The sequence below is a fragment of the Sphingomonas sp. IC-11 genome (genome assembly GCF_021043365.1).
GTDB lineage: Bacteria > Pseudomonadota > Alphaproteobacteria > Sphingomonadales > Sphingomonadaceae > Sphingomonas.
Genome location: NZ_JAJNDU010000001.1, coordinates 1,218,105 through 1,445,419, shown reverse-complemented (window position 1 = coordinate 1,445,419; position 227,315 = coordinate 1,218,105). Strand labels below are relative to the sequence as shown.

Here is a 227,315-nt window from a genome sequence, read left to right as displayed (position 1 = left end):
CGGCACGGTGCGCAGTGACGACGGTATTCTCGATCTTTCTCTGGCCATGCCTAAAGAGTTGGGCGGCAAGGGTGGCGCAACCAATCCGGAACAGCTATTCGCCGCGGGCTATGCCGCTTGCTTTGAAAACGCTGTCATTCACGTGACCCGCGCGCAGGCAGACAAGGTTCGCGATGGCGATATCGAGGTGATCGGCGAGGTCGGCTTGCTGCCTGGTGCTGGGGGCGGTTTCAACCTGGCTGTGACGCTGGACGTCACGATCGCTGGCGTGGATCAGGCCAAGGCAGAAGAGATCGTCAAGGCTGCGCACGCGGTGTGCCCATATTCGAACGCAGTGAAGGGCAACGTGGACGTCACGTTGAACGTGTCTACTCGATGAAGGATCAGGTGGCGGCACATACGGATGATCCACTCCGGCTGGACCGGCAGGTATGTTTCCCGCTTTATGCTGCCACCAATCTGATCAACAGACTGTACACGCCCGTGTTGCGCAGTCTTGGTATCACCTACCCGCAATACCTTGTCCTGCTGGTATTGTGGGAAGAGGAGCCGCAGACGGTCGGCGCACTGGGTACGCGCCTTTTCCTTGATAGTGGAACGCTGACCCCGCTGCTCAAGCGGATGGAGAGCAACGGATTGCTTGATCGCCGCCGCGACTCGGCGGACGAGCGCCGCGTTCTGATCACGCTGACGGACAAGGGGCGGGCGCTTCGAGAAGCGGCTCTTCATGTGCCTGGCACCATGTCACGTGGATATGATACGCAAGGCTTGGAAGAATTGCGGGAGCGTGTGACAGCGCTCGTCGCGATCTTGGCACAGCATGACGGAAGAGAACGCCTGGAGGGTGGCGCCTGAGCGATCGCTGACGCAATTGCCGCCGCAATGTGTCGGATCGATTGCTCCCCGCCGTTATTCTATAAGCGCGGCGTTCCACAGCCTGAAGTCATCGTGAGCTCGGCTGAATGCGCTCCCGGATGGTCAGCCGTGAACCGTCGACGGCGCTGGATCATGGCTCAAACTGCACTGTAAGCAAGAATGCCCTTCCTGATCAGCCCAACGCGCTTTCTGCTGCATTACGTGGCCGCGCGTCCATGGATCTTTCTGCTGCTGGGCGTACTGGTTGCGGGTGCGTCGGTAAGCTCGATTGGCGTCCAATATGCCATGAAGCTGTTGATCGATGCGATGACCAGTGCCGATCGCGTCCGATCGCTCGTTTACACGGCCCTGGCATTATTCCTGAGCTTGGTAGTTCTTGAAAGTCTGCTCCAGCGGATGGCCGCGCTGACTCTCGGCCATGCTACCGTGGTATCGGGCGTCGGCATTCGGCTCGACATGGTGGACTATCTGACGGGCCACCAAATGCCCTTTTTCCAGAACCAGCGAGCCGGTTCGCTTGGGCACCGGATTTCGGGCCTAGCGGGGATCTTTGGCGCAATCATCCACCGGCTCCTTCAAGAAGTGACACCGCCGCTCATCGCGTTCGCCGGCGCCATGATCATCTTCGTGACGATCGACGGAACCATGGCCTTGGTTCTTGGGGCGATATTCATTGTCGTAACGGCCGGACTCGTCCTGCTTGGCCTGCGCGGGCATGTGCACCACAAGGCCTTTGCTGAGCATGCCGGTACGGTCGGTGGCGAACTGGTCGATTTGATCGGCAACATCTGGGTAGTGAAGGCCTTTGCCGCCGGTGAAAGAGAACTGTCGCGGCTGCGGGGATTTCTTGACGATGAGGCCGTGGCCCAGCGCCGTGGTTGGTTCTTCGTCGAGCGGATGCGCGGCCTCCACGATCTCTCGCTCGCCATCTTCGTCGGCGGTACGCTGATCTGGGCAATCGGGCGTTGGTCAAACGGCGCCATCACCACCGGGGACGTGGTGATCATCAGCACGATGACCTTCCGCATTCTCCATGGTTCACGCGACCTCGCCATGGCTCTGATCGATGTCAGCCAGCAGTTCAGTTATCTGCGGGAGACGCTCGACATTATCGGCGTGCCTCAGACGCTGAGTGATGCCCCAGGTGCTGCGCGGCTGCGGGTGGGAGAGGGTCGGGTACAGTTCAGCCATGTCACTTTCGGCTATGATCCGCGCCACCCCGTGCTTCATGATCTGTCGTTGGAAATCCCAGCGGGGCAGAAGATCGGCATTGTAGGGCCCTCCGGCGCGGGAAAGTCATCGCTGCTTCAACTGACCCAGCGATTTCATGATCCCCAGGCCGGTCATGTCATGATCGATGGTCAACGTGTCGACACAGTGACGCAGGAGAGCCTGCGCGACGCGATCGCAGTGGTGCCGCAGGAAGTGCTGCTGTTCCACCGATCGGTGATGGAGAACATCCGTTTCGCCCGTCCGGACGCGGATGATGATGAGGTGTTCCGAGCTGCGGAGGCGGCGGGATGCGACGACTTCATCCGTCGGCTGCCACACGGGTATGACAGTATTGTCGGCGAGCGCGGCACCAACTTGTCGGGCGGACAACGGCAGCGGATCGGCATCGCCCGCGCCTTTCTGAAGAACGCGCGTATCGTGCTGCTCGACGAGGCGACGTCAGCGCTGGACTCCGAGTCGGAGCTTGAAGTCCAGAACGGGCTGGAGGCGCTGATCCAGAACCGCACAGTCATCGCCGTGGCACATCGCCTGTCCACAGTCGTTAATTTTGACCGGGTGGTGGTTCTGTCGAACGGCCGCGTCATCGAGGATGGCCCCCCTCAACAGCTGCTCCGACGTCCCGGCGGCGCGTTCCGTCAACTCTGGGTCATGCAGGTCGAGGGGATGGATCGTTCATCGGGGATCTCGGCCGCGGGGGAACGACTCCGCGCGCTGTCCGAGCGTAGCCGTGCGCGCGTCCAGCAAATGGTACGAAGCGCTTGGCAGAGCCGCGCTGAGCGCGCCTGAGTCACGCGCGTGCCGGTGAGCGAGGCTCGTGCTCTGGATGGGCCAAGCAGATGCAGCGTGAGGCCGGTTGTCTCCGGAGTGAGCAGTGCATCGAGCCGATCAGCCACCGGTACTCGCTCGCGGCGGCGGCTTGTGTCCAGGGCCGAGCGCCACGCATGAATGTGGTCGGCGAGCGCAACTCATAACGAAAGGCCCGCCAGGCATGACGCCTGACGGGCCTTTTGTCTTGTCCTAAGCGAGGGTGGTTAGCCCTCGGCCGATTCCTCGCGGACTTCGGCGCTCGCGCCGGGCTCGGCGTTGGCGTCATACGCTTCCGTGAAGCCGCCCTGGTCACGGCCTTCCTCGAAGACCTGCGCCATCACGTCGACGCCCTGCGACTGCAGCTCCGCCTCTTCAGGCGAACGCGCGACGTTGACCTTCACCGTCACGGACACTTCCGGGTGCAAAGCGACGCGGATGTCGTACACGCCGATCGCCTTGATCGGGCGGTCGAGAATGACCGCAGACTTAGCAACCTTGTGGCCAGCATCGTTCAGCGCATCGACCAGATCGCGGACCGCGACCGAGCCGTAGAGCTGACCGGCGTTCGACGCCTGACGGATGATGGTGACCGACACGTCCTTGAAGGTCTTGGCTTCCTTCTCGGCCTCGCCACGACGATTGGCATTCTCAGCCTCGATCCGTGCACGGTTGGCTTCGAAAACCTTCCGGTTCGCTTCGTTGGCGCGCAGCGCCTTCTTGTTCGGCAGCAGGTAGTTACGGGCGAAGCCATCCTTCACCTTCACTACGTCGCCGATGCCGCCGAGCTTCTCGACGCGCTCAAGCAGAATGACGTCCATCTGCTCTTCTCCTTACTTAACGACGTAGGGCAGCAAGCCCAGGTGACGGGCGCGCTTGATCGCCTGGGCGAGCTCGCGCTGCTTCTTGGCGCTCACCGAGGTGATGCGCGAGGGGACGATCTTGCCACGCTCGGACACGAAGCCCTGCAGCAGCCGCACGTCCTTATAGTCGATCCGGGGAGCGTCCTTCGCCGAGAAGGGGCAGCTCTTGCGACGGCGGAAGAAGGGACGTGCCATTATGCGTTCTCCTCTTCACGACGGCGGCCGCGCTCGCGGTCCCGCTCCTGCTTGCGCATCATCACCGACGGGCCCTGCTCATGCGCGTCAACCTTGACGGTCATGTAGCGGATGATGTCCTCGTTGATGGAGTGCTGACGCTCGATCTCAGCGACGGTATCGCCCGGTGCGTCGATCTCCATCATCACGTAATGAGCCTTGCGGTTCTTCACCATGCGATAGGCAAGGCTGCGCAGGCCCCAGGTCTCGGTCTTGACGACCTTGCCCTGATGATCTTCGACGATCTTGGTGATGGCTTCCGCCATCGTGTCCACCTGCGCTTGTGCCAAATCCTGGCGCGCAAGGAACACGTGCTCGTAAAGAGCCATGTGCTTTCCTTCGTTGGCCGATCGCTGACATGGCCCCGTGCCATGCCCCTCCGACTGTCGTCCCAAAATAGCGAAGGCGAGGAGACGATGCTCCCCGCCTGTGCTGCCCGGTCCCGTACCGGAAATCCCGAAGAAATCAAGCGCCACCGCAAGGCGTTCGCAAGTACGGCCGCCACAATCCCGCTGCTGACCGCGACAAGCACAGCGTCGTTGCCGGAGCGCACCTGCTGCTGACTGCGGGTCGGCGCGTAGAGATGGCGGCTGCGATACTGGCGATAGTCGATGGTGCGATAGTTCTGGGCATAGCGACGATCAAAGCGCTCGCCCTTGTGCCATGAGCGCTGCTTCTGCAGCGGTGGGACGATGGTCGTCTTCTTGACGGTTGTACTCCGGGTGGTGCTGCACGGTCGTGGTCACGTGGCGGTCCTGACGACGCGCCTGTGCCTCCGCCGTCGCGGCAATCATCGGGGTGGCGACCAGCGAGGCCGCAACTGTCACCTGAACCAGCTTCTTGAACATCTGAAATCTCCTTCGCGCTTTCCGCAAGCGGCGCCTGAACGATCGCGTCGGAGAGATGTCTGGACCTCGTAGGTATCCTGCGGGACGGCTTGGGCGCGGCATTTCGTAGCGAACTGTCGCCAAAAAGGCGGGCACGCTGAACAACGGTTCAGCAGGCAAGCATTTGTACATGGGATCGAGTTATCACTGCCGAAGATGACGACCATGTTCCCACCGCGCCGTTCGAGAAGCGACAAGACAGCGCTGGTCGAGAACGACGGCGCTTCGTGCCGGGTGCGTGCGGCGACGTGGTTTGGGCTCGTCGTGGTCGCGATGGCGGCGGCGCTCTACGTCGGCTGGATCGGGTTCATGGCGTCCGACGACTCGCTCTATCATGCCGGAGCAGTGCGCTGGCTTGTTGATCCTCCTTTTGCCGGCAGCGATCACTGGTCCACCCGCTTTCCGCTTACGCTGACGTTCGCTGCCGTAATCGCAATCGTTGGGAACAACTTCGCCGCTTTCGCAGTCACCGCGGTGCTGTTTTACGTTCTTCTTGTGGTGGTGGTTGGCGGCTTCGCTGCCGCGGGCGGGAAGCCGCGCGCCGGATGGATCGCTGCGTTGCTGACTGCCACTCTTCCTGTGGTGGTCTCGCATGCGACGACGGTAAGTGTCGATCTGACCGAGGCGGCCGCTCTCGTGGTCGGGGCGTGGCTTCTTGGCTCCAGCAGGGAGGATCCGGGAGGGCTCCTGCGCGCAGGTTTGGGCGGCGTCATGTTCGGGGCCGCCGTGCTGTGCCGGGAAACAAGTGTTCTCCCGCTGATCGTGCTTGGCCCGATGTTTCTGATCGGTAGGCCTCTACCGCGTCGTGTGCTGATGGCGTGCGGCATTGGTGCCGCGATGGTGCTCGTGGGAGAAGCGCTCTTCCAATATGCGCTAACTGGTGATCCTCTGCGACGCTATGCGATCGCGTTTCATCACGACGAGCATATCAATCGGGCAGCCAATCACGAGGGCAACTTCCTCCTGTGGGCGCCGATCGATCCTCTGCTCGTATTGTTAATCAACGATGATTTCGGGCTCCTGTTCTGGACCGCCGGGATCGCCTGCGTCGGTTGGTGCTGGACGAGATTGTCGGTCGCGCGGCGAGCGCCCTTTCTGTTGCTTGCGGCCATGGCGGGCAGCAGCTTCATTCTCGTATCGGCCCTTTACGCCAAGCTGGTGCTTAACCCGCGATATTTCATGCTGGCGGCCCTTGCTGCAGTCATCCTCGTGGCCCTGTGGCTCGACCGTATTCGTGCCTGGGCCCGGATCATGGTTCTGGCGGTGCTGGTTTCAACCAATCTGTTGCTGGTGAGTGTAGGAAACGCTCATCCGAGATGGCCCATGGAAGCCTTGTTGATTGCAGCGGAAGCCCACCCGCAAGCCGTTGTCGCCGGCGCGCCGGATGATGTAGCGCGCTCGGATATCCCGATGGCGTTCCTGCGTCAGACCAACATTCGGCCCCTTCCGGCACAACCGGGCGACCTCGTCGTGGCGCCCGCGGCTCATGCGCCGAAAGGTGTAGTGATCGCGCGCTATCCCTCTCCCCCGACGCGGCTCGGCGCATTGCTTCGGTGGCTCGGACTGGAGCCTTTGGTGCCCAGCGCCATCTCACGCCGTATGTTTGCGCCAAGCCCGGAGATGGTGCTGGTTCGACCGCAGGGCGGTTGACCCCGCCGGCCTGAGGCGCCTACCCGGCGCCTCTTCGATTTGGGAGAGGCAGATGCGAGCGTTTATCTTTCCGGGGCAGGGCAGTCAGTCCGTTGGCATGGGCCAAGCGCTCGCGGCCGCGAGTTCCCATGCGCGCGAGGTGTTCGGCGAGGTCGATGAGGCGCTTGGCCAGAACCTGTTTCGGCTCATGACGGAAGGGCCAGCGGACGAACTTACGCTGACCGAGAATGCGCAGCCAGCGATCATGGCAAATGCCATTGCAACGCTGCGGGTCCTCGAGAAGGAAGGCGGCGTTCGCCTGGCCGAAAAGGCGAACTTCGTGGCTGGTCACAGTCTGGGCGAATATAGCGCGCTATGCGCCGGCGGGGCGATTGACCTTTCCACCACGGCAAAGCTGCTGAAGCTGCGCGGTCAGGCGATGCAGGCAGCGGTGCCAGTGGGTGAGGGCGGCATGGCGGCTCTGCTGGGCGCTGACCTTCCCAAGGCGCAAGCCATTGCCGCGGCGGCGGCCGAAGGCGAGGTTTGCACGGTCGCGAACGACAACGATCCCAGTCAGGTGGTGATCTCCGGCGCGAAGGCGGCGATTGATCGTGCCATCGCTTTGGCGAAAGACCACGGAGCCAAGCGTGCCGTTGCTCTTCCGGTTTCCGCTCCATTTCACTGCCCGCTCATGCAGCCTGCCGCAGATGCGATGGAGAAGGCACTGGCAGAGGCTAAGGTCGCCGCTCCCCTGGTCCCGGTGTACGCGAATGTCACTGCAGCACCGGTGAGCGATCCGGATACGATCCGTCGCCTCTTGGTAGAACAGGTTACAGGAATGGTGCGTTGGCGCGAATCGGTGCTGGCGATGGTTGATGCTGGCGTGACAGAGTTCGTGGAGTTTGGCGGCAAGGTGCTGTCACCGATGGTCAAGCGGATCGCCCCTGACGCGCAGGCAGTTAGCATCGTGTCCATGGACGATCTCGAGGCGCTGCTGAAGGGCTTGTAAGTTCGGCAACTGGTCGGACCAAACACGCACGTGGAAGGTTCCTCGACCGCATACCAGCGGGCCGCGGTTCGTGTGAATTCGGGAGATTTCAATGTTTGACCTCACAGGGATGACCGCGCTGGTGACGGGCGCCTCGGGCGGCATCGGCTCGGCGATTGCGCAGGCCCTCGCCGCTCAGGGGGCACGCCTGGTCGTTTCAGGATCCAATGCGGATAAATTAAATGCGTTCTGCGGCCAGCTTGGCGGCGATCACGTTGCGGTGCCGGCCAACCTGGCGGATGCGCAAGCAGTGGACGGGCTGGTTCCCGCGGCGGTGGAAGCTCTTGGCGGACGTCTCGACATTCTGGTCAACAATGCGGGTGTAACGCGCGATAATTTGACCATGCGAATGAAAGACGACGAATGGGACCAAGTCATTCGAGTCAATCTTGAGGCTGCTTTCCGTCTGATGCGGGCAGCCGCAAAACCGATGATGAAGCAGCGCTTCGGCCGAATTGTCTCGGTCACCTCGGTGGTCGGGCAGACCGGCAATCCGGGCCAGGCGAATTACGCGGCATCCAAGGCAGGCCTTGTCGGTATGTCAAAGGCGGTGGCGCAGGAGCTCGCAAGCCGCAACGTCACGGTTAACTGCGTTGCTCCCGGTTTCATCCGGTCCGCGATGACCGATGTATTGCCGGAAGCGCAGAAATCCGCGCTTCTCACGAAGATTCCGGCTGGCGATCTGGGAACCGGGGAAGACGTGGCCGCAGCTGTCGTCTATCTGGCATCGCGGGAGGCTGGCTATGTCACCGGCCAGACCCTGCACGTAAACGGCGGGATGGCGATGGTCTAAAGCAGACTTGTATCGCAACGCACCCCGTTCTACCTGCGTTCAGGATTCAACAACCCCCCGACGAAACAAAGGGAATATATATGAGCGAGACCGCCGACCGCGTGAAGAAGATCGTCGTCGAGCATCTCGGCGTCGAAGCCGACAAGGTGACCGAGGACGCGAGCTTCATCGACGATCTCGGCGCGGACAGCCTCGACATTGTCGAGCTGGTGATGGCGTTCGAAGAAGAGTTCGGGGTGGAAATTCCGGACGACGCTGCCGAGAAGATCACTACCGTGCGCGATGCGATCACCTATATCGACGAGCACAAGGGCTGATCGCGAACGGGGCGCGGAGGCTTCGAGCCTGCCGCCGCCTCGGCCCGGATTTGAGCGGCTCCCCGTCCCCGGCTAGAGGGCGGGGAGCCGTTTCGTTGTAACGTTCATGGAGTAGCGCAATGCGCCGCGTCGTCGTCACCGGTCTTGGCCTCGTCACCCCTCTTGGGGCTGAGGTGGAGCTAGCTTGGGCCAATCTCATCGCCGGCAAATCTGGCGCCGGGCCGATTACGCGCTTTGACGCGTCTGACCAGAAATGCCGCATCGCTTGCGAGGTGAAGCCTGCAGGCCACGAATATGGCTTCGACGCTTCCAAGCGGGTCGATCACAAGATCCAGCGCCAGGTCGATCCGTTCATCGTGTACGGCATCGATGCGGCCGGCCAGGCTTTGGAAGACGCAGGCCTGACGGAGATGACGGAGGCGGAGCGTTACCGGGCCGGTTGCTCGATTGGCGCTGGCATCGGGGGCCTGCCGGGTATCGAAAGCGAGTCGATCGTTCGCCATGAAAAGGGGCCCGGGCGCGTCAGTCCGCACTTCGTGCATGGCAGGCTGATCAATCTGATCTCGGGCCAGGTCAGCATCAAATACGGCTTGATGGGCCCGAACCATGCGGTCGTGACCGCTTGCTCCACAGGTGCACATTCGATCGGCGACGCCGCCCGCATGATTGCCATGGACGACGCGGACGTGATGCTCGCCGGTGGCGCAGAAGGCGCGATTTGCCCGCTGGGCATTGCCGGCTTCGCGCAGGCACGTGCGCTCAGCACCAACTTCAACGATACGCCGGAGAAGGCGAGCCGCCCGTACGACAAAGATCGCGACGGCTTCGTCATGGGCGAAGGCGCGGGCGTTGTCGTGCTCGAGGAATATGAGCGTGCGAAAGCGCGCGGCGCGAAGATCTACGCTGAAGTTATCGGCTACGGTCTGTCGGGCGACGCCTATCACGTCACGGCGCCGCATCCGGAAGGTTCGGGTGCGTTCCGCTCGATGGAAATGGCGATGCGCAAGTCTGGTCTTCGCTTGGAAGACATCGACTATATCAACGCCCATGGCACCTCCACTCCGCTCGGAGACGAACTGGAGCTTGGCGCGGTTCGACGACTGTTCGGCGACCATGTTGGTTCGCTTTCCATGTCATCGACGAAGTCGGCCATCGGTCACCTGCTCGGTGGCGCGGGTGCGGTGGAAAGCATCTTCTGCATCCTTGCGATGCGCGACCAGATCGTGCCGCCGACGCTGAACCTCGACAATCCGAGCGATAATTGCGCCGGCGTCGACCTAGTGCCGCATGTCGCGAAGAAGCGGCAGGTCAAGGCGGTGCTGAACAACAGCTTCGGTTTTGGCGGTACCAACGCCTCGCTGGTGCTGAAGGCCATCTGATAACAACTGCTCGTCCCGGATACGGCCGGGACATTCTTCTCGGCCGGCCATGAACTGGGATCCGGCCATCGCCGGGGTGAAATGATGCGCAAGGTCGGTTGCCTGGGACTGCTGATCGGGCTGGGGCTGATCGCCGCGCTCTTCTGGGTTGCGCGCGATTGGTCAGGCGAGGGCCCGGCGGCCAAGCCACTCGCCGTCGTGGTTCCGGAAGGCGCGAGCCTGTCACGGGCAGCCGGGGAACTGGAAAAGCAGGGCGCGATCCGCTCCGCTTGGCGTTTTCGCGGTTATGCTCGGGTGTTCGGCACTGGCAAGCCGATCAAGGCTGGCGAGTATGCAATCCCGGCGCGCGCCAGCGCCTCGGACATTCTGGCGCTGCTCGAACAGGGCAAGGTTCGCCAGCGGCTGATTCCAGTACCGGAGGGCTATCCGTCCATTCTGGTCCACGAGGCGCTCATTCGCGCGGAGGGTTTGACCGGACAGGTTGCAGTGCCGCGGGAAGGCTCGATTCTGCCGGACAGCTACGCATATCAGCTCAACGATACGCGCACGGCAATCGTTGCCCGCATGCAGAAGGCGATGGCGGATTATCTTGCGACGGCGTGGAAGAAGCGCAAGCCGGGGATTGCCGTGAAGTCGCCTGAAGAGGCCATTGTCCTAGCCTCCATCGTTGAGAAGGAAACGGGCAAGCCATCCGAACGGCGGATGGTGGCCGCCGTTTACACGAACCGCTTGAAGCGCGGGATGCCGCTTCAGGCAGATCCGACGGTCATCTATCCTATCACCAAGGGAAAGCCGCTCGGGCGGCGGATCAAACGATCCGAGCTCCAGGCGACGAACGGTTACAACACCTACGCCAGTGCTGGGCTGCCTGTTGGGCCGATCGCAAACCCGGGCCGGCAATCGATAGACGCCGTTCTTGATCCGGCGACGACTTCGGCGCTTTACTTCGTGGCTGACGGCACCGGCGGCCATGTGTTTGCGGACACGCTGGAGCAGCACAATGCGAACGTCGCGAAATGGTATGCGATCCGCCGTGCGCGGGGAGAGATGTAGGCTGTTCACTTTGCGGCCTGCGGGCGTAGAAGTAGCGGACATCATCACGGACTCGCCTCTTTCTTGACCACGCCCATGTTGATCGCCGCCGGCGCCGTCCTGTTGTTGCTGGTGGGCGCGGCTACCATGGTGCTCAACCGCGGCTTGAGAGCGCTTGCGTCGGCAGCGGATCAGCGGGCGCGGCTGCAACTCGCCGAAGGATTGCTGGCGGGCGCGCCGATGCAGCCGATTCTGGTGCGCGCGGACCATCGACTGGAGATGCCTCCACGGATTGCGGACCTGTTCGGCCTTGTTCAGCCGCCGACCGACTTCGATGGATTAAGCGCGGCGGGCGGCGGACTTGATCCGCGGGATGCCGAGCAGCTTCTCTCGGACGTGATGACGGTCCAGCGCTCGGGCAAGCCATTCGTGCGACAGGTACGCCCGCGCGGGGCCGCGCGCACGCTGATGCTGCGCGGTGCCCGAGCCCCGGTGGGCACGGGAAGTTCGGACGTGGTGATCTGGGTACATGACGCCAGCGAAGCACAGGAAGAGGTGGAGCGACTGGCGATCGAGCAGGCCGAGGTTCGCGACGCGTTCCATGCATTGACCGGCCTGATCGAAGCGGCCCCTCTGCCCATGTGGTACCGCGGACCAGACCTGCGGCTGTCGATGGTCAACACGGCCTATGTTCAGGCGGTGGAAGGCGCGGACGCTGCGGACGTTGTTGCACGCGGCTTGGAGTTGATCGAGGGATCCGGCCAGGGTGGCCCACTCGCCGGTGCCACGGCCGCGCGAGAGTCTGGCCGGCCGGAGGTCCGCGTGCTTCCCGCGACCATCGGCGGTGCTCGCCGTTCGATGCAGCTTTACGATGTTCCGTTGCCAGGCGGGGGCGTCGCGGGTTTCGCCATCGATGTCGAGGAACTCGAAGAGGCTCGCGCTCGCGAACAGCGGTTTGCCGTTGCACAGCGCGCCATGCTTGATCGGCTTTCCGCCGGCGTGGCTCAGTTTGGACGCGACCGGTCAATGGTGTTCTGCAACCAGCCGTTCCGGCGCATGTTCGCGATGCGCAGCGAGTGGATGGCCGATCGGCCCGAGTTCGATCGGGTGCTTGAGCGCATGCGAGAAGCGAACCGGTTGCCAGAGGTGCGGGATTTTCCGGGCTGGAAAGCCGAGCGCCGCGACTGGTTCACCCGTACGGATGCGGCGACTGAGGAAACCTGGCACCTGCCGGGCGGGGTGCACATTCGGGTGCTTGCGCAACTGCTGCCTGACGGCGGCCTGCTGCTGATTTTCGAAGATCGGACGGAAGAGGTGCAACTCGCCTCTGCCAGGGACACCCTGCTTCGGGTGAGAACCGCCACGTTCGACAATCTCTTTGAAGCGCTCGGCGTGTTCGCCGCTGACGGTCGGCTTCAGTTGTGGAACAATCGGTTCCGCGCGCTTTGGGAGTTCGAGGAGGAGTTCCTCAGCAGCCACCCGCGGGTCGATGCGGTGGCGGAGAAGATTGCGCCCAAGCTGCGTACGCCCAATCGCGCGACGCTGGTGACGGATCTTGTCCGTTCCGCCACTACTGATCGGCAGCAGCGGAACGGGCGGGTGGCACTCGCGGATGGTCGCCACTTTGCGTTCGCGGCGGTGCCTCTGCCAGATGGCAACGCACTGTTCACGATGCTGGACATCAGCGATAGCCGTCGCGCCGAACAGGCGCTACGCGATCGCGCCGCGGCGCTTGAGGCTGCCAACAAGGTAAAGACGGCGTTCGTTGCCAACATGAGCTACGAATTGCGGACACCGCTGACGTCGATCAGCGGCTTCGCAGAAATGTTGCACGCCGGCTATGCCGGCAAGCTGACCCAGCAGGCGGATCAATATGTGGTCGCGATCCTCGAATCGGTCAGTCGCCTTGGCCTGCTGATCGATGAAGTGCTCGATCTGACGCAGGGCGAGCGTGACATGCCCTTGAAGCGGGAAATGGTCGATCTTGGGGACATCGCGCGCTCGGCAGCTGCGGCGGTGCAAGGAGCGGCCGGGGAGAGAGACATCGACTTCGCGGTAGAGATCGACCCGAGTGCAGGGCAGGTGAACGGAGACCCTCGGCGTATCCGAGAGACAGTGGAGCATCTGCTTCGGCACGCCATCAATGCCACCGTTTCAGGGGGGCGGGTGTTGCTTCACGTGGATGGCGAGGAAGAGACGGCCCGCATCATCGTGTCGGACGATGGCGGCGGGATGGACGAGGACGCCGCGCGGCATGCGTTCGACCGGTTCGCCCAGCCCACGACAACACGCGGCGTGCGCGCGCTGGATCTCGGCCTTCCTTTGGCAAAACAGTTTGTCGAAGCGCATGGCGGTAATATCTCGCTGGTCAGCGAACTTGGCGTGGGAACCTTGGTAAAAGCAGAGCTGCCGCGATGACGATTGGGAGCTGTCGCCTGGCCGATGCGGTCGAAACCGAAGCTGTCGGTGCTCGTCTCGCGACGATGATTCAGCCGGGCGACGTCATCGCTCTTTCCGGTCCGCTTGGCGCGGGAAAGACGAGCATCGCGCGCGGGTTGCTGGCCGGCCTCGGCCTCATCGGGGAGGCGCCGAGCCCCAGCTTCGCCATCGTTCAGCCCTATGACCCCCCGGAGGTGCGACTTCCTGTCCTCCACGTCGATCTTTATCGGCTGGATGGTTCGCATGAGCTCGAGGAGCTCGGCCTGGATGAAGCCTTGCTTGACTCTGCGCTGGTGGTGGAATGGCCGGACCGTGCGGGTGCGGGAGCATGGCCGGATGCGCTACGACTTACACTCGCCATTGAACCAGACGGCGCGCGGCGCTTGACTTGGGAAACGCCCGCGGCATGGGAGCGCCGATGGTCCTAGACATGACGCCGCCCGCCGAAGCGCACACCTTTCTCGCTGCGCACGGATGGGGCGGAGCAACGGTGCTACCGCTAGCCGGTGATGCCTCGTTCCGACGCTATTTTCGTGTTGTCGACGGTGCGCGCACCGCCGTGCTGATGGACGCGCCTCCGCCACATGAGGACCCGCGACCGTTCATAGCGGTGGCGAAATGGCTGACGGATCGCGGGTTCGGAGCCCCAAAGATCCACGCCATCGATGAGGCGCACGGGCTCGTCCTTATCGAAGATTTCGGCAACGATCGCATGCGCGAGGCGATTGATGCTGATCCTGGCGCTGCGAGCACCCTGTATGCCAATGCGGTCGACGTTCTCGTCGCGCTCCGCGATCACCCGGCGGGCGCCTGGCGCGCGTATGATCGGGCGGAGCTGCAACGCGAGGCGGCGCTTCTGGTCGAATGGTATTGCCCGACGGTGGGGCTGGCCGTCGACACGGCCGGGTATGTCGATGCGTGGGACGCCGTTCTGCACCATGTGAGTTGCGATCGGGCGGTCACCGTGCTTCGCGATTATCACGTGGAAAATCTGATGCTGGTCGGTGCGTCCCGTTCCTTGGGGTTGCTAGACTTCCAAGATGCGCTCGCCGGACATGCCGCTTACGACTTGGTGTCACTGCTGCAGGACGCCCGGCGTGACGTGGATCCTGCGCTGGAGCAGGCGATGCTGGAGCGTTATCGAAGCGCGACGGGTGAGGGCGAGGGCTTTATGCGCGCCTACCATGTCCTCGGCGCGCAGCGAAATGCCAAGATCATCGGCATATTCACTCGTCTTTGGAAGCGCGACGGCAAGGACCGCTATCCCAGCCTTTGTCCCAGGGTCTGGTCCTATCTGGAACGTGACTTGGCTTGCCCTGAACTTGCGCCGGTTGCACGTTGGTTCGACGCCAACATTCCCGTCGAATTGCGCGGCGATCCACTGCTACTGAGCGCAAAATGATCAAGCCGCGTTTGATCCGGCCGGAAATCGAGGCCTACATGCCCGAGACGGCGATGGTCATGGCTGCCGGCCTCGGAAAGCGTATGCGGCCACTGACCGCAACGCGGCCCAAGCCGTTGATTGAAGTGGCCGGCAAAACACTGCTGGATCACACGCTTGATCATCTCCGCGCCGCGGGCGTGAAGCGGGCGGTGGTCAACGCCCATTATCTCGCGGATAGGTTGGAAGGACATCTGTCATCCATCAAGGGTATCGAGATCGAGATCTCCCCACTGCTACTGAGCGCAAAATGATTAAGCCGCGTTTGATCCGGCCGGAAATCGAGGCCTACATGCCCGAGACGGCGATGGTCATGGCTGCCGGCCTCGGAAAGCGTATGCGGCCACTGACCACAACGCGGCCCAAGCCGTTGATTGAAGTGGCCGGCAAAACACTGCTGGATCACACGCTTGATCATCTCCGCGCCGCGGGCGTGAAGCGGGCGGTGGTCAACGCCCATTACCTCGCGGATACGTTGGAAGGACATCTGTCATCCATCGAGGGCATCGAGATCGAGATCTCCGATGAGCGTGCGCAGCTTCTGGAGACAGGCGGCGGGCTGATGAAGGCCAAGCCACTGCTTGGCACAGACCCGATCTTTGTCGTTAACAGTGACAATTACTGGCTGGACGGACCCATCGACGCCCTCTCGCTTCTGGCCGCGCGGTGGAACCCGGCAGAAATGGACGTCCTGCTGCTCCTGGTCCCGTTAGCACGCGCGCATTGTCACAGGGGGCAGGGCGATTTTCACATCGGCGCGGATGGCCGGATCACCGCGCGCCGACGTCCAGGACGGCTCGCACCATTCGTGTTTATCGGTGTGCAAATCCTCAACCCCGCAATCCTTGTGGATGCGCCTGAAGGTCCGTTTTCCACGATGCTGTTCTGGGAACGGGCAATCGCCGCGGGCCGCGCCTATGGCGTTGTCCATCAGGGTCTATGGGTCGATGTTGGCACACCTGCCGCAATCGCCAGGGCGGAAGCGCTGTTGATCGATGGGTGAGCGGAGAGGGCCTCGGCTCTTCACCATTCCTCCCCACCGCGCCTTTGCTGATGCATTGGTCGCCGGGCTGATCCGGCGCTTCGGCGACGATCCGCTAGGCTTGGCGCGCGGGCTGGTTCTGCTGCCGAACAATCGAGCGAAGCTCGCAGTCACCAACGCCTTTGTGCGCGCGCGCGGTGGTGCGTTGGTGTTGCCGCGTCTCGTGGCCATCGGCGCGGATGACCTTGGCGAAGCGATCGGGGCGGCGCTCGATCCTGCCGACGCAGCTGATCCGCCGCCGCCTGCCGTCTCGGTGCTTGGTCGTCGCATGATCCTGGCTCGCCTGGTCAAGCAGGCCAAGCCCGCATTGGATACGGCAGAGGCCGTCCGGTTGGCGGGCGAACTGGCGAGTACCCTTGACCAGCTGATCGTTGAAGAGGTGGATCCCGGCCGCCTTGCGGAGCTGGATCTTGGGGACTTGACCGAGCACTGGCGCGAGGCGCTGGAGCTGTTTCGGGTGGTGCTGGATCACTGGCCGGCGGAGCTTGCCCGAATGGGCCGGATCGACAGCTCGGCCCGCCGAGTCATACTGTTGCGGCGGTTGGAGGAGCGTTGGGGGCAGGGCGGCCCGGCGGGTTTCGTTTGCGCCGCCGGCATTACGGATGCGGCGCCGGCCGTGGCTGCGCTGCTCGGCCGGATAGCGAAGCTGGATAACGGACTGGTCGTGCTTGCCGGTCTGGACCGCGCGATGGAGGAGGTCGAGTGGCAGGCGCTCGGCCCTCATCAGCCCCATCCGATCACTGGCCGGACAGCCCGGTCAATCGAGGTGCATCCGCAGTTTCATCTCAAGCAGCTGCTGTCGCGAATGGGGTTCGCGCGCGACGATGTCGCGCTTTGGCCCGACGGCAGCGACCATGATGCCTCTGCTGCACGTGGCAGAACGATCGCAACCGCGCTTGCGCCGGCGGACTACACTGCTCGCTGGACCGAGTTGCGGCCGCAGCAGCGCCAACTTGCAGGGGTGCGGATCGCGGAGCTCTCCAGTCCTGCAGAGGAAGCGCAAGCCGTCGCCCTTGCGCTGCGGGAAGCGGTGGAAGACCGGGGCCGCACCGCCGCCCTCGTGACACCAGACCGTGCGCTGGCGCGTCGCGTCTCGGCGCATTGTGCGCGCTGGGGACTGGACGTTGACGACAGCGCCGGCCGTCCCCTGTCGATCACGCCACCAGGCACATTGCTGACCGCTATCATAGAGGCGGCGACCGACCGTTTTGCGCCCCTCGCGCTCCTCACGTTGCTGAAGCATCCACTGGTGCGCGCTGGTGAGAGGCGGGGCGCTTGGCTAGAGGGTGTACGGCGATTGGACCGGAGCCTGCGAGGTCCAAGGCCTGCGCCTGGGCTGGACGGGATCGAAGCGCACCTCGGCGATCGTACGGGCGCGTGGTGGGCGGAGCTGCGTCCATTGCTCGATCCGCTCGCAGCATCGTTCGGAGATGGCGCCGCGCCCCTGCCGGTCCTGATCGCGGCGTTGCGCAATGCGGCAAGCGCGCTGGCCGGCGAGGACGCCTGGAGCGGTCCAGCGGGACGAGCGGCGGCCGACCTGCTCACCGAGCTGGAGGCCGAGGCAGCGCTGGGGCCCGCCAATGTAACGCCCCAGGAACTGGCGCCCACGTTGCGCCTGCTGATGGACGAGATCGCGATTCGACCGCCGCAAGGCGGGCACCCGCGGCTCGCCATTTACGGCCTGATCGAAGCCCGCCTCCAATCGGCGGACCTGATGATCCTCAGCGGATTAAATGAGGGAGTCTGGCCGGGAAGTACTGCGCCGGACCCTTGGTTGGCTCCGCGCATCCGCGTTGCCCTTGGTCTTCCCGGACTTGAAAGGGCGATCGGTGTTGCCGCGCATGATTTCGGACAGGGGCTTGGTGCGCCCAACGTGCTCATCACACGTTCGCGCAGGGATGCTCGCGCACCGGCGATCCCGTCGCGCTTATGGCTGCGGCTCGCAGCAATGGCGGGCGATGAGTTCGATCGTGCACGCGATCGACGGCTCGAAGGCTGGAGCCGGCTGATTGACGACGGCGGCACGCCCCAACCCGCCGCTCGGCCGGCGCCCAATCCACCCGCCGCACTACGCCCGCTGGCTATGTCCGTAACTCAGGTCGATCGCTTGAAGGCCGATCCGTTCGCCTTCTATGCCCACAGGATCCTTCGACTTGCGGCACTTGATCCGGTCGATGCGGATCCGACTGCCGCATGGCGCGGGACCGCCGTCCACAGCGTTTTGGAGAGATGGGCGCGGGATACCGGCTGTCGGGTGGACGCTCTTGGGCCGCTCGCGATCGAGATGCTGGGTGATCCCGGTACCCACCCGCTGGTTCGGGCTCTTTGGCAACCCCGGCTGCTTGCCGCAGTGGAGTGGATCGCTCAGCGCATGGCGGATGAGCAGAAAGCCGGGCGCAAGGTGCTTGCCGCGGAGGGGAATGGCATGGCGACGATTGCCGGCATCGAACTTTCGGGCCGGTTCGATCGCATCGATCTTCTGCCGGACGGAATGCTGGCAATCGTCGACTACAAGACCGGCAAGGCGCCTTCCGCCGCGGCCGTTCGAGCTGGCTTTTCAATGCAGCTCGGACTGCTCGGCGCGATCGCGGAGGCGGGTGGGTTTGCTAGTATCACGGGCAAAGCAGGTGCCTTTGAATATTGGTCGCTGGCCAAAAACCGCGACTCATCATTCGGAAGCGTAAGCACGCCGGTCGATCCAAACGGAAAGAACGACCGGATCATCACCAGCGAGTTCGTCGATCGGGCCCGCGCCGTGTTCGCGGAAGCGACGACGCGATGGCTCACTGGCGACGAAGCGTTCGTGGCCAAGCTTCATCCCGAATATGCGCCCTACGCCGAATATGATCAGTTGATGCGTCGCGATGAATGGTATGGCCGTGACAACTAAGTTTGCCCAAGCGGATCGCACTTCCAAGTGAGCAGTTCCTCGGGCGCCCGCCCCCTTCCCCCGCTGAGAGGTGAGCAGCGCCGGGCCAGCGCGCCCGACGCGCATGTGTGGCTTTCCGCCTCGGCCGGTACGGGCAAGACACAGGTGCTGTCTGCCCGCGTATTCCGGTTGCTTCTCAGGGGCGTGGAACCTTCGGCGATCCTGTGCCTGACGTTCACCAAGGCGGGTGCCGCCGAAATGGCGGCCCGCGTCAGCCAGCGATTGGCCGCATGGGTGCGAATGAAGGATCGCGATCTGTTTGCGGACCTCATCGCGCTTGGGGAGCCAGGAGATCCTGCGCAGCGAGACAGGGCGCGAACTCTGTTTGCCAAGGTTCTCGACGCGCCCGGGGGTGGCCTTCGCATTCAGACCATTCACGGCTTCTGCCAGGGGCTTTTGGCAGCCTTCCCGGCGGAAGCCGGACTTGTTCCGGGTTTCCGACCCGTCGAGGCGCGCGAGGAAGCGGTCCTCGCTCGCGGTACGCTGGGGGATCTGCTTGTTACAGCGGAAGAGGAGGGCCGTGCTGGTCCGCTGGAAGCGATCGGCAAGCTCAGTATCCGCTTGGGGGAGGCAGGGGCGGAACGATACCTCAACGACTGCGCCCGTGCTGCCGCTGCGCTCGAGAACCTGCCCGCCGGCATCCAGCCGTGGTTGCGCCGCGAATTGGATCTCCCAGCTGGCGATGTTGAGGATCACATCCGCGACGCCTGCGGTGATGACTCAATCGATCGTGCTGCACTCGAGCTGATCGGCGCCCTGAACCGGGGCTGGGGTGGTAAGAAAGGCTCTTCGCGGGCCGACACGATCGCGACCTGGCTGTCGGCAGGCACTGAGCAGCGAGCCGCAACGCTTGACCAGCTTCATCTGGTGTGGGCGAAAACCGATGGCGTTCCGCGATCATTCGTGAAGGGGCAAGCACCGGCGGATCCGGAATATGCCGACCTCGCCATGCGCCTCCACGGGACCTGCGGAGAGCTGCTCGCGTTGCGTGTGCGTGCTGCCTATGCCGATCTGCTGGCCGAGGCTCTGACGGTCGGGCGTGAATATGCGCGCGCCTATAGCGCCGCGAAGCGGCGGCGAGGGCTGGTCGACTTTGACGATTTGATCGGGGCAACCGTTCGCTTGCTGGAGGTGCCAGGCATCGGCGACTGGGTCCGGTTCAAGCTCGACCAGACGACCGAGCATGTGCTGATCGATGAAGCGCAGGACACGAACGTCGCGCAGTGGCGCATCGTACGTGCGCTGGTGGACGAGTATTTCGTGGGTCGGGGTGTCTATGCGCCGTCCATGCGTACGCTGTTCACCGTGGGTGATCACAAGCAAGCCATCTTCGGCTTCCAAGGTACCGATCCAATCAACTTTCGGGCGGCGGAAATGCATTTCGCACGCAAGGCGGCTCTGGTAGCCGGCGATGACCGTATGCCGGCGGATGAACGCGGCCTCCCGTTTGAACAGCTTTCGCTGGTATCCTCCTTCCGCTCCACGCGCCCGGTCCTGGAGTTTGTCGATGCGGCGGTCGAGGCACTCGGTTCGGAAGCGCTTGGGCTTGATGCTGCCATGCCTCCACACGCGAGCGAGGTTCCGGGGCCTGGCTGTGTCGAGGTGTGGCCTCCCATCGCAGTCGGCAACGCCGAGGATGACGGCGGCGACGAAGAGTGGATCGACGATGCGGTGCGTGCCAATGCGACGCGTATTGCGCGCGAGATCCGCGCATGGCTCGACAGCGGCGCCATTCTGGAAAGCAAGGGTCGCCCGATCCGGCCCGAAGACATCATGGTGCTGGTCAAGCGGCGCGGCGAGATTGCGCAGCTGCTGGTGGCCCGCCTCTATGCGGAAGGGGTGCCGGTCGCGGGCGTCGATCGCCTTCGGTTGAACGCGCCGCTCGCAGTCCAGGATCTATTGGCCGCCATTCGCTTCGTCCTCCAGCCTGAGGATGATCTAAGCCTTGCCAATCTGCTGGTGTCCCCGCTCATCGGCTGGAGTCAGGAAGAGCTGCTCGCGCGCGCGGTCCCCCGAACGGGTAGCCTGTGGCGGCATCTGTCCGAGCATCATCGAGATCTTCTCGGGCCACTGGACCGCATGCTCGCTCGTGCGGATTTCACGACGCCTTACCGCTTTCTCGAAGAGATCCTTTCCGGGCCGCTCGAAGGGCGACGGCGCTTGCTGTCCCGCCTTGGTGAGGAGGCACGCGATCCGATCGAAGAGCTGCTGAGCGCGGCGCTTGATTTCGAAACAACCGCAACCCCGTCGCTGCAGCGCTTCCTCGACTGGTTCGATCGCGGCGAAGTGGAGGTAAAGCGCGAGGCGGAAGGGGCGCTCAGCGCGGTGCGCGTCATGACGGCGCACGGTGCGAAGGGGCTGCAAGCGCCAATCGTGATCCTTGCGGACGCCACGGCGGACCCGACGGCCACTCGAGGCGGGACACTGATGTGGACTCCGGATGGTTCTACCGCGCCGATCCCGGTGATTCCGCCGCGTCCGCCGGAGCTTGCCGGGTCGATTGCAGACGTTGCAGCGCAAGTGGAGACGCGCGAACTGCAGGAGCACTGGCGCCTGTTCTATGTCGCTGCGACCCGCGCGGAGGAGCGGTTGGTGATCGCAGGCTCGCTGAGCGTCAAGTATCGCAACGGCCCGCCGGAGGCGAGCTGGTACGCGGCCGCTCGGCGCGCGTTCGATGCGTTGGGCGTGCCCGAGGGCGACACCCGTGTTTTTCGCGGGATCCGACCCGATGATCCCGTGCCTTTGCAGTCTCCCGGAACAACGGAAACAAGCGAAGCTGAGCCACTGCCCGCTTGGGCACGTACGCCAGCGGCGCCGGAGGCCCGTCCGCCCCGGCCGCTTGCCCCCTCGTCGATCGGTGAAGATGCCGTTGCGGATCCACCACCCACGCCTGCGATGCGCGCGGCGGCGGAGCGTGGTCGGCTGATCCACGGCCTTTTCGAACGCCTGCCGGCTGTCCCCGCTGAGAGCCGTCGGGCGGCAGCGGATCGTTGGCTGTTGCAGGTCGGGCAAGTGTCGGATCCCGATGAGCGATCGGACGTAATCGAAACGGTATGTGGGATCCTCGCCGATCCCGAGTCCGCCCCGCTGTTCGGCCCAAGTTCCCTGGGCGAGGCGCCGATCAGCGCTGTGGTGGAAGGCGGCTTGGTAATCACCGGCACCGTGGATCGCTTGCTTGTGACGCCGGAGCGCGTGCAACTGGTTGATTTCAAGACGGGGCGATTCGCGCCTGCAGGGCTGGACGCAGTTCCCATTTATCACGTTCGCCAGATGGCCGCGTACGTTGCGGCATTATCGGTGATCTTTCCCGACCGTCCGGTCGAAGCGTCGTTACTCTACACATCGGCGCCGTTGCTCATTCACCTTCCCGAGAGCCTGTTGGCGACGCACAAGCCGGGCTTGACCCGGGCGGAGCAAAGCTTGCCCGTGGGTCGTTGAGTGTCCCGTTTCGCGAACCTAAATCGGTGCGCAAAGGAGATTGTTACATGGCCACCAAGAAGATCACCGACGACAGCTTCCAGGCAGACGTCATTCAGTCGGACAAGCCTGTCCTCGTGGATTTCTGGGCGGAGTGGTGCGGCCCGTGCAAGATGATCGGCCCAAGCCTGGAGGAAATTTCCGAAGAGCTCGGCGAGCAGGTCACCATCGCAAAGATCAATATCGATGAGAATCCGGATGCACCGGGCCGCTATGGCGTGCGCGGTATCCCGACGATGATCCTGTTCAAAGGCGGCAATCCTGCCGCAACTAAGGTCGGCGCTGAGCCGAAGGGGCGGATCAAGGCCTGGCTAGAAGGCGCTCTCGCCTGACGATCGGTGGCACCGGCCCGGTCTATTGATGACCGCGCCGGTTTCCCGGTCAGATGATGAGAGGGGCGCAGCTAGCGGCCCCTCTCGGCGGGTTCCCGGTCTCGGCGCAAACGTCGGGAAATCCACGGGTTCGATCAGCTCCGATAATCGGCGTTGATGGAAATGTAGCCGTGCGTCAGGTCGCAGGTCCACACCGTTGCGCGCCCTTCGCCGAGGCCAAGATCAACGCCGATCTCGATTTCCTGTCCTCTCAAATGCGCAGCGACCGGCGCTTCATCATAGCCGTCTACCGCTAAACCGCCGCTTGCCACTTGCGTCGAGCCGAAACGGATCGCGAGCCGATCGCGTTCTGCGGGTTCGCCCGCTTTGCCCACAGCCATAACCACCCGCCCCCAATTGGCGTCCTCGCCCGCGATAGCAGTCTTCACCAACGGTGAATTGGCGATCGACATTGCAATACGATGCGCCGACGGATCGTTCGTGGCGCCTTCCACAGTGATCTCGATGAGCTTGGTCGCGCCTTCCCCATCACGCACGACCAGTTGGGCCAATTTGTGGCACAGATCCGACAATGCCGCGCTGAAGGCGTCGGCACCTGCGCTTTCGTCGTCCGTGAGCGGAGCATTTCCCGCCTTGCCGGTTGCGAAGGCAAGCACGGTGTCGCTGGTGGAGGTGTCGCCATCCACCGTGATGCACGAGAAAGTGCGGCCGTTCGCTGCCGAAAGTGCGGCCTGCAGGAATGGCGCATCAACAGCGGCATCGGTGAAGATGAAGCCGAGCATGGTTGCCATGTCCGGGGCGATCATGCCCGAGCCCTTGATCACGCCCACCAGAGTGACTGGGCGTCCATCGACGATAGCTGTGGTGACGGCGCCTTTCGGATAAGTGTCCGTGGTGCCGATCGCCGCTGCGATCTCGCGCCAGTCACAGGGGCGGGCATTGACGGCCGAATCGAGGCCAGCTTCCGCCTTGTCGATTGGCAACGGCACGCCGATCACGCCGGTCGAGGCGACGAAGACGTCGGATGGCTGGCAGCCAAGCTGGGCCGCGACACGAGCGGCGATCGCTTCGACGGCAGCTCGGCCGCGATTGCCGGTGAACGCATTCGAATTGCCGGCATTCACAACGAGGGCACGTGCTTCGCCTAGGACGAGCGCCCTTCGGCACCACTCCACCTCCGGAGAAGGACATTTCGATTGCGTCAGCACGCCCGCCACGGTCGTACCCGGATCAAGCGTTACGAAGCTGAGGTCGCAGCGATCCCATTCCTTGTAGCGCGCCCGCGCGACGCGAGGGGTGGCCCCAGCGATCGACGGCAGGTCAGGGAATGGAAGGGCGAGTGGAGAAACGGCGTGTGACATGAAACTGCCATGCTGCCGCGCGATGAAAAAGTCACCAAAAGCGTGATTGACCGATCATGATCGCGCCGTCAGTTTCGATGGGGTGAGGGGGCTCCATCGTACATCCGCGGGACAAGAGCGTGGTTGGCTTGGCGCGTCGAGCGCTACGTGACACCGCAGCATGACCGATGCGGTTATATCGTTATCGGCGCCTGTGTCGCGCTTGGTATCGCGATCATCATGTTGCTCATGAGCATTGTCGAACGGGAGATCGCCAGCTGGCCCATGCCCGAGGCACCGCCGAGCCGCGCCGGGCCCTCGACGGTTGCGGAGCAGAGCAACCCAGATGCAGCCTGTGCTCCACCGGCGGAGTGGGTCACCGCCGATGATTATCCGCTTAACGCCATCATGCAGGATCAGGAAGGAACGACGACGCTCAGCTGGATGGTCGGCGACGATGGCCGGATTGCTTCGTGCCGCATTGCCGTATCAAGTGGGCACCATCTGCTGGATCAGGCTGGCTGCCGTGCCATAATGGCGCGCGGCTGCTACGACCCCAAGAGCTTGTCCGAGAAGCGGGAGTTCACCCGGCGGATCGTATGGCGGCTGCCGACGTAATGAAGTGTGACGCTTTTGGGTTGGCCATGTCGGCCGGCCTCCCTATGTCCAGGCCGAAATGAATCTGCTGCTCCTCCTGTCCGCTTTGCTCTCGGCGCTGTCCGGCGTCGGCGCGAGCGTGCGGTCGCAGGATCGCGCGCAGGCGGTGGCCGAGGGGTCGCTCACTACGACGGCGACGGCGCATGCCCCACGGCTCCTCGCCCAGCGTCCCAGGACGGCGCTGCCGACGTTACGTGAGGCGGCGCTGCCGGGTGAGGTGCGGGCATTAACGCTTGTGGCGGCCGAGCCTTTGTTCGCCAGCCGCAGGCGCGAATAGAGAATTCCTCCCGACTCACGCGTCGGACCAGCACGCCTTTTCCGCGCGCGCCCAGCGAGGCTGCCGCGCCGCATCGATTATCAGGATATCAGCTCATGTTCGGCAACTTCGCCAAGTCGCTCTTTGGCTCTTCAAACGACCGCTACGTCCGCTCGCTCAATCCCATTCTAGCAAAAATCGCTTCGTTCGAGTCGTCGCTGCAGGCGATGGATGATGCGACACTTTCCAATCAAACCGTGCTGTTTCGCGAAAGGCTGGCGAGCGGCGAGAAGCTCGACAACCTGCTGCCGGAGGCATTCGCCACCGTGCGCGAGGCTGCTCGCCGCGTGCTGGGCCAGCGCCATTACGACGTGCAGATGATTGGCGGTATTGTGCTCCACCGCGGCGAGATCGCCGAAATGCGCACAGGTGAGGGAAAGACGCTGGTGGCGACGCTCGCCACCTACCTTAATGCTCTGCCCGGTGATGGCGTTCACGTCATTACCGTCAATGACTATCTGGCTGCGCGCGACGCCGACTGGATGGGCCGGGTGTATCGGTTCCTTGGGCTTACGGTTGGCGTGATTGTCCCCAACCTTAGTGATGAGCAGCGGCGCCAGGCGTATGCAGCCGATATCACCTACGGAACGAACAACGAGTTCGGCTTCGACTATCTGCGCGACAACATGAAGTACGATCGCACGTCCATGGTGCAGCGTCCGTTCGCCATGGCAATCGTGGACGAGGTCGACTCGGTGCTGATCGACGAGGCGCGCACCCCCCTGATTATCTCCGGCCCGACCGACGACAAAAGCGACCTCTACATGCAGGTCGACGCGATCGTGAAACAGATCACGCCGGACGATTACGAGAAGGACGAGAAGCAGAAGACGATCGTTCTCACCGAAGAGGGCACCGAGCGGGTGGAACGGCTGCTGGAGGCGGCCGGCCTGCTTGAAGGCGCCAACCTCTACGATTTTGAAAATACTCAGGTGGTTCACCACCTGAACCAGTCGCTCCGTGCGAACGTCATGTTCAAGCGGGACATCGACTATATCGTGAAGGACGGTAAGGTCATCATCATCGATGAGTTTACCGGCCGCATGATGGACGGTCGTCGCTGGTCGGACGGTCTTCATCAAGCGGTGGAGGCAAAGGAAGGAGTTCAGATCGAGCCCGAGAACCAGACCATGGCCTCGATCACGTTCCAGAACTATTTCCGCATGTATCCGAAGCTTGCTGGCATGACTGGCACGGCGGCGACAGAGGCCGCAGAATTCTTCGATATCTATAAGATGAACGTCGTCACCATTCCGACGAACAATCCGATACGCCGCGTTGACGAGGAGGATGAGTTCTACAAGGACACGCACGACAAGTTCCGCGCTATTGCCAAGCGAATTCGGCAGCATGCCGAAAAGGGCCAGCCGGTGCTCGTCGGTACAGTGTCGATCGAGAAGTCCGAACTGCTCAGTGACTTCCTGAAGCAGGAAGGCGTCGATCACTCGGTGCTGAATGCTCGCTATCACGAGCAGGAAGCGCACATTGTCGCCCAGGCAGGACGGCTTGGAGCGGTCACGATTGCCACGAATATGGCGGGGCGCGGCACCGACATCCAGTTGGGCGGCAATCTCGAATTCCGTGTGGAAGACGAGCTTGCGGGCATGCCCGACGGGCCGGACCGCGATGCTGCTATTGAGCAGATCCGGGGTGAGATTGCCGCTGAAAAGGCCAAGGTACTGGAAGCAGGAGGTCTTTTCGTCCTCGGTACCGAACGTCATGAGAGTCGTCGTATCGACAATCAGTTGCGCGGCCGTTCAGGCCGTCAGGGCGATCCGGGTCTCAGCCGATTCTACCTCAGCCTCGACGACGACTTGCTGCGTATCTTCGGTCCGGACACGTTGTTTGCGCGCATGATGCGGAACAACATCGAGGATGGCGAAGCAATCGGCAGCAAGTGGCTGACCAAGGCCATCGAAACTGCGCAGAAGAAGGTCGAAGCGCGCAACTACGACATTCGCAAACAGGTCGTCGAATATGACGACGTAATGAATGACCAGCGCAAGGTGATCTACGAGCAGCGCGCGGACATCATGGACGCCGAGACGGTTGGCGACGTCGTTGAGGACATGCGCGCCGAAACGGTGAACGCCATTGTCGGCGAGGCCTGCCCGGTCGGCTCCTATCCCGAGCAATGGAACATCGACGGCATGAAGGCGCGTCTCGCCGATGTGCTGAATGTCCGTCCCGCCATTGAGGATTGGTTGAAAGAAGACGCGATCGACCCGGAAATGGTGACGGAGCGCGTGCGCACCGAAGCCGACGCGATGATCGCAGCAAAGGCGGCTGAACTGGAACCAGAGACCTGGACTCAGGTCGAGAAGTCGATCCTTCTCCAGAACCTCGATCATCATTGGAAGGAGCATCTGGCGACGCTCGATGCGCTGCGTCAGGTGGTTCACCTGCGTGCCTATGCACAGAAGACTCCCATTAACGAGTATAAGCAGGAAGCGTTCGCGCTCTTCCAGCGGATGCTCGACAATATCCGAGAGGACGTGACGAAGACGATCGCGCATGCCGAGTTCCGGCTGCAGGCACCGCCGCCGCTCCCAGACCTCCCCGACTTCATCACCACGCACTTCGACCCACTCTCGGGAGAGGATAATTCGGCCGATGTGGATGCGGGCACGCTTGGTCTCATCCAGACCCAGATGCCGCCCATGCAGATACCGCAGCCCACGGCAGCGGATCTTGGCGAAGATCCGGAAAATTGGCGTGGTCAAGTCAGCCGGAACTCGCCGTGCCCTTGCGGCTCCGGCCGCAAGTACAAGCACTGCCACGGCACGGTTTAAGCGGCGGCACCTCGAGGAGTACGCCTGCGGCTTGATCGCGCAGGTGCTCGGCTGCCATTCGCTTGGCGATCTGATCCTCGTCGAGGACTTGTGGTGAAAAAAGGGGCCCTCGCTGGACTTGGCGAGGGCCCCTTCTATTTACGTTTCGCTGCGGTCAGCGGCGACGCTGTTGCTCCGGCAGTACGATGGTTGGTCCGAGCCGCTCGACAACATCGCGAGCGTTGAAGGCGCGGACTTCTCCAGAGGGCGGTGAGCCCTTGCCCATCACAATCTCGGCAGACGCCTCATAGCGGTCGACGGTGCGGACGTCGAAGTCGTTGAATCCGCCACCCCACGGACCCCAGCCGCCCCATCCACCCCAAGGCCGGCCGTAGAAACGCCAGGACGGACCCCAATAGCCGCCCCAACCGCCATAGCCCCAGCCGGGACCAAATCCGGTGCCGGGCGTCGAATACGTCCGCGCCTGGCGATCGGTCTGGCGATCCACCGTCACGAAATAGTCAAAGCCGTTTTGAAGCGTCAGTTCGGCAGCACGGAACAATAGATAGCGCTCGACGGTGTCGCGGTCCGTAACGGTGTTGCCAGCGAAGTTGACGAGGAAACGGTTTGCTTCGACCTGGCGCTCACTAAAGCCAGTGCGGTTGAAGCCGGATCCGGTGGCAGGACGATATGGAGTCTCCGTGGCGCACCCCGCGACCAGCAATGCACCAGAAACGGCCGTCGCCATCAGCAGGCTGCGACCGGTACGCAAGATTTTCATTATGACGTCTCCGAAGCCCGCCGATACGGCGGAATGAATCGCTTGTAGCTGTTGTTGCCGGAACGTCCGATGAACGGATTGGCTCCGAAAAGCCACGTCTTGTCGTGCGCCTACGCGCCGGCGGCAGTACGCTGGAGAGTGGAGGCGGCGTCTTCAAGATAGGCGTTGAGCACTGCCTCGTTGATTGCGTCCCAGCGGTAACCGGCGGCCTTCTGATTGCCGGCCCGGCCCATGGTTTCGCGTCGCTGAGGATCCTTGATCAGTGCGGAAAGCGCGTCGGCATAGCCGGCGATGTCGCGGGGCTCGACAAGGAAGCCGGTAACGCCGTCGTCGACCAGCCCAACGGCGCCTGAGGCCCGTGCTGCGATGACGGGAATGCTGGCCGCCATCGCTTCCAGCGTTACGTTCCCGAACGTTTCGGTCACGCTGGGATTGAAAAAGATGTCCATCGACGCAACCGCGCGTCCCAGTTCATCTCCTGCTTGGAACCCGGCGAACGCAGCGTCTGGAACTTGCGAGGCGAACCACTCGCCTGCCGGACCTTCACCAATCACCAGAACGCGATGGGCTATCCCGCGGCGTTTCAGTTCGGTCGTGACCGAGGCAAAGACGTCCAGCCCCTTTTCCTTCACCAGCCGTCCGAGAAAGCCAATCGCAACCTCATGATCCGCAATCCCGAGCTGCCGCCGCCATTGCGGATCACGCCGGGCAGGGGAGAAGCGGCCGTGGTTCACGCCGCGGGACCATATTGTGGTTGGCGTCTTGACGCCCCAGCTTCGTAGAATGTCGCCGATCAACGGACCCGGCACCAGAACGCGATCAACCCGATCGTAGAACCTTGCGAGCATGCGTTCAAAGAACGGCTCAATGAAGCCCAAGCCGTAGTAGCGTGGGTAAGTTTCGAAGCGGGTGTGCAGCGACGCCACCCGCGCAATGCCGTGGCGCCGCGCATAGCTGATTGCCCGATGACCTAGAATGTCGGGAGCCGACACGTGGATCAGGTTGGGCGCGAATGCCGCCAAGTCACGCTTCACCTTTGCGGGCAGGCCGCGGGCGAGCCGATATTCGCCGCGCTCGCCCGGGAGCGGGATTGCCGGCACATCAACAAGGTCGCCCGTTGCCGGGAATGCCGGCTCGGCAACGGTGGGTGAGTAGACGCGGACGTTCACGCCACGGCTGAGAAGATGGCCTACCAGCAAGTTCAGCGCCTGGTTCGCGCCATCTCGGGTGTAATTATAATTGCCGCTGAAAAGTGCGACACGAAGGTCCGACGGCTCCATGATCGTGGCCGGGTAGCGCTTGATTGCGGCGAACGCTGGGCAGCGGTCACTCTAGATTTGCGATGCGGTGCCTATCTCGCTTTGTCGCGGCAAGCGGCGGATGCGCGGCTCACGGCTGAGTTTTGCCTCTTGCCGGATCGTCTGGCGGAGTTCGTCGCGCTTTTCGTGAATGGAAGCAATCACCGGGCCCATTGCGACCCCAAGGTCAACGAGAACAGCCTCGGAAAGCTGCAGCGAACTCTCCAACGTCTCCGGCACCGCATCTGTCGCACCGGCACGGTAAAGCTCTGCAGCGTGGGCCGCGTCCCGCGCGCGCGCGATGATCGGAAGCTCAGGCGCCAATGCTCGCACCCGTCGTGCAAGGCGCACGGTAAGTACCGGATCATCCATCGTTAAAACGAGGGCGCGAGCCGCAGGCAAGTTGAGACGATCTACCAACTCTGCACGGATGACGTCACCATACATTACCGACTTCCCGCTCGCCCGCGCCGCCTTCACCACGTCGATGTCTGCCTCGACGGCAAGATAAGGTTGGGCATGCACGTCAAGAAGTTCGGCAACCATGCGGCCCACGCGCCCGAAGCCGATAATGACCGTATGCTTTCCGTCGTCGGGAGCGGTCGCCGAGGTGTCATCATTACCTTCGATCCGCCTGGAGATGGCGCTTCCTACCTTGGCCAACACGGGGGTGATGGTGAGACCTATGGCTGTCACCGTCTGCCAGAATGCAGCCGTTGAAGCTTGAATGAGTTGCGCCTGGGCGGCGGTGGCAAGTACGATCAACGTGGTTTCTGACGGGCTGCCCATGAGCAATCCCGTTTCCGCTGCGACGCCACGCCGCGCATTGGCGATGCGGAGGAAAAGGTACGTAACTGCCGTCTTCACGGCCACGACGCCCGCCACCGCCAGGAGCAGGTCGGACCAATTCCTGACAATCAGCCGCAGATCCAGGCTCATTCCTACGCTGATCAGAAAAACGCCAAGCGCCAAGCCCTTGAAGGGCGCTGTTATCACCTCAACTTCTGTATGGTATTCGGTTTCCGCAATCAGAAGACCCGCCAGCAGCGCACCCACAATCGGCGACAGGCCAGCAGCAGTCGTGGCGACACTTGCCACAATAACGACGAGGAGCGACGCCGCAAGGAACAGCTCCGGGCTTTTGGTGCGTGCCGCCTGGGCGAACAGCCGCGGGAGTACCAGTCGCCCCCCGATGTAAATCGCAACAACCGTCAAGCCGCCGCGCAGCGCTACCATGCCGATGTTACCGAAGCCGTCCGCTGCCGCCGAAGGTGCAAGGGCACCGAGGGCAAAGATGATAGGCACCAGTGCCAGATCCTCAAACAGGAGCATGGCGAACGCGCCCCGACCGACGGCACTGACGGTGCCAACGAGCGGAAGAACGAGAGCGGTAGAGGACAGGGCGAGAGCGAGGCCCAATCCGATCGCCCCTGGCCAGCTTTGTCCCATGAAGTGCAAAGCCGCACCGATGATCAGCGCCGAACCCAAGAGCTCAACCGGACCAATTCCGAACACGAGACGGCGCATCGCCCACAAGCGTCGGAACGACAGTTCAAGGCCGATGGAAAACAGCAGAAGGACGATGCCGAATTCTGCGAACGGCTCAATCGAATGAGGGTTCGAGATGGTGAGGTAGTAAAGCCATGGCCATCGGTCCACTTGGCTACCGAGCCCCGCCGGACCCACCAACAGACCCACAAGGATGAAGCCAATAACCGGGCTGATCTTGAACCGGGCGAAAGCTGGGATCACGAGGCCAGCGGCGCCGAGGATCACCAGTGCGTCAGAGAATTGCGGGTTGTCGAGACCAATCGCCATCCACTTTCCTTGCCTCGATCAAGTTCGATTGTCAGTAGCGCGATGCCGATGTCGTGGTTTTCGTGCGCTTTCCCGCCACCATGCGACCAACGCTGTCAGCGTCACCGCAGTAAGAACCGACAGATAGTAAACGAGGTGACCGCCGCCGGCCCGGTCCCAAGTAAGCGCCAGCACATAGGTTGCGAGTACACCGGCAGCGAAGCAGTCCAAGCTGTGACGGCCGATGGTGGCAAGCATCCTTGCTGGCGGCGTATGCAGGAGCCGCCGCGCGGCGGTAAGCAGTGCGGTATATAACATCAGGACCAATATCGCGTGGCCTAGCCGCAGCAGGTGAAGGCCGTACCGCGGCGTCAGCCATTCTGGCGCTGGGGCTTCCCACGTCTTCAGGAGCGCTCCAGCCAGGAACAGGAAAACGAACAGCACCAATGGTGTGCGGTGGGTCTCCAGCCACCGAAACAGGGCCAGGTGCAAGCGTCGCGCGCCCAGCGCCATGGGAACAAAGAAAATCACCTGCCAGCTTAGCAGCTTTAATATGCCGTCGTCGGTGGCAGTAGGCGAGCCGTCGATGCGCTTGATCGTCAGGATCTGAGCTACAACGTAAATAGTGGCAGATGCTGCGATCACGACCCGGGGCGATCGGGCGTGGATGACAATCGCGAGCGGCGCGATCAACATAAGGGTGACGTAAAGGAGGAGGATGTCGAGAAGCCGCGGCGCCTGCTGCAGCGCTCCCATGCGAACGATTGCGTTCAGCGGATCATTCACGAGATCGTTGAAGCGCCAAAAGTCTAGCTCGATAGCCGACATGAGAAAAGCCAGCGGAAAGACCGCTGCCAATAGTGCGAAATTGTAAAGCCAGAGCGTTGCGGCGCGCTTGAGGACGGCGAGGATTGGCTGCGGCCGGGCGAGATAGACCAAGCCAACCATATAACCTGACAGGATGACGAACAGCTCGGCAGCCGTCGAATAACCATACCGCGTCGGTGTCGGAAAAAGTCCGGAAGTAAGGCCGCCTGCCTCCGCGACTTGGCTGAGATGATTGATGACAATCGTTAGAAGCGCGCAGCCGCGAAGAATGTCGATCCGCGGCTCGCGAGCAATGACAGCTCCCGGCGATGTGCCGGGAGCTGCATTGTGGGGTGGGGCGGAGCTTATGCCCAGGCCGCCATCTTGTTCTCGAGGTTGACGCGAACCGCTTCGAAGAATTGCTCGGTCGTCATCCACTTCTGGTCCGGGCCGATCAGGATCGCGAGATCCTTGGTCATGTCGCCATTCTCGACGGTTTCGATGCAGACCTGCTCCAGCGTCTCGGCAAAGCGGGTGACGTCCGGAGTATCGTCGAACTTGCCGCGGAACTTCAGGCCGCCAGTCCACGCGAAGATGGAAGCGATCGGGTTCGTCGAGGTCGCCTTGCCCTGCTGATGCTGGCGATAGTGGCGCGTCACGGTGCCGTGCGCCGCCTCGGCCTCGATCGTCTTGCCGTCCGGGGTCATCAGCACCGATGTCATGAGGCCCAGCGAGCCGAAGCCCTGCGCGACCTGATCGGACTGTACGTCGCCGTCATAGTTCTTGCAGGCCCAGACGAACTCACCGTTCCACTTCAGCGCCGATGCGACCATGTCGTCGATCAGGCGGTGCTCGTAGGTGATGCCGAGCTCCTTGAACTTTTCTACGAACTCTGCCTCGTAAACCTCGGCAAAGATGTCCTTAAAGCGACCGTCATACGCTTTAAGGATCGTGTTCTTGGTGCTGAGATAGACCGGCCAGTTGCGATTGATGCCGTAGTTCAGCGACGCCCGGGCGAAGTCACGGATCGACTCGTCAAGGTTGTACATGCCCATGGCGACACCAGCGCCCGGGAAGTCGAACACCTCATGCTCGATTTCCTGGCCGTCCTCGCCCGTCCATTTCATGGTCAGCTTGCCGGCGCCGGGCACCTTGAAGTCCGTCGCGCGATACTGATCGCCGAATGCGTGACGACCGACCACGATCGGGTGCGTCCAGCCCGGAATGAGGCGGGGGACATTCTTGATCACGATCGGCTCGCGGAAAACGACGCCGCCCAGGATGTTGCGGATCGTGCCATTTGGCGACTTCCACATCTTCTTGAGGCCGAATTCTTCGACACGGGCTTCGTCCGGCGTGATGGTGGCGCACTTCACGCCGACGCCATACTTCTGGATCGCTTTGGCACTGTCGACCGTCACCTTGTCGTCGGTGGCGTCGCGATGCTCCATGCCGAGGTCGTAATAGTCGAGATCGATGTCGAGGTACGGCTTGATCAGGCGCTCACGAATCCATTCCCAGATGATCCGCGTCATTTCGTCGCCGTCGATCTCCACGACGGGCGTTTTCACCTTGATCTTCGCCATTGTTCGTTTCCTTTGAGGGAGGTTCTGGCGCGGTCGATACGGGTAAGGGGGCGGGGGATCAACCATCGGTACGCCCGCGTTGTGCGCATTGGCTCCCCCCGCTACACGAGGCCGCATGCCTTCATTGCCGAAACCCGAAGAACAGGGTCTGCCTGTAACTACCACTGTCAGGTGGCGCTTCCCAGCAGTCCATCCCGAAGGGCAGAAGTTCGCCGCCATCGCGTTCGGTATCACGCTGTTGATGACCATTGTTCATAGCGTGTTTTTCTGGCCGCTTCTGGGGATCACGATCTGGGTGGCGGCGTTCTTCCGTGATCCGGTCCGCACGACGCCCCGGGGTGAGGATCTGATCGTTTCTCCCGCAGATGGATTGGTAACGATGATCGCGGAGGTGCCAGTACCTCGCGAACTCGCCGCGGATCTTGGTGCAACGCATCTTACCCGGGTGTCGGTCTTCATGAGTGTCTTCGACGTGCATATCAACCGTTCGCCGATCGCCGGCACGATCCGGCAGGTGGTCTATATCTCCGGCAAGTTCCTGAACGCCGATCTCGACAAAGCGTCGGAGGAGAATGAGCGGCAGCACTTCGTCGTGGAAGGTCATGACGGCCGCCGGGTTGGGTTCACCCAGATCGCCGGCTTGGTGGCGCGGCGGATCATCGGCTTCGCCAAGGTCGGAGACATGGTGGCCGCGGGCCAGCGCGTCGGCTTGATCCGCTTCGGAAGCCGCGTCGACGTCTATCTGCCCGCAGGCTATGCTCCACAGGTGGCACTGGGCCAGCGGACAATCGCCGGCGAAACCGTTCTGGCCCGCGCGGGATTGTCGCCTGTATCCGGAGTTGCACAATGAGGCGCCCAATACGTCCGCGGCGGGGCCTTCCGCTGCGCGCCGTCGCTCCCAATGCCATTACCGCCTTGGCGCTATGCTCTGGTCTCAGCGGCGTGCAGTTCGCGATCAAGGCCCGCATGATGGAGAATGATCTGGCATTGCTGCGCGGTGCGGAGCTGGCGGCGCTCGCAGATCGCGTTGCAACCCACTGGCAACTGGCGGTCGCCTTTGTTCTTATCGCCGGTCTTTTGGACGGGATCGACGGGCGCATTGCGCGTCTGCTTCACGGTGAGAGTCGCTTCGGGGCGGAGCTCGATTCTCTCGCGGACGCGATTTCCTTTGGTGTGTCGCCCGCGTTGATTCTTTACCTGTGGTCGCTGTCGTCCTTGCCGCGGTTCGGCTGGATTGCCGCCTTGATGCTGGCAGTGTTCGCAGCGTTACGCCTTGCGCGTTTCAATGCGAATATCGATGCGGACGATCAGCCACATAAGTCTGCTGGCTTCCTTACCGGCGTCCCGGCGCCAGCCGGCGCTGGATTGGCCCTGCTGCCCATGTTCTTGTGGTTCTGGACGGAGGAGCCGGCGCTGCGATCGCCCTATATCGTCGCGCCGTGGACGGTTCTTTCTGCCTTGCTGATGGTGTCGAGCCTGGCCACTTGGTCGTGGTCTTCGCTTCGCCTGCGCAGGAACATTCGCTTCGAGGCTCTGGCCCTTGTGGTCATCGTGGCCGCGGCAGCCGTGACCGCACCTTGGCACACCGTGAGCGCAATCAGCATCGCCTATCTGCTGGCGCTGCCATTCAGCATCGCCAGCTATGCACGAGTTAAGCGGCTGCGCGCGTCCGGTATGCAGGCGCAGGCCGCGCCTGTGCCGCCCAACGCCTGACGGCGATACGCTGCTCTGCGCGAACCAGGGCAGCCAGCGGCTGATGATCTGCCGGCGCTTGCCTGCGCAACGCGCTAACAATTCTGTCAAAACGAGGAATGATGGTCGTCGCAAGAGCATAGGCTGAAACTGCGAACGCGCCGATAAAAATCGCGAAACTCACAACCGCCATCATTGTCTGCCTCCATGGCACTTGCGAACCATAGCGCGCAAACCGCTGAAAAGACCTGCTGTTCCACTTTCCACCCAAAATGCACCATTGGGCTTTGCTGCGTGGACCGGCATTTCCTACTCGCGTTCGGCTAGGTTCCCTCTCTGTTCTTGCGTTTGTTCCACGTATGTTCGTGCGGGTCAAGCGGTATCAAGCCGCTTGTGCGTGGACGGATGTTTCGGTAAGGGCGCGGGCCTCAACTCCGCATGGGAAGTACAACTACCGGTGCGCTGGCCTTTCAGGCTTGCGCCATCCGCTTCCCAGAGGCCTAACCGGAAGGAATAAAGATTATGGCGGCACCTGTCGTCACGATGCAGCAGCTTATCGAAACCGGCGCGCACTTCGGCCACCAGACCCACCGCTGGAACCCAAAGATGAAGCCGTATCTGTTCGGCGAGCGCAATGGCGTCCACATCATCGACCTGTCTCAGACCGTGCCGCTCTTTGCGCGTGCGCTTGAGTTCATCAGCTCGACCGTCGCGTCGGGCGGCAAGGTGCTGTTCGTAGGCACCAAGCGTCAGGCGCAGGAGCCGGTTGCCGACGCGGCGCGTCGTGCCGGCCAGCACTTCGTCAACCATCGTTGGCTGGGCGGCATGCTCACCAACTGGAAGACGATCTCCAACTCGATCAAGCGTCTGAAGGCTCTTGAAGAGCAGCTGTCAGGCAACACCGCCGGCCTCACCAAGAAGGAAGTGCTGCAGCTCACCCGTGAGCGCGACAAGCTTGAGATGAGCCTGGGCGGCATCCGCGACATGGGCGGCATTCCCGACATCATGTTCGTGATCGACGCGAACAAGGAAGAGCTCGCGATCAAGGAAGCCAACACCCTCGGCATCCCGGTCGTTGCGATCCTCGATTCGAACGTGTCTCCAGACGGCATCGCGTTCCCGGTCCCCGCGAACGACGACGCAAGCCGTGCCATCTGGCTGTACTGCGAGGCGGTTGCGATCGCCGCAACCCGCGGCAACGCAGAGCAGCAGCGCCGTGGCGGCGTTGACTTCGGTGCCATGGCCGAGCCGCCTGCGGAGGAAGCGCTGGGCAGCGACCCGGTGGTTGCCACTGCGGGTGCAGAGGAATCGCGCCAGATCGACGCGTAAGACTGCGGCTTCGACAAGCCACTCACCTTTTCGTGCCGAGTTTGTCGAAGCACTGTCTCTTTCCTGCAATGCTGCGGAGAGAAGGGCGGTACTTCGGCGGGCTCGGCACGAGCGGTTTCATACGGGCTGATCCCACCTCACGGGATCCACAGGAAGGATTACACGATGGCCGATATCACGGCAGCGATGGTCAAGGACCTGCGCGAGAAGAGCGGTGCAGGCATGATGGACTGCAAGAAGGCGCTGAACGAGACTGGCGGCGACATGGACGCTGCGCTCGATTGGCTCCGCACGAAGGGCCTGGCAGCGGCTGCGAAGAAGTCCAGCCGTACCGCGGCCGAGGGCTTGGTGGGCATCGCTACCAGCGGCACCAAGGGCGCGGCGGTTGAGGTGAACTCGGAAACCGACTTTGTCGCCAAGAACGACCAGTTCCAGGATTTCGTTCGTGAAGTGACGCAGATCGCCCTCGCCACTGGCGGCGATGTCGACTCGCTCAAGGGCGAGAAGATGCCATCGGGCACGACCGTTGAGGAAGTGCTGACCAACAACATTGCAACGATCGGTGAAAACCAGTCGCTCCGTCGTTCGAAGCGCCTCGAAGTCTCGAAGGGTGCGGTTGTCGGCTACGTGCACAACCAGCAGGCGCCGGGCCTCGGCAAGATTGGCGTTCTCGTGGCGCTTGAGAGCGAAGCTTCGGATGAGGTGCTTCAGAGCCTCGGCAAGCAGCTGGCAATGCACGTTGCCGCGGCGTTCCCGAAGGCGCTGAACGAGGAAGACCTGGACGAGGCCGAGATCGAGCGTGAGCGCGCGATTGCCGCCGAAAAGGCAGGCGAGAGTGGCAAGCCGGCCGACATCATCGCTAAGATGGTCGAGGGTTCGATTGCGAAGTACCGCAAGGAGCATGCGCTGGTCAGCCAGCTGTTCGTGATGGACGGCAAGACCCGCATCAGCGACGTCGTTGCCAAGGCGGGCAAGGACGCTGGCACTCCGATCGTTCTGAAGGACTATGTCCGCTTCCAGCTGGGCGAGGGCATTGAGAAGGAAGCGTCGGACTTCGCTGCTGAAGTTGCTGCGGCTTCGGGCGTGCCGCAGAACAAGCAGGCGGAGCCGACCGCCTGATCATTCCGGGCGACGGCCAGCCGTCGCTCGACGATCAACATCCCGGTCTCGCCCGGAGATCTGCTCAGACGGTCGCTACGCAGTGACTGGGGAGCTGATTTCCGGAGTGAGGCCGGGATCATTTTTGTCGGTCAGGCAGCGCTTTGGAATTGAGGTTCCGCGACGTAGTGGTTGCGACCCTTGCGGGGCTTCCCTAAGGTTCCCGCCGCCCGACCTCAGCCGTATCGGATCAAATGACCAGCCCTCGTTACAAACGAATCCTCCTGAAGCTTTCGGGCGAAGTTCTGATGGGGGCAGATGGCCTAGCCATTGATCCCGCCGTGACTGGCCGTGTTGCCGAGGAGATCGCCGACGTTAAGGCTCAAGGATATGAGCTTTGCGTGGTGGTCGGTGGAGGCAACATCTTCCGCGGGCTCGCTGCTGCTGCCAAGGGCTTCGAACGGGCGACCGCCGATTATATGGGCATGTTGGCGACGGTCATGAACGCGCTGGCGGTCCAGAATGCGTTGGAGCAGATCGGCGTTGATACCCGTGTCCAATCGGCAATTCCGATGCAGTCGGTTTGCGAGCCGTTCATTCGCCGCCGCGCTGTCCGTCACTTGGAGAAGAACAGGGTCGTGATCTTTGCGGCTGGGGTCGGTTCGCCGTTCTTCACCACAGACAGCGGTGCGGCCTTGCGTGCGGCGGAGATGAACTGTGACGCATTGTTCAAGGGCACGAGCGTTGACGGGATTTACGACGCGGACCCGAAGCAGGTGCCGAACGCAACGCGTTACGAGACGATTTCGTACGACACCGTTCTGTCCAAGAACCTCAAGGTGATGGATGCGAGTGCGGTAGCATTGTGCCGCGATTCGAATATCCCGATCGTCGTCTTCAACATTCGCGAGCACGGCAATTTTGCTGACGTGCTGCAGGGCGAGGGCGTATCGACGATCGTAATGAACGAACAGGAGATGATCGATGCCCGCGTATGACAAAGCGGATCTGGAGCGCCGGATGGCTGGCGCGGTGGAAGCGCTGAAGAGCGATCTGGCTGGTCTTCGTACTGGCCGCGCGTCCACCGCGTTGCTCGATCCCGTGACGGTTGAAGTCTATGGCTCGCATATGCCGCTGAACCAGGTGGCAACGGTTTCCGTCCCGGAGCCGCGGATGCTTTCCGTGCAGGTGTGGGACAAGAGCAACGTCAGCCCAGTGGAAAAGGCGATCCGATCGGCGGGTCTCGGCCTCAATCCAATCAATGATGGCCAGACGCTGCGTTTGCCGATCCCTGATCTCACCGAGGAGCGCCGCAAGGAACTCGCGAAGCTTGCCGGATCCTATGCCGAAAAGGCGAAAGTGGCGGTTCGTAATGTCCGGCGCGACGGCATGGATAGCTTGAAGACCGACGAGAAGAAGGGCGTCTTTGGCGAAGATGAACGCAAGCGGCACGAGGTCGAGGTGCAGAAGCTGACCGACGCCACGATCGCGGACATCGACGCGGCCGCTAGCGCCAAGGAAAAGGAAATCCTGGGCAAGTGAGTTCGGGACTTTCAGGTTCCTTTCTGCGCGCCGCCGTGGAGCTGACGCTGGCCGACGCGGTGCAGGCTTTGTGCCCGTTGCCTGTCGCCGGCAACAATGCGGGCGGGAACCTGTTCCTGTGAGTGTTGCGCCAGCGCTCCAAGCGGGCAACCTCAATATGCCGCGTCATGTCGCCATCATCATGGATGGCAACGGACGATGGGCCAAGAAGCGCCTGCTGCCCCGCGCTGCCGGTCATAAGGCTGGCGTAGAGGCGGTGCGACGCGTGACACGTCACGCGCGCGCCATCGGCATCGAAGCGCTGACGATCTATGCCTTCTCTTCCGAAAACTGGCGTCGCCCGGAGGAGGAGATCGGCGATCTAATGGGTCTGCTGCGGTTGTTCATTCGCAGCGACCTTGCAGAACTTGTTCGTGAAAACGTCCGACTCAAGATCCTTGGCGACTACCGGCGCTTCCCTGGCGACGTAGTTGCGCTGATCGACGACGCGCTGGCGCGCTGTTCCGCGAATACGGGCCCGATCCTGGCGATTGCGTTGAACTATGGTGCGCAGGCGGAACTCGTACGTGCCGCGCGCCGGCTGGCGGAGCGCTTGCCGCCCGAACAGATCGACGCGGCAGCTATAGAGGCTGAACTCGAGACCCGCGACATGCCGCCGTTGGATCTTTTGATCCGGACGTCGGGTGAGCATCGCCTGTCCAACTTCCTTCTGTGGCAGGCCGCTTACGCCGAGCTGCTGTTTGTCGACACGCTTTGGCCGGATTTTGGCGCGTCCGATCTGGACGAAGCAGTCGCTGCGTTTGGCACCCGCAACCGGCGGTTTGGAGGCTTGTGACTGCTCCCGACGCCAAGTTCCGTACGCCATCCAATCTGCGGCTGCGGATGATCGCCAGCGTGGCAATGATCGCCGTGGCAACCGCAGCGCTCTGGTTTGGTGGTATCGCCTTCTGGCTGCTGGCGGTGGTGGTCGCACTGTTCATGATGGCGGAATGGTCGGACCTTCAGAAGGTCTCGCCACGTGAAAAGCGGATCGCTCAATACGGCTTGTCGGTTCCGCTGGCGGTGATGGCGCCTGCGTCGCTGGTGCTGGAGGAGCATGACTTCTTCTCGCTGGGTCTGCTGGCCGGCGCTGCCTTCTTCGTCGCCATTGTCACCCGGCGCTCGGCTTTGGGTAAGGGTGTCGTTTATTGCGGGCTTCCGGTGCTCGCTCTCGTGTTCCTGCGCCGGCAGGATGAAGGTCTGCTGTTCGCCTTCTGGGCCCTGGCGCTCGTCTGGGCGACAGACATCGGTGCCTTCTTTGCTGGGCGCTCGATTGGCGGGCCGAAGCTCGCGCCAAAGCTCTCACCTAACAAGACCTGGGCCGGGTTGATCGGGGGCGTGGCGGCGGCAACTATCCTCGCGCTGATCTTGCATGTCCGCTATGGCCTTCCCTGGCGCATGACCCTGGGAACTCCCCTGCTGGCTGTCCTGGCGCAAGGAGGAGATCTGTATGAAAGTTGGCTCAAGCGGCAGGCGGGCGTGAAGGATTCGGGTAATATCCTGCCGGGTCACGGTGGGGTTCTCGACCGGCTCGATGGTGTCGTTCCAGTCGCTCCGGTGGCCGCCTTTCTCGTGATCGCGCCCTATCTTTACCGATGAAGACAATCACTGTTCTTGGCGCGACCGGGTCGGTCGGCACATCGACGCTCGACCTGATCGAGCGTTCGCCTGACGCATTTCGGGTCGTTGCGCTTACCGCAAATAGCGACGTTGAGCGGCTTGCCTCGGCTGCGCTGCGCACGCGAGCGCGCCGCGCTGTGGTTGCAGACGAAGCACGCCTTCCGGCGCTGCGTGATGCACTGGCAGGCAGCGGGATCGAGGCGGCTGGCGGTGATGCAGCGGTGGCCGAAGCCGCGGCGATGGGCGCCGAGGTCACGGTCGCAGCAATCGTCGGTTGTGCCGGTCTCAGGCCGGCGATGGCTGCGGTGGAGCAGGGCGGTACCCTGGCGCTCGCGAACAAGGAGGCGCTGGTATCGGCCGGCGACGTGATGAACGCTGCGGTTCAGCGTAGTGGCGCGACACTGCTTCCGGTCGACAGCGAGCATAGCGCCATTTTTCAGTGCCTTGACGCGCGTCTTGCCGGGCGGGTCAGCCGCATCGTGCTTACCGCCAGTGGCGGGCCGTTCCGCGATCGCTCCCTGGAAGACATGCGGGCCATCACGCCGGCTCAGGCTGTAGCGCATCCGAACTGGTCGATGGGGGCCAAGATCTCGGTCGACTCCGCGACGATGATGAACAAGGGGCTCGAACTTATCGAGGCCTACCACCTGTTCCCCGTTGCGTCGGAGCAGATCGAGATTGTTGTGCATCGACAATCGGTGATCCACTCCATGGTCGAATATGTCGACGGATCGGTTCTTGCCCAACTCGGCACGCCCGATATGCGCACGCCCATCGCTTATGCGCTCGCCTGGCCGGATCGCATGGCAACGCCTGGCGAGAGGCTGGACCTGGTCCGTGTCGGGCGTCTGGACTTCGAGGCCCCCGATGAGGAGCGTTTCCCGGCGCTTCGTCTCGCGCGAGAGGCGCTGGAGGCAGGCGGCGCCCGTCCGGCCATCTTGAACGCGGCCAATGAAGTGGCGGTTGATGCCTTTTTGAAGGGGCGCGTCGGTTACCTCGAAATTGCCGCAATCGTCGCCGATACCTTGGAACGCTTTGATCCGCTCGCTCCCTCGTCGCTCGACGCGGTTCTCAATGTGGATCGCGAGGCGAGGGCACTGGCGGAAGAGCGTGTGAAGGATCGCGTCGCTTGATCGAAACTCCTGGCCTGCCGCTGACGCTGCTCGCCTTCGTATTGGTAATCGGGCCGCTCGTGTTCGTGCACGAGATGGGGCATTATCTGGCCGCTCGCTGGTTCGGGGTGAAGTCCGACGTGTTCTCGATTGGCTTTGGCCGCGAGATTGCCGGCTGGACCGACAAGCGTGGGACGCGCTGGAAGATCGGATGGATGCCGCTGGGCGGCTATGTCCGCTTCGCCGGAGACATGAACGCGGTGAGCCAGCCCTCAGCGGAGTGGCTGTCGCTGCCGGCCGAAGAGCGTAATCGCACGTTTCAGGCGAAACCGGTCTGGCAGAGGGCGATCATCGTCGCGGCTGGCCCGATCGTCAATTTCTTGATTGCCATGCTGATCCTGGGCGGCTTCGCCCTCGCATTTGGTGATACCCGCACGCCTCCGGTCGTCGGAACGGTAGTCCAGGGAAGTGCTGCCGCACGGGCAGGGCTGCAGGCCGGCGACCGCATCACTCGGTTGGGCGATCGCGAGATCGCGATTTTCGAGGACATGCTGTCCTACACCCGGATCCATCCGGGCGAGGTGACGCAGGTTACGTTCGAGCGCGCCGGTGAGCAGCTGACGCGTCCGGTGACCATCGGGGTTCAGCAACAGGTCGACCGCTTCGGCAACAGCTACCGTATCGGCATGCTGGGCATTGCCCGAGGGGAGCGAGTGTCTGTGCCGGTGAGCCTGCTGGAGGCGCCGGGCATCGCAGTTCGGCGGACGGGCGAGATCGTTTCCATGATGGTGGAAACGATCGGTCAGATCATCTCCGGTCGCCGCTCGGTGAAGGAGCTGGGCGGTCCGCTGTCGATTGCAAAGGTGTCGGGTGAGCAGATCACCCTTGGCCCGGAAGCCTTCGTCTTTCTGATCGCGCTGGTGTCCATCAATCTGGGGTTCATCAACCTGCTGCCAGTTCCCATGCTGGATGGCGGTCATTTGCTCTTCTACGCGATTGAGGCAGTGCGCCGGCGTCCGGTCGGGCCGGATGCACAGGAATGGGCGTTTCGCGGCGGTCTGGCGGCGATCCTCGGCCTCATGCTGCTGGTGACCTTCAATGATCTGGGGAATTTCGGCCTTTGGCGCAGCCTCGCCCGCTTGATCGGTTGACGATTCAAGGGCAGGGCGCTGCGCTCACGGGCTTGTTTGGGCTTACCGGGGTGGATTTGGTGACTGTATTGAACACTTCGTTTGCTCGACCGCGCGCGGCTGCGCTTCTGCTTGGCTGCACGATGCTTGCGGGCGTTCCGTCCATGGCGGCAGCGCAGCAGAGCACGTCTGCCCAGCCTCAGGTGCAGCAGGCCGCGCCAGCGGTCGCGCCTCCGGTCGAGCGCGTGATTCGGTCGCTGCGCGTCGAAGGCTCGCAGCGCATCGAGCCGGATACCGCGCTTAGCTACACCAAGCTTCGGGTCGGACAGACGTACACCAACGAAGCGCTCGATCAGGCGATCAAGGACCTATACGCCAGCGACTTGTTTGCTGACGTGACGGTGTCCGGCGCGGAAACCGGCGACATCGTTCTTCGCGTACGGGAAAACCCGATCATCAATCGGGTCATCCTCGAGGGCAACAAGCGCCTGAAAGAGGACAAGATTACCAAGGAGATCCGGCTTAAGCCGCGCCAGGTCTTCACCCGCTCGGCCGTTCGCCAGGATGTCGCCCGCATCGTGGAGCTATACCGCCGCCAGGGCCGGTTTGGCGCGAGTGTCGAGCCCAAGATGGTGTCGCTCGATCAGAACCGCGTCGACGTGGTCTTCGAGATCAGCGAAGGCCCCAAGTCCAAGGTTCGGCAGATCAACATCATCGGCAACGAGGTGTTCGACGACGACAAGCTGCGTGAGCAGATGGCGACTAAGCAGGCACGGCTTTTCCGCCTGCTGTCGTCCAACACCACCTACGACCAGGATCGTTTGGCGTACGACCAGCAGAAGCTGCGCCAATTCTATCTGACCGAGGGCTATGCCGACTTCCGCGTCACGAGCGCGGTGGCCGAGCTGACGCCGGACAAGGAAGACTTCATCATCACCTACGTGGTGGAGGAAGGCCCTCGTTATAAATTCGGTGACGTCACCGTCGACAGCGACATTCGCGACTTCGACGACAAGGCGCTGGCCAAGACGCTCGCTGTGAAGAAGGGCGACTGGTACAACGCGAAGCTGGTCGAAGACACCGTCGACAGCCTCAGCCAGACGACGGGCCTGTTCGGCTACGCCTTCACGGAGATCAATCCGGAGTTCCAGCGCGATCGTGAATCGCTCACCATGTCCATCAACTTCCACATCGCGGAAGCGAAGCGGACCTACGTTGAGCGGGTCGACATCACGGGCAACACGCAAACTCAGGACAAGGTGATCCGCCGCGAGATCCGCCTTGCGGAAGGCGACGCGTTCAACAGCTTCCAGGTGCGTCGTTCGCAGGATCGCATCAACAGCCTGGGATATTTCCAGGACAAGTTCGAGATTAAGCAGACGCCAGGCACGGGACCTGATCGCGTCATCCTCGGCGCGAACGTCGAAGAGCGTGCGACCGGTGAGCTTCAGTTGTCGGCCGGCTTCTCGAGCCTCGAACGCTTCATTCTGCAGTTCAACCTGACCCAGCGTAATTTCCGCGGCAAGGGCCAGGAACTTCGCTTCGGCGTGAACTATTCGAGCTATTCGAAGTCGATCGAGGCCGGGTTCACCGAACCTTATCTATTCGACAAGAACATCGCGGTCGGCGTTGATGTGTTCCGCCGCGACTACAATGCCTTCAACTTCATCAATAACAATCGTGAGACGACCTACAGCCAGGTGTCGACCGGCTTCCAGGTGCGCGCTGGCGTTCCGCTGACCGAATATTGGTCTTTGTCGGCGCGTTATGGCCTGTCCTATGATGAAGTGAGCCTGGATCGCGATCAGTTCTTCCGGAACGGGCGGTGCGACCCGCTTCTTGCCGGGCGCTATCTGTGTGACGCTTTGGGCAACCGTCTGACCTCGTCCGTCGGCTATTCGTTGATCTACGACAGCCTCAACAGCCGCCTGCGTCCGACCGCTGGCCAACGCTTCACCTTCAGCCAGGACTTTGCGGGTCTTGGCGGCGATGTGAAGTATCTGCGCACCCGTGCCGATGCGGCGAAATATTGGGGGATTGGCGGCGGCTTCGTCCTCTCCGCGCTGGCGGAGGGCGGCTACATCCATCCGCTCGAGGATAGCCCGGACGAGGGCGTTGATCCGATCCGCATTACCGACCGCTTCTACCTTGGCGAGCCGCAGTTCCGCGGCTTCGACATCCGCGGCGTCGGGCCGCGCGTGCTGCGGCAATATTATACGACAAACGAGAGCGGCGCTCAGGTGCTGATCACGGATCGTGATCAAATCGTCGATGACGCACTTGGCGGCACGGCTTACTACCTCGGCCGTATCGAGCTCGAGATTCCGCTTGGTTCGGGCGCGCGTGAGCTTGGCCTCCGTCCGTCGGTCTATGTTCAGGCGGGCAGCTTGTTCAACATCACCCGTCCGCGTCCGACAGCGGTGTTCCCGACGACGACGGACGCAAATGGCAACACGATCGTGCTGCCGCTGCCGCAGACGGATACCGCTGGTAACCCGCTCTATTACTACACGAACCCGGCCGGGGTTCCGGTCACCACGACCTGCGCGGCTGGCATCCCCGATGCCAGCGGGAACTGCAATGGCATCATCCCGAATACCGCGCAGATCGCGTCGCAGCCGTTCAAGGAGAGCTTCCTCGGCAACTCGGCCAAGCCGCGTCTGTCGGTCGGCTTCGGCGTCAACTGGACCTCGCCATTCGGCCCGCTGCGCATCGACATCGCTCGCGCCCTGATCAAGCAGGAAGGCGACGACGACAAGCTTATTACCTTCAACGTAGGGACTCAGTTCTGATGACCAAGTTCAAGCACATGCTGCTCGCCGCAGCACTCGCGGCCCCGGTTGCGTTTTCCGCTGGTACCGCCACCGCGCAGGTGTCAGGCATCGCTGTCGCCAACCCGGAGCAGGCTGTTGCCAATTCCAAGGCCTGGACGACTGCCCGTTCGCAGATCCAGACGCAGTACAAGACCCAGCTCGATCAGGCGAACACGCGGCGCACCGCGATCCAGGCCGAGCTGCAGCCGCTGGTGACCGCCTATCAGACGGCCGCGCGGGCGCCTGGCGCAAGCGAAGCGTCGCTTCGTCCTCAGGCACAGGCCATTCAGACCAAGCAGCAGGCCGCTCAGCAGGAGCTCGCCCGTCTGACCGAGCCGGCTCAGCGTGCCGAAGCTTATGCGATTGAGCAGATCAGCGCGAAGCTGTCGGATGCGGTGCAGGCTGCCGTGCGCGCGCGCAACGTGACGCTGCTGCTGCGTCCCGAGGCTGCGCTCTATGCACAGCCCGCCGCTGATATCACCTCGGCGATTACCGCTGAACTCGACAAGTCGGTGCCGAGCGTCGGGATCACGCCGCCGGCAAACTGGCAGCCGGGCGGACAGGGTCAGGCACAGGCCGCGCCGGCAGCCCAGCCGCAGCGTAACCAGCCGCAGGGTCGCTGATCCCAGTCATGACCGATACGCCCAACTCGACGGCACTCGGGCCCTTTGACGTCACTCGGGTGATGGCGGCGCTGCCGCATCGTTATCCGATGCTGCTCGTCGACCGGGTGGAAGAATTGGTGCCCGATGAGTCGATCACCGCCATCAAGGCGGTGACGATGAACGAGCAGTTCTTCCAAGGGCACTTCCCAGGGCGTCCGATCATGCCGGGCGTGCTGATCGTAGAGGCGCTGGCGCAGGCCGCCGGCGTCCTCGCGGTCGAGAGCCTCGGTCTCGCGGGTACCGGCAAGCTGGTGTATTTCATGTCGATCGACGGCGTGAAATTTCGCAAGCCGGTGGAGCCCGGGGTTCTGCTGCGGCTTCAGGTTTCCTTCGTGCAAAAGCGCGCCCGGGTGTGCAAGTTTGCGGGAAGGGCACTGATCGGTGATGACCTGGCCGCCGAATGTGAGTTCACGGCCATGATCGCTGATCCGCCGTCTGCGTGAGCTTGGTCTAGGCCGAAAGCTGTGGATTGCAGGGGGAGCGCGCGTCTGCTAGGCGCGCCGCTTCCTTTTAGGCTGGTTGGAACCAGCCATTCCGGAGAAGAAGACGTGAAGAAAGACACCCACCCCGACTACCACATGATCAAGGTGCAGATGACGGACGGCACTGTGTACGAAACCCGCTCCACCTGGGGCAAGGAAGGCGACACGATGACGCTCGAAATCGATCCGCTGGCGCACCCGGCATGGACCGGCGGTCGCGGTCAGATGCTTGACCAGGGTGGTCAGGTCGCGCGCTTCAACAAGCGTTTCGGCGGGCTCACGCTTCGCAAGTAAACGACTGGTTAACCGCCGCGAGCCTAGCATTTGCCTGATGTTCGCGGCGGAATATGAACCAGCTGAAACGACTGGCCGGCGCCGCAGCCCGCGTGCGCCGGTTTCGTTTGATGCGCGGGTGGGCGATGGCGGCTTGCGGCGCACTTTATGCAAGATCGTGGACATCTCCATAGATGGAGCCCGGATGCAGACGCACTCTGCGCTGCGTGTCGGGAGTAGCATCTGGCTCACGCTGCCTCTCGCCGGCACCCTTTCAGCAGATGTGATGTGGGCTGACGATTTCACGGCAGGCTGCCGCTTCAACAAGCCCCTCCGACCCGACATTTTCAAGCAGTTGCTGGTCTTGTGAGGACGTAAGCGTGGACTCAGCTCCAGATGCCCGGAGGGTAGGGTGTTCCGATGAACAGCTCGGGCATGTGCTTCATCAAGCCGCTGTTGATCGCCGCCTGAGCCATGAGCTCGAGATGATCGACGGTATCGAACTGCTCGCCGGCATGGTTTGATCTGTAGACGGATCCCCATCTACGCTTTTCTACCCCAGAGAAGCTATTGGCGACCGCCAAGTAGCTATCACGTCCGTGCCTGTCCCAAGATCCGGGTAGCGAAGGTAACGCCGACACGCTTTGCGCAGGCTGGGTTGGCGGATGGGGTGGGATTCGAACCCACGGTGAGCGTGAACCCACGGCGGTTTTCAAGACCGCTGCCTTAAACCACTCGGCCACCCATCCGTCCGGAACGCCCTGTGGCGCGGTGCGGCGATACGTGCAAGCCCGTCGATGATTGACGGTTCCGAATAATGGCCGGCTGTGTCACACAGCAGGGGTGAGGGGCTTCAACATCACCAGTCATTTTTTTCGGATCGCAACCGCCCTGGCGGCGGGCTTCACCTTCGCCGGTGCGGCAGCTGCTCAGGACGAGGCGGGCTTTCAGGCCTATCTGCCCGAACTGCGGGCGCAGGCACTGCGCGAAGGCGTGCGACCATCCACCGTCGATGCGATACTGCCGACGCTTACCTATAGCGCGCGCGTGGTGGAGCTTGACCGTGCGCAGCCCGGCAATCCGCAATCCACCGCCAGCCCGCCGTTCGCCCCGTACAAGGCGCGTCACGTGGATGCGGCGCGCATTTCCCGCGGCCGCGCGGCCTATGTCGCCAACCGGGGGCGACTGGCGCGCGTGGAGGCGGAGACCGGCGTGCCGGAATCGATCATGGTGGCGATCTGGGGCCACGAAACGAATTACGGCAGTTATACCGGCAACTTCGACCTGCTCCGCAGCCTGGCGACGCTTGCCTATGAGGGGCGCCGCCGCTCGCTCTTCGCAGGCGAGTTCATCGCTTCGCTCAAGATCCTGGAACGCGGGATCTCGCGAGAGACGTTGAAGGGTAGCTGGGCAGGGGCCACGGGTAACCCCCAATTCCTGCCCTCCATTTATCTGCGCCTCGCCAAGGACGGCGATGGAGACGGCCGCGCAGACATTTGGAACAGCCAGGCGGATACGCTTGCCTCTATCGGCAACTACTTCGTCAACGCGGGCTGGCGCCCCGGTCAGCCATGGGGCTTTGCCGTCTCCGTACCCGCGGGGTTCGATCGTTCGAGCCAGCGCAACCGGCTGGTTTCGCCTCGCTGCCCACGTGTCTTCGAACGGCACAGCACATGGCGAACCATGGCCGAATGGCGTGCGCTCGGCATCGTACCGCAGGGACGCGCCTGGCCCGCGGATGACGTCCTCGCCACCCTGATGGAGCCGGATGGTCCGGGCCAGACGGCCTATTTGCTGACCGGCAATTACCGGGTGATCCTCGACTATAATTGCTCGAATTTTTATGCGCTTTCGGTCGGTCTGCTGGCTGATGCCGTGGAGCAATAGGGCCCGGCCCACGCTGGTTGGACTTGCCCTGGCATCAATTGCCGCCGCCAATCCCGCTCCGGCTCAGCTTCCCGCATCAACGAGCGTGCCGCTTCCGCCAGAGGCGGGCACGCCGGCGGGACCGGCTGCGACGTCCGGCATGGGGCAGCCTCGCTATGATCAGGTGGGGCCCGCAAGAAGGCGCTCGCCTGATGCGGCTGCAACCACCAGCGCTGCCGGAGGCTTGGCCAGCCAGACTGCCATCGTTGCCGCCCATCACCAGCTTCCTTCAGGGTCTGTGGCGGAGGTCACGTCGCTGGACACCGGCAGCACGATCCTTGTCCTCATCGATGGTCACATGGCGCCACGCGGGGACAGTGCAGAGATCGAGCTTTCGCCGGCCGCAGCGGGGTTGCTCGGTCTGGCCGACAGGCTCTCCGCGCCGGTTCGCGTCCGCGGAGTCGCCGCCAGTGCGGCCGATCTGGCGGAACTGAGGGCGGGTCGTCCCGCGGGACGGCGACTTGATGCACCGCCCGGACTGCTTGCGGCACTTCGCAAGCAGCTCGAACTCGGTTCTGCCGCAGCAATCACTGCTTCCCAGACCCGATCTCCCGCAGTTTCCGCTATGCCCACCGCTGTGCGTACGTCGGCCGTTCCGTCCCGCGTGACGCCCGCCGTCCCACGCATGGCGACATCAGGGAGATATCTCGTGCAGGTGGCGGCGCTGTCCAGCCAATCGCGCGCCCGTGCACTGGCGGAAACGCTGGGGGGCTATGTCGAAGGCACCGGCGGACTCCACCGAGTTCGGCTGGGGCCATTTGCCGATAAGAATTCCGCCCAACGCGCACGTGACGCAGCCGAGCGCCGCGGCTATGGCGGTGCCGCAATCATTGTTCAGCCTTGAGAAAAGCACCGAGTAGAGCGTCCATGACCAAGCTTCTGTCCTATCTTGCGGTGCCGGCGATTGCCTTGTCTGTCGCCTACCCCTCCGCCGCCTCTGCGCCGCAGTTCCAGACCGTGGCGCCTGTCGCCTTCCTGAAGGATCTGTCGTCCGGCGCCGTGCTCTTCGCCAAGGACGCCGATCGCCGGATGCCACCCGCATCGATGGCGAAGATGATGACGGCCTATGTGGCGTTTGATCTCATCAAGCGCGGCGAGCTGAAGCTGGATCAAGAGTTCGAAGTCCGACCGGAAACATGGCAGAAGTGGCATGGTCCGTCGGCAGGCTCGACCATGTTCCTGTCACCGGGCGAGCGGGTTTCCGTTGCGAACCTTCTGTACGGCATTGTCGTGCTTTCGGGTAACGATGCGTGCGTCGTGCTGGCTGAGGGCATTTCCGGCACCGAGGAAGCTTTTACGCAGCGGATGAATGAAGCTGCCAAGAAGCTGGGCCTCAACAACAGCCACTTTGGTACGTCCAATGGCTGGCCCGACAATGGCGTCACCTATGTGACGGCGCGTGATCTGGCGAAGCTGGCGGCGTCCACGATTGAAGATCACCCGCGTCTCTACAAGCAGTTCTACTCGCGGCGCGAATTTACCTGGGGCAAGACGCTCGGATCAGGCAACGCCATCACCCAGGCGAATCGCGATCCTCTGCTGGGCCGCGTTGCCGGTGCCGACGGGCTTAAGACGGGGCACACCGAAGAGGCCGGTTATGGCTTCACCGGATCTGCGGAACAGAATGGCCGTCGCCTGGTCATGGTGCTCGCCGGGCTGACGAGCTCCAATCAGCGCATCAGCGAGTCGGTGCGCTTCATGGACTGGGGCTTCCGCGCATGGCAGGCGAAGCCGGTCGTGAAGCAGGGGCGCAAGGTCACCGAGGCTGAAGTTCAGCTTGGCGATGCGTCCACCGTGGGCCTTGTTGCGCCACGTGACCTGAAGGTTGCGCTGCCGTCAGGTGCCGCACCGGCCATGAGCGCGAAGGTCGTCTATCAGGGGCCGATCAAGGCACCAATCAAGGCTGGCGCGCATGTCGCCGATCTTGTGATCACCTCACCTGGCCTGCCGGTTCAGACCATGCCGCTGGTTGCCGAAAAGGATGTCGAGGAAGCTGGCTTCTTCGGTCGTGCCTGGGCTGGTCTCGCCGGGTTGTTCGGATGAACGGACGCTTCCTCTCGCTGGAGGGCGGCGAGGGAGCGGGTAAGTCGACGCAGGTTCGGGCGCTGGCTGCAGCGCTCGAATCGCGTGGGTTGTCCGTGCTCGTCACCCGGGAACCAGGCGGAAGCGAGGGCGCCGAGGCGATACGCACCTTGTTGATGCAAGGTGACGTTACACGTTGGGGCGCTCGTGCGGAGGCCCTGTTGTTCGCCGCAGCGCGATCGGACCACGTCGAAAAGGTTATCAAGCCGGCGCTTGAAGCAGGCACATGGGTGATCACCGATCGTTTCATCGACTCGACCCGCGCCTACCAAGGCGCAGCGGGCGGGATAGACGACGCGGCGATCCTGGCGCTCCACGGCTTCGGGTCTCGCGGCCTTCTCCCGGATCGTACCTTTGTTCTGGATTTGCCGGTGGCCGAAGGCGTTCGTCGTGCTGCTCTGCGCGATGGCGATGCGACGGACCGCTTCTCGATGCGCAGCGAGCATTTCCATGCCGACGTTGGCCGGGCCTTTCGCGCGTTTGCGTCCCGTGAGCCGGGCCGGTTCAGGGTGGTCGATGCTAGCCGCTCGCCCGGCGACGTCACGGCGCTGCTGCTGTCCGAACTGAGCGATCTGCTGCCGTGATCGCCCTGCGCGGCAACAACGCGGCGCGGGAGGCATTTCAGGCAGCGGTGGCTGGCGGAACCATGCACCACGCCTGGTTGTTCGCCGGCTCGCAAGGGATAGGGAAGGGCAGCTTTGCTCGGGAGGCGGCCGTCGACCTTCTGGCGCGGGCGTCCGGTGATCTCGGGCCCGAACGGACCCGCGCGCTCGTCGAGGCGGGCTCGCATCCCGACCTTCGCGTGCTTGAGCGTTTGCCGAAGGACGGCAAGCCCGATGGTGATCTCGCGCGCAGCATCACGATCGCTCAGGTTCGCGGGCTCCAGCCCCTGTTCGCGACCACGCCGTCGCTCGGTCCGCGCCGGGTTATTGTGATCGACGCCGTTGACGATCTCGAGCGCGCTGGGGCGAACGCGCTGCTGAAGAATCTGGAAGAGCCGCCTGCCGGCACTGTTTTCCTGTTGATCAGCCATGCACCCGGCCGCCTCCTGCCGACGATCCGCTCGCGGTGTCGCTTGTTGCGCTTTGACCCGCTGAGTGATGCCGACATGCAGGCTGCCCTTTCGGATCTCCTGCCCGACGCCAGCCAGGATGAACGCGAGTCGTTGCTGCGGGCGGGCGCTGGGTCGCCAGGGCGGGCGCTCCGCTTCGCTGGGCTTGAACTCAACAGGATCGACGCGGCGCTGGCCGCAATCGCGCAACATGGTGACCGCGACAACGTTGAGCGGGTGAAGCTGATGCGCGCGCTGTCGTTGAAGGCGGCGCAGCCACGGTATGAGGCGTTCCTCGATCGTGTGCCCACCTTCATCGCGGAACAGGCGCCCTACCGCTCCGGCACCGCGCTGCGCACGGCCCTGGATGCGTATGACGAGGGGCGGAGGATCGCAGCCAGTGCCCGCGGTCTCTCCCTTGATCCCGGGACAACCGTGTTTGAACTGGCGGGGGTGGTCGCGCGGCTCGCTCGATAGTAGAGGCGAACTCCTATGGGCGAACCCTTCTACATCACCACCGCGATCAGCTATCCCAACGGAAAGCCGCACATCGGCCATGCCTATGAAGCGATCGCTGCCGACGCCATCGCGCGGTTCCAGCGCCAGTCCGGGCGCGACGTTCGTTTTCAGACGGGGACGGACGAACATGGTCTGAAGATGGTGCAGACCGCCCGGGATCGCGGCATGGCGGTAGGCGACCTCGCTTCGGAAATGTCCTCTCATTTCCGTGCTATGTGCGACAATCTGAACATCTCTTATGATCGCTTCATCCGCACTACGGATGCCGATCATTACCGCGCCAGTCAGGCGATCTGGCAGGCAATGGAGGCTGCCGGAGATCTTTACCTCGATCGCTACGAAGGCTGGTACTCTGTGCGAGACGAGGCCTTTTACGACGAGAAGGAGCTCGTCGCTGGTGAGGGAGGTGAGAAGCTCTCGCCGCAAGGGACGCCGGTGACGTGGACGGCGGAGGAGACCTGGTTTTTCCGCCTTTCCAAATATCAGCAGCCACTGCTCGACCTCTATCGCGACAATCCCGATTTCATTCGTCCGGAATCGCGGCGCAACGAAGTTATGCGGTTTGTGGAAGGCGGGCTGTCGGATTTGTCGGTGTCGCGTACCAGCTTTGACTGGGGCGTGCCGGTTCCGGGCAGTCCCGGGCATGTCATGTATGTGTGGGTGGACGCACTCACGAACTACCTGACCGGCGCCGGCTATCCGGAGGCCGAAATGCGCCACTGGCCGGCCGATTTGCACCTGATCGGAAAGGATATCGTCCGCTTTCACGCCGTTTATTGGCCGGCATTTCTGATGTCGGCGAAGCTACCACTGCCGCGGTCGGTGTTTGGGCACGGGTTCGTGCTTCACCGCGGTGAGAAGATGTCGAAGAGCGTCGGCAACGTCGTCGATCCTGCTGACCTAGTGTCCGCCTTCGGTGTCGATGCGCTTCGCTACTTCCTTTTACGTGAGGTGAGTTTCGGACAGGATGGCAGCTATTCGGCAGAAGCCATTGTAACTCGCGTTAATGCGGAGCTGGCGAATTCGTTCGGCAATCTCGCGCAGCGCACATTATCGTTCATCGCGAAGAACCTCGGCAACCTCCCGGAGGGTGGCCGCGCTGACGACACTGATGGTGTGTTGATCGAAGAAGTTATCGTTGCCGCAGCGGGGCTTAAGGCTGCTTTCGGTGATCTCATGTTGAGTCAGGGGATCGAAGCTTGGATGCGCGGCGTTTTCGCCTGCAACCAGTATATCGACGCTCAGGCACCCTGGAGCCTTCGCAAGACCGATCCTGAGCGGATGAACGCCGTGTTGCGCACCCTGGTCCGCGCAATCCGGATGCTCGCGATCGCGATCCTTCCGGTGGTTCCCGCGGGTGCCGGCGCGATCCTCGATCAACTCGGCGTGGCGGAGGCGGAACGCGATCATGCCGCGATCGACGATGATGGCTGGTATGAGCGTCGGGTGAGCAGCGGCGCAGCCTTGTCGGTGCCATCACCAGCCTTCCCGCGGCTCGAAATGCCGGTGGAGACTGCCTGATGCTCGCTGACAGCCATTGTCACCTCAACTACAAGGGCTTGGCCGAAGAACAGCAGGCGGTGCTTGAACGAGCACGCGCCCGCGGCGTGAGCGCGATGCTCAACATTGCGACACGAGAAAGCGAGTGGGATGATGTTCTCGCGACAGCCGAGCGAGAACCGGACGTTTGGGCTACGGTGGGTATCCACCCGCATGAGGCAGATCAGCATCCGCACGTCGACACAGCCAAGCTCGTGGAGCGAGCACGTCATCCGCGTGTGGTGGGTATTGGCGAGAGTGGGCTCGATTATTTCTACGATCATTCCGACCGGGTCAGGCAGCAAGCGAGCTTTCGCGCTCATATCGCTGCGGCACGGGAGGCGGGAGTGCCGATCATTGTCCACACGCGCGAGGCCGAAGAAGATACGGCCGAGATACTCAGGGATGAGTTGGGGAAGGGCGCCTTCTCGGGCGTAATCCACTGTTTCACTGGCACGAAAGCCTTCGCTGACATCGCGATCGATTTCGGCTTCTACATCTCGATCTCCGGGATCGTGACGTTCAAGAGCGCGCGCGACCTTCAGCAGACCGCTGCCGCTCTTCCTCTCGATCGCCTGCTGATAGAGACAGACGCACCGTTTCTTGCGCCCGTTCCACATCGAGGGAAGACTGGCGAGCCCGCCTTTGTCGCCGATACCGCCAATTTCCTGGCTGACCTTCGAGGCGAGAACGTCGAGCGTCTCAAAGAAGTTACGGCTCGAAACTTTCATGCCTTGTTCGATAAGACGACCGCGTGAAGGTCCGTGTCCTCGGCTGTGGGACGTCTTCAGGAGTGCCGAGGATCGGCAATGACTGGGGCCTGTGCGATCCGTCGGAACCCCGAAACCGGCGAACACGGGTCTCGGTTCTGGTGGAGCATGAGGGTACCCGTATCCTGGTCGACACGGGACCGGACATGCGCCAGCAGTTGTTGGCTGCAGGCGTCGGTACGGTGGATGCGGTAATCTGGACTCACGAACACGCCGATCACGTGTTTGGGATCGACGATTTGCGACAGATTTATCACCAGATCGGCCGGCCAGTCACCGGTTTTGCACGCCGGCATACCGGTGCGAAGCTCAAGACAATGTTCGGCTACGTCTTTGCTGGACAGGACGAGTATCCGCCTACGGTGTCACTCCACGAGCTTCCCGACGCGTTCACGGTCGGGCCGATCAACTTGCGGGTCGTGGACCAGCCGCATGGGGCGATCACCTCGGCCGGGTTGCGGTTCGAAGCCGATGATAAGGCATTCGGTTATGCCACTGATATCAGTGGCATGTCGGAGCAGATGCGCTCTCTTTATAGCGGGCTGGATCTATGGATTGTCGACGCGCTGCGTCGTCGAACCCACCCGACGCACCCGAGCCTTGAACAGGCCCTTGGGTGGATCAACGAGCTACAGCCGCGGCGCGCTGCTTTGACCCATATGGATCACTCCATGGATTACGCGTCTTTGCTCGCGGAGCTGCCCTCGGGTGTGGAGCCATGTTTTGATGGTCAGGAGTTCATGCTGTGAACGACAGCGCCGCGGCGCTGTTGCTGCTGTTGATGCTCGTCCTACCAGTGTCCGCATTGCTCGTCCGGCGGCTGCCACTTGGCAGAGTTGTGAGGTTCGCTGTGATATGGGCGGCGATCTTCGCCATAGTCACCGGGGCGGTCCTGCTGGTGAGTTCCTGAAACCTTGCTCAGGCTTAACATAATGCATATTATCGGTGAATGTGAATGAATGATCGGGAGCTCTCCCCCATAATCCGGTTGCGGGCCATTATGGCGCGCTTACGTGATCCCGATACAGGCTGTGAGTGGGATCGGGAGCAGACTTTCGAAACCATCGCGCCTTACACGATTGAAGAAGCTTACGAAGTTGCAGACGCATGCTCGCGGGGCGACTTGGGTGACCTCAAGGACGAGCTAGGTGACCTGCTGCTTCAGGTGATCTTCCATAGCCAGATCGCGGAGGAGCTTGGAAAGTTCACGTTTGATGATGTGGCAAACGCGATTTCCGAGAAGATGGAGCGACGCCATCCGCATATCTTCGGGAATGCCGAGGAAGGTGGTCATCACCTTTGGGAGATCATCAAGGCACAGGAACGTGCTAAAAAGTCGGACGCTGGCGCTCTTAGCGGCGTGGCGTTGGGCCTGCCAGCGTTGCTCCGTGCTGAGAAACTTCAAAAGCGTGCAGCCCGCGTAGGCTTTGACTGGCCGGACGCTGCGGGCCCGCGCGCAAAGATCGATGAGGAGCTCGAGGAGGTCTCAACGGCGAGCGACGCGACACGTGCTGAAGAGGTCGGGGACCTGTTGTTCGCGGTGGTGAATTGGGCGCGGCATCTCGGTGTTGATGCAGAAGCTGCACTGCGAAGCGCGAATGGAAAGTTCGAGCGGCGCTTTGTGGCTATGGAGAAAGCTGCAGGCGGTTCCATCGCCGGCCTCAATCTCTCTGATCAAGAGGAGCTCTGGTTGGCTGCAAAGCAGCAGGAACGAGGAGAGTAGCGCCCTACTCTCCTCTGTGCGTATGTTGCCGCGCTGACCTCATTGGACGCCGCTAAGAAGCGTCGTCGATCCCACCCGTACGTTCCGCGAAGCGCTCGTAGTCCTTTGGGGACATGCGCACTTCATACATGGCCTGATCGGCATCTACCGACTGATGGAGCACTTCGCCGTGCTGATGCAGCCATGCGGCACTCGCACCATCGCCGATGTCGAGGGCGATGGAATAGCGCTGATGACCCTCGGTCAACCGGTTGGAGAGCAGCCGAACGAGCGTATCAACCCCCTCACCGCGCAAAGCAGACATGGCGACCACGTCGTCCCGGCGCGCTGCCTCGCTTAGCATTTCCTCACCCGCATCCTGCTCGATCAGGTCGACCTTGTTCCAAACCTCAATGCGCGGTGTCGTCTCCGACACGCCGAGTTCGGCCAGCACAGCCTCTACGTCTGCCTTTTGCGCCAACGTGTCTGGGTGGGCCACGTCGCGCACATGGATCAACAGATCGGCCGAGACTACTTCCTCGAGCGTCGCCTTGAACGCCGCCACCAACTGCGTGGGCAGCTCGGATACAAAGCCCACTGTGTCGGACAGGATCGCTTTGTCGATCCCCGGCAGGCTGATCTGCCGAAGCGTGGGATCCAGTGTGGCAAACAGGAGATCCTCGGCCATCACATGGGCGCCGGTCAACCGGTTGAAGAGCGTAGACTTGCCGGCATTCGTATAGCCAACCAGTGCAATCACCGGCCAAGGCGCGCGTTGTCGGCGTTCCCGGTGGAGGCCACGAGTACGGGTGACTTGATCAAGCTCTCGCCGCAACCGGGCCATGCGATCGCGAATGAGCCGGCGGTCCGCCTCGATCTGTGTTTCACCAGGACCACCCAGAAAGCCAAAGCCGCCGCGCTGGCGTTCGAGGTGGGTCCAGCTGCGCACCAGGCGACCAGCCTGGTAATCGAGGTGAGCCAACTCAACCTGAAGCCGCCCCTCTGCCGTGGCTGCGCGTTCGCCGAAGATTTCCAGGATAAGGCCAGTGCGGTCGATCACCTTGGCCTCGAGCGCAGTTTCCAGATTGCGCTGCTGAATGGGCGACAAGGCAGCGTCGAAGACGAACAGTGAGGCATCTTCCTGTCGCCCAAGGATGCCAAGTTGCTCAACCTGACCGGAGCCTATCAGTGTGGCAGCGCGCGGGGAACGCACACGCACTGCCTGCCGATCGACCACGTCCACACCAATGGCAGCCGCTAGACCAGCCGTTTCCTCGAGACGAGCGTCGGCGTCGCGCGACGATCCGCCGAGATCAGGATAAACGACGATGGCGCGCGCGCCACGTGCGAACTCCTCACGATCGCGATCGAAACCTGTACTCAATCTTCCTCCGAACTTGAAGTCTCATCCGCCAAATTCAGCGGCCGCGCCGGCTGGATAGTGGAAACTGCATGCTTGTATACGAGCTGCGACGTGCCATCGCGCTGCAGCAGCATGCAGAAAAGATCGAACGCCGCGATCTGCCCTTGCAGCATAACGCCATTCACGAGGAACATCGTGACCGAGTCTTCCGACTTGCGCACAGCGTTCAGGAAGATTTCCTGCAGCAGCGGCTGCTTTCGGCCCTGCTCGCCGAGATGATCAACAATGGACTGAACGTCGATCTGCGCTCCGGGCATGATTGTCGAGATCGCATGCTTGTAGATCAGCTGGCTCTGCCCGTCGCGACGAAGCAGCACCGAAAAATTGTCAAACCAGGTCACGATGCCCTGGAGCTTGACGCCCTTCACCAGGAACAGCGTCACAGGAGTCTTTGATTTTCGCAGTGCGTTCAGGAACAGATCCTGCAGGGAGCTTTGCTTGTCGGCCATTGGTCGATGCCCTTTCTTTTTTGGCGGAGTTTGCTCCGCGATGCGCCGGTGCCCGGCGTCGGGTTGCGGCTCATGCAGCACGCTGTCCGTTATGTAGGAACCATCTCGCTTATGGTCCAGCGGCTCAATCGTCCTTGGTTTCCGTAATGCCGAGTAGTTTCAGCTTCCTGTGCAGCGCGGAGCGTTCCATCCCGATGAAGGTAGCCGTCCTCGAAATGTTTCCAGAGAAGCGACGGATCTGAACCTTCAGATACTCGCGTTCAAACGTTTCACGCGCTTCGCGGAGCGGCGCGCCCATGATGGTATTGGAACCGCCGCCGCTGCCCTGATCCCCCAAAACCTCGGCGGGCAGCAGGTCGACGTCGATCCTCCCGATCCGGTCACCCGGCGCGAGGATGATCGTACGCTCCACCACGTTGCGCAATTGGCGCACGTTACCTGGCCAGTCGTAGGATTGCAGAGCCACCATGGCGTCGGTGGCGACCTCCGGCGTGCTTACACGGCGTTCGGCGGCGTAGTGTGCTACAAAATGCTCCACCAGCGCAGGTATGTCCTCGCGCCGCTCCGACAGCGGCGGGATCGAGACGGGAACAACGTTGAGCCGGTAGTACAGATCCTCTCGGAACCGCCCCTCTGCAATCTCCTGGGTCAGATCACGTCCCGTGGCTGACACCACGCGAACGTCGACTTTCACGATCCTCGTACCGCCAACCCGGGTGAAACTCTGGTCCGTCAGCACACGCAGGATGCGACCTTGCGTAGTGATCGGCATGTCGGCAATTTCATCAAGAAACAGCGTGCCGCCGTGTGCCTGTTCGAGCAGGCCGGGACGAACCAGGTCCCCGCCCTCTTCCACCCCGAACAATTCTTCTTCCACTCGCTCCGGGGTCATGTTGGCGGCGCTGACCACGACAAAGGGGCTGCTCGCGCGCTGGCTCCAGCCATGTAGCAGCCGCGCGGCCACTTCCTTGCCGACGCCGGCCGGGCCGACAATCATGACCCGACTGCCGGTTGCGGCCACCCGCTTCAGCGTCGCCCGGACGGTGTTGATAGAGCCGGAGCTTCCGGTCAGATCCGTGTCGCGGCCGGCGGAGAGACGCAGGCTCGCCACCTCACGGCGCAGACGCTCGGTTTCTGTCGCGCGCTCCACCATCAGCAGCAAGCGCTCGGCCTGAAACGGCTTCTCGATGAAGTCGGCAGCGCCTTGCCTGATGGCGGCTACGGCCGTGTCCAGATTGCCGTGCCCGGAGATTACCAGTACCGCAATGGACGGATCCCGTCGCTTGATTTCGGCGAGAAGCTCTAGTCCATCCAGCCGGGACCCCTGAAGCCAGACGTCCAGGATGACGAGGCTGGGGCGGCGCGCTGCGATGGCTTCAAGCGCCGCGTCGCTGTCCGCCGCGCTGCGTGTCTCATATCCTTCGTCTTCGAGTACGCCGGATACCAGTTCGCGAATATCAAGTTCGTCATCGACGACGAGGATGTCTAGCGCCATGATTATGCAGTCCGATTTCGGGTAAGCGCGGCGAGCTCTCCGCCGTCGTTGTCGCTGGAGTCATCTTCCCGGCCGATCAGGCCGGCCAGCATGGTTGTGTCGAAAGTCATTGTCACGAGCGTTCCGCCTTCGGGACGGTCGGCGAACGAAATCGTTCCGAAATGTTCTTCTGCGATCTTCTTGACGATCGCGAGGCCCAAACCCGTGCCCCGGGCACGTGTGGTCATGTAAGGTTCGACGATACGGTCGCGCTCGGCCGGCAGGCCCACACCGTCATCTGCCACGGTGATCACTGCCCGTCCTCCCACCTCTGCCACTTCCATCAGGATTTCACCGGCTCCGCGACCGGTCCCCTCGATCGCTTCGACGGCGTTCTTGACAATATTGGTGAGCGCTTGGCCGATCTGCCGACGATCGCAGACCAAGGTGGGGCCAGGTTCGTCATGCCGGAGCTCGAAGTGAATGGCGGCATGTGCCACCTCATGAAGGAACATCGTCTGCCGGGCGATGTCGACCAGCGCTTCCTCGCGGAACTCGGGTTTCGGCATTCGAGCGAATGAGGAGAACTCATCGACCATCCGGCGGAGGTCCCCGACCTGGCGAACGATCGTCTCGGTCAGGCGAGCGAAAGTGGTATCCCCCTCCTCTACCTTGGCGCCGTAGCGGCGCTGTAGTCGCTCGGCCGCGAGTTGGATGGGAGTAAGCGGGTTCTTGATCTCGTGAGCGATCCGTCGCGCTACGTCGGACCAGGCGGCTCGGCGCTGATCGAGCAGTTGCTGGGTAATGTCGTCGAATGTCAGGATCGGGCCAGTACCGTCGCGGGCGATCCGGACTGCAAGGGTGCGAGCTTCTCCAGCCGCGTTCAGCTGGATGATCGCTTCGCGCGCGGTGCCCTCCAGCAGCGCGTTCAGCTCGGGCGCCACGACTGCCAGGGGGCGGCCGATCGGAGTGTCGGTCAATCCTAGAAGCGATTGAGCGGAACTGTTGATCAGCCGGATAGTCCGGTCAGGCGCAATCGACACCACGCCAGCGGACACGCCCGACATTACCGCCTCGATCAGCGCGCGCCGGTTGTCGAGTTGAGAGTTCGCGGTGACAAGCGCCGTGTTTTGCTCCTCCAACCGCTCCGTCATGCGATTAAAGGCGTGAGACAGGGTGCCCACTTCGTCCCGCTCGCGGGTTTCCGGAACCCGTGCGGAAAGATCGCCTCGTTCCACCCGTCGCGCGGCATCGACGAGTTCCGCAACGGGCCGCACCAGGCGATCAGCAACAGCGAGGGCGATCCATACTGCAACACCAACGATCAAGAGAGACAGGAGTAGCAGGGCGGCATTGAACTGAAGTTGCAAGGTCCGCGCGCGCACCAGCAGGCTGCGGTAATTGGCGAGAGCCGCCTCCGCTCGCTCCGTCTGAGTGGTCATCTCCTTGGGATTGGTGACCCGCGCGGCGTAGAGGTACACCCTTGCAGAGCCAGGCAAGCGCGTAACGGTCTGGATACGATCACCGGTAACCGTCACGACGCTCCGCTGGCCCCGTCGCAACTGCCCGACGGCATCGGCGGACACCTGCCGCGCCAGATCAAGGTCGTAAGGGTTCACGAAGGCCAGGGTCTGGAGCTCGCCATTTGGCGACACCTGAAACAGCAATGCCTCTGACAGGCTGCGGAAGTAGGTTTGCTGGAACAGGAACGCCCCAAAGCGGGGGTCATCGATGGCCCGCTCCTCCAATTCGCGGCTGATATCCGTCGCCATCGTGACGGTGGCTTCTTCCCAGCGCTGAAGGATCTGGTTGTACGACGTCCGAGTCAGGGACGCGGCGTTCTCAAACACGCCCCTCGCACGGTCGGAGTACCAGAACTGTACACCATATTGGAAGAGAAGCGACGCGGCGATGGTCACAAGCACCATCGGCACTGCAGCGAGGCTTGAGAACAGCGCGACGAGCCTGACGTGCAGCCGTCCCTCGCCGCCAACGGGCGAGCGTGCCGCGCGACGGCGGGCGATCCGCCGGCCAAGCAGCATCATCAGCGCCACACCGGGCACCAGGTTTGCGACGAGCAGAAGCGCGATGATGCCGGGCGCTATCAAGCCCTCCGGTCGACCCGTATGCGCAATGACGTAATAGGTAGCTACCGCGATGGCGACAGCGATCCCTAGCACGCCTGCTTCCATAACAAGCGTCACGGTCGGGCGCTGCGGCACAGAGGCCGGATCAATCCCAGGTGCCGAACCGGCGTTCATCGAAGCAAGGCTACAACAAGAGTGTTGCAGAGAAAACACATATTTGAGGCGTTCACCGCAACTCTTGCGCAGGCGGTCGAGGCCCCGGATCGATGCCGAGCATGTCCAGGCGCTTGCGCAGGGTGTTGCGGTTGAGACCGATCGCACGGGCTGCGCGCAACTGGTTGCCCCCGTGGCGGGCCAGCATTGTCTCGATCAACGGCCGCTCAACTTCGGCGAGCAGCCGATCGTAGAGGGTTCCGTTATCCAGCGCGGTCGGTTCTAACCGCGCTAGTCGTTCGAGATAGGCACGCACTGCTGTGCTCAGCCTTTCGTCATCCGGCACCGGGCAGGCAACGTGCTGGCCAGAACCCAACATCGCGGCAAGCTCAGACGACGAGATCCGGTCATCACGGGACAGCGCCGCCAGACGCCGCATCAGGTTTTCGAGCTGCCTGACATTCCCGGGCCAATCGTGTTGCTCCAGTGCGCTTACTGCGTCCTCATCTAGGGTCTTGCGCGGCAGGCCAGACTCCGCGGCGCGCTCCAGGAAATGCCGCGCCAGCATGGCGATATCGCCCTTGCGCTCCCGCAGCGCGGGTAAAGCAATCGGCACCACGTTCAGGCGATAGTAGAGATCTTCACGGAACTGCCCGGTCGCGACGGCCTGCTGAAGATCCCGATTGGTGGCGGCAACGATGCGAACGTCGGCGCGTATCGTGCGGGCACCGCCCACGGTGGTAAATTCTCCCGATTGAAGAACGCGGAGAAGCCGCGTTTGCGCCTCTGTCGGCATGTCTCCAATCTCATCCAGGAACAGCGTTCCGCCTGCCGCTTGCTCAAATCGGCCAGCCGTGCGCTGGGCCGCACCCGTGAACGCCCCGCGCTCGTGGCCGAACAGCTCCGCTTCGATCAGTTCGCGCGGGATTGCCGCCATGTTGATCGCCACGAAGGGCGCCGTGCGACGGTGCCCAAGATCGTGGATCGCGCGAGCGACCAGTTCCTTTCCCGTCCCAGATTCACCGGACACGAGCACCGTGAGGTCGTTGGAAACCACCCGTGCGATCACGCGATAGACTTCCTGCATCGCGGGTGATCGCCCGATCAGGGGCAGGCTCTTATCCTCATCCTCTACTTGCGAGGGCAGGCTTGCGCCGCGTCGGCCCAGGGCGGCGGCAACCGTTCGTGTCAGAGTGTCGAGGTCAAACGGCTTGGGCAGGTAATCATAGGCCCCTGCTTCGTTCGCACGCACCGCTGTGGTCAAGGTGTTGCGCGCTGAAAGGACGATCACCGGCACCTCCGGTGACACCGCGTTCAGGCGTGCGGCTATCTCGATGCCGTCGCCGTCAGGAAGCACGACATCGGTTAGCAAGACGTCGGGTACGCTCTGCTGGAGCTCGCGGTCCAGATCGGCAACACTTGCTGCCGTTCTAACGCGGTGACCGGCACGGCGCAGCGCATGGGCGACCACCGTGCGGATCGCGTCGTCGTCATCGACGAGGAGAACGTTGCCGCCGCTCATCGCTGCGACGCTCTGGGCAGAAGGACGCGGAAAACGGTCTCGTTTGGCGTCCCCTCGCGCGAATATTGCACAATACCACCCATGTCGCGCACCAGCTTGTCGACCAGCGCCAATCCGAGCCCCTTCCCTTCGGGACGGCTAGACACAAACGGATCAAACAGGTGCTCCGCTATGTCTTCGGGTGCCCCCGGGCCGGTATCAACCACGCAGATCTCGATCGGCAAGGGGAGCCGGGGTCGGCCCGGTCCGGGCGCGATCGCCATGCCGTGGCGGTAAGAGGTCGTGAGTGTGATACGCCGCTCGCCGCGATCGCCCAAAGCAGTGGCCGCGTTCTTCATCAGGTTGAGCAGCACCTGAAGCAGCGCATCGCGATTTGCGAGCACCCGTGGAAGCGACGGATCGAACCGCTCTTCGATCGTGATCCCACGTGCGAAACCAGCCTGTGCCGCATCGCGCGCATGCGCAAGTAGCGGATAGATGTTCAGCGGCTCGACGACCAGCGGCCGGGTGTCCGTGAAATCCTCCATTCGATCGATAAGCGCAGCAACCCGATCGACCTCGTCAATCACCAGCTTCGTCATGACCTGCGCATCGACCCCATCAGCGATCAATTGAGCCGCGCCGCGAATGCTCGAGAGGGGATTTTTAATTTCATGGGCGAGCATGGCCGCTGCACCGACGGCCGAGCGCGCCGCCGCGGCACGATCTGCGGAGACGCCCAGCCGTCGGGAGCTTGCCGCATTGTGAAGCGTGATCATGCGCCAGCCGGGATGCTCAACCAACTCCACCGCGGCCAAGTCTACCCGAAGCCGATGGCCGCGAACCGTCTCGAGCGCCAGATCGAAAGCGGTAAACGCCCTTCCATCGTGCCCGACCGCTTCTTCCGGCAGCGCCAGAACGTCGCCAATCGATCGTCCCCGCATCGCGCGTTCCGACAGATTGAGGAGCAGTTCGCATTCTGCGTTTGCCTGAGCGATGCGACCTTCCGCATCAACAACCATCAGGGCAACCGGCAGTGCGCTCAGCAGTTCCGCCGCTTCGGGGCCCCGCCGCGTCAGCATCAGGCTGCCGCGCGGCTCCGATATGGCGCGTAAAAGTCCGCCAGCATTCGAAGCACGACCTTCGCGTCGGGCTCCTTATTTACCGCGTTGCGGAACTCCGCCGAACCGTGGATACCCTTTGTGTACCAGCCGATGTGCTTGCGGGCCATGTTGACGCCGGTGACCTCGCCATAATGGCTTAGCATCGCTTCATAATGTTCGACGATCAGGTGGTATTGCTCATCGAGAGAAGGCTCCGGCCGGACGGGTCGTCCTGCTAGCGCATCCATAACCTGGCCGAGCAACCACGGCCGGCCATAGGCACCGCGCCCGACCATCACGCCGTCTGCGCCCGATTGATCAAGGGCTTCACGGGCGTCATCAACCGAGCAGATATCGCCGTTGACGATGACGGGCACCGTAACCGCGTCCTTCACCCGGCGAACGAAGCTCCAGTCCGCCGAGCCCTTGTACATCTGGTTCCGCGTGCGCCCGTGCACGGTCACCATCTTCGCGCCCAGATCTTCGGCGATGCGGGCAAGCTCCGGCGCGTTCAGGCTGTCGTGGCACCAGCCCATGCGCATCTTCACTGTCACCGGTGCCGCGACTGCTTTCACCACGGCATCGATGATGGCGCCAGCGTTCTTGAGGTCGCGCATCAGCGCCGAGCCGGCGTCGCCGCTCGTAACCTTACGGACCGGGCATCCCATGTTGATGTCGATGATCGCTGCACCCTTTTCTTCAGCCAGCTTCGCTGCCTCGGCCATTTCGTGCGGCGTGCAGCCGACCAGTTGCATGGAGACAGGCTCTTCCGAAAGGTGCCAAGCCGCCTTCTGGATGGACTGGCGCGTCTCCCGGATCGCAGCCTGACTCGCGATCATCTCCGTGACATTAAGGCCCGAGCCATAGCGGCGCACCAATGTGCGGAATGGCTGATCGGTAACACCGGTCATCGGCGCCAGTACCACCGGCTCATCGATCCGGACGGGGCCAATCTGAATGGGAGCGAGCGTGCGCATCAATCGTTTGCCTGAAAAACAGGCAGGTAAGCGATGATGGCAGCGCTGGCAAGGCGGCTCTGATCCCGCTACGGCCGCGACGATGAAGACCGTTGCGCTGATTGTGGCTGCTGGCAAGGGTGAGCGCACGGGCGGCACGCTGCCCAAGCAATTCACCCTTCTGGCGGGCCGACCGATGCTTGCCTGGAGCTATGCTTCTCTGTCCGCCCACCCGGCTATCGATGACGTGCTCGTCGCGATCGGCGACGGTCAGGAGCCGCTCCTTGGCTCGGCGTTGCCTTCCGCCCGCTTTGTTTTAGGTGGTGCGACACGTCGAGAGTCTGTGAGGCGTGGCGTGGAGGGGATCGGACAAGCCGATCGGATCCTGATTCATGATGCCGCGCGGCCGTTCCTGAGTGCCAAGGTCATCGACCGGCTTCTCGCGGCGCTCGACCAGGCCGATGGCGCAGTTCCGGTGCTCCCCGTGGCCGACACGTTGGTGACTGCCGACGGCGTGAACGTTCCGCGCGACGGGATTTCGCGCGTACAGACGCCGCAGGCGTTCCGCTTCGATGCGCTTCGCCGTGCTCACGTGGAATGGACGGGTAGCGAACCTACTGACGACGCGCAGATGGTTCGCACGCTTGGCGGATCGGTAACACTGGTGCAGGGCGACGCCATGCTAGAAAAGGTAACCTGGCCTGCTGATTTCGCGGCTGCAGAGGCGCGGATCGGGTGGGACACACGGTCGGCGACCGGCTTTGACGTGCATCGTCTGGCGGACGGAGAAGAGCTCTGGCTGGGCGGCGTACGGATTCCTCATACGCAGGGACTTTCCGGCCACAGCGATGCTGATGTGGCCCTCCATGCGCTCACTGATGCGGTGCTGGGGACCATCGCAGAAGGCGACATCGGGCTCCACTTCCCGCCCAGTGATCCGAAATGGCGAGGCGCAGAGTCCGGCCAATTCCTGCGCCACGCTGCATCCTTGGTTGAAGCACGGGGCGGCCAAATCATCTTCGTCGATGTCACGATCATTTGCGAGGCGCCCAAGATCGGGCCGTATCGTGAAGCGATACGCAACCGGATCGCGGAACTTCTGCGGCTTTCAACCGATCGCGTCAGCGTGAAGGCGACTACAACAGAGCGACTGGGCTTCACCGGCCGGGGGGAAGGCATCGCAACCCAAGCCGTGGCTACCGTCCGCCTGCCCGGAGTGCAGCCATGAAGCGTTTGCTTGCTGCAGTTGCCCTGCTCGCTTTTCCCAGCGCAGCACTCGCCCAGACGCCATGCCTCACCCGCGCAGAGGCAGAGGCCGTGACGCTGGTCGCCCTGCCCGATATCATACTGGAGACCGGACGGGTTTGTACCACCCTTCCCGCCTCGAGTCTGGTCCGCCGGACGTCCGGCCCGTTCATCAGCCGCTACCAGGCAGAGGCAGATCGCGCTTGGCCAACCGCACGTGGAGCTATCGCCAAACTCAGTGATCCGCGCGTGTCGATGCTGCTGCTTCAGTCGGACTACGCGCGGCCATTGATCACGTCGCTCATCGCGCCCCAAATCGTTGGACGGGTTCAGACATCCGACTGCGGCACCATTGACCGGTTGATGACACTGCTGGAGCCGCTACCGGCCCGGAACATCGCGGGGATTGTTGTGGCCAGCCTACAGCATCTTAAAGCCGAGAAGGCTCGTGGTACTGCGGCCCTTCGCGAGGTGCCCGACCTCCCTGTTTGCCCGGCGCCCGGCCGATGAGCGATAGCCTTCTTCCGGAAGCGCTGATTGCTTCGGCTACACGCGTCATCGCAGCGAATCGGGCGGCAGGACGCCGTGTCGCTGTGGCCGAAAGTTGCACGGGTGGGCTCGTCGCTGCCGCGCTGACGGAGGTGCCAGGGTCTTCTGACGTGCTGGAAGCCTCGATCGTCAGCTACGCAAATGAAGCGAAAATGGGGCTCCTCCACGTGTCCCAGGACGTGATTGAAACATTCGGCGCAGTTTCGATCGCCACGGCCTGGAGCATGGCGCAGGGCGCTCTGGAAGTAACCGGCGCAGATGTCGCCGTTGCGATTACCGGGATCGCCGGCCCGGGCGGCGGCAGTGAGAAGAAACCGGTGGGTACCGTGGTGTTCGCTCGCGCCGAAAAGGGCGGTGACCCCGCCAATGTTGTGGCGGACCGGCGCGAGTTCGGAGATCTCGGTCGCGCCGGGATCCGGCTTCAGGCGGCGCTATGCGCGCTCGATTTGCTGATGCCGCCCTCTGAGGAGCCTTCGGACCCGTAGAGCTTCCGTGCACGCTCCTCGAAAGCCCCAATCATCTTGCGGAGGGCCATGGTGAAGACCTGGCCCGCTAGCATTTCGAACATGCGGTTCTTGAACTGAAAGTCGACGGTGAAGTCCACCAGGCACCCGTCGCCATCAGGCCGAAAACGCCACTCATTGTGCAAGTACTTCAGCGGCCCGTCCACGTAGTCGACGTGGATCCGCTCCGGCCGCTGCTTCTCCACGCGCGACGTGAACGTCTCTCGCAACCCTTTGAAGCCCACAATCATGTCGGCCACGGTTTCTTCGGGTGCATCGCGGCGCACCCGCATGGCGATGACCCAAGGAAGGAAGTCCTGATATGCCTTCACGTCCGCCACCAGATCGAACATCTGCTCCGGCGTGTAGGGCATCGCCCGGGTCTCGCTATGCTTTGGCAAGCTGGGCCTCGCGCGCTGCGCGCAGTTTCGCGAAATCGTCACCGGCGTGATAGCTCGACCGGGTCAGCGGTGACGAAGCCACCAGCAAAAAGCCTTTGGCGCGGGCGATTGCGGCATATGCGTCAAACGCCTTGGGTGTGACGAACTCCGCCACTTTGGCATGGCGAGGCGTCGGCTGCAGATATTGGCCCATCGTCAGGAAATCGATGTCGGCGGAACGCATGTCGTCCATCACCTGATGAATCTCCAGGCGCTCTTCGCCAAGTCCGAGCATCACACCGGATTTCGTAAAGATCGAAGGATCATGGCGCTTCACGCTCTCCAGCAGGCGGAGCGAGGCATAGTACCGTGCGCCGGGACGGATGGTCGGGTACAGCCGCGGTACTGTTTCCAAATTGTGGTTGTAGACGTCAGGCCGCGCCGCAACGATCGACTCTACCGCTGCCTGGGTCTTGTTGCGGAAATCCGGAGTCAGGATCTCGATGGTTGTAGTCGGCGTGTTCCGGCGAAGTGCCTCAATCACCTTGACGAACTGCGATGCGCCGCCGTCCGGCAGATCGTCACGATCGACGGACGTGATCACAATATGCTGTAAGCCCATCTCGGCAGCGGCGACCGCAACATGCTCCGGCTCGAGCGGGTCAACCGCACGTGGCATACCGGTCTTCACGTTGCAGAAGGCGCACGCTCGCGTGCAGGTGTCGCCCAGGATCATCACCGTGGCGTGCTTCTTGGTCCAGCATTCACCGATGTTCGGGCACGCCGCCTCCTCGCACACCGTGGCCAGGTTCAGCCGCCGCATCAGCTGCTTCGTTTCGGCAAAGCCGACCGATGTCGGCGCCTTGACGCGGATCCAATCGGGTTTGCGGGCGCGTTCTGGCCGGGCGAGCGGGATAATCTCGGTCATGTCGCGGCGCGAGATAGCGACTGCCACGGCTTGAAACAACGCGTATAGGGCAAACATGACCGTCTTCTCCGATCTTGTCGCTGGCTACGGCCGTTTCCGGGAACATGGCTGGGCAGAAGAGCGCGAACGCTGGGCGCACCTTGCGGAGGGACAGTCTCCCAAGGTGATGGTGATTGCCTGTTCGGACAGCCGTACGGATCCGGCGACCGTTTTCGATACATCGCCGGGCGAGATCTTCGTTGTCCGAAACGTGGCCAATCTCGTTCCGCCGTTCGAAATCGGCGGGGGCCGTCACGGCGTGTCTGCCGCACTGGAATTCGCGGTGACTCAGCTTAAGGTCGAGGAAGTCGTGGTCATGGGTCATGGCATGTGCGGCGGTGTTCACGCCTCCTTGACCAAGCGCTTCGCCGAGGCTGACCCAGGTGAAGGCGGCTTCATCGCCCGCTGGATCAACCTACTCGATGAGGCACGAGACCGCGTGACTACCGAGCACGGCCACGGTGAGGACGCAGTTCGCGCGTTGGAGCTGGAGACGGTTCGGGTCAGCCTCGCCAACCTCCGCACCTTCCCGTTCGTTCAGGACGCGGAAGCCGTGGGACAGTTGACGCTGCATGGTGCGTGGTTCTCGATCCGCGAGGGCGTGCTCTGGGTAATGGACGAGAAGGGAGAATTCTCGCCGGCCAGCTAAGAGTCGAAAAGGGTCATCTCATTAGCAGCAAGGACGATGCCTCCGCCGGCTCAGGCCACCGGAACCTGGCCGCCGATAGTCGCGAGCAAACGGGCGAGACGGGCCTCGATCGCCCGATCTTCGGCATGATTTGCCGATAGCGCCGGCAGCATGGCGGGTGATTCGCTGCCGGCCAGTGCCATTGCTGTCTCGATGGATACGATTTCAGCCGCCTTTGCCTTGCGCAGCGCACCGATCAACGCGGTGTCGAGAATGGCGCCGCTCTGGTGGCTACGCGCGTCGCGCTCCGCGTCATCAAGGATGCCGCTCATCCACAGATTGGCGGGTGCACCCGCAAGGTCCGCTATTCCGTCGAGCCGGGCGGCGTGGCGCCGGGCATTGGCGCGATCACGCTCGATCACGTCCTGAAGGCTGGGGTCGGACGCTGTCTCGGCCAGCGGCAACAATCGCTCGATCAGCAATTGCTTGCCGGCGCGCAGATCCTGGAGGGCGACGTGGAGCAAGGCGGCGCGCGATGCGGTCAGCGACATGCTGACTTAGCGCATGCGTCGCCGCCGAGTTCCCCCAGTTTAGCCCGCGTCGGGCGCTACTGCCTTGGTGACGTCACTCGGCTGCTCGGCAGTCACACGGATGTTGAGCTCGCGCAGCTGCTTTGCGGTGGCGAAGTTCGGTGCCCCCATCATCAGGTCTTCGGCCTTCTGAGTCATGGGGAAGACGATGACCTCACGGATGTTCGGCTCGTCCGCCAACAGCATCACGATGCGATCGACTCCCGGTGCCGAACCGCCGTGCGGCGGCGCGCCGAACTTGAACGCGTTGATCATGCCCGCGAAGTTTGTGTCGACATCCTGCTGGCTGTAGCCCGCGATCTCGAACGCCTTGTACATGATCTCGGGACGGTGGTTCCGGATCGCGCCCGACGACAGCTCGATGCCGTTGCACACGATGTCGTACTGATAGGCGAGGATATCGAGTGGATCCTTGCTCTCCAGCGCCTCCAGTTCGCCCTGCGGCATGCTGAAGGGGTTATGACTGAAGTCGATCTTCTTCGCGTCCTCGTCATATTCGAACATCGGGAAGTCTACGATCCAGCAGAACTCGAAACGGTTCTTGTCGATGAGGTCGAGCTGCTCGGCGATACGGGTACGGGCAAGACCAGCCAGCTTCGCCGCCTGCGCTTCCTTGCCGGCAGCGAAGAACACGCCATCATCCGGACCGAGCCCGAGTGCTTCTGCCAGCTCGCGCATGCCCACGTCGCCGTGGTTCTTGGCAATCGGGCCGCCGAACTCGCCACCCTTGCGCGTGGCATAGCCCAGGCCAGCGAAGCCCTCGGATTGCGCCCATGCGTTCATATCGTCGAAGAACTTGCGGCTCTTGTCTGCGGTATTCGGCGCAGGAATTGCCCGCACCACGTCGCCCGCCTCAACGATCGAGGCGAAGCGCCCGAAGCCTGAACCAGAGAAGAAGCCGCTGACGTCTGAGATGACCAGGGGATTGCGCAGATCCGGCTTGTCATTGCCGTATTTCAGCATCGACTCCCGATACGGGATGCGCTTGAACGGCAGCGGGCTGACGGTGCGCCCCTTGTTCTGCCAGTTGGCGAATTCCTCGAATACGCCGTGGAGCACTGGCTCAATGGCTGCAAACACGTCTTCCTGAGTGACGTAGCTCATTTCGAAGTCGAGCTGGTAGAACTCGCCCGGTGAACGATCGGCGCGAGCATCCTCGTCACGGAAACACGGCGCGATCTGGAAGTAGCGATCAAAGCCAGCCACCATCAGCAGCTGCTTGAACATCTGCGGCGCCTGCGGGAGGGCGTAGAACTTGCCCGGGTGAACGCGGCTGGGAACAAGGTAGTCGCGCGCGCCTTCCGGGGACGACGCGGTGAGGATCGGCGTCTGGAACTCAGTGAAGCCTTGATCCACCATGCGACGGCGGATCGACGCAATCACGCTGGAGCGCAGCATGATGTTAGCGTGGAGCTTTTCACGACGCAGATCGAGGAAGCGGTAGCGAAGGCGAATGTCCTCCGGATATTCCTGCTCGCCGGCGACCGGCATCGGCAGTTCCTGAGCGGCACTCTGCACCGTCACGCCGCGTGCGAAGACCTCGATCTCGCCTGTCGCGAGGTTTGGGTTCACCGTTCCCTCGGCACGCGCCTTCACCACCCCGTCAATAGTGATAACCGATTCGACGCGGAGCGTTTCCAGGATCGGCAGCGCCGGCGAATCGGTGTCGGCGACGATCTGAGTGATCCCATAATGATCACGCAGGTCGACAAAGAGCACGCCGCCGTGATCGCGCTTGCGGTGGATCCACCCTGACAGGCGAACCTCAGAGCCGACCTCAGAGGCGGTGAGCGCGGCGCAAGTGTGCGAACGATAAGCGTGCATGTCTCGTTTCTCTCGTCACCCCAGCGAAGGCTGGGGTATCGTGCAGCAAGGGTGGCGCTCTCCGCCGCGAAGCGCCAACAGATGTCGGTACAACGGGCGAGGCGATGGCTCGCGCCCCTCCCCTTCCATACCCTCTTTGTCAACCCGCACGCTCGGGTCTATGGGGCGCGGCTTATGCATGTTCACCCGCTAATCACCGACAGCGCCACACTTGCCAATCTGTGCGCCCGTCTCGCCGACGCCCCCTTCGTGTGCGTCGATACCGAGTTCATGCGGGAGAATACCTACTGGCCGGAACTATGCCTGATCCAGATCGCCGACACAGAGGAAGCGGCCGCGATTGATCCGAAAGCGCCCGATCTTGATCTGCAGCCGTTGCTGGATCTCCTCGTGAACAACGAGGATGTCCTGAAGGTCTTCCATGCCGGCGGACAGGACATAGAGATCATCTACAATCTGACCGGCAAGACGCCGCATCCAATGTTTGACACCCAGGTTGCAGCGATGGCGCTGGGGCAAGGGGAGCAGATCGGCTATTCCAACCTGGTCGACAGCTGGCTCGGTATTCAGGTCGACAAGGGCGCACGCTTTACGGACTGGTCACGCCGTCCGCTGGATCAGCGGCAGGTTGATTATGCAATTGGCGACGTAACCCACCTGTCTAAGATATTCCCTCGCATGTTGGACCGCCTGAAGAAAACTGGGCGCGGTCAGTGGCTGGATCAAGAGATGGAGCGGATTTCCGACCCCGCCAATTACGCCAACGATCCCGACCTCGCTTGGAAGCGAGTCCGTATTTCCGGGCGGCGGGCTGACGTTCTCGGCCGGCTAAAGGCCATTGCCCGCTGGCGCGAGGTTGAGGCGCGCGCCAAGGATCTGCCGCGCGGACGCATCGTGAAGGATGAAACGATCGCTGACCTCGCAGGACATCCTCCTCGCAAGCAGGGAGACCTCGCCAAGGTGCGCGGACTTTCGGCGACGTGGGCGTCGAACGACATCGGCAAGCGATTGTTGGCGGCGATCGAGTCCGCAGAGCCGTTGTCGGCTGACGAGATGCCTCCGCGCGAAGACCGCAAGCCGGGCCTGGGCAAGGATGGCGCGTTGGTCGCTGACCTCCTCAAGCTCCTGCTGAAGATCCGCGCTCGTGACATCGATGTCGCGCCGCGGCTGCTGGCGCGTAGCGAGGAGCTTGAAGCGCTCGCAGCCGGGCAGCGTGGTCAGCTGGCGATCCTCGAAGGCTGGCGCTTCGATCAATTCGGGCGCGACGCGCTCGATCTTGTCGAAGGGCGGCTTGGCTTTGCTGTGGTGGGTGGAAAGCTCAAGATGACCAGAACGGAGGATGCTGCATGAAGGCGATCGTGGCCGCCGCGGTGGCGTTGGCAGGATGCACTACGATGGACACTGCTCTCCCTACGGCGCCCTCGCAGGGGCGGTGCAATGCGGCTAATGTCCAGGATTTCGTCGGAAAGGCACTGACAGCTCACCAAGCAGAGGCAAAGCAGCGCGCCGGCGCCGCGATCGTGCGCAGCTACGAAACCGGTTCGCCCTTGACGATGGACTACCGGGAGGACCGCTTGAACATCGAAACGAACGCCGCGGGCACGATCGTCAAGCTATCCTGCGGCTAAGTAGCCGGCAACGGCGCCTAGCGGCGTTGGCTGATCCGCACCTGGAGGCCAAGCGCCGCGCCTAGCGCTTTCAACCGCTTTTCCACGACCTCTCCGCTCAATGCGAGGTCGCCGTCGTCGAAGATCAGCTCGATCTCATTTGCGCCGCGCCGCACCCCGGTCCGGTGAAGCGGACCCGCGACTCCCCCGGACAGACGCTGGGCCAGACGTATGGCTAAGCCCCAGGAGGTGGCTGTCGCGATGTCTTTTGGGCTCGCGAGCAACGGGATCGGGTCTGCATACGGCGCCTGCGCGCCCAGGCTTGCTGCAAGGGCTGCTGCCATCATCGCCCGTCCGCGCGCATCGGTCCCCACCCAGTTGCCATGCAGTGCGGTCTCGATGCCGAGTTCGACGCGAAATTCCGGATTAGCTCTCCAACTCGTGTCGGCAAGCAGGCAGGCGGCATGGCGCAGTCGCGAATCGCCATGCGGCTCTCCCTGGAACAGGGGTGTGATCCACCGGTTCAGGAGATCGCCATGTTCGGGGAAGCGCCCAAGTTGTCTTCCCTCGTCTCGCGCAGCCACGACCAGCGGGTCCAAGCCCGCTTCTTCCGGAGACAAGCGCTCGTACAGCAGTCCTTCACGCAGTCCGAACGCCGAGACAACTGTCCCTGAGCAGCCGAGCACTGGTAGAATAGCGCTAAGCAGGTCCGCAGCGGCACTCAGCGTTGGAACTCGTCCGGTGGAAAGGTTTGGCACTGCCTTGAACCAAGGCTTGTCGAGCGCCGGCAGCTTGCGACTTAGCAGGTCGATGCGTGACGCGGGCATGGTGTAACCATGCAGCACCGGTAGCGGATACCCGCGATCATGGATGTCCACGCGCGCCAGCGAGCGCCAGGATCCTCCGACGAGATAAAGCGGCTTACCGTACCCGAGACCGCGCCAGCCGGCATCGTCGAGAATACGTTCCACCCTGCGAGCGAAGCTGCCTTTGCCCCTCAGGCCGGCGAGGCGGAGGACTCCCAAAGGGAAAGACACATGCTCATGGACCTGCCCCCCGGCAATCCGCACCAGCTCCAGGCTGCCGCCGCCGAGATCCCCGACGATCCCGTCCGCCTCAGGCATGGCCGACAGCACTCCGAACCCGGCCGCTTTTGCCTCCTGCTCACCCGATAGCAGTTCGACGGAAAGCCCGAGTCGTTCCGCAACGCTGATCAGGCCCGCGCCATTAGTCGCGTCGCGCACCGCTGCCGTGGCGACGGTGCGAACATCATCGCACGCCATTTGCTGGACCAGCGCACTGAAGCGCTGAAGCGCAGCGCCTGCCAAATTCATTGCCGTGCTGTCGATCGTGCCCGTTTCTGCAAGGCTGCGACCGAGTCCCGCAAGAACCTTCTCGTTGAAGAGGATGGCAGGCAGGCGCGGCGGCCCCTGGTAAACAACCAATCGGATCGAATTCGACCCGATGTCGATGATGGCAGTACGCTTGCCGTCCACTCGATCAGCCCCGCAGTGACAGTTTCGGCACGGCGCCGCCTTCGGCAAGCGCGGCGCCGCGGCCGGAAAGCGATGGGTTAGTCATGAAGTACCGGTGCAAGTTGAATGGTTTGTCACCGGGCGGGGTGCGCATGTAGGTGCCGTCGGCATATAGGTCCCAGCTCTGCTCGGTGTCGATCAGATTGGCGAGCATCACTTGGTCCAGCACTTGATCATGAACGGTTCCGCTTTCCAGCGGCAGCATATATTCTACCCGGCGGTCAAAATTGCGCGGCATCCAGTCCGCCGAAGAAATGTACACACGCGCATCGTCGTTCGGGAGCGGCGCACCGTTGCCGAACACGGCAATACGGCTGTGTTCGAGGAAACGGCCAACGATTGATTTCACCCGTATGTTCTCGGACAAACCCGGGATCCGCGGACGCAGACAGCAGATACCACGGATCACCAAATCGATTTGAACACCCGCGCCGCTGGCTTCGTACAGCTTCTCGATGATTGAGGGGTCCACGAGGCTGTTCATCTTGGCCCAGATCGTCGCCGGTCGCCCGGCGCGGGCGTGCTGGATCTCGGCATCGATCTCCTCGATCAATCGGGTTCGCAGCGAACGGGGCGACAGCACGAGCCGTTCCATATCGTCCGGCTCGACGTAGCCGGTGATGTAGTTGAACATCCGGGCTGCATCTCTACCGGTGGCAGGATTGGCGGTGAAGAAGCTGAGATCAGTGTATATTTTGGCGGTGATCGGGTGATAGTTACCCGTGCCGAAGTGACAGTAGGTGCGGAACTGCCCAGCCTCCCGCCGCACGACCATTGAAACCTTTGCGTGGGTTTTCCAGTCGATAAACCCATACACCACTTGAACGCCCGCCCTTTCCAGTGCGGAGGCCCAGAGCAGGTTCTGCTCCTCGTCGAAGCGCGCCTTCAACTCCACGATTGCGGTGACGGACTTACCTGCTTCGGCAGCCTGGATCAGCGCGTTGATAACAGCCGATTGCTTGCCCGCACGGTAGAGCGTCTGCTTGATTGCCACCACATCCGGATCAGCGGCCGCCTGCTTCAGGAAGGCGAGCACCACGTCGAAGGTCTCATATGGGTGATGGACGATAATGTCTTTCGCGCTAATCGCCGCGAAGCAATCGCCTCCAAACTCGCGAATTCGCTCCGGAAATCGAGGGGTGAACGGGACGAATTTGAGGTCCGGGCGATCCTCTTCAACGATCTGGTCCAAGTCGCCGATGCCGAGAAACGATCCGGATTCGGTCACCAGTGCCTGTTCGCCAAGCTCGTCCCGCAACGCCTTGGCGAGGGAAGGAGGCATGCCGCTTTCCAGTTCCAGCCTTATGACACGGCCCCGCCGCCGGCGCTTGATGGCATTGGCGAAGTAGCGGACCAGATCCTCTGCCTCTTCCTCGATCTCGATATCGCTATCCCGCAGCACCCGAAACTCGGCGGCTCCCTCAACTCGGTAGCCCGGGAAAAGCATGGCGGAAAACCGCTTGATCATTGATTCTACGGCAACGTAGCGCGCCGGAATGCCAGGCAGGCGGACGAAGCGCGACATCCCGTTCGGCACCATGACGAGCTCGCGAATGGGCTCCTCATCGGATATGCGGATGAGGTCGAACATGACCGCAAGGCCCTTGTTCGGCATGAACGGGAACGGATGTGCCGGATCAAGCGCCTGCGGCGTGATAACCGGGAAAATCTGCTCGCGAAAATGAGTTTCCAGCCATCCGATCTCGTCCCGGGAGAGCATCGCGTCTATCCGGCTCGATCCGAATACCTGAATGCCAGTATCACCAAGCGCGTGCCGTATTTCCCGCCACACTGTTTCCTGGCTGGCAAGCAGCGCGTCTGCTTCTGCGGTGATTGCGCCAAGCTGTTGCGATGGCGTCAGTCCGTCCGCCGAACGCGCGTCCACATCAAGCAGCTGCTGCCCCTTGAGCCCCGCCACTCGGACCATGAAAAACTCGTCTAGGTTTGATCCGGAGATCGAGAGGAACCGTAGCCGCTCAAGCAACGGATGCACCGGATTCCGGGCTTCTTCCAAGACGCGGCGATTGAACGCCAGCCAGGATAGTTCGCGATTGAAGTAGCGATCGGTCCCCCGCTCCTCGAACGGATCGTCATCGGAATCGAGACGAGCTTGGCGGACAGATCGGTTCATCATGGCTCCGGCGGTGTCGTGATCAACGCCGCTGCCGCGAGCGTTGTCCTTGCCAGAGGAATGGACAGCCGCTTCCGACGTTCCATCACCTCCTGATCAAGGGCATCGACGCAACGTATGACGGCCAGATGACTCCGCTCGATCCTGGCCACCAGCCACTCGATCAGATCGGGTCTGGCATCCAGGCTGCGGCGGGTGAACTCGCGCTCCAGCAGTGCACGCATCAGGATGTCATCGGGGGGACCGATCTCAGCCAGCGGCGTTGCCGACAGCCGGGAGCGCAGGTCGGGCAACTGCAAATCCCAGCTTGGAGGCGCGACGTCCGCGACCAGCAGAAGCGGCCGGCGTTGCTCCTGCGCCCGATTCCACGCGTGGAACAGTTCGGTTTCCGGCCGGCCGGGCGCGTCATCAATGATGGTGCCACCGCTCTTCGCCGCGAAGATACGCGCGAGCAGACTACGTCCCGATTTCCGCGGTCCCACGAGCAGCGAGGTCATCACCGGCCACGTCGCCCAGCGATCCAGTGCATGCACTGCCCGCTCGTTCGAGGGAGAAACCACAAATTCTTCGTCGCGCGGATCAGCGGGCCAGACCAGTGGCAGCGCGATCTGGCTCATCGTTCGGCCATCATCCAGCTGTGGAATTGTCTGGCACGAGATCGGGAGGCAGCAGTCGTGGCGCGCGACGAATCCGAATCGTTGTGCCGGATCCGAACACCTGCCACCCGCGCGCCTCCAGCGCTGCCTTGAGAGCGTCCGGCGTACCTGTGAAGCCCACCGTCATCACCGATACACCGCCCAGTGCCAGGCTGCTGGTGGTCGCGGAAGAGACCCCTGGCACTGCACGCAGGGCCGCCTCACCGGCCGTCACGGCCGCTACCCCAGGAGTGTCGAACTGAACGGAGACGGACACCACGGGCTGCGCCGGCACGTCGGTCACCAGCGTCTCGCCGGCTTCGTCATCGTCGACCGGCACTTCACTTGGCGGCACATAGGACAGGCCGGGATCACTGCGCAGGTATCCGGCCCGCAATGCCGACTGGTACGTCTCGTCGAGACGCTTCACGCCTGCATCCAGCAGTGCCGGGACGCCGGAGACGCTGCCGACCCGCAGCGTGAATTGGGACAGCAGGCGATTGTCCGGTCCCTGGCGCGCCTGGAAGACGCCGATCACCGGCCCGCCCGGCCATTGGCGGTACAGTTTGACGGTTGGGATCAGCACGTCCGTCCCGCCATATTGATCCAGCACCGCGCGCCACCAACCGCGCCCAGGGCGCTGCGTCTGCCCCAGGTTCAGCAGCAGCGGATCAGGACCGCTGCCCGTTGGCCGAATATAATCGATCGAACTTCCGCCGGTCCGGTACCTGGCCCAGGCCTCCTGCCAAAGGGTCCGCTGTTCAAACCCTGTTGCCACGCCGCCTGACCATACGATCGGGATCACCACCATTGGCGGCGACCGCAACACATAGTTGGAGATGCCAAGGATTGCGCCCGCCCGATTGCGATCGAACAGCACACCCAGCGTCGCCACGTAGCGCTTCGGCCCGATCTGTTCGTTTTCTACGACGATGCCGGTGACGATCGAGTCCAGGGTCGAATCGGGCACCAATCCCCTGCCCGCCCCAAGCCGCTTCGAAAGCTGAAGCCACGCCTTGCGCTGCGCTACCCGCCACCCGCCTAGCCGTGCGCTGTCGGCATCTTTCGCTGCGACATCGACGCGTACGCCGGAAACTTCATAGTCGCTGGAGCTATCTACCGGGGCCACGCCCCGGCCGCTGCCCTCGATCTGGGCGATGCTGACGCCTGCCCCGAGCATGAGCGCCACGGCAGCAGGAACAAGGAACAAAGGCTTCAGGCGCATAAGCTGGCCTCTTTTGGCGAAGCAGGCGTGGAAATCCAAGCGCGTTGTGGCTAGGCGGCACCACATGAGCGAAAGCGGGTACACTTACGAGCAGGCCGGCGTGTCGATCGCGGCGGGAAATGCATTAGTGCGGGCGATCGCGCCCCTGGCACGGGCGACGCGGCGCAAGGGGGCTGATGCCGACCTTGGCGGCTTCGGCGGATTCTTCGATCTGAAGGCTGCCGGCTTCACCGATCCGCTCCTGGTCGCCGCCAATGACGGTGTCGGCACCAAGTTGAAGCTGGCGATCGAGCATGACCGGCACGATGGCGTCGGCATTGATCTTGTCGCCATGTGTGCAAACGATCTGATTGTTCAGGGCGCGGAGCCGCTGTTTTTCCTCGACTATTATGCATCCGGGAAGCTCGACGGTGCCGTTGCCGAGCGCGTTATCGCGTCCATTGCTGACGGGTGCCGGATCGCCGGTTGCGCGTTGATCGGCGGCGAAACAGCAGAAATGCCGGGCATGTACGCGGACGGCGACTATGACCTTGCCGGCTTTTGCGTGGGCGCGGTCGAGCGCGATCGTGTGTTGACCGGCAGCGGGATCGCCGCAGGCGACGTCATTCTCGGTATGGCCTCGTCCGGCGTGCACTCGAACGGCTTTTCGCTGGTTCGACGGCTTGCCGCTGACAAGGGCTGGAAACTGGATCGGCCTGCGCTCTTCGATCCGGAAGTGCTGTTGATCGAGGCGCTGATGGCCCCGACTCGCATTTACGTGAAGAGCCTTCTCCCGCTCCTCGGAGCGGGGCGGATCAAGGGGCTGGCACATATTACCGGCGGCGGCCTGCTGGAGAACATCCCGCGCGTGCTTCCGGCTGAGGCGCATGCGCGGGTCGACGCGGATGCGTGGCCGCAACCACGATTGATGGCCTTTCTTCAGGCTCAGGGCGCGATCGAGCCCGAAGAAATGGCCCGCACCTTCAACTGCGGCATCGGCATGGCGGTGGTGGTGGCCGCCGACCAGGCGGATACCGTCGTCGCCGAACTCGAAGCGGCCGGTGAGCAGGTGTTCCGCATCGGCGCCATCGAATCAGGCCAGCGCGGTTGCACCGTTTCCGGTTCAGCCGAGACGTGGAGCGCGCGGGCACCCTGGACCGCCACGCACAACGCATGACGGCCAAGCTGGGCATATTGATCTCCGGTCGGGGATCGAACATGCAGTCGCTCGTTACCCATGCAGGTGCAGCCTACGAAGTTGTGGTCGTAGCCTCAGACCGTCCGACGGCACCGGGTCTCGCCTGGGCGCTTGAACATGGCATTCCCACTTTTGCCTTGTCGCCCAAGGACGTTGGGCGGGCGACGTATGAGGTCGCACTTGATGCAGCTCTGCGGGCAGCTGGCGCGGAATATCTGGCGCTGGCCGGCTACATGCGCTTGTTGTCCGACGAATTTGTTGCCCGATGGCGCAATCGGATCATCAATATCCACCCCTCGCTACTTCCCAAGTACAAGGGGCTCGATACCCACGCGCGTGCTATCGCAGCGGGCGATACGGTGGCGGGCTGTTCCGTGCATGTGGTGACGGAGGAACTGGATGGCGGAGAGGTGCTGCGTCAGGCAGAGGTGCCGATCCTCCCTGACGATACACCACAGACCCTCGCGGCGCGCGTGCTGGCCGAGGAGCATCGCCTCTATCCACGCGTTCTAGCCGAATGGTTGAGTCGGTAGAAGCTGTCGAGCAGGCGCTTGCTCGCGTGCGTGCGATCGCGCTTGAGCTGCCTGAAGCTGCGGAGCGCCTGTCGCATGGCGCCCCCGGCTTCCACATCGTGAAGGGCAAGTTCTTTGCCTACTTCTCGCACGATCACCACCGCAGCGGGGAGACAGCCGTTCTCGTAAAAACAAGCGGCGCGGAGGAACAGGGAATGCTGATCGAGGCGGATCCGGACCTCTATTACAAGCCGCCCTATCTCGGCCCGTCCGGCTGGATCGCCATACGCGTGGCCGCGCCGGGCACCGATTGGGATCATGTGGCAGACCGGATTGCGGCAAGCTGGGAAATGGTCGCTCCTCGCCGCCTGCTGGAGATGGGCGGACGGTGAACGATGTTCCTGATCAACCGAAGACGCGTCGTCGCCTGGTGACGCTTCCCGAGATGGTTGCGGTACTTGGGCTCGTGGTGGGCGCCCTCACCCTCGGCCTGAATTGGAGCGAGAAGCGAGAGGCGGCGGAGGAAAAGGCCGCAGCTGCCGCAGCCGCCGGAGCCGCGAAGGTCCGTCTCAGCCTCGATGCAGACCTGGCAAGTGGCGGGCAGGAGATCCGGCTCTCGGACGCGCGGCATGAGCTGATCGATACGGCTGTCGATTTTCCCGCCGCGCTGCGGATCGAACGGCAAACCCCTGCCACAGCGCGAATCGATCGTCACTGGTTCGAACGAGCCGTGCTGGGGGCGACCGACGGTGGAGCGGACGATCGCGAAGGTCGTCTGCCTGTCTTGGTCACGGCTCGCTATATGGTGGGAGACTCGCCGCGCGAGGGACGCGCCATTGTCGAGATAATCTGGCGCACGCATGGCCGCCTGGTTGGCGGGCGAACGCTGACGATCGAGGCCGTGCGGGTGCGTGAATCCGGGGGCGACCGCAAGCGGATTAACGCCTTGTGGGCGGCGGAAATGAGGAGTCAGAGATCCCGAGCGTAGATCACGTCGTCATACCAGCCCGCGCCAACATTGAACCGCCGCGTACCGGCAAGCACGAAGCCTTCACGTTCATAGAAGGTGCGCGCCCGGACGTTGGTGCTCAGCACCCCCAGCAGCACGCGCTTCGCGCCAAGCGCCGCCGCATCGGCTAGGGCCAGCGCCATAAGCCGGTGGCCCAAGCCGGTGCCGCGGGCGACGGACAGCGTATAGATGCGACGCAGCTCAATATCGCCGGGTAGCACGTCCATGGGAAGATCCGGGCTGGTCAGCACTGAATAGCCGACCGGCGCCTCGCCAACGGGATGTTCCGCTATCGTCACTACGGTGGCAGGATCACCAGCCCAGCCAGCGAACTTCTCGGGCGAGCTATTTCGCGCGCAATGCGCAACGATATCGCTCCCGGGCAGGATGCCGGCAAACGTTTCTAGAAAACTGGCGGCCGCCACCATTGCTACCGCCGACGCATCCGCCGAAGCGGCGCGGCGCAGCCGCCAGTCATATGTCATCGGATCAGCCGACGATCTCTTCGGGCTTGAAGAAATAGGCGATTTCGATCGCCGCATTCTCGTCGGAATCCGAACCATGCACCGAATTCGCCTCGATCGACTCGGCCAGCTCCTTGCGGATCGTGCCGGGTGCTGCGTTCTCGGGGTTGGTGGCGCCCATGATGTCACGGTTGCGCTGCACGGCGTTTTCGCCCTCCAGCACCTGCACAACCACCGGACCGGAGATCATGAAGGAAACCAGGTCGTTGAAGAACGGACGCTCCTTGTGGACGGCATAGAAGCCTTCGGCCTGCTCCTTGGTCATCTGGATGCGCTTGGAAGCGACGACGCGCAGGCCGGCTTCCTCCAGCATCTTGGTAACGGCGCCGGTCAGGTTGCGGCGGGTCGCATCGGGCTTGATGATCGAGAAAGTACGATTGGCGGCCATGATGGTCGCTTGCTCCTGTGTTTGTAATGCTGGAAACTGCCGCGCCGTTAGCGGGGCGAAGAGTGAAGCGCAACCGCCCGCCGGACCGGGCCTAAGCCGCTTGTTCCCACCGCCCGTCCTCGTTCTGCTTCCAATAGCGACGCTCCACCCCGTCACGCCCGGCCAGTGCTTTCCATGCCGACCGCGCGGCTGCGATCCGGTCTTCGTCGAAGAAATGAAACGCCCGGTCGAACACTAGCGCTTCGTCCCTCCACTCTCCATCGACCAAGGCGATGTGACGCGCGGCATTGGCAGCATTGACGTCCGCCGCGATCAGGATCGGCTGGCTCGCATCGTCTGCTGCGCCCAGGCACGCATGAGGAAGGAAGCTCTCCGGCGCATATTCCCAAAGAAGCTTGTCGATCGCCGCGCGCTGACCTTCGTCAGCTGCGACGATCAACAGCCGCTGTGCGCTGACGAGCACGCGTTCCGCGATCCGCGGCAACACGCGCTCGATAGGCATCAGGGTCAGGTGATAGAAGTCGACCTGCATTAGCCTTCGAAGTTGCTCGCGACAAAAGCGTCGAGCAGCCGCACACCATAGCCGGTCGCGCCCTTGCCCCATGTGGGGCCGTCCTTGTCGGACCAGACGGTCCCGGCGATGTCGAGGTGCGCCCAGCGAACGTCATCCTCGACAAAGCGCTTGATGAACTGCGCCGCGGTGATCGAGCCGCCACCCCGCGGTCCGACATTCTTCATATCGGCAATGGGGCTATCGATCAGCTTGTCGTACGCTGTTCCCAATGGAAAGCGCCACAGCTGGTCACCGCTCGCCTTGCCTGCCGCGAGCAATTGATCCGCCAGGCCGTCATCGTTGGCGAACAGCCCGGCCTGCTCGTTGCCCAGGCTGATGATCATTGCCCCGGTCAGCGTCGCGAGATCAACGATCGTCTTCACCTTGTACGTACGCTGCACCCAGGTGACGCAATCGCAGAGCACCAGCCGTCCTTCGGCGTCAGTGTTGATCACCTCGATCGTCTGACCTGACATGGACGTCACTACGTCGCCCGGACGCTGGGCATTGCCGTCAGGCATGTTCTCGACAAGGCCCATGACGCCGATGACATTGGCCTTCGCCTTGCGAAGCGCCAGCGCCTTCATCGCACCGGCCACCGCGCCTGCCCCGCCCATGTCCCACTTCATGTCTTCCATGCCGGCGGCGGGCTTGATCGAGATGCCGCCCGTATCGAACGTCACGCCCTTGCCCACAAGCGCCAACGCAGGATCACCCTCGCCCGCACCGTTCCAGCGCAACGCAAGGATGCGCGGCGCCCGACGCGAGCCCTGCGCCACGCCCAGCAGCGCTCCCATACCCAGTTCACGCATGGCGGGCTCGTCCAGCACCGTTACTTCCAAGCCGAGACCTTCCGTCTCCTTGGTGACGATCTCAACGAAGCTCTCGGGGTAAAGAACGTTCGGCGGCAGTGTCACCAGCGTCTTCGTGAGGGCGAGGCCCTGCGTCGCCGCATCGCGGATCGACCATTCGCTATCTGTTCCTTCCGGCGCCCCGACAATCGTCACGTCGGTAAGCGACGGCTTTGCCTCCTCGGACAGCTTCGTGCGGTAAACGTCATAACGCCAAGAGCGCTGCGCAATTGCAGCCGCCAGCCGGGCTGCGGCCGTGGCACTTGCGCCGGTGTCCGAAAGATCAACCGTCGCCGCCTTGACCCCTGAGGTGAGCAGCCTCGCAGTCAACGCGCCGCCCGCCCGTTCGTAGCTGGCGTCGTCACCCTCGCCGACACCCAGGAGAAGGATGCGGGTGGCTCCCTGCCCAGCGGCAACATACGCTTCCGCGACGCTGCCTGGCTCACCGGCAAAGCGCTGTCCGGCCGCGGCTGCAGCCACGATCGCCCGAGCTGATTCGTCCAGCCCTGCAGGCGAGAGCGATCCAGCGCTCGCCTTGGTGACCGGCAGCGCCAGAACCGGCGCTTCTGCTGGGCGGCTGGCAGCAAAGGTTACGTTCATGGTTGTTCCTCTTGTTTCGCCATGCAGATAGGCATTCCACCCGCCGGTGGCAAAGCGTTGCGCCGGGCGCCTTCGATGCGATAGGGCCGATGGCTGACGCGCCATCAGGCGGCGAAAAGGGGTTCAAGCTTTGCGAGTAAGCGAGTGACGCGTCTCGACCTTCTGGCAAGCTGCGCGTTTTCGGTGGCATTGCTTTCCGGGACAGCCGCCGCGCAGGATCTTCAGGACCGGCCGGTGCCACCGCCTGCACCGGAGGTCGCGACCGATCCGGCGCCAGGCGCGGCCGACGACCAGGTGAATTTCAGCGCTGGTACGCTCGAATATGATTATGAAGGCGATGTCGTTACGGCCACCGGGGACGTGCGCATGTTCCGTTCTGGCCAGCGGCTGCGCGCCGACAAGGTCGTGTGGGACCGCAAGACTGGGAAGGTCGTGGCGACCGGCAACATCGCGGTCACCAATCCCGAGGGCGACACCGCCTATGGCGATTCGATCGAGCTGACCGATTCGCTGAAAGACGGATTGGTCGACAACATGCTTGTCGTACTCGAGCGTGGCGGCCGGCTCGCGGCGGATCGCGGAACGCGGTTCGAGGACGGCACCATTTCCCTTGAGCGCGCCGCCTATACGGCCTGTTCGGTCGTCGATTCTGATGGTTGCCCGAAGGAACCGACGTGGAAGGTGACAGCGGTTAAAGTCACCTACCGACCGGACCGTGAGCGCGTGTATTATACCGGCGGTCAGGTCCACCTGTTCGGACTGCCATCCATCCCGCTTCCGAAATTCTCACATCCGATCGGCGAAGGCACCGCAAGCGGCCTCCTGACTCCGAACGTCCGCTATGATCGCGTGAATGGGTTTGAGGTCGCGACGCCTTACCTCTTCCGTCTGGCGCCCAATCGGAAGCTGACGGTGACGCCGCACGTCTATTCGGCGGTCTTGCCAATGCTGGAAACCAATTACGAGCACCTGAACGAACTGGGTGCGTTCAGCATCACCGGCTTCGGAACCGTGAGCCGCCGTAGCGATGATCTGTCGAGTGGCTTCACCTCATCGACCGAGCAAGCGTTCCGCGGTTATCTCGACGGCGTCGGCCGGTTTCAGCTGGACGAAAACTGGAGCCTTTCCGGATCGCTTCGCCTGGCTACGGACCGGACTTTCCTGCGCCGTTATGACATTTCGAAGGCCGATCGTCTGCGGACGACCTTCGCGCTCGAACGGATCGATCAGAACAGCTATTTCTCGCTTGCGGGCTGGGCAACACAGACGTTGCGTGTCGGCGAACGTCAGGGTTTGCAGCCGGTCGCCCTGCCGGAGCTCGATTATCGACGCCGCGTCAGCGAAGGCTTGTTGGGCGGCACCCTTCAGTTTCAGTTGAATACGCTGGCCCTCGGCCGCAAGGCTGGCCAGGACACCCAGAGAGCCTTCGCCAGTGCACGCTGGGATCTGCGCCGCCTCACGAACTGGGGACAGGAAGTCACGTTCACGGCCTTTGCGCGAGCGGATGCCTACAACACCAACGATACCGCTGCGACCAACATTGCCAGCTACCGCGGTATCGAAGGCTTTCAGTCGCGGGGCATCGGGTCCGTGGCAGTAGACGTTCGCTGGCCGTTCGTGGGGGCGTTCCTAAGCGGCACGCAGCGTATCACGCCGCGGCTGCAGATCGTCGCCTCCCCGAAAATTGAGAACTTGGAGCTTCCGAATGAGGATGCCCGCGCGATCGATCTTGAGGATTCGAACTTGTTCGCGCTGAACCGGTTCGCGGGCTACGATCGTTGGGAGGATTCATCCCGCGCTACCTACGGCATCGAATATAATCTCGATCTGCCAGGGCTCAGCATCGCCACCAACATCGGCCAAAGCTATCGTCTGAACAATCGCGCGACCATCCTGCCATCCGGAACTGGGCTCAGCGATCGCTTTTCTGACATCGTTGGTCGAACGAACATTCGCTTCCGCGACTTTCTGTCTCTCACGCACCGCTACCGCCTGGACAAGGATGGGCTTGCGGTGCGCCGGAACGAGATCGACGCAACAGTAGGTTCGCGCGATACTTATCTTCTGGTTGGCTATCTACGGCTGAACCGCGATATTGACGAGCTTGAGGATCTGCAGGATCGAGAGGAAATCCGCGTCGGTGGTCGCGTACAGTTCGCGCGCTTCTGGTCGGCCTTCGCATCAGGCCTGATCGATCTCACCGACCGTACTGACGACGTATTCTCGCTCTCCGATGGGTTCGATCCCATCCGGCACCGGCTTGGCGTGCAATATGAGGACGATTGTCTGACACTCGGCGTTACCTGGCGGCAGGATTATCGCACCACGGGCGACGCCCGCCGCGGCAGCAGCTTCCTATTGACGCTGGCGTTCAAGAACCTCGGGCGCTAAGCCTCGGTTCAGCTACATGAATGCAGTGCCGGGTCGGCAGCAACGGCGCGCAGAATGGGATTCCTGAACGAGTGACGACGATGGGCAACAAGGCGCTGCGGTTCGGCCGCGTCGCGGGCATGGTGCTGGCGCTGGCGGCTGCAGGTGCGGCGACCGGGCAGCAGGCGGGACCTGCGACGGTGAAAGATCAGTCTCTGCCGGACAACACCGGGCTGAACATCCCCCAGAACCTGGAAATCTTCGGCAGCGTCGACCCGAACGTTCGCAAGGCAACTGCGATCGTAAACGACAATGTTTTGACACGCACTGACGTGGACCAGCGGGTGGCGCTGATCCTCGCTGCGAACAATGTTCAGCTGAAGCCGGAGGAAATCGATCGGCTTCGCCTTCAGGTGCTGCGGCAGTTGATCGATGAGGTTCTGCAGATCCAGCAAGCGAAAACGGCCGAGATCACGATCACGGACGATGAACTGAACCAGAGCTTCAATCGCATCGCGACGAACTTCAATCGCACGCCTGAACAGTTCCGCGTCTTCCTGCGCGAGCAGGGTTCGTCTGAACGGTCGATCAAGCGCCAGATCGAGGGAGAACTCGCGTGGCAGCGGTATCTGCGTCGCCGTGTCGAGCCGTTCGTCAACGTCGGTGAGGAAGAGGTAAAGGCGATCCTCGATCGTCTGGAAGCCGCGAAGGGCACGGACGAGTTTCACCTCAACGAAATCTACCTTTCCGCAACTCCTGACCGCACCGAACAGGTCTATGCCGCCGCACGCCAGTTGATCGGTGAGATCCAGAAGGGTCAGGCACCGTTCGGCTATTTTGCGCGCAACTATTCCGAAGCCTCAACGCGCGGCGTTAATGGCGATCTCGGCTGGGTGCGTGGCGCGCAGTTGCCGGCCGAACTGGCCGAAGCCGCTGCGCAAATGCAGGTCGGTCAGGTGGTTGGCCCGATCCCGGTGCCGGGCGGGTTCTCGATCCTTCACTTGGTGGACAAGCGACAGGTGCTGACGGCAAATCCGCGTGACGCGCGTCTCAGCCTGAAGCAGATGACGATCAAGTTCCCACGTGGAACCACGCAGGCGCAGGCGAGCCAGCGAACCGCGAGCTTCGCGTCCACCCTCACGAAGCTTCAGGGCTGCGGCTCTGTTGAAAAGGTCGCTGCCACGATCAACGCCGAAGTCGTGCAGAACGACGCCATTCGGATCCGCGATCTTCCCGCGCCTTTGCAGGAGATCATGTTGAACCTTCAGGTCGGCCAAGCGACGCCGCCATTCGGCAACCCGGAAGAGGGCGTGCGGACCCTTGTCCTCTGCGGACGCGACGATACGGCTTCGGCCCAGCTCCCCGGCACCGAACAGATACAGAACCAGCTGGAGCAACAGCGCGTGAACCTTCGCGCGCAACAGGCGCTCCGTGACCTGCGTCGCGACGCCATCGTGGAGTATCGCTGAGATCTCGACCGTGGCACCTCTCGCTGTTTCCATGGGTGATCCCGCCGGGATCGGGCCGGAGGTCATTGCCAAGGCATGGGCTGTCCGCGAAGCGACATCGCTGCCGCCCTTTTTCGCGGTAGGGGACGCGCGCGCGATCGAACGTGTCTGGAACGGCCCCGTCGCGCGGATCACTGATCTTCGTGAGGTGGAGGCGGCCTTCGGCAACGCGCTTCCGGTCCTCACCGTCGAGGATGCCGGGGAAATCGTGCCAGGTCGGCCGGATGCAGACGGCGCACGCTGCGCACTCCATTCGCTCGAGCTCGCGGTTGGTCTCGCGCGCTCAAGCGCGGCGTCGGCACTGGTCACGGGGCCGGTATCAAAGGCACAACTCTACGGCATCGGCTTCAGTCACCCTGGCCAGACGGAATTCGTGGCGGAGCGGTTCGGCGTCGCCAAGGAGAATGCCGTGATGATGCTGGCTGGCCCTTCCCTGCGAGTCGTGCCGATGACCACGCATGTTCCGCTGGCACAGGTCGCATCGCTGCTCACGATTGACCTTGTGGTCGCCAAGGGGCGTGCGACGGCACGCGGGCTCCGTCGGAACTTTGGGGTGGAGGAGCCTCGCCTCGCCTTCGCCGGCTTCAACCCGCATGCGGGAGAGTCCGGCACGTTGGGCCGCGAGGAAATTGAGGTTCTGGAGCCTGCCATCGCGCAATTGCGGGAGGAGGGGATCAACGCCGTCGGCCCGTTCGCGGCGGACACGATGTTCCATGGTCGCGCTCGCGAGCAATATGACGCGGCGCTTTGCTGTTATCATGATCAGGCGCTCATCCCGCTCAAGGCGCTTCATTTCGATGAAGGTGTCAACATCACGCTAGGCCTTCCCGTGGTGCGCACTTCGCCGGATCACGGCACAGCGTTCGCACTCGCCGGCCAAAACAGGGCAGAGCCGGGCGCGATGATCGCGGCAATCGCTATGGCGGCAAAGGCTGCGGCGGTGCGAGCCGCCTGTCCAAACCTGTGACGGACCTGCCGCCGCTGCGCGAGGTGATCGCGCGGCATGGTCTCAGCGCTTCCAAGGCGCTTGGCCAAAACTTCCTCTTCGACGCTCAACTCCTCGCCCGCATCGCCCGCATTGCGGGTGATCTGGATAACGAGGAAGTTTTAGAGATCGGGCCTGGCCCGGGCGGATTGACCCGCGCACTGCTCGCCGCGGGTGCAAAGGTCACCGCAATCGAGCGCGATCGGCGGTGCATCCCCGCGCTCGCGGAGCTTGGCGACGCCTACCCCGGCCATCTGACCGTCATCGAAGGGGACGCGCTCGCGATCGATGCGCGTTCGCTCTTCGCTGGCAAGCCGCACATTGCCGCCAATCTCCCGTATAATGTGGGCACAGCCCTCCTCGTCGGATGGCTCTCGGCGGAATGGATGCCTTGGTGGCAGTCGCTTACCCTGATGTTCCAGCGCGAGGTCGCCGATCGCATCGTCGCAGCGCCGGGTACCGATGCCTACGGCAGGCTGGCGGTGCTCGCGCAATGGCGAAGCACACCGCGCATCGCGCTGCCGGTGCACCGCTCCGCCTTCACGCCGCCGCCAAAGGTGATGTCGGCCGTGGTGCACATCGTTCCCGACGAAGCGCCCGCTGGCGTGCAGCTGGCGAAGCTGGAAGCGCTTACGAGTGCGGCTTTCGGGCAGCGGCGGAAGATGTTGCGGCAAAGTCTGCGAGGCGTGTCTGGTGCCCTCACTGCCTTGGAGGCCGAAGGTATCGACTCAACGCGCCGTGCGGAAACCGTCTCCGTGTCCGAGTTTGTGGCTTTGGCGCGCCGCCTGTCCGCAAGCACGACCGAGCAGGCGACTATTACCGAAGGATAGAGTGCGCTTGGGAGGCCGGCGCGAACTCCCCAGTCATCCGGCCTCCCGTTCGCCCGGCTATGCAGCCGCTCCCGCCCGGCCGCTCCCTCCTCGACCCAGACGATTGCCCGCACGGCACGCAGGACGATTGATGTGAAGCCGGCCCCCTATTGCGCAGCTCCACATCATCATTGCTGTGACGGCCCCCCGTTTCGGTCCGTCACTATCCGTCGCGCCCTCAGAGGCGGGAGCAGCAATGCCCCGCCCGCCGCCTCATGGTTATCCGGGAAATACCCGGTAAGTCACCGCCATACCGGGTATTTCCCTGCTTGGCCGACCTCAGTTCACGGGCCAACGGTACGCCTCGAATGTTCCGTGCTACGTACGGGACTTACGAAAACCACCGGGGAAGGGCCCGCCGTTCGGGAATGCCATGGCCAGCCGCGCGCTCCATCATGCTGGTAATCCAGTCACATGGCGTTCTTCGTTGACGCTCTCCAAGGGATATGCGCGCGACGCGGGGCTGCTGGCGCTCTATGCCATCGGCTTCGTCATCACGCACCGAATTGCCGCTGCCTGGGATGGTGACGGCTATTACTCGCTATGGTTTCCTGCTGCCGGGCTACGCTTTGCGCTTCTCTGGCGCGCCGGTGCACGGTTCACGCTGCCCGTCGCGGTGGTCGAACTTGGTATGGACGTCCTGACCGGCGCGGTTGTGTTGACCACTTCGGATTGGCTGATGACCGTGTCCGCCGTCGTGAGGCCAGTCTTCGCCTATGGCTTAACGGTATTTGCTATTCGCCGGTTGCTCCGGCGCATGGAGAGCCGCGGCGTGCTATTCACGGCGCCGATGCCCTTCGCTGTGGGCAGCGTGCTGGCACCTATCGCCGCTGCCCTTGCTGCGGTTCCCCAGGCCCTCCTGCGCCCTGACCTGACGGGTGTCACCGATCTGCGCGCCGTTGTGCTCTCGCTCAATGCCTTCGCCATTGGTGACTTGCTGGGTGTGCTCCTAGTGGCCCCGCCTCTGCTCTGGGCCGCGGACCATGTCAGCGGCCGGAACCGCTTCGCGATCCGCCGGCGTAAGGTTCGGGTCCTCGTTGAGGGGGCGGCGGTTCTCGCCGTTGGTATTCTCCTGGCGGTCGGTCTCGCCTGGATAGGCCTCGGGTTACAGCCTGCACCTGTGTTGGTCGCCATCGCCTGGGTCGGTCTTCGCCTGGGGCGCTTTGGAGCATGGTGCGCATTGCTGACAGTCGCCACTATCGTTCTGCCGTTCACCGCCGGAGAGATGACGACAGCCGCGCGCCTTCATCTCCACCTCGGGCTCGCCACCCTTGTGGTGACGGGCTATCTCGCCGGAAGCTTCGCAGATGCCCAAGTGCGGGCGCGCGAGGATCTTGCCCGGCGTGATCGGCTGCTTTTCCAGGCCGAGCGACTGAAGACGCTGCGCGCGATGTCCGTGGCGGTGATCCACGAAATTTCGCAGCCGCTGTCGACCCTCTCGATCGAGGCACGCCACCTTCACGAATCCGCCGCTGACGCCCCACCGGAGGTAGCCGCCACGGCGGCGCTGATCCACGCCAAGGCGACTCAACTGTCGGAGCTTGTCCGTCGCTTGCGTCGCTATGGCGGCCGCGCCGTTGATGAACCAACCCCTTTGCCGGTCAGTGCGCTGATGGACAGCGTTCTTGCCCTCGCCCGGCCTGAGGTTTCCGCCGCCGGTGTCACCCTCAGCGTCAGCCGGGGCGACGAAGATCTTGTCGTGCTCGGGCAGGAAGTAGAGCTCGCCCAGGCGATGATGAACCTGATCCGCAACGCTGCGCAAGCATGTGGACCGAGCGGAGAAGTAACGCTCGCGGCCGAGCAGGAGGGCGATCTCGTGCGCCTGAGCGTCCAGAACACCTGCTTGCCGGGACAACCTGCTCAGCCCGGCATGGGGGTAGGAACGCTGATCGCGCGGGCGATTGTGGAGGCTCACGGCGGCACGCTGGTTCGAGTCACGGAACAGAGCGGCCGCGTACGCGCGACAATCGCGCTTCCGCTCGTGGGGGAACCGGGGTGAGGGAATGCGAGAGCGTGTACGTCGTCGATGACGACCCGGATCTTGCCGCGAGCGTATCCCGGTTGCTGCGGCGACAGGGTTATGCTGCCGAGCCTATCCTCGATCCCGCCGCGTTGCTGCACGTCTACGCTGAAGCGCCAGCACATTGCATCGTTACGGATGTCATGATGGGAGATCTGGACGGCTTCGCCTTCGCCGATCAGGTCCGCGTGCTCGATCCAGACGTCGCAATTGTTTTCATGACCGCTTGGCCCACCACGGCAAACGCCGTGGACTCGGTCCGGCGCTATGGCGGGCTGGACTATCTGGAGAAGCCGATCGACGAGGATCGCCTGCTCGCCGCAGTGCGGGAAGGAGTGGCTTGGAGCCATGATCGCCGCGCAGTCACCGCCCGCACAGCCAATCTTACTCCTCGAGAGCGGCAGGTCTTCGATCTGCTCGTGCAGGGCCACCCAAACAAGGTGGTCGCCGACCGCTTGGGCCTTTCCCCAAAAACCGTCGAGGATCATCGCGCCTCGGTCCTTGCCAAGACCGGGGCGAGCGGCCTCGCCCAACTTATCGCTTTATCAAAGTGAGTTACGTCCATGACCGCTTCCGTCGTAACAGAGCCGCATCAGCGTCGCATGGATGAGATGCTGATCGAACTGGCGATCCTCGGCGTGCTGGCCGAACGTACCGAAATTTACCCGTCACATCTGGTTGGCGAGTTGCGTCGACGTCTACCGTCGATCCCCGGGGCGCATGTGCGCCCCGTGCTGGAGCGGTTGTGGAAGGAACGTCGCGTGGCTCGCTTGTGGCATCGCTATCTGTTGCCGGATCGGGTGCCCGCTGTGCGTGAGAAGTGGCTGGAGATGATCGATCGCCGTCGTGACGATCTGGAGGCTCTGGAAACGAACGAGAACGGTTACACCGAAGGACGCGCAATCCTGCTCGCCTGGGACGGGTGGCGGGTTGGCAACGTGGAAGCCTGAGTCACGCGCCCGCCAGCGTTAGACATTGAGTCCGGCGCTGCGCCCGCAACGCCGCGGCTCTCATCTACTGCGATCAAGCGGAGACATCACTGCTGAACGGCCGGCAGGCTGCGAATCGTCAGTTTTTCGCCGGCACCTGCTTGGTCGTATTCGCCTGTGCCGTCGAAACTGACGGTCCCTTGGCAATCGCGGCGGCTAGCGAGGTTGCCTGCGGGCAGGTAGTCTTGCAGATCGATTTGACCCGCGCCAGATTTTCCTTCGCGCGTGCGATCGCCCCTTTGGCGACCAGCGCCTGCCCCTGACCCTTCAGCGCATCCACGTCGTCGGGCTCAAGCAACAGCGCCTCGCGGTACAGCCGGATCGCCTTGCCAGGTAGCCCCCGCCCTTCCGACAGTTCGGCGAGCACGATGAAGGCCTGACGGTTGCGCGGATCCACGGCTACCGCCGTTTCCAGCAGGTCAATCGCGGTTTCCACGTTACCTGCGGCGCGGGCAGCCTTGCCTTGCTGCAGCAGGGCGAGCGACTTGGCATCAATCTGGTCGTCAGGCCGCTGGCCGTGGAGCGACGTCGAGATCGAGACCATCGCAAGCGCGGCGGCTACGGCGACAGACGTGTAACGCATCAAGGGCTCCAGCTTCGGCACGGCGTAGTTGGAGTTAGCACGGTGCCACTAGGCGCGCGACGAAAAAACCGTCGCTTTGATCCTGCGCCGGCGACAGGCGAACTCCCCTGCCGTGCGCTGCGCCGATTGGCAGCGTCGGATCCGCCGCCGTCCACCCAGCATGTGCGGAGAGGAAGTTGTCGACCTGGTCCTTGCCTTCGGCATCTAGCAACGAGCACACGACATAAACGATCGCGCCACCAGGCTTCACCAGTGGCGCTGCCACTTCCAGCACATGTGCCTGCATTGCGACGAACCGGCTCAGTCGTTCCGGCGTTAAGCGCCAACGCGCCTCCGGGTTGCGCCGCCACGTGCCCGTTCCCGAACAGGGCGCGTCCACAAATACCAGGTCTGCCCCTGCTTGCAGGTCGCCAAGTCGTTGTGCTTCCCGGCCAGGGTCCAGCAACCGGCTCTCGACAATGGTAAGGTTCGCCCGCTCGGCCCGCGGCGCGAGACGGGACAGCCGCCCCCGATCCACGTCACACGCGACAATGCGGCCGCGATCCTCCATCGTGTCGCCCAGCGCCAGCGTCTTGCCCCCGGCACCGGCGCACAGGTCGATGACGGTCATACCCGGGCCTACCTGCGCCGCGAGCGACACCGCTTGGCTGCCTGCGTCCTGCACTTCGACCGCGCCGGCGAGGCTCGCGACATCGGATCCCGCCGGCAATCGCCAGCCCCGTTCAAGATGCGCAATTGGCTGCGCATCCGGAAACGCAGACAAGAGCTCTCGAGCGTCAACGTCGCGGCGGGCTCGAACATCCAAAGGTGCTCGTTCGACCAGAGCCGGCCATGAGGCCGATTGAATTCCGGATCGTTCCAGTTCGCGCGCAATCCAGGCCGGAACAACACCTCTTTCGGCCACAGGCTCCCCGGGTTCGATGGCAGCGGGGCCATGTTGGGAGCCGTCAAATCGACTTGCCAGCTCGGGATCGCTCTGGGCGACAAGCAACATCGCCCCCCGTCCGCTGCTCGGCGGCTCGCCGCACTGCCGGACCGCGGTGTATACCAGCTCGCGAATGGCGCGACGGTCCTTCGAACCCGCATATCGCCGGGATGCGAAATAGCGCGCGATTAGCGTATCGGCCGCCGCTCCCCCCTCTCGGGCAGCGGCGATAATGGCGTCGAGCAGCTCGATCGCCGCCTGAGTCCGTGCGGCTGGCGTCATCTTGCCTCAGCGCGTCGGATAATTTGGCGCCTCGCGCGTGATCGTCACATCGTGAACGTGGCTTTCCTTCAGCCCCGCGCCCGTGATGCGGACGAAGTTTGCACGATCGCGCAGGTCCGACAGTGTGGCCGACCCCGTATACCCCATCGCCGCCTTGATGCCTCCAACTAGCTGATGGATCACGTCGCGCGCCGGCCCCTTGAAGGGCACCTGTCCCTCGATGCCTTCAGGTACGAGCTTCAGCTGATCTTTGATTTCGCCTTGGAAATAACGATCCGCGGAGCCGCGCCCCATCGCGCCCACGCTACCCATTCCACGGTACGATTTATATGCGCGCCCCTGGTAGATAAAGGTCTCGCCCGGTGCTTCTTCGGTCCCGGCCAGCAGGGAGCCAACCATGCAGGTCGAGGCGCCCGCGGCCAGTGCCTTGGCGAGATCACCAGACGTGCGCAGTCCGCCGTCCGCAATTACCGGAACACCGGTTCCCGCTGCCGCCTCGGCGCAATCCATCACAGCCGTCAGCTGCGGAACGCCCACGCCGGCAACGACGCGAGTCGTGCAGATCGACCCCGGGCCGATCCCCACCTTGATCCCGTCCGCGCCGGCGTCGATCAAGGCTCGCGTCGCCTCTCCGGTGGCTACGTTGCCAGCGACGACCTGCACCGAATTGGACAGCTTCTTCACGCGCTCCACGGCGCGCGCCACGTCACGATTGTGCCCGTGCGCGGTGTCAATGACGACGAGGTCGCACTCCGCGTCCACCAGCGCCTCGGTGCGCTCAAAGCCCTTGTCCCCCACGGTGGTCGCTGCAGCGACCCGCAAGCGCCCGGCCGCGTCTTTTGTCGCGTCTGGGTAGGTCACCGCCTTCTCGATGTCCTTGACCGTGATCAGGCCAACGCACCGGTAACTCTCGTCGACGACGATCAGCTTCTCGATCCGGCGCTGGTGAAGGAGACGCCGAGCCTCTTCCTGTCCCACGCCGACGCGCACTGTAGCCAGATTGTCGCGGGTCATTAGTTCCGAGACCGGCTGCATCGGGTTTTCGGCAAACCGGACATCCCGATTGGTGAGGATGCCGACCAGCTTCCCGTCATGTTCGACTACCGGAATGCCGCTGATCCGGTTCTGGGCCATCATTGCCTGCGCTTCGGCCAGGGTCGCCTGCGGCGTTATCGTGATCGGGTTGACCACCATTCCACTTTCGAAGCGCTTTACCTGCCGGACCGCCGCAACCTGTTCTTCCACGGTGAGGTTACGGTGCAGCACGCCCAGCCCACCAAGCTGCGCCATGACAATCGCCATGTCCGCTTCCGTGACCGTGTCCATCGCGGAAGAAAGGATCGGGATGTTGAGCGAAATGTCGCGCGACACTCGGGTCCTTGTGTCGGCCTCGCTCGGCAACACCTCGGATGCAGCCGGAACGAGGAGAACGTCGTCGAAGGTGAGGCCGAGCCGAATATCCATGAAGTGCCGTTTCCGTGTCGCGCAGGAGTGGCGGGCCATGTAACCGCGACAGCGACGATCCGCTAGGCCCCCTCGCCGCCCGCTGCTAAGCTGAGCCAAATTCGGGGAGGATTAAACGCGCATGGCACTCGTCGCCGCCACGCTGGTCCTGGCTTTGGTGCTGCTCTACCTCGTGGTCAGCATCAAGATCGTGCGTCAGGGCTATCAATACACAATCGAGCATTTCGGCCGCTACACGACAACGGCCGCGCCCGGCTTCAACTTCTATCCCGCCTTCTTCTATCGCGTCGGTCGACGCGTGAACATGATGGAGCAGGTGATCGACATCCCTGGGCAGGAAATCATCACCAAAGACAATGCGATGATCTCCACCGATGGGGTCGTATTCTTCCAGGTGCTTGACGCCGCAAAAGCCGCCTACGAGGTGTCGGATCTCTATGTGGCGCTGCTTCAGCTCACCACGACCAACCTACGCACCGTGATGGGCTCGATGGACCTGGACGAAACTTTGTCCAAGCGGGACGAGATCAACGCACGCCTGCTTAGTGTTGTGGATCATGCCACAACCCCTTGGGGCGTGAAGATTACGCGGGTCGAAATCAAGGACATCCGGCCGCCCGCCGACATCGTCAACGCTATGGGTCGCCAGATGAAGGCGGAGCGCGAGAAGCGCGCCAATATCTTAGAGGCGGAGGGCATGCGCGCTTCAGAGATCCTGCGCGCCGAAGGGCAAAAGCAAGCTCGCATTCTGGAGGCCGAAGGACGTCGCGAGTCGGCGTTTCGCGACGCCGAGGCACGCGAACGCGCAGCAGAAGCGGAGGCCAAGGCAAGCCAGGTGGTCTCGGCAGCGATCGAAAGTGGTGGCACACAGAGCCTGAACTATTTCATCGCGCAAAAATACGTGGAGGCAGTGGGCAAGTTCGCGACCAGCCCAAATGCGAAGACCATCCTGTTCCCCGTGGAAGCAACCCAGTTGATCAGTACGTTGGGCGGGATTGGCGAATTGGCTAAAGCGACATTTGGTGACAATTCGCCCACCGGCTCACCGCTGGCGAAGCCACCCATAACCGCCATGCGCGGGGAACCGTCGCAATGACGATCACGGCTTTAACGGCAAATGCGCCGGTCTTCTGGTTGCTCGTGGCTGTCATGCTCGCGGCTGCCGAACTGGCCGTTCCTGGCGTGTTTCTGGTATTCCTGGGAGTGGCAGCTGCGATCGTTTCTGCTGCCACCTATGTTTTCCCTGATCTGCCCATCGCCGCTCAGCTCGGCGCGTTCGCGATGTGGAGCGTTGTCGCGGTCTTGATCGGAAGGCGATGGTACATGGATTACCCTGTGGAAACGAGCGATCCGCTGCTGAACGATCGCGCCGCTCGTTTGGTCGGGGAGACTGTTACAGTGGCAGATCCGATTGTCGCTGGCCGAGGACGCGTCCGTGTTGGCGATGGGGAGTGGCCGGCATCAGGTCCGGACGCCCCCGCTGGCGCTCGCATGCGGATCATATCCGTTGCCAGTGGGATCTTGGTCGTCGAACCGGTTTGATCAGGCGCGGCTGTCGTCTCGCCGCCCGCCGGAGACCTGATCCGCATAGAGGAGCCGGCGCTTCGGAAGGGCTTCGGGCATCTCGTCGCGGATAAATGCGAGCATTGCCTCTCGAATGTCGCATCGCAGGTCAAAGGCCGTTGGTGCGTCCTTGGCGGTTGCAAGGACGCGCACTTCGATTGCCTCCGGTTTTGTATCGGTCACCTGAAGTACGTACGCGCGCCCGTCCCAGCGTGGGTTGGCGCGCACGATCTCCTCGAACTTACCACGCAAACGCGGGACGTCAGCGGTGGGATCAAGCCAAAAGAAGGCACTTCCCAGCAACTTGCTCGTGTTCCGGGTCCAGTTCTGGAACGGCATCTCCAGAAAGCGGGACACCGGCACGATAAGCCGCCGCTCGTCCCACAGAGCCACCACAACATAGGTGAGTCGGATTTCCTCGACCTTTCCCCACTCGCCCTCGATAATCAGTACGTCGTCGATGCGGATCGGCTCGGTAAATGCGAGCTGCACGCCGGCGATCAGGTTTTTCAACGCCGGCTGAGCTGCTGCGCCAACGGCAAGCCCCGCAAGACCGGCCGACGCCATCAAGGTGATGCCGACGCTTCGGATGCTTGGAATGGAGAGAAGCATCAGCGCGACCGTCACGATCGACACACCGATAATTACAATCCTGCCCAGGATCGCTGCGCGCGTGCGACGGCGGCGGGCACGAAGATTGTCTTCAACGGCAATGTCGTAGCGAAGCTCGATAGCGCGGATGTAAACCTGGACGACCGTGATGATCAGCCATCCGATCAGCCCAGGTACGATAAAGCCCGCCGCAAGCTGCCACAGGTCATCTAGCCAATCCGGCAAAATGAGGAAACGGCGCGATATCGCGAGCGCAACCGCGACGGCGATCCACCGGGAAGGTCTGGCAGATAGGGCAAGCGCGGCATCGTCGACCGAGTCCGGCGTTCTCCCCGCGATGCGCCGGCCCAGCGCCATAAACAAGGCGTGCAGAACCAGCGCGAGCGTCACTGCACCAAACACGATCGCGATGTTGGCGATCATGCCCGGCACTCCCCAGCCGCTCCAATACGCATCCATGACCAAGTAATGAGACTGGAACGCGTGTGGTTCCGCCGCAGCGCAACATTGTGATGCCACGAGGCGTGAAGCGGGCGAGCCGCAACGCTGGCATTGAGCAAGGCGGCCGTTTGCACTAACGCCGTTCCATGACGGCAACGATCGCGCTCGTCGATGACGACCGCAACATCCTTACCTCCGTTTCGATCGCGCTCCAGGCTGAGGGTTTCTTGACCCGCTTGTACCCCGATGGCGAAACGGCGCTCAAAGCACTGGTGGACAATCCCCCTGACCTCGCCATCTTCGACATCAAGATGCCGAGGATGGATGGGTTGGAGTTGCTCCGTCGCGTGCGCGAACGCAGCCAGGTTCCGGTAATCTTCCTGACCAGTAAGGACGATGAGCTGGACGAAGCGCTCGGGCTCGCCATGGGGGCGGACGACTACATCTCCAAACCCTTCAGCCAGCGGCTGCTGATCGCTCGCATACGCGCCATCCTGCGACGCACCGAATTGGCGCAGGCACAAGACGCCGGGGAGCCGGATGCCGCATCGCCCATCGAACGCGGGCGGCTGGCCATGGACCCTGCGCGTCACCGCGTAACTTGGAACGGCGAGGCCGTGACGCTCACCGTCACCGAGTTCCTGATCCTCGAAACACTTGCACAGCGACCGGGGATCGTGAAGACGCGCAACCAGTTGATGGACGCTGCTTACCAGGACGACATCTACGTCGACGACCGCACCATCGACTCTCATATCAAGCGCGTGCGTCGGAAATTCCGCCAGGTAGATCCGACCTTTGACGCCATCGAGACCTTGTATGGCGCCGGATACCGTTTCTCCGAAGAGTGACAGCAATGACCTGACGCTGCGTTGGTCGGGCCGCGTATCGCTTACGCGGCGCATCCTTGCGGTGAATATCTTCGCGTTGCTTCTGCTCGCGGGCGGGTTCTTCTATCTCGACAGCTATCGGGCTCGCATTCTCGACAACCGAACGCAGCAAGCGATGCAGGAGGCGAAGCTTATTGCCGAAGCGCTCGGGGTTGTACCGCCGGATCAGCGCGCCCAACTGATACGCCAGCTGGCCCGAGACACTGGCACTCGATTGCGATTGTACTCGCCGAGCGGTGCGCTCCTCGCCGACAGTCGCCTTCTTGGTGAACGCAATTTCCGGTTGCGCGATCCGGATAAGGACGGCGCAGGGCAACGGATAGCCCGCTTCCTGGATGCTGGCATTGACACCGTAGTCGGGGCCAAGCGCCCCCCACTCTATCGAGAGAAGGCCAGCGGTCATCGATGGACGGATGTGCGCACCGCCCTCGTCGGCTATCCGTCAGCGACAGTCTGGCGTGCTCCTGATCGTACCCCAGTAATCACAGCGGCGGCGAAGATCACCGGCGGCCAAGCCGCGATAATGACCACGGTGAACGCCCGGGACATCACCCAGACCGTCCGCGTCGAACGCTTCCGCCTTAGCGTCGTGTTGTTGGTGGTAACCCTCGTCTCGGTGTTCCTGTCCTTGTTCTTGGCACGTACGATCGTGCGGCCTTTGCGCAGGCTCGCGCGTGCTGCGGTTCGCGTTCGGCTAGGCCGCGCCCGCGAAGTGGTCGTTCCTCGCCTTCCCGAACGAAAGGACGAAATCGGCCTGCTGGCGCGGGCACTCTCCGACATGAGCTTGGCACTGCGCGCCAGGATCGACGCGACAGAGGCCTTCGCCGCAGACGTCACGCACGAACTCAAGAATCCATTGGCTTCGCTGCGCTCGGCTGTGGACGGGCTCGGCAGCGTTCACGATCCTGCCTTGCAGGAGCGATTGCTTTCGATCGTTCGAGACGACATTCACCGACTGGATCGCCTGATTAGCGACATATCTGATGCTTCGCGCATCGACGCTCAGCTAAGTCGCGCCAAGTTCGAAATCGTTGATGCGGCCGCGATGCTTCGCGGCATTCTCATGCAGCGTGAGGAGCGTGGTATTGAGCGTGGTGTGAGGCTGCGCTTCGATCAGGAAGAAGGCGGATCGCTTCTCGTCTCGGGTGAGGGCGCCCGCCTCGAACGCGTGTTCGAAAACCTGATCGATAACGCAGTTTCGTTTTCGCCGGACGACGGCCTTGTTTCGATCGCAGCGCTCGCGCGCGACGATAAGCTAGAGCTTCGTTTCGAAGACGAGGGGCCGGGGGTGCCAGAAGAGGCTCGTGAGGCCATCTTTCGCCGGTTTCATTCCGTTCGTCCAAGCAACGAAGGGTTCGGGCGCCACTCGGGGCTAGGGCTCGCGATTGCGCGCACGATCGTGGAGGCGCATGGGGGTTCCATTCACGTGGAGTCGCGGGAGGATCGCTTGAGCGGCGCACGTTTCCTGGTTCATCTCCCCCTCATTTCGCGGCCATGAAATGAGCGACACGGAGACGATCCACGCGACCACGGTGTCGATTGGTGGCCGCGCTGTGATGCTCCTTGGCCCATCCGGCAGCGGCAAATCGGACCTCGCGTTACGCCTGATCGACCGAGGCGCTGTGCTGGTGGCGGACGATTACACGCATCTTCAGCGATCGGGAGATATGCTGGTGGCGAGCGCGCCACCGACAATCGCCGGCCGCATTGAGGTGCGAAGCCTCGGCATCATTCCCGTCGAACATGTGGACAGCATGCCCGTTGTGCTGGCCGTTCGCTTGAAACCTGCTACCGAGCGAATGCCCGAACGGGAGACGGAGCAATTCGCGAGCGTCTCCGTTCGTACTCTAGTTCTCGATCCCCGCCCAGCCTCCGCTCCGCTCGTGATAGAGCATGCACTGAGACACGATCTGCCATGAGTTTCCCCTCTGAGATTCTTCTCGTCACCGGCATGTCGGGAGCAGGCAAATCAACCGTGCTGAATACCCTGGAGGATTTGGGGTGGGAGGTTGTCGACAACCTGCCGCTGAGCTTGCTCGACCGTCTGCTCCGAACCGATGCCGGGCCCAGTCAATCGGGTTTGGCACGTCCCCTGGCGATCGGCGTCGGAGCGACAACCCGCGACTTTGATGCAGCGGCGATTACTCGCCAGATTGATAGTCTGCGCGCTGCCGGTCGGCAGGACATCGACACGCTTTTCCTGTACTGCTCCGCGGACGAACTTGCCCGCCGCTATGATGAAACGAGGCGACGCCATCCACTCGCCGTTGACCGGCCGGCACGTGAGGGCATTGCTCAAGAGCGCGATTTGCTGGAGCCACTGCGGCGCTGGGCACCTCGGCTGATCGATACCAGCCAGTATAACAGCGCCGATCTGGCCAAGCAGATCCGCCGGACGTTTGGGCAGCCTGGGCTTAGCGAACCGGCGGTGTCGGTCATGTCTTTTGGTTTTTCGCGCGGTCTGCCGCCCGATGCAGATCTGGTCTTCGATATGCGGTTCCTACGTAATCCGCATTGGGTTCCACATCTGCGTCCCGGTACGGGCAAAGATGACGAGGTGGCGGCTTACGTAGCTGAGGATCCGGCCTATGAGCCGGCGGTGAGCCGTATAGAGGACCTCCTTCTGCTCCTGCTTCCCCGCTATCGCGCGGAAGGGAAATCCTATATAAACATAGCTGTCGGCTGTACCGGCGGGAGACATCGGTCGGTGCACGTGGCAGAACGCATTGCAGCACTGTTGCGCAATGCGGCATTTTCGCCCACGGTCACTCATCGTGATCTTGCGGCAGTGCCGCAAGATAGGCTCGAGGGACGGCCTGACGGGCAATGAACGGATTGACGACGCAGATGATCGGGCTTGTGCTCGTGACTCATGGCCGGCTGGCCGATGAGTTCGTAACGGCGATGGAGCACGTGGTGGGCCCGCAAAAGCAGGTCCGGACCGTTGCCATTGGCCCTGATGACGACATGGAAGCTCGTCGAGCGGATATCCGCAGCGCCATTGCAGAGGTGGACAGCGGCCGTGGTGTTATCGTTCTCACCGATTTGTTTGGCGGAACCCCTTCAAACCTGGCCATTTCGCTCATGGAGCGCGGTAGAATCGAAGTAATCGCCGGGATCAACCTGCCGATGCTGATCCGGCTGGAATCGGCTCGCCGGAAGATGGGAGTTGCCGCTGCGGTCGCTGCTGCGCGCGAAGCGGGGCGCAAGTATATTTCGGTTGCTTCCGAGGTCCTCGGCGTTGGAGAGGCAGCTGCGTGATCGTATCTCGCGATGTTCTCATCACCAATCGACGGGGTCTCCACGCTCGAGCCAGTGCCAAGTTCGTGACGCTCGCGACGCAGCAACCGCTGACGGTTCAGGTTGCGAAAGGCGGTTCCACGGTGACTGGGACGTCAATCATGGGGCTGATGATGCTGGGCGCCGCAAAGGGTGACACGATCACCATCAGCGCGCAGGGCGGCGATGCAGAAACTGTTGTCGCGGCCATGTGTGCGCTCGTTGAAGCCAAGTTTGGCGAAGACTGACGGCTGAAACCTAAATGCCTCGTATCATTACCGCCTTCTCCAATCCGCTGGTGAAGCGCATTCAGGCATTGCGCGACAAGCGGCATCGCCGCGAAGAGGGCATGTTCCTGGCAGAGGGCCTGCGCATCCTCACTGAGGCCAGAGAAACGGGGCGTATCCCGCAGTTTCTGTTTTACGCTGAGGCAAGCGCACGCCATCCGCTCGTCACTGTGCTCGTCAAGGATGTCGAGGCGGCTGGTGGCGAGGCGATTGAGACCACGGAAGCGATCCTGTCGAAGCTCTCCGGCAAGGACAACCCGCAGTCAGTGGTGGGTGCCTTCCCCGTCTTTGATGCAGAATTGTCGTCCCTTGACCGATCGGCGAGCACGATCTGGCTCGTTGCCGAGCGGCTGCGCGATCCCGGCAACTTGGGAACCATCCTGCGTACCGGCGATGCGGTTGGTGCTGGCGGGTTGATCCTCATCGGTGATTGCGTCGATCCGTTTTCGACCGAAGCAGTTCGGGCAAGCATGGGTGCATTGTTTACCGTGCCGCTCATTCGGGCCAGCTGGGACTCGTTCCTGCCTTGGCTTCGCTCAGGTCCCGGGCAGCTCGTCGGCCTCAGCCTGCGAACAGACAATAACTACCGCACAGCGCCTTATGCAGCGCCCACTTTTCTCCTGACCGGCAACGAGGCTCAGGGCCTTCCGGCTGAGATCGAAGCGGAGTGCGACCTGCTCGTGAAGATGCCGATGCTGGGCAAGGCAGACAGCCTGAACGCTGCGGTGGCTACCGCGGTCATGGCTTATGAAGTGCTTGCCCATCACTCGTTGGCCGGAAGTAACTGATATGAACGACAACATCGATCTCCCGTATCGGCCCTGCGTGGGCGTCATGTTGCTGAACCGGCAAGGCCAGGTATTTGTCGGCCAGCGCCTCGATACGACTCTGGAAGCATGGCAAATGCCGCAAGGCGGGATCGATCCGGGCGAGGATCCCCTCGCTACGGCTATCCGGGAGCTCAGGGAAGAAACGGGGATCGCCCCAAACCTTGTTGAGCTGATCGCCCAAGCGCCGGGGAAGTTCCAGTACGACCTTCCCTCGGATCTGATCGGCAAGGTCTGGAAGGGGAAGTATCGAGGACAGACGCAGCGATGGTTTCTGTTCCGCTTTCTTGGCCAAGACAGCGACGTTCGCATTGAAACGGCGCATCCAGAATTCCGCGCATGGCGCTGGGCGGACCCGAAGGATCTGGTGATGCAGATCGTACCCTTCAAACGCGCGCTCTATGAAGAAGTCCTGACGGCGTTCTCCGCTTATCTCAACTGAGACACCATCCGCCCGGGGCGCCTTCACGTCGCTCGCAGCCTTAAGTAGCGCTTGCCCGTGATCCTAGCCGTCTTTCTCGCCGCCTCAAGCTTGCCGAACGACGGAGCCACTGTCGAGGCGGATCAGGTTCGGATCCCGCCTCCCATTCGGGCAATGCTCGACGCCGCAATCGCCTCCGGCAATGAGGGCGAAGTTTCAACCATCGTGAAGTACGCCCGTGCTGCCGATCCAGCGAGCGGAGACGCGGTGCTTCGCATTGCTGAGGAATGGCGCGCGGTCCGGGCAAAGGATCGCGAGGCTCGCATCGTACGGGCGGGCTGGACCGACCTGTGGACTGGTCGAGCCGAAGTGGGCGGGTTCATCACGACCGGAAATTCCAGCACCGCCGGCGTAACCGGCATTCTTGATCTCACCCGCGAGGGCCTCGATTGGCGCCACAAGCTGCGCGGACAGGCGGACTTCCAACGCAGCCTGGGCATCACAACGCGCGAGCATTACCTCGCCGCCTACGAGCCGAACTGGAAAATCGACTCCCGGCAATATGTGTATGGCGCTCTTCAGTATGAAAGCGACCGGTTCTTTGGTTACTCGGATCGCTACTCGGCCTCGGCCGGTGCCGGCTATAGTGCGGTCCAGACGCGCGCCCTGACCCTTAATCTGGAGCTTGGCCCAGCCTTTCGGCACACGCAGTTCACCGACAGCACGGTCGAAAGCAGCATCGCGGCGCGCGGCAGCGTCGACCTTGATCTAAAGCTGTCGCCGGGACTGTCCGTCAGCCAAGACGCCTCAGCGTACCTTCAGCGTTTCAATTCAACGGTGAGCAGCACGACGGCCCTTGCCGCGAAGCTGGTGGGCCCGCTTTCGGCGCAGGTAAGCTATACCGTCCAATACGAAAGCGAGCCGCCGATTGGTCGTGTCTCCACAGACACGACCAGCAGAGCATCGCTCGTCTATACCTTCTGAGCGCACCGCTCGCCGTGGTGGCGCCCATTCTCGAAGAGGCCTCGCTACGCGCTTACCGCAGGGCTCCAGCCAGCAGCTTGTGCAGCTTGGAATGTAATCCATCATTCGCAGCCAGGAACTCGCTGCGTTCGATGGACCGATCGCCTCCTCTGAAATCGGTAACGAAGCCGCCGGCTTCCTTAACCAACAGCATGCCGGCTGCCGCGTCCCAGATCTTGAGCTTGGACTCCCAATAGCCATCAAAACGGCCTGCGGCGACCCAGGCGAGATCCAACGCGGCAGAGCCCAGTCGCCGGATCCCCGCCACCTGTGGTGCGATCGAACCGAAGATGCGCGTCCACTCCGCAAAGTCGCCATGACCCATGAACGGGATACCGGTGGCGATCACCGCTTCGGTCAGTTCGCGGCGGGAAGACACACGAAGGCGCTGATCCTGCAGCCAGGCCCCACGTCCCTTCTCGGCCCAGAAACTTTCATCCGTAAGCGGTTGATAGACCAGCGCTGTCGTGATCTCGCGCTTACCGTTCGGCAGAGGCTCCTCCACGGCGATGGAGATCGCGAAGTGCGGAATGCCGTGCAGGAAGTTGGTGGTCCCATCCAGCGGATCGATGATGAAGCGCGGCTTGGACGGGTCGCCAGCGACTTCACCACGTTCTTCCATCACGAAGCCCCAATCGGGGCGCGCCTTGGACAATTCTTCGAACAGCGTCTGCTCGGCCCGCTTGTCCGCCATTGAAACGAAATCGGCCGGCCCCTTACGGCTCACCTGAAGGTTCTGGACCTCGTTGAAGTCACGCCGCAGCCGTGGGGCCGCCTTGCGCGCGGCACGCTCGATGATCGTGAACAGACCGGAATGGGAAGGCATTTCAACAACTCCCCCCTCCGACACAGGAGGGGACGGGGGTGGGCATCAATATTCGGGCACAAATGTCGACGAAAGCTTCCATACGCTGCAGAAGCCTCGCCTCGTCCCGGTCGCTCCCGACAGGGAGGTCAGACAATCAATCTGCGCGACGAACGTAAGTCTGCTCGTAAACGTCCACAACGATCCGGGTTCCGCTGGAAATGTGCGGCGGCACCATCACGCGAACGCCATTGTCGAGAATCGCCGGCTTGTAGCTGGAGGAAGCCGTTTGGCCCTTCACTACGGCATCAGCCTCGACGATCGTTGCCTCGATCGTGTCCGGCAGCTGCACGCTGATTGCCTCTTCTTCATAGAGTTCCATGACCACGTCCATGCCATCCTGCAGGAAGGCAGCGGCATCGCCTAGCAGGTCACGCGGCAACGTCACCTGATCGTACGTGTCCTTATCCATGAACACGAGGCCGTCGCCATCCGCGAACAGGAACTGGAAGTCCTTGGTGTCGAGCCGCACGCGCTCCACGGTCTCGGCCGAGCGGAAGCGCACGTTGTTCTTGCGGCCATCGCGCAGGTTCTTCAGCTCAACCTGCATATAGGCCCCGCCCTTGCCGGGCTGGGTGTGCTGGATCTTCACGGCACGCCAGATGCCGCCTTCATATTCGATGATGTTGCCCGGACGGATGTCCACACCGCTGATCTTCATGACTTATACTGCCCATTCTCCGTTCGGGCTGAGCGTGTCGAATACCCGGCTCCCCTTCCCCAAGAGGAGGCGCCCCTGTTCGGCTATCCTGGACATGCAGGTAGTCAGGGCAGGCTTCGACCAGCTCAGGGCAAACGGCAGTGTTGAACTGGAAGGCGGCTGCCCTAACGGACCTTGCGCTTTCCGGCAAGCAGTGGGTACGGGTTCACCGGCGTTCCTTGATGCCATCGATCGCCGGGCGCCATTCTGCTGACGCCAAAATGAAGATGGGTATTGCCCGGCCCGGCGTTTCCGGTGTCGCCGACGTAGCCAAGCAGCATGCCGCGGGTGACGGTCATTCCTTCTCGCACGCCAGGCGCGTAATCGGCCAAATGAGCATAATAGTGGCTCCATCGCCGATCAGGTGAGCGCACGTACAGCGTTGTCCCACCTGCCTTGCTGTAAAACAACTTTTCGATCGATCCAGGCCCCGCCGCTAGGACTGGCGTATGGGCCGGCGCCATGATGTCTATTGCTTCGTGCGTTCGACTACCTCCACCGCGAGTATCGCCCCAGGTGTTCGTAAGTTGGTTCGCCGTGATACCCGCCACTGGGATGCTCAGCGGAATGTTAGCGACTTCAGGCGTGCGAGCCGCGGGCGCCTTGTTCGGTGTTGCGGAGCGAGGTGTGTTTTCCGGACCAAAGGTTAGCATTGACGCGAAACCGATCACGGCCAGCACGATGAGGGCGAGGATCGTGGCGCCCAGCTTGGTCATTGACGGACCTGGAGGACGATAGGGAAGCCAATTAGCGCCCCGAAGGCGCCACTGGCTGAGCGTGCGCGAGGTGCGCTGTAGGATTGCCTACCCCACGTCACCCTCGGACAGTCTTCCTGAGCGGCATTTGTCCGCGCCTCTCGTATCTTCCGGAGGGCCTGACCATGGCGGGTGGTGGGCCCTGCAAACCCAGCCCGACGGCAAGCGTCTGCCGCCCCACCCCGCAGGTCGGCGGAAGTACTCAATCCAGAGCACTCCCGAAAACCCGTTGATGCGACGTCACCGTCATTCCGGCACCTCGAATTGATCCGCCGAAGCGACGAACGGCCGTGCCGCCGCGAGGTTTCGCCAACCAGGCGGCGATCGTCAGCCAAGCACCTCGCTGAAGGCCCGGATCGCAGCCGCTTCGTCGCCGTTCCAGACCGCGCCGGAGGTCGCAATGAAATCAGCACCCGCCGCGACCAACGGCAATGCGTTCGCGGGCGTAATGCCGCCAATGGCAACACAGGGGAGCTCGAACAGCGTTGACCACCAGGACAGGACAACCGGCTCCGGGTGATGCTTCACCTCCTTGGTCGTTGTCGGGTAAAAACTGCCGAAGGCGACATAATCCGCTCCGGCCTCACCGGCTTCCATCGCCAGGTGCCGGCTGTCGTGGCACGTCACGCCGATCTGTACATTCGGCCCTAACGCGGCCCGCGCCTCGCGCGGATCACCATCGTCCTGCCCCAAATGAACGCCGTCGGCGCCCAGCCGCTTGGCCAGCGACACGCTGTCGTTGACGATAAAAGCTACGTCCCGATCCGCGCAGATGCGCTGAAGTGGCTCCGCCAGCCGCGCTGCCTCATGCTGGTTGAGGTTTTTTACCCTGAACTGAAAAGCCGCAACCGGCCCGGCGTCCAGAGCACGCTCCAGCCGTGATGGGAAACTTCCTCCCACCTCAAGTGGCGAGATCAGGTACAGTTGGCAGGCCGGGCGGCTGTTGTCCCGCTGGAACGCTGCTGCAAATTCGGGATCGAGTGGGCCGAGGGGATCATCAATCATCGCCTGAACCTAGCGGTCAAGAACGATGGACGGAAGCTGAAGCGGGTCATCTGGCGCAACAACCTGAACCAACGATCGTTGGTGTTGTCAAACAGCGTTGGAAGTAGGCGATTTTATGCTCTCCACAAGAATAGTCCCGGCCATCGGCCTCGCCGCGCTTGTCTCGGCATGTGCTCCGCAAGCGACGCGCGTGGCGCGCAATGTTGGCACCGCCGATCATGTCGCGGCCCCGTCGCGGTTGGCGGCAGAACCCGTCAATCAGTTGACGGCCATGGCAGCAACCGCCATCAACCCGCAGATCGGCGGTGCGCATATGCTCGGCACCCGCACGATCGCCGCCAACTGCGCAGCAGCCCCGAACCTGCAGATCCTGACCCGTGCCCTGACTGCAAGCGACGCAGGGCGCGCTCTGAGCACCGCCGGGCCAGTTACCGTTTTCGCGCCAAGCGACGAGGCCTTCGGCCGTATGTCACCGCATGCCGTGAATGCACTGCTTTCGCCTGTGAACCGGGCCACGTTGAACAAGCTGGTGAACTATCACGTCGTGCGCGGCGCCATCACCCTCGACCAACTTCGTGCACGCATCGACCAAGGGGGCGGCACCGCTCACCTGACCACCGTTGAAGGCGCTTCCCTAGTGGCACGGAAGGAGGGCGCGGCAGTTGCCTTGACGGACGCCAACGGCAACAAGAGCTATGTTGAAACGCCAGACGTGCAGCAGTCGGATGGCGTGTTTCACGTCATCAATGGAGTAATGATTCCGCGGCTGGCCTGATCGCAACCGAGACGCCTTCTTAAAGCTGCCACTGCGCTGCAGAGGCATCATCGCTCTTGCGCGGCTCTACCCAACGATGGCGATCGCCCAACCGCTCGCGCTTCCAGAACGGCGCATCGGTCTTCAGGCGATCGATCAGGAATGCGCATGCCTCCAGCGCCGCCGCGCGGTGAGCCGCACTCGTGGCCACAAACACGATCCGGTCACCCGGCACCATCGATCCCACCCGATGAACAATCGTCGCTCCGGACAAGCTCCAGCGCTGAAACGCCACCCGGGCCAGCGCCTCCAACGCGCGCTCGGTCGCGCCGGGATAATGTTCCAGCATCAGTTCGGTGACGCCATCATCCGCGCGCACCATGCCCGTAAATGTAGCGAGGGCGCCGCTCTGCTCCGCCATCGCCAGCTCGTCCGCAAGCACGATTGGCGCAGACGTGACGACAACGCGGATCATCCTCCCGTCACCGGCGGAAAAATCGCGATCTCGCGCGCGCCCGCGATCGCCGTTTGAAGCGGAACGAACTCTTCATCCCGAGCCGCCCGTAAGCGATCACAGTCGGCGAGAGCTGCTGCGTGGCCGGCCGATCGCACGGCAAGCCAACTGATCAGCGCGGCGATGGTATCCACCTCTGGCGGCGGATCCACCTCCTCCTCAGCGCTGCCGATCCGTTCGCGCACCCATGCAAAGTAGAGGACACGCATCGCCGTCAATCCATGTGCTTCAGGCCGACGCGCAGGTAATCCCAGCCGGTCACGATCGTCAGCACAGCGGCACCCCATAGCGACACCAGCCCCGTCAGCTTCACCCAGCTGAACTCCGGGAGCGCGCCCGCTAGGATGAGCGCTCCCAAAGAGACGAGCTGAAGGGTCGTTTTCCACTTCGCCAGCCGAGACACAGGCAGGGAGACCTGCAGACCCGCCAGAAACTCGCGAAGGCCAGAAACCGCAATTTCGCGGAGCAGAATGACGAGAGCGGCGATGATATGAACGCCGGTAATCACCGCCGTGTCATTGTGCCGTGTGCCCACCAGCATCAGGATCACGGCAGCCACCATGATCTTGTCTGCAATGGGATCGAGAAATACGCCCAGGCGCGACACGGCGCCCTGCGCACGAGCGAGGTAGCCATCGAAATAATCCGTGATGCCCATCAGGCAGTACAGGCCGAACGCGATGGCGAACCCGGCCTGCCAGGTAGGCCACCAGAGTAACGCTACCAGCGCGGGCACCGCGACGATTCGCGATAGGGTGAGCAGGTTGGGCAACGTAAGCACGAATGATGACTTAGCTTAGCGGACCCGTGGCGCAACCCTGCCGGGGTTGGCAGCAGGTACGGCCAGCGGCTATGCCGAAGTTTCAATCTGCCACAGCCGGGCCACCTTCTGCCATGATCAATGCCCTCGGGCTTCTCAAACGCCGGCGCTTTTTGCCGCTTTTTGTCACCCAATTCTTGGGTGCCTTCAATGACAATCTCTTCAAAACCTCGATGGTTCTTTTTGCAACCTACGAGATATTCGCGAACGAGAAGCAGGAAAGTTTCTTCAACGCTCTGGCGGCCGGCCTCTTTATCTTGCCGTTCTTTCTATTGTCGGCATTGGCTGGCCAACTCGCCGATACAATGGACAAGGCGCGGATCATTCGCGTCGTGAAAATTGTCGAATTCGGGATCATGGCGCTTGGTTGCGGCGGCCTGTTGCTGGCTCGCGCCGGTCAGGTAACGCTTCCGGTGGTCATGATGCTTGGCGCGGTGGTCGGGCTTGGCATTCACTCGACCTTTTTCAGCCCCATCAAATACGCGATCCTGCCACAGCATCTCGAGGATGACGATGTGCTCGGCGGCACTGGCTTGGTCGAGGCAGGCACCTACCTCTCCATCCTTCTAGGCACGATATTGGCGGGCTTTATCTACGAATCGATCCCGCTGATCGCCGGTCTTACCTTCCTTGTTGCGCTCTTCGGTTATCTCAGCGCCCGCATGGTTCCTCCCGCGCCGCGGCTCGGGCCCGCGCTAAAGCTCGACTATAATCCATTCCGCGCATCGTGGCGCCTGGTTGCGGGCACCATGCACATTCCCCGCCTATTCCTGGCAATCTGCGCAATCAGCTTCTTCTGGACGATCGGGTCCGTCCTGGTGGTCATCTTCCCGCCGCTGGTGAAGAATGTTCTCACTTCCGATGCCAGCGTGGCCAGCTTGGTGCTGGCGATCTTTTCGGTCGGTGTTGCGATCGGGTCGGTGGTCATCAACCTGATGCTCCGCGGCCATATCTCGGCTCGTTACTCCCCCGCCTCCGTGATTGCCATGGGCGCCGCGGTTCTGGCGTTCTGGTTCGTGGCGGCGAATTGGGAGCCAGCCCCCACGGGTACGCTTTATGACATCGCCGGATTTGTCAGTCATCCCGGCGCGCCGCTTGTTCTTGTAACCCTAATGTTCGTGGCGATCTTCGGCGGCATGTTCGTCGTGCCGCTTTACGCCTTTCTCACCACCACGGTGCCAAAGGATCAAACCGCTAGGACTGTTGCTGCGAACAATGTGGTGAATGCCGGAGCGATGACGATCGGCTCGGCAACGGTCGCAGGCATAACGGCACTCGGCGCCACGGCCAGCCAGCTGCTGCTGCTTGTGGCAGGGATGTGCGTCGTCTCCGCCTGGATCGCCCAGCGCCTTCATCGCGCCTGCGATTAAGCGGTGAGCTACATGATTAGGGTATAAAAACAGATGAAGAAGGCGGTGAAGCTCAGCACGAAGAGCTTTAGATCCTGATCGTCATTCCGCTTCGGCCGTGCTTCGGCGCCCGCCAGCATCTGGCGGATCGGATGGCCAGCGGCTTCGTCACTGATGAGGCGTCTCTCCATCCCGCCATGGTTAACGAGTTGTTTACGGTTTGGAACTGCCCTGAAGAAGTAACCAGTCCAGTGTCCGATGTTGGTACAGGAGAGAAACATGCCGCTTTATGAGTTTCGCGGGCAGCGCCCGACCTGTCACGAAACCGCCTGGGTTGCACCCAGTGCTGACATCGTAGGTGACGTACGGTTGGCTGAAGACACCAGCGTGTGGTTCGGGGCGGTGATCCGCGGCGACAACACGACCATCCCGATCGGCGCGCGCAGCAACATTCAGGAGGGCGCGATGCTCCACTCCGATCCAGGCTCGCCGCTGACGGTTGGAGAGGATTGCACCATCGGCCATCATGCCATCCTGCACGGCTGCACGATCGGCGACCGCGTCCTGATCGGAATGGGCGCTACGATCTTGAACCGAGCCGTGATCCCTGACGATTGCATCGTCGGCGCCAATGCCCTGGTCACCGAAGGCAAGACCTTTCCTCCGGGCAGTCTGATCGTGGGAAGCCCGGCGAAGGCAGTCCGGTCCTTGGACGACCAAGCGGTCGCCGGACTAAAGGTATCCGCTGCGCACTATGTGGAGAACGGCAGAGCGGCAGCATCGGGCCTGAAGCGCGTCGACTGAACGGTTCAAAAAGATCCGGACCGGTCGGTGGGCTGTAGCGCGCTCTGCTGGACAGGTGGTTACTCACCCGACATAACCTGACTTATGTCAGTCCCAGCGATCCTCTCCCGCTTGCGCTTGCCGGTCATCGGCTCGCCGCTGTTCATCATCTCCGGTCCGGATCTCGTGATCGCGCAGTGTAAGGCCGGCATCGTCGGCTCCTTCCCTGCCCTGAACGCGCGCCCGCAAGGGCTTCTTGACGAATGGCTGCACCGGATCACCGAAGAACTTGCGGCGCATAATCGTAACAATCCCGATCGCCCGGCCGCGCCCTTCGCGGTCAACCAAATCGTACATAAGTCGAACGATCGGCTGGAGGCTGATCTCGCCACTTGCGAGAAGTGGCAGGTTCCGATCACCATCACCTCCCTCGGCGCACGCGAGGAGTTGAACCAGGCTGTTCACAATTGGGGCGGCATCACCTTTCACGACGTTATCGACGACCGTTTTGCGCGCAAGGCGATCGAAAAGGGTGCCGATGGTCTGATCCCGGTAGCTGCGGGCGCGGGCGGTCACGCCGGACGCCTTTCTCCATTCGCTCTCGTCAGCGAAATTCGCCAATGGTTCGACGGCCCGGTAGCACTCTCCGGCTCCATCGCCACCGGTGACGCAGTGCTGGCCGCGCAAGCGATGGGCGCCGACTTCGCCTATATCGGATCACCCTTCATCGCCACGCTCGAGGCTAACGCGGATGAGGGTTACAAGAACGGCATCGTCGAAGGTCGCGCCTCCGACATCGTCTATTCCAACCTGTTCACCGGCGTGCACGGCAATTATCTGCGCGGCTCAATCGAGCGTGCAGGACTAGATCCAGACAATCTGCCCGAGGGTGATTACAAGACCATGAACTTCGGTCAGGGCGACAATGCGCCTAAGGCCAAGGCATGGCGCGACATCTGGGGCTCTGGCCAGGGCATTGGTGCGGTGGAAAAGGTGGAAAGCGTCGCCGACCGGATCGACCGAATGGAACGCCAGTACAACGCCGCCAAGGCACGAATCGGCCTTGTGGCGGCTTGATCAATCGGGTTGCGGCAAGCGCTCCAACCTCATTCCTGATTGCGGAGAACCGCTGCGGACCCACGCCTCATCGAAGAGGCACGGTGTCCGCAGCACCCATCCTCGACGGTCCCGGGGGGCTGACTTCCGCCTGCACAGTTGGGCAGGCGGCCGACGGGGCTTTAGGCGGTCGCCGCCTCGTCTGCATCGTCACCGGAAGCCGGGCTCTGGAAATACGCCTCAACGGGACCGGAAAGCTTGATGGTGAGCGGCCGTCCCCGGCGATCGACCTTCTTGCCCAGGGCGACGCGGATCCAGCCTTCGGAAATCGAATACTCTTCGACATCGTTTCGCTCGACGCCCTTGAAGCGGATGCCGATGCCGCGCTCGAGCGTCGGCTGATCGAAATAAGGGCTCGAAGGATCAATGGAGAGGTGATCTGGCGGTGTGTCAGTCATGGCTGCGCGACTAAACGATCCCCGCGCCACTCCCAACAGAAAAAGCGGCGCGGGAGAATAGATCCCCCGCGCCGCCCCCTGCGTGCTCGTTGAAGCTAGTTAACGACAGACCCGCACAGGAACCCGTTCACCGTAATAGGGATCCCATTGCCACTGGCGGAAGCACCTTGGCCCTCGCCACCTCGGACGATAGTCATTGTAGTAGGACCGCGGGTAGTAGCCCCGGTACTCGCGGTAGCGCGGATAGTCGTAATAAGGACCGCGGTTGCTCGACGCGATCGCCGCACCAAGTCCCAGCCCGACCACGCCGCCGATCAGCGCGCCGGCAGCGACGTCCGAACCGCGATCATAGCGATGGTGCCAACGCTGCGCGCTAGCCGGTGCCGCAGTGGCAAGTGCCGAGGCTGCCAGCGCAGTACCTAATCCGGCCTTCATCAGAAATCCGTTCATCTCGAACCTCCTAACACATACGCTCGGTCCGCTCTGAAGGTGTAAACGCACGATGCCATGAGCGTGTTTGATGGTATGCGCGAGTCGGGCTTAACCGGCGCGGAATGTCGCGTTCATAATGGGTTTAGGATTCGATGCGATTCTGGTTGTTGAGGTCGGAACCTGATGTCTATGGGTGGGACCATCTTATCCGCGACGGGGAAACGGAATGGGACGGCGTTCGCAACTACACCGCTCGTAACTTCCTCAAGGAAATGACGCCGGGCGATCAGGCGATCTTTTATCACTCGAACAAGGAGAAGGCGGCTGTCGGCACGATGGAAATCGTGCGGGCGTGGCGGCCGGATGGCGAAAAGGGCGTGTGGGCGTCTGTGGCCGTGCGGCCGCTGAAAAAGCTGCCCAGGCCCGTGCCGTTGGCAACGATCAAGGCGGAACCCCGCCTCGCAAGTCTCGAGGTTCTTCGTCAAAGCCGCCTGTCGGTCACGCCGGTGCGCGAGGAGGAATGGACGGCATTGATGGAACTCGGCGGACTGTCCTGAGCAGTACCGAACCCTGGAGGTCCGGCGCGAGTATTTGTCGCTTCCATGCCTGTAGAAACCGTAGTTGCGGCTAACGCCCGCTAAACGACTCCCGCTCCGCCGGCGTGAGTGGCAAAGCTATCGCCCGGCGCTGCTTCGAAGAGAGCAGACCTGCTTCGATCACCGCCATCGTGGCGAGGGCTTGCGCTGGAGGAACCGGGTTTGGCGCGTGGTCGCGGATCGCCGCGGCCACGGCGCGATAGAAGTCGCGCTGATCTCCCGCGACCACCGGCAGTACATGGCGGCTCTGCCCATCGTGCAGAACGAGCGGATCATGGTCTTCACTCCAGCCCGCCTCACCAGGCCGCAATCCCGCGAGCAGTTGCGCTTCCTGCTGGTCTCCCCGCTCCTTCACCAGGCTGCCGGCACTTCCATGCACCACAAAACGGGCGCTGCCGCCGGCAACAAGCATGCTGGCCTGAAGGACGACCCGCTTGTCCGCATACTCAAGGACTGCGTGCGCCCAATCGTGCGCCGAGCCGCCGCGCCGAAGGATGGCCAGATTCGCTTCCACCCGTTCAGGAAGACCGAACAGCTGCAGAGCCTGATCGATCAGGTGGGGACCAAGATCATACCATATCCCGCCGCCCGGCGTCGCCCGCTCGCGCCAACGATCGCGCACGACCGGGCGAAATCGATCGAATCGGCTTTCGAAATGAGCGACCTGCCCTATCGCCTGCCGATCAATTGCCGCTCTCACGGACAGAAAGTCGCTGTCCCAGCGACGGTTGTGAAATACCGTAAGCAGGCGATCGGCACGATCTGCCGCCACGATCACCGCACGCGCTTCGTCCAACGACAGGGCGAACGGTTTTTCCACGATGACATGCTTGCCAGCCGCTAACGCGGCCAGCGCCAGCGGCGCGTGGCTGTCATTGGGGCTGGCGACTACGATTAGATCGATGCCATCGCGTGCAACAAGGGCTTCGGCAGTATCAGTAACCGCAACATCACCGAGCGCCGTACGCACCTCAGATGGACGCGAGGAGGCGACCGCGACAAGCGCAACACCTTCGGTCGCGCGGATCAGCGGGGCGTGGAACGTGCGCCCCGCATAACCGAAGCCGATCAGTCCGACCCGAACGGGTGCGGTACTGATCGGCGGCATAATTAAGCTGCCTCGGCCGAACGCTTCTGGCGCTTGCGCTCATGCGGATCGAGAAAGCGCTTGCGCAGACGGATGGTCTTCGGCGTCACCTCCACCATCTCGTCATCATCGATGTAGGCGATAGCCTGTTCGAGCGTCATCTTCTTCGGGGGGGTCAGGCGGATCGCATCGTCCTTGCCGCCCGAGGCGCGGAAGTTCGTCAGCTGCTTCGCCTTCATCGGATTGACCTCAAGGTCATCCGTCTTGGCGTTCTCGCCGATGATCATACCCTCGTAGAGGGCTTCGCCATGACCGACGAACAGGATGCCGCGATCCTCGAGCGGACCCAGCGCATAGGCCTGAGCCTCGCCAGCACCGTTGGAGATCAGCACGCCGTTCTTGCGCCCCTCGATCGGACCCTTGTGGGGTCCGTACTTCTCGAAGAGCCGGTTCATGATGCCCGTGCCACGCGTGTCCGACAGGAACTCGCCGTGGTAACCGATCATGCCGCGGCTGGGCGCGGAGAAGGTGATGCGCGTCTTGCCACCGCCCGACGGACGCATGTCGGTCATCTCGGCCTTACGCAGGTTCATCTTCTCGACGACGGTGCCCGAATGCTCCTCGTCCACGTCGATGATGACGGTTTCATACGGCTCGAGCTTCTTGCCGTTCTCGTCCTCGCGGAACAGCACGCGCGGGCGGCTGATTCCGAGCTCGAAGCCTTCGCGGCGCATCGTCTCGATCAGCACGCCGAGCTGAAGTTCGCCGCGGCCGGCGACCTCAAAGCTGTCGCGGTCGGCCGATTCGGTCACCTTGATCGCGACGTTCGATTCCGCCTCACGGAACAGGCGATCGCGGATCATGCGGCTCGTCACCTTGCTGCCCTCGCGGCCTGCCATCGGCGAATCGTTCACCGCAAACCGCATCGACAGCGTCGGCGGATCGATCGGCTGCGCCTGGATCGCTTCGGTGACGCTGGTGTCGGCGATAGTGTTCGAAACCGTAGCGACCGTCAGGCCGGCAAGGCTGATGATGTCGCCAGCGCGCGCCTCGTCGGTCGGCACACGCTCCAGTCCCTGGAAGGTCATGATCTTGGAGGCGCGGCCCGTCTCGATCACCTTGCCATCCATATCGAGCGCATGGATCGGCTGGTTGACCTTGACCGTGCCGGAGTTGACGCGGCCCGTCAGCACGCGGCCCAGAAAGTTGTCACGATCGAGCAGCGTGACCAGGAACGTGAACGGCGCATCGACATCCAGCGCCGGCGGCGGCACGTGATCGACGATCTTCTGGAACAGCGGGGTCAGCGTGCCTTCACGACGATCGGGATCCTCGCTGGCATAGCCGTTGCGGCCCGAGGCGTAGAGAACCGGGAAGTCGAGCTGCTCGTCCGTGGCATCAAGGCTGACGAACAGGTCGAAAACTTCATCCAGCACTTCCTGAATGCGCTGGTCGGGACGATCGACCTTGTTGACAACGACGATCGGACGAAGCCCCAGCGCCAACGCCTTGCCAGTCACGAACTTCGTCTGCGGCATCGCGCCTTCGGACGAATCGACCAGCAGGATCACGCCGTCGACCATCGAAAGGATGCGCTCCACCTCACCGCCGAAGTCCGCGTGACCAGGGGTGTCCACGATGTTGATGCGGGTGCCTTCCCACTCGATCGAGGTCGGCTTCGCAAGAATGGTGATCCCGCGCTCCTTCTCCAGATCGTTCGAGTCCATCGCGCGTTCTTCCACGCGCTGATTGTCTCGGAAGGTACCCGATTGGCGGAAAAGCTGGTCAACAAGCGTGGTTTTGCCATGATCGACGTGCGCGATGATGGCGATATTGCGCAGATTCATACATTTTCCTGGATGGCCGCCACGGCGCGGCAGCATTGCGGGCGCGCATAGCCGAAATGACCCGCAAGCGCCAGCCTTCGCGTCCGCAGCATCACCAGCCCGCAAGCACGACCTTCCCGCGCGCTGTCCCACTCTCGATTAGGCCATGAGCGCGCTTCAGGTTAGCCGCCGTGATCGCACCCATCGTTTCGGTCACCGTCGAACGGATGCGTCCCGCATTCACGAGATTGGCGACTTCGTTGAGCAGCCTTCCCTGCTCCGCCATGTCGGGCGTCTTGAAGAGCGGCCGGGTGAACATCAGCTCCCAATGAACCGACACGGCTTTCGCTTTCAGCGGCATTATGTCGAGGGTCTTTGGGTCGTCGATCAGACAAAGCTTACCCTGCGGCGCGATCAGGCGCGTGATGTCGGCGAGATGTTCGTCCGTGTGCGTGGTGGAAAACACGTGGCCCGGCTTGCCGAGCCCCAGCGCGTCGATCTGCGGCGCCATCGGTCCACGATGGTTCACCACATGGTGAGCGCCCAACTCTTCGACCCAGGCTTTCGTCTCTGGCCGCGATGCGGAAGCAATGACGGTCAGATCGGTCCGCGCCCGTAGCAACTGTATGGCGATCGACCCGACGCCACCTGCGCCATTGAGGACGAACACCGCCGGTGCGGCGCCTGGAATCGCCCGGCGCACATCCAGCTTGTCGAACAGCGCTTCCCAGGCGGTGATTGTCGTCAGCGGCAGCGCTGCGGCGGCCGCCCAATCGAGCGAAGCAGGCTTTCGTCCGACGATTCGCTCATCAACGAGCTGGAGTTCCGCGTTGCTGCCGGGACGATCGATCTGCCCGGCATACATCACGTGATCACCCACCTTAAACCCAGTTACCTCGGGTCCGGCCGCTACCACCTCCCCTGCCGCGTCAAAGCCGAGCACCCGCCAATCTTCGCCGCCGCCGCGCATTCCGGCGCGCACCTTTACGTCCACGGGATTCACCGAAACGGCATGGATCCGGACGAGCAGATCGCGGCCAGTCGCCACGGGATCGGGAAGTTCGATGTCGACCAACGAGTCTTCGCGGCTCAGCGGTCCCGGCTGTTTGAAGGCGACAGCGCGCATGTGACTTCCTCTCTCGTCTCGTCGTGCGTCGAACTCGGATGAAGCGTTCCTGTGCAATGGCCGGGCTTTGCGCAAGACAGGAACGCGTATTATATCCCTGATACACTTGAACGAAGACCCGTCTGCCGTCATCGTGACGGCAACGCTGGAGGAACACATGGCGAGCACCCCCGACACGATCACCGCGACCGAGCCGGCGCTGAAGCTCACACCACCCGATCCGGTGCCGACCGTCGCCGCGGAAAAGGCGGCTGGCCTGGTCCCGGTGGACGACGGCACGAAGTCGAAGCTGGAGGAACGCGCTGACTATGCCGTTCAGCAGCTGATCGAACGGGACGCGAACAGCCCTGAATTCGGCAAGGTGGTCGATGCGATCACCAACATGGGGGCCAAGGAGATTCGCGACGCTGCGGGCCAGTCGAACCGCTTCCTTGATCGCCCGGTACGCGCGATGGATCAGGAAACCGGCGTGGGTAAGGACCTCGCTCAGCTCCGCCGGGTGGTGGAGGATCTGGATCCCGGCAAGAAGGGCAATCTGACGGCGCCCCAGAAATTGTTCGGCATCATTCCGTTCGGCAACAAGATGCGGAATTATTTCGACAGCTACAAATCGAGCCAGACCCACATCGCCTCGATCCTGAAGAGCCTTGCTTCGGGCAAGGACGAGCTGTTGATGGACAACGCCTCCATCGACACCGAACGCGCTAATCTGTGGAGCGCCATGGGCAAGCTGGAGCAGATGATCCAGCTCTCGAAGATGCTCGATCAGAAGCTTGAAGATAAGGCCAACGAACTGGACGCCACCGACCCGGCAAAGGCCAAGGCGATCCGCGAAAGCGCCTTGTTCTACGCGCGGCAGCGGACTCAGGATCTGCTGACCCAGATGGCAGTGACCGTCCAGGGTTATCTGGCACTCGACCTCGTCAAGAAGAACAACGTCGAGCTCATCAAAGGCGTTGATCGGGCATCCACGACAACTGTGGCGGCGCTGCGCACTGCCGTGACGGTCGCGCAGGCGATGACCAATCAAAAGCTCGTGCTGGAACAGATTACCCAGCTGAACAATACGACCGCGAGCATCATCGACTCGACGGGCAAGCTGCTGCGTTCGAATACCGCTCGTATCCATGAGCAAGCGGCAAGTTCGGCCATCCCGCTCGAAACGCTCCAGCGGGCGTTCCAGAACATCTACGAAACCATGGATGCGATCGACACCTTCAAGCTGAAGGCCCTCGACTCCATGAAGGCCACTGTCGACACGCTGTCCGGCGAAGTCGAAAAATCACGCGGCTACATCGCCCGGGCGGAGGGCGCGGCGCAGAACCGCGTTGGCTCCTCGCCTGAGACCTTCAAGCTGGAGGCGCTGTGATCTCTCACGACACCGACGAGGCGCTGGCGCGCGCCCGTGGCACGCTCGACAGGGTCAGGCTTCAGTCATTCGAGGGCTTGCCGACCGTCCGGGGAGCAAACAACGGTCGGGGTCTTGCGAAACGGGTGGCGGCAATCGGCGCTGCCAATGTCGCGATCCTGATTGCGGCCGCGATCATCGGTCTCGCCGTGGCGCCGCTCGGCATCTTCGGCGCACTTGCGGTCATGATGGTCATGATGGCGGTGACGCTCGCCATCGCCTTTGCACCAGGTCCCCGCCCGGTGACTCACGAGAAGCTCGCCAGAAGCGAGTTGAAAGCGTTGCCGACGCAAACGACACGCTGGCTTGATGCGCAGCGCCCTGCATTGCCGGCCCCGGCGGTTCAGGTGACGGACCGCATCGGCCTGCGTCTGGACACGCTCGGCAAGCAGCTGGCGTCGGTAGAAGATGATACGCCGGCGGCGGCCGATATCAGGCGCCTGGTGGGCGAGCAATTGCCCGAGTTCATCCGCGACTATCAACGCGTACCATCTGAACTCCGGGGCGCGGAACGCAATGGAAAGACACCCGATCGGCAGCTCGTCGAAGGTCTGGAGCTGATCGAGCGTGAGATCGGCCAATTAAGCGAGGAACTGGCGCGCAGTGATCTCGATTCGCTGGAGACACGCGGGCGTTTCCTCGAGATGAAGTATAAGGACGGCGACCCGGCCTGATCCGCGCCGGCTGCTCGCGGTGTGACACCATGCGACAGCCGGCTTTTTAAGCCAACACGCTTAATCGACGCGACATTGTCATGTTGTTGGGGTAGCAATCACGCATGAACGATCGTGTCCTCGTCCTCGAAGGTATCCATAACTTCCGCGATTACGGCGGTTACACCGGCAGTGACGGGCGTCTCCGCAATGGTGTGCTCTGGCGCTCCGGGCAACATGGCGACGCGACGGAGAAGGATTTGGCGACCGTGGCCAATCTGGGCATCTCCACGGTAATTGATCTTCGTGGTGACAGCGAGCGGCAGTTGATGCCGTGCCTCCGCCACGATGGTTTCGATGGCCTCGTCCTTTTCGCGCCCGGGGAAACTGCCGGATCGGAACTCGCGCCGCATGAAGAGGCGGGCCGCGGCATCACCACGGCCGATGAAGCGCGCGCGGCGATGACGCGGCTGTACGAGAACATGCCGTTTCGCACAGTGCTTATCCGCTCGCTCACGCTGTATTTCGAAGCACTGGCGACGCGCGACGGCTCCAGCCTCCTGCACTGTCTCGCCGGTAAGGATCGGACCGGCTTGGCAGCGGCGTTGCTGCATCGTCTTCTCGGCGTGCACGAGGATGACGTGATGGCGGATTATCTGCTCACTAATGTTGCCGGCAATCAACAACGTCGTATCGCTGCGGCAGGTGACTCGATCCGCCAGCGCTATGGTTCGCAGATCACCGATGAGGCCATCGAAACGTTGATGGGCGTGGACGCCATGTACCTTGACGCCGCGACCCGCTCAATCAAGCAGCGCTATGGATCAACGGAACGCTATGCGGAGGAAGTGTTGGGTGTCGACGCAGCGCGTCGTCAAGCGTTGCGCGAACGACTGATCGCCTGATTAGGCAACCGGCCGCTCAACCGGTTACCAAACCCCACAGCATCCAGCCGTTCAGCGCAACGATCACCGCCGCAATGCCCCAGGCAAGCGCCGCCAGCCAACGTGGCGCTGCCAGCGGGCCCATCAGCCGCCTGCTCCCCGTAAACGCCACCAGCGGCAGCACGGCAAAGGGCAACTGCAAGCTAAGCACCACCTGGCTCAACACCAGCAGCTGGGTTGCCCCGCTGTCCCCCGCAAGCGCAACGCCAATCACCGCCGGGATGATTGCGAGCCCGCGAGTGATCATGCGCCGCAACCAAAGCGGCAGGCGAAGGTCAAGAAAACCCTCCATCACGATCTGACCCGCGAGCGTTCCGGTAACGGTGGAGTTCTGACCGCTGGCCAGCAAGGCCACGGCGAAGACAATGCTCGCCACGCCGACGCCCAGCATCGGTGCGAGCAACCGGTGCGCTTCCTCGATTTCGGCGACCTCTGTCCGCCCCGCGACGTGGAACGTCGCGGCGGCGAGCACCAGTATTGCTGCATTGATGAAGAATGCCAGTCCCAGGCTGACTGTGGAGTCGATTGTCGCCATCTTCAGCGCGTCGCGCTTGTCGGCGACCTCGTCACCTACTGCCCGCGTCTGCACGATGGCCGAATGGAGGTACAGGTTGTGAGGCATCACAGTGGCGCCGAGAATGCCGATCGCGATGTAAAGCATCGCGGGATTGCTGACGATCTCCGCGGAGGGGATCAGTCCCGCCGCGGCGGCTCCCCAGTCCGGTCCTGCCCAGGCCAGTTCCAGGGCAAAGCAGCCTGCAATCACGATCAGCAGTGACGCCACAAACGCTTCCAGGCGTCGGAAGCCGTAGCGTTGCAGTGCCAGGATCAAGAAGACATCAAGCGCCGTTATACAAACACCCGCAACGAGCGGTAGTCCGAACAGCAACTTGAGCGCGATCGCAGTGCCCAACACCTCCGCCAGGTCGCATGCGATGATCGCTATTTCACACAACACCCACAGGACGAGCGATACCGGCCGGGAATATTGCTGCCGACACGCCTGCGCCAGATCCATGCCCGCCCCGATCCCCAGCCGGGCAGAGAGCGCCTGCAGGATGATCGCCATCAGGTTAGAGAGCAGGATAACGCTCAGCAGCGTGTAGCCGAACGCCGACCCGCCGGCGATGTCCGTGGCCCAGTTGCCAGGGTCCATATAGCCGACCGCGACCAGCCACCCCGGCCCAACGAAAGCGAACAGTCTCCGCCAGAAGCTCGCGCCTTGTGGCACTCGTATTGAGGCGTGAACCTCGGGCAGCGATCGCATCAACTCGGCGGCGGGAGGTGTCATCCCTGCTGCAATGCGGAACTCGTCCTTCGGTTTCAACGGTTCAAACGGGCGAGAATGGCGGTGTTGCGCTCGATCAGGACGGGATCACGCTGCGAAGGTGCCGTCATGATCGCCCCATCCAGGGCATGGTCAATCGGGGAAGGGGTTCGGTGCGCCGGCAGGGCGTCCAAAAACGCCTTGATTGCCGATCGCGCAATATCGCCGTTCGCCGCCATTCGCGCCACAATGGCGGTTACCTCGACGGCAGCTTCATTCTCTCGCCAGCAATCGAAATCGGTCACCATTCCGATCAGGGCATAGGGCAGCTCCGCCTCACGCGCGAGCCGTGCCTCCGGCATACCGGTCATCCCGATCACATCGCAGCCCCAGTCGCGGTACATGCGGCTTTCCGCACGGGTGGAGAACTGCGGCCCTTCCATCGCCAGGTAGGTGGCGCGTTCCGTCACCTTACCGCCCGCCGCCTGAACAGCGGCAGCGGCAAACGCCGACAGTCGCTCGCACACCGGGTCGGCCATCGAAACATGCGTCACCAAACCGGTGCCAAAGAAGCTGGTTGGCCGGGCCACCGTTCGATCAACGTATTGATCCACGATCGCAAACCGCCCTGGCTCCAGCTCCTCCCGAAGCGAGCCGACCGATGAGATGGCGATCAGGTCGGTGCACCCAGCCCGCTTCAGCGCGTCGATGTTGGCCCGAACCGGAATTTGGTCTGGTGAGAAACGGTGGCCACGCCCGTGCCGGGGCAGGAAGCGGATCGCCACGTCGCCGATCCTGCCGAACAATATCTCGTCTGATGGCTCACCCCAGGGACTTGGAACATGTCGCCACTCAGCCTCTTCCAGTCCGTCTATCGCGTACAATCCGGAGCCGCCGATGATCCCGATCGTCCATTGCGTGTTCATCGCGGTCCTCCGATAAGCTGGCGCATGACGATTACTCGCGCTGCAGCCGCTCTTCTCGCGCTCTCCCTTGCCGGGTATGCGCACGCCGCACAACCGATTGCCGGGCGCTGGCTTACCGAAGACGGCTCCGCCATCATTCAAGTGGGGCCCTGTGGCACCAGCACCTGCGGAAGAATCGCTGCTGTTGTAAAGCCGCGACCGGGCGCCCCGACCACCGATGTGAACAATCCCGACCCGTCATTGCGGAACCGGTCGATGGTCGGTCTTCCCATCCTCTCCGGCTTCACCGATGCCGGAAACGAATGGCGCGGTCGCATCTACGATCCGCGAAACGGCAAGAGCTACAAGTCCATTGTCACTCGCGGGGAGAACGGCACGTTGCGCGTGAAGGGCTGCATATCCTTCATCTGCCAGACACAGGTGTGGAAAGCGGCGCGCTAACCCACTAACGAAGACTGGTTGGTGGTTGGTCCAATCGCCCGACGGACAAATACCCGTCGCGACCAACTGGTCAGAAGCCAAAAGCTTTAGGGCCATCACGAACAGCTGCCGGTTTCCTGCTTGAAAGTACGCGCCGCTGGTCGGTCACGTCATCGCTCTCGGCTACTGGCCAGCGGCTCTCGGGAAGCGCCTGCGCCGCCGGACGATCTTACCGGGCTAAACCTGTTCCTCCGACGGGCGTGGTCTGGGCGATGTTCTCCATAGTGGCGATTAGTGGCCTTCCTCTGGAGATCGCATCTAGAACCGAGGGTAGCCGAAGTGACGCCTGATGCGCAGCCTTCGACGCCCAGACTTCTGTTATCCAGATGATGTCGGGATCGGCCGGATCATTGGCGATCACATAGCTCAGGCACCCCGGCATGCCCGCGATTCCTTCCATCAGGATTGCGATCAGCGCGTCCCGCTTTCCCCGCTGCGCCCTCATCTTTCCGATGAGGCCGTACATGGCCTCTAGCTTCTCACCCTGCGCTGAACTCACGGCAGCGAAAGCTGTAGTCCCGATCAGAAAGGTCCGTCGCTCGATGCTCATCTCGCTACCATAATTCCGATTGCGCAGCCGGGTAGGTCCAGCAGCTGGTGAGATCTACAGAGACGCAAAGGAAAGGCCCACCATCTCTAGACCGGCGCCGCACCGCCCTTTGCGCCGTAATGATGCCAGGCGAAAATCGCAGCCGCACCGCGATGCGGCCGCCACGCTTCCGCCCACGCCCGTGTCAGCTTCTCACTCGGTCGAGCCTCATGACCGAGGATCTTCCCAATTTCGATCTGCACCGCCAGATCGCCAGCGGGCCAAATGTCCCGTCGTCCTTCCGCGAAGAGCAAATAGATCTCGGCGGACCAGCGCCCGACCCCCTTCACCTGCACCAGCTGGGCGATCGCCGCCTCATCATCCTCAGGCAGGTTCGCGAAGTCCAGCCGACCGCTCAGAACCTCCTCCGCAAGGCTTCGCAAATAGGCCGACTTCTGCCGAGAGATGCCCGCAGCTCGCAGTTCGTCGTCACTGGCGCGGCCGATCCGAGCCAGGTCAATCGGCTCTCCGACCATATCGGTCAGTTTCCGCCACATCGCATCAGCGGCTTTTACACTCACCTGCTGTCCCACGATCGTTCGCATCAGGGTGACGTACCCGCGCTCGCGAATCCGGGTGGGCGGATACCCGACGCGGGCCAATGCCGACCCGAACAGCGGTTCGATCTGCACAAGCGCGTCGACGTCGGCGCGGAGCTGCTCTTCGCTCAGCCCCATTGCAGGCGGCCCACAAGATCGGCAATGGAGCGGGGAACTTGCGGGGAGAGCATGATGTCGAAGCTTATCGTCACGCTGCGCGACGGGGAAGAACGTGTAATCGATGGTGCAGCGGGGCTGTCGGTGATGGAAGTCATCCGCGACGGTGGCATTGACGAGATCCTTGCGCTTTGCGGGGGCTGCTGCAGCTGTGCGACTTGCCACATCCATGTCGACCCGGAATTTGCGGCCAAACTCCCGCCCATGACCGAGGACGAGAATGACCTGCTTGAGTCGTCCAGCAGCCGTGACGAATACTCCCGCCTCTCCTGCCAGCTGCCTTTTGGCCCGGAGCTCGACGGGTTGAAGGTGCGGATCGCCGAGGAAGACTGAGTGTCGACATAGCGTCGGGCACCCGCCTGGAGGAGGACGGGTGCCCGGACGCGACGATCAGTAAGTGCCCTTAGCGAGTGGCGATCGCATAGAGAGCGATGGCCGCGGCATTGGATATATTAAGGCTTTCAACCTTCGGGCTGATCGGCAACTTCGCGAGCTGATCACAGTGCGCCTCGGTATTCTGGCGCATACCCTCGCCCTCAGCACCTAGCACCAGGGCGATACGTCCCTGCCCCATCGTGTCGCCGAGCGTTTGCGATGCGTGGCCGGTCAGACCGATGCGCCAGAAACCTGCTTCAGCGATCTCGTCCAGCGCGCGAGCCAGATTGACGACGCGAACCCATGGCACCGACTCCAGCGCTCCCGAGGCCGAGCGCGCAAGAGCACCGGACTCCGGCGGCGCATGGCGATCCTGCGTGACGATGCCGAGGGCATCGAAAGCGGCGGCGGATCGCAGCACCGCACCCACATTATGGGGATCGGTCACTTGATCGAGAACGATCAGGGGGCGGCTGTCGTCGCGCCCTTGCTCGAGAAGGTCTCCGAGCCAGATCTCCTCCAGCGGGTCCACCTCGGCAACAAGGCCTTGGTGAGGCGCGTCAGATGGCACCATTCGACCAAGATCAGCCGCATCCGCGAAAACGACCGGCAACAATGGGGGCAGCTGAAGGTTTGCGAGCGCTTCTCGCGTTCCCCAAATCTTGCGAACCGTCCGCTCGGGGTTGGCCAGTGCAGCTGTTACAGCATGCCGCCCCCAAAACCGCGGGCGATTGCTTGGTGCCTGGCTCGGGCGATGTCCACGACGCGCCATCAGTTTGTCTCTTCCGGATCAGGATAGGAAAAAGGATTGGCCACCGCGGGCGGCGTAGGCAGCGGCGGCCGCGGAAGCGGCTTGGCCGCATTTGCCGCGTTAAGCAGGAACGCAGCCAGCACGGTAGCGCCCTGTCGCATGTCCTCCGCCTTCAGGTGATCGAACGTGTCGGCGGAGGAATGATGCGTCCGGCTGCTATATTCGAGCGGGTCTTGAATGAACTGGAACCCTGGTGCGCCGACAGACTGCATGAAGACGTGGTCCGTACCGTCGGTGCGGCCCGCCGCCACGGTTGTCATTCCGAGGCCTTGGAGTGGCACCATCCATTCGCGGAACGTCGCCGCCGCCTCCGGATTGTTCTCCGCATAGATTCCGCGAAAGCGTCCCGAGCCATTGTCGACGTTGAAATATGCCGCCAGCTCTGAATAACCCGGACGCGGATTGATCGGCCAGCGCTTGGGCCACTCGTAATAGCGTCTTTCGCCGGTAAGCGGCGGATCGCCAGCATTGCCACGCGTCGCGAGGTTCTTTTCGACCCAAGCAAGGCTTCCCAGCAGAGCCTGCTCCTCACCAGACCAAAGCGCGAACCGAATTGTTCGCTTCGGGCGCACGTTCAGCTTCGCCAAAATGCGCGCCGCTTCCATGACGACAGCGGATCCCGCAGCATTATCGGTAGCCCCGTCGCCAGCCACCCAGCTGTCGAGATGCGCTCCGGCCATCACATAACCGGCCTTTGGATCAGTCCCGGGTATCTCAGCAAAAATGTTATACGCTTGCTGATCGCTGTCATCGTATCGAACGTCGCTGATGATCTCTAACGTCGGCGTCTGCCCGATCTTGGCGAGGCGCGCCAAGCGACGGTAATCTTCGGCAGCGATCTGTACGCCCGGCAACGTCGGAGACTTCCCGGCCTCGAACATATAGCCTTCGCCATGAACGAGCTTGCCATCACGGTACGAGATGGTCGCGTAGGCGAGCGCACCCTCCGCCTTCAAAAAGGCGTCCCGCTGCTTCTCGAAATCCGCGTTTTTCAGCTCACGGGCATCTGCGTGGGGATCGTGGTTCGGCAGGTCATAGGAGTCGAGCTTTCCAAGATCCTCGTCACTCAAGCGCTCGAAAATCGCCCGCTTCCGCTCCGACACCTCGCCGGGTTGGGAGACAAGCACGATTTTGCCCGCCAGCTTGCCCCGATATTGCGCAAAGTCGCTCGCCTTCTTCATAGGCGCGACCTTGATCGGTGCACTCAGCGTTCCAGCCGTCGGCGGTGTCCACGCGATCGGGATCGCAGTCAGCTGCAATGGCCTCGGCGTCACCATCCGAACGCTGGACCGTTCAATCCACCAGCCACGACCGAAATCGAAACCTTCCTTGTGGACGTTCTTCAAGCCCCATTCCTTGAACCGGGCTTGTGTCCAGACCTCGGCGGCCCGCATCTGCGGTGAATTGGTGAGGCGCGGACCGATCACATCTGTCAGGTGCTGAGCGGTCACCATCACCTGTGAGCGGGCAAGACCTTCATCCATGATTCGCACCGTGGCGGCGTGATCCTGGGCGTGAGCCGGCGTAACGATAGCCGCCGCGGCGAGCAAAAGGTGGCGCATCGCCCTCGTAAACTCCTGGAAAGTGGTTGCGGCCTGCTATGCGCGACAATTCCTTCGTGCAACCGTGATCACATGCGTTGACAGGTCGCCGCGGCTTCGGCATTGGGCGCCCTCGCTCTGACGAAGCGGCCCTGTGGAAGGGTGGCCGAGTGGTTAAAGGCAGCAGACTGTAAATCTGCCCACGCAAGTGTACACTGGTTCGAATCCAGTCCCTTCCACCATCACCCCGCAACGCGGGATGGATCGCTGGACCGACGGTAGCGTTCAGTCTTCGAGTAGGCGGCACTAGCGCAGCCTGATCGGAGGACATGATGGACGACAGGCGCAATCACCAGTTGGTCGATCCGGAACGTCGCGTTCCCAAGAATCCGTTCGATCACGATGAGGGTCTTACTGGCCAGTCCTATTCTCGAGATCGCGAAGCTGCGCTGCGGGCAGCAGACCCATCTGGAGCAGTGAATGGCGAACCGGGCGGTCCCGGTGGTGCCGGCACCGCTGCATCTGTAGATCCCGATACCGGTCAAGCGCGGGGTAGCGGTGCGGACACGGGCGAAGACCCGTCTCGCAAGCCAGGCGCGTGGAGGCCGGGGAGCGGGAAAGACGCAGTTCAGAAGTAAATGACCGGGAAGCAGCCGGCATTATATGCGGGCTCGCGGGCCCGCCGCAGACCAATTCTGTTCTCCAGGCCAGCTTCATCGGCCTGAATACAAGAAAGGCAGGCGGGCGCGTTCTGCCCGCCTGCTCCCATGCATCATTTGTCCGCCATGGCGGGCGCAGAACCTCCGATTTGCTCCGCTTGTGCACCGCTGTCGGGCCGTGCAGGGCCAAGGACAGGCTCCTCGCCCAGCGGCTGCGCCCGAAATACGCTGAACTCTCCCTTGCCGTCGAATGTGGCACCTTCGGTCCACCGGCCTTCTGGGAAGCTGCCATCAAGCGATGTCACGAAGAAATCGTGGTTGTGCTCCTGGTTCTCCTCTGCCTGCGGGAAGCTGTTCGGGATCGGCATAGCCGCGCGGAAGCCGCCCATGTCCTCCAAGGCGGCGAGCCACTGTTGCTGGTGCATGGTGTCGCGCGCGATAAGGAAGCGGAGCATATCCTTCATGCCAGAATCTTCCGTCGCGTTGAACAAGCGCACCGCAAGTACACGTCCGGTGCTTTCTGCGGCAACATTGCAGAACATGTCAGCCGCCGCATTTCCGCTGGCGTAGATGTGGCTCATGTCAAAGGGTACGCCATCCGAGTCGACCGGCATTGCCGCCATGCCGGATGACAGAAGGTTCTTGTGAATGATGCCTTCGATGGCGTGTTTGGCATTGTCGCCGCCCATCACGGCACCAACAATACTGTCCGTGGCACCTTGCTCCTGCGCTGACGTGGGGGCAGTCTCGAGGTTCAACGCGACTGCGGTCGCCAACATCTCGATGTGACCCAGCTCCTCGGTAGCCGTGTTCAGCAACAGGTCACGGTACTTCGTCGTGGGCGCTCTATTGCCCCACGCCTGGAAGAAATATTGCATGGCGACGCGGATTTCTCCCTCGACGCCTCCGATTGCCTGCTGAAGCATTCGGGCGAACTGAGGGTTAGGCGTTTCGACCCGAACCGGGTACTGAAGCCGTCGATCATGATAGTACATGGAGAACCTCTCGCTGCTTGCTGGAGCCCTCCCCCGAACGCTCGCAAGCCGCGGCGGTTTATTACAGGTCTTTAACGAAGTGGCCTTTTCTCCATAACTTAGGTTAGGCAGCTGACAGGTTCTACTAAGAGGCAAAGTATCCTGATGTCTGAAGCGGACCCATCATCCGGGCGGCGGCTGATCATCCATGCCGGCCTGGGCAAGTCTGGCTCATCGGCAATCCAGAAATACTGTCGCGACCATGCAGCCGTCCTGCGCTCCGCCGGTGCCTTCTACCTAGGAATGTATTTGGAGCGCGGCGAGGCGACGCCCTACGACTTCGAATCGGCAGACGATCTTCAACAAGCACTGAGTGAAGATCCTGCGATAGAGGACCGCCTGGTCGCGCTGCTTACGGAGCGGCTGAAGAGCCGTGCGGCGCTGAACACCTTTGTGTGGAGCCACATAGGATTGGCTGTTCACGCCGGATTGATTGGCCGCGTGATCGCACGACTGTCGCCTATCTGCGAAACCGAGGTCGTCCTTTACTTTCGGCATCAGGCCAGCTGGCTGGTTTCGGCTTACTTGCAATGGGGAGTGAAGCACAAAGCGTCGGTCGGACCCATCAGGACCTTCGCCGAATGGCTACCGGAGGCGCAATCACGCGGCGCTGATTACCGCCGCGTTATCGAGAGTTGGTGCGCTTCTATCATGCCGGGCCAACTCCACCTGCGATCCTACGACCAAGCCGCGGACGTTGTTACCGACTTCCTGATCACGGCGGGTCTGCAACTCCCGCCGGAGAGCCAAGGCACGACGCGGCACTATCAGACGCCTGATCCCACGATCATGACGCTATATCGGCTCTATCAGGGCCAGAGCGACCAGGAGGCCCTTCCCGGCGCTTTGCAGCGCACGCTGGCCGTAAATGGCGTCGAGAAAAAACGGTATCGCGACGTTGACCCTCGATCCACGCTTCCGACGGGACAAGAGTGGCAAAGGTTCGCCGCTTCATTCGACGCAGAGAACGCGACGCTTGCGCGGGATTTTGGGCTCGTACTTTCCGCACCTTCGGATGGCCCGGCGATTGACCCTCAACATGCCGCCCCCGCAGTGGTCGTTCCTGCGTTGCTGGACCTGATCATTTCCATGGACCGCAGAATTTCGGCACTTGAAAAACGACTAAGGGACGCGGCAGCGACGTCTGAGTGACCTGCGTCCGGGGCAACGAATGCCCTTCTTGGTGCTTGGAAGGTGAGGTCCGTCCGATCGGCGGAGCTGCGGTGGAGCGGGTAACGGGAATCGAACCCGTGTATTCAGCTTGGAAGGCTGCTGCACTACCATTGTGCTATACCCGCGATCTCACCGCGGGGCATCCACTGCCACGATCGATTGCCTTCGGTCAACCAGGTCGATCGCCGGGAGCGGATAGAAAGTTGCTCTGAGTTCTCGAAGCCCGACGATCGGTGCTTCTTCCTGTGCATGGGCCGCCGACGATGTGCTCGTCGGCGACCCCGCGCGGCTTGAAGGTCAGCCGATCGGCCGGGCTAGCGTCAGGCCGCCGCTGCGGCGCGCGCCTTCTTGGCGGAGGCTGCCCAGATTTCGTCAATCGCCGCGCCGAGGGATTCGTTGAACTCCGCGTCAGACATTCCATGACGCAGATCCTCCAGCAGCGCGCGGCTGAAGCTGGCGATAACACCATGATTACGAGCGAGCTCCACGCACGCCTCGGGACGTGCATAGCCGCCCGAAAGCGCAACCACCCGCAACACGCGCGGATGCTCAACCAGCGGGAGGAACAGGTCGGGCTTCGTTGGCAGCGAAAGCTTCAGCATGACCTTCGCATCGCCGGTCATCGAATCGAGCGCCTTACCGAGCTCCTCAAGAAGGATGGCATCCGCCTCGGCGCGCTCGGCGCTCTTGATGTTGACTTCCGGCTCGATGATCGGGACCAGTCCGTGGGACAACACCTGCTGCGCAACCTCAAACTGCTGCGCCACGACGGCGGCGATACCGTCGCGGTTCGCAAGATTGATGACCGAGCGCTCCTTGGTGCCGAAGATGCCGAGCTTCGCGGCCCGCTCCAGCAGCGCGTCCAGGCCGGGCATCGGCTTCATTAGCTGAACACCATTATTCTCGTCCTCAAGACCTTTGTCGATCTTCAGGAAAGGCACCACGCCGCGGTCTTGCAGTGCCTGCGGAACAGGTTTCCCACCCGCTTCGCCGTCCATTGTGCGTTCGAACAGGATCGCGCCGATCACCTTATCGCCCGTGAAGGCAGGCGACGTGATGATCCGCGCCCGCATGTCGTGGATGAGGCCGAACATCTCCTCATCCGTCGACCACGCACCCTCTTCGATGCCGTAGCCCTTCAACGCCTTGGGCGTTGAACCACCCGATTGATCCAGCGCGGCGATGAAGCCTTCACCATCTGCAATCTTCGCGGTCATCTCAGCAGGAGTCATGATCAGCGTTCCCCTCACAGTGTTACGATACCCCGCGTCATTACGGTTGACTGCCCACTTTGGCCAGCGCCTCACCGGCCCCTCACCTAGATGGGTTGCGCGGGCAGATTTTCGGAGGCGCGTTGGTGGCAACCAGACTCGACAGGTTGGCGGGCTCACCGCGCTGTTGACCGATCTTGATGCCCGAGCGAACCGTTAGCTTTCGATGGCGGCGAACAAAGCGGCGAGACGGCCGTTGTCTCGGGGCGGTTTGGTTTCGCTTACGGCAGTTCGGCAGCCGAGAAGCGAGCAGAGCCTCATTGGCTCCGCGCCAGAAAGAAGGATAACGGTTCCTGCAATGAACGAGCGCTTCCCCTCCATCCACCACCACCGCATGCTTCGCGTTGCGGCGGCCACCCCTCGCGCCAGCGTCGGAGATACCGTTGCCAATGCGCAGGCGACGCTGGAGTTGGCCAAGCGAGCGCATGAAGAAGGGGCGGACCTGGTCGTCTTTCCCGAACTCAACATAACTTCCTATGCCATTGATGATCTTCACCTGCAGTCGGCGCAGCACGAAGCCGCGCGCGACGCCGTTCTCGCCGTGGCTGAAGGGACAAAGGATCTTCGCCCGTTGCTCATCGTGGGTGCCGCGCTGCCGCGTAACGGCAGGCTCTATAATTGTGCGGTCGTCATCGCGCGGGGCAACATCATCGGCGTCGTCCCAAAGACTTTTCTTCCAAACTATCGCGAATATTACGAGAAGCGCTGGTTCAGCAGCGGGGCGGGCCTCACCGGACTGAGCATTGATGTGGGTGGGAACGTTGTTCCCTTCGGTACCGATCTCATCTTCGCAGCTTCGGACCTGCCGCACTTCATCTTCCATGCCGAGATCTGCGAAGACTATTGGTCCCCCACCCCTCCATCGACAATGGGCGCGCTCGCGGGCGCGTTGGTGTGTTGCAACCTGTCCGCCTCCAACGTGGTGATCGGCAAGTCGCGAGAGCGTGCGATGCTGTCGGCGGCGCAGTCCGCTCGGGCCGTATGTGCCTATGTCTATTCTGCGGCGGGTCCGGGGGAAAGCACCACCGATCTCGCCTGGGACGGCCAAGGCACGATCCATGAACTTGGCGAGCCCCTTGCTGCATCCACGCGCTTTTCACTCACTCCTGAGCTCGTCCTCGCGGATGTGGACTGCGAGCGCCTTCTTCAGGAGCGTCTGCGCATGGGCACGTTCGGCGATGCAGCGACGTTCTCCGGCCATCCCGAAACCCGCTTCCGTCGCATCGGCTTCCAGCACTTACCCGACTATGCCGATGTCGGGCTGAAACGGGCAATTCGGCGCTTCCCGTTCGTGCCCGACACCCCCGCACGCCTCGATGAAGATTGCTACGAGGCATTCAACATCCAGGTGGAAGGCCTGCTGAAACGGGTGAAGGCCACCGGAGTAAAAAGGCTGGTCATCGGCGTGTCTGGTGGACTGGACTCGACCCACGCGTTGATTGTCGCCGCCAAGGCGCTCGATCGTTTGGGTCGCCCACGTTCGGACATCCTCGGGATCACGATGCCAGGCTTTGCGACCAGCGAAGGGACAAAGGACAACGCCTGGAAGTTGATGCGCGCGCTGGGCATCACGGCTGAGGAAATCGACATCCGCCCTGCCGCGCGCACCATGCTTGAAGGGCTGAAGCATCCGTTCGCAGCCGGCGAGCCCGTGTATGACGTGACGTTCGAGAATGTTCAGGCAGGGCTTCGTACCGACTACCTGTTCCGGCTCGCGAACCAACGCGAGGGCATCGTGGTCGGCACCGGCGATCTTAGCGAACTGGCGCTTGGATGGTGCACGTACGGCGTTGGCGATCACATGAGCCACTATGGGGTCAATGCCGGCGTTCCTAAGACGTTGATCCAGTTCCTGATCCGCTGGTGCATCGCGACCGATCAATATGATCCTGAGACGGATGCAGTTCTTGGGGCAATTCTGGCGCAGGAAATCTCGCCGGAGCTTGTGCCAGCTGACGAAAGCGGGGCAATGCAGAGTACGGAAAGTAAGATCGGACCATATCCGCTTAATGATTTCTTTACCCACTATGTTATCCGCCACGGATTAGCTCCGTCGAAGATCGCGTTCCTGGCTTGGCATGCATGGCGGGATGCGGAGGCAGGCCGGTGGCCGATCGGTTATCCGGAAGAGGCGCGAACCGCCTATGACCTCGAAACGGTGAAGAGCTGGCTGCAGAAGTTCCTGGTCCGGTTCTTCCAGACGAGCCAGTTCAAGCGCTCGGCGCTGCCCAACTCTCCCAAAGTGTCGCCGGGCGGAGCCGTCTCACCGCGAGGCGACTGGCGCGCGCCTGCTGACGGTACGGCTACCTCCTGGCTTGAGGAACTGGCCGCCAACGGACCCTGAAATTACGTATTTCGCAACGCGGCGTTTACAATCTCCACGTACCCGCGGAATCATGGTGAACGCGCCCGCACTCCGACCGGCTTCTTTGATCTCCCTGGGGCTCGCTTACTTCGTCGTATCCGCGGCAACGATGCGTCTGACGCGGTTCGATGGCGGTGTCGCGTTTCTTTGGATCGCTACCGCCATTCTTACTGCGCGGCTCACAACAATGCCTATGCGTCACTGGGCCGCGCCGCTGGCTATCTGCTCGGTCGCGAGCATTCTGGCGACATCCCTGTGGGGCTTTGGGCCCAGCATGGCCCTGCCATTTGCCGCCATTAACATGCTGGAAGGCGCGTTGGGCGCAGCCATCTTGCACCGGTTTGCCCCTTGGCGCCCGGTGCTGGATTCTCACCGCTGGCTGCTGACTTTCGCACTTGCGACGGGGGTCATCGCGCCACTGACCTCTGCTGCGCTTGCGGCATCCATCCTCGCTAGTGCTGCGGAACAGCCCTTTCTGAGAAGCGGGCTGAATTGGTATAGCGGGCATGCCCTGGGCACGCTCACCTTCATGCCGATCTTCATGCTCGTGATGCGAGGTGACGCAGTTCGCCTGGTGAAGCAGATGGATCAGCGGAAACTCGTCGAATTCGCCGCCCTCGTCGCGCTCGTGGGAACGGTCACCTACGCTAGCTTCGCCCAAGATCGATTGCCGCTATTGTTTTTGCCGATCCTGCCGATGGTGCTGGCCACGTTCCGCGGAGGAGCGCTGTCCACCGCGGCGTCGATCGTCATTGTCGCGGTGATCGGAGGCGCTCTGACGCTTCAAGGGCACGGCCCGCTCGCGCTGGTCGATGCGCCGATCGGGGCGAAAATGCAGTTTCTCCAACTCTATATCGCGTGTGCGATGCTGACCATCCTGCCAGCCAATGCAGAACTGCAGCAGCGCGCCTGTTTGTTCCGCCGGCTCCGGGAAAGCGAAGCGCGCTACCGCTTGCTTACGGAAAACTCCACGGACATCGTGATCAACCTTGACGTAGGGGGGCGTCTCCAGTTCGCGTCGACGTCAATCGCCCAGATCAGCGGTTTCGAGCCAGACAAGTTGATCGGGCGCCGCGTCAGCCGTCTGCTGCACCCCGACGACGCCGCTCGTGCTGAGACCTCGTTCCGGCGGATCATTGCGGAACCGACCAAGACCCATGTCAACGAGTACCGCGGGGTAATCGGCGGTGAAGATGTGCGTTGGTTCGAAACACATAGCCGGGCTGTGACGGATGACATCGGCAACGTCACTGGGGTCGTCAGTGCCATCCGTGATGTATCGAACCGAAAGGCACATGAGGAGCGCCTTGCTCGTGCCGCGCTGACCGATGCACTAACGGGCCTCGCCAACAGGCGGGGACTGGACGAGGAACTCGGCGCCCGGCTTTCCACCGGCTCGGGCGGCTGCGTCGCACTGTTCGACCTGGATCATTTCAAGCGCATCAACGACACCCACGGCCATGCCGCCGGTGACGAGGTGTTGCGCCGCTTCGCCACGCTCGCACGGGCCAGCGTCCGCGAGCAGGATCTGGTTGCGCGCCTCGGCGGCGAGGAATTTGCTGTTGTTTTGCCCGAGGCCACGATCAGCCAGGCAGCCCTGGTGTGCGAACGCCTTCGCCATGCGATCGCCTCCACCAGTGTCCAGGTGGGAGAGAGCCTCATCTCCGTGACGGTGAGCGGGGGCGTTGCGCCCTATCTCCGCAATCAATCCTCTGAGGACATTTTGCGGGTGGCCGATCGCGCCTTGTACCGGGCCAAGCACGCAGGTCGCGATCAACTGGCTCTCGCCGCCTGACCGGTTGGACTTGCTAGAGCCCACGCCAACGAACACTGTGTTTGCATATGTGAGGAAGAGGGCCGAATGAGCGATCAGGACGAGACCATCCACGAATTGAGCCGCACGCTTGGCCTGGTGCGGGTCATTGAGATGGACCCGGTGGGACGGGCACGGCTTGAGTATCGTGCCGGTCAGCACATGTGCCATTCGGGCGGAGTGGTTCAGGGCGGGTTTGTTACCGGCTGGATCGACGCTGCCATGGCGCACGCGGCAATCGCGATGGGCGGACCTGACGTTGTCCCTATGTCCCTTGAACTGAAAGTGAGTTTCTTCGCACCCGCAAGACCGGGGCTGGTGATAGCAGAAGGATGGGTCGAACGTCGCGGGCGCAGCACCTGCTTCTTTGAGGGACGCCTGCTCGACACGGCCGGCAAGGTGCTGGCGAAGGCCAGTTCCACCCTGATGCTTGCTTCACGCCAGCGGGTCGAACAAGCCTCCGCAGCGGCCTCATCAAGCTGATTTCAGGCGTTGCGCGCCATTAGGCCACCGTCCACCGGAATGATTGCGCCCGTTACGAAGCTCGCGGCAGGCGCGCAGAGGCTGGCTGTCATAAAGGCCACTTCTTCAGGCAAGCCGTAGCGCCGCAAGGCGGTGCGCCGGGCTGCGTAAACCTGCTTCGCTTCGTCGGGGATGGCTTCGGTCATGCCGGTCTCGATCGGGCCGGGACAGATGCAGTTCACGGTGATGCCTGATTTGCCGAGTTCGACCGCCAGGCTTCGGGTCAAGCCGATCACACCCGCCTTCGCGGCGGAGTAAGCGCTGAACCCAGCGGTGGCACCCAGGCCCTCTGTTGACGCGATATTGACGATCCGAGGATGCGCGGCGCGCCTCAGGTACGGTAGGGCGGCGCGGATCAGGCGCTGATGTGCCGTCAGCAGGACCGAAAGGTGCCGGTCCCAGGACTGATCGTAGCTGGGATCATCGATCGGCAGATTGGCCGAAATGCCGGCATTGTTGACGATGATCGACACGTCACCGAAGCTTGCGACGGCGTCCTGAACGACAGCCTCGATCCGTCCCTGATCAGCCACGTCTAACGCCCAGGCTTTTGCGCGCAGACCTTCGCCCGCGATTTCGTCGGCGACACGTTGCGCCTGTTCCAGCCCGACGTCGGTAACGGCGACACTTGCACCTGCGCGGGCCAGGAGAATGGCGGTCGCCCGTCCCATCCCGCTGGCTGCACCCGTGACGATCGCACCAGCCCCATCCAGTCTCGAGCTTATCGCCGGAATGGCTCGCATCCATCCTCTCCTCTTTGTTGTCGTTTGTTGTTCCCGCTCGCTCGGCGAGACCTCTCGATCACGTACTACCTTCGGCTGTCCCGGGCGTTGACACAAGCGTCGGTCGAACAGGTCCGGGGAAAGGCCCGGCGCTTAATCCAGCCACCCGCCTGTGAACCCCGCCCGGGTCAGCCCACGTCGCAGAACCGGGCTGGCGCGCATCACCTTCCACACCGCCTCGCTGCGATGGTTCGCAGCTTGGATGAGGATCGGCGCTTGGGTCAGCGCGCGGTAATCACGCGCCATCCAGCCGGACTGTGCGTTGATGCTGCCTGTCTCCGACGTCCTGTCCGGAAAGCGAAAACTCGGGTTGAACGCGTTCAGAAATCCATACTCCCGGTACAGGCCAGGAACGGACATGAATGCCCGCGCGGTTGGGGCAACGATCTCGGGCGCGAACGGCAGGCTGCCAAGTGCTGCCGCCGGTGCCAAGGTGCCGTCGTCGCGCTCCCCCGGCTGGTCGAGCGGACCCCGGTCCGAATAGCCGAAGAAGGTGCGGGTTTCGCTCTTGAACGGCAGCTGGAAATTGCCGGGTCCATCGCAACCCGTGAGCCCCCACGTATCCGCCGAATACCCGTCCCACCGCAGCGGATTGGCAATGCAATAGGCCCGGTTCGCGTAAGTCGCCCGACGGCTATTCTCGAAATAGTCAAAGCCGGCGCCGCGCATGACGGTGTCACGAATACCTCGAAAGTCGATCCACATGTGGCTCAACTGGTGACCGGCCAGCGGTGCGTACGCCAAGTGACGTGTATCTCCCTCGCCTCGCCAGACCCGCGGGTAGGAGGCGGTCCACGCCTCCCAAGCACCGTCTTCCGCCGCGTGGCGGGCGGAACCGAGCGCGAGCAGGACAGCCATCATGCCTTCGTTGTAGCCTTGGAGGGTCTCCTCAGCGAAACCACCTTCGGGACGCCAGCTGAGCCGCAGCTCTTGACTGTCGTTCTGAAACCAGAGCCACTCGGCACGTTCGACGATGTCATCGCCAAGGCGTCGGATCTCACGTTCCTCTGCCGTATCGCCGTTCCACCACCCGGCCGCGAAGAGCATGCCAAGGTGCAGCATGGTCGTGGCGATACTGGAGAGCTCCGAGTTCCTGAGACGGACGCCGGTTTTGATATCGAGCAGGCGATAGAAAAAGCCGCGGTGCCCAGTCATGCCGGTCGCGCCGTCGCCCTGAGGCGCGGCATTGAAGAAGCGCAACGCCGCCAAGGTGAAGTCACGCGCAAGACTGCGGCTGATCCAACCCCGTTCCACGGCAATGGGCCAGATCGCGAGAGCGGCGCCCACACCCGCGACGTTTGCCCCACTTTGGCTCGGCCAACGATCCGGGATTAGGCCATTCGCCGGGTTCACGGTGTCGCGGAAATAGCGAAAGGTTCGGTACTCGATCTCTTCATAGAAATCGGGAAGCGAAATCAGCTTGGGACTGGGCGTCACTGGGATGGCCGGATCCGCGCACCCGGCCGCCAAACCCGCAAGCCCAAGTGACGTGTTCGCGAGGAGTGTCCGGCGATCCAGCATTCACGCCTCCGGCACGGTCGTCCCGCGCACAACGAGTGCAGGAACGATCAATTCGTCGAACGGCTCACTGCCCGGAGTTCCCAACCTCTCGATCAGTCGGGCGGCCGCGCGGGCGCCGATATCCGCCATATGAACGCGGATAGTCGTGAGTGAGAGGTAACGTGCAAGCGGCACGTCATCGAAGCCGGCGACCGCGACGTCTTTCGGCACGCGGCGACCGGCGCTTCGCAATGCCTGGAGCGCGCCCAGCGCCATCATGTCATTGGCCGCGAACACAGCATCGAAATCGGCATTGCTCGTCAGCAATCTCCTGATCGCTTCCGCCCCGGACACCTCCGTGAAGTCGCCCTCCACCACCCGGAGATCCACATGAGACGGCAGTGCAGCCTTGCAACCTTGCAGCCGTTGCTGAGCGTCGGAGTTGCTGGCCGGCCCAGCGATGTGAACGATGCGCCTGCGGCCGATTTGCGCCAGATGGTGTATCATTGCCTCCGCACCCGCGCCATTGTCGACCCGCAGCATGCTGGCGCCGGGGGCCGCGTGCGTGTTGATCATGACGGTAGGCAGGCTGGCCGGCAGCATGGGAGCAAGCGCCGGCGGATCCACATGCGGCGCCATGATCACCAGCCCGTCGACACGCCCGCGCATCGCGCGGAGCGCCTGAACGGCATGATCGCGGTCAGGCTGAATGTTCGAAAGCAACAAATGGTAACCGCGCACGCTGGCCTCACGATCCAGGCCACGGATCATCTCCGAAAAGAACCCGCCATGAAGATCCGGCAGCACCACCCCAACGGCATGCGTCCGCGCAAGACTGAGGCTGCGGGCGCCGGCATGCGGCACATAGCCAAGCTCATCCGCCGCGGCGAGGACGCGCGCGCGCGTGTCCGGATGAACATTCGACGCCCCATTGAGGGCTCGAGAAACAGATGCAACGGACACCGCGGCTCGTCGTGCCACGTCCCGGATCGTGGCCTCAGTCATTCACCCCATCCTAGCTATCTAACTTCGATGCCCCGGCTCTAGGTAACCGGTTACAAGGGCGCAATGGCTATTGAGAACTTGGGGGCGTGAGCCCGGCACATGGCGCCGTCAGCTGGTCACCCACGCTGAACGACAAATGCCTTGCGCCCAGAGCAGCGCCGTCAGATCGTTGTGATCAATGCGAGCCGCCGCTGCCGCGGCGACCACAGGCTTGGCGCGATAGGCCACGCCCAGACCCGCAATGTTGATCATGGCAAGGTCGTTCGCGCCGTCACCGACCGCAAGCGTGAGATCGTCGGAGATGCCAAGCTTCAGCCGCGTTTCCCGCAGCGTTCTCTCCTTCGTAGAGGAGTCGACGATCGGCTTGGTCACTGTCCCAGCCAGACGTCCGTCATCCACCTCTAGAATGTTCGCGATCGCGCGATCAAATCCGATTTCTGCCGCGACCGGTTCTGCGAAAGCCGTAAAGCCTCCTGACACCAGAACGGTGGTTGCGCCGCGAGATCGCATGGTGCGAACCAGGGTGCGGGCGCCGGGCATCAAACGTACCCGCTCCTCGCGACAGCGCTCGATGGCCGAGGCATCGAGCCCCTTCAGCAGCGCAACACGCGCGTCCAACGCCGCAGCGAAATCCAGCTCGCCGCGCATCGCCGCCTCGGTGATCTCGGCGATCTGCGGCTTCAGACCGGCGTAATCCGCGAGCTCGTCGATGCATTCGACGGTGATCATGGTCGAATCCATGTCCGCGACCAGCAGCCGCTTCTCGCGACCCGCCGCAGGCTGAACGACGACATCGACGCCGTGAGCTGCACCCTCCAGCGCGGTGCGTGCGGCGGCCGGGTCGGCGGTGATCGCGATGTCCGCCGCGTCACCCTCGTCCAGCCATTCGGGCGTCCCGGGCACACATCCGGCGTCCGTCAGGCGCGCGACGGCGTCCGTGAGGGTCTGGGGCGACAGGCGCCCTGCTGCTATCAGCGTTGCGGTGAACAAACGGCACTCCCTTCCGACGCTGGCGCTCATTGCAGGGCCGACGGCCAGCGGCAAGTCATCGCTGGCGCTCGCGCTCGCCGAACGCACCGGCGGCGTCATCATCAACGCCGATGCGAGCCAGGTGTATCGCGACCTGTCGGTCATCACCGCGCGGCCGTCGCCGGAGGACGAGCGCCGCGCCGAGCATCGCCTCTACGGCTATGTCGACGGCGCGGAAGGCTGGTCGGCAGTCCGCTGGGCGCAGGATGCGCGCGCGGTGATCGCGGAGGCGCATGGCAGCGGCCGCCTGCCGATTCTGACCGGCGGCACGGGGCTCTACATTCGCACGCTGCTCGACGGCATCGCGCCCGTGCCGGAGATTGATCCTGCGATCCGGGAAGAGACCCGCGCGATGCCGGTGGCGATCGCCTATGGCGAGCTGCAATCCCTCGATCCCGCCGCGGCCGACCGGCTCGCCCCCGGCGACACGGCGCGCATCGCCCGCGCGCTGGAAGTGGTGCGGTCGACCGGCAGGTCGCTCGCCGCGTGGCAAGCGGAGCGCAGCGGCGGGATCGGCGACACGGTGACGCTCGCCCCGCTGATCGTGCTGCCCGATCGCGACCTGCTCAACGGTCGGATCGAGGCGCGGCTCGACGCGATGTTCGATAGCGGCGCGGTCGAGGAAGTCGCCGCGCTGCTCGCCCGCAGCGACGTCGATGCAAGCGCGCCGGTCCGCCGCGCGATCGGGGTGGAGGACATTGCGGCGATGCTCGCGGGCGAGCTGTCGCGCGACCAGGCAATGGCGCGGATCGCGCTGGCCACCCGCCGCTACGCCAAGCGGCAATATACTTGGTTCCGACACCAGCCGCCCGCCGACTGGCCACGAATAGACAATAGCAATACCATCAATCTGGAATATTATTTCAAGAAGGAGCCTTGACGCGCAACTTTTGCGATCGTAGCGCCGCTCGATCCGTTCAGCCGGATGGATCCAAGCAAGAAAGGAATTTCAACGTGACTGAGAAAAGCGGAGCAGACATCCTGGTCGAGGCGCTGTGCGATCTCGGCGTGGACGTCATCTTCGGCTATCCTGGCGGCGCGGTCCTACCGATTTACGACGCCCTTTTCCGGTCCAAGCGAATTCGTCACATTCTTGTACGCCACGAACAGGCGGCAACCCATGCGGCAGAGGGCTATGCCCGTTCCACGGGCAAGCCGGGCGTGGTGCTCGTCACCTCGGGACCGGGCGCGACCAATGCCGTCACCGGCATCACCGACGCGCTGCTCGATTCGATCCCGATGGTGGTCATCACCGGCCAGGTGCCGACCGCGCTGATCGGATCGGACGCCTTTCAGGAGGCGGATACCGTCGGCATCACGCGCCACTGCACCAAGCACAATTACCTGGTGAAGGATCCCGCCCGCCTGGGCGAGGTGATCCATGAGGCGTTCCATATCGCGACGTCCGGCCGCCCCGGCCCGGTGGTGGTCGACATCCCCAAGGACGTGCAGGTCGCGACCGCCAGCTACACCAAGCCGGGCCCGATCCAGCACAAGACCTATCGCCCCGCGCTGAAGGCGGAGCGCAGCGGGATCGAGCAGGTCGTCGACATGCTGGCAGCGGCAGAGCGCCCCATCCTCTACACCGGCGGCGGCGTGATCAATTCCGGCCCGGCGGCGTCGCAGCTGCTGCGCGAGCTGGCGCGGATCACCGGTGCGCCGGTCACCTCGACACTGATGGGGCTTGGCGCCTTCCCCGCCACCTCGCCGCAGTTCCTGGGCATGCTGGGCATGCACGGAACCTATGAGGCGAACATGGCGATGAACCAGGCGGACCTGATCGTCGCGATCGGGGCGCGGTTCGACGACCGTGTGACGGGACGGCTCGACGCCTTTTCGCCCAACAGTCGCAAGGTCCACATCGATATCGACCGGTCGAGCATCAACAAGACGGTGCGGATCGACCTCGGCATCGTCGCTGACGCGGGCCATGCGATGGAGGACATGATCCGCGTGTGGAAGGGCCGCCAGCACCCGAAGCCCGACACGGCGGAATGGTGGCGTCGCATTTCCGGCTGGCGGGCGGTGCAATGCCTGAACTTCCCCAAGGACGACCAGGTCATCATGCCGCAGCGCGCGATCCGCGCCTTGTGGGAAGCGACCCAGGCACGCGATCCGATCATCACCACCGAGGTCGGCCAGCACCAGATGTGGGCGGCACAGCATTTCGGCTTTGAAAAGCCGAACAAGTGGCTGACGTCGGGCGGGCTCGGCACGATGGGCTATGGCCTGCCCGCCGCGATCGGTGCGCAGCTCGGCAACCCGAACGCGCTGGTTATCGACATCGCGGGCGAAGCCTCGATCCAGATGAACATCCAGGAACTGGCGACGGCAACGCAATATCGCCTGCCGGTGAAGGTCTTCATCCTCAACAACGAATATATGGGGATGGTCCGCCAGTGGCAGGAGCTCACCTATGAGAGCCGCTATGCGGAAAGCTATTCGGACTCGCTCCCGGATTTCGTGAAGTTGGCCGGGGCCTATGGCTGGAAGGGCATCCGTATCGAGCATCCCGACCAGCTCGACCAGGGGATTGCCGACATGCTTGCGCATGACGGCCCGGTGATGGTGGACTGCATGGTGGCGAAGCTCGCCAATTGCTTCCCCATGATCCCCAGCGGCGCCGCCCATACGGACATGATCCTGCAGGCGAACGAAGTATCGGGGACGATGGACGACGAGGCCAAGGCGCTCGTCTAATCCGGTCGTGCAGCGGCCTGTACCGGCCGCCCGCCCCCATTCCTCCTCCCCGCCCCTCTCGTTCGCGCGAGAGGGGAGAAGGACAAGAACAGTGCATATCAAATCCGAAACTGCGGAGCGGCACACGCTCGCCGTCATCGTCGACAACGAACCGGGCATCCTGGCGCGGATCGCCGGTCTGTTCACGGCGCGCGGCTACAATATCGAAAGCCTGACGGTGAGCGAGATCACCGCCGACAAGGCGGTCAGCCGCATCACCATCGTCACCTCCGCCAGCAAGCCGATGCTGGAGCAGATCGTGGCGCAGCTCGACCGGCTGGTGCCGGTCCACAAGGTGCGCGACCTGACCGCCGAGGGCCCGCACGTCGAGCGCGAGCTGGCGCTGGTCAAGGTGCGCGGCGTCGGCGATCACCGGATCGAGGCGCTTCGCCTGGCCGACGTCTATCGCGCCCGCGTGGTCGACGCGACGACCTCCAGCTTCGTGTTCGAGGTGACCGGGGGGATCGAGAAGATCGACAAGTTCGTCGAACTGATGAGCGAAGTCGGCCTGATCGAAGTGGCCCGCACTGGCATCGTCGCGATCGGCCGCGGCAACGAGACCGCCTGAGTTTTCACCGTCCCATCACCAACCAAAGGTTTGCCCGGCCGCACGCCGGGCCCCGGCCGCGGAGCCGGGATGTACGAGCAAGGGAGTAGCTACCAATGCGTGTCTATTATGATCGCGACGCTGATCTGAACCTGATCTCTTCCAAGAAGATCGCCATCGTCGGCTATGGCTCGCAGGGCCATGCCCATGCCCAGAACCTGCGCGACAGCGGCGTGAAGGACGTCGCGATCGCGCTTCGCGAAGGCTCGGCGACGGCGCAGAAGGTCGAGGCCGCCGGCTTCAAGGTGCTGTCCAACAAGGAGGCCGCCGGCTGGGCCGACATCCTCATGATCCTGGCGCCAGACGAGCATCAGGCGGCGATCTGGGAGAATGACCTGAAGGGCAACATGAAGCCTGGCAGCGCGCTCGCCTTCGCCCACGGCCTCAACATCCACTTCGGCCTGATCGAGGCGCCGGCCGACATCGACGTCATCATGATCGCGCCCAAGGGTCCCGGCCACACGGTGCGCAGCGAATACGTCAAGGGTGGCGGCGTCCCTTGCCTCATCGCCGTCCACCAGGACGCGAGCGGCAACGCGCATGACATCGCGCTCGCCTATGCCAGCGGCGTCGGCGGCGGCCGTTCAGGCATCATCGAGACGAACTTCAAGGAAGAGTGCGAGACCGACCTGTTCGGCGAGCAGGCGGTGCTGTGCGGTGGCATCACCCACCTGATCCAGGCCGGGTTCGAGACGCTGGTCGAGGCGGGCTACGCCCCCGAGATGGCCTATTTCGAGTGCCTCCACGAAACCAAGCTGATCGTCGACCTGCTGTACGAGGGCGGCATCGCCAACATGCGCTATTCGATCAGCAACACCGCCGAGTACGGCGATATCACCACCGGCCCGCGGATCATCACCAACGAGACCAAGAAGGAAATGAAGCGCGTCCTCGCCGACATCCAGTCGGGCCGCTTCGTCAAGAACTTCGTGCTCGACAACCGCGCCGGCCAACCCGAGCTGAAGGCGGCGCGCAAGGCCGCGGAAGCGCACCCGATCGAGAAGACCGGGGCCGAACTGCGCGCGATGATGCCGTGGATCGGCGCGAACAAGCTGGTCGACAAGGAAAAGAACTGACCCTCACGACCGGGTGGTGCGACGGCGCGCACCGTCGCACCACCCATCGCACAGGGAGCAGGAAATACACTTACTGGGAACGACACTGCTTTCGAGGGCCGGTACGGCATCATGTTTCTCCCCGGCAGGCTGACTCCCGACCGAGCCGAATTCGTCGTCTCACCATAGTTTGGGCCGCATTGTTCCCGGCGCCGATAGCGACTAGGCGGCATGACGATGCGCACGGCGTCCTATTCCCACGCGACGTACCGTGCGCGGCCCTCGTGGCGCACCCGCCTGGTTTCGTCTGCTGTGGCGCTTGGGCTGGTCGGACTGCTCATTTGGGTTCTGATCAAGATGGGCGCGCTGCCGCTGCTTCCTCCTGGAGACGGACGCCCGCTTTCGACGTTCGACGTCAGCGCCGCTGGACCTGCGCACGAAAGCAGCCCCCAACGTACCGATCTGCGCCAGAGCGAGCGGCAACAACGCACCGAAACACGGCCGCTGCTGCCCGCTCCCGCACCACTGCCGCCGCCCCCCATCGAACTGCCGGGCGTGATCAAGCTCTCGCGTGCCGACTACGTGGGGTCAGACATTGGGCGTATCGCACCATCGCAGCCACCAAGCGCCCAAGGTTCCGGCGGATCAGAGGATCAAGGCAGTGGCCTAGGGGATCAAGGCGTAGCTGGCGCGGGCCCCGGTGGTGAGACGCTATATGCCGCAGAATGGGTACGTGAGCCGACTCGCGCCGAGCTTGTGACCTATATGCCAGCGCGTCAGGAGAGCGGCTGGGGGATCATCGCGTGCCGAACGGCGGATCGCAATCGCGTGGAGGATTGCCGGGAGATGGGCGAAACGCCAGGTTCCGGCATCGCGCGCGGGTTACGGAGAGCGTCATGGCAGTTCCTGGTCCGCCCGCCCCGCGTAAATGACAAGCCGCTGATTGGCGCATGGGTGCGAATAAAATTCGACCTGACCGTCGGGATCGAAAAATAACGCAAACGAGTTGTTTTGGGTGAGGAGCTTTCCCCGCCCAGCGCGTTATGGTTTCAAACGCGAAACGGTTCGGGAGCCATCATCATGCGCATTGCACACGCCTTCCTCTTCTCCGCCCTTCTGACCGGGGCAGTTGTGGCGCAGCAGGCGCCCAACGGCGCCCCCGGTTCGAAAAATGTCACCGCTATCACTGGAGGCACCTACACCGCGGATGCAGGCCATACCCTGGTGGAGTGGACTGTCGATCACCTCGGCTTTTCGCCTTACTTCGGGCTGTTCGGCAACGTCACCGGTACGCTGACGCTGGATCCCAAGAACCCCGCTGCCGCCAAGGTGGACGTGACAATCCCGGTTGCCGAGGTGACAACGGCCAGCGCAGGTCTGACCAAGCATCTGGTGAAGCCGGCAGAGGCGGGCAAGCAAGCTGACTTCTTCGGTGCCGCGCCGGCGCCGGCGCGATTTGTCTCGACGCGAGTGGCTCCCAATGGCGAGAATGCCCGGGTCGAAGGCAATCTGACGCTGAACGGCGTAACCCGTCCCGTCACCCTCGATGCAAGTTTCTACGGCGCAGGCAAGATGCCCGCACAAATGGGCGGCAAGGAAAATGTCGGTTTCACCGCGTCCGGTGCCATTCGTCGTAGCGAATTCAACATCGGCTATGGCATCCCCATGGTGTCCGATGAAGTGAAGCTGAAGATTACGGCGGCGTTTCAGAAGTGAGGGTCTACGCGGCGCGTCGGGCGGCGATCAGCCCTTCGAACGTGCCGCGCACCGATGGTGAGGCTCCGGCGAGATACTGACGCATCCGCACGTCGAATGCATCGGCAGTATCGGCTGGACCTCGTCGGGCCATTTCCCAGGCGCCGAACTCACGGACGGCGATGGTGCGATCCTGAAGAACCACAATCGCGCGATGGCGCGTATCGATCTTGATTCGGCCAAGAACGGCCTGAACAGCATCGTCGCTGCCCTCCAGCACCTGAAGGAAACGGCGCTCATCCGTCCACAACAGGCCGGTTACACCCTCCCGACGGTTGTTTCGCAGCGACGTCGCGAGAATGCCAGTGATATCTATTGCCGCGCCAGGCGTCGCCGTACTGATGTAGAGTAGCTGCCTCACGCAAAATCCTTCGCTGCTTCGCCCACGGGCAGATCGCCATTTCAGTGCAAATGATTACGAAAGCGTCAAATTTCTTTGCCGCTGGACTTCAGCGACGCGATAAGGCAACCAACTGGCAATGATCCAGGCGGTCGGCCTTCTTCTTCGACTTACGCGCCCTTAGGCGCGAACGACGACGTGTGCCGGCGGGCACCGCGATGCGCCTAAGGGCCAGCCGAACCGAGAAGCCTCATCAGCAGAGCGAGCCCACTTATGCTGCGCGATCCATCGACGAAATACCGCCCGTTCCCCGTAGTAGACCTGCCTAACCGACAGTGGCCATCGAAGACGATCACACGAGCGCCGCGCTGGCTTTCCACCGACCTGCGTGATGGCAATCAGGCGTTGATCGATCCGATGGATGCCGAAAAGAAGACGCGATTCTTCGACCTACTCGTCAAGGTGGGACTGAAGGAGATCGAGGTCGGCTTCCCGTCCGCCGGTGCAACCGAGTTCGACTTCATTTCCGGCCTGATTAGACAGGATCGGATCCCCGATGACGTAAAGATCCAGGTGCTGACACAATCGCGGCGCGACCTTATCGAGACCAGCTTCCGCAGCCTTGAGGGCGCGCAGTCCGCGATTGTTCACCTGTACAACGCGGTCAGCCCTACGTGGCGCCGGATCGTTTTCGGCATGAGCCGCGAAGAAGTGAAGTCCATCGCGATCGAGGGCGCCAAGGTGCTGCGCGATGAAGCCGCCAAGCGCCCGGGAACGGAGTGGCATTTTGAGTATAGTCCCGAAACTTTCTCGACGGCGGAAGTGGATTTCAGCATCGAAGTCTGCGCAGCCGTGATGGACATTCTCAAGCCAACGGCCGAGCACCCGCTGATCCTGAACCTGCCCGCGACTGTCGAGTGTGCAACACCAAACGTGTATGCCGACCAGATCGAATATTTTGGCCGACACATTCCCAACCGCGAAACGGTGGTGATCAGCCTTCACACCCACAATGATCGGGGCACGGGTGTTGCGGCGGCTGAACTGGGTTTGATGGCTGGCGCTGATCGGGTCGAAGGATGCCTACTGGGTAATGGCGAACGGACCGGGAACTGCGACCTGGTCACGGTCGCGCTCAACATGTACACCCAAGGGGTAGATCCGGGACTAGACCTGTCGGACATCGATGGTGTCGTGAAAACGGTGGAATATGCCACCAACATACCGGTGCACCCGCGCACCCCCTACGCTGGAGACCTGGTCTTCACGGCGTTTTCGGGCAGTCACCAGGACGCCATCAAGAAGGGCTTTGCCGCGCAGGCCGCGCGCAATGATGATTTCTGGGAGGTGCCCTATCTCCCCATTGATCCCGCAGACCTCGGCCGCAGTTACGAGGCGGTAATCCGAGTCAACTCGCAATCCGGGAAAGGCGGGGTTGCTTGGGTAATCGAGCAAGATAAGGGCTTGAAGCTGCCGAAGCGGCTTCAGGCTGATTTCAGCCGGCATGTTCAGGCGCTCGCCGACGAAACCAGCCGCGAATTGAACGCCGCGGACATCTGGGGCGCGTTTGCACGCACATACCTGCCGGGCGCAGGCGATCGCTTCGTGCTTCGCGACTATGACGAAACGGGGACCGCAGGCGACCGGTTGTTCGTGGGCCGGGTGGCAATCGACGGCGAGGAGCGCTCGCTTTCAGGTCGTGGCAACGGCCTTATCTCTGGCGTGATCGCGGCGCTGACGGACACCACGGGACCTGCGCTGGACGTTGTTGATTATACCGAGCACGCCATCGGCCATGGAGCCAGTGCGCAGGCGGCGGCGTATATCGAATGCCGCAGTGCAGACGGGCAGACCGTGTGGGGCGTTGGCATAGATACTGACATAGCGACCGCAAGTGTCCGCGCAGTCCTCAGCGCTGCTAATCGAACTAGGCTCAGCACGACAACGGTTTAAACCGGTCACGATAGTTTACGTCACTGCTCTTGCGAAAAGAGCAGTGACGTGTGAGCATCAACATCTCCTTGGGAACACTGCGGATGTTGGCTCTTCTCCTCATACTGCAAGCAGCAACCGGCGACATTGTCGTCACCGGTAAGCGTTTGGCCGAAGCTCATGCTGCCTGCGTGAAGGGGGAATGCACACCTTTGCGCGACGCACAGGCAACCATCGCGCTTGCTGAGTCCCGCTTTCGGGAGGGCGCCTACCGGGATGCCAAACGTCTGCTCGCGGCCGCGGTGACGCGGAACAGGGACAAGGCAGGAACAGATCCCAAGCCGGTTGCTGCGCTGTACGAGGCTTATGCGACGGTTGCATTGCACGATGGCGACACGCAGACATATCGTTCAGCGGTCGCGCGACAGGTGCGAACGCTCCGCGACAATTTGCCTGCAAGTGATCCGACTGTCGTATCGGCCGCGACCGCGTTGGGCGACATGTGGCTGAAGCTCGGCAATTATCGACAAGCGGATCTGGTGTACCGAAGCGTAGAGCAAGACGCTTTGGCGACGGGGCAGGATCAGCCTGCAATGCTCGCCGGAATGAAACGCGTCTGGCTCGCCTCTACCATGCAGCGAACTTCGGCCGCGCTCAGCAAGTTGCGGGAACTCGAGGCACGACCCCTCGCCCGGCAACAGGGGTTTGGAACTGCCCTGCGTGTGCTGCGTCTGCGCATGAGAGCGCGGGACGCGAGCGACGAGGAGATGCAGGAACTCGCCGGCCTTGTCGGGCAAGGGCAAGGAACTGATCCCATACTGATCTGGGCTCCTCCATATGAGCAGGACGCGGCGGCCGCCGCATCTGATGCACGAGCACTTGCCCGGCGGTTTGGCGAAGAAGATCCGCTTCGAATCCGCTCCAGCGATGTTGGTGCTATCCAATGGGCGGACATCGGCTTCTGGATCCGCCCCGAGGGACGAACCGCCGAGGTGGAGGTACTTCGGTCTTCGCCCAAAAATCCTTGGGCGACCTCATTGTTGAAGCAGATTTCCGGGCGGCGCTATTCTTCGCAGCAGCCCTCCAGTTCGGATCAGGTACAAGGAGTGTACAAGATCCAACGGTTCACCCTTCGTTCCGAGTACGTCGTCCCGAGCGGCAGCCTCATCTCACGGCGTGTCCTGATAGGAGGGTACGAGATCCTCGATCTCACAGCCGGCGCTCAAGCCGCGGATGCTGCCGCGAGTTACTGAGTCAGCGACCACGCACGATTTCGCATCCCACAATAGCGTCAGGATAAACGTCCAACTTCATCGATCGCACCCTCACTTGGCGGACTCGGCTGTCGGACAGGCACAAGGCCGCAATGGCGTCCACGAGCGTCTCCTGAAGGGCGAAGCCCGGTCCCCGCGCCAGCTCACGGATGCTATCGCGCAGAACGTCGTAGTCGAGAACTTCCGTAATCGCATCCCCCGCCAGTGGCACGGGATACACTATCGTCATCTCGACCGAGAGCCTCACACGTTGCGGCTCTGCCTCGTGCGGATGTATGCCCAGGCGCATCGCGACGTCGAATTGATCAAGAAGTATCGTGTACTCAGTCACTCGCCGCCCATCCGCTCCTTGCCCTCGAACATCACATCTCCCTGCCGCTTCAGGAAGCGCTGTCCACTATCAACATAGAGCGTCTGCCCGGTCACACTTACCGCGTCCAGCAAGTAAAGCACGCCAGCCGCAACCTGATCGGCACCCACCGGCCGGTTGAGCAGGTTCTCGCGAGCCACCCGGTCGAACTCAGCGGCACTCTGATCTCCGCTTGGCAGCGTCAGGCCGGGTGCAACGGCGTTGACCCGGATCCGAGGAGCGAAAGCCATTGCCATCATTTCCGTCGCTCCCCGGAGCGCATATTTGCTCAGGGAGTAGGAAAAGAAGTCCGGATTTGGATTGCCGAGTTTCTGATCCAGGAGGTTCACGATCGCGCCTGCGCTGAGTTCACACTGACCAGCAAGGGCGCCGGCCAATAACGTTGGCGCGGTGCAGTTTACTGCGTACAAGCGCGCCGCGAGGCGACCATCAACACGTTCGGGCCGGTCTTCCTCGAACTGCGATGCGCTGTTGACGAGCGCATGGATAGGGCCGCCCGCCGCCACACGGGCGCGCTCGAAAAGCGCATCGATAGCCCGGGTGTCCTCAAGATCGCCGCTGACCGTTGCACCGCCTAGCTCCGCCGCAAGTGCCTGTGCCTCCTTCTCTGAGGTGCCGTAATGGACAACCACGCGCCAGCCCGCTTCGGCGCAGGCCCGACTGATCGCTGCCCCGATCCGCTTTGCCCCGCCTGTAACCAGAACCGTTCGCGTCATGCGCGTCCCTGCATCCCCATCAGCGCGAGCACTTCCTTACGGCTGCGCTCATCCTCGCGGAACACGCCCATCATCCGGCTGGTGACCATCGACACACCGGGCGTGCGAACGCCCCGCGCGGTCATGCAGGCATGGCTCGCCTCAATGACGACCGCAACGCCTTGCGGCTTCAGCCCGTTCCAGATGCAGTCGGCAACTTCGGCCGTAAGCCTCTCCTGCACCTGGAGGCGCCGGGCGAACGCGTGAAGCACACGCGCTAGTTTCGAGATCCCGACTACATGGTTTTTCGGAAGGTAAGCAATGTGGGCCCGGCCGATGATCGGGGCCATGTGGTGCTCGCAATGCGACTGGAACGGAATGTCTTTCAACAAGACGATCTCATCATATCCACCGACTTCTTCGAAGATTCGGGAAAGGTGGTGCGACGGATCCTCCGAATAGCCGGCGCAATACTCTCTCCATGCACGCGCCACGCGCCGCGGCGTATCAATCAGACCCTCACGGGCGGGATCATCACCGGCCCAGCGGATCAGCGTCTTTATCGCATCTGCAACATGATCTGGAACGATGATCTTGCCATCATCGCCGACGATGTCGCCATCTTCCGGAGAGCTACTGAAATTCATGAACATCCACCCTTGTGCGTTGCGGCGTATCCTATGCTGCACCGAAGCATAGGTTTAACTCGGCTACTGTTTCATTTCCGACACAACTCCCCGACCTGCAATTAATTCCTTTCGAATTCCGTTTGACGAACGAAATTTTCTGACGCTAACTTCCATACCGGACCATCAAACACCGTGACACCGCCATAGAGCGGGCATGGGTCCCAGGAGGGGAGATCGATGAGAAAATCCTATCTGCTTGCCGCTTCCGCTATCGTGATCGTTGCAGCAATGCCAGCGCATGCGCAGACTGGCGCTACTACCTCGGCGCAGGATACCGCGCCCACTAATGGTCCCGGACAGGAGGTGCGAACCTCGGACCCGCAGTCCAATGCCGGCAACTATGCCGACATCGTCATTACGGCGCAGCGCCAGTCACAGCGCCTGCAGGACGTGCCGATCGCAGTCTCCGCGTTCACGTCTGAAAACCTTGAGCGGCAGCAGATCGTTAACCCGCTGGCCCTGCAACAAACTCTGCCGAACGTGACCTTTACGAAAGGCCAGTTCGCTACCAATACCTTCACCATCCGCGGTATCGGTGACCTTTGCGTTGGCGTCACCTGCGACTCCGCCACCGGCATCGCGCTGAACGAGCAGCCAGTTGGCGGTCGTATTCTCGAAGGCGAATTCTACGACATCGAGCGGATCGAGGTTCTGCGTGGTCCGCAGGGCACATTGTTCGGTCGAAATGCGACTTCGGGCGTGGTGAATATCATCACGGCCAAACCGGATCTGTCAGGCTTCCACGCCGCGGGTGAATTCGAGTACGGCAATTACGACTCGAAGCGTGTGAAGGGGATGATCAACCTTCCACTTACTGACACTATCGGGGTTCGGGTTGCAGGATACTACCTCAACCGCGATGGCTACATCAAGAACACCTACAACAATTCCAGTTTCGATGGCCGCGACATGTACTCGTTGCGCGGAACTCTATCTTGGGAGCCGTCTCCGGATACCCGCGTCGACTTTATCGCTTATTACAGCCGTGAAGACGACGACCGTTCGCGCCTGCAGAAGCAACTTTGCGACCGAGATCCGACTGGTGTCCTTGGATGTCTGCCGACGCGCCGGGCGTTCGGCACCCCCAATGCCAACGCGACTCTGGGCGGCGCCACGGAGTCGATCCAAGGCCTTCCGCTGTTCCTTGCGGATGCTTCGGTAACGCTTGCTACTAGCAACCCCGCTTACGTCCCGACCTTCCTCGGCACGCTTGCTGCGACGCGGCCTTTGCTGGCCCCCTTCGGGCTGGGCAGCATCGGCAGCCCAGGCATTCCTGCAACGCCTGACGCGTTCGCGAATGCCGTGAACCCGCCAGATTTCCGCACGGTGACGGCGGACTACTTGCCAACTTGGAAGACCGAGGATCAGATCTACACGCTTAAGGCGTACCACAACTTCGGCAACATCGCCGTGAGCCTGACCGCAGGTCACTCACGCAGCAAACTGAACGCCACATCCGACTACAACCTGGCGGTAAACGGCCTCGGAGCAAGCGCTCCCGGCTTCGCCACGCTTGAAGCCGTGGGCAACCCGGCCTCCCCGCTTTACAACCCGCTGTTCGCTGGATTGCGTAACGCGCTGATCCCCAATGGTCCGCAAGGAGGCGTTTGCCAGTCAAACGGCGGGCCGAGCGGAGTTGGCGTCTATGGCGGCGAGACGATCGGCTGCTTCGCGCAAAGCCTCGACTTCGATCGATCCAGGTCGAATTCGAAGGGCTGGGTCGGCGAAGTGCATGTCGACAGTTCGTTCGACGGCATGTTCAACTTCCTTCTGGGCGGCATCTACACCAAGGCCACGGCGCGTGACGTTGACTATTACGTCAACAACGTCGGCCTCGATTATCTCTCGGGATTGGTCGGAACGATTGTGGGCTCCACTGCGGGCCGCACCAGCAGCTCGTTCCTGGCCTCGCCGTTCTTCCGCAGCAACTCGGACAAGTTCACCTTGGATTCCTACGGAATCTTTGGTGAAGCATATTTCGAGTTTAACGATCAGCTGAAGCTCACGCTCGGCGCCCGGTACAATAACGACAAGAAATACGTTCGCGCCCGCACCACCTTCGCGAATGCGTTGCTTCCGATCGGCACAACCGATGCCAACCCGGCGTTTGACGGCGGTGCTGCTGACTTCGATGCCACCATTCCCGGCATCCAGCCCTGGGCGGAAGCACGCGTCGGCTACTCACGCATGACCGGACGCGCAGTACTCGATTATCAGATCACGCCTGATAACCTGATCTACGCGTCTTACGCTCGCGGGTACAAATCGGGCGGCATCAATCCGCCGCTGTCGCCTCTGTTTGCCGTACCGACCACCTTCCGACCGGAAACGGTCGACTCGTATGAGATCGGCAGCAAAAACACCTTCGGCAACGGAGCACTGCGCCTCAACGTCACCGGCTTCTATTACAAGTACAAGGACCTTCAGCTCACTCGTATTGTTGCGCGCACCTCGGTGAACGATAACATCACGGCTAACATTTACGGCGTGGAAGCTGAAGCGGTTATCAGTCCCACCCCGGCTTTCGTGATCAACGCCAACATCAGCTACTTGAAAACGGAAGTGGCGCAGGATCGTCTGCTCACCAATCCGCGCGATGTGTCTGGTGGCCGCAATGACGCGGTGATCGTGAAGGATCTGGCAGGTGCGTACAACTGCGCGGTTCTGCCGACTACGGCCGGCAACGCCGCCGCCTCGCGCGGGTTCGTGGACGCCAGCAACGCACTGCTGGGTCTCAACGGCAGCGTTCCGCTGCTCGCCAACGGCACTTACGGCGCATTTAGTGCGTGCAAGTTCCTTCAGGCCCAGCAACTCGCCACTGGCGCCCCGGTCTCCGTCCTGCTTGATGGCAACCCGGTCAATGTGAAGGGCAATCGACTGCCGAACAGCCCGACCTACAAATGGTCGGTCGGTGCTCAATATACGATCGACATCGGCGACTACACGCTCGTCCCGCGTGCAGACCTGAACTACACTGGCGATCAATATGGCACGATCTTCAACCTAAATCCGATCGACCGGATCCCGGGGTATGAGGTGGTCAACGCTCAGATCCAACTGAATGGACCAGACGACCGCTTCTACGTCCGCGCGTTCGTCAGCAACCTGACCGACAATGATGCCATCACGGGCTTGTTCGTGACCGATCAGTCGTCGGGCCTTTACACCAACGTGTTTACCGTTGAGCCCCGCCGCTACGGCGTGGCCGCCGGGTTCAAGTTCTAAGCGGTGGTGCCGGGCGGCTTCCGCTGCCCGGCATCCTAAAGAGGTTCCCTCCGCGGGCCCGGTCGGGCCCGCACTTTTTTATAGCCGCGCGGCTGCCCACGCGATGTGATCACTCATGAACGTCGACACGAAGTTGTAGCTGTGATCATAGCCGGGCTGCATGCGCAGGGTCAGATTGACCCCAGCCTTGGCACAGGCCTGCTGGAGCAGTTGGGGTTTCAACTGGTCGTTCAAGAAGCTGTCGGCATCGCCCTGGTCGACCAGAAGCGCGTCGATGCGGGCTCCGCCTTCGATCAAGGCGCATGCGTCATATTGTTTCCAATTGGCTCGATCCTGCCCCAGATAGCCACCGAGTGCTTTCTCTCCCCAACGGCAGGACAGCGGCGAAGCTATCGGTGCAAAAGCAGAGACGCTCTTGAACCGGCTCGGATTGCGAAGCGCGATTGTCAGCGCCCCGTGGCCGCCCATCGAATGACCGGATATTCCCTGCCGCGTCAGATCGGCCATGGGAAACTCTCTCGCGACCAAAGCAGGTAGCTCGTCTTCGATATAGCTACGCATCCTGAAATTTGCTGCCCAGGGATCCTGCGTGGCGTCAACGTAGAAGCCCGCCCCTTGACCGAAATCCCAGTCATTATCGTCGGGAACACCGAGGCCGCGTGGGCTGGTGTCAGGCGCTATGAAAATGATGCCGTGCTCGGCACAAGCGCGGCGATACTCCCCTTTGTCCGTCACATTGGCGTGGGTGCAGGTGAGCCCCGATAGATACCAGAGTACCGGAAGGCGCGCCCCTGATACGTGGGGTGGCACGTAAACCGAGAAGGTCATTTCGGTACCCGTAGCAGTGGAGGTGTGGCGATACACACCCTGGGTACCACCGTACGCCCGGCTCTCGTTAAGCGTTTCCATGCCTTCTCCGCTGCGGCTGATCGGCCACCGCTTAGCGCAGCCCCTCTGTGGCCGCCAACCTGTCCGAGGCGTTCCCTTAACCGTCAGGACGTGACAAGCGCCGCGTCGCAGCGCACAAAGGACGTCACGCCTGCGAAACGGCGTGATTCCGCGAGATGCCGAATGACCGGCGCAACAGGAAGGACAGCAATGGCTACGAAGACCAAGACCGAGGAGGGCAAGGCCAAGACCGGCGGCATCCACGCCCCCGTTCAGCCCTCGCCCGAGCTCGGCGCGATCGTCGGCACCGACAAGCTGCCGCGCAGCGAGGTGATCAGTAAGGTCTGGGACTATATCAAGTCGAACAACCTTCAGAATCCCGAGAACAAGCGCGAAATTCTCGCCGACGACAATCTCAAGAAGGTCTTCGGCAAGGACAAGGTTACCATGTTCGAGATGAACAAGTACATCTCGGCCCACGTCAAGGCGTGAAGTAGCCGACGGGCGCCCGGAACCGCGGCGCCCGTCCTCGCCCCGCCTGGCCGCGGATCCGCATCATACCACCGGCGCCGCGCTGGTGCCCCCGGCGAGATTCGAACTCACGACCTGCGGTTTAGGAAACCGTCGCTCTATCCTGCTGAGCTACGGGGGCACTGCTCCTAGCTACGGTGCGGGTGCGGGCCGGTCAATCCAGTGGATGTCGGCAGGAAGCCCGTTTAATTCGACTGTTCCGGCGGAAGCACCGGCAACGGAAGTGGGGCGACCGGCACTCCCTCCTCTACCAGAGCTTTGGCCTCCGCAAGCGTCGCTTGGCCGTGGATCGCTTCCTGCTCCTGATCACCCAGGTGCATGGCCCGTGCCTCTGTCGCAAAGCTCTTTCCGACCCATCGCGAGCCCTCAAGCGCCTGCTGCTGCGCGGTGGCAAGCGCATGTAAAGCTGCCTTTACCGTTTCGGGGGTGACTGCCGGTCGGGAGTTGCTCTTCGCAGCAACATTCGGTGCCATCACGGCTTTCTCAATCCCAGTATCGGCGCAAACGGGACATTGCACGAGCGAGCGCTGGCGCTGATCTTCGAATGCTGCGGACGAAGCAAACCAGGCCTCGAAGACATGACCCTGGCCACAGCGGAGATCAAAGACGATCATCGCGCTACCGTTACCGCTGGGATGGTCCGCCGGTGGGAAATCACCGGAATCCGCTGTCTGACGTCCAAAATCTTGGCCGGGTCTAGCTTCACGAAGCCCACGCCGATCCCATCGTCCATGTCACCCAATACTTCGCCCCATGGATCGACCGCCAACGAATGACCGAACGTCTCGCGCCCATCCGCGTGCTTGCCGGTCTGAGCCGCGGCAATCACGAAGCAGGCGCACTCGATCGCGCGGGCCCGCAACAGGATGTGCCAATGCGCAGCGCCCGTGGGCCGAGTAAATGCAGCCGGCACCGATAGGATCGTGGCGCCAGCGTCACTCAGCGCACGGTAAAGATCCGGAAAGCGAAGATCGTAGCAGATCGACATGCCCAGCGCGCCGAGTGGAGTGTCGACAACGATCGCACGGTCGCCTGCCGCGTAAGCGGACGATTCACGCCAGCTCTCCCCGCTGGGAAGATCCACGTCGAACAGGTGAAGTTTGTCGTAGCGGGCGCGGATCGCGCCGGCCCCATCAATGACGAAGCCGCGGTTGACGAGCCGATCATGCTCGTCGCGTAGCGCCAGGCTGCCCAGATGCACCCACACGCCGCTCTTTGCTGCCGCATCGCGCACGACCGCCAGGACGCGATCATCCTCTTCGCGCGCGATGGACTTGGCAGCGCGGGCGCGATCCCGATCCAGCAGCCCGGACATTTCGGGTGTGAACAACATCGCCGCGCCACGCTCGGCCGCCGTTTGAACCGCCCTCGTCAGCGTTGCAGCATTGGCCGCGGGATCAATCCCGCTGGTCATCTGCAGTATCGCTGCCTTCATGGCGCGGCGGCGAGCAATGCGTCCAGCTTACCGGCGCGCTCCAACTCCGCGAGGTCATCAGATCCGCCGACGTGCCGGCCGTTGATGAAGATCTGCGGCACTGTGGTGCGTCCACCGGCGCGATCGATCATCTCACCGCGCTTCGGCCCGCCCAGGGTAATATCGAACTCCGTCGGCTCGACACCCTTGCTCGAGAGCAGCTGCTTGGCGCGCACGCAATATGGGCACCACGCCTTTGTGTAGATTTCTACCTGTGCCATGAACTTGACGTGTGGTTGCGAAGGTCGATTGTCAATCTGGCTCCGCGTCAATCACGCGGGCCCAGCACAGGATGGAGACGCGCCCCGCCCCCGCCTTGCGGAGCGCACTGACGCAAGCGTCCGTCGTGGCGCCGCTGGTATAGACGTCGTCCACCAGCACGACATGTCTTCCGGCGACGTCGGCCCGTTTTTCTTTCTTTATCGCAAACGCGCCACGCACCGCCTGACGCCGCGCCTTGCCGGCCATGTTGCGCAGCGCCGGCGTCGAGCGCGTCCGCTCTAGCAGATCCCGAGCCCAGGGAACTCCACTTTCCTTCGCGAGCGCAGCCGCGATTAACCCGGCTTGATTGTAGCCGCGAGACCAGATTCGCCACCGGTACAGCGGCACCGGAACGAGGATCTGAGCATCGCAAGGAAGGTGCTTGATCATGAGGTTGGCCGCTGTCCGAGCCAACGACGCTCGCCCCCCATACTTCAGCCGCAGGGCTAGTGTGCGAGCCACCGGACCGTAAGCCACCGCTGCGTTGATGCCCCCGTGCACTGGCGGGTTGGCATGACAAGGCCCACAGCGTGCATCTTCCCCATGATCATATTTAAAGGGCAGGTGACACGCCGCGCACCAGGGTGGACCAAGAAACCGGAGCGACGTCCAGCACGTGACACAAAAGCGGTGATCAGTGTCGGTGATGGCGCCACATCCTGCACAACGCGGTGGCAGCGCGTAAGCAACCACGGGCCGGAGGAGTGTAGACAGCATCGTCACGCCTTGTCGCGATTGCCTGATCCGCGCACAAGCCGTCGGCATGAGCGCATCAGAAATATTCGACCGAGCCGCCCGGCGGCACCGCCGCGACCGGGCAGCCCCCAAGTACGGCGCACATGACTTCATCCGGGCGGCGATGCTGGACGGGATCCAGGAACGGCTCGCAACCGTGAAGCGGACCTTTGCCGATGTGCTCGATCTTGGAAGCTTTGACGGCAGCTTCGTGCCGCCGCCCGGCTCCAAGATCGCGCGAATGGATGCCGGACATTCCTTTGTTCAGGGTGGACAAGGCGTTCAAGCGGACGAGGACCGCCTTCCCTTCGCGGACGGCTCATTCGATCTTGTGATCTCGGCCGGTGTGCTCGATCAGGTCAATGACGTGCCTGGCGCGCTTTCACTGACCCGGCGAGTGCTTCGTCCCGACGGCCTGTTCTTGGGGGCGCTGATGGGGGCCGGATCGCTTTCCACACTGCGCGCGGCGCTGCGCGCGGCCGAGGGCGAGCGCCCCGTCGCGCGGCTCCACCCGCAAATTGACGTGCGGTCGGCGGGCGACCTCCTGATGCGCGCGGGCTTCGCCCTTCCGGTCGCCGATACAGAGAGCCTGCGCGTGAGATACGGCAGCGTCGGAAAGCTAATCGACGATCTGCGAGGGATGGCGGCGACCAATCTCCTAATTGAGCGCCAGCCACTAGGACGCGAAACGCTGGCGCGAACAGCAGAAGCATTTGCAGCGGCATCCGATCCCGATGGTCGGACGGCCGAACGTTTCGAGATCATCTTTCTTACTGGCTGGGCGCCCTCCCCAGATCAGCCGCAGCCGGCACGTCGCGGCAGCGCCACCGCATCGTTGGCCACCGAGCTAGGCAAGTTGCGCTGATCGTCAGCCGACGGCGCGCCGATTCAAATCATGGCCAAAGGCAAGGATGGCGACGCCGATGATGGTCCAGATCGCCTCGCCATCGTGCGCCAGACCGGCTTCATGAGGAAGCGACAAGGCGCCGGCCATGATACCCAGACCAAGGGAGCCAACAGAAATCGGGAGCAGATAACCGTGCTGAAGAGCGCCGCGTCCGAGCCCGAAGGCGCCAAGGCCAATTGCGACTGCGAGGCCGAGCTCGTGAACCAGCGGATCGACGAACAAACCGCCGACTGCCGAAAGCATGGCGAGCAAGACTGCACTCGCGACGCAGTGCACCACGCATAGACCAGACACGATGATCGCAATGCGATCCAGCCGGGATGACAATGCAGGGCGAGCGACGGTTAGCATCTGAACGGCAGATAGCGCCGGCGTCGCGAGGTTACAACATCACACCGGCAACTTTTCGGAAGACGATGCGCCATTGCCCCGGTCCTTCCACGATCCTAAAGGGCCTTATGCTCAAGCCCAGCCCCGGCTTTCGTGTTTCCGCCCGCCCGCTCGCGCTCGCTCGGTGGCTCTATGTCGTCGCCGCGCTGATCGTCCTGATGGTGGCTGTCGGGGGCATCACTCGCCTGACCGAATCGGGGCTGTCGATCACGCAATGGAAGCCAATCAGCGGAATTATCCCGCCGCTGAACGAGGCACAGTGGCAAGCGGAATTCGCCAACTACCAGCGCATTCCCGAGTATCAGCAGATCAACAACGGCATGACCCTCAGCGGGTTCAAAACTATCTTCTTCTGGGAGTATGTGCACCGATTGCTCGGCCGTGTGATCGGTCTCGCCTTTGCGCTTCCACTGTTGTGGTTTGCCGTTCGCCGACAGATCCCGCGCGGCTACGCACCCCGGCTGCTGGCGCTGCTTGCGCTTGGCGGTTTGCAGGGCGCGATCGGCTGGTGGATGGTCGCGTCCGGGCTTTCGGTCCGTACTGATGTCAGCCACGTGCGACTGGCAGTTCATCTGTCCGCAGCGTTGCTGATCCTTGGCGGCGTGGTGTGGACCGCGCTGGACCTTAGGGACCTTGCACGCGACCCCCTTTCACCTCCGGCAGGTCTGACGCCCTTGGCCGCCACCGCATTGCTGTTGCTCGGCCTCCAGATCGTGCTTGGTGCATTCACGGCCGGGCTTAACGCAGGTTATGCCTTCAGCAGCTGGCCGCTCATGGGCGACACTTTATTCCCTGCCGAGACGCCAATGATCGATCCTGCCTGGCGGAACGTGGTCGACAATCCTGTGGTTGTGCAGTTCGTGCACCGTTGGTTCGCCTTCCTGGCGGCAATCGCTGTCGTGTGGCTGGCAACCGCGGCTCGCAGGCTTGGCGCGGTGGCGGCCTGGGGAGCTGTTATCCTCCTCGTCGGATTGCAGATCGTGCTGGGCATTGCGACTCTGCTCACCGGCGTGGAAATCACCATTGCCGTCGCTCATCAGGTGAATGCGGCCGTCCTGTTGATCGCAGTCGTTGCCGCGGCACATACTATTGGGCGGCGCCGGGCCTAATGGCTCACGCGCCACTACCGTCGGCTGATCAGCGGCTAACTGTACCGTTCCTCGCGCCAGGGTTCACCGCGCATGTGATAGCCGTTCATCTCCCAGAAACCTGGACGATCGGCACCGAGAAACTCGATGACGTTGATCCACTTCGCGCTTTTCCAGAAGTAGAGATGCGGAATGATGAGCCGAGCGGGCCCTCCATGCTCCCGGGTGAGCGGTCTGCCTTGCCAAGAGTGGGCGATGATAGCGTCAGATGACGCGAAATCGGGCAGAGTCACGTTGGTAGTGTACCCGTCATATCCGTGGAGCATCACCGCCGTCGCCTCGTGGCGCGGCTCGACCAGATCCAGCAACGAACGTGTTGCGACGCCGGTCCAGTCATTGTCGTACCGCGACCAGGTGGTGACGCAGTGAATGTCCGACCGGATCGTGGTTTGAGGTAGCTCCTGGAATTCGGCCCAATTCAGCGTAAGCGGCCGCGACACCAGACCCCGAACGTTCAAGCGCCAACGGTCAGTCGAGATGTGCGGTTGACGCCCCAGATCAAGGACGGGCCAGTTCCGGACGAGGTGCTGGCCGGGCGGCAGGCGATCACGCGCAGGCTCACGCGGCGCATCGGTGAGAAACTTCCGTTCCGTCGCCCAGCGTTGCTTCGATCGCGTCAACTTCGACTCGGCTGGCGGTGTGTCATCATCCATCGACCGTTGCTCCTCCGCTGACGCTGTTCTGATCCCTTGTGGCCGCGGCGCCAGGCTGCGCGCGTCCCAACCTGCGGCTCGCCGTTACATCTTGCGACGATTAACGACCTCGCCTGGGACATAGCGGCCACAAGCATCGTTCATCCCGCTCACATTCGTTTCAACCCTGTTTGGGAGCACTTCCTTGCCTGCATGGCTTCTGCCTCTCGTCAGCCTCGCCCCCGCCACCACCCTGCCTCCGGCCAGTCTTCCCGCGCAACAGGCGCCCACCGGTCAGGAGTCCCCAGCGTCGACGGGTGAGGAGGATCCCGAACTGGAAGAAGACATCGTCGTTACGGGCTCGCGGGTGCCACGCGGATCCGTGATCGGCGACATCACGCCCGAGGTGGTGCTGAGCGGACGAGACATCCGGGCCTATGGCGCCAGCAACATTGGTGAGCTGCTGGAAGAACTCGCGCCATTGACCGGGAGCATCCAAGGCCGCGGCGCAGGAGCCCCAGTCGTCCTTTTGAGCGGACGCCGGATCAGCGGCTTCCGGGAAATACGCGATCTGCCGCCCGAGGCCATCCAACGGGTAGACATCTTGCCGGAGGAAGTGGCGCTCAAGTACGGCTATCGACCGGACCAGAAGGTGGTGAACATCGTGCTGCGCCGTCGCTTCAACGCCATCACGGCCGAGGCCGAAACCAACCTGGCGACCGATGGCGGTCGACAGGTCCATGAAGCCGACGTCAACTATCTGCGCCTCGCCAACGGCAGCCGGTTCAGCGTGGACGGCGAGTACACACACAGCAACCCCCTGTTCGAAACCGAACGTGACATCGCCAATGCAGACCCTAACCGAACATTGCTGGCCGCCAGCGATACGGCCAAGCTGAACGCCACATATAACCGCACGATATTCGGCAATGTCTCCGCCACACTTAATGGTGAGTTGGAAGGGACGAATTCGCTGGCAGGCCTGGGCAGTGCGGCGAATGGCCAACGGCTGCTGCGGGACAGTCGAACCCGGACCGGCGCACTGAGCTACGCGCTCAACGGCGATCTATCGAAATGGCGCTGGTCGCTGGACGGTGGATATACGCGCGACTGGACGACAACCCTTACGGATCGCGACTATGCCGCCGGGGTCCAGCGCGACCGGGCACGATCCGTCACTGAGCTATTGCAAACCGAAGCGACGCTTAGCGGCAATCTGGCGGACCTGCCAGCTGGCGCGATCACTGCTACGCTGAAGGCGAGCGCCTCCATGCGCGACATACACAGCGAGTCCCGGCGAGCTGACGTGTTTACCGCTACCGACCTTTCGCGCGATCAGGTCAGCGGCCAAGCGAACGTCGACGTTCCGATCTTCCGAAATGGCCCAATTGGTGCCCTGAGCATCAACGTGAATGGCGCTGTGGACCAGCTTTCCGACTTCGGCACCCTTGGAGCCGTCGGCTACGGGTTCAACTGGCGTCCTGTCGAGGCCATCAGAGTGATTGGCTCCATGACATATGAGGATGGTGCACCGACCATCCAGCAACTCGGCAATCCGGTGATCGTCACACCGAACGTACGGGTGTTCGACCTGACCACCGGGCAGACGGTCAACGCCATCACGCTCGAGGGCGGGAACCCCAACCTGCTCGCGGATCAGCGGCGTGTATTGAAGCTGGGACTAACGGCAAAACCGATCTCCGGCACTGATCTTACGATGCTGGTGAATTACACCGACAGCCGCATCGAAAACCCGATCGCCAGTTTTCCAACCGCCACGCCCGAGATCGAAGCCGCGTTCCCTGATCGTTTCGATCGTGACGGAGCCGGCGCTCTCATTCGCATCGACAATCGCCCGGTCAACTTCGAAAGCAGCCGGCAGCGGCAAATCCGCTGGGGCTTCAACTGGTCGGAGACCCTTGAGGCACCGCCGCCCGCGGGCCCAGATGGCCAGCCGCTCACGCCAGAGCAGATTGAGGAGCGCCGCTCCGCCATGCGCGAACGGTTCCGCCAGGAGCGAGGCTCCGGAACAAGCGAAAGCGGCGTCCGTACTGCTGGCTCGCGCGGGTTCGGCGGGGCCGGCGGCTTCGGCGGGCGCGGCTTGGGGGGCGGAAGAACCGGGCGCGTGCAGTTCAGTGCGTTCCATACCTGGCGCCTCGAAGACACTATCAGGATCCGACCTGGCGTTCCGGAACTGGATCTGCTGGACGGATCAGCCACCGGAGCACGCGGGGGTCGGCCAAGGCACGAGATCGAGTTCAATGCCGGATATAACCGGAACGGGATCGGCGTACGGCTGAATGGCACCTGGGAAAGCGGCACTACCCTTCTCGCCAACCCTGGCGGGGCGCCCTCCCCTGAGGATCTGACGTTCGGTTCGCTGTTCACGGCCAACCTCCGGCTTTTCGCCGACCTGAGCCAACAGCGAGCACTGGTGCAAAAGGCGCCCTTCTTCCGAGGGTCTAGAGTGACCCTCGCGATAAACAACCTGTTCAACCAACGACTGGAGGTGCGTGACGCGGCGCGGGCTGTCCCGATCGGATACCAGCCGAGCCTGCTGGACCCGCTTGGTCGCTCGGTAAGGCTGAGTTTTCGGAAGCTGTTTTTCTAACGCGCCAAAGGGACAAGCCGACTTCCGTCAGCGACCGGATGCGCGGGTATCCTGGTACCCGCCACCGGAGGGGCGGAATCGTTGACTTTCTTTGTCCCTTCAATCACAGCGCCCACATCACGACGCACTCTCACCGGGCGCGGCGTCATCGTTTATTGCAAAGGTCCATAGCCCATGAAGGCGCTGATGAAGACCACCAAGGCGGCCAAGCCCGCAGAGGTGGAAAAGAAGTGGCACATCGTCGACGCCACCGACCTGGTGGTCGGCCGTGCAGCGGTCGTGATCGCCAACGTCCTGCGCGGCAAGCACAAGCCGTCGTTCACCCCGCACGTCGATTGCGGTGACAATGTCATCGTGATCAACGCGGACAAGGTGCGCTTCACCGGCAACAAGCTGGGCAGCAAGGTTTATTACAAGCACACCGGCTATGCCGGCGGCATCAAGGGCATCACTGCCGCCAAGGTGCTGGAAGGTCGCTTCCCCGAGCGCGTGCTCGAGAAGGCTGTTGAGCGCATGATCCCGCGCGGCCCGCTTGGCCGTCAGCAGATGCGCAACCTGCGCATCTTCAAGGGCGCCGAGCATCCACACGAAGCGCAGAACCCCGAGGTCCTCGACATCGCCGGCATGAGCCGCAAGAACAAGGTGGGCGCATAATGTCCGACAATCGCCAGTCGCTTTCTGATCTCGCCTCGCTGACGCAGCAGGCCGCTCAGCAGCCGGCCGCTGCGCCTGCCGCCGAAGGCACTCCCGCTGCCGAGGCACCGGTCCAGGCACAGCCGACCACGCCGCTGCGCGCGCAGGAGCTTGACAAGTACGGTCGCGCCTATGCGACCGGCCGCCGCAAGGACGCGGTTGCCCGCGTGTGGTTGAAGCCGGGTTCGGGCAAGATCACGATCAATGGCCGTGATCAGGAAGTGTATTTCGCACGTCCGACGCTGCGTCTCGTCATCAACCAGGTGTTCGGCATCACGGAGCGCGAAGGTCAGTATGACGTGATCTGCACCGTCAAGGGCGGTGGTCTGTCGGGTCAGGCCGGCGCGGTGAAGCATGGCATCAGCCAGGCAATCACCAAGTACGAGCCGGCGCTGCGCGCTCCGGTAAAGGCCGCAGGCTTCCTGACCCGCGACAGCCGTACCGTTGAGCGTAAGAAGTATGGCCGCGCCAAGGCACGCCGCAGCTTCCAGTTCTCGAAGCGCTAATCAGCCGATCCGAGCCGCGGGGCGGCTCCGGATCTGGCCTGCAAGGCAAAGGGGGGGGATCGCTCGTTCTGGGCGGTCCCCCTTTTTTCTGATGTTGCGCGTTTCGACGCGAGCGTGATGATTGAGCGACAACGCATCAAATTCGCGCGGGCTCATCATCGCAGAGCCGGCAGCATCACCCTATATCGTGGTCATGCCCGTTCTGGCCGACCTCGCACCGCATCTCCCCCTTATTCTCACGCTGTTAGCCGTGATCGTGGTCGCAGGCATCCTGCGTCGTATTCCGGTGATCGGGCGCATCGTTGGGGTTCTTACCTGGCTTGTCCTGCTTGGGGCCTTGGTGATGGTGCTGGGTCAGCGGGAGCGGTTTGATCCATATCTTGGGCGCGTCGCGGAGTTGCTGGATCTTTCCGGACAACAAGTGGTGGGTGAAGAAACGCGCATCCGGATGAGTCCGGACGGGCATTTCTGGGCATCCGTCCGCTTTGGTGGGATCACCCGCCGGATGCTGATCGACAGTGGCGCGACGGTTACGGCATTGTCGTTGGAGACGGCCACGCAGGCCGGGCTGGAGGTGCGCGATGCGTTGTTCCCGATGCTGTTGCGGACGGCCAACGGCACGATCAGGGCACAGACCGCGGGCGTTGACGAACTGAAGCTCGGCAATGTTGTTGCCCGCGATGTGCCGGTGGTTGTCTCACCAGCGTTTGGCAACACGGACGTGCTTGGGATGAACTTCCTCTCACGACTGAAATCATGGCGGGTCGAGGGGCGCACGCTGATCCTGGTGCCGCATCATCCTCAGGAAGTTACATCCGGATAATCTGCCGGCCGCCAAATCGCTCGGCCTCCCCGGAATCGTGAGTGACGATCAACATGGGAAGGCGCCCTTCGTCCCGCACGCGCTCGATGGCTCGCATTGCTTCCGCGCGGCGCGCGCCGTCCAGGGACGCAAGCGGCTCATCGAGCAGCAGAAAATCCGGCTCGCTCAGCAGCGCCCGTCCGATCGCAACGCGTCGTGCCTCCCCACCGGACAATGTTCTTGGCCAACGCTCAAGCAGATGGGCGATGTCGAGCTGTGCCGTTACATCATCCAGCGCCCTCGTGTGCCTGGCGCCATACAGTAGATTTCGCCGAACGGAGAGATGCGGGAATAGCCGCGGCTCCTGAAACACGATGCCAGCACGCCGATGCTGCGGAGCGATATTGACCCGGCTCGCCGCGTCGAAAAGCGCTCGACCCGCGACACGTACATGGCCGCGATCGGGTCGGAGCAGGCCGGCGATCATCATCAAGACGCTCGTCTTACCAACTCCGGAGGGGCCAATCAGGACACTACTGCCCGCGCCCGTCTGGAACGCCGCGCTCAGGATCGCACCGCCGCGTCGAACGGTGACGTCGACATCAAAGGACATGAAGGCGGCGTCCCTGACGACGGGCAAGCAACTCCGAAAAGATCAAGGCGGCGAGACTGAGCGCGACCGAGATCGTAGCCAACTGCCACACCATCGCCTCGCCACCGGGCCGCTGCAAGGCAGCGTATATCGCCAGTGGGAGCGTTTGTGTTTCGCCCGGCACGTTGGAAACGAAGGTGATGGTGGCGCCGAATTCCCCCAAGGACCGCGCGAAGCCGAGCATCGCAGCGGCGAGAATACCGGGCAGCGCCAATGGCAGGGTGATCGTCGCGAACGTGCGCCACCGCCCAGCCCCCAAAGTTAGCGCAGCTTGTTCAAGACGCCGGTCAACAGCCTCAATCGAAAGGCGAATTGCGCGGACCATCAGCGGCAATGCCATCACTGCGGCAGCCACGGCTGCGCCCGTCCAGCGGAACAGGACGCTGATCCCGAACCATCGCTCGAGCACCGCGCCCAACGGCCCGCTGGGAGCGAAGGCGAGTAGTAGCATCCATCCGGTGACCACTGGCGGCACTACCAGGGGCAGGTGAACCAAGCCATCGAGCAAGATCTTGCCGGGAAAGCGCCCGCGCGCGAGGAGCCAGGCCAGCGCGAATGCCAAGGGCAGCGTCGCCGCAGTTGCCACTCCCCCGATCAACAAGGAAAGCCTGACCACAGTTTGGAGGTCCTCCGTCAAGGCTTTGTGAAGCCAAAACGGCCGATTATCTGTTGTCCGCAGCCGGAGATGAGGAACTTTCGAAGCATTTCGGCCTCGCTGTGCCGCGCGCGCTTCAAACGGGCAATCGGATAGATGATCGGGGCGTGGCTGCGCGGTGGAAAGATCCCGGCAACCGACAGGTTCGGGACCAAACGCGCGTCCGTCAGGTAAACGATGCCATAGGGCGCCGCCCCCCTTTCTACGAGAGCAAGCGCCCCGCGGACGCTCTCCGCCCGAACAACGCGCGGCGCAACCATCGACCACGCGCCAAGCCGCTGGAGCGCCGCCTTGCCATATCTCCCCGCCGGCACCGCATCCGGATCCGCCATCGCCAGCGGACCGCTGGCCAGAAGCCGGCCGAGAGCGGGACCGCTCAGGCGGGTCACTGGCGCCCGTCCTGCGCGAGCCACCACGACCAGCCGATTGCCGGCGAGATTGGCCCGGGTGCCTGGCACGAGCAAGCGGCGCCGGGCGAGATCGTCCATCCATTCCTGATCAGCCGAAACGAATAGGTCGGCCGGCGCGCCAGCGGCTACCTGTCGAGCCAGCGCAGAAGATGCAGCGAAGGAGAGCACTGGCCGGGGATGGCCCTGTTTCTCCCACGCGTCGGCGGCGGCGCTCAGAGCCTCCTGCATGCTGGCTGCCGCGAGAACCAACGGCCCGCGCTCTTGCGCCGAAACAGGTGGGGAAAAAAGCGCAAGCAGCAGGAGCAATGCGGAAAACAAGCGCACGAAATGTTTCTCCACCGAGTGCCCCTTAGTACCGGTGGCGCCACGATCCGACCAGCCGCAGTGTCAGGTGGACAAGGATCAGATCGTTGCTTAGCGACAGGCCAAACGGAGAGGAGCGGCCATGCAAGGGCAGGACCGGCTGTGGCGATGGAGATGAACGACGTCAGCGCAATGCTCGCCGATACGGCCGAGCGGCTGTTCGCCACCCATGCCGAGGGGATCGAGAGCGCGGCGCACGCCGGAGCATGGGCGGATGCGGCCTGGGCTGCGATCGAGGAAAGCGGCCTGCCGCTGGCGCTGGTTCCGGAGGAGCATGGCGGCTTCGGCATCCCGGCAAGCGAAGCGCTTGCGCTTATACGCCTAATCGGCCGGCACGCACTTGCCCTGCCGCTTGCCGAAACGATGATCGGCAATGTCGTTCTCGCCTCTGCAGGACTGCCGTTGGCCGAAGGGCCGGTCGGACTTGCCGAACATGCCGAGGCACGCGTGCCGTGGGGCCGTTTCGCCAAGACCATCGTCGTGGGAAGCGAGACCGGGGTACAGCGGCATGGGGCGTCGCCCGTCGCAACCGAAAGCACTAATGTGGCCGGCCATCCCCGCGACCAGATATCGGTACTACCTGGCCAGACTGGTTCGAGCGCCGAAGTATCGCTGCTGGAGCTTGGCGCACTTGCCCGAGCGATGCAGATGGCAGGCGCGCTGGAGCGCGTGCTTGAACTGACCATCGAGCATGTATCAAGCCGCGTTCAGTTCGGACGCCCCCTCGCCAAGTTTCAGGCGATCCAGCAGGAACTCGCCAAGCTGGCCGGGGAAGTTGCGGCTGCATCGGCCGCGGCAGATCATGCCGCCGACACCTATGCGACTGGCGGGGACCTGACTTTTGCCGTCGCCGTCGCGCGTACGAGGATCGGTGAAGCCGCCAGCAAGGCTACAGCCATCGGCCATCAGTTGCATGGGGCGATCGGCTTTACGCGCGAACATGGGCTCCATCGCTTCACGACTGCCTTGTGGGCGTGGCGAGATGAATTCGGCACGCAACGATATTGGACGCTGGCGCTGGGCAAGCGCGCGTTGAGCGCCGGACGGGATGGCTACTGGCCGATGGTGGTGGCAGCATGACGACACTTCGCTTCCCCACCCCGCCGGTCCATGGGGCCGCAGAAGCACTACGCACAGAAGTTCGCGCCTTTCTGGCCGAGGCGCTGGCCGACCGCCCGCCACTGCGCCGGGCCGACAGCTGGAACGGCTTCGACCGGGAGTTCAGTCGCAAGCTCGGCCAGCACGGCTGGCTCGGCATGACTTGGCCGAAGAAATACGGCGGTCATGAGCGCAGCGCGTTTGAACGCTATGTCGTAGTCGAGGAAACGTTGGCAGCTGGTGCGCCGGTGGCGGCGCACTGGATCGCCGATCGCCAGAGCGGGCCGAGCCTGCTCAAATACGGCACCGAGGATCAGAAGCAGTCCATCCTGCCCGGCATCGCCGCTGGCGAGACAGTGTTCTGCATCGGCATGAGCGAACCCGATTCTGGTTCCGATCTGGCAGCCACGCGCACGCGGGCGACGCCGGTGGACGGGGGATGGCGGGTGACTGGGACGAAATTGTGGACCACCGGCGCCCATGATGCCGACTACATGATCCTGTTCTGCCGAACGAGCGGAACCCCGGCCGATCGGCAAGCAGGAACGAGTCAGTTGCTGGTCGACCTGAAGGCGACGGACGGGATCACCATCCGTCCGATCATCGACCTGGCGGGACAGCATCACTTCAACGAAGTGCATTTCGAAGAAGCGTTTCTGCCCTCCTCCGCCCTGATCGGCAGCGAAGGCGGCGGTTGGGAACAGGTAATGAGCGAGCTTGCGTTCGAACGCAGCGGGCCGGAGCGCTTCCTTTCCTCGATGCAGCTTCTGATCGAGTTGATCGGCGCGCTGCAGGGTTCAACAAGCGAAGCCGCTGAACTGGCGCTGGGGCGCCTTACGGCTCATCTCGTTACCCTTCGTCGGTTGTCGCGCGGGGTCGCCGCGATGCTGGAGGCCGGCGAGAACCCGGGCACGCATGCCGCGATCGTGAAGGATCTGGGCGCGACGTTCGAGCAGGATCTGCCCGATATCGCGCGCAACCTGATCGACGCGGAGCCGGACGCCGGATCCACTTCCGACTTTATCGCCGTTCTTGCCCATATCACTATGAACGCCCCCAGCTTTTCCCTGCGCGGGGGCACGCGCGAAATCCTGCGCGGCATCATTGCCCGCGGCCTGGGCCTGCGTTGACCGGAGATCATCAATGACCGTCGTTACCACCGAGATCCGCGGACCGATCGCCATCCTGCGGCTGAACCGCCCCGACGCGATGAATGCGCTGGGCGCAGACGGCGACGGCGAGGCGGTGCGTGCCGCATGCGACGCGCTGAACGCCGACATGTCGATCCGCTGCGTGATCCTGACTGGCGAAGGCCGAGCCTTTTCGGCGGGTGGCGACATCAAGAAGATGGCTGATCCGCAGGGACCGTTTTCGGGATCGGGGCTGGGTATTCGCAGCCATTATCAGCGCAACATCCACCGTATCGCACGGGCGCTGTTCTCCCTGGACATGCCGGTGATCGCGGCGGTGAATGGCCCTGCGATCGGCCTTGGGTGCGACGTCGCCTGCATGGCCGACATCCGCATCGCCAGCGACAAGGCGAAGTTCGGCGTTACCTTCCTCAAGCTGGGGCTGGTGCCGGGCGACGGTGGGTCCTGGCTGTTGCCACGCGCGATCGGGATGAGTCGGGCGGCGGAGCTGTTCTTCACCGGGGATGTGGTCGATGCGAACACGGCGGCCGATTGGGGTCTCGTAAGCCGCGTGGTTCCTCACGAAGCGCTCATGGACGAGGCGCTGGCGCTTGCCGGCAAGATCGCTGCCCTGCCCCCGCACTCGCTTCGCCTTACCAAGTCCCTGCTACGCCAGGGGCAGACGAGCAGCTATGATCAGGCACTTGATTCGGCATCCACCGCGCAGGCGGTGAGCCATGCGACGGCTGATCACCGCGAGGGCGTGGCCGCCTTGCTTGAGAAGCGTGAGGCAGTGTTCCGGGGCGAATGACCACTGAAACGGGCCATCTGCCACTCCCCGACCCGGCACGGCGAGCAGTGGCAGGCTGATCAGCCCAGGTCATCATCCCTTTGGTGGGCCGAAATCATCGTCGGGGTCATCGAGATAGGCGCGCTCCCCGGGCGTGGTTTCGCGACCAAGAACGGCATTGCGGGTGGGGAAGCGCCCGAACCGGGCGATCACCTCAAGGTGACCGACCGCATAGGCCAGATTGCCGCCGCCAAGCTCCGAGAACTTCGCCACGCTGAGCCGTTGCAGTGGGAGGTATTCGGCATGCATCAGCGGCATGTAGAGGAACGCGCGCTCTTCTGGGGCGTAGCGCCCCTCCCACCCACGTTCGATCGCTAGCTGGCACAGCTCAACCGCAAGCGCGTCCGCCTCATAAGCACGCGGCGAATCGCGGTAGATGTTACGTGAAAACTGATCGAGCAGGATGATCGCGGCGAGGAGCTGATCCGGGCCGTCGCGCCACTCCATCGCTCGGGTTCGCAGCACTTGATCGCGAAGAGGCCCGAAGCGGCCGGCGATCTGCGCATCGAGTGCGGCATTTCTGGCGAACTGCTGTTCCATCGACAGCGCGAACCAGAAGTCTAGTACGTCACGTGCCGCATCGTGGACTATCGCGTGCTGTCTCCCTAGATCGCCCATCATGCTTCCCTCCCGTTCGCCCGATGTGATTACGCTGGGCTGCCGATTGAACCTTGCCGAAAGCGAAGCGATTCGCGCGCTCGTCGGTGCGAGTGATATGGTAGTGATCAACGGCTGCGGTGTGACAAACGAGGCAATGAAGCAGACGCGCGTGGCCGTCCGCCGCGCGCGCCGCGATCGGCCAGACGCGCAGATCGTCGTTACCGGCTGCGCATCGGAGATCGACCGCGACGCATTTGCGGCGATGCCGGAGGTTGACCGGGTGGTGCCGAACGCAGCGAAGCTACTGCCCGCGACTTGGGGCGCCTTCCCTAACAGGCAACCGCCGCGGCGACATGCCCGCGCATTTCTGGGCGTGCAGAACGGCTGTGATCATTCGTGCACCTTCTGCGCCATTCCTAAGGGGCGCGGGCCAAGCCGTTCCGAGCCGGTGGGCCAGGTCGTGTCCGCAGCCGCGGAGTTGGTGGAGCAAGGCGCGCGCGAAATCGTGCTGACCGGCGTAGACCTGACAAGCTACGAGGGCGGCCTCGGTCGGCTGGTCGAAGCGGTGCTGCTGGGCGTGCCGGGGCTGGCTCGGCTGCGCCTGTCCTCGCTGGACACGATCGAGATCGACGAGCGCTTGTTCGAACTGATCACCGGGGAGCCGCGAGTGATGCCGCATGTCCATCTTTCGCTGCAGGCGGGCGACGATCTGATCCTGAAGCGAATGAAGCGCCGGCACCTCCGGGCGGAAGCGGTGGCCGTGGTGGCGCGCCTGAAGGCGCGGCGCGATATCACCATCGGGGCGGATCTGATCGCCGGCTTTCCAACCGAGGACGAAGCGGCGTTTGCCAACACCCTGGCGCTGATCGACGATTGCGACATCGTCCATGCCCATGTCTTTCCCTATTCGCCGCGCGCGGGCACGCCGGCGGCGCGGATGCCGCAGGTTTCGCCTACCACGGCCAAGGCGCGGGCCGCGCGGCTTCGCGAGGCGGCCGACCAACGCCGTGGGGCCTGGCTACGATCGCTGATCGGCACGACCCAGCGGATCGTCATCGAAAAGCCGGGCGATCGCGGCCATGCGGAAAATTTTGCCGAGGTTCGGCTGGTCAATCCTGCCCCGACGGCCTCGGCGCATGCCTCACCGGCTTTGCCGAACGATGCCGCTGCTCTATCGACCCTTCGGATGGGGACGGTTGGAGCAATCCAATCGGTCACCATCATTGGCGCTGCCCACGATCACCTCATTGGAATTCCTGCATGACTGACCAGCGTTCCTGGCACGACAAGCTTCTCGGCGGTTTCCGCCGCACGTCCGACCGGCTGGTTGGCAATCTTGCAGGCCTGGGCACGGCGCGGCTGGATGACGAAACGCTGGACGAGATCGAGGAAGCGCTGATCGCGTCGGACCTCGGGCCAGAAACGGCCACCCGGATCCGGACCCGGCTGGCCGAAGGGAGTTTCGAGCGGAACATGGAGGAACTCGGCATTCGCCTGGTGGTGGCCGAGGAAGTCGAGAAGGTACTTGCGCAAGTCGCCAAGCCGCTGGAGATCGACGCTTTTCCGCGGCCGCAGGTGATCCTGGTGATCGGGGTGAACGGCTCGGGCAAGACAACCACCATCGCCAAACTGGCCCACCTGTTCATGGAACAGGATTATGGCGTGATGCTGGCCGCTGGCGACACTTTCCGCGCCGCGGCGATTGGCCAGCTCGCCACCTGGGCGGAAAGGGTCGGCGTGCCGATCGTGACCGGGCCTGAAGGCGGCGATGCGGCCGGCATCGTCTGGGATGCCGTGAAGAAAGCAACCGAAACAGGCATCGACGTGCTGATCGTCGACACGGCCGGGCGCCTCCAGAACAAACGGGAGCTGATGGACGAACTGGCGAAGATCCGGCGTGTCCTTGGCCGCATCAACCCGGCCTCACCGCACGACGTGGTCCTCGTTCTGGACGCGACGACGGGACAGAACGCGCTCAGCCAGATCGAGGTGTTCAAGGAAGTGGCGGGCGTGACCGGCCTCGTGATGACGAAGCTCGACGGCACCGCGCGTGGCGGCGTGCTGGTCGCTGCCGCCGAGCGTTACGGCCTGCCCATCCATGCCATTGGCGTTGGTGAGTCGATGAACGATCTACGGCCGTTCGACCCCAACGAAGTCAGCCGGATCATTGCCGGTGTCGATCGGGGCTCGTGAACCGCGACCCTTTCCGACCGTTCTGACAAGATATGAAACCGCGGATGTGGCGCGGAATAGCGAAAGAACGCCCGCTGTCTGGCAGCGGACGAACGGAGTATGAGTTGACCGACGCGCGCAAATCCTCGCCCGGCCTGCGGCTGGCGCTCGATTATGGACCGTTGATCGTCTTTTTCGCGGTCAACTTCCTCACGCCCGGTCCCGCGATCGCGCGGATCATCGCGGCAACCGGCGCCTTTATGGCGGCCATGGTCGCGGCACTGATTTTGTCATGGTGGAAGACGCGGCACATACCTCCCATGCTGTTGGTGTCTGGCGCGCTGGTGATCGTGTTCGGTGGTCTGACGATCTGGTTCCAGGACGAACGCTTTATCAAGATGAAGCCCACGTTCGTCTATGGCATCTTCGCCGCGACGCTTGGCATTGGCCTCGCCACCGGGCGGCCGCTGCTCCAGATGCTCTTGGAAAGTGCCTATCCCGGCCTGACCGGCGAAGGGTGGCGCAAGCTCACCCGTAACTGGGCGCTGTTCTTTGTCTTCATGGCTGCGCTGAACGAGGTCGTGTGGCGGACGACCAGCACGGATTTCTGGGTCGGTTTCAAGCTGTGGGGAGCGATCCCGCTGACGCTGATATTCGCGATTGCGAACGTTCCCATGCTGATGCGGCACGGCTTGCAGGCGGGCGATGCCGCCGCAACCATACCGCCGCAGGAATAGCCCGGCAGCGAGAGTCGCCGCCGGGCCATTGGACCTCAGCCGAGCCGTTCAATCTTCTGCGCGGCCTCGTCGATCAGGGCGACGACCTGCAGCAGCGTCTCGTCGCTGATATCCCCGCGGCTCAGGCGATCCTGAAGGGCGGCCCGCAGGTTGCTCATTGCGCGCCGCACCGGCACCGCGTCAGTCTGCTTGTGCTTTTCACCGGCCGTGGACAAGCGAGCGAACAGCTTGCTGACCTGATCCTCACTTTCGACCAGTTCGGCGCTGCCCGCGCCGGTGATCGAGAAACGACGGCGACCATCACCGTCTTCCTCGCCAGTCACATGGCCGCTTTCGCCCAGCATCGTAAGGGTGGGGTAAACGACGCCCGGCGAGGGCGCATAGCCGCCGCTGGTCAGTTCCTCGATCGCCTTGATCAGTTCGTAGCCGTGGCGCGGTTCATCCGCGATCATCTTCAACAAAACGAGACGGAGTTCACCGCTGTCGAACATGCGGCGGCGGCGCAGGCCACCAACCTTTGCCATGCCCCTGCGTCCCTCACGACCAGCACGGGCGTTTGCGCCGCGCGCCTTTGCCCCGCGCTTCGCAGTGGCAGCACCGGGGCCCGCCTCCGCAGCAACCGCTCCACGGGCCGCGCGACCGGCCCGAGCCAGCCGCTTCTTTTCGACAGCGCCTGCTGCACGCGCAGCCTTTCGCAGGGCTGCGGCGCGCCGCGGCCCACCGCGATTGGCGCCCTTGCCTTGGCCTTCTTCGGTTTCCATGTCGAACACTCCTTAAGATACTTACAAGATATATCTTAAGACGCTGCCGTCAAGCATGCTGGGAAAGTTCACTGGCAACGCCTATGTGATCCGGCATGGCTGATCTCTTCGCTGGCTTGGGGATGCCAGAGACCGCTTCGGTGCCAGCGGCCAATGCTCCGCTCGCCGATCGACTGCGCCCTTCCCGTCTTGCCGATGTGGTGGGGCAGGAACATCTGACAGCACCGGAAGGCGCAATCGGGCGGATGATCGCAGCCGGTCGCCTCTCGTCCATGATCCTGTGGGGGCCGCCTGGGGTCGGTAAGACGACCATCTCGCGCCTGATCGCGCGAGAGGCGGGATACGAGTTCATGCAGCTATCCGCCGTGACGACGGGCCTGGCCGATCTGAGAAAGGCCATCGCCGCGGCGGCGGCCCTGCGGAACGCCACGGGGCGCCCAACAGCCGTCTTCATCGACGAGCTGCACCGCTTCTCCCGCCCGGTACAGGACGCGATGCTACCCGCGCTTGAAGATGGCACGTTCACCCTGATCGGCGCGACCACCGAGAACCCGAGTTTCAGTCTGGTTTCGGCATTATTGTCGCGTGCCAAAGTGTTCACGCTGAAGCGGCTGAGCGAGGATGATCTCGAGCAGGTGATCGTCCGCGCGGAGGGTCATTTCGAAAGGCCCCTACCGCTTGATCCGGTCGCGCGCGGCGCATTGATCGGGATGGCGGACGGCGACGCGCGCTACTTGCTGGGGCTTTGCGACGATCTGTTCGCGGTTGGCACCGATCAGCCGCTCAGCGTGCAGCAACTCGCGGAGATCGTGCAGGTTCGCGCGCCATTGTACGACAAGGGGCAGGAAGAGCATTTTAACATGCTCAGCTCCTTTCACAAAAGCCTGCGTGGAAGCGATGTTGATGCCGCCATGTACTGGGCCGCGCGGATGCTGGCGAGCGGCGAGGATCCCGCCGTGATCTTTCGCCGTCTGTTATGCGCCGCGTCTGAGGACGTCGGCATGGCCGATCCGCAAGCCATGGTTCAGGTGCTCACGGCTTGGCAGGCGTTCGAGCGGGCCGGTTTGCCCGAGGGGCGGCTCTTCCTCGCACAGGCTATCGCCTATGTCGCGACCGCGCCGAAGTCCAATGCCGCGTATCTGGCGTTCGACAAGGCGACGGCGCTGGCGCGGAAAACGGGCTCGCTTCCGCCGCCCAAGCACATCCTCAACGCGCCGACCGCCCTCATGAAGGAGCTGGGCTACCACGAGGGCTACCAATATGATCACGATCGGCCCGACGCGTTTTCCGGCCAGGAATTCTACCCCGACGACATTGCCGCGGCCCGGCCAGAACCGCTGTACCAACCAAACGAGCGCGGGTTCGAACGGGAGATCCGCAAGCGCCTGGCCTTCTGGTCGGCGCGGCGCGAGTCCGGTCGCTAACGGTTCACCTGATATCCTCAGCTGATGGATGGTAAGCGATGCATCCTCGGCCTTGCTCGATGGTTCTGCCTTCAAGCGAGGAGACGGTGATGCGCAAGGGACAGGACAAGGGCGAGGAACAGGGCACCGTCCATTACTCCGGCACGGAAGGCGGTTGGGGCTCTGTGCGCGGCATCGTTGAGACCGCCCTTCGCGAACGTCCGAAGCCGGCCGCCCTCGACGCGCTGCGGCGCCAGAACAAGCCCGGTGGCTTCATGTGCGTGTCGTGTGCCTGGACCAAGCCAAAGCACCCACACACCTTCGAGTTCTGCGAGAACGGCGCGAAAGCGACCTTGTGGGAGCTCACCAGCAGGCGGTGCACGCCTGAGTTCTTTGCCGAACATACGGTGACGGAGCTGAAGGGGTGGAAGGATTATGACCTGGAGCAGACCGGGCGGCTGACCCACCCGATGCGCTACGAACATGCCATCGACAAATATGTCCCGTGCAGTTGGGAAGAGGCGTTCAGCGCGATCGGGCGTGAGTTGAAGGCGATCGATCCTAAGTCCGCCGTTTTCTACTCCTCTGGACGGGCGAGTCTGGAAACGAGTTATCTCTACGCATTGTTCGCGCGACTTTATGGCCACAACAATCTGCCTGACAGCTCGAACATGTGCCACGAAACGACCTCAGTCGCGCTGAAGGAGGTGACGGGATCGCCGGTCGGCACCTGCGTGCTCTCCGATTTCGAGCTCTGCGACGCGATATTCTTTTTCGGGCAGAACCCTGGGACCAATTCCCCGCGCCTCCTCCACCCGCTGCAGGAAGCGGTGAAACGGGGCTGCAAGATTGTGACGTTCAATCCGATCCGGGAGAAAGGGCTGGAGGTCTTCAAGAACCCGCAAAGCCCCAAGGAGATGCTGACACCGGCGGCGACCCCGATTTCCGCCCTGTACCTTCAAGTGAAAACGGGTGGAGATATCGCCGCGATCACCGGCATGATGAAGCATGTGTTCGCCAAGGAGGCGGAGCGCTGGGCGGCCGAGAAAATTCACGTTCTCGACGTCGACTTCATTGAACAGCATACGGCCGGGTTCGACGCCCTGAAGGCGCATGTGGGCGCGACCAGCTGGGAGACGATCGAACACGAAAGCGGCCTCGCGCGCTCAGACATCGAGGCGGCCGCCGATATCTACATCGAGGCGAAACGATCGATCGCAATGTATGGTATGGGGCTGACCCAGCACGTGCACGGCAGCGACAACATCAAGCAGTTGGTGAACCTGTTCCTGCTGAAGGGAAATATCGGCCGCGACGGCACGGGCATTTCGCCGGTGCGCGGCCATTCCAATGTGCAGGGCCAGCGCACAGTGGGCATTTCCGAGAAGCCCGAGTTGGTGCCGCTCGACAAGCTGGCCGAGCAATATGACTTTGAGCCGCCGCGCGATGAGGGCCTTACCACCGTTCACGCCTGCAAGAAGATCCAGACCGGGGAGGTGAAAGCCTTCATCGGCTTGGGCGGCAATTTCGTTCGCGCCATTCCTGAACGCGAGCGGATGGAGGCTGCCTGGACCAAGCTGCGCCTGACCGTGCAGATCGCCACCAAACTCAATCGCAGCCATCTCATCAACGGCGAGGTGGCCTATCTCCTGCCGTGTCTCGGCCGATCGGAGGAGGACGTCCAGGTGACCGGCGCGCAGGCGGTGACGATGGAGGACAGCCTGAGTTGCATCCATGGGTCGATCGGCCGGGCCACGCCGGCCTCCCCGGACCTTAAATCCGAGCCAGCGATCGTTGCGGGCATGGCGAAGGCAACGCTGCCGCCGAACCCGAAGGTGCCTTGGGATGATTGGGTGGCTGACTACGGCCTGATCCGTGACGCCATCGAGGAAACCTATCCCGAGCAATTCCACGACTTCAACAAGCGGGTGTTCACGCCCGGCGGGTTCTACCGCGGCAATTCGGCGCGGGAGCGAGTCTGGAAGACGGAAAGTGGCAAGGCAGATTTCACCCTGCCGAAGAAGTTGAACAGCTGGGGCACGGAAGACAAGGAAGGCCGCTGGCGGCTCATGACCCTCCGATCCAACGATCAGTTCAACACGACCATCTATGGCTATTCCGATCGACTTCGCGGGATCGAGGGGACGCGCGATGTGCTGCTGATGAACCCCGAGGACATCGCCGCCGCGGGGCTGCAAGATGGGCAGATCGTCGGCCTTGCCAGCGACGCCGAGGACGGCGTGGACCGTAAGGTGGGTGGGTTGACGGTGACTCCATTCCTGCTGCCACGGGGATGCATTGGCGGCTACTATCCAGAGATGAACCCGCTCGTGCCGCTGAGCTGGCATGACGAAGAGTCGAAGACGCCGGCGGGAAAGAGCGTGCCGGTCCGCATCGTAGCCTAATCGGCCATTGATCTACGCTGTTTCGCCAGCGCATCGATTATGGCAGCGCATGTGCGGGCGCTGCCAACCGGCAGGCTATCGGGTCATCGTCGCTTACAATCGGAAGAGGATCGGCAGTTGAAGCTTGATGTCCATGTGCTCAAGGTCGGCGCGTCTTGTCTTACCATCACCAAGACTCGGGCTGGGCGCGTGAGTGATCGGCCAGAGGCTCGGCATTGCTTGGCCAAACTTTCTATGCCGGGGCTCCTCGCTCTTGGTCTTCTTGCTACGCCGGCTTCGGCCCAGGTGATCGCCGCGGAACGATCAACGGCGTATGAGAATGCTGTTGCCGCCGGCTACAAGGCGCTCGCACTATGCGAAGGCGTTGTTGCCGCTGGCCGTACCGAGGCGCAGGTGGAAGCGCTCGAGCTGCGCGGAATCTACTCCGAATATCAGCCACTCCTGCCGAAACTGAAGGCGACCGTGGATCGCCGCGCACGGAGCGTGCTGGTTTCCTTCCCTGGTGATCTGCCACCTCGCAGAGCGGACTGGGCTCCCGGTGTCGGCTGTGTGCTCTCCCCTATCGGCGCAACCTCACGGCTCTGGCCGGCCGGCACTTGGCAGGGCCAATTGCCTGCATCCGCCGATGCTCGTCCTTGGCCGCTGGGAGATGCCGGCATCTCGCCTCGCCCCACCCCCGCACTCGGCGCCACGATCGACAAGGCCTTCGACCGCTCCACCTACAAGGGTGAAACCGTCGGCGTGATCGTGATGAGGGACGGCCGTGTCCTCGGGGAACGATATGCCAGCGGCTTCGGCCCTTTCGTCGCCAACCGGACCTGGTCGGTCGCGAAGAGCATCGCCGGCACCCTGGTCGGCATTGCCGTGCAAGAACATGGCATCGACACGACTAAGCCGGCGCAGATCCCGGAATGGCGCGTATCCGGTGATCCCCGACGCAACATCACACTCGACCATCTGCTGCGGATGTCGTCCGGCCTGCACAGCGATCACTATGGCAATCGGACCGACGCAATCTATTTCGGCGGCACGACCGTAACCGAGCAGGCTGCGGGTTGGCCCCTAGAGGTCAAGCCGGGGACGCGGTTCCGCTATGCAAACAATGACATCATGCTCGCCGCGCGAGCGGTCAGGGCGGCGATGAACAACGACAAGCGCTACTCTGCCTGGCCACAACGCCTGTTCGCGCCGCTTGGCATGCAGCACACGACGGCTGGTACGGACTGGCAGGGCAATTTCATCCTCTCCAGTCAGGTTTACACGACGGCGCGGGACCTTGCCCGACTTGGCCAGTTCTGGCTTCAGGATGGCGTATGGCAGGGCAAGCGCCTGCTGCCGGCGGGATGGATGCGCTACATGACCACGCCCAGCGGCCCACAGCCCGCGGATGGCCCCGGCTACGGCGCGACGATGTGGCTCTTCGGCCCGAAACAGGGGCTTCCGGTCGGGAGCTATTCGGCCCAGGGTAACCGCGGCCAGTACGTCATGGTTGTTCCCTCGCGGAAGCTGGTAATCGTGCGCCGGGGTGAGGACACGGCAAACGGACGGTTCGACATCGCCCGGTTCACCGCAGACGTCATCCGCGACCTGCAATGAAGGACTGGGAGGACGTTGTGGCGTTCGCGTGCGGCCTGCCGCACGTGACCATGGCGCCTTATTACGGCTTCCCCTGTCCCAAGGTGAACGGCAAGGCGTTCGTCTCGCCCGGGCGTGAGGCGGGAAGCTTTCATGTCCCCACCCCTCACGACGAGAAGGCGGTGCTGCTGGAGACAGAGCCGGACACATATTGGCAGACCCCTCACTATGAGGGCTGGCCAGGTGTTCTGGTCCGCTACGCGGCCGGAGATCCGGAACGTGTCCGCACTGTGATCCGCCGCGCCTGGTGGGATCGCGCGACCAAGGCGCAGCGCCAGGCTTTTGGACCCAGGCCCTGACCCACTTCCGCAAATTCGCTGCCATCGACTGGTCCGGCGCGAAAGGGCGACGGCACAAGGGCATTGCCCTTGCCCTCTGCCACGCCGGCGACGATGCCCCGCAGCTGATCGCGCCGCCCGAAGGTGCCTGGTCGCGCTCGCAAATCCTGGAGTGGCTGCTGGCGCAAGCGGACGAGCCGCTGCTAGTTGGAATCGACTGCAGCTTCTCCGCGCCCTTTGTCGTGCGAGGGGCCCATCTTCCCGGCGAAACGACGACGGCGAGCGCGCAGGACCTTTGGGCTTATGTCGACTCTCACAGCAGCGACGAAGATCTGGGTGCCGCATCCTTTCTGGAGCAGCGCCGCGGTCGCCACTTCTACCTGGGCGCGGCGGACGGTCCGAAGCGAGACTTCCTGCATTGGCGCGCCTGCGAGATGGCAGATGGCCACGCGACTAAGCCGACCACCGTTTATGATGCGATTGGCGCGGCACAAGTCGCCAAGGCGAGTTTCGCCGGCATGCGCATGCTCCATCATCTCGCGGGCCGCGTCCCCGTCTGGCCCTTTGACCCGCTGCCGCAGAATGGCGCAGTGCTGGTCGAGATCTACACTGCGATTGCCGCACGCGCCGCCGGCCTACCCCGCGGGAGAAGCAAGCTCCGGAATGCCGTCGCTTTGGACGCTGCACTAACGATGATCGGCAGCGCACCGCATCGTCCACTCAGCCGCTACGACGATCACGCAACCGATGCGATCCTCGCCGCCGCGTGGCTGCGCACGAGCGCCGATCGCGACGATTTGTGGCACCCGCGAGGCTTGAATGAGAAAATCCGATACACGGAAGGCTGGACCTTCGGCGTATCCTGACGCATGAGCCGCCGACCATGCCGGTTTAGCTCAGCTGGTAGAGCAGCGGTTTTGTAAACCGAAGGTCGCGGGTTCGATCCCTGCAACCGGCACCATCATTTCACGCGGCGCTTGGACTTGGTCGGACGTATTCTCCGCGCTTCTTCCGCCATCAACTGGAGCACCAGCGTGCGGATGTGCTTCCAGCGCCGCCGCTCGAAAGAAGCGAATCGCGTGCGCGCGAGCCGCCGGTCGACATAGCCTAGCGGGTCGTCAGGCTGCTCACCCATGACCCGGCGAGCGCGGATCTTCGCTTCGATGCGCCAGCCCGACTGCGCGCCAGCAAAATGATCGAACAACATCCCTGCTGCTGTAAACCTGCGCGGTCGGACTGGCCACGCCCGATCTCAACGATCGGCATGACCAGCGGCGCGGATCATGTCACGCCATACCGCCTCCTGACGCGCGCGCCGGGCGGGATCGCGGCGGCTGGCGCGCGCAGAAAATACTGCAAGGCCGATCAAGGGCATGACGAATATGGTTTCCGCAATCACAGCGCGCCTCCCTTCCCCGGCCCCTACCGCTCAGGCCATTGCACCATCAGGGTTGAGCGGGCATCGCTGCTGCGACCGGCGCGCGACAAAGTGGCGGCAACCAGCCGGCGATAAGGGCGTTTCACCACCGCAATGATCCGTGTCGCGAGCTACAACATGCGCAAAGCGATCGGCACCGATCGTCGCCGCAATCCCGAACGCATCCTTGAGGTGCTGCGCGAAGTGGACGCAGACGTGATCGCGCTGCAGGAGGCGGACCGTCGCTTCGGTGCGCGCGCTGCCGTCATCACGCCGCACCTGTTGGACGAGCACAGCGACTGGAAGTCGGTCGGCTTCGGCGTACGCGCGGGTTCGATGGGCTGGCACGGCAACGCACTGCTTGTCCGCAAGAGCAGCCAGGTCGTGGACTGCGAATTGATCCACCTGCCGGCCCTGGAGCCGCGCGGCGCCGTCATGGCGGACGTGCGCATCAGGGACACGATCTTCCGCATCATCGGAATGCATCTGGACCTGTCGGGGCTCTGGCGCCGGCGGCAAGCGGCAGCGATCCTCACCCATGTCGCCGCCAGCACTCACCCGCGCCCAACGGTGATGATGGGTGATCTGAACGAATGGACTCGCGCGGCGGGGTGCCTGCGAGACTTTTCGCGGGACTTCTCCTTCGCAGAAACAGGGCCGAGCTACCACGCTCGGCGGCCCGTCGGCAGGCTGGACCGGATCATGGTTTCGGAGGATCTCAAGGTGGTCGAGTGCGGCGTCCATCAAAGCGCCGCCGCGCGTAAAGCAAGCGACCACCTGCCCATTTGGGCCGACGTTCGCCCGACATGATCCGCGACGGCGAACTGCGGCTCGCGCTGGTCTGCTACGGCGGAATTAGCCTCGCCGTCTACATGCATGGGATCACCAAGGAGATCTGGCACGTCGCGCGCGCCAGCCGCGCCAGCCATGCGGGCGAAGCGCTGTCCGGAAGCGGAGCGGTATACGCTTCGTTGATGGAGGACATCGTTCAGGAGACGGGCACTCGCCTACGCGTGCTGCCCGACATCATCGCCGGTGCGAGCGCCGGCGGGATCAACGGCATCTTCCTTGCCCAGGCACTGAGCGCCGGCCAGTCACTCGATCCGCTGACCGACCTGTGGCTCGAGAAAGCCGACGTGGAGGCGCTGATTGCGCCTGGCACCGCACCCGCGACCCGCTTTTCCAAGGCGTGGGCGCTTCCCCTGGCATGGATGGCTGCAGGGCGCAGCGCGGACAAGCTGGACGCACTAGACGAGAATACGCGGGATGAAGTGCAGGCGAAGCTTTCGCACTTTGTGCGGTCGCGCTGGTTCGAGCCGCCGTTTGACGGCGCCGGCTTCACCTCGATGCTGCTGGACGCCTTCGATGCCATGGCGGCGGCGCCCCGTGGTCCGCGTCTCCTTCCAGAGGGGCAGCCGCTCGATCTGTTTGTCACGGTTACGGATTTCACCGGCCATCCCGAACGCCTGCAGCTTCATTCGCCGCCGGAGGTCCTTGAGACCGAACACCGGTTGGTCCTTTCGTTCACCGATCATGGCCGCGAATGTGAGACGCTGGCCGCCTCCCCTGAACTGACGTTTGCGGCGCGAGCCACCTCAAGCTTTCCCGGCGCGTTCCCGCCGTTCAGTGTGACCGAGTTGGACACGGTCCTGAGCATGCGTGAGGCTCACTGGCCGGGGCGTGGCGCGTTTCTGCAGCGCGCGCTGCCACGTCACGTTGCCGCTAATGCGGCGGAGAAGGCGTATCTTATCGACGGGTCGGTGTTGGCCAACGCGCCATTCCGCCCAGCGATCGAAGCGCTGGATGAGCGCCCTGCCCGCCGGCAAGTGGACCGCCGCTTCGTCTATATCGACCCGTCGCCCGGCATGAAATTTCGGCTGACCCGCGGCGATGACGGACAGCCTGGTTTTTTTCAGACGATCCTGGGCGCGATCAGCGAATTGCCGCGCAAGCAGCCGATCCGCGACAATCTGGAGGCGCTTGCCGCTCGATCCCGCCGTATACAGCAGATGCGGACCATCACCGACGCTGTGCGCCCGGCAATCGAGGCCGAAGTAGAGGCGCTGTTCGGCCGAACCTTCTTCCTGGACCGACCGACGCCTGCGCGGCTTTCCGGGTGGCGGCGTCGCGCGCAAATGGCCGCGGCCGACCGCGCCGGCTTCAGCTACGCCGCTTATGCGCACTTGAAGATCGCGGGCGTGGTGGAGACGATTACTGCCCTGCTCCATGCCGCGGGCGGAGAACCCGGGCCGCAGCGCTGGGCCAAGATCCGCAACCGCATCGAGGCTGCGCTGCTGGCTCGTGGCTATGACGAGGCACGTCCTTCAGATGCGTCCAGCGCAGCATCGATCGACTTCCTCCGCACCTTCGACATCGGTTTCAGGATCCGCCGCCTGCGCCTGCTGGCGCGCCGCTTGGTGGAGCTTGAACCGGAACATGACGAGGAAGTCCTGCTCCCGGTGCGCCACGCCATCTATGATTCGCTGGCTGCCTATATTGAACGCAAGATGCCGGAGCCGCATCGGCCACTACGGGCCAAGGTCCGTTCGCTAAAGGGCGACGCTTCCGAGCTTCTCGACCAACTCGCCGATTCGCTGGCGCTGACTCGGGTCGATGCCGAGACGGACGAGCGGATCGCCGAGGCATTGGCCGGTTTGCCGCGCGCGCCGCGGCGCACGCTTCTTCTGCATTATCTCGGCTTTCCCTATGTCGATCTTGCCACCATGCCGCTGTTGCAAGGCGCAGGCGTGGATGAATTCGACCCGGTGAAGATCGACCGCATCGCGCCCGATGATTGCGTCGCCATTCGTCAGGGCGGTGCGGAAGCAACCCTGAAGGGCATCCAGTTCAGCAATTTCGGTGCGTTTTTCAGCCGCGCCTATCGCGAGAACGACTATCTCTGGGGTAGGCTGCACGGGGCCGAGCGGATGATCGACATCATCATCTCGGCGCTCCCGGCGGACGCCCGATTGAAGCCGGGCAGCGTTGCCGCGGCAAAGCGTCGCGCATTCCACGCGATCCTGGATGAGGAGGAACCGCGTCTCACGACGGCCGGCGCACTGATCGCCTCATTGCGTGGCGAGATCGGCTGAGGCTGGCCAAAGGGCGCGCGCCGTAATAGCGTCCGCGCCATGCCGGAGCCTTGTTCATGCAGTTCCTGAAAATTCTCTTCTGGGCGTTGATCGCCTTTGCCGCGGCCCTTTTCACCTTCGGCAATTGGAAATGGGTGCCAATTTCGTTGTTCGGAAATCTGGTTGCTGAAGTGAACCTGCCGGTTCTGCTTCTCGTGACGTTCCTGGCGGGGTTCCTGCCAACATTCCTGTATCAGCGGGCCATTCGCTGGCGGTTGCGCCAACGGCTCGCGGCTGCAGAACGTACCGTTGCCGATCTTCGCGCGCTGGAACTCCCTCCGGTCCAGCCGGCGAGTTCGCCAGCGCAGGCGGCTCCACCGCTCCAGCCTGTTTCCGCTTCTCCAGAGGTCGCCTGACGCATGTCCAATCGCATTTTCGTAGCTCTCGACACGCCGGATCTCGAGCGCGCGAAGCAAATGGCTACACGCGTCCGGCATCATGTGGGCGGCCTTAAGCTCGGGCTCGAGTTTTTCGTTGCCAATGGCGCGCATGGCGTGCGGGAAATGAGCCACGTCGGACTTCCGATTTTCCTCGACCTGAAGCTGCACGACATCCCCAACACGGTGGCCAAGGCGATCCAGGCACTTGGCGGGCTGGAACCCGCGATTCTCACCGTTCACGCATCCGGGGGGCAGGCCATGCTGGAAGATGCCAAGGCCGCGGCACCTGCCGGCACCAAGGTGGTCGCCGTCACTATGTTGACCAGCCTTGATGACATGGATCTGGCAGCTACCGGCGTTCAGGGCCGCGCGCATGACCATGTACTGCGACTGACCGAGCTTGCCATGCGGTCCGGCGTGGACGGAATTGTTTGTTCGGGCGAGGAAGTGCAGGCCGCCCACCAGATTTGGCCTAAGGGCTTCTTTGTTGTGCCGGGCGTGCGACCAGCTGACGGTGCGACCGGCGATCAGAAGCGGGTGGTGACGCCACGCGAAGCGCTCGATCGCGGCGCGTCAGTATTGGTCGTTGGCCGTCCGATCACTCAGGCGGATGATCCCGATGCAGCGGCTCGCGCGATCGGCGCGACGCTTTGACGCGAGATGCGCCGCCCGACATCTAGAAGCCGGAACATGCGCACCGTCACAGTGCAACGTCCATCTCTCTCGCGGACGATTCGATGACTGATGTGAAAGTCTGCGGGCTTAGCACCGTGGAGACCTTGGACGCTGCGATCGGCGGCGGCGCAACTCATGTCGGTTTCGTCTTCTTCGCCCCTTCGCCCCGCAATCTCTCGTTTGATACGGCCGCGAGCCTTGCGGCTCGAACCCCTGATCATGTTCGGAGGGTGGGCGTCTTTGTCGATCCGAACGACGAGATGCTCGAGCATGCGGTTCAGGCCGGGCGCCTTCACGCGGTGCAGCTGCATCGCACGGCGCCACAGCGGGTCGCTCACCTGCGCCAACGCACCGGCTTGGAAACCTGGGCAGCCGTTGCGGTCAAGACTCGCTCGGATCTAGACGGTGCCAGGGATTATGCAGGCGCTGCCGACCGTATCCTGTTTGATGCCAAAACGCCGATGGACGCCGCTCTGCCGGGCGGCATGGGTATTCGCTTCGACTGGTCCTTGCTTGACGGCTTTCGTCACCCAATGCCGTGGGCGCTTTCCGGGGGGCTCGATGCCGGCAATGTTGCGGAAGCGATCCGGCGCACCGGCACACCGATGGTTGACGCCTCATCGGGGTTGGAGAGCGAGCCCGGTGTGAAGAGCGTGGACAAGATCGTCGCCTTCCTGCAATCGGTCGCCGCATCATGAACGCTCCGAATTCTTTCCGGGCACAGCCCGACGAGCGCGGCCATTTCGGCGATTACGGCGGCCGCTATGTCGCCGAAACGCTGATGCCGCTGATCCTGGATCTGGAACGCGAATATCGCGCCGCGAAAAACGATCCGGCCTTCCAAGCACAGTTTGACGATCTGCTGGAGCACTACGTCGGACGGCCCTCGCCGCTCTACTATGCAGAGCGGCTGACGGATGCGCTGCGCGAGAATGCGGCGGATGGAATGGGCGCCGAGATCTGGTTCAAGCGTGACGAGCTGAACCATACGGGCGCGCACAAGATCAACAATTGCATCGGCCAGATCCTCCTGGCGATCCGGATGGGCAAGACGCGCATCATCGCCGAGACTGGCGCCGGTCAGCATGGCGTGGCGACCGCCACCGTCTGCGCCCGCTTCGGACTTCCATGCGTGATCTACATGGGCGCTAAGGACGTCGAGCGTCAGCAGCCAAATGTATTTCGCATGAAGCTGTTAGGTGCGGAAGTTCGGGCGGTTACTTCGGGTGCGAACACGCTCAAAGACGCGATGAACGAGGCGCTGCGCGATTGGGTCGCCAACGTGCACGACACCTTCTACATCATCGGCACAGCGGCCGGCCCCCATCCCTATCCGGAGCTCGTCCGCGACTTCCAGAGCGTGATTGGTCGTGAGGCTCGCGAGCAGATGCTGTCCCGCACTGGGCGCCTCCCCAACATGCTTGTGGCGGCCATCGGCGGCGGATCGAACGCCATTGGACTTTTTCACCCGTTCCTGGACGATCCCGACGTGCAGATGCTCGGCGTAGAGGCAGCCGGTGAAGGTCTGGAGAAGAAGCATGCGGCCAGCTTGGCCGGCGGCTTCCCCGGCGTGCTGCACGGAAACAAGACCTATTTGCTGCAAGACGACGACGGGCAGATCGCCGAGGCGCATTCGATTTCGGCCGGGCTGGATTATCCGGGTATCGGTCCGGAGCATGCGTGGCTGAAGGATATCGGCCGCGTGGAGTATACGTCGGTGACCGACGGGGAGGCGCTCGATGCGTTCCAGCTCCTGTGCCGGACGGAAGGTATCATTCCTGCGCTGGAACCCTCCCACGCAATCGCAGCCGTGACACGCAAGTCACAGGAATTACGTCGTGATCAGATTATTTTGGCTAACCTTTGCGGCCGCGGTGACAAGGATATCTTCACCGTCGCTCATGCGTTGGGAGTAGCGATATGAGGGGTTTTCACCGACCCTGTGCGATCGCTGCATCCACCGGTGACATCCGATGACCCGGCTATCGAAGGCCTTCGCTAAGGACCACCCGGCGCTCGTCTGCTTTGTGACGGCCGGGGATGGGGACACGCCTGGAGTGCTTGACGCGCTGGTCGCGGGCGGCGCCGACGTCATTGAACTCGGCATGCCGTTTACGGATCCCATGGCGGACGGCCCTGCGATCCAGGCTGCAAACATCCGGAGCCTGGAAGCGGGCACAACAACCGCCGATATCCTTCGGATTGCAGGCGATTTTCGCTGGCGGCATCCGGATGTGCCATTAGTGCTGATGGGTTATGCCAACCCCATGCTGCGACGCGGGGCAGAGTGGTTTGCCTCGGCAGTGCGGGAAGCCGGCGTGGATGGGGTGATCTGTGTGGACGTCCCCCCGGAAGAGGACGATGCGCTGGGGCCGGCATTGCGGCAGGCGGGCATTGATCCGATCCGCCTGGCAACGCCGACGACAGATACCGCGCGCCTGCCGACGGTGCTGAACGGAGCCTCCGGTTTCGTCTATTACGTGTCAGTCGCCGGCATCACCGGCCTGCAACAGGCAGCGCAGGGTTCGATCGATGCCGCCGTCACGCGCCTCAAGGAAGCGACGGACCTGCCAATTGCTGTCGGCTTCGGTGTTCGCACACCTGAACAGGCGCAGGCGATTGCCAGGATCGCCGACGGCGTTGTCGTGGGCTCCGCCATCGTGGAACTCGTGGCGCGCCACACGACTGATGCACCGCGCCACGTGCGCACCTATGTTGAAAGCTTGGCGGCCGCCGTCCGTGCCGCTCGGAAGGAAATCGCATGAGCTGGTTGTCCAGCGTTCGCAACGCTTTGTCGTTCGTTGTTCCGGCGACGAAGGAGACTCCCGACAATCTTTGGCACAAGTGCAAGGGATGCGGGACGATGGTGTTCACCAAGGAGTGGGAGGAGAATCTATCGGTCTGCCCGTCCTGCGATCACCACGGCCGCATCGGTCCTGCTGCACGCTTCGCGCAGCTGCTGGACGAAGGCAGCGCGAACATCCTGCCCGCGCCCGCTGCGCCGGAAGATCCGCTCAAGTTCCGCGACTCGAAGCGCTACTCGGATCGGTTGAAAGCCGCTCGCTCCGAAACCGGTGAGCAGGACGCCTTCATCAATGCGCGCGGCACCATCAAGGGCAATCGCGTGGTGATTGGCGTGCAGGACTTCGCGTTCATGGGCGGGTCCATGGGCCAAGCGGTTGGCGAAGCATTCATCCAGGGCGTAGAGGCGGCAATCGCTGATCGCGCGCCCTATGTGGTGTTCACCGCCAGCGGCGGCGCGCGGATGCAGGAGGGCATTCTCAGCCTGATGCAGATGCCGCGAAGCACGGTCGCGATCCAGATGCTGCACGACGCCGGCCTGCCCTATATCGTCGTACTGACGGATCCCACGTCAGGCGGCGTGATGGCGGCTTATGCTATGCTCGGCGACATTCACATCGCCGAACCCCGCGCAACGCTGGCGTTCACGGGACGGCGCGTGATCGAGAATACGATCCGCGAAAAGCTGCCGGACGATTTCCAAACCAGCGAATATTATCTGGAGCACGGATTGGTCGACATGGTCGTCCACCGCAAGGATCTGCGCGATCAACTGGCGACGGTGATCGGATACCTTTGCGCCGAGCGCAAGGCGGCCTGACACGCTCGACCTCTGCCCGAAGCAGAGGATAATGATAGCATCACGCCGGCGGGCTGCATCGGCCCGCCGCGTTTCAGCGCGCGGGGAGCTGGAGCGACAATGCCCGACTATGCCGTTTCGACTGATCCCGCCGTGCAGACACAATTGGCACGACTGTGGTCGCTGTCGCCAGGCGCCGACGTTCTCGGCCTGTCGCGCATCACGGCGCTCCTCACTCGTCTGGGCGACCCACACCTGCGCCTGCCGCCGGTATTCCATGTGGCGGGCACGAACGGGAAAGGATCGACCTGCGCATTCTTGCGCGCGATGCTGGAAGCGTCGGGGAAGCGCGTGCACGTCTATTCCAGTCCTCACTTGGTTCGTTTTAACGAGCGGATCCGGGTCGCGGGCTCCTTGATCGAGGATGCTCCGCTTGCAGCGGTGCTGGAGGAGGTGCTGGACGCGGGCGGCGACATCCGGGCGAGCTTCTTTGAAGTCACGACCGCCGCTGCCTTCCTCGCCTTCTCACGCACGCCAGCGGACGCCTGTGTGATCGAAGTGGGACTCGGCGGCAGGCTGGATGCCACCAATGTCGTGCAGCCGCTGGTCTGCGGCATCGCCGGACTCGGCATAGACCATGAAGCGTTCCTGTTGGCGGAGGAAGCCGGCACGCCGCCAGAGCCCCTTGCCCGTATCGCGTTTGAAAAGGCTGGGATCGCCAAGCCCGGGGCACCGCTGGCGACGCTGGAATATCCCCCCGCGGCGAATGATGCCATTCGGGCAGTTGCTTCTGCCAAGGGCGCAATCCTGACCAAGATTGGCGAGGCTTGGACCTGCGCCGTTGATGCTGACGGCTTCACTTATGCGGATGCTGCCGGGTCACTGCGTTTGCCGCTGCCGACACTGGCTGGCAGGCATCAGGCCGATAATGCGGCACTCGCCGTAGCGATGCTGCGTCACCAGACGGCCGTCACCGTAAGGTCAGAGGATATGGCAGCAGGCATCCGTGGCGCATTCTGGCCGGCACGGATGCAGCGGCTGAACGATGGACCACTTACCCGATTGCTGGACCGCACCCCGCCGGGCGGCGTCTGGCTCGACGGCGCTCACAATGAGTCGGCGGCTGCGGCCATCGCCCAGGCTTGGCCGCAAAGTGCCAAGACCGCGATCGTGATCGGCGTGCTGGCCAACAAGGATGCCGCCTCCGTCTTGCGCCATCTTATCGCCATGTCGGTATCGACACGAGTGATCGCCATCCCGGTTCCGGGCCACGCGCACCACGAGCCCGAGGAGCTGGCGCGCTTGGCGATCGAGAATGGCGCTGTCGAAGCGGCGACAGCGAAAGGGATCGCAGAAGCGTTCCTTGCGCTCGCCACTGCGGATGTGGACCGGATTCTGGTCGCAGGTTCGCTCTACCTGGCTGGTGAGGTGCTCCTCCGAAACGACGAGATCCCCACCTAGACCCAAAGTTGCGATTGACTTGCAATAGCACACTGGTCGAGACTGCGGGAAGAGGAGGCTCTTCCATGACCATGTTCGCACCTGCCACTTTGGCGCTGTTGCCGCACCCACTGCCAGCCTGCTGCAACGCACGCATTATATTGTTCGCCATGCGCCGGATGGGCGCACACGGGCTAACCGACGCTCGGGCGGCGCACGCCTTCTTCACGGCGTTTGGCGCGAGCTTTCGGCGGCCGCTGATCCTGATGCGCGGCCTTATGTTGGACCTCGCCACCGCTGCTGCCGGGCCGATCGCGATCGCGCCTTGCTGCTATGGCCGCATGACCCATGCGGAGGCTGCGTTGCTCACGATCCTCGCGCGAGTGGAAGTTCAGACTGAGGCTGCGCGTTTGCTGATGGCCGACCTCCTGGGCATCAAGGCCGTGGAGGGCGTTCTCTCCAGCGCGGCGGCTGTGGCTGTGGCCTTCGCGGACGAGGGCCGGCCGATCACGGCCTGACGCGTCCCACGGGGCTAGGGCGTGGCCGGAAGAGGAGCCCCGGGTTCATCGTCAGCGGTCGGCTGACGTGCCTGCTCCACGACGAAGCCGCGCGTCCACAGGATCCACAGCAACAGCAGGCCAGGTAGCGCGACCACCATCGTGACGAGCCAGAACCCGACCCAGCCGAACTGCTCCGCCACATAGCCGGACGGCGTGGACAGCCAGGTGCGGCCGACGACCGCAAAGGAGGAAAGCAGCGCGAACTGTGTGGCGGTATAAGCGAGGTTGGCCAGCCCCGAGAGATAGGTCGCGAACACCGTCAAGCCGATGCCGCTCGTCACCTGTTCGGTCGCCACCGCGATGAACAGCCATGTGGGTGAATGGCCCTTTGCCGCCAGAATTGCGAAGGTGGCATTGGAGAGCATCATCAGCAGCCCGGAGATGAACAGCGCTCGTCCCATGCCGAGCCACGCCAGGAAGGGCGCACCTAGCGCCGTGCCGATCAGCAGGCCCCAGAGCCCGACGACCTTGTTGATGGCAAGGAACTCCGTGTCGGAGAAGCCAAGTTCCACGATCATGGGATTGAGCATCCCCTGCCCCATCGCGTCCCCAAGCTTGTAGACGAGGACGAACAGCAGGATCAGCAAAGCGCCGCGGCGACGGAAGAATTCACGGAACGGGCTGACCACCGTATCGGTGAACCAGCCGCGCCCGCCTCGTTTCACCGCTTGTTCGTGAAGGCCAGGCCCAATCCACAACGCCGCGACGGCGGCCGGGATCAGGCAAAGCGAGGTGAGCCCGTAACCCAAGCCCCAGCCGAGACCGAGCCCCTCGGCCGAAGCGATCGCGATGGTGCCTACCCCAGCGATGAAGTTACCGGTGCGGTATCCGAACTGGTTCATGGCGGTGCCATGCGCCAGCTCGGCGTCGGGAAGGATCTCGATGCGATAGGCATCGATGACGATGTCCTGCGTCGCCGAAAGAAAGGCGGTTACGATCGCCCAGAACGCGAAGACGCCCAGGTGCAGCTCAGGCTGACTTGCGCCCAGCATCCATACCGACACCAGAAGCAGTGCTTGAACAAGGAACAGCCACGCGCGCCGCTGCCCCACCAGCTTCGTCAGAAACGGCAGGCGCGTGCGATCGATCAGCGGCGCCCACAGAAACTTGAGGGTGTATGGGGTCGTCAGACCGATGGCGAAGCCGATCGTCTTCTTGTCTATGCCAACCTTCGCCAGCCAGAAGGTCATGGTGCCAAGCAGCAGCGTGAGGGGGAACCCGCTGGAAATGCCAAGCAGAAAGGCGGCAAATGGCCGCGGCCGGAAGTACGGCCCCATCGCGGCGCCCCAACCACGCCGCGCGATAGCTTCCGTCATTTACGCTTGCTCCACACCCCAGCTTTGCCGGGACACTAACGGGAAATTGCCCGGAGGTAAGCCCATGATCGCGCGATGGCGGGTCCTGATCCTGCACGGGCTTCAACTGGACGCGGCTGCGGTCCGCCACCGACTCCGTCGCCGCGCGCTACAGACACAGAAACGCGCTGGCGGACCGCCGATCAGGCAAGCCCGCAGCACCCATCCACTTACCTCTGACGAGGCAAGCAGACCGACGTATACCGATGAGTTACGGTGACCGCGGCAAAACGCCGCTGGGTCGATGCCATCCTGCCGGATGGCGCGAGTGACGGGGCTCGAACCCGCGACCTCCGGCGTGACAGGCCGGCGCTCTAACCAACTGAGCTACACCCGCTCGAACTATCCGAACGCTTTCTACGTTCCTCAGCCGCCAGCACAAGCTTGTACCGACAACCACGGAACGGATCCTCCACCTTGAAGGTGGCGCGAGTGACGGGGCTCGAACCCGCGACCTCCGGCGTGACAGGCCGGCGCTCTAACCAACTGAGCTACACCCGCTTGGATCAGCGTGGAGGCGCGCCACTATGCCACCGGCGAGGGGCTGTCAACGACCTCATCATCGCTTTTCTCAAATCCTGGCGATCTCTTCACGGTCTGCCGCACCAAAGTGCCATGTTCGAAGAGGAACCCGGCGATGTCCGGCTTGCCCGCGCCCTTGATGATCGTCTGGATGATGATCAACAGCGGCACCGCCAGCAGCGCGCCGATCGTTCCCCAGACCCAGCCCCAGAAGCTGAGTGACACCAGGATCAGCACCGGGCTGATGGTCAGTCGGTGGCCCACGATCAGCGGCGTCACGACGTTCGCCTCGATCAGGTGAAGTCCATACATGATCGCCGGGGCTGCCAGTGCGGTCGCCACGTCGTTGAATGTCATGAGCCCGCCCAGCGCGACAAGCAGCGCTGCAATGACCGGTCCGAAATACGGTATGTAATTGAACAGCGCGACTATTCCGCCCCACATCAGCGGAAACGGCATGCCGAGCAGATTGAGCGCGCCGGCCGTCACCAGGCCGAGCACGATGTTGATCGCGGTAATCGTTCCCAGATAGCTAGAGACATCGTCCACCACGTCCTGGATCACTCGGGCGGTCGCCATCGCCCCGCCAAAGCTCTCGCGGCTGGTGATCATCCTCGTCCTGGTGCGCGTCCAGCCGGTCAGAAAGAAGAAGGTGACGAGGACGGCGTACAAGATCTGAATGATCACCGCCGGTGCCGAGGTCGCCGCCAGTTCCAGGATCGAACTCGGCGGCGCCACAGCGGCCGTTGGCGATTGACGTACCGGCGTGGCCGCAAGCCGCCGCAAGGTACGATTCGCATAGCCTTCCAGATTCGAATACAGGTCGAGCAGCGGCTCCAGATTTTCCTGGATGCGGTCGATGCGCTTGGGAAGCAGCCGGAAAAAGTCGATTGCCGGGACGACAATAGCGGCAAGCGCCACGTTCGCGGCCACCAGAAACAGGATCACGCAAAGTAGCGACGCGATCGCCGGCGGCAGACGCCGCGCCTCGAGCCATTCCAACAGCGGGATAAGGGCGATGCTGACGACAATGGCGACAGCCGTCGGCATGAAGAATTCGGCGCCGGCCTTCAGGGCAAACGGCAAGCCGATGATGAGCCCCAACCCCGCTGTAAGCGTCAGTGCCGCGAGCAATCGGTCGCGGCGTAGCGCCACCCGCGGTTCATCGGCCGAGTTGGCTGCTTCGATCTGCTCCGCCGGATCATTGAGGGTCGAGACGGACGAAGCGGGCGCGGCCTCAACCACGCCAGACAAGCCCGTGCGCCCTGAGCAGGAACCGGATGGGCACCGGCGTAGGACTGGATCCTGGAAGAGCGCCGTCCATCATTCCCGCCAGGGTCCATCCTCAAGGTACAAGTAATCGGCCTTGAACTCCCCCAACCGGGCGAGTTGGTCAATATTGAGTATCTGCAGCGTCCCGCGGCCGATGATCGCCAGGCCTTCTTCGCGGAGCCGTCGAAGAACGCGGTTCACGTGAACGCTGGTCAGGCCGACGATATCTCCGAGATCCTGTTGCGTCAGTGGCAAGTCGCACCGCCCCTCTGCTGCCCGGCCGACCGCGCGCATGCGGCAATAGGTCTCGCAGACGAAGTGGGCCACGCGCCCCGCCGCGTCGAGCCTGCCGATGCGGAAGATCCATTCCCGATGTAGCGCCGCATCGAGCAACGTGCTGAACCAAAGCAAAGAGGCCAGATGGGGTCGCTCGCTCATGATCCCATCCAGCCGATCATGACGGACGTAAGCGACGGTCACTTGGGAGATGGTGGCCACAGCGTGATCAATATACCGCGTCGGATAACTGTGAAGGTCAACGAAATCGCCGGGCACGTGATACGACAGCATCTGCCGATAGCCGTCCCGCGCATCCATGTATCGACAGGCATAGCCCTCGACGATCAGCGTGCTGCGCCTCAGCCGCTCGCCGCGGTGGGCCAGCACCTTTCGGGCCGGCACCACCTCCACGCTATCCACCGCCGCTTCCAAAACGGCCAACTCCTCGGCAGACAATTCGTGACGACGCCTGCCCCTGAGGAAATCCTTTGTACGCATCGACGGCCCTTTGTTTCGCCGATGCAACGCTTCAGGCAGCCGCGCGATCCTCAAAGTAGCTTTTCAGCTCGCGCTTGAGGATCTTGCCGTTCGCGTTCCTGGGCAGCATCTCCTCGCAGAAGCGGATCGCGACCGGCACCTTGAAGGCGGCGAGCCGCTCACGGACCCAGGCCTGGAGCTCCGCCTCGGTGGCCGTTGCTCCCGGCGCCAGATGGACAACTGCCGCCGGCTCCTCGCCCAGCGTGCGATGGGGAATGCCGATGAGCGCGCAATCCGTCACCGCCGGGTGATCGTAGAGCACGTTCTCCACCTCGCTGGAGTAGATGTTTTCGCCGCCGCGAATGACCATGTCCTTCGCCCGGTCGACGATATAGCAGAAGCCCTCTTCATCGAGCCGCGCCAGGTCGCCGGTGCGCACCCAACCATCGACGAAGGTTGCGGCCGTCGCTTCGGGCTTGTTCCAATAGCCTTTCACGATCATCGGCCCGCGCGCCCACAATTCCCCGATCTCCCCGGGCGGAAGCTCTTCGCCGTCAGCTCCGGTTACCTTGAGGTCCGCAACCGCTACCGCCGGTCCACAACTCTCCGGGCGATGAAGATAATCCTCGCCCGAGTGAGTGGTGACGGTGGCGGTGGTTTCGGTCATGCCCCAACCGTTGCCGGGCGCGGACTTCAGCTCCGCGGCGATCTTACGCACCAGCTCCGGTGCGGAGGGCGCCCCGCCATATCCGATCGTCTCGAGGCTCGAGAGATCGTAGCGATGCCGCTCGGGATGCTCGAGCAATTGCCACGCGATCGTCGGCACCCCGCCAGTGGAGTTCACCTTTTCACGCTCGATGATTTCCATCGCGCGTACCGGTTCGAACTTGCGCATGTAGATGATGGTGTGGCCCGCAGCCATCGCGCCCATCAGTCCGGATGACAGGGCAGTGGCGTGGAACAACGGGATAACCGTCAGCGCCACCTTCTTGCTCGGCTCCGGCAGCGGATCGCCGCGGCGCAGGATCGACCGGGCCATGGCATAACTGGTCGACAGGATGTTGGTCATGAAGTTGCGGTGCGTGCCCAGCGCCCCCTTCGGCTGACCCGTCGTGCCGCTGGTATAAAGGATCGTCGCCTCATCCTCTGGCGCCAGCGCGACGGCTGGCAATTCGCCGGCCGGAAGCCTCGACCAGCCATGCGGAGTGCCGATAACGTCCTCAAGGCGCTCGGCATCCTGTAGCGGGGTGCTGGCGCGACTCACCAGCACGTGATCCAGACCGGGAAGCTGCGCGCGCAAAGGGGCGATCCGCTCCCAGCGCTCATCATCCGCGATCAGGGCCTTGGCACCGGAATCCGAAAGGCCATAGGCAAGCTCCTCGCCGGTCCACCACGCGTTGAGCGGCACAGCAATAGCACCGAGCACCGTTGTCGCGAAAAACGCGACGATCCATTCCGGCAGATTGCGCATGGCGACGGCGACGCGATCGCCCTTGCCCACCTCCCGCGCGGCGAGATTGGCGGCCAATGCGGCGATAGCTCGGAACTGCGCGTCATAGCTGACCCGCTCATCCTCATAGATCGTCGCGAGGTGGTCGCCATGCGTTCGGGACAGCGCCGCCAAGGCCGCCATATGGGGAGGTGCATTCTTCCACACACGCGTGGGCACACCCCGGATGTCCACCGTTTCCATCTCGAACTTCGCGCCGGGTGCGGTGAGCACGGCTTCCGCCTGCTTCACTGACATGGCCGGCCATGATGCAGCCAAGGGTTGCGTCGCCACGTCAGATTCTCCCCGCACTCGAAATCGGTTTCCAGGTGCTCACGTTAGGATTGATTCAACGCCCGCTCAAGCGATAGGAAGAGCGTGAATTAGAAGCCGGGGTATGGAGGGGCAATGAACATCGCATCACCCGAGAAGCATGGGTTTGACGGCCGGCGCCTCGCCGCAATCGATACCTTCCTGAAAGAACGGTACCTCGATTCGGGCGAATTTCCTCATACCCAGCTGCTCGTCTCGCGCGATGGCGAGATCGTGCACTTTTCTTCTCAGGGCGGCGCGCGCGAAGGTGGCTCGAAGCAGATCGACGAGAGCAGCCTGTTTCGCATTGCGTCGATGACCAAGCCGATCACGTCGGTTGCGTTCATGATGCTGGTGGAAGAGTGCAAGGTCGCACTGGACACCCCCGTTCACCACGTTCTTCCGGAGTTCAAGAAGCTTGGCGTCTACGCCGGCGGCGGCGCTGGCGTGCCGTTCATGACGCGGCCGACCGAAGAGCCAATGCGGATGGTTGACCTGCTGCGGCATACCTCCGGCCTCACCTACGGCTTCCAGAACCGCTCCAACATCGACGCCGCGCATCGCGAGCTGAAGCTAGAGAACTGGCACGGCAATTACGATCTCGACGGCTTCGTCGCTGAACTGGGCAAGCTGCCGCTGGAATTCTCGCCCGGAACGAGCTGGAATTACTCAGTGTCGACTGACGTGCTCGGCGCGGTGGTCCAGCGTGTGTCCGGCATGTCGCTGCCGGCGTTCTTCGAACAACGCATCTTCAAGCCTCTGGGCATGAACGACACCGGCTTCACCGTGCCCGCGGAAAAGCTGGACCGGCTGGTCGATTGCTACACGTTGGTGCCCGGCAAGGGCCGGGTGATGTTCGACCGTGCCGACGAGAGCATGTGGTCGAAGCCGTTCACCTTGGTCTCGGGCGGCGGCGGGCTCGTTTCCACCGCTTTGGATTACCAGCGGTTCTGCCAGATGTGCCTCAACGGCGGAACGCTTGATGGCGTGCGCATTCTCGGTCGCAAGACCATCGACCTGATGACCCAAAATCATCTGCCGAACGGCGCTGACCTGTCCTCCATGTCGAAGTCGCTGTTCAGCGAGACCCAGAACGCCGGCACCGGATTTGGCCTGGGCTTTGCTGTGACGATCGACACCGCCCGCTCCATGATGCCCGGCAGCGTGGGCGAATATTATTGGGGTGGCATGTTCTCCACCGCCTTCTTCATCGACCCAGTGGAGCGGCTGACGATGGTGTTCATGACCCAGCTGTCGCCCAGCATGATTTACCCGATCCGGCGCGAGCTGAAGACAATGATCTACTCGGCGCTCACCTGATCATCGGTTGGCCGTTGTCTCCGCGATCGGGGAAGTCGGCCGGCGGACTTATCGACTGAACCGGCTCGGTTCGAGAAATATGGATCCCCGCCCGCACGGGGATGACGAATGGAGAAAGAAATGACTTCCCCCGTCCGCTTCGAACGCCACGACGACGTTCTCGTCATCATCTCCGATTCGCCGCCAGTGAACGCCCTTGGCGCCGGCGTGCGTGACGGGCTGAAGGAAGGCGTCAGTCAGGGGATCAACGATCCCGCCGTGAAGGCGATGGTGATCCGCTGCGACGGCAAGACCTTCTTTGCCGGCGCCGACATCACCGAATTCGGCAAGCCGCCCAAGGGCGCATCGCTTCACGAAGTCATCGACATGATGGATTCGAGCGAGAAGCCGATCGTCGCCGCGATCCACGGCACCGCGCTCGGCGGCGGCTGCGAAGTCGCGCTCGCCTGCCACTATCGCGTCGCCGTGCCCTCGGCGGTGATGGGGCTGCCCGAAGTCAAGCTTGGCCTGCTGCCGGGCGCGGGCGGCACGCAGCGCCTGCCGCGCATCGTCGGCGTGAAGGCCGCGCTCGAGATGGTTGCGATTGGCGATCCGATCCCGGCCAAGAAAGCGGCCGAGGTCGGCTTGGTCGACCGCGTCGTCGGCGAGGACAGCCTTGAGGCGGACGCGATCGCCTTCGCGCGCGGGGTCGCCGACAAGAAGCCGATCCCGCGCGTGCGCGACAAGACGGTGGCGCCCGATCCCGAAGCGGTCGAGGCGTTCAAGAAGCAGCACGGCCGCAAGATGCGTGGCTTCGATGCGCCGGCGGCGAACATCGCCTGCGTGGTCGCGGCGAGCGAGCTGCCGTTCGACGAGGGCATGAAGTTCGAGCGCGCCGAGTTCGTCAAGCTGATGGAGGGCACACAGTCCGCTGCGCAGCGCCACCTGTTCTTCGCAGAGCGCCAGGCCGCCAAGATCGACGACGTCGATCCCAAGACGCCGCTTCGCCCGATCAACAAGGTCGGCGTGATCGGCGCCGGCACCATGGGCGGCGGCATCTCGATGAACTTCCTGTCCGCCGGCATCCCGGTGACGATCGTCGAGATGCAGCAGGAGGCGCTCGACCGCGGCACCGGCGTGATGCGCAAGAATTACGAGGCGTCGGCCGCCAAGGGGCGGATCAAGCCCGACGCGCCGGAAAAGGCGATGGGCCTCGTCACGCCGACGCTCAACCTAGAGGACCTCGCCGACTGCGATCTCATCATCGAGGCGGTGTATGAGAATATGGACGTCAAGAAGGAGCTGTTCACCAAGCTTGACGCCATCGCCAAGCCCGGCGCGATCCTCGCCACCAACACCAGCTACCTCAACGTCGACGAGATCGCCGCGGTGACGAAGCGTCCCGAGGACGTGGTCGGCATGCACTTCTTCTCGCCGGCCAATGTCATGCGCCTGCTCGAAGTGGTCCGCGGCGAGAAGACGGCGAAGGATGTGCTCGCCACCGTCATGGCGCTCGCCAAGAAGATCAAGAAGGTCGCAGTCGTCGCTGGCGTGTGCCACGGCTTCATCGGCAACCGCATGCTCAGCCCGCGCCAGATCGAGGCGAACAAGCTCCTCATGGAGGGCGCGACGCCGCAGCAGATCGATAAGGTCCACACCGATTTTGGCATGCCGATGGGCCCGTTCCAGATGGCCGATCTCGCCGGCGTGGACATCGGCTGGCATCGGGATCCGAGCCGGATCGAGAGCATCCGCGATGCGCTCGCTGCCGAGGGTCGCTGGGGCCAGAAGAAGGGCGCGGGCTATTACGATTACGACGAGAAGCGTAACGCGACGCCGAGCCCCCGCGCGCTCGAGATCATCGAGGAATTCCGCGCCAAGTCAAACCTGCCCAAGCGCGAGATCACCGATCAGGAAATCGTCGAGCGCACGCTCTACCCGATGGTCAACGAAGGTGCGCTGATCCTCGAAGAGGGCAAGGCGCAGCGGGCGAGCGACGTCGATGTCGTCTGGATCATGGGCTACGGCTGGCCGGTCTATCGCGGCGGCCCGATGTTCTGGGCGCAGCATGAAGTCGGCCTGAAGAAGATCGTTGAAGGGCTTGAAAAGCATGGCTTCAAGGTCGCCGAAAGCCTCAAGACCGCCGCCGAGACGGGCGCTGCACTGAAGTGACCGCATCGTGCCCCGCCCTGCCCGTCGCGCCATGGTGCCGCCCCTCTCTCTTGGAGGTATCGGTCCCCGCGTGCGCCGGGCAGGCGGGCACAGGAGCCTCCAGCGATGACTGAACGCACGGCCCTCCAGACCGCCGCCGCCGTCCGCTCCGGCGCCACCACGGCGCTTCAGGAGACCGAGGCGGCGATCGCCCGCATCGAAGAACGCGACGGCGCGCTCAACGCGGTCGTGGTGCGTGATTTCGATCGTGCCCGGCAGGCAGCCGCCGAGCTCGACGCGCGTATCGCGGAAGGGTTCGATGGCCCGCTCCTCGGCGTGCCGATGACGATCAAGGAAAGCTATGACGTCGCCGGCCTGCCGACCACCTTCGGCTTTGCCGAGCATCGCGATTTCACCGCCGCCGAAGACGCTGTCACCGTTCGCCGGCTGAAGGCGGCCGGCGCGATCATCCTGGGCAAGACCAACGTGCCTCCGGCCCTGTCGGATCTCCAGTCCGACAATCCCGTCTATGGCCGCACCAACAATGCCGTGAACCCGGATCGGGTCGCGGGCGGCTCGTCCGGCGGGTCGGCCGTCGCGCTCGCCGCCGGCATGGTCCCGCTCGAATTCGGCTCCGACATCGGCGGCTCGATCCGCGTGCCCGCCGCCTTCAACGGCGTCTGGGGGCACAAGACCACCTGGGGTGTCATCCCCACGGAGGGCCACTACATGCCCGGCACCGACGGGGCGCGCACCGTCCTGTCGGTGCTCGGTCCGATGGCGCGCGATGCCGACGATCTCGAAACCGCGCTCGACATCGTCGCCGATCACCCGCTCGCCCCTGCCCGCCGCCACGGTGACAAATGGCGCTTCCTGCTCCTCACCAGCCATCCGATGGCAAAGGTGCAGCAATCGATCATCGCCGCACTCGAACGGGTCGCAAACGCGCTGCGGGAAACCGGCGCCACCGTCGACACCAGCAGCGATCTCCTCCCCGATCTCGAACGCCAGCACGCCGGCTATTGGCAGATGCTCAACATCGCCATGTCGCGCCGCGCGCCGCGTCCCGAAGGGCAGGCCGCGCCCGAGCTCGAACCCTGGCTCCACCTCCATGACGAGCAGGCCCGCAATCAGCGCCAGTGGCGCCGCCTGTTCGAAAGCTATGATGCGGTGATCGCGCCGACGGTGGGCATGACGGCCTTCCCGCATGATCGGACGCCGCTCGCCACCCGCCGCCTCTCGATCAACGGCGAGGACACGCAATTCTTCCACCAGTTCGTCTTCCCCGGCCTCGCCACCTTCCCCATGCTGCCCGCCACCAGCCTGCCGATCGGCCGGGATGCGGACGGGCTGCCGATCGGCGTCCAGGTGATCGCGGACCTCTACGCCGATCGCACCGCCATCGCCGCGGCACGCGACATCCACGATGCGGCGGGGCGCGCACAATGACCGTCGGCCGCATCCTCTTCACGAAGTTCGTCGTGCAGGATCTGCCGCGCGCCCTCGCCTTCTACGAACAAGCGTTCGGGTTCACGGAGCGCAACCGCATCGCGCTTCCGGGGATGGAAGAGGTGCTGATCGGGCTCCCGGACGATCCCTTCACGCTCGTCCTCTATCATCACACCGACGGCCGCGCGCTGGTGCGCGGGGACAATCACGGGCCGCTCGGCCTGTCGACCCGCGACATCCAGGCCGCCTGGGATCGCGCGGTCGCCGCCGGTGCCACCGCCGTTCGCCCGCCGGAGGATCTCCCCGGCATGCGCATCGCCTTCCTCGATGATCCGGAAGGCCACACCATCGAACTCATCCAATATCTGCGCGAGAAGACCCGCGAAGGAGCAAGCGAATGACCGATCTTGATCAGTTCCGCGCCGAGACGCGCGCGTGGCTCGAGGCGAATTGCCCGCCCGAGATGCGCGAGCCAATCCGCAGCGAAAAAGACAGCGTCTGGGGTGGCCGCGACCAGAGCGCCATGACCCCGGCGCAGAAGCAGTGGATGGACGCCATGGGTGCCAAGGGCTGGACCGTGCCCGATTGGCCCAAGGAATATGGCGGCGGCGGCCTCTCGGCGGCCGAAACCAAGATCCTGCGCGAGGAAATGGCGAAGCTGCGGTGCCGCAACCCGCTGTCCTCGTTCGGCATCTCGATGCTCGGGCCGGCGCTGCTGAAATACGGCACCGAGGAGCAGAAGAAGGAGCATCTGCCCAAGATCGCGCGCGGCGAGATCCGCTGGTGCCAGGGCTATTCGGAGCCGAACGCCGGGTCCGACCTCGCCAGCCTCGCCACCTCGGCGGAGGACAAGGGCGATCACTTCCTCATCAACGGCCAGAAGATCTGGACCAGCTACGCCAATTATGCGGACTGGATCTTCTGCCTCGTGCGCACCGACAAGACGAACAAGCACAAGGGCATCAGCTTCGTCCTGTTCGACATGCAGACGCCCGGCGTCTCGACCAAGCCGATTCTCTTGATCAGCGGCTATTCGCCCTTCTGCGAAACCTTCTTCGACAATGTGAAGGTGCCGAAGGAGAACCTCGTCGGAGAGCTCAACAAGGGCTGGGACGTCGCGAAATACCTGCTCGGCCATGAGCGTGAGATGATCTCGAACATGGGCCTCGGCGGCGGCGGCAGGAACCCGCTGATCGAAGGCGCGATCGCCACCATCGGTCTCGATCATGACGGTCGCCTCGCTGATCCGCTGCTGCGCGCCAAGATCGCCGAGTTTGAGGTTCGTTCCAAGGCGTTCGCTGCCCAGTCCGAACGTTTCATTGACGAGCTGAAGGCCGGCCGCGCGCATCCCGCCCAGCCGTCGATGATGAAATATTACGGCACGGAGCTGAACAAGGCGCGCCACGAACTGCTGATGGCCTCGGGCGGCTCGGACAATCTGGAATGGGAAAGCGAGCGGTCGCGCGGCGGTGCGCCGGCCCGCGACTGGCTGCGCACCAAGGCGAACTCGATCGAGGGCGGCACCAGCGAGGTGCAGCTCAACATCATTTCGAAGCGCATCCTGGAGCTGCCGGGCGCGTGATCGGGTCGCCCTTCCCCTCACGGGGAGGGCGCGCTCGCCACACCATCTACGGGAAGCGGGCGGCGCGGCCACGGGCCTGCCGCCGCTTCCCACCTCCTCCGGCGCTCAAGCGCGCCGGGGCGTAAAAGGGACGAACGATGCCTCTTTTCCTGAACGAAGATCAGACCATGCTGCGCGACACCGCGCGCGATTTCGTGGCCGATTCCGCCCCCGTCAGCCACATGCGCAAGCTGCGCGACGACAATGACCAGACCGGCTTCTCGCGCGATCTGTGGAAGCAGTTCGCCGACATGGGCTTCACCGGCATCCTCATCGACGAGGCACAGGGCGGCCTTGGCCTCGGCCATGTCGAGGCGGGCGTCGTGCTCGAAGAAATCGGTCGCAACCTGTCGCCCTCGCCCTTCCTTCAGACCGCCGTCGCCGCGGTCGAGGCGATGAAGGGCACGCCGCACGCGGATCGCTGGTTCCCCGGCATTCTCGCTGGTGAGACGGTTGCCGCGCTCGCGATCGACGAAGGCGCGAAGCACCGCTCGTCGGTTGCCATGAAGGCGGAGCGCGCCGGCAACGGCTTCAAGCTCACCGGCGCCAAGCAGTTCGTCCACCACGGCCATGTTGCTGACGTGGTGATCGTCGCCGCGCGCACGGCCGGCTCGGCCGATGATCAGGACGGCGTCACGCTGTTCGCCGTGCCCAAGGATGCCGCTGGCATGACCGCCAAGGCCGAGCGTCTGACCGACGCCAGCCTCGCGGCGCGGATCGAGTTCGACGGTGTCGAGGTCGATGCCGACGCCGTGATCGGCGAGGTCGACGCCGGCCGCACGCCGCTCGATCGCCTGCTGCGCGCCGGCCGCGCGGGTGCCGCTGCCGAGATGCTCGGCGTCGGTGCTGGCGCGATGGACATGACGGTGAACTACCTCAAGGAGCGCAAGCAGTTCGGCGTGCTGATCGGCAGTTTCCAGGCGCTGCAGCACCGCGCGTCGCACCTCTACAGCGAGATGGAAGTGGCCCGCGCCGCCGTGCTGAAGGCGCAGCAGCTGCTCGACGCCGGTGATGAGAAGGCGGACGCTGCGGTCTCGGTCGCCAAGGCGATGACCGGCCTCGCCACGATGCTCAGCGTGCAGGAGGGCATCCAGATGCACGGCGGCATCGGCATGACCGATGAATATGACATCGGCTTCTACATGAAGCGCCAGCGCGTCCTGGCCGAACTGTTCGGAGACGCGAACTTCCACGCCGATCGCCTCGCGCGCGCGGCCGGCTATTGACGCTTTTCCCCTCCCTCCCGCAGGAGGGAGGGGAGCGACACCAGGGGCGGGTCGCAACAGGTGTGCCAGGCGTGATCCACGGCCGCCCTGCTTGCCTGCCCCATCGCGGCAGGCACAGGGACCGGACCAGATGAGCGACACCTCGAACGACACGCGCATTCCCCCCACTCCCGAGGCTCTGGCCGCCGATCTCGTCGATCTGCTCGACGTCGAGGAAATCGATACCGATCTCTATCGCGGCCGTCGGTCGAAGGGCGGCGTCGGCCGCGTCTTCGGCGGCCAGGTGATCGCCCAGGCGCTCCAGGCCGCGCAGCGCTCGACTGACGCACCCAAGGTCGCGCATTCGCTGCACGCCTATTTCATGCGGCCGGGCGACGAGAACTTCCCGATCGTCTACCGCGTCGTGCGCGACTTCGAAGGCCGCAGCTTTGCCACTCGCCGCGTCATCGCGATGCAGCGGGGCGCCCCGATCCTGAACCTCGCCTGCTCGCTGCAGGTGCCGGAGGACGGCTTCCACCATCAGGATCGGATGCCCGACGTGCCCCCGCCCGAAGCGCTGCCGACCGAGGCGGAACTGCGCGAGAAGGACGCGGTGAACCTGCCCGAGAAGCAGCGGCGCATGGTCACCCGCCCGCGCCCGATCGAGATCCGCCCGGTCTACCCGCGCAAGTGGTTCAACCCGACGCCGACGGAGCCGATCCAGCACAGCTGGTTCCGCGCCGTCGCTCCGGTCGGCGACGATCCCTCGATGCACCGCGCGATCCTCTCCTACGCGTCCGACATGGCGCTGCTCGGCACCTGTATGCTGCCGCACGGCGTCAACTGGACGACGCCCGGCTTCCAGAGCGCCAGCCTCGACCACTCCGTCTGGCTGCACGAGGATTTCCGCGCCGACGAATGGCTGCTCTACGCCACCGACAGCCCCTGGGCCGGCCATGCGCGCGGCATGAACCGCGGTCAGATCTTCACGCAGGATGGCCGCCTCGTCGCCAGCGTCGCGCAGGAAGGATTGATCCGTCAGCGCACCCCGCGCGCGGAGTAGCTGCGCGCCATACGTCGTCCAGCCTACGACGCCCTCTTCTCGTGGGAAGTCACCCGGCTTCGGACATGTGCTTTCTCCCGCTCCCTCCTGTTTCGAGTGTCAGCATGACGATCGATCGACGCGACTTCCTCACCGGCACTGCCGCTTTTGCCGTCAGCAGCGCCCTGGTTGCCCCAGCACATGCGCAGACGGGTGGTGCCAGCAGCAGCGCCGACACCGCCGCGCTGGCGATCCTCAATCAACAGGCAGAAGCCCTCCTCGCTGCCTACCCGGACGGCGCGGCATACCTTGGTCTCGACAGCGGCAAGCGGATGTCGCTCAAGGGCAAGCTGACCGACCGCAGTGCCACCGCAGAGGCGGCTCGCAGGGATGACGCAGCAAAGCGGCTGGCTCAACTCCAAGCCATCAATCGGGCCGCTCTCTCGCCCACCGTCGCGACCCATGTCGAAACCGTGATCGCCGCCCATGAAATCGCGCTCGAAGGTTGGCGCCGGATGCCGGTAGGCGACATGGCATTCCTGTCGAACAACAACTACCGCTCGACCCCCTATGTGGTGACGCAGGGCAATGGCGCGTTCGTCGACACGCCCGATTTACTTGAGAACAAGCATCAAATCGCAAATCGCGCAGATGCCGAGGCCTATCTTAGCCGGCTTGAGGCCTATGCTGGCCAGCTCGAGGCCGAAACGCGCCGGATACAGGCCGATGCTCGCCAGAACGTGCTGCTGCCAGCTCCCTTCAACGACATCACCGTCGCGCAACTGCGCGCCGGCGCCGCGCAACCAGCCGCCGAGCAGGGCATGATCCGTAGCTTCGCCGACAAGCTCGCCAAGGCTGGCCTGACCGGCAACTGGACGGCTCGCGCCACGGCGATCGTCGATCGCCGCATTGCTCCCGCCCTCGCAAATCAGGCGGATGCCCTCGCTTCCCTACGCCCTCGCGCACCTCAGGATGGGGGAATGTGGCACATGCCCGACGCGGCGGATCGCTACGCCTGGCTGGCGGAGGCGGCCACCACAACAAAGCGCACGCCGGATGAGATACACGAATCCGGGGTTGAACAATGCCGCGCCTATGCCGCCCAGCTAGATCCGCTGCTCCGCGCACAGGGCTTGGCGCAAGGCACACCGGGCGAGCGCCTGGCGGCGCTCGGCAAGCGGCCGGACCTGCTCTACGCCAACACGGACGCAGGGCGCGCGGAATTGCTGGAATACCTAAATACCGTCGTCGCCCGGCTTCGACCGCGCCTGCCGCAAGCTTTCAGCAAGCTCGTACGCGGGAATCTCGTTATCAAGCGGGTGCCGCCTGCCATTCAGAACGGGGCGCCCAACGGGTATGCCGGGCCGGGCGCGCTCGATGGCTCGACGCCGGGAATCTATTACATCAATTTGCGTGACACGGCGAACTGGCCCCGGTTCGAACTCGCAACGCTGACCTTCCATGAGGGTATTCCGGGCCATATCTGGCAGGGCGAATATACTTTCGACTTGCCCCTGATCCGAACTCTCCTAGGCTTCAATGCCTATTCGGAAGGATGGGGCTTGTACGCCGAACAGATTGGGGCGGAGCTGGGTTATTATGAAGACGATCCACTCGGTCGGATCGGCTACCTGCAATCGATGAACTTCCGAGCGGCACGCCTCGTGGTAGATACGGGGCTTCACCACAAGCGCTGGAGCGTCGATCAGGCCGTGCGCTGGCTCATGGCAGCGACCGGATACACTGAAAGCCGCGCCCGTTCAGAGATCAACCGTTACTGCATCTGGCCAGGACAAGCGCTTGGCTACAAGACGGGTCATAACGAGATCAATCGACTGCGCGACCACGCGAAAGCTCGCCTTGCTGGACGTTTCGATGTGCGGGGCTTCAACGATGTTGTGGTGCAAGCCGGCGGGATGCCGCTTGGCGTTCTTGCCAAAGTAGTCGATCGGTGGGTGGCGGCGGAACGTACCTGACCGCCGTAACCGCGTCCTCAAGAAAGGCGGTATGTTCATACCGTCACGTATCGGAAACGAGAATGCCCCCTTTCCGATAGACGTGGCGTTTGAAACCCCGGGGAGCATCAGGCCGTAGTGCGGCCGTATTCCTGCTTGGTTACCGGGTGGCTCGACGACAGGCCGCCATCTACCGCGATCGCCTGGCCGTTGACGTAGCTTGCATCATCCGAGGCAAGGAACAGCGCGACCTTCGCCAGCTCCTCTGGCTGCGCACCGCGCCGCAGCGGGTTGAGCCGCCCGACGCGGTCGATCTTGCCGGCGTCGCGCGCATAATCGAACACCGACTTGGTCATGCCGGTCTCGGTCAGCCCGGGGCAGATCGCGTTGACGCGGACGTTCGATCCCGACAGCTGCTGCGCCGACACCTGCGCGAGGTTGATCACGCCGGCCTTGGACGCCGAATAGGCCGGTGATCCGGCACCGGAACGGATGCCGGCGACGCTCGCCGTCAGGATGATCGCGCCCTGCCCGCGCTCGGCGATGCGCGGCGCGGCGTGCTTGATCGCCAGGAACGGGCCGATCAGGTTCACGCGCAACACTTCGGTGATCAGCGCCACGTCAGTATCGAAGATATTGGCCATGCCGCCCGAGATGCCGGCATTGGCGAACATCACGTCCAGCCCGCCGAACTTGTCGCAGGCGAGCGCGACGGTGCGCACGACATCTTCCTCGCTGCCGGCGTCCATCTCGATCGCGTGCGCGGTGCCGCCCGCGGCACGGATCGCCTCCGCCGTCTCCTCGGCGCCCTTCTTGTCAGCGGCGATCACCCAGCCACCCTCGGCAGCGAACAGCGTCGCTGCGGCGCGCCCGATGCCGGAGCCGGCGCCCGTCACGATGATCGATTTGTCGGTGAACCTAGCCATGTCTCACTCCGTTGCACAGGCAGCGGGAGAACACCTCCCGCCCCGGCTTCATCATTGCTTACGCGCGCCTCCGACCGAGGGGCGGCGGGATCAGATCGTCACGCCGCCGTCGATCACCATCGTCTGGCCAGTCATGAAGCCGCTGGCACGCGACGCGAGATAGACGACCGCGCCGGCAATCTCCTCCGGCTCGCCGATGCGGCGCAGTGGCGTCGTGCGGTTACGCTCGGCCACCGCCCCCTCGTCTTCCCACAGCGCCTTGGCGAAATCGGTCTTGATCAGGCCCGGCGCGATGCAGTTCACCCGGATGCCGTGGGCGCCATATTCATGCGCCAGGTTACGGGCGAGCTGCATGTCCGCCGCCTTGCTGATGCAATAGGCGCCGATCACGGTCGATCCGCGAAGTCCGCCGATCGAAGAGACGATGACGATCGAGCCTTCTCCGCGCTCCTTCATCTCGGGCGCGACCATCGTGATCAGCCAGTGGTTGGAGAGGATGTTGTTGTCGAGGATCTTGCGGAACTGCTCATCCGCAATGCCCTCCTGCGGCCCGTAATAGGGGTTGGACGCGGCGTTGCAGACCAAGCAGTCGATCCGCCCGAACTCGCGCCGGCTCTGGTCGACGAGATGCTGGAGCGCGGCCTTGTCGGAGATGTTCGCAGCGATCGCCACCGCGGTACCGGGCCCGAACCGGGCGTTGATCTCCTCGGCCACCTCTTCGCAGGCGTTCTGCTTGCGGCTGGAGATCACCACCTTCGCGCCCTGTTCAGCGCAAGCGATGGCGCTGGCCTTGCCGATGCCACGCGACGATCCGGTGATCAGGACGACCTTGCCGGTCAGATCGAACAAACTCATGGCTCACTCCCTCCCCGCTTGCGGGCGGGGCTGAGGGGGGCCGGCCCGCAAGTGATTGTATCAAGGGGGAGGAGCACGCTCCTCCCCAAACCGTGCCCTCCGACAGCAGCAGGCGTTACGCCGTTGCGCCGGCCTTCTGTGCAAACTGCCAGGCCGCGTCGGCCAGCATCGGCACACGAGCGCTGGTCGCCTCGGCATTGGCGCTGGACGCCGTGCCAATGAGGAAGCGCTTGCGAATGCCCTGGACGATCGAGGCGAGACGGAACAGGTTGAACGCCAGCAGCCAGTTGAGATCGGGCACGCCGTCGCGGCCGGTCTTCTCGCAATAACGCGCGACGACTTCCTCGACGGTCGGAATGCCCGTCTCCGGCCCGGTCAGGCCCATCACGCCCGAGCGGCCCTCCGGCTCGGTCACCCAACTGATCAGGAAATAGCTGAGGTCGGCGAGCGGATCTCCGGTCGTGCAGAGCTCCCAGTCGAGCACCGCCGCCACCCGCGGCTCGAGGCCCGGCGCGAACTTCATGTTGTCGCAGCGATAGTCACCATGGACGATCGTGGTGCGCGTCTGCTCCGGGATGGTGCGCGGCAGCCATTCGATCAGCCGCTCCATCGCCGGCATATGCTCGGTCTCGGCGCCGCGATATTGCTTCGTCCAGCGGCTCACCTGCCGCTCGAAGTAATTGCCCGGCCGCCCGAAATCCTCGAGCCCTGTTGCCTTCAGGTCGACATTGTGGAGCGCCGCCAGCGTATCGATCATCGCATTGTAATGCGCACGCCGCGTGTCGGCATCCATGCCCGGGAAGGCGCCGTCCCAGATCGTGCGGCCGTCCACCATCTCCATGACGTAGAAGGCGGAGCCAATGACGCTATCGTCCTCGCAAAGGCCATATTGCCGCGGCACCGGAAAGCCGGTCGGGTGAAGCGCAGCCATCACGCGATATTCGCGATCGACCTGGTGTGCGGACGGCAAAAGCTCACCCATCGGCTTGCGCCGAAGCACGTAATTGCGCCCCGGCGTCATCAGCTTGTACGTCGGGTTCGATTGCCCGCCCGCAAACTTCGCATAGGTCAGCGGACCCGCGAAGTCTGGCACATGCGCTTCCATCCAGGTATAGAGGCGATCGATGTCCAGCCGGTCGCGCTCGCTGATTTCCGCCTGGAGGCCGGTATCTTCCGCCACGGCCGTGCTCATTGATCGAACACGATCACGCTGCGCGTCGCGTCGCCCTTGCGGAGCTCGTCAAACGCATCGTTGATCCGGTTGAGGGGCAGCCGCTCGGCAATGATCGTGTCGAGATCGAGCAGGCCGCGCATGTAGAAATCCACCAGGCGCGGGATGTCGACCGGGAAGCGGTTCGACCCCATGATGCCCCCCTGCAGCTTCTTGCCCGACAGCAGCTCCATCGCGGAAAGGCCAACCTTCTGGTCCAGCGGCATCATGCCGAGGATCGTCGCGGTGCCGCCGCGGCGAAGCACGTCGACCGTGGTCTGCGCCGACTGCGGCCGGCCGACAGCTTCGATCGCATGATGGACGCCGCCCTTAGTGAGTTCCACCACTTCGCCGACGACACCTTCCTTCATCGGATCGAAGGTATGGGTCGCGCCCAGCTTCTCGGCGACGGCGCGCTTCTCAGGCACCGGATCCAGGGCGATGATCTTGCCCGCGCCGGCGATCTTCGCGGCATTCACCGCGGCAAGGCCAATGCCGCCGCAGCCGACGACGCAGACCGTCTCGCCCGGCGTCACGTCCGTGGTGTTGAACACGGCGCCGGCACCCGTCGTCACCGCGCAGCCAATCAGCGCGGCGCGGTCGAGCGGCATTTCCGGATCGATCGCGACACAGGCATGCTCGTGCACCAGCATCTGCTCGGCATAGGCCGACAGGTTCAGCATCTGGTTGACGTTGCCGCCGTTCGCCAGGCGAAGCCGAGGCTCCGCCTTCGGCCCGCGGCGGGTTTCCGCGCTGACGCACAGGAACATGCGGCCGGTGATGCAGAACTCGCAATGGCCGCAGAACGCGCTGAGGCAGGTAACGACCGCATCGCCGACCTTCACGGTGCGCACTTCGTCACCCACCGCCTCGACGATGCCGGCGGCCTCATGGCCCGGGATCGCCGGCAGCGGATGCGGATAGGCACCGTCGACGAAGTGCAGGTCCGACCGGCACACGCCACACGCGACGGTGCGGATCAGCACCTCGTGCGGGCCGGGCTTGGATACGACGACGTCCTCGATCTGGAGCGGCGCCTTGGTTTCAAAGATGACGGCGGCTTTCACGGTCTCTCTCCATTATTCTCACGAATGATCGTCACCCGGCCGCCAAGCCCGCAACCGCGATGGCTGGCAGCGGGCTCCGGGTCCGGTCCGCTGACGAAAAGGCTCAGCGCGATACGCCGATATCACCACTCGAAATCTCGGCACCGCGCGGCGCGCCGCGATCATTCGCGATCTCCGCCTTCCAGTCGCCGTACTTGCCGAATTCGTTGCGGGCGATGGCGCGGGCGTGAACCTCGTCCGGGCCGTCGGCGAGGCGAAGCGTGCGCTGCGAAGCCCACGCATGCGCGAGGCCATAATCCTCCGCCACGCCGCCGCCACCATGCGCCTGCACGGCATCGTCGAGGATGCGCAGCGCCATGTTCGGCGCGAACACCTTGATCATCGCGATTTCCTGGCTGGCGGCCTTGTTGCCGGCCGCGTCCATCGTCTGCGCTGCCTTGAGGCACAGCAGACGGGTCATCTCGATCTCGATCCGGGCCTGCGCCACGCGCTGCTCCCATACCGAGTGATCGGAAATCCGCTTGCCGAAGGCGACGCGGCTGAGGAGGCGCTTCGCCATCTTCTCCAGCGCCACCTCGGCGACGCCGATCGTGCGCATGCAGTGATGGATGCGGCCCGGCCCGAGCCGGCCCTGCGCGATCTCGAACCCGCGGCCCTCGCCGAGGATGACGCTCTCGACCGGCACGCGCACGTTGGTGAAGCTCACCTCGCCATGGCCGTGCGGCGCATGATCATAGCCATAGACCGAGAGCATGCGCTCGATCTTGATGCCCGGCGTATCCATCGGCACCAGGATTTGGCTCTGCTGCTGGTGGCGCGAACCTTCGAAGCTCGTCTTGCCCATCAGGATGCCGATCTTGCAGCGCGGATCGCCCACGCCTGACGACCACCATTTCACGCCGTTGATCACATAATGATCGCCGTCACGCTCGATCCGAGTCTCGATGTTGGTGGCGTCGGACGAGGCGACCGCCGGCTCGGTCATCAGGAAGACGGAGCGGATCTCGCCGTTCATCAGCGGGCGAAGCCACTTCTCCTTCTGTTCCAGCGTGCCATAGCGATGCAGCACTTCCATGTTGCCCGTGTCCGGCGCGGAGCAGTTGAAGCACTCGCTGGCCCAGCCGATCTTGCCCATTTCCTCGGCGCACAGCGCATACTCGAGGTTGGTGAGCTGCGTCCCTTCGAACTCGAACGTCTCGTCGACATGCGTCTGGCCCGAGTGCGGCGGCATGAAGAAGTTCCAGAGCCCGGCCGCCTTGGCCTTGGCCTTCACCTCTTCGATGACGGGGATCACCTTCCAGCGATCGCCAGTGTGCGCCTGTTCGTGATACTCGGCCTGCCGCGGCGCGATCTCGGCGTCGATGAAGGCCTTCACGCGGTCCCTGAAATAGGTTTCGCGCTCGGTCAGGGTGAAGTCCATAGCATCCCTCCGCTCGATATTTCATCAAAGCTGTAAAGCGTACCGCATCTTCGGACAAGCGCGCGAATCGGTCGAGGCTTCCTTAGTGAGGAAGAGGTGGCCAGCGATAAAGAAAGGGACTGTTCGTTCGAAAAATAGGCGCTAGGATCAGTCGGATGCAGGCTAGGGGGGAACCGGGCGGCGACGGAGAGGAGATCGGCACGCGCCGCTTCCGAGCGAAGCGTGAAGCCATCCTCGCCGCAGCTGCCGACGCAATCAACGAACAAAGCGCAAAGGGAATGACCTTCGCGGACGTAGCGCGGCGCGTAGGCCTGAATACCACAAGCGTCACCTACTACTTCAAGCGCAAGGAAGATCTTGCGGCCGCAGCGTTCGAGCATACGCTAGACTATCTCCTGGTCATGCTCGACACCGCTATGGAGGCAGACACGCCGGAGGAGCGGGTCCAGCGGTATCTCGCGCTCAACATGGCCCGCTTGGCACGGGTGCAACGGGGTGAGGAACGCCAGATCGCGGGGCTGTCCGATCTGCGCGCGATGGAAGATCCGGTTCGCAGCCGCCTCATGGCGGGATGGCGGGAGGTATTCCGGCGCGCCCGGGCACTGTGGGGACCGGCGGACACTCGCGCACAAACGGATCTCAACGGCGCGCGCGCGCACGTTCTCATGGAAAACACGTTTTGGCTGCCAGTTTGGCTGAACCGCTACGACATGGACCAGATTGCGCGGGTGGAGGCCTGCGTGATGGATGTGTTTCGTGGCGGCCTTGCTGCCCGCCCTGCGGGCTGGGAGCCGCGGACCCTTTCGCTGCCGCAGGACTCAGTTGAAGGCCGCGATGCATTCCTTCACGCCGCCACCCGTTTGATCAACGAGCTTGGCTATCGTGGCGCTTCGGTGCAGCGGATCGCTAGCGAACTCAACGTGACCAAAGGGAGTTTCTACCACCATCTCGATGCCAAGGATGACCTCGTTATTGCCTGCTATCGCAGGAGCTTCGATACGATTTCCGCGGCGCAGAGAATGGCGGACGAGCAGGGCGGAACCCACTGGGAGCGGCTTTGCGCGATGTTCGCGACGCTACTGGAAGTACAGTTTTCCGAGACAGGGCCACTGTTGCGGACGACGGCGCTCAGTGGTCTCCCCATGTCTGTTCGCGCCACTATGGTTGACCGGTCTAACCGGATCGCCCGGCGCTTTGCCGGCACAATCTCCGACGGGATCGCCGAGGGAACGGTCCGCGCCATTGATCCGCTAGTCGCCAGTCAGTTGGTGATGGCGTTCCTTAACGCTGCGTTTGACATGCGGAAGTGGGCTTGGGCGATGCCACGTGATCGTGCAATCGCCCTTTACGCCTCAACCTTGGCGTTCGGCATGTTCGATGATCGAGTCATCCGGCACTGATCAGGATTGAAGAGCGGCACCGCCGCTCGCCTTGATGAGCTAACTTGCGCGCAGCATCAAACTTGGCCGCGCCACGAGCGATACGATGCAGGAAATCGGCGGATAACTAGTCAACGGCTCTTCCTCGTTGAACGTCCGTTTTCATGCAATCGGCCGGTGACCTGCACCTTCCCGGAGCGCTGCCGCGCCCCGGGGTTTGCCAATCTGGCAAGATCTTAAGAGGAGACACCTTACGCTGTTGGCGCCTCCTGGCGCTTCATCAGCACGCCTGCGCGCCAATAATGGAAGATGCCCCAAGGCGTGAGCATCGCCACGGAGAACATCGCCCAACGCAGCGATTCCGCCCCGTACATAGGCTTCAGTGCGTCGCTGATCTGGCCAACCGCGAACGGCCCAAGCCCCAAGCCCAAAAGGCTGGTCGCCAGCAGCGTGAGAGCCGCCCAGGTGGCGCGAAGCCGCAACGGGGCCAGGTGCTGGATCATCGCATAGGTCGGCCCGATATAGGCGCCGGCGAAGATCGCAGCGACAAAGTAGGAACTCAGCGCGAGCCACAGATGATCAACGAAGTAGAAGGCCAGCGCGAAGGGGAACGCCAGGATCTTCATGACCACCACGACGTAGCTCTGAGCGTAAATGCCCTTGTTTTTCGCCGCCCGATCGCAAAGCCAACCTCCGATCATTGCTGAGAAGCCAGCGACGAAAGCGGCTGGAAGTGCCACGTATTTCGAGACGTCGAGCATGGACATGCCCAGCGAACGCTGCATGTAGCTTGGGCCCCATCCCGTGACCGCATAGCCGACCAGCGACGTGATCGTGATCGCAGCCACCAAGTGGAACGCCGCGCGATTGTGCCAGATCGAAGCGATGCCGTTCCAAAGACCAATTGTAGGCGCGTCGGCCGGTCCAGCGGGGGCCTTGCCGTCCGCTAGCCCACGGCGCGGCTCGACCACGAACAACTTCATGATAACGGCGAGCGCGATGCCGGGCAGACCCACGACCATCATAGCAACGCGCCAACCGTAAGAATGCGCCACGAAACCGCCGATCACCATGCCAAGCCCACCGCCGAGCAACACGCCGAGCGAGTAGATCGCCATCGCGCTTGCGCGCTTTTCCGGCGGGTACAGATCGGCAATGATGGATTGGCTCGGCGGGCCAAATCCCGCTTCGCCGATGCCGACGCCGATACGGGCAAGCATCAGGTGTGTGAAGTTCTGCGCCAGCCCGCAAAGCGCAGTCATTCCGCTCCAGAATGCAAGGCTTATCGCGATGATATTGCTACGGCTCGAGCGATCCGCCAGACGCGCTATTGGCAAACCCAAGGTGGCGTAGAAAAGCGCAAACACGAGCCCCGAGAGCAACCCCAGCTGCGTGTCCGAAAGCTTCAGGTCTGCTTTGATCGCCTCCAGCAGGATCGCAAGGATCTGCCGGTCCATGAAGCTGAAGAAATAGGCGATCGTCAGCAGTGCCAGCGTCCAACCTCTCCTGCGAATAGCCCGCGCGTCGCGCTCATCGTGCGACCACGTGGTGCTGGCATCCATGTCATTCTCCTAAACCTTGACCTCGTCGCGACGGCTTAAACAAGCCCCCGCGACAAGTCAGCCTGTCAACCCGGCGGCAATGTTTCGAAACAAACTTCGCCGCTCCATTCGTCAAAATCGCTGCGATACTGCCGCCTTCAACGTGAAACCAAGAGGCGACGCGGTGAAGCTGTCGTAGTTTGGATCCAGTCGTGCAAACGGCGGATCGCGATCGAAGATGTTCACGGCGGACAGCGTGAAGGTCGTTCCGCTATCCAGCGCCAAACGGTAGGTCGCGTCAAAGGTGCGCCACGAGCCGATCTCCTTCCCACGCGTGTTCGCAGCCCCACCAAGCGCGCCAAGGTTGGGGCCGAAAATCGCGGCACCGCGCTGATCAGTGTAGCCATCGACATAGTTGAACTGGAGCCGAAGCGAGTGCGGCCCGCTGTCTCCTTGAACGTACCAATTTCCTCGCCACTGCGGAATTGGATAGGAAGTCGTCTGGAAGTTCAGCTTACCGACTGCATCAAACGCCGGCTGGACCAACACCCCTTCCACCACAAGATCGTCGACTTTGAAATCGATGACATAAGTAGCGGCGCCGCCGACCAGCAACTCGACGGGGCCAAGCTCTCCCCGGTAACTGGCATTGAAGTCGAGGCCCGAGGTTTTGACATCGGCACTGTTGAACACCTGCGCCCTCAGGCGGCTGACGTTGTTGATGCCGCATCCGGCAGCGTTGAACGTGAAGCGAGCCCTCAGCGCTGCATAAGCCGGATTGTCACAATTGGCCGATCCTGTAGCGCCGAACAGCGCGTTGGTCAGACCCGAGACCGGTTCGGACTCGATCGGGCCTGCAAACTCATAGCGCCAGTAGTCGAGACTGGCGTTAAAGGGGCCACGGTCGATCAGAACGCCGGCATTATACGTGGTCGCGCTTTCTGGCTTCAGGTTGGGATCGCCAAATACCTCCACCGCACGGAAACCGGTCCCGATCACCTGGAGCGACACCACAGAACCCGAGAGATTCTGAGGCGGCGGGCCACGGAAGCTCGTACCAACACCACCCCGCAAGCCGAACCAGTCGGTCAGTTCAACCTTAAGCCGAGCCTGGGGGTCGAACGTGGAGCCCACCGCGCCACCATAATCTTCATACCGCGCCGAAAGCTGCAGGTTCACCGCATTGGTGATTGGCACCTGAAGTTCCGCGAAGAGCGCGTAAACGTCCGCCTCTGCGTCCTGTTGCGGGTTGGTTCCGAGGAAGCCAAGCGCGCCCGTCTGCGGATTGCAGGTGGCGTTGGGATTCAGCGGCGTGCCCGGGCACGGATTGATCGCGATGTTCGCGTCGGCGTTCAGACGTCGCTGGAATGTGTTCTTGCGATATTGGCCACCAACCGCGAATCCGATCGCTTCATCAGCCCACAGGCGAAGCCCAGTACGGCCGGAAAGAGACACGTCGCCAACATATTGCTGGGTCCGCAGCTGTGTATTCGGCGTTCGGAAGAACAGGTCGATGGTTGAAGGGTCGTTGATCAGCCCAGCGCCCGGCGTAAGGCTGAAGCCAGCGGGACTACGTGAGCCGGCAAAGTTCGGATTGGCGACTCCCGTCACTGCATTCGCGGAGATGGCGGTCGAAAAAGGATTGAAGAACGTACAACCGTTCGTACCTGCCAACCCCGCAAGCTGTGCCGGCGTAAGGCCCGCTCGGGATGCGGTGCTTGCGTATGCGCAATTCGGCCCACCAAATCCGGCCAACGCGTTCTGCAGTAGGTCACCAAACGCGTCGGTGCCGTCATAATCGCGATGATACTGGCTGAAGGTGAACCCCGTAGCAAAATCGATATCACTGGTCAGCTGAATATTCAGATCGGCAGTAAAACGAAACGCCTCGGTATCACGCTTTGAAACAGCCGATCCGCGATCATTGCTTCCGTTCTTAAACAACGGGTTGCCGCCGAGCAGAAACGGCCGGAACAACACAGGCAAGCCAATGGCACTATCTAGAGCGCCTGATCCACTTCGCGAGCATCCAGCCTGGGCGCCATAAAGCGCGCAATAATCTTGAAGAGCTGGCGCATAGCCAGGGATCACGAAGAGCGAATTATTCCCGAACGCGGCGTTCGGGGACGGAGGCAGCGTCGGCAGGTAGCTGGGCGAGCTCGTGACGCGTGTGTTGGTGAAGGCGTAAAGGCCAGTAAAACGCAGAGACGCGTTGTCTGCTACGTCGAATTCGCTCTCCACATAAGCTTGTAGCCGCTCCTCAGGTTCGACAAGATTGTCGAACTGACCGAATTGCGTGAAGCAGCGGTCCGTATTTGAACCAGGCGCGCTGCGGAACCCGCCCAGCCCCTCGCAACCTAGGTCCGTGGTCAGATTGATCCCCCCGACCGTGCCGTTGAAGTCAAAGTTGCCCGGATTGCCGCCGCCGGTCCAAGCGCCCTGAGGATTGGTCGGGTACGGCTGAACCGCGAAATCGCGGTCGGTAAAGCGCAGCTCGGATCGACGCTGATACCCGACAGCAGCGAACATGCGGAAGCCGTCCTGCTTGTGTCCAAAGGAGGCAGCAGCGCCATAGTCCCCCTTTGAACCATCGATCCACCGGTAGTCGCCCGAAACCAGGAAGCCTTCCTGATCAGTACGGGTGATGAAATTGACCACGCCCGCGATCGCGTCCGAGCCGTAGGTCGCCGCGGCACCATCCTTCAGGATCTCGATCCGGCCAATTGCCGCCGCCGGGAACATGTTGACGTCCACAATCGGGATACCCAGGCCGGAGGGAACCATCCGCTTGCCGTTTAGTAACACCAGCGTGCGCTGAGGGCCGAGGCCGCGCAGGTTAACTGACGCGACGCCTTCAGAGCCCTGCGCGCGATTGTCGAACTGGTTTGCATCACCAACCGTGCCGTTCGCGACAGTGAGATTCTTCAGGAGATCGACTGCGGTTGGAGCGCCCTGCTTTGCGAGTTCTTCGCTGGATATCACGTCAACTGGAACGGCGAGGTTCTCTGGCGTGCCGCGGATCAAAGTGCCAGTAACGACGATATCGGGCGCCGATGTGGCTTCGTTTACATCAGGAGAGGCCTGCGCGGGGACTGGATCACCGCCAATCTGCGCCTGTGCCGTGCCCATCGCGAGTACCCAGGCAAGCGCCGACGCACTCACCCGGACGAAAGCCGCTTTCGCCATTCCTTCTCTCCCAATGTTGGTTGGCATCTATGTGCGCCATACCCAGTCATCGAATAGACGACGCGGGTTCCGCCACGTCAAGCAGGAAAGTACGAGAATATCCGAGTTGAAATAAAAAAGCGGCGGCGGTCAGATGAGACCGCCGCCGCCATACCGTTTATTTTGGAACGCGTATTAATAACCATTGAGCCGCGCAAAACGATCACGATGGTAGGACGCCGTACCCCACATGGTTTCGAGCGTCGCTGCGCGTTTCAGATAAAGACCAGCATCATATTCATCAGTCATGCCGACGCCGCCGTGAAGCTGGACCATCTCGCGACTGACAAGCCGAAGCGTGTCATTTGCGATCGCCTTTGATAGGCTCACGGCCTGATCGACATCGGAGCGCCCGGCATCAATCGCTTCCAGCGCACCTTCAACCGCCGATCGCATGAGCTCCAACTCGGTCTTCATCTTCGCCATGCGGTGCTGCAGCGCCTGGAAAGTGGAAAGGACCTGTCCGAATTGGACACGCTGCTTCAGGTAGTCGAGCGTCTGATTGAACGCACTATCGGCCATTCCCAGCATTTCAGCAGCACTGACTGCCGTCGCGCGATCAATAATCGATTGGGTCAGCTCCGTGCCGCCAAGCTTTTCCGCGGGCGCACCATTAAAGGTCACATCCGCATGGCTGCGATTGTCCACCATCTTTCGCGTGGAAACCGATACGCCCTCGCCCTTGGCGAGTAGGTACAAGCCATCCTCAGCCGCCACGACAAAGACGTCGGCGCCGTCGCCCTCGGCCACAAAGCGCTTCGTGCCGGTCAGTTTGCCCGCCGAAACGGTCGCCGAGATTTGGCCACCGTGAACCGGAGCCTCGTCGATCGCCAGGGTTGCGACCGCCTCTCCGGACGCAAGCTTGGCCAGCCACTCGTTCTTGGCAGCATCAGAGCTGCCCATCACGATTGCGCTCGCCGCAACAGCGGTCGAGGCAAGCGGTGACACCGCAAGGTTCCGGCCGAGCTGCTCAACCACCAGCCCCAAGGAAAGATAACCAAAGGCTGATCCGCCAAACTCCTCAGGGATAACCACGCCGGCCCAGCCCATCTGACCGATCGTCGTCCAAGCCTCCGCGTCAAACCCCTTGGCAGGGGCTGCGTCGCGCAACTTGCGGAAGGCAGAGACGGGGGACTCATTGTCCGCCCACTCGCGAGCCATGTCCCGCAACATCACCTGTTCGTCGTTCAACACCGCCATGTCTTCAAACCCCACTCAAAGGACTTGCCGGGGAGGAGGAGTATCTGGCGCACTCCTCCTCGACCCGGCCCTCTCCGACGCGTGTCTTCCCGCGCCTAACCGAACTCACTGGTGATCGAGCATTCCGAGGATGCGTTTCGCGATCACGTTGTTCTGGATCTCGGACGAACCGCCGTAGATCGAGACCGCCTTGCCCCACAGCCAGGTACGGGTCTGGGCAAGCTCTTCCTGGCTGAAGCCCTCCCCTTCCCAGCCAAGACCTTGCATGCCCATGATTTCAATGGCCAGCTCGGCACGATCCTGGGTGATGCGAGCTCCAACGTTTTTCATGACGCTGGTTGCCGCAGATGGGCCAGCATTGCCTTTGGCCTCCAACGCCGCGCGGCGGAGGGTCAGCGCAAAAGCGCGCTGATCCATCTCATGCTTGATGATGCGCGTGCGCAAATCGCTATCGGCGAGCCTGCCTTTGGCATCAACTTCACGATACTTTTTGGCAATCGCCGGAATCTGCTCACCTTGATTCATGCGACCCTGCGAGCCGCCGCCGCCGGAGAGCGAGTTGCGCTCGTGCTGCAACAGGCGAGTGCCGATCTCCCAGCCCTGACCTTCACGACCAACCAGATTTTCTTTCGGCACCTTCACGTTGGTGAAGAACGTCTCGCAAAAGGGAGACGCGCCGGAAATAAGCTTAATCGGCCGAGTTTCAACGCCCTCCGCGTCCATATCAATCAGGAGGAAGCTGATGCCAGCGTGCTTCTGGGTCTTGTCGGTACGAACGAGCGCGAAGCACTTGTCGGCCCATTGCCCGCCCGAGGTCCAGGTCTTCTGGCCGTTGACGATATAATGATCGCCCTTGTCCTCCGCGAAAGTCTGGAGGCTTGCCAAGTCCGAACCTGCGCCCGGCTCGGAATAACCCTGACACCAGCGCACCTCACCGCGAACGATGCCAGGAATATGCTGCCGCTTCTGTTCTTCGCTGCCATATTCGAGGAGCGTCGGACCGAACATCATCACGCCCATGCCGCCGATCGGGTTCCAAGCCCCGATGCGCATC

The 227,315-nt window shown here is 63.0% G+C and carries 223 protein-coding genes, 7 tRNA genes and 3 pseudogenes (2 of these 233 cut by a window edge); 136 read left to right on the top strand and 97 right to left on the bottom strand.

Annotation, left to right across the window (positions count from 1 at the left end; translation table 11 throughout):
- The 3 genes from LQ954_RS07020 to LQ954_RS07010 form a co-directional block, all read left to right on the top strand.
- Positions 1-379: the 3' portion of an organic hydroperoxide resistance protein gene (locus LQ954_RS07020; protein ID WP_227770172.1), read on the top strand. 47 nt of this gene lie to the left of the window's left edge; the window shows 379 of its 426 coding nt (coding positions 48-426); the start codon falls outside the window, past its left edge; it ends in the stop codon at positions 377-379.
- 8 nt (positions 380-387) lie between these two features.
- A complete protein-coding gene (locus LQ954_RS07015) occupies positions 388-855 on the top strand; it encodes a MarR family winged helix-turn-helix transcriptional regulator (RefSeq protein WP_231022470.1) in 468 nt (155 codons plus the stop codon).
- A gap of 180 nt (positions 856-1,035) precedes the next feature.
- A complete protein-coding gene (locus LQ954_RS07010; protein ID WP_231022469.1) occupies positions 1,036-2,895 on the top strand; it encodes an ABC transporter ATP-binding protein in 1,860 nt (619 codons plus the stop codon).
- A gap of 245 nt (positions 2,896-3,140) precedes the next feature.
- Here the strand turns inward: LQ954_RS07010 and rplI are convergent, their stop codons facing one another.
- From rplI to LQ954_RS16240, 5 genes and pseudogenes are all read right to left on the bottom strand, one after another.
- The gene (gene rplI, locus LQ954_RS07005; protein ID WP_231022468.1) at positions 3,141-3,734 is read right to left on the bottom strand and encodes a 50S ribosomal protein L9; all 594 of its coding nucleotides are present in this window, start codon (positions 3,732-3,734) and stop codon (positions 3,141-3,143) included.
- A 12-nt stretch (positions 3,735-3,746) separates the two neighbouring features.
- Positions 3,747-3,971: a 30S ribosomal protein S18 gene (gene rpsR / locus LQ954_RS07000; protein ID WP_007403456.1), complete on the bottom strand. Its 225-nt coding sequence runs from the start codon at positions 3,969-3,971 to the stop codon at positions 3,747-3,749.
- Positions 3,971-4,339 carry a 30S ribosomal protein S6 gene (gene rpsF, locus LQ954_RS06995; protein ID WP_231022467.1) on the bottom strand — a complete coding sequence of 123 codons (369 nt, stop codon included), beginning with the start codon at positions 4,337-4,339 and terminating at the stop codon, positions 3,971-3,973. Before rpsF ends, rpsR begins: the two co-directional genes overlap by 1 nt.
- A 230-nt stretch (positions 4,340-4,569) precedes the next feature.
- Positions 4,570-4,623: pseudogene (locus tag LQ954_RS16245) on the bottom strand (hypothetical protein); the annotation flags it as partial.
- A 28-nt stretch (positions 4,624-4,651) separates the two neighbouring features.
- On the bottom strand, positions 4,652-4,858 hold the full coding sequence (locus tag LQ954_RS16240; RefSeq protein WP_330999945.1) for a hypothetical protein: 207 nt from the start codon (positions 4,856-4,858) through the stop codon (positions 4,652-4,654).
- 195 nt (positions 4,859-5,053) lie between these two features.
- Here LQ954_RS16240 and LQ954_RS06985 point away from each other — a divergent pair, with 195 nt between their 5' ends.
- The 14 genes and pseudogenes from LQ954_RS06985 (at position 5,054) to trxA (ending at position 22,755) form a co-directional block, all read left to right on the top strand.
- The gene (locus LQ954_RS06985) at positions 5,054-6,547 is read left to right on the top strand and encodes a glycosyltransferase family 39 protein (protein ID WP_231022466.1); all 1,494 of its coding nucleotides are present in this window, start codon (positions 5,054-5,056) and stop codon (positions 6,545-6,547) included.
- A gap of 52 nt (positions 6,548-6,599) precedes the next feature.
- Entirely contained in the window at positions 6,600-7,535 is a 936-nt protein-coding gene (gene fabD / locus LQ954_RS06980) for an ACP S-malonyltransferase (RefSeq protein WP_231022465.1), read from the top strand.
- Positions 7,536-7,626: 91 nt separating this feature from the next.
- On the top strand, positions 7,627-8,367 hold the full coding sequence (fabG, locus tag LQ954_RS06975; protein WP_227770179.1) for a 3-oxoacyl-[acyl-carrier-protein] reductase: 741 nt from the start codon (positions 7,627-7,629) through the stop codon (positions 8,365-8,367).
- Between the two features lie 80 nt (positions 8,368-8,447).
- Positions 8,448-8,684 (top strand): acyl carrier protein, encoded by a 237-nt coding sequence (locus LQ954_RS06970; RefSeq protein ID WP_046410516.1) that lies wholly within the window; start codon positions 8,448-8,450, stop codon positions 8,682-8,684.
- A gap of 119 nt (positions 8,685-8,803) precedes the next feature.
- Complete coding sequence (fabF, locus tag LQ954_RS06965) at positions 8,804-10,063, top strand: beta-ketoacyl-ACP synthase II (protein ID WP_227770180.1); 1,260 nt, start codon at positions 8,804-8,806, stop codon at positions 10,061-10,063.
- Between the two features lie 84 nt (positions 10,064-10,147).
- On the top strand, positions 10,148-11,116 hold the full coding sequence (gene mltG, locus LQ954_RS06960; protein WP_231022738.1) for an endolytic transglycosylase MltG: 969 nt from the start codon (positions 10,148-10,150) through the stop codon (positions 11,114-11,116).
- A 75-nt stretch (positions 11,117-11,191) separates the two neighbouring features.
- The gene (locus tag LQ954_RS06955; RefSeq protein WP_231022464.1) at positions 11,192-13,513 is read left to right on the top strand and encodes a sensor histidine kinase; all 2,322 of its coding nucleotides are present in this window, start codon (positions 11,192-11,194) and stop codon (positions 13,511-13,513) included.
- Positions 13,510-13,962, top strand: coding sequence for a tRNA (adenosine(37)-N6)-threonylcarbamoyltransferase complex ATPase subunit type 1 TsaE (gene tsaE, locus LQ954_RS06950; RefSeq protein ID WP_227770182.1), 453 nt, complete (start codon positions 13,510-13,512; stop codon positions 13,960-13,962). Before LQ954_RS06955 ends, tsaE begins: the two co-directional genes overlap by 4 nt.
- 2 nt (positions 13,963-13,964) lie before the next feature.
- Positions 13,965-14,936 carry an aminoglycoside phosphotransferase family protein gene (locus LQ954_RS06945; protein WP_231022463.1) on the top strand — a complete coding sequence of 324 codons (972 nt, stop codon included), beginning with the start codon at positions 13,965-13,967 and terminating at the stop codon, positions 14,934-14,936.
- Positions 14,933-15,205, top strand: a pseudogene (locus LQ954_RS06940) (sugar phosphate nucleotidyltransferase); the annotation flags it as partial. The gene LQ954_RS06945 and the pseudogene LQ954_RS06940, both read left to right, overlap by 4 nt.
- A gap of 20 nt (positions 15,206-15,225) precedes the next feature.
- Positions 15,226-15,978, top strand: coding sequence for a nucleotidyltransferase family protein (locus LQ954_RS06935; protein WP_231022462.1), 753 nt, complete (start codon positions 15,226-15,228; stop codon positions 15,976-15,978).
- Positions 15,971-18,907 carry a double-strand break repair protein AddB gene (gene addB, locus LQ954_RS06930; RefSeq protein WP_231022461.1) on the top strand — a complete coding sequence of 979 codons (2,937 nt, stop codon included), beginning with the start codon at positions 15,971-15,973 and terminating at the stop codon, positions 18,905-18,907. The genes LQ954_RS06935 and addB overlap by 8 nt, the downstream gene beginning before the upstream one ends.
- 27 nt (positions 18,908-18,934) lie before the next feature.
- Positions 18,935-22,384 carry a double-strand break repair helicase AddA gene (addA, locus tag LQ954_RS06925; RefSeq protein ID WP_231022460.1) on the top strand — a complete coding sequence of 1,150 codons (3,450 nt, stop codon included), beginning with the start codon at positions 18,935-18,937 and terminating at the stop codon, positions 22,382-22,384.
- A 47-nt stretch (positions 22,385-22,431) separates the two neighbouring features.
- Positions 22,432-22,755 carry a thioredoxin TrxA gene (gene trxA, locus LQ954_RS06920; RefSeq protein WP_227770187.1) on the top strand — a complete coding sequence of 108 codons (324 nt, stop codon included), beginning with the start codon at positions 22,432-22,434 and terminating at the stop codon, positions 22,753-22,755.
- A 134-nt stretch (positions 22,756-22,889) separates the two neighbouring features.
- On the opposite strand, the gene argJ is transcribed toward trxA, so the two are convergent.
- Positions 22,890-24,116, bottom strand: a complete 1,227-nt coding sequence (argJ, locus tag LQ954_RS06915; protein WP_231022459.1) for a bifunctional glutamate N-acetyltransferase/amino-acid acetyltransferase ArgJ — start codon at positions 24,114-24,116, stop codon at positions 22,890-22,892.
- Between the two features lie 123 nt (positions 24,117-24,239).
- Between argJ and LQ954_RS06910 the strand changes: the two genes are divergently transcribed.
- The 3 genes from LQ954_RS06910 to secA all read left to right on the top strand — a co-directional run bounded on the left by LQ954_RS06910 (position 24,240) and on the right by secA (position 27,860).
- Positions 24,240-24,713 carry a TonB family protein gene (locus LQ954_RS06910; protein WP_231022458.1) on the top strand — a complete coding sequence of 158 codons (474 nt, stop codon included), beginning with the start codon at positions 24,240-24,242 and terminating at the stop codon, positions 24,711-24,713.
- Between the two features lie 58 nt (positions 24,714-24,771).
- Complete coding sequence (locus LQ954_RS06905; RefSeq protein ID WP_231022457.1) at positions 24,772-25,029, top strand: hypothetical protein; 258 nt, start codon at positions 24,772-24,774, stop codon at positions 25,027-25,029.
- 95 nt (positions 25,030-25,124) lie between these two features.
- Positions 25,125-27,860, top strand: coding sequence for a preprotein translocase subunit SecA (gene secA / locus LQ954_RS06900; protein WP_231022456.1), 2,736 nt, complete (start codon positions 25,125-25,127; stop codon positions 27,858-27,860).
- A 154-nt stretch (positions 27,861-28,014) separates the two neighbouring features.
- On the opposite strand, the gene LQ954_RS06895 is transcribed toward secA, so the two are convergent.
- The 5 genes from LQ954_RS06895 to LQ954_RS06875 form a co-directional block, all read right to left on the bottom strand.
- Positions 28,015-28,620: a CC0125/CC1285 family lipoprotein gene (locus LQ954_RS06895; RefSeq protein WP_227770192.1), complete on the bottom strand. Its 606-nt coding sequence runs from the start codon at positions 28,618-28,620 to the stop codon at positions 28,015-28,017.
- Between the two features lie 110 nt (positions 28,621-28,730).
- Positions 28,731-29,900 carry a glycosyltransferase family 4 protein gene (locus LQ954_RS06890; protein ID WP_231022455.1) on the bottom strand — a complete coding sequence of 390 codons (1,170 nt, stop codon included), beginning with the start codon at positions 29,898-29,900 and terminating at the stop codon, positions 28,731-28,733.
- A gap of 51 nt (positions 29,901-29,951) precedes the next feature.
- On the bottom strand, positions 29,952-31,736 hold the full coding sequence (locus tag LQ954_RS06885; RefSeq protein WP_231022454.1) for a cation:proton antiporter domain-containing protein: 1,785 nt from the start codon (positions 31,734-31,736) through the stop codon (positions 29,952-29,954).
- An 18-nt stretch (positions 31,737-31,754) separates the two neighbouring features.
- Positions 31,755-32,960, bottom strand: a complete 1,206-nt coding sequence (opgC, locus tag LQ954_RS06880; protein ID WP_231022453.1) for an OpgC domain-containing protein — start codon at positions 32,958-32,960, stop codon at positions 31,755-31,757.
- Entirely contained in the window at positions 32,888-34,108 is a 1,221-nt protein-coding gene (locus LQ954_RS06875; RefSeq protein WP_227770196.1) for an NADP-dependent isocitrate dehydrogenase, read from the bottom strand. The genes opgC and LQ954_RS06875 overlap by 73 nt, the downstream gene beginning before the upstream one ends.
- Before the next feature lie 115 nt (positions 34,109-34,223).
- Here LQ954_RS06875 and LQ954_RS06870 point away from each other — a divergent pair, with 115 nt between their 5' ends.
- From LQ954_RS06870 to LQ954_RS06800, 16 genes are all read left to right on the top strand, one after another.
- Positions 34,224-34,958 carry a phosphatidylserine decarboxylase gene (locus tag LQ954_RS06870; RefSeq protein WP_227770197.1) on the top strand — a complete coding sequence of 245 codons (735 nt, stop codon included), beginning with the start codon at positions 34,224-34,226 and terminating at the stop codon, positions 34,956-34,958.
- Positions 34,955-35,821, top strand: a complete 867-nt coding sequence (locus LQ954_RS06865; protein WP_227770198.1) for a CDP-alcohol phosphatidyltransferase family protein — start codon at positions 34,955-34,957, stop codon at positions 35,819-35,821. The genes LQ954_RS06870 and LQ954_RS06865 overlap by 4 nt, the downstream gene beginning before the upstream one ends.
- A 501-nt stretch (positions 35,822-36,322) precedes the next feature.
- The gene (gene rpsB, locus LQ954_RS06860; RefSeq protein WP_227770199.1) at positions 36,323-37,129 is read left to right on the top strand and encodes a 30S ribosomal protein S2; all 807 of its coding nucleotides are present in this window, start codon (positions 36,323-36,325) and stop codon (positions 37,127-37,129) included.
- A 165-nt stretch (positions 37,130-37,294) separates the two neighbouring features.
- The gene (gene tsf / locus LQ954_RS06855; RefSeq protein ID WP_231022452.1) at positions 37,295-38,248 is read left to right on the top strand and encodes a translation elongation factor Ts; all 954 of its coding nucleotides are present in this window, start codon (positions 37,295-37,297) and stop codon (positions 38,246-38,248) included.
- Between the two features lie 233 nt (positions 38,249-38,481).
- The gene (pyrH, locus tag LQ954_RS06850) at positions 38,482-39,225 is read left to right on the top strand and encodes a UMP kinase (RefSeq protein ID WP_231022451.1); all 744 of its coding nucleotides are present in this window, start codon (positions 38,482-38,484) and stop codon (positions 39,223-39,225) included.
- Entirely contained in the window at positions 39,212-39,769 is a 558-nt protein-coding gene (frr, locus tag LQ954_RS06845) for a ribosome recycling factor (protein ID WP_227770202.1), read from the top strand. The genes pyrH and frr overlap by 14 nt, the downstream gene beginning before the upstream one ends.
- Entirely contained in the window at positions 39,766-39,891 is a 126-nt protein-coding gene (locus LQ954_RS16120; protein WP_269142135.1) for a hypothetical protein, read from the top strand. The genes frr and LQ954_RS16120 overlap by 4 nt, the downstream gene beginning before the upstream one ends.
- Positions 39,892-39,926: 35 nt before the next feature.
- Positions 39,927-40,604, top strand: a complete 678-nt coding sequence (gene uppS, locus LQ954_RS06840) for a polyprenyl diphosphate synthase (protein WP_231022737.1) — start codon at positions 39,927-39,929, stop codon at positions 40,602-40,604.
- A 47-nt stretch (positions 40,605-40,651) separates the two neighbouring features.
- Positions 40,652-41,407 carry a phosphatidate cytidylyltransferase gene (locus LQ954_RS06835; RefSeq protein ID WP_231022736.1) on the top strand — a complete coding sequence of 252 codons (756 nt, stop codon included), beginning with the start codon at positions 40,652-40,654 and terminating at the stop codon, positions 41,405-41,407.
- Positions 41,404-42,561, top strand: a complete 1,158-nt coding sequence (locus tag LQ954_RS06830) for a 1-deoxy-D-xylulose-5-phosphate reductoisomerase (RefSeq protein ID WP_231022450.1) — start codon at positions 41,404-41,406, stop codon at positions 42,559-42,561. The genes LQ954_RS06835 and LQ954_RS06830 overlap by 4 nt, the downstream gene beginning before the upstream one ends.
- Positions 42,558-43,691, top strand: coding sequence for a M50 family metallopeptidase (locus LQ954_RS06825; protein WP_227770204.1), 1,134 nt, complete (start codon positions 42,558-42,560; stop codon positions 43,689-43,691). Before LQ954_RS06830 ends, LQ954_RS06825 begins: the two co-directional genes overlap by 4 nt.
- Positions 43,692-43,747: 56 nt before the next feature.
- Positions 43,748-46,462: an outer membrane protein assembly factor BamA gene (gene bamA / locus LQ954_RS06820; protein WP_443026603.1), complete on the top strand. Its 2,715-nt coding sequence runs from the start codon at positions 43,748-43,750 to the stop codon at positions 46,460-46,462.
- Positions 46,462-47,106: an OmpH family outer membrane protein gene (locus LQ954_RS06815; protein WP_227770205.1), complete on the top strand. Its 645-nt coding sequence runs from the start codon at positions 46,462-46,464 to the stop codon at positions 47,104-47,106. Before bamA ends, LQ954_RS06815 begins: the two co-directional genes overlap by 1 nt.
- 8 nt (positions 47,107-47,114) lie before the next feature.
- Entirely contained in the window at positions 47,115-47,591 is a 477-nt protein-coding gene (gene fabZ, locus LQ954_RS06810) for a 3-hydroxyacyl-ACP dehydratase FabZ (protein WP_269142134.1), read from the top strand.
- Positions 47,592-47,696: 105 nt separating this feature from the next.
- The gene (gene rpmE / locus LQ954_RS06805) at positions 47,697-47,924 is read left to right on the top strand and encodes a 50S ribosomal protein L31 (RefSeq protein ID WP_066778564.1); all 228 of its coding nucleotides are present in this window, start codon (positions 47,697-47,699) and stop codon (positions 47,922-47,924) included.
- 37 nt (positions 47,925-47,961) lie between these two features.
- Complete coding sequence (locus LQ954_RS06800; RefSeq protein WP_231022448.1) at positions 47,962-48,273, top strand: PilZ domain-containing protein; 312 nt, start codon at positions 47,962-47,964, stop codon at positions 48,271-48,273.
- Positions 48,274-48,289: 16 nt separating this feature from the next.
- On the opposite strand, the gene LQ954_RS06795 is transcribed toward LQ954_RS06800, so the two are convergent.
- Both LQ954_RS06795 and LQ954_RS06790 read right to left on the bottom strand, forming a co-directional pair.
- Positions 48,290-48,487, bottom strand: coding sequence for a hypothetical protein (locus LQ954_RS06795; RefSeq protein ID WP_231022447.1), 198 nt, complete (start codon positions 48,485-48,487; stop codon positions 48,290-48,292).
- A gap of 75 nt (positions 48,488-48,562) precedes the next feature.
- Positions 48,563-48,652 (bottom strand) — tRNA-Ser (locus LQ954_RS06790).
- A gap of 130 nt (positions 48,653-48,782) precedes the next feature.
- On the opposite strand from LQ954_RS06790, the gene LQ954_RS06785 reads away from it, so the two are divergent.
- From LQ954_RS06785 to mazG, 10 genes are all read left to right on the top strand, one after another.
- Positions 48,783-49,790, top strand: a complete 1,008-nt coding sequence (locus LQ954_RS06785; RefSeq protein ID WP_227771043.1) for a lytic murein transglycosylase — start codon at positions 48,783-48,785, stop codon at positions 49,788-49,790.
- Positions 49,791-50,067: 277 nt separating this feature from the next.
- Positions 50,068-50,673 carry an SPOR domain-containing protein gene (locus tag LQ954_RS16235; RefSeq protein WP_231022446.1) on the top strand — a complete coding sequence of 202 codons (606 nt, stop codon included), beginning with the start codon at positions 50,068-50,070 and terminating at the stop codon, positions 50,671-50,673.
- Positions 50,674-50,696: 23 nt separating this feature from the next.
- Complete coding sequence (locus tag LQ954_RS06775; protein WP_231022445.1) at positions 50,697-51,872, top strand: D-alanyl-D-alanine carboxypeptidase family protein; 1,176 nt, start codon at positions 50,697-50,699, stop codon at positions 51,870-51,872.
- A complete protein-coding gene (gene tmk, locus LQ954_RS06770) occupies positions 51,869-52,495 on the top strand; it encodes a dTMP kinase (protein WP_227770232.1) in 627 nt (208 codons plus the stop codon). The genes LQ954_RS06775 and tmk overlap by 4 nt, the downstream gene beginning before the upstream one ends.
- Complete coding sequence (locus LQ954_RS06765; RefSeq protein ID WP_227770233.1) at positions 52,492-53,439, top strand: DNA polymerase III subunit delta'; 948 nt, start codon at positions 52,492-52,494, stop codon at positions 53,437-53,439. Before tmk ends, LQ954_RS06765 begins: the two co-directional genes overlap by 4 nt.
- Before the next feature lie 15 nt (positions 53,440-53,454).
- Entirely contained in the window at positions 53,455-55,002 is a 1,548-nt protein-coding gene (gene metG, locus LQ954_RS06760) for a methionine--tRNA ligase (RefSeq protein ID WP_231022444.1), read from the top strand.
- Positions 55,002-55,778: a TatD family hydrolase gene (locus LQ954_RS06755; protein WP_231022443.1), complete on the top strand. Its 777-nt coding sequence runs from the start codon at positions 55,002-55,004 to the stop codon at positions 55,776-55,778. The genes metG and LQ954_RS06755 overlap by 1 nt, the downstream gene beginning before the upstream one ends.
- The gene (locus LQ954_RS06750; protein WP_231022442.1) at positions 55,775-56,539 is read left to right on the top strand and encodes an MBL fold metallo-hydrolase; all 765 of its coding nucleotides are present in this window, start codon (positions 55,775-55,777) and stop codon (positions 56,537-56,539) included. The genes LQ954_RS06755 and LQ954_RS06750 overlap by 4 nt, the downstream gene beginning before the upstream one ends.
- Positions 56,536-56,700, top strand: a complete 165-nt coding sequence (locus LQ954_RS06745; protein ID WP_231022441.1) for a hypothetical protein — start codon at positions 56,536-56,538, stop codon at positions 56,698-56,700. The genes LQ954_RS06750 and LQ954_RS06745 overlap by 4 nt, the downstream gene beginning before the upstream one ends.
- A 45-nt stretch (positions 56,701-56,745) precedes the next feature.
- The gene (mazG, locus tag LQ954_RS06740; RefSeq protein ID WP_231022440.1) at positions 56,746-57,513 is read left to right on the top strand and encodes a nucleoside triphosphate pyrophosphohydrolase; all 768 of its coding nucleotides are present in this window, start codon (positions 56,746-56,748) and stop codon (positions 57,511-57,513) included.
- Positions 57,514-57,565: 52 nt separating this feature from the next.
- On the opposite strand, the gene hflX is transcribed toward mazG, so the two are convergent.
- The 7 genes from hflX to dusB all read right to left on the bottom strand — a co-directional run bounded on the left by hflX (position 57,566) and on the right by dusB (position 66,659).
- The gene (gene hflX, locus LQ954_RS06735; protein WP_231022439.1) at positions 57,566-58,876 is read right to left on the bottom strand and encodes a GTPase HflX; all 1,311 of its coding nucleotides are present in this window, start codon (positions 58,874-58,876) and stop codon (positions 57,566-57,568) included.
- Positions 58,873-59,406 (bottom strand): RNA chaperone Hfq, encoded by a 534-nt coding sequence (gene hfq, locus LQ954_RS06730; RefSeq protein ID WP_330999957.1) that lies wholly within the window; start codon positions 59,404-59,406, stop codon positions 58,873-58,875. Before hfq ends, hflX begins: the two co-directional genes overlap by 4 nt.
- An 82-nt stretch (positions 59,407-59,488) precedes the next feature.
- Entirely contained in the window at positions 59,489-60,859 is a 1,371-nt protein-coding gene (gene ntrX / locus LQ954_RS06725; protein ID WP_227770241.1) for a nitrogen assimilation response regulator NtrX, read from the bottom strand.
- Positions 60,860-60,861: 2 nt separating this feature from the next.
- A complete protein-coding gene (locus LQ954_RS06720; protein WP_231022437.1) occupies positions 60,862-63,099 on the bottom strand; it encodes a sensor histidine kinase in 2,238 nt (745 codons plus the stop codon).
- Positions 63,100-63,151: 52 nt separating this feature from the next.
- The gene (gene ntrC, locus LQ954_RS06715) at positions 63,152-64,600 is read right to left on the bottom strand and encodes a nitrogen regulation protein NR(I) (RefSeq protein ID WP_227770242.1); all 1,449 of its coding nucleotides are present in this window, start codon (positions 64,598-64,600) and stop codon (positions 63,152-63,154) included.
- The gene (locus tag LQ954_RS06710; protein WP_231022436.1) at positions 64,597-65,661 is read right to left on the bottom strand and encodes a two-component system sensor histidine kinase NtrB; all 1,065 of its coding nucleotides are present in this window, start codon (positions 65,659-65,661) and stop codon (positions 64,597-64,599) included. The genes ntrC and LQ954_RS06710 overlap by 4 nt, the downstream gene beginning before the upstream one ends.
- Positions 65,661-66,659 (bottom strand): tRNA dihydrouridine synthase DusB, encoded by a 999-nt coding sequence (gene dusB / locus LQ954_RS06705; protein ID WP_231022435.1) that lies wholly within the window; start codon positions 66,657-66,659, stop codon positions 65,661-65,663. The genes LQ954_RS06710 and dusB overlap by 1 nt, the downstream gene beginning before the upstream one ends.
- Before the next feature lie 82 nt (positions 66,660-66,741).
- On the opposite strand from dusB, the gene LQ954_RS06700 reads away from it, so the two are divergent.
- Genes LQ954_RS06700 through LQ954_RS06690 form a run of 3 tightly spaced genes read left to right on the top strand, consistent with a single transcriptional unit; the run spans position 66,742 to position 68,917 of the window.
- On the top strand, positions 66,742-67,866 hold the full coding sequence (locus LQ954_RS06700; protein ID WP_231022434.1) for a bifunctional 2-C-methyl-D-erythritol 4-phosphate cytidylyltransferase/2-C-methyl-D-erythritol 2,4-cyclodiphosphate synthase: 1,125 nt from the start codon (positions 66,742-66,744) through the stop codon (positions 67,864-67,866).
- A complete protein-coding gene (locus LQ954_RS06695) occupies positions 67,863-68,393 on the top strand; it encodes a hypothetical protein (RefSeq protein WP_227770246.1) in 531 nt (176 codons plus the stop codon). Before LQ954_RS06700 ends, LQ954_RS06695 begins: the two co-directional genes overlap by 4 nt.
- Positions 68,390-68,917, top strand: a complete 528-nt coding sequence (locus LQ954_RS06690) for a CinA family protein (RefSeq protein WP_227770247.1) — start codon at positions 68,390-68,392, stop codon at positions 68,915-68,917. Before LQ954_RS06695 ends, LQ954_RS06690 begins: the two co-directional genes overlap by 4 nt.
- On the opposite strand, the gene LQ954_RS06685 is transcribed toward LQ954_RS06690, so the two are convergent.
- Positions 68,854-69,336: a type II toxin-antitoxin system RatA family toxin gene (locus LQ954_RS06685; RefSeq protein WP_231022433.1), complete on the bottom strand. Its 483-nt coding sequence runs from the start codon at positions 69,334-69,336 to the stop codon at positions 68,854-68,856. The genes LQ954_RS06690 and LQ954_RS06685 overlap by 64 nt on opposite strands.
- Positions 69,323-70,243: a lipoyl synthase gene (lipA, locus tag LQ954_RS06680; RefSeq protein WP_231022432.1), complete on the bottom strand. Its 921-nt coding sequence runs from the start codon at positions 70,241-70,243 to the stop codon at positions 69,323-69,325. The genes LQ954_RS06685 and lipA overlap by 14 nt, the downstream gene beginning before the upstream one ends.
- A gap of 55 nt (positions 70,244-70,298) precedes the next feature.
- Between lipA and LQ954_RS06675 the strand changes: the two genes are divergently transcribed.
- Positions 70,299-70,931: a carbonic anhydrase gene (locus LQ954_RS06675; protein ID WP_231022431.1), complete on the top strand. Its 633-nt coding sequence runs from the start codon at positions 70,299-70,301 to the stop codon at positions 70,929-70,931.
- Between the two features lie 50 nt (positions 70,932-70,981).
- Here the strand turns inward: LQ954_RS06675 and LQ954_RS06670 are convergent, their stop codons facing one another.
- Both LQ954_RS06670 and aspS read right to left on the bottom strand, forming a co-directional pair.
- Entirely contained in the window at positions 70,982-71,461 is a 480-nt protein-coding gene (locus LQ954_RS06670; RefSeq protein WP_231022430.1) for a DUF892 family protein, read from the bottom strand.
- Positions 71,462-71,500: 39 nt separating this feature from the next.
- Entirely contained in the window at positions 71,501-73,324 is a 1,824-nt protein-coding gene (gene aspS / locus LQ954_RS06665; protein ID WP_231022429.1) for an aspartate--tRNA ligase, read from the bottom strand.
- Between the two features lie 174 nt (positions 73,325-73,498).
- On the opposite strand from aspS, the gene rnd reads away from it, so the two are divergent.
- Complete coding sequence (gene rnd, locus LQ954_RS06660) at positions 73,499-74,674, top strand: ribonuclease D (RefSeq protein WP_227770253.1); 1,176 nt, start codon at positions 73,499-73,501, stop codon at positions 74,672-74,674.
- Positions 74,671-74,952 carry an I78 family peptidase inhibitor gene (locus LQ954_RS06655; protein WP_231022428.1) on the top strand — a complete coding sequence of 94 codons (282 nt, stop codon included), beginning with the start codon at positions 74,671-74,673 and terminating at the stop codon, positions 74,950-74,952. The genes rnd and LQ954_RS06655 overlap by 4 nt, the downstream gene beginning before the upstream one ends.
- Before the next feature lie 17 nt (positions 74,953-74,969).
- Here LQ954_RS06655 and LQ954_RS06650 read toward each other — a convergent pair whose 3' ends face one another.
- From LQ954_RS06650 to LQ954_RS06635, 4 genes are read right to left on the bottom strand one after another with little or no spacing between them, the layout of a single operon-like run.
- The gene (locus tag LQ954_RS06650) at positions 74,970-76,427 is read right to left on the bottom strand and encodes a Ppx/GppA family phosphatase (RefSeq protein ID WP_231022427.1); all 1,458 of its coding nucleotides are present in this window, start codon (positions 76,425-76,427) and stop codon (positions 74,970-74,972) included.
- Between the two features lie 4 nt (positions 76,428-76,431).
- Positions 76,432-78,597 (bottom strand): RNA degradosome polyphosphate kinase, encoded by a 2,166-nt coding sequence (locus LQ954_RS06645; RefSeq protein ID WP_231022426.1) that lies wholly within the window; start codon positions 78,595-78,597, stop codon positions 76,432-76,434.
- Positions 78,597-79,214 carry an HdaA/DnaA family protein gene (locus tag LQ954_RS06640; RefSeq protein ID WP_227770257.1) on the bottom strand — a complete coding sequence of 206 codons (618 nt, stop codon included), beginning with the start codon at positions 79,212-79,214 and terminating at the stop codon, positions 78,597-78,599. Before LQ954_RS06640 ends, LQ954_RS06645 begins: the two co-directional genes overlap by 1 nt.
- 10 nt (positions 79,215-79,224) lie before the next feature.
- Positions 79,225-80,457: a heavy-metal-associated domain-containing protein gene (locus tag LQ954_RS06635; RefSeq protein WP_231022425.1), complete on the bottom strand. Its 1,233-nt coding sequence runs from the start codon at positions 80,455-80,457 to the stop codon at positions 79,225-79,227.
- Between the two features lie 64 nt (positions 80,458-80,521).
- Here LQ954_RS06635 and purM point away from each other — a divergent pair, with 64 nt between their 5' ends.
- Genes purM through LQ954_RS06615 form a run of 4 tightly spaced genes read left to right on the top strand, consistent with a single transcriptional unit; the run spans position 80,522 to position 83,134 of the window.
- Positions 80,522-81,613, top strand: coding sequence for a phosphoribosylformylglycinamidine cyclo-ligase (gene purM, locus LQ954_RS06630; protein WP_227770259.1), 1,092 nt, complete (start codon positions 80,522-80,524; stop codon positions 81,611-81,613).
- Positions 81,610-82,167: a phosphoribosylglycinamide formyltransferase gene (purN, locus tag LQ954_RS06625; protein ID WP_231022424.1), complete on the top strand. Its 558-nt coding sequence runs from the start codon at positions 81,610-81,612 to the stop codon at positions 82,165-82,167. The genes purM and purN overlap by 4 nt, the downstream gene beginning before the upstream one ends.
- Positions 82,152-82,538, top strand: a complete 387-nt coding sequence (locus LQ954_RS06620; protein ID WP_227770261.1) for an MmcQ/YjbR family DNA-binding protein — start codon at positions 82,152-82,154, stop codon at positions 82,536-82,538. The genes purN and LQ954_RS06620 overlap by 16 nt, the downstream gene beginning before the upstream one ends.
- Entirely contained in the window at positions 82,535-83,134 is a 600-nt protein-coding gene (locus LQ954_RS06615; protein ID WP_231022423.1) for a hypothetical protein, read from the top strand. The genes LQ954_RS06620 and LQ954_RS06615 overlap by 4 nt, the downstream gene beginning before the upstream one ends.
- Here the strand turns inward: LQ954_RS06615 and LQ954_RS06610 are convergent.
- The 4 genes from LQ954_RS06610 to LQ954_RS06595 all read right to left on the bottom strand — a co-directional run bounded on the left by LQ954_RS06610 (position 83,116) and on the right by LQ954_RS06595 (position 86,071).
- The gene (locus LQ954_RS06610; protein ID WP_231022422.1) at positions 83,116-83,640 is read right to left on the bottom strand and encodes a GNAT family N-acetyltransferase; all 525 of its coding nucleotides are present in this window, start codon (positions 83,638-83,640) and stop codon (positions 83,116-83,118) included. The two genes, LQ954_RS06615 and LQ954_RS06610, sit on opposite strands and share 19 nt — an antisense overlap.
- A gap of 4 nt (positions 83,641-83,644) precedes the next feature.
- Positions 83,645-84,067, bottom strand: coding sequence for a nucleoside-diphosphate kinase (gene ndk, locus LQ954_RS06605; protein ID WP_046410620.1), 423 nt, complete (start codon positions 84,065-84,067; stop codon positions 83,645-83,647).
- Between the two features lie 91 nt (positions 84,068-84,158).
- Entirely contained in the window at positions 84,159-84,599 is a 441-nt protein-coding gene (locus tag LQ954_RS06600) for a DNA polymerase III subunit chi (protein ID WP_227770265.1), read from the bottom strand.
- The gene (locus tag LQ954_RS06595) at positions 84,599-86,071 is read right to left on the bottom strand and encodes a leucyl aminopeptidase (RefSeq protein WP_227770266.1); all 1,473 of its coding nucleotides are present in this window, start codon (positions 86,069-86,071) and stop codon (positions 84,599-84,601) included. The genes LQ954_RS06600 and LQ954_RS06595 overlap by 1 nt, the downstream gene beginning before the upstream one ends.
- A 144-nt stretch (positions 86,072-86,215) precedes the next feature.
- On the opposite strand from LQ954_RS06595, the gene LQ954_RS06590 reads away from it, so the two are divergent.
- From LQ954_RS06590 to LQ954_RS06560, 7 genes are all read left to right on the top strand, one after another.
- Positions 86,216-88,462, top strand: coding sequence for an LPS-assembly protein LptD (locus LQ954_RS06590; protein WP_231022421.1), 2,247 nt, complete (start codon positions 86,216-86,218; stop codon positions 88,460-88,462).
- Positions 88,463-88,542: 80 nt separating this feature from the next.
- On the top strand, positions 88,543-89,910 hold the full coding sequence (locus LQ954_RS06585) for a peptidylprolyl isomerase (RefSeq protein ID WP_231022734.1): 1,368 nt from the start codon (positions 88,543-88,545) through the stop codon (positions 89,908-89,910).
- A 31-nt stretch (positions 89,911-89,941) separates the two neighbouring features.
- On the top strand, positions 89,942-90,916 hold the full coding sequence (gene pdxA, locus LQ954_RS06580; protein ID WP_231022420.1) for a 4-hydroxythreonine-4-phosphate dehydrogenase PdxA: 975 nt from the start codon (positions 89,942-89,944) through the stop codon (positions 90,914-90,916).
- Positions 90,913-91,764, top strand: coding sequence for a 16S rRNA (adenine(1518)-N(6)/adenine(1519)-N(6))-dimethyltransferase RsmA (rsmA, locus tag LQ954_RS06575; protein WP_231022419.1), 852 nt, complete (start codon positions 90,913-90,915; stop codon positions 91,762-91,764). Before pdxA ends, rsmA begins: the two co-directional genes overlap by 4 nt.
- A gap of 466 nt (positions 91,765-92,230) precedes the next feature.
- Positions 92,231-93,802, top strand: coding sequence for an ATP-binding protein (locus LQ954_RS06570; protein ID WP_231022418.1), 1,572 nt, complete (start codon positions 92,231-92,233; stop codon positions 93,800-93,802).
- 14 nt (positions 93,803-93,816) lie between these two features.
- Entirely contained in the window at positions 93,817-94,377 is a 561-nt protein-coding gene (locus tag LQ954_RS06565; protein WP_231022417.1) for a response regulator transcription factor, read from the top strand.
- A gap of 9 nt (positions 94,378-94,386) precedes the next feature.
- The gene (locus LQ954_RS06560) at positions 94,387-94,773 is read left to right on the top strand and encodes a hypothetical protein (RefSeq protein WP_227770271.1); all 387 of its coding nucleotides are present in this window, start codon (positions 94,387-94,389) and stop codon (positions 94,771-94,773) included.
- Positions 94,774-94,891: 118 nt separating this feature from the next.
- Here LQ954_RS06560 and LQ954_RS06555 read toward each other — a convergent pair whose 3' ends face one another.
- The 3 genes from LQ954_RS06555 to guaB are packed head-to-tail and all read right to left on the bottom strand — an operon-like array spanning position 94,892 to position 98,066.
- Positions 94,892-95,395, bottom strand: a complete 504-nt coding sequence (locus LQ954_RS06555; RefSeq protein WP_231022416.1) for a tetratricopeptide repeat protein — start codon at positions 95,393-95,395, stop codon at positions 94,892-94,894.
- Positions 95,396-95,429: 34 nt separating this feature from the next.
- Positions 95,430-96,602 carry an RsmB/NOP family class I SAM-dependent RNA methyltransferase gene (locus LQ954_RS06550; RefSeq protein WP_231022415.1) on the bottom strand — a complete coding sequence of 391 codons (1,173 nt, stop codon included), beginning with the start codon at positions 96,600-96,602 and terminating at the stop codon, positions 95,430-95,432.
- Positions 96,603-96,608: 6 nt separating this feature from the next.
- A complete protein-coding gene (gene guaB, locus LQ954_RS06545; protein WP_227770274.1) occupies positions 96,609-98,066 on the bottom strand; it encodes an IMP dehydrogenase in 1,458 nt (485 codons plus the stop codon).
- A 121-nt stretch (positions 98,067-98,187) separates the two neighbouring features.
- Between guaB and LQ954_RS06540 the strand changes: the two genes are divergently transcribed.
- Together LQ954_RS06540 and LQ954_RS06535 are read left to right on the top strand one after the other, a co-directional pair.
- The gene (locus tag LQ954_RS06540) at positions 98,188-99,162 is read left to right on the top strand and encodes an SPFH domain-containing protein (RefSeq protein ID WP_231022414.1); all 975 of its coding nucleotides are present in this window, start codon (positions 98,188-98,190) and stop codon (positions 99,160-99,162) included.
- Complete coding sequence (locus LQ954_RS06535) at positions 99,159-99,608, top strand: NfeD family protein (protein WP_231022413.1); 450 nt, start codon at positions 99,159-99,161, stop codon at positions 99,606-99,608. The genes LQ954_RS06540 and LQ954_RS06535 overlap by 4 nt, the downstream gene beginning before the upstream one ends.
- Here LQ954_RS06535 and LQ954_RS06530 read toward each other — a convergent pair whose 3' ends face one another.
- A complete protein-coding gene (locus tag LQ954_RS06530; RefSeq protein WP_231022412.1) occupies positions 99,609-100,664 on the bottom strand; it encodes a mechanosensitive ion channel family protein in 1,056 nt (351 codons plus the stop codon). It lies immediately after the preceding gene.
- 164 nt (positions 100,665-100,828) lie between these two features.
- Between LQ954_RS06530 and LQ954_RS06525 the strand changes: the two genes are divergently transcribed.
- The 9 genes from LQ954_RS06525 to LQ954_RS06485 are packed head-to-tail and all read left to right on the top strand — an operon-like array spanning position 100,829 to position 107,370.
- A complete protein-coding gene (locus LQ954_RS06525; protein ID WP_227770278.1) occupies positions 100,829-101,533 on the top strand; it encodes a response regulator transcription factor in 705 nt (234 codons plus the stop codon).
- Entirely contained in the window at positions 101,502-103,070 is a 1,569-nt protein-coding gene (locus LQ954_RS06520) for a stimulus-sensing domain-containing protein (protein ID WP_231022411.1), read from the top strand. The genes LQ954_RS06525 and LQ954_RS06520 overlap by 32 nt, the downstream gene beginning before the upstream one ends.
- Before the next feature lies 1 nt (position 103,071).
- On the top strand, positions 103,072-103,491 hold the full coding sequence (locus LQ954_RS06515) for an HPr kinase/phosphorylase (RefSeq protein ID WP_231022410.1): 420 nt from the start codon (positions 103,072-103,074) through the stop codon (positions 103,489-103,491).
- Positions 103,488-104,402 carry an RNase adapter RapZ gene (rapZ, locus tag LQ954_RS06510; RefSeq protein ID WP_231022409.1) on the top strand — a complete coding sequence of 305 codons (915 nt, stop codon included), beginning with the start codon at positions 103,488-103,490 and terminating at the stop codon, positions 104,400-104,402. Before LQ954_RS06515 ends, rapZ begins: the two co-directional genes overlap by 4 nt.
- A gap of 17 nt (positions 104,403-104,419) precedes the next feature.
- Positions 104,420-104,833, top strand: a complete 414-nt coding sequence (locus LQ954_RS06505) for a PTS sugar transporter subunit IIA (RefSeq protein WP_066780483.1) — start codon at positions 104,420-104,422, stop codon at positions 104,831-104,833.
- Positions 104,830-105,099, top strand: coding sequence for an HPr family phosphocarrier protein (locus LQ954_RS06500; RefSeq protein WP_227770282.1), 270 nt, complete (start codon positions 104,830-104,832; stop codon positions 105,097-105,099). Before LQ954_RS06505 ends, LQ954_RS06500 begins: the two co-directional genes overlap by 4 nt.
- Before the next feature lie 14 nt (positions 105,100-105,113).
- Positions 105,114-105,926, top strand: coding sequence for a TrmH family RNA methyltransferase (locus LQ954_RS06495; RefSeq protein WP_231022408.1), 813 nt, complete (start codon positions 105,114-105,116; stop codon positions 105,924-105,926).
- 1 nt (position 105,927) lies between these two features.
- A complete protein-coding gene (locus LQ954_RS06490; protein WP_231022407.1) occupies positions 105,928-106,407 on the top strand; it encodes an RNA pyrophosphohydrolase in 480 nt (159 codons plus the stop codon).
- 57 nt (positions 106,408-106,464) lie between these two features.
- Positions 106,465-107,370, top strand: a complete 906-nt coding sequence (locus tag LQ954_RS06485) for a DUF481 domain-containing protein (RefSeq protein ID WP_321576527.1) — start codon at positions 106,465-106,467, stop codon at positions 107,368-107,370.
- A 52-nt stretch (positions 107,371-107,422) separates the two neighbouring features.
- Here LQ954_RS06485 and LQ954_RS06480 read toward each other — a convergent pair whose 3' ends face one another.
- The 4 genes from LQ954_RS06480 to thiE form a co-directional block, all read right to left on the bottom strand.
- Positions 107,423-108,235 (bottom strand): inositol monophosphatase family protein, encoded by an 813-nt coding sequence (locus LQ954_RS06480; RefSeq protein ID WP_227770285.1) that lies wholly within the window; start codon positions 108,233-108,235, stop codon positions 107,423-107,425.
- A 136-nt stretch (positions 108,236-108,371) separates the two neighbouring features.
- On the bottom strand, positions 108,372-108,935 hold the full coding sequence (gene efp, locus LQ954_RS06475) for an elongation factor P (protein ID WP_231022406.1): 564 nt from the start codon (positions 108,933-108,935) through the stop codon (positions 108,372-108,374).
- A 164-nt stretch (positions 108,936-109,099) separates the two neighbouring features.
- Positions 109,100-109,690, bottom strand: a complete 591-nt coding sequence (locus LQ954_RS06470) for a M23 family metallopeptidase (protein WP_231022405.1) — start codon at positions 109,688-109,690, stop codon at positions 109,100-109,102.
- A gap of 366 nt (positions 109,691-110,056) precedes the next feature.
- Complete coding sequence (thiE, locus tag LQ954_RS06465) at positions 110,057-110,734, bottom strand: thiamine phosphate synthase (RefSeq protein ID WP_231022404.1); 678 nt, start codon at positions 110,732-110,734, stop codon at positions 110,057-110,059.
- A gap of 190 nt (positions 110,735-110,924) precedes the next feature.
- Between thiE and LQ954_RS06460 the strand changes: the two genes are divergently transcribed.
- Positions 110,925-111,509: a fasciclin domain-containing protein gene (locus LQ954_RS06460; protein ID WP_231022403.1), complete on the top strand. Its 585-nt coding sequence runs from the start codon at positions 110,925-110,927 to the stop codon at positions 111,507-111,509.
- 19 nt (positions 111,510-111,528) lie between these two features.
- On the opposite strand, the gene LQ954_RS06455 is transcribed toward LQ954_RS06460, so the two are convergent.
- The 3 genes from LQ954_RS06455 to pgsA are packed head-to-tail and all read right to left on the bottom strand — an operon-like array spanning position 111,529 to position 112,783.
- Positions 111,529-111,963: a molybdenum cofactor biosynthesis protein MoaE gene (locus LQ954_RS06455; RefSeq protein ID WP_231022402.1), complete on the bottom strand. Its 435-nt coding sequence runs from the start codon at positions 111,961-111,963 to the stop codon at positions 111,529-111,531.
- Positions 111,960-112,211: a molybdopterin converting factor subunit 1 gene (moaD, locus tag LQ954_RS06450; protein WP_227770291.1), complete on the bottom strand. Its 252-nt coding sequence runs from the start codon at positions 112,209-112,211 to the stop codon at positions 111,960-111,962. Before moaD ends, LQ954_RS06455 begins: the two co-directional genes overlap by 4 nt.
- 5 nt (positions 112,212-112,216) lie before the next feature.
- Positions 112,217-112,783, bottom strand: a complete 567-nt coding sequence (gene pgsA / locus LQ954_RS06445; RefSeq protein WP_227770292.1) for a CDP-diacylglycerol--glycerol-3-phosphate 3-phosphatidyltransferase — start codon at positions 112,781-112,783, stop codon at positions 112,217-112,219.
- Between the two features lie 113 nt (positions 112,784-112,896).
- Between pgsA and LQ954_RS06440 the strand changes: the two genes are divergently transcribed.
- Positions 112,897-114,192, top strand: a complete 1,296-nt coding sequence (locus tag LQ954_RS06440; RefSeq protein WP_231022401.1) for an MFS transporter — start codon at positions 112,897-112,899, stop codon at positions 114,190-114,192.
- Between the two features lie 8 nt (positions 114,193-114,200).
- On the opposite strand, the gene LQ954_RS06435 is transcribed toward LQ954_RS06440, so the two are convergent.
- Entirely contained in the window at positions 114,201-114,362 is a 162-nt protein-coding gene (locus LQ954_RS06435; protein WP_231022400.1) for a hypothetical protein, read from the bottom strand.
- An 88-nt stretch (positions 114,363-114,450) separates the two neighbouring features.
- Here LQ954_RS06435 and LQ954_RS06430 point away from each other — a divergent pair, with 88 nt between their 5' ends.
- The gene (locus tag LQ954_RS06430) at positions 114,451-114,975 is read left to right on the top strand and encodes a gamma carbonic anhydrase family protein (RefSeq protein WP_231022399.1); all 525 of its coding nucleotides are present in this window, start codon (positions 114,451-114,453) and stop codon (positions 114,973-114,975) included.
- Between the two features lie 84 nt (positions 114,976-115,059).
- Positions 115,060-116,031 carry an NAD(P)H-dependent flavin oxidoreductase gene (locus LQ954_RS06425; protein WP_231022398.1) on the top strand — a complete coding sequence of 324 codons (972 nt, stop codon included), beginning with the start codon at positions 115,060-115,062 and terminating at the stop codon, positions 116,029-116,031.
- Between the two features lie 161 nt (positions 116,032-116,192).
- On the opposite strand, the gene LQ954_RS06420 is transcribed toward LQ954_RS06425, so the two are convergent.
- Entirely contained in the window at positions 116,193-116,468 is a 276-nt protein-coding gene (locus LQ954_RS06420; protein ID WP_231022397.1) for a DUF3297 family protein, read from the bottom strand.
- Between the two features lie 99 nt (positions 116,469-116,567).
- Entirely contained in the window at positions 116,568-116,918 is a 351-nt protein-coding gene (locus LQ954_RS06415; protein ID WP_227770298.1) for a hypothetical protein, read from the bottom strand.
- A gap of 134 nt (positions 116,919-117,052) precedes the next feature.
- On the opposite strand from LQ954_RS06415, the gene LQ954_RS06410 reads away from it, so the two are divergent.
- On the top strand, positions 117,053-117,457 hold the full coding sequence (locus LQ954_RS06410; RefSeq protein WP_227770299.1) for an EVE domain-containing protein: 405 nt from the start codon (positions 117,053-117,055) through the stop codon (positions 117,455-117,457).
- A gap of 70 nt (positions 117,458-117,527) precedes the next feature.
- On the opposite strand, the gene LQ954_RS06405 is transcribed toward LQ954_RS06410, so the two are convergent.
- The 3 genes from LQ954_RS06405 to LQ954_RS06395 all read right to left on the bottom strand — a co-directional run bounded on the left by LQ954_RS06405 (position 117,528) and on the right by LQ954_RS06395 (position 121,535).
- Positions 117,528-118,604 carry an oxidoreductase gene (locus LQ954_RS06405; protein WP_231022396.1) on the bottom strand — a complete coding sequence of 359 codons (1,077 nt, stop codon included), beginning with the start codon at positions 118,602-118,604 and terminating at the stop codon, positions 117,528-117,530.
- Positions 118,605-118,606: 2 nt separating this feature from the next.
- On the bottom strand, positions 118,607-120,430 hold the full coding sequence (gene typA, locus LQ954_RS06400) for a translational GTPase TypA (RefSeq protein WP_227770300.1): 1,824 nt from the start codon (positions 120,428-120,430) through the stop codon (positions 118,607-118,609).
- Between the two features lie 91 nt (positions 120,431-120,521).
- Positions 120,522-121,535, bottom strand: a complete 1,014-nt coding sequence (locus tag LQ954_RS06395) for a zinc-binding alcohol dehydrogenase family protein (protein ID WP_231022395.1) — start codon at positions 121,533-121,535, stop codon at positions 120,522-120,524.
- A 157-nt stretch (positions 121,536-121,692) separates the two neighbouring features.
- Here LQ954_RS06395 and LQ954_RS06390 point away from each other — a divergent pair, with 157 nt between their 5' ends.
- The 3 genes from LQ954_RS06390 to LQ954_RS06380 all read left to right on the top strand — a co-directional run bounded on the left by LQ954_RS06390 (position 121,693) and on the right by LQ954_RS06380 (position 124,501).
- Positions 121,693-122,904 (top strand): toxic anion resistance protein, encoded by a 1,212-nt coding sequence (locus tag LQ954_RS06390; protein ID WP_227770302.1) that lies wholly within the window; start codon positions 121,693-121,695, stop codon positions 122,902-122,904.
- The gene (locus LQ954_RS06385) at positions 122,901-123,617 is read left to right on the top strand and encodes a hypothetical protein (protein ID WP_231022394.1); all 717 of its coding nucleotides are present in this window, start codon (positions 122,901-122,903) and stop codon (positions 123,615-123,617) included. The genes LQ954_RS06390 and LQ954_RS06385 overlap by 4 nt, the downstream gene beginning before the upstream one ends.
- A gap of 104 nt (positions 123,618-123,721) precedes the next feature.
- Positions 123,722-124,501: a tyrosine-protein phosphatase gene (locus LQ954_RS06380; RefSeq protein WP_231022393.1), complete on the top strand. Its 780-nt coding sequence runs from the start codon at positions 123,722-123,724 to the stop codon at positions 124,499-124,501.
- Between the two features lie 16 nt (positions 124,502-124,517).
- Here the strand turns inward: LQ954_RS06380 and LQ954_RS06375 are convergent, their stop codons facing one another.
- Positions 124,518-125,831, bottom strand: coding sequence for an Nramp family divalent metal transporter (locus tag LQ954_RS06375; RefSeq protein WP_231022392.1), 1,314 nt, complete (start codon positions 125,829-125,831; stop codon positions 124,518-124,520).
- Positions 125,832-125,863: 32 nt separating this feature from the next.
- A complete protein-coding gene (locus LQ954_RS06370) occupies positions 125,864-126,733 on the bottom strand; it encodes a phosphorylase family protein (RefSeq protein ID WP_231022391.1) in 870 nt (289 codons plus the stop codon).
- A gap of 24 nt (positions 126,734-126,757) precedes the next feature.
- Here LQ954_RS06370 and LQ954_RS06365 point away from each other — a divergent pair, with 24 nt between their 5' ends.
- Entirely contained in the window at positions 126,758-127,174 is a 417-nt protein-coding gene (locus LQ954_RS06365) for a DUF2147 domain-containing protein (RefSeq protein ID WP_231022390.1), read from the top strand.
- A 208-nt stretch (positions 127,175-127,382) separates the two neighbouring features.
- Here the strand turns inward: LQ954_RS06365 and LQ954_RS06360 are convergent, their stop codons facing one another.
- The gene (locus LQ954_RS06360; protein WP_231022389.1) at positions 127,383-127,763 is read right to left on the bottom strand and encodes a putative quinol monooxygenase; all 381 of its coding nucleotides are present in this window, start codon (positions 127,761-127,763) and stop codon (positions 127,383-127,385) included.
- 86 nt (positions 127,764-127,849) lie between these two features.
- Positions 127,850-128,479 (bottom strand): DNA-3-methyladenine glycosylase family protein, encoded by a 630-nt coding sequence (locus tag LQ954_RS06355; protein ID WP_231022388.1) that lies wholly within the window; start codon positions 128,477-128,479, stop codon positions 127,850-127,852.
- 54 nt (positions 128,480-128,533) lie between these two features.
- Here LQ954_RS06355 and LQ954_RS06350 point away from each other — a divergent pair, with 54 nt between their 5' ends.
- On the top strand, positions 128,534-128,851 hold the full coding sequence (locus LQ954_RS06350) for a 2Fe-2S iron-sulfur cluster-binding protein (RefSeq protein WP_227770310.1): 318 nt from the start codon (positions 128,534-128,536) through the stop codon (positions 128,849-128,851).
- A 70-nt stretch (positions 128,852-128,921) separates the two neighbouring features.
- Here the strand turns inward: LQ954_RS06350 and rlmB are convergent, their stop codons facing one another.
- Positions 128,922-129,665 (bottom strand): 23S rRNA (guanosine(2251)-2'-O)-methyltransferase RlmB, encoded by a 744-nt coding sequence (gene rlmB / locus LQ954_RS06345; RefSeq protein WP_227770311.1) that lies wholly within the window; start codon positions 129,663-129,665, stop codon positions 128,922-128,924.
- Positions 129,665-131,266, bottom strand: a complete 1,602-nt coding sequence (locus LQ954_RS06340) for a M20/M25/M40 family metallo-hydrolase (RefSeq protein ID WP_231022387.1) — start codon at positions 131,264-131,266, stop codon at positions 129,665-129,667. Before LQ954_RS06340 ends, rlmB begins: the two co-directional genes overlap by 1 nt.
- Before the next feature lie 135 nt (positions 131,267-131,401).
- On the opposite strand from LQ954_RS06340, the gene LQ954_RS06335 reads away from it, so the two are divergent.
- A tRNA-Tyr gene (locus tag LQ954_RS06335) sits at positions 131,402-131,487 on the top strand.
- 530 nt (positions 131,488-132,017) lie between these two features.
- Here the strand turns inward: LQ954_RS06335 and LQ954_RS06330 are convergent.
- Positions 132,018-132,899, bottom strand: a complete 882-nt coding sequence (locus tag LQ954_RS06330) for a manganese catalase family protein (RefSeq protein WP_231022386.1) — start codon at positions 132,897-132,899, stop codon at positions 132,018-132,020.
- 288 nt (positions 132,900-133,187) lie between these two features.
- On the opposite strand from LQ954_RS06330, the gene LQ954_RS06325 reads away from it, so the two are divergent.
- Positions 133,188-134,090 carry a hypothetical protein gene (locus LQ954_RS06325; protein ID WP_231022385.1) on the top strand — a complete coding sequence of 301 codons (903 nt, stop codon included), beginning with the start codon at positions 133,188-133,190 and terminating at the stop codon, positions 134,088-134,090.
- Between the two features lie 72 nt (positions 134,091-134,162).
- Here the strand turns inward: LQ954_RS06325 and LQ954_RS06320 are convergent.
- Positions 134,163-134,236 (bottom strand) — tRNA-Gly (locus LQ954_RS06320).
- Between the two features lie 195 nt (positions 134,237-134,431).
- Complete coding sequence (locus LQ954_RS06315) at positions 134,432-135,343, bottom strand: fructose bisphosphate aldolase (RefSeq protein WP_231022384.1); 912 nt, start codon at positions 135,341-135,343, stop codon at positions 134,432-134,434.
- A gap of 337 nt (positions 135,344-135,680) precedes the next feature.
- Here LQ954_RS06315 and LQ954_RS06310 point away from each other — a divergent pair, with 337 nt between their 5' ends.
- From LQ954_RS06310 to LQ954_RS06300, 3 genes are all read left to right on the top strand, one after another.
- On the top strand, positions 135,681-137,726 hold the full coding sequence (locus LQ954_RS06310; protein ID WP_231022383.1) for an NAD(+) synthase: 2,046 nt from the start codon (positions 135,681-135,683) through the stop codon (positions 137,724-137,726).
- Positions 137,698-139,542, top strand: a complete 1,845-nt coding sequence (locus LQ954_RS06305; protein ID WP_231022382.1) for a sensor domain-containing diguanylate cyclase — start codon at positions 137,698-137,700, stop codon at positions 139,540-139,542. Before LQ954_RS06310 ends, LQ954_RS06305 begins: the two co-directional genes overlap by 29 nt.
- Positions 139,543-139,608: 66 nt before the next feature.
- A complete protein-coding gene (locus LQ954_RS06300; protein WP_227770317.1) occupies positions 139,609-140,043 on the top strand; it encodes a PaaI family thioesterase in 435 nt (144 codons plus the stop codon).
- Positions 140,044-140,045: 2 nt separating this feature from the next.
- On the opposite strand, the gene LQ954_RS06295 is transcribed toward LQ954_RS06300, so the two are convergent.
- The 4 genes from LQ954_RS06295 to serB all read right to left on the bottom strand — a co-directional run bounded on the left by LQ954_RS06295 (position 140,046) and on the right by serB (position 144,359).
- On the bottom strand, positions 140,046-140,825 hold the full coding sequence (locus tag LQ954_RS06295; RefSeq protein WP_231022381.1) for an SDR family NAD(P)-dependent oxidoreductase: 780 nt from the start codon (positions 140,823-140,825) through the stop codon (positions 140,046-140,048).
- Positions 140,826-140,957: 132 nt separating this feature from the next.
- A complete protein-coding gene (locus tag LQ954_RS06290; RefSeq protein WP_231022380.1) occupies positions 140,958-142,385 on the bottom strand; it encodes a glucoamylase family protein in 1,428 nt (475 codons plus the stop codon).
- A complete protein-coding gene (locus LQ954_RS06285) occupies positions 142,386-143,369 on the bottom strand; it encodes a LacI family DNA-binding transcriptional regulator (RefSeq protein ID WP_231022379.1) in 984 nt (327 codons plus the stop codon).
- A gap of 108 nt (positions 143,370-143,477) precedes the next feature.
- Positions 143,478-144,359, bottom strand: a complete 882-nt coding sequence (serB, locus tag LQ954_RS06280; RefSeq protein WP_231022378.1) for a phosphoserine phosphatase SerB — start codon at positions 144,357-144,359, stop codon at positions 143,478-143,480.
- Between serB and miaA the strand changes: the two genes are divergently transcribed.
- The 6 genes from miaA (at position 144,352) to LQ954_RS06250 (ending at position 150,515) form a co-directional block, all read left to right on the top strand.
- Positions 144,352-145,278: a tRNA (adenosine(37)-N6)-dimethylallyltransferase MiaA gene (gene miaA, locus LQ954_RS06275; RefSeq protein ID WP_231022377.1), complete on the top strand. Its 927-nt coding sequence runs from the start codon at positions 144,352-144,354 to the stop codon at positions 145,276-145,278. The two genes, serB and miaA, sit on opposite strands and share 8 nt — an antisense overlap.
- Positions 145,279-145,352: 74 nt before the next feature.
- Positions 145,353-147,098 carry an acetolactate synthase 3 large subunit gene (locus LQ954_RS06270; protein ID WP_231022376.1) on the top strand — a complete coding sequence of 582 codons (1,746 nt, stop codon included), beginning with the start codon at positions 145,353-145,355 and terminating at the stop codon, positions 147,096-147,098.
- A 91-nt stretch (positions 147,099-147,189) separates the two neighbouring features.
- Positions 147,190-147,705, top strand: coding sequence for an acetolactate synthase small subunit (gene ilvN, locus LQ954_RS06265; RefSeq protein WP_227770324.1), 516 nt, complete (start codon positions 147,190-147,192; stop codon positions 147,703-147,705).
- A 95-nt stretch (positions 147,706-147,800) separates the two neighbouring features.
- Complete coding sequence (ilvC, locus tag LQ954_RS06260) at positions 147,801-148,820, top strand: ketol-acid reductoisomerase (RefSeq protein ID WP_231022375.1); 1,020 nt, start codon at positions 147,801-147,803, stop codon at positions 148,818-148,820.
- Positions 148,821-149,030: 210 nt separating this feature from the next.
- Positions 149,031-149,795 carry a hypothetical protein gene (locus LQ954_RS06255; RefSeq protein WP_231022374.1) on the top strand — a complete coding sequence of 255 codons (765 nt, stop codon included), beginning with the start codon at positions 149,031-149,033 and terminating at the stop codon, positions 149,793-149,795.
- An 84-nt stretch (positions 149,796-149,879) separates the two neighbouring features.
- The gene (locus tag LQ954_RS06250; RefSeq protein WP_231022373.1) at positions 149,880-150,515 is read left to right on the top strand and encodes a YceI family protein; all 636 of its coding nucleotides are present in this window, start codon (positions 149,880-149,882) and stop codon (positions 150,513-150,515) included.
- A 4-nt stretch (positions 150,516-150,519) separates the two neighbouring features.
- On the opposite strand, the gene LQ954_RS06245 is transcribed toward LQ954_RS06250, so the two are convergent.
- Complete coding sequence (locus LQ954_RS06245; protein WP_227770328.1) at positions 150,520-150,915, bottom strand: BLUF domain-containing protein; 396 nt, start codon at positions 150,913-150,915, stop codon at positions 150,520-150,522.
- A gap of 252 nt (positions 150,916-151,167) precedes the next feature.
- Between LQ954_RS06245 and leuA the strand changes: the two genes are divergently transcribed.
- Positions 151,168-152,847 carry a 2-isopropylmalate synthase gene (leuA, locus tag LQ954_RS06240; protein WP_231022372.1) on the top strand — a complete coding sequence of 560 codons (1,680 nt, stop codon included), beginning with the start codon at positions 151,168-151,170 and terminating at the stop codon, positions 152,845-152,847.
- A gap of 83 nt (positions 152,848-152,930) precedes the next feature.
- Positions 152,931-154,079 (top strand): tetratricopeptide repeat protein, encoded by a 1,149-nt coding sequence (locus tag LQ954_RS06235; RefSeq protein ID WP_231022371.1) that lies wholly within the window; start codon positions 152,931-152,933, stop codon positions 154,077-154,079.
- A 1-nt stretch (position 154,080) separates the two neighbouring features.
- Here LQ954_RS06235 and LQ954_RS06230 read toward each other — a convergent pair whose 3' ends face one another.
- Genes LQ954_RS06230 through folE form a run of 3 tightly spaced genes read right to left on the bottom strand, consistent with a single transcriptional unit; the run spans position 154,081 to position 155,812 of the window.
- The gene (locus LQ954_RS06230; protein WP_231022370.1) at positions 154,081-154,431 is read right to left on the bottom strand and encodes a dihydroneopterin aldolase; all 351 of its coding nucleotides are present in this window, start codon (positions 154,429-154,431) and stop codon (positions 154,081-154,083) included.
- Positions 154,428-155,186: an SDR family oxidoreductase gene (locus tag LQ954_RS06225; RefSeq protein WP_231022369.1), complete on the bottom strand. Its 759-nt coding sequence runs from the start codon at positions 155,184-155,186 to the stop codon at positions 154,428-154,430. The genes LQ954_RS06230 and LQ954_RS06225 overlap by 4 nt, the downstream gene beginning before the upstream one ends.
- Positions 155,183-155,812, bottom strand: coding sequence for a GTP cyclohydrolase I FolE (gene folE / locus LQ954_RS06220; protein WP_227771050.1), 630 nt, complete (start codon positions 155,810-155,812; stop codon positions 155,183-155,185). The genes LQ954_RS06225 and folE overlap by 4 nt, the downstream gene beginning before the upstream one ends.
- Positions 155,813-156,031: 219 nt before the next feature.
- Between folE and LQ954_RS06215 the strand changes: the two genes are divergently transcribed.
- Positions 156,032-159,079 (top strand): TonB-dependent receptor, encoded by a 3,048-nt coding sequence (locus tag LQ954_RS06215; RefSeq protein ID WP_231022368.1) that lies wholly within the window; start codon positions 156,032-156,034, stop codon positions 159,077-159,079.
- A gap of 78 nt (positions 159,080-159,157) precedes the next feature.
- Here LQ954_RS06215 and fghA read toward each other — a convergent pair whose 3' ends face one another.
- Positions 159,158-159,988 carry an S-formylglutathione hydrolase gene (gene fghA, locus LQ954_RS06210; RefSeq protein ID WP_231022367.1) on the bottom strand — a complete coding sequence of 277 codons (831 nt, stop codon included), beginning with the start codon at positions 159,986-159,988 and terminating at the stop codon, positions 159,158-159,160.
- Positions 159,989-160,177: 189 nt separating this feature from the next.
- On the opposite strand from fghA, the gene LQ954_RS06205 reads away from it, so the two are divergent.
- Positions 160,178-160,459 (top strand): SWIB/MDM2 domain-containing protein, encoded by a 282-nt coding sequence (locus tag LQ954_RS06205; RefSeq protein ID WP_227770335.1) that lies wholly within the window; start codon positions 160,178-160,180, stop codon positions 160,457-160,459.
- Positions 160,460-160,542: 83 nt separating this feature from the next.
- Here the strand turns inward: LQ954_RS06205 and LQ954_RS06200 are convergent.
- The 6 genes and pseudogenes from LQ954_RS06200 to LQ954_RS16225 form a co-directional block, all read right to left on the bottom strand.
- A tRNA-Arg gene (locus tag LQ954_RS06200) sits at positions 160,543-160,619 on the bottom strand.
- A gap of 64 nt (positions 160,620-160,683) precedes the next feature.
- Positions 160,684-161,112 carry a DUF1178 family protein gene (locus LQ954_RS06195; RefSeq protein ID WP_231022366.1) on the bottom strand — a complete coding sequence of 143 codons (429 nt, stop codon included), beginning with the start codon at positions 161,110-161,112 and terminating at the stop codon, positions 160,684-160,686.
- Entirely contained in the window at positions 161,109-161,933 is an 825-nt protein-coding gene (locus tag LQ954_RS06190; protein ID WP_227770337.1) for a carbon-nitrogen hydrolase family protein, read from the bottom strand. Before LQ954_RS06190 ends, LQ954_RS06195 begins: the two co-directional genes overlap by 4 nt.
- Entirely contained in the window at positions 161,930-162,193 is a 264-nt protein-coding gene (gene grxC, locus LQ954_RS06185; RefSeq protein WP_227770338.1) for a glutaredoxin 3, read from the bottom strand. The genes LQ954_RS06190 and grxC overlap by 4 nt, the downstream gene beginning before the upstream one ends.
- 31 nt (positions 162,194-162,224) lie before the next feature.
- Complete coding sequence (locus LQ954_RS16230) at positions 162,225-162,623, bottom strand: ComF family protein (RefSeq protein ID WP_330999955.1); 399 nt, start codon at positions 162,621-162,623, stop codon at positions 162,225-162,227.
- A gap of 138 nt (positions 162,624-162,761) precedes the next feature.
- A pseudogene (locus LQ954_RS16225) lies at positions 162,762-162,950 on the bottom strand (double zinc ribbon domain-containing protein); the annotation flags it as partial.
- Positions 162,951-162,996: 46 nt separating this feature from the next.
- Between LQ954_RS16225 and LQ954_RS06175 the strand changes: the two are divergent.
- Positions 162,997-163,833, top strand: coding sequence for a class I SAM-dependent methyltransferase (locus tag LQ954_RS06175; protein WP_231022364.1), 837 nt, complete (start codon positions 162,997-162,999; stop codon positions 163,831-163,833).
- 3 nt (positions 163,834-163,836) lie between these two features.
- On the opposite strand, the gene LQ954_RS06170 is transcribed toward LQ954_RS06175, so the two are convergent.
- Positions 163,837-164,226, bottom strand: a complete 390-nt coding sequence (locus LQ954_RS06170; protein WP_227770340.1) for a MerC domain-containing protein — start codon at positions 164,224-164,226, stop codon at positions 163,837-163,839.
- Positions 164,227-164,333: 107 nt separating this feature from the next.
- Between LQ954_RS06170 and LQ954_RS06165 the strand changes: the two genes are divergently transcribed.
- Complete coding sequence (locus LQ954_RS06165; protein WP_231022363.1) at positions 164,334-165,374, top strand: COX15/CtaA family protein; 1,041 nt, start codon at positions 164,334-164,336, stop codon at positions 165,372-165,374.
- Positions 165,375-165,409: 35 nt separating this feature from the next.
- On the opposite strand, the gene LQ954_RS06160 is transcribed toward LQ954_RS06165, so the two are convergent.
- Complete coding sequence (locus LQ954_RS06160) at positions 165,410-166,066, bottom strand: sulfite oxidase-like oxidoreductase (RefSeq protein ID WP_231022362.1); 657 nt, start codon at positions 166,064-166,066, stop codon at positions 165,410-165,412.
- A gap of 184 nt (positions 166,067-166,250) precedes the next feature.
- Between LQ954_RS06160 and LQ954_RS06155 the strand changes: the two genes are divergently transcribed.
- From LQ954_RS06155 to LQ954_RS06140, 4 genes are all read left to right on the top strand, one after another.
- Positions 166,251-168,656: a TonB-dependent receptor plug domain-containing protein gene (locus tag LQ954_RS06155; RefSeq protein WP_231022361.1), complete on the top strand. Its 2,406-nt coding sequence runs from the start codon at positions 166,251-166,253 to the stop codon at positions 168,654-168,656.
- 174 nt (positions 168,657-168,830) lie between these two features.
- Complete coding sequence (rplM, locus tag LQ954_RS06150; RefSeq protein WP_227770344.1) at positions 168,831-169,310, top strand: 50S ribosomal protein L13; 480 nt, start codon at positions 168,831-168,833, stop codon at positions 169,308-169,310.
- The gene (gene rpsI, locus LQ954_RS06145) at positions 169,310-169,855 is read left to right on the top strand and encodes a 30S ribosomal protein S9 (RefSeq protein ID WP_227770345.1); all 546 of its coding nucleotides are present in this window, start codon (positions 169,310-169,312) and stop codon (positions 169,853-169,855) included. Before rplM ends, rpsI begins: the two co-directional genes overlap by 1 nt.
- Before the next feature lie 193 nt (positions 169,856-170,048).
- Positions 170,049-170,678, top strand: a complete 630-nt coding sequence (locus LQ954_RS06140; protein ID WP_231022360.1) for a retropepsin-like aspartic protease family protein — start codon at positions 170,049-170,051, stop codon at positions 170,676-170,678.
- Here LQ954_RS06140 and LQ954_RS06135 read toward each other — a convergent pair.
- The 3 genes from LQ954_RS06135 to modA are packed head-to-tail and all read right to left on the bottom strand — an operon-like array spanning position 170,665 to position 172,713.
- Complete coding sequence (locus LQ954_RS06135; protein ID WP_231022359.1) at positions 170,665-171,270, bottom strand: ATP-binding cassette domain-containing protein; 606 nt, start codon at positions 171,268-171,270, stop codon at positions 170,665-170,667. The genes LQ954_RS06140 and LQ954_RS06135 overlap by 14 nt on opposite strands.
- Positions 171,260-171,946 (bottom strand): molybdate ABC transporter permease subunit, encoded by a 687-nt coding sequence (modB, locus tag LQ954_RS06130; protein WP_269142132.1) that lies wholly within the window; start codon positions 171,944-171,946, stop codon positions 171,260-171,262. Before modB ends, LQ954_RS06135 begins: the two co-directional genes overlap by 11 nt.
- Positions 171,943-172,713, bottom strand: a complete 771-nt coding sequence (gene modA / locus LQ954_RS06125) for a molybdate ABC transporter substrate-binding protein (RefSeq protein ID WP_231022357.1) — start codon at positions 172,711-172,713, stop codon at positions 171,943-171,945. The genes modB and modA overlap by 4 nt, the downstream gene beginning before the upstream one ends.
- 138 nt (positions 172,714-172,851) lie before the next feature.
- Here modA and LQ954_RS06120 point away from each other — a divergent pair, with 138 nt between their 5' ends.
- From LQ954_RS06120 to LQ954_RS06110, 3 genes are read left to right on the top strand one after another with little or no spacing between them, the layout of a single operon-like run.
- A complete protein-coding gene (locus LQ954_RS06120; RefSeq protein ID WP_231022356.1) occupies positions 172,852-173,817 on the top strand; it encodes an acyl-CoA dehydrogenase family protein in 966 nt (321 codons plus the stop codon).
- On the top strand, positions 173,814-174,965 hold the full coding sequence (locus LQ954_RS06115; protein WP_231022355.1) for an acyl-CoA dehydrogenase family protein: 1,152 nt from the start codon (positions 173,814-173,816) through the stop codon (positions 174,963-174,965). Before LQ954_RS06120 ends, LQ954_RS06115 begins: the two co-directional genes overlap by 4 nt.
- Positions 174,966-174,978: 13 nt before the next feature.
- On the top strand, positions 174,979-175,776 hold the full coding sequence (locus tag LQ954_RS06110) for a crotonase/enoyl-CoA hydratase family protein (RefSeq protein WP_227770350.1): 798 nt from the start codon (positions 174,979-174,981) through the stop codon (positions 175,774-175,776).
- Positions 175,777-175,848: 72 nt separating this feature from the next.
- On the opposite strand, the gene LQ954_RS06105 is transcribed toward LQ954_RS06110, so the two are convergent.
- Positions 175,849-176,436, bottom strand: coding sequence for a DUF924 family protein (locus LQ954_RS06105; RefSeq protein ID WP_231022354.1), 588 nt, complete (start codon positions 176,434-176,436; stop codon positions 175,849-175,851).
- Between LQ954_RS06105 and LQ954_RS06100 the strand changes: the two genes are divergently transcribed.
- The 3 genes from LQ954_RS06100 (at position 176,435) to LQ954_RS06090 (ending at position 179,324) form a co-directional block, all read left to right on the top strand.
- Positions 176,435-177,679, top strand: coding sequence for a MiaB/RimO family radical SAM methylthiotransferase (locus LQ954_RS06100; RefSeq protein ID WP_231022353.1), 1,245 nt, complete (start codon positions 176,435-176,437; stop codon positions 177,677-177,679). The two genes, LQ954_RS06105 and LQ954_RS06100, sit on opposite strands and share 2 nt — an antisense overlap.
- Positions 177,676-178,608 (top strand): signal recognition particle-docking protein FtsY, encoded by a 933-nt coding sequence (ftsY, locus tag LQ954_RS06095; protein WP_227770353.1) that lies wholly within the window; start codon positions 177,676-177,678, stop codon positions 178,606-178,608. The genes LQ954_RS06100 and ftsY overlap by 4 nt, the downstream gene beginning before the upstream one ends.
- 104 nt (positions 178,609-178,712) lie before the next feature.
- Complete coding sequence (locus LQ954_RS06090; RefSeq protein ID WP_231022352.1) at positions 178,713-179,324, top strand: septation protein A; 612 nt, start codon at positions 178,713-178,715, stop codon at positions 179,322-179,324.
- Between the two features lie 35 nt (positions 179,325-179,359).
- On the opposite strand, the gene LQ954_RS06085 is transcribed toward LQ954_RS06090, so the two are convergent.
- A complete protein-coding gene (locus LQ954_RS06085; RefSeq protein ID WP_227770355.1) occupies positions 179,360-180,085 on the bottom strand; it encodes a PadR family transcriptional regulator in 726 nt (241 codons plus the stop codon).
- A gap of 95 nt (positions 180,086-180,180) precedes the next feature.
- On the opposite strand from LQ954_RS06085, the gene LQ954_RS06080 reads away from it, so the two are divergent.
- From LQ954_RS06080 to LQ954_RS06055, 6 genes are all read left to right on the top strand, one after another.
- Positions 180,181-181,509 (top strand): replication-associated recombination protein A, encoded by a 1,329-nt coding sequence (locus tag LQ954_RS06080; RefSeq protein WP_227770356.1) that lies wholly within the window; start codon positions 180,181-180,183, stop codon positions 181,507-181,509.
- Between the two features lie 89 nt (positions 181,510-181,598).
- A complete protein-coding gene (locus tag LQ954_RS06075; RefSeq protein ID WP_227770357.1) occupies positions 181,599-183,893 on the top strand; it encodes an FdhF/YdeP family oxidoreductase in 2,295 nt (764 codons plus the stop codon).
- Between the two features lie 219 nt (positions 183,894-184,112).
- Positions 184,113-185,489, top strand: coding sequence for a serine hydrolase domain-containing protein (locus LQ954_RS06070; RefSeq protein WP_227770358.1), 1,377 nt, complete (start codon positions 184,113-184,115; stop codon positions 185,487-185,489).
- Entirely contained in the window at positions 185,486-185,827 is a 342-nt protein-coding gene (locus LQ954_RS06065; protein ID WP_231022351.1) for an MmcQ/YjbR family DNA-binding protein, read from the top strand. The genes LQ954_RS06070 and LQ954_RS06065 overlap by 4 nt, the downstream gene beginning before the upstream one ends.
- Positions 185,776-186,672 carry a hypothetical protein gene (locus LQ954_RS06060; RefSeq protein WP_231022350.1) on the top strand — a complete coding sequence of 299 codons (897 nt, stop codon included), beginning with the start codon at positions 185,776-185,778 and terminating at the stop codon, positions 186,670-186,672. The genes LQ954_RS06065 and LQ954_RS06060 overlap by 52 nt, the downstream gene beginning before the upstream one ends.
- A 19-nt stretch (positions 186,673-186,691) precedes the next feature.
- Positions 186,692-186,767, top strand: a tRNA-Thr gene (locus LQ954_RS06055).
- On the opposite strand, the gene LQ954_RS06050 is transcribed toward LQ954_RS06055, so the two are convergent.
- Entirely contained in the window at positions 186,768-187,013 is a 246-nt protein-coding gene (locus LQ954_RS06050) for a hypothetical protein (RefSeq protein ID WP_227770373.1), read from the bottom strand. It abuts the tRNA gene before it with no gap.
- Positions 187,014-187,058: 45 nt separating this feature from the next.
- Complete coding sequence (locus LQ954_RS06045; protein WP_227770374.1) at positions 187,059-187,205, bottom strand: hypothetical protein; 147 nt, start codon at positions 187,203-187,205, stop codon at positions 187,059-187,061.
- A gap of 132 nt (positions 187,206-187,337) precedes the next feature.
- On the opposite strand from LQ954_RS06045, the gene LQ954_RS06040 reads away from it, so the two are divergent.
- The 10 genes from LQ954_RS06040 to LQ954_RS05995 all read left to right on the top strand — a co-directional run bounded on the left by LQ954_RS06040 (position 187,338) and on the right by LQ954_RS05995 (position 196,968).
- Entirely contained in the window at positions 187,338-188,033 is a 696-nt protein-coding gene (locus LQ954_RS06040) for an endonuclease/exonuclease/phosphatase family protein (protein WP_227770375.1), read from the top strand.
- On the top strand, positions 188,030-190,315 hold the full coding sequence (locus LQ954_RS06035) for a patatin-like protein (protein WP_231022349.1): 2,286 nt from the start codon (positions 188,030-188,032) through the stop codon (positions 190,313-190,315). The genes LQ954_RS06040 and LQ954_RS06035 overlap by 4 nt, the downstream gene beginning before the upstream one ends.
- Before the next feature lie 56 nt (positions 190,316-190,371).
- The gene (locus LQ954_RS06030) at positions 190,372-190,710 is read left to right on the top strand and encodes a hypothetical protein (protein ID WP_227770377.1); all 339 of its coding nucleotides are present in this window, start codon (positions 190,372-190,374) and stop codon (positions 190,708-190,710) included.
- A 3-nt stretch (positions 190,711-190,713) separates the two neighbouring features.
- The gene (gene pyrF / locus LQ954_RS06025) at positions 190,714-191,388 is read left to right on the top strand and encodes an orotidine-5'-phosphate decarboxylase (RefSeq protein WP_227770378.1); all 675 of its coding nucleotides are present in this window, start codon (positions 190,714-190,716) and stop codon (positions 191,386-191,388) included.
- A gap of 83 nt (positions 191,389-191,471) precedes the next feature.
- On the top strand, positions 191,472-192,107 hold the full coding sequence (locus LQ954_RS06020) for a phosphoribosylanthranilate isomerase (RefSeq protein ID WP_231022348.1): 636 nt from the start codon (positions 191,472-191,474) through the stop codon (positions 192,105-192,107).
- Complete coding sequence (trpB, locus tag LQ954_RS06015) at positions 192,104-193,333, top strand: tryptophan synthase subunit beta (protein ID WP_231022347.1); 1,230 nt, start codon at positions 192,104-192,106, stop codon at positions 193,331-193,333. The genes LQ954_RS06020 and trpB overlap by 4 nt, the downstream gene beginning before the upstream one ends.
- A 49-nt stretch (positions 193,334-193,382) precedes the next feature.
- Positions 193,383-194,174: a tryptophan synthase subunit alpha gene (gene trpA, locus LQ954_RS06010; RefSeq protein ID WP_231022346.1), complete on the top strand. Its 792-nt coding sequence runs from the start codon at positions 193,383-193,385 to the stop codon at positions 194,172-194,174.
- On the top strand, positions 194,171-195,031 hold the full coding sequence (accD, locus tag LQ954_RS06005) for an acetyl-CoA carboxylase, carboxyltransferase subunit beta (protein ID WP_227770382.1): 861 nt from the start codon (positions 194,171-194,173) through the stop codon (positions 195,029-195,031). The genes trpA and accD overlap by 4 nt, the downstream gene beginning before the upstream one ends.
- A 99-nt stretch (positions 195,032-195,130) precedes the next feature.
- Positions 195,131-196,471, top strand: a complete 1,341-nt coding sequence (locus LQ954_RS06000) for a bifunctional folylpolyglutamate synthase/dihydrofolate synthase (RefSeq protein ID WP_231022345.1) — start codon at positions 195,131-195,133, stop codon at positions 196,469-196,471.
- A gap of 65 nt (positions 196,472-196,536) precedes the next feature.
- A complete protein-coding gene (locus tag LQ954_RS05995) occupies positions 196,537-196,968 on the top strand; it encodes a DUF6628 family protein (protein ID WP_231022344.1) in 432 nt (143 codons plus the stop codon).
- Positions 196,969-196,982: 14 nt separating this feature from the next.
- On the opposite strand, the gene LQ954_RS05990 is transcribed toward LQ954_RS05995, so the two are convergent.
- From LQ954_RS05990 to LQ954_RS05965, 6 genes are all read right to left on the bottom strand, one after another.
- Entirely contained in the window at positions 196,983-198,326 is a 1,344-nt protein-coding gene (locus LQ954_RS05990; protein WP_231022343.1) for an AmpG family muropeptide MFS transporter, read from the bottom strand.
- Between the two features lie 299 nt (positions 198,327-198,625).
- Positions 198,626-198,702: transfer RNA gene (locus LQ954_RS05985), tRNA-Asp, on the bottom strand.
- A gap of 87 nt (positions 198,703-198,789) precedes the next feature.
- Positions 198,790-198,866 (bottom strand) — tRNA-Asp (locus LQ954_RS05980).
- A 24-nt stretch (positions 198,867-198,890) separates the two neighbouring features.
- The gene (locus LQ954_RS05975; RefSeq protein WP_227771053.1) at positions 198,891-200,075 is read right to left on the bottom strand and encodes an AI-2E family transporter; all 1,185 of its coding nucleotides are present in this window, start codon (positions 200,073-200,075) and stop codon (positions 198,891-198,893) included.
- 135 nt (positions 200,076-200,210) lie between these two features.
- Positions 200,211-200,936 carry a Crp/Fnr family transcriptional regulator gene (locus LQ954_RS05970; protein ID WP_231022342.1) on the bottom strand — a complete coding sequence of 242 codons (726 nt, stop codon included), beginning with the start codon at positions 200,934-200,936 and terminating at the stop codon, positions 200,211-200,213.
- 31 nt (positions 200,937-200,967) lie between these two features.
- Positions 200,968-202,662 carry a class I adenylate-forming enzyme family protein gene (locus LQ954_RS05965; RefSeq protein ID WP_231022733.1) on the bottom strand — a complete coding sequence of 565 codons (1,695 nt, stop codon included), beginning with the start codon at positions 202,660-202,662 and terminating at the stop codon, positions 200,968-200,970.
- A gap of 150 nt (positions 202,663-202,812) precedes the next feature.
- On the opposite strand from LQ954_RS05965, the gene LQ954_RS05960 reads away from it, so the two are divergent.
- The 8 genes from LQ954_RS05960 to LQ954_RS05925 all read left to right on the top strand — a co-directional run bounded on the left by LQ954_RS05960 (position 202,813) and on the right by LQ954_RS05925 (position 213,459).
- The gene (locus LQ954_RS05960; protein ID WP_231022341.1) at positions 202,813-204,036 is read left to right on the top strand and encodes a serine hydrolase domain-containing protein; all 1,224 of its coding nucleotides are present in this window, start codon (positions 202,813-202,815) and stop codon (positions 204,034-204,036) included.
- A 120-nt stretch (positions 204,037-204,156) separates the two neighbouring features.
- Positions 204,157-206,187, top strand: a complete 2,031-nt coding sequence (locus tag LQ954_RS05955) for a 3-hydroxyacyl-CoA dehydrogenase NAD-binding domain-containing protein (RefSeq protein WP_231022340.1) — start codon at positions 204,157-204,159, stop codon at positions 206,185-206,187.
- A gap of 105 nt (positions 206,188-206,292) precedes the next feature.
- On the top strand, positions 206,293-207,615 hold the full coding sequence (locus LQ954_RS05950) for an amidase family protein (protein WP_231022339.1): 1,323 nt from the start codon (positions 206,293-206,295) through the stop codon (positions 207,613-207,615).
- The gene (locus LQ954_RS05945) at positions 207,612-208,016 is read left to right on the top strand and encodes a VOC family protein (RefSeq protein ID WP_231022338.1); all 405 of its coding nucleotides are present in this window, start codon (positions 207,612-207,614) and stop codon (positions 208,014-208,016) included. Before LQ954_RS05950 ends, LQ954_RS05945 begins: the two co-directional genes overlap by 4 nt.
- Complete coding sequence (locus tag LQ954_RS05940) at positions 208,013-209,197, top strand: acyl-CoA dehydrogenase family protein (protein WP_231022337.1); 1,185 nt, start codon at positions 208,013-208,015, stop codon at positions 209,195-209,197. Before LQ954_RS05945 ends, LQ954_RS05940 begins: the two co-directional genes overlap by 4 nt.
- Positions 209,198-209,334: 137 nt before the next feature.
- Complete coding sequence (locus LQ954_RS05935; protein ID WP_231022336.1) at positions 209,335-210,462, top strand: acyl-CoA dehydrogenase family protein; 1,128 nt, start codon at positions 209,335-209,337, stop codon at positions 210,460-210,462.
- Positions 210,463-210,592: 130 nt separating this feature from the next.
- Positions 210,593-211,504 carry an acyl-CoA thioesterase gene (locus LQ954_RS05930; RefSeq protein WP_227770392.1) on the top strand — a complete coding sequence of 304 codons (912 nt, stop codon included), beginning with the start codon at positions 210,593-210,595 and terminating at the stop codon, positions 211,502-211,504.
- A 104-nt stretch (positions 211,505-211,608) separates the two neighbouring features.
- Positions 211,609-213,459 carry a DUF885 domain-containing protein gene (locus LQ954_RS05925; RefSeq protein WP_227770393.1) on the top strand — a complete coding sequence of 617 codons (1,851 nt, stop codon included), beginning with the start codon at positions 211,609-211,611 and terminating at the stop codon, positions 213,457-213,459.
- Positions 213,460-213,566: 107 nt separating this feature from the next.
- On the opposite strand, the gene LQ954_RS05920 is transcribed toward LQ954_RS05925, so the two are convergent.
- The 5 genes from LQ954_RS05920 to LQ954_RS05900 all read right to left on the bottom strand — a co-directional run bounded on the left by LQ954_RS05920 (position 213,567) and on the right by LQ954_RS05900 (position 218,916).
- Entirely contained in the window at positions 213,567-214,364 is a 798-nt protein-coding gene (locus LQ954_RS05920; RefSeq protein ID WP_231022335.1) for an SDR family NAD(P)-dependent oxidoreductase, read from the bottom strand.
- 90 nt (positions 214,365-214,454) lie between these two features.
- Positions 214,455-215,219 carry an SDR family NAD(P)-dependent oxidoreductase gene (locus LQ954_RS05915; RefSeq protein WP_231022334.1) on the bottom strand — a complete coding sequence of 255 codons (765 nt, stop codon included), beginning with the start codon at positions 215,217-215,219 and terminating at the stop codon, positions 214,455-214,457.
- A gap of 115 nt (positions 215,220-215,334) precedes the next feature.
- Positions 215,335-216,411, bottom strand: coding sequence for a phosphotransferase family protein (locus LQ954_RS05910; RefSeq protein WP_231022333.1), 1,077 nt, complete (start codon positions 216,409-216,411; stop codon positions 215,335-215,337).
- A complete protein-coding gene (locus tag LQ954_RS05905; protein WP_231022332.1) occupies positions 216,408-217,496 on the bottom strand; it encodes a Zn-dependent alcohol dehydrogenase in 1,089 nt (362 codons plus the stop codon). The genes LQ954_RS05910 and LQ954_RS05905 overlap by 4 nt, the downstream gene beginning before the upstream one ends.
- 103 nt (positions 217,497-217,599) lie before the next feature.
- Positions 217,600-218,916, bottom strand: a complete 1,317-nt coding sequence (locus LQ954_RS05900) for an acyl-CoA dehydrogenase family protein (RefSeq protein WP_227770398.1) — start codon at positions 218,914-218,916, stop codon at positions 217,600-217,602.
- 155 nt (positions 218,917-219,071) lie between these two features.
- On the opposite strand from LQ954_RS05900, the gene LQ954_RS05895 reads away from it, so the two are divergent.
- Positions 219,072-220,316, top strand: a complete 1,245-nt coding sequence (locus tag LQ954_RS05895; RefSeq protein ID WP_231022331.1) for a TetR/AcrR family transcriptional regulator — start codon at positions 219,072-219,074, stop codon at positions 220,314-220,316.
- A gap of 230 nt (positions 220,317-220,546) precedes the next feature.
- Here the strand turns inward: LQ954_RS05895 and LQ954_RS05890 are convergent, their stop codons facing one another.
- From LQ954_RS05890 to LQ954_RS05875, 4 genes are all read right to left on the bottom strand, one after another.
- A complete protein-coding gene (locus LQ954_RS05890; RefSeq protein WP_231022330.1) occupies positions 220,547-221,857 on the bottom strand; it encodes a spinster family MFS transporter in 1,311 nt (436 codons plus the stop codon).
- Between the two features lie 111 nt (positions 221,858-221,968).
- A complete protein-coding gene (locus LQ954_RS05885; RefSeq protein WP_231022329.1) occupies positions 221,969-225,022 on the bottom strand; it encodes a TonB-dependent receptor plug domain-containing protein in 3,054 nt (1,017 codons plus the stop codon).
- Between the two features lie 174 nt (positions 225,023-225,196).
- Positions 225,197-226,261: an acyl-CoA dehydrogenase family protein gene (locus tag LQ954_RS05880; RefSeq protein ID WP_231022328.1), complete on the bottom strand. Its 1,065-nt coding sequence runs from the start codon at positions 226,259-226,261 to the stop codon at positions 225,197-225,199.
- Between the two features lie 105 nt (positions 226,262-226,366).
- On the bottom strand, positions 226,367-227,315 hold the 3' portion of the coding sequence (locus LQ954_RS05875; protein ID WP_231022327.1) for an acyl-CoA dehydrogenase family protein. It continues 272 nt past the right edge of the window; the window shows 949 of its 1,221 coding nt (coding positions 273-1,221); the start codon falls outside the window, past its right edge; the stop codon is at positions 226,367-226,369.

Bases quoted from the DNA above. Each gene is read 5' to 3' on its own strand.
- thiE (WP_231022404.1), bottom strand. From the start codon at position 110,734: ATGATTGATGATCCCCTCGGCCCACTCGATCCCGAATTTGCAGCAGCG.
- LQ954_RS06050 (WP_227770373.1), bottom strand. From the start codon at position 187,013: ATGTTGTTCGATCATTTTGCTGGCGCGCAGTCGGGCTGGCGCATCGAA.
- LQ954_RS06330 (WP_231022386.1), bottom strand. From the start codon at position 132,899: ATGTACTATCATGATCGACGGCTTCAGTACCCGGTTCGGGTCGAAACG.
- LQ954_RS06285 (WP_231022379.1), bottom strand. From the start codon at position 143,369: ATGACTGAGGCCACGATCCGGGACGTGGCACGACGAGCCGCGGTGTCC.
- LQ954_RS07010 (WP_231022469.1), top strand. From the start codon at position 1,036: ATGCCCTTCCTGATCAGCCCAACGCGCTTTCTGCTGCATTACGTGGCC.
- LQ954_RS06390 (WP_227770302.1), top strand. From the start codon at position 121,693: ATGGCGAGCACCCCCGACACGATCACCGCGACCGAGCCGGCGCTGAAG.
- rplM (WP_227770344.1), top strand. From the start codon at position 168,831: ATGAAGGCGCTGATGAAGACCACCAAGGCGGCCAAGCCCGCAGAGGTG.
- LQ954_RS06425 (WP_231022398.1), top strand. From the start codon at position 115,060: ATGTCAGTCCCAGCGATCCTCTCCCGCTTGCGCTTGCCGGTCATCGGC.
- LQ954_RS05880 (WP_231022328.1), bottom strand. From the start codon at position 226,261: ATGGCGGTGTTGAACGACGAACAGGTGATGTTGCGGGACATGGCTCGC.
- LQ954_RS06165 (WP_231022363.1), top strand. From the start codon at position 164,334: ATGCTCAAGCCCAGCCCCGGCTTTCGTGTTTCCGCCCGCCCGCTCGCG.
- LQ954_RS06470 (WP_231022405.1), bottom strand. From the start codon at position 109,690: ATGACCAAGCTGGGCGCCACGATCCTCGCCCTCATCGTGCTGGCCGTG.
- LQ954_RS05925 (WP_227770393.1), top strand. From the start codon at position 211,609: ATGACGATCGATCGACGCGACTTCCTCACCGGCACTGCCGCTTTTGCC.
- LQ954_RS06985 (WP_231022466.1), top strand. From the start codon at position 5,054: ATGACGACCATGTTCCCACCGCGCCGTTCGAGAAGCGACAAGACAGCG.
- efp (WP_231022406.1), bottom strand. From the start codon at position 108,935: ATGAAGATCAGCGGTGTGGACATCCGTCCGGGCAACATCATCGAATAT.
- LQ954_RS05955 (WP_231022340.1), top strand. From the start codon at position 204,157: ATGACTTCCCCCGTCCGCTTCGAACGCCACGACGACGTTCTCGTCATC.
- LQ954_RS05895 (WP_231022331.1), top strand. From the start codon at position 219,072: ATGCAGGCTAGGGGGGAACCGGGCGGCGACGGAGAGGAGATCGGCACG.
- LQ954_RS06430 (WP_231022399.1), top strand. From the start codon at position 114,451: ATGCCGCTTTATGAGTTTCGCGGGCAGCGCCCGACCTGTCACGAAACC.
- LQ954_RS05950 (WP_231022339.1), top strand. From the start codon at position 206,293: ATGACTGAACGCACGGCCCTCCAGACCGCCGCCGCCGTCCGCTCCGGC.
- frr (WP_227770202.1), top strand. From the start codon at position 39,212: ATGCCCGCGTATGACAAAGCGGATCTGGAGCGCCGGATGGCTGGCGCG.
- tmk (WP_227770232.1), top strand. From the start codon at position 51,869: ATGAACGGACGCTTCCTCTCGCTGGAGGGCGGCGAGGGAGCGGGTAAG.
- LQ954_RS05995 (WP_231022344.1), top strand. From the start codon at position 196,537: ATGACCATGTTCGCACCTGCCACTTTGGCGCTGTTGCCGCACCCACTG.
- LQ954_RS05965 (WP_231022733.1), bottom strand. From the start codon at position 202,662: ATGTCAGTGAAGCAGGCGGAAGCCGTGCTCACCGCACCCGGCGCGAAG.
- fabF (WP_227770180.1), top strand. From the start codon at position 8,804: ATGCGCCGCGTCGTCGTCACCGGTCTTGGCCTCGTCACCCCTCTTGGG.
- LQ954_RS06490 (WP_231022407.1), top strand. From the start codon at position 105,928: ATGAACGACAACATCGATCTCCCGTATCGGCCCTGCGTGGGCGTCATG.
- LQ954_RS05990 (WP_231022343.1), bottom strand. From the start codon at position 198,326: ATGACGGAAGCTATCGCGCGGCGTGGTTGGGGCGCCGCGATGGGGCCG.
- LQ954_RS06755 (WP_231022443.1), top strand. From the start codon at position 55,002: ATGCTCGCTGACAGCCATTGTCACCTCAACTACAAGGGCTTGGCCGAA.
- LQ954_RS06370 (WP_231022391.1), bottom strand. From the start codon at position 126,733: ATGAACACGCAATGGACGATCGGGATCATCGGCGGCTCCGGATTGTAC.
- pyrF (WP_227770378.1), top strand. From the start codon at position 190,714: ATGTCCAATCGCATTTTCGTAGCTCTCGACACGCCGGATCTCGAGCGC.
- LQ954_RS06195 (WP_231022366.1), bottom strand. From the start codon at position 161,112: ATGATCGTCTTTGATCTCCGCTGTGGCCAGGGTCATGTCTTCGAGGCC.
- LQ954_RS06110 (WP_227770350.1), top strand. From the start codon at position 174,979: ATGACCGTCGTTACCACCGAGATCCGCGGACCGATCGCCATCCTGCGG.
- LQ954_RS05940 (WP_231022337.1), top strand. From the start codon at position 208,013: ATGACCGATCTTGATCAGTTCCGCGCCGAGACGCGCGCGTGGCTCGAG.
- LQ954_RS06455 (WP_231022402.1), bottom strand. From the start codon at position 111,963: ATGATCCGCGTTGTCGTCACGTCTGCGCCAATCGTGCTTGCGGACGAG.
- LQ954_RS06585 (WP_231022734.1), top strand. From the start codon at position 88,543: ATGGGCAACAAGGCGCTGCGGTTCGGCCGCGTCGCGGGCATGGTGCTG.
- trpB (WP_231022347.1), top strand. From the start codon at position 192,104: ATGAACGCTCCGAATTCTTTCCGGGCACAGCCCGACGAGCGCGGCCAT.
- trpA (WP_231022346.1), top strand. From the start codon at position 193,383: ATGACCCGGCTATCGAAGGCCTTCGCTAAGGACCACCCGGCGCTCGTC.
- LQ954_RS06505 (WP_066780483.1), top strand. From the start codon at position 104,420: ATGATCGGGCTTGTGCTCGTGACTCATGGCCGGCTGGCCGATGAGTTC.
- typA (WP_227770300.1), bottom strand. From the start codon at position 120,430: ATGAATCTGCGCAATATCGCCATCATCGCGCACGTCGATCATGGCAAA.
- LQ954_RS06035 (WP_231022349.1), top strand. From the start codon at position 188,030: ATGATCCGCGACGGCGAACTGCGGCTCGCGCTGGTCTGCTACGGCGGA.
- LQ954_RS05935 (WP_231022336.1), top strand. From the start codon at position 209,335: ATGCCTCTTTTCCTGAACGAAGATCAGACCATGCTGCGCGACACCGCG.
- rplI (WP_231022468.1), bottom strand. From the start codon at position 3,734: ATGGACGTCATTCTGCTTGAGCGCGTCGAGAAGCTCGGCGGCATCGGC.
- purN (WP_231022424.1), top strand. From the start codon at position 81,610: ATGACGGCCAAGCTGGGCATATTGATCTCCGGTCGGGGATCGAACATG.
- secA (WP_231022456.1), top strand. From the start codon at position 25,125: ATGTTCGGCAACTTCGCCAAGTCGCTCTTTGGCTCTTCAAACGACCGC.
- ndk (WP_046410620.1), bottom strand. From the start codon at position 84,067: ATGGCCGCCAATCGTACTTTCTCGATCATCAAGCCCGATGCGACCCGC.
- rpsB (WP_227770199.1), top strand. From the start codon at position 36,323: ATGGCGGCACCTGTCGTCACGATGCAGCAGCTTATCGAAACCGGCGCG.
- LQ954_RS06415 (WP_227770298.1), bottom strand. From the start codon at position 116,918: ATGAACGGATTTCTGATGAAGGCCGGATTAGGTACTGCGCTGGCAGCC.
- LQ954_RS06835 (WP_231022736.1), top strand. From the start codon at position 40,652: ATGATCGCCAGCGTGGCAATGATCGCCGTGGCAACCGCAGCGCTCTGG.
- fabD (WP_231022465.1), top strand. From the start codon at position 6,600: ATGCGAGCGTTTATCTTTCCGGGGCAGGGCAGTCAGTCCGTTGGCATG.
- tsaE (WP_227770182.1), top strand. From the start codon at position 13,510: ATGACGATTGGGAGCTGTCGCCTGGCCGATGCGGTCGAAACCGAAGCT.
- LQ954_RS06395 (WP_231022395.1), bottom strand. From the start codon at position 121,535: ATGCGCGCTGTCGCCTTCAAACAGCCGGGACCGCTGAGCCGCGAAGAC.
- LQ954_RS06775 (WP_231022445.1), top strand. From the start codon at position 50,697: ATGACCAAGCTTCTGTCCTATCTTGCGGTGCCGGCGATTGCCTTGTCT.
- LQ954_RS06515 (WP_231022410.1), top strand. From the start codon at position 103,072: ATGAGCGACACGGAGACGATCCACGCGACCACGGTGTCGATTGGTGGC.
- LQ954_RS06435 (WP_231022400.1), bottom strand. From the start codon at position 114,362: ATGGAGAGACGCCTCATCAGTGACGAAGCCGCTGGCCATCCGATCCGC.
- LQ954_RS06315 (WP_231022384.1), bottom strand. From the start codon at position 135,343: ATGACTCCTGCTGAGATGACCGCGAAGATTGCAGATGGTGAAGGCTTC.
- LQ954_RS06290 (WP_231022380.1), bottom strand. From the start codon at position 142,385: ATGCTGGATCGCCGGACACTCCTCGCGAACACGTCACTTGGGCTTGCG.
- leuA (WP_231022372.1), top strand. From the start codon at position 151,168: ATGCTGCGCGATCCATCGACGAAATACCGCCCGTTCCCCGTAGTAGAC.
- dusB (WP_231022435.1), bottom strand. From the start codon at position 66,659: ATGCGCACGCTCGCTCCCATTCAGATTGGCCCCGTCCGGATCGATGAG.
- LQ954_RS06640 (WP_227770257.1), bottom strand. From the start codon at position 79,214: ATGAGCCAGATCGCGCTGCCACTGGTCTGGCCCGCTGATCCGCGCGAC.
- LQ954_RS06555 (WP_231022416.1), bottom strand. From the start codon at position 95,395: ATGCGTTACACGTCTGTCGCCGTAGCCGCCGCGCTTGCGATGGTCTCG.
- accD (WP_227770382.1), top strand. From the start codon at position 194,171: ATGAGCTGGTTGTCCAGCGTTCGCAACGCTTTGTCGTTCGTTGTTCCG.
- LQ954_RS06935 (WP_231022462.1), top strand. From the start codon at position 15,226: ATGATTAAGCCGCGTTTGATCCGGCCGGAAATCGAGGCCTACATGCCC.
- LQ954_RS06000 (WP_231022345.1), top strand. From the start codon at position 195,131: ATGCCCGACTATGCCGTTTCGACTGATCCCGCCGTGCAGACACAATTG.
- LQ954_RS06440 (WP_231022401.1), top strand. From the start codon at position 112,897: ATGATCAATGCCCTCGGGCTTCTCAAACGCCGGCGCTTTTTGCCGCTT.
- LQ954_RS06945 (WP_231022463.1), top strand. From the start codon at position 13,965: ATGACGCCGCCCGCCGAAGCGCACACCTTTCTCGCTGCGCACGGATGG.
- LQ954_RS06550 (WP_231022415.1), bottom strand. From the start codon at position 96,602: ATGACGCCAGCCGCACGGACTCAGGCGGCGATCGAGCTGCTCGACGCC.
- LQ954_RS06250 (WP_231022373.1), top strand. From the start codon at position 149,880: ATGCGCATTGCACACGCCTTCCTCTTCTCCGCCCTTCTGACCGGGGCA.
- mltG (WP_231022738.1), top strand. From the start codon at position 10,148: ATGCGCAAGGTCGGTTGCCTGGGACTGCTGATCGGGCTGGGGCTGATC.
- LQ954_RS06535 (WP_231022413.1), top strand. From the start codon at position 99,159: ATGACGATCACGGCTTTAACGGCAAATGCGCCGGTCTTCTGGTTGCTC.
- ntrX (WP_227770241.1), bottom strand. From the start codon at position 60,859: ATGGCGCTAGACATCCTCGTCGTCGATGACGAACTTGATATTCGCGAA.
- LQ954_RS06905 (WP_231022457.1), top strand. From the start codon at position 24,772: ATGAATCTGCTGCTCCTCCTGTCCGCTTTGCTCTCGGCGCTGTCCGGC.
- LQ954_RS05900 (WP_227770398.1), bottom strand. From the start codon at position 218,916: ATGGACTTCACCCTGACCGAGCGCGAAACCTATTTCAGGGACCGCGTG.
- LQ954_RS06955 (WP_231022464.1), top strand. From the start codon at position 11,192: ATGTTGATCGCCGCCGGCGCCGTCCTGTTGTTGCTGGTGGGCGCGGCT.
- LQ954_RS06295 (WP_231022381.1), bottom strand. From the start codon at position 140,825: ATGCGAGCCATTCCGGCGATAAGCTCGAGACTGGATGGGGCTGGTGCG.
- LQ954_RS06710 (WP_231022436.1), bottom strand. From the start codon at position 65,661: ATGCTGACGCGGCGGGGCCCCGAAGCGGCGGAACTGCTGAGCGCACTG.
- LQ954_RS06380 (WP_231022393.1), top strand. From the start codon at position 123,722: ATGAACGATCGTGTCCTCGTCCTCGAAGGTATCCATAACTTCCGCGAT.
- pdxA (WP_231022420.1), top strand. From the start codon at position 89,942: ATGGGTGATCCCGCCGGGATCGGGCCGGAGGTCATTGCCAAGGCATGG.
- LQ954_RS06190 (WP_227770337.1), bottom strand. From the start codon at position 161,933: ATGAAGGCAGCGATACTGCAGATGACCAGCGGGATTGATCCCGCGGCC.
- LQ954_RS06530 (WP_231022412.1), bottom strand. From the start codon at position 100,664: ATGATCGCCAACATCGCGATCGTGTTTGGTGCAGTGACGCTCGCGCTG.
- LQ954_RS06800 (WP_231022448.1), top strand. From the start codon at position 47,962: ATGTTCGCGGCGGAATATGAACCAGCTGAAACGACTGGCCGGCGCCGC.
- LQ954_RS06700 (WP_231022434.1), top strand. From the start codon at position 66,742: ATGAAGACCGTTGCGCTGATTGTGGCTGCTGGCAAGGGTGAGCGCACG.
- LQ954_RS06170 (WP_227770340.1), bottom strand. From the start codon at position 164,226: ATGCTAACCGTCGCTCGCCCTGCATTGTCATCCCGGCTGGATCGCATT.
- addB (WP_231022461.1), top strand. From the start codon at position 15,971: ATGGGTGAGCGGAGAGGGCCTCGGCTCTTCACCATTCCTCCCCACCGC.
- LQ954_RS06970 (WP_046410516.1), top strand. From the start codon at position 8,448: ATGAGCGAGACCGCCGACCGCGTGAAGAAGATCGTCGTCGAGCATCTC.
- LQ954_RS06235 (WP_231022371.1), top strand. From the start codon at position 152,931: ATGTTGGCTCTTCTCCTCATACTGCAAGCAGCAACCGGCGACATTGTC.
- LQ954_RS06225 (WP_231022369.1), bottom strand. From the start codon at position 155,186: ATGACGCGAACGGTTCTGGTTACAGGCGGGGCAAAGCGGATCGGGGCA.
- LQ954_RS06675 (WP_231022431.1), top strand. From the start codon at position 70,299: ATGACCGTCTTCTCCGATCTTGTCGCTGGCTACGGCCGTTTCCGGGAA.
- LQ954_RS05960 (WP_231022341.1), top strand. From the start codon at position 202,813: ATGAACATCGCATCACCCGAGAAGCATGGGTTTGACGGCCGGCGCCTC.
- LQ954_RS05970 (WP_231022342.1), bottom strand. From the start codon at position 200,936: ATGCGTACAAAGGATTTCCTCAGGGGCAGGCGTCGTCACGAATTGTCT.
- ilvC (WP_231022375.1), top strand. From the start codon at position 147,801: ATGCGTGTCTATTATGATCGCGACGCTGATCTGAACCTGATCTCTTCC.
- LQ954_RS05930 (WP_227770392.1), top strand. From the start codon at position 210,593: ATGAGCGACACCTCGAACGACACGCGCATTCCCCCCACTCCCGAGGCT.
- LQ954_RS06105 (WP_231022354.1), bottom strand. From the start codon at position 176,436: ATGATGGGCGATCTAGGGAGACAGCACGCGATAGTCCACGATGCGGCA.
- LQ954_RS06895 (WP_227770192.1), bottom strand. From the start codon at position 28,620: ATGAAAATCTTGCGTACCGGTCGCAGCCTGCTGATGGCGACGGCCGTT.
- LQ954_RS06205 (WP_227770335.1), top strand. From the start codon at position 160,178: ATGGCTACGAAGACCAAGACCGAGGAGGGCAAGGCCAAGACCGGCGGC.
- LQ954_RS06595 (WP_227770266.1), bottom strand. From the start codon at position 86,071: ATGAACGTAACCTTTGCTGCCAGCCGCCCAGCAGAAGCGCCGGTTCTG.
- fghA (WP_231022367.1), bottom strand. From the start codon at position 159,988: ATGGAAACGCTTAACGAGAGCCGGGCGTACGGTGGTACCCAGGGTGTG.
- LQ954_RS06115 (WP_231022355.1), top strand. From the start codon at position 173,814: ATGACGACACTTCGCTTCCCCACCCCGCCGGTCCATGGGGCCGCAGAA.
- uppS (WP_231022737.1), top strand. From the start codon at position 39,927: ATGCCGCGTCATGTCGCCATCATCATGGATGGCAACGGACGATGGGCC.
- LQ954_RS05945 (WP_231022338.1), top strand. From the start codon at position 207,612: ATGACCGTCGGCCGCATCCTCTTCACGAAGTTCGTCGTGCAGGATCTG.
- LQ954_RS06520 (WP_231022411.1), top strand. From the start codon at position 101,502: ATGGCGCCGGATACCGTTTCTCCGAAGAGTGACAGCAATGACCTGACG.
- LQ954_RS06215 (WP_231022368.1), top strand. From the start codon at position 156,032: ATGAGAAAATCCTATCTGCTTGCCGCTTCCGCTATCGTGATCGTTGCA.
- moaD (WP_227770291.1), bottom strand. From the start codon at position 112,211: ATGCGTGTCCTCTACTTTGCATGGGTGCGCGAACGGATCGGCAGCGCT.
- rpsR (WP_007403456.1), bottom strand. From the start codon at position 3,971: ATGGCACGTCCCTTCTTCCGCCGTCGCAAGAGCTGCCCCTTCTCGGCG.
- LQ954_RS06160 (WP_231022362.1), bottom strand. From the start codon at position 166,066: ATGGATGATGACACACCGCCAGCCGAGTCGAAGTTGACGCGATCGAAG.
- LQ954_RS06635 (WP_231022425.1), bottom strand. From the start codon at position 80,457: ATGCGCCTGAAGCCTTTGTTCCTTGTTCCTGCTGCCGTGGCGCTCATG.
- LQ954_RS06695 (WP_227770246.1), top strand. From the start codon at position 67,863: ATGAAGCGTTTGCTTGCTGCAGTTGCCCTGCTCGCTTTTCCCAGCGCA.
- LQ954_RS06410 (WP_227770299.1), top strand. From the start codon at position 117,053: ATGCGATTCTGGTTGTTGAGGTCGGAACCTGATGTCTATGGGTGGGAC.
- rpsI (WP_227770345.1), top strand. From the start codon at position 169,310: ATGTCCGACAATCGCCAGTCGCTTTCTGATCTCGCCTCGCTGACGCAG.
- LQ954_RS05885 (WP_231022329.1), bottom strand. From the start codon at position 225,022: ATGGCGAAAGCGGCTTTCGTCCGGGTGAGTGCGTCGGCGCTTGCCTGG.
- LQ954_RS06100 (WP_231022353.1), top strand. From the start codon at position 176,435: ATGCTTCCCTCCCGTTCGCCCGATGTGATTACGCTGGGCTGCCGATTG.
- LQ954_RS05915 (WP_231022334.1), bottom strand. From the start codon at position 215,219: ATGAGTTTGTTCGATCTGACCGGCAAGGTCGTCCTGATCACCGGATCG.
- ntrC (WP_227770242.1), bottom strand. From the start codon at position 64,600: ATGAGCGGCGGCAACGTTCTCCTCGTCGATGACGACGACGCGATCCGC.
- rpsF (WP_231022467.1), bottom strand. From the start codon at position 4,339: ATGGCTCTTTACGAGCACGTGTTCCTTGCGCGCCAGGATTTGGCACAA.
- LQ954_RS06075 (WP_227770357.1), top strand. From the start codon at position 181,599: ATGCGCAAGGGACAGGACAAGGGCGAGGAACAGGGCACCGTCCATTAC.
- purM (WP_227770259.1), top strand. From the start codon at position 80,522: ATGAGCGAAAGCGGGTACACTTACGAGCAGGCCGGCGTGTCGATCGCG.
- LQ954_RS06870 (WP_227770197.1), top strand. From the start codon at position 34,224: ATGCCTTCATTGCCGAAACCCGAAGAACAGGGTCTGCCTGTAACTACC.
- LQ954_RS06655 (WP_231022428.1), top strand. From the start codon at position 74,671: ATGAAGGCGATCGTGGCCGCCGCGGTGGCGTTGGCAGGATGCACTACG.
- LQ954_RS16230 (WP_330999955.1), bottom strand. From the start codon at position 162,623: ATGATCAAGCACCTTCCTTGCGATGCTCAGATCCTCGTTCCGGTGCCG.
- LQ954_RS06300 (WP_227770317.1), top strand. From the start codon at position 139,609: ATGAGCGATCAGGACGAGACCATCCACGAATTGAGCCGCACGCTTGGC.
- metG (WP_231022444.1), top strand. From the start codon at position 53,455: ATGGGCGAACCCTTCTACATCACCACCGCGATCAGCTATCCCAACGGA.
- fabG (WP_227770179.1), top strand. From the start codon at position 7,627: ATGTTTGACCTCACAGGGATGACCGCGCTGGTGACGGGCGCCTCGGGC.
- LQ954_RS06085 (WP_227770355.1), bottom strand. From the start codon at position 180,085: ATGGAAACCGAAGAAGGCCAAGGCAAGGGCGCCAATCGCGGTGGGCCG.
- LQ954_RS06620 (WP_227770261.1), top strand. From the start codon at position 82,152: ATGGTTGAGTCGGTAGAAGCTGTCGAGCAGGCGCTTGCTCGCGTGCGT.
- fabZ (WP_269142134.1), top strand. From the start codon at position 47,115: ATGACCGATACGCCCAACTCGACGGCACTCGGGCCCTTTGACGTCACT.
- LQ954_RS06610 (WP_231022422.1), bottom strand. From the start codon at position 83,640: ATGACATATGACTGGCGGCTGCGCCGCGCCGCTTCGGCGGATGCGTCG.
- aspS (WP_231022429.1), bottom strand. From the start codon at position 73,324: ATGCACGCTTATCGTTCGCACACTTGCGCCGCGCTCACCGCCTCTGAG.
- LQ954_RS06120 (WP_231022356.1), top strand. From the start codon at position 172,852: ATGAACGACGTCAGCGCAATGCTCGCCGATACGGCCGAGCGGCTGTTC.
- LQ954_RS06065 (WP_231022351.1), top strand. From the start codon at position 185,486: ATGAAGGACTGGGAGGACGTTGTGGCGTTCGCGTGCGGCCTGCCGCAC.
- LQ954_RS06560 (WP_227770271.1), top strand. From the start codon at position 94,387: ATGACCGCTTCCGTCGTAACAGAGCCGCATCAGCGTCGCATGGATGAG.
- tsf (WP_231022452.1), top strand. From the start codon at position 37,295: ATGGCCGATATCACGGCAGCGATGGTCAAGGACCTGCGCGAGAAGAGC.
- LQ954_RS06645 (WP_231022426.1), bottom strand. From the start codon at position 78,597: ATGAACCGATCTGTCCGCCAAGCTCGTCTCGATTCCGATGACGATCCG.
- LQ954_RS06830 (WP_231022450.1), top strand. From the start codon at position 41,404: ATGAAGACAATCACTGTTCTTGGCGCGACCGGGTCGGTCGGCACATCG.
- LQ954_RS16240 (WP_330999945.1), bottom strand. From the start codon at position 4,858: ATGTTCAAGAAGCTGGTTCAGGTGACAGTTGCGGCCTCGCTGGTCGCC.
- pyrH (WP_231022451.1), top strand. From the start codon at position 38,482: ATGACCAGCCCTCGTTACAAACGAATCCTCCTGAAGCTTTCGGGCGAA.
- LQ954_RS05890 (WP_231022330.1), bottom strand. From the start codon at position 221,857: ATGGATGCCAGCACCACGTGGTCGCACGATGAGCGCGACGCGCGGGCT.
- LQ954_RS06310 (WP_231022383.1), top strand. From the start codon at position 135,681: ATGAACGAGCGCTTCCCCTCCATCCACCACCACCGCATGCTTCGCGTT.
- LQ954_RS05910 (WP_231022333.1), bottom strand. From the start codon at position 216,411: ATGAGCACGGCCGTGGCGGAAGATACCGGCCTCCAGGCGGAAATCAGC.
- ftsY (WP_227770353.1), top strand. From the start codon at position 177,676: ATGACTGACCAGCGTTCCTGGCACGACAAGCTTCTCGGCGGTTTCCGC.
- LQ954_RS06375 (WP_231022392.1), bottom strand. From the start codon at position 125,831: ATGACACCTCCCGCCGCCGAGTTGATGCGATCGCTGCCCGAGGTTCAC.
- rlmB (WP_227770311.1), bottom strand. From the start codon at position 129,665: ATGGCGCGTCGTGGACATCGCCCGAGCCAGGCACCAAGCAATCGCCCG.
- LQ954_RS06670 (WP_231022430.1), bottom strand. From the start codon at position 71,461: ATGTCGCTGACCGCATCGCGCGCCGCCTTGCTCCACGTCGCCCTCCAG.
- LQ954_RS06420 (WP_231022397.1), bottom strand. From the start codon at position 116,468: ATGACTGACACACCGCCAGATCACCTCTCCATTGATCCTTCGAGCCCT.
- lipA (WP_231022432.1), bottom strand. From the start codon at position 70,243: ATGACCGAGATTATCCCGCTCGCCCGGCCAGAACGCGCCCGCAAACCC.
- mazG (WP_231022440.1), top strand. From the start codon at position 56,746: ATGAATGATCGGGAGCTCTCCCCCATAATCCGGTTGCGGGCCATTATG.
- LQ954_RS06020 (WP_231022348.1), top strand. From the start codon at position 191,472: ATGACTGATGTGAAAGTCTGCGGGCTTAGCACCGTGGAGACCTTGGAC.
- LQ954_RS06885 (WP_231022454.1), bottom strand. From the start codon at position 31,736: ATGGCGATTGGTCTCGACAACCCGCAATTCTCTGACGCACTGGTGATC.
- LQ954_RS06865 (WP_227770198.1), top strand. From the start codon at position 34,955: ATGAGGCGCCCAATACGTCCGCGGCGGGGCCTTCCGCTGCGCGCCGTC.
- LQ954_RS06815 (WP_227770205.1), top strand. From the start codon at position 46,462: ATGACCAAGTTCAAGCACATGCTGCTCGCCGCAGCACTCGCGGCCCCG.
- trxA (WP_227770187.1), top strand. From the start codon at position 22,432: ATGGCCACCAAGAAGATCACCGACGACAGCTTCCAGGCAGACGTCATT.
- LQ954_RS06720 (WP_231022437.1), bottom strand. From the start codon at position 63,099: ATGAACGCCGGTTCGGCACCTGGGATTGATCCGGCCTCTGTGCCGCAG.
- LQ954_RS06340 (WP_231022387.1), bottom strand. From the start codon at position 131,266: ATGCGCCACCTTTTGCTCGCCGCGGCGGCTATCGTTACGCCGGCTCAC.
- LQ954_RS06480 (WP_227770285.1), bottom strand. From the start codon at position 108,235: ATGCCTTCCCATTCCGGTCTGTTCACGATCATCGAGCGTGCCGCGCGC.
- LQ954_RS06405 (WP_231022396.1), bottom strand. From the start codon at position 118,604: ATGCCGCCGATCAGTACCGCACCCGTTCGGGTCGGACTGATCGGCTTC.
- LQ954_RS06690 (WP_227770247.1), top strand. From the start codon at position 68,390: ATGAGCGATAGCCTTCTTCCGGAAGCGCTGATTGCTTCGGCTACACGC.
- guaB (WP_227770274.1), bottom strand. From the start codon at position 98,066: ATGGATATTCGGCTCGGCCTCACCTTCGACGACGTTCTCCTCGTTCCG.
- LQ954_RS06030 (WP_227770377.1), top strand. From the start codon at position 190,372: ATGCAGTTCCTGAAAATTCTCTTCTGGGCGTTGATCGCCTTTGCCGCG.
- LQ954_RS06525 (WP_227770278.1), top strand. From the start codon at position 100,829: ATGACGGCAACGATCGCGCTCGTCGATGACGACCGCAACATCCTTACC.
- LQ954_RS06140 (WP_231022360.1), top strand. From the start codon at position 170,049: ATGCCCGTTCTGGCCGACCTCGCACCGCATCTCCCCCTTATTCTCACG.
- LQ954_RS06135 (WP_231022359.1), bottom strand. From the start codon at position 171,270: ATGTCCTTTGATGTCGACGTCACCGTTCGACGCGGCGGTGCGATCCTG.
- LQ954_RS06175 (WP_231022364.1), top strand. From the start codon at position 162,997: ATGAGCGCATCAGAAATATTCGACCGAGCCGCCCGGCGGCACCGCCGC.
- LQ954_RS06875 (WP_227770196.1), bottom strand. From the start codon at position 34,108: ATGGCGAAGATCAAGGTGAAAACGCCCGTCGTGGAGATCGACGGCGAC.
- LQ954_RS06890 (WP_231022455.1), bottom strand. From the start codon at position 29,900: ATGGAGCCGTCGGACCTTCGTGTCGCACTTTTCAGCGGCAATTATAAT.
- LQ954_RS06350 (WP_227770310.1), top strand. From the start codon at position 128,534: ATGTCGAAGCTTATCGTCACGCTGCGCGACGGGGAAGAACGTGTAATC.
- LQ954_RS06365 (WP_231022390.1), top strand. From the start codon at position 126,758: ATGACGATTACTCGCGCTGCAGCCGCTCTTCTCGCGCTCTCCCTTGCC.
- LQ954_RS06360 (WP_231022389.1), bottom strand. From the start codon at position 127,763: ATGAGCATCGAGCGACGGACCTTTCTGATCGGGACTACAGCTTTCGCT.
- LQ954_RS06600 (WP_227770265.1), bottom strand. From the start codon at position 84,599: ATGCAGGTCGACTTCTATCACCTGACCCTGATGCCTATCGAGCGCGTG.
- argJ (WP_231022459.1), bottom strand. From the start codon at position 24,116: ATGTCACACGCCGTTTCTCCACTCGCCCTTCCATTCCCTGACCTGCCG.
- LQ954_RS06040 (WP_227770375.1), top strand. From the start codon at position 187,338: ATGATCCGTGTCGCGAGCTACAACATGCGCAAAGCGATCGGCACCGAT.
- rnd (WP_227770253.1), top strand. From the start codon at position 73,499: ATGCATGTTCACCCGCTAATCACCGACAGCGCCACACTTGCCAATCTG.
- LQ954_RS06080 (WP_227770356.1), top strand. From the start codon at position 180,181: ATGGCTGATCTCTTCGCTGGCTTGGGGATGCCAGAGACCGCTTCGGTG.
- LQ954_RS06495 (WP_231022408.1), top strand. From the start codon at position 105,114: ATGCCTCGTATCATTACCGCCTTCTCCAATCCGCTGGTGAAGCGCATT.
- LQ954_RS06255 (WP_231022374.1), top strand. From the start codon at position 149,031: ATGACGATGCGCACGGCGTCCTATTCCCACGCGACGTACCGTGCGCGG.
- LQ954_RS06355 (WP_231022388.1), bottom strand. From the start codon at position 128,479: ATGGGGCTGAGCGAAGAGCAGCTCCGCGCCGACGTCGACGCGCTTGTG.
- folE (WP_227771050.1), bottom strand. From the start codon at position 155,812: ATGAATTTCAGTAGCTCTCCGGAAGATGGCGACATCGTCGGCGATGAT.
- LQ954_RS06540 (WP_231022414.1), top strand. From the start codon at position 98,188: ATGGCACTCGTCGCCGCCACGCTGGTCCTGGCTTTGGTGCTGCTCTAC.
- grxC (WP_227770338.1), bottom strand. From the start codon at position 162,193: ATGGCACAGGTAGAAATCTACACAAAGGCGTGGTGCCCATATTGCGTG.
- LQ954_RS05920 (WP_231022335.1), bottom strand. From the start codon at position 214,364: ATGGCTAGGTTCACCGACAAATCGATCATCGTGACGGGCGCCGGCTCC.
- rapZ (WP_231022409.1), top strand. From the start codon at position 103,488: ATGAGTTTCCCCTCTGAGATTCTTCTCGTCACCGGCATGTCGGGAGCA.